At 63.1% G+C, this 230,686-nt stretch carries 196 protein-coding genes and 6 pseudogenes (1 of these 202 cut by a window edge); 63 read left to right on the forward strand and 139 right to left on the reverse strand.

Annotated features, from left to right (window positions below; all coding sequences use genetic code 11):
- From XI03_RS38035 to XI03_RS38080, 10 genes and pseudogenes are all read right to left on the reverse strand, one after another.
- A pseudogene (locus XI03_RS38035) lies at positions 1 to 934 on the reverse strand (hypothetical protein); the annotation flags it as partial.
- Between the two features lie 224 nt (positions 935 to 1,158).
- Positions 1,159 to 1,407 carry a DUF6894 family protein gene (locus tag XI03_RS38040; RefSeq protein ID WP_028145202.1) on the reverse strand — a complete coding sequence of 83 codons (249 nt, stop codon included), beginning with the start codon at positions 1,405 to 1,407 and terminating at the stop codon, positions 1,159 to 1,161.
- 122 nt (positions 1,408 to 1,529) lie between these two features.
- The gene (locus tag XI03_RS38045; RefSeq protein ID WP_271595231.1) at positions 1,530 to 2,495 is read right to left on the reverse strand and encodes a helix-turn-helix transcriptional regulator; all 966 of its coding nucleotides are present in this window, start codon (positions 2,493 to 2,495) and stop codon (positions 1,530 to 1,532) included.
- Between the two features lie 239 nt (positions 2,496 to 2,734).
- Entirely contained in the window at positions 2,735 to 3,886 is a 1,152-nt protein-coding gene (locus XI03_RS38050; protein WP_271595002.1) for a helix-turn-helix transcriptional regulator, read from the reverse strand.
- A gap of 303 nt (positions 3,887 to 4,189) precedes the next feature.
- A complete protein-coding gene (locus XI03_RS38055) occupies positions 4,190 to 4,690 on the reverse strand; it encodes a hypothetical protein (RefSeq protein ID WP_028145205.1) in 501 nt (166 codons plus the stop codon).
- A gap of 90 nt (positions 4,691 to 4,780) precedes the next feature.
- The gene (locus XI03_RS38060) at positions 4,781 to 5,227 is read right to left on the reverse strand and encodes a MaoC family dehydratase (RefSeq protein ID WP_271595003.1); all 447 of its coding nucleotides are present in this window, start codon (positions 5,225 to 5,227) and stop codon (positions 4,781 to 4,783) included.
- Between the two features lie 381 nt (positions 5,228 to 5,608).
- Entirely contained in the window at positions 5,609 to 6,031 is a 423-nt protein-coding gene (locus XI03_RS38065) for a hypothetical protein (RefSeq protein ID WP_018319784.1), read from the reverse strand.
- Positions 6,032 to 6,043: 12 nt separating this feature from the next.
- Positions 6,044 to 6,265, reverse strand: a complete 222-nt coding sequence (locus XI03_RS38070) for a hypothetical protein (protein WP_018319783.1) — start codon at positions 6,263 to 6,265, stop codon at positions 6,044 to 6,046.
- A 141-nt stretch (positions 6,266 to 6,406) separates the two neighbouring features.
- On the reverse strand, positions 6,407 to 7,225 hold the full coding sequence (locus tag XI03_RS38075) for a lytic murein transglycosylase (RefSeq protein WP_038946356.1): 819 nt from the start codon (positions 7,223 to 7,225) through the stop codon (positions 6,407 to 6,409).
- Positions 7,226 to 7,260: 35 nt separating this feature from the next.
- Positions 7,261 to 9,114, reverse strand: a complete 1,854-nt coding sequence (locus tag XI03_RS38080; protein WP_271595004.1) for a flavin-containing monooxygenase — start codon at positions 9,112 to 9,114, stop codon at positions 7,261 to 7,263.
- Positions 9,115 to 9,290: 176 nt separating this feature from the next.
- On the opposite strand from XI03_RS38080, the gene XI03_RS38085 reads away from it, so the two are divergent.
- From XI03_RS38085 to XI03_RS38095, 3 genes are all read left to right on the forward strand, one after another.
- Positions 9,291 to 10,916: a long-chain fatty acid--CoA ligase gene (locus tag XI03_RS38085; protein ID WP_271595005.1), complete on the forward strand. Its 1,626-nt coding sequence runs from the start codon at positions 9,291 to 9,293 to the stop codon at positions 10,914 to 10,916.
- Positions 10,917 to 11,077: 161 nt separating this feature from the next.
- Positions 11,078 to 12,190 (forward strand): glycoside hydrolase family 172 protein, encoded by a 1,113-nt coding sequence (locus XI03_RS38090; protein WP_271595006.1) that lies wholly within the window; start codon positions 11,078 to 11,080, stop codon positions 12,188 to 12,190.
- 30 nt (positions 12,191 to 12,220) lie between these two features.
- Positions 12,221 to 13,432, forward strand: a complete 1,212-nt coding sequence (locus tag XI03_RS38095; RefSeq protein WP_212477019.1) for an acyl-CoA dehydrogenase family protein — start codon at positions 12,221 to 12,223, stop codon at positions 13,430 to 13,432.
- Between the two features lie 57 nt (positions 13,433 to 13,489).
- On the opposite strand, the gene XI03_RS38100 is transcribed toward XI03_RS38095, so the two are convergent.
- Positions 13,490 to 14,398, reverse strand: a complete 909-nt coding sequence (locus XI03_RS38100) for an amino acid ABC transporter substrate-binding protein (protein WP_212477021.1) — start codon at positions 14,396 to 14,398, stop codon at positions 13,490 to 13,492.
- Between the two features lie 159 nt (positions 14,399 to 14,557).
- Complete coding sequence (locus XI03_RS38105; protein WP_028145214.1) at positions 14,558 to 14,977, reverse strand: nuclear transport factor 2 family protein; 420 nt, start codon at positions 14,975 to 14,977, stop codon at positions 14,558 to 14,560.
- 143 nt (positions 14,978 to 15,120) lie between these two features.
- On the opposite strand from XI03_RS38105, the gene XI03_RS38110 reads away from it, so the two are divergent.
- Both XI03_RS38110 and XI03_RS38115 read left to right on the forward strand, forming a co-directional pair.
- The gene (locus tag XI03_RS38110) at positions 15,121 to 16,362 is read left to right on the forward strand and encodes an amidohydrolase family protein (RefSeq protein ID WP_271595007.1); all 1,242 of its coding nucleotides are present in this window, start codon (positions 15,121 to 15,123) and stop codon (positions 16,360 to 16,362) included.
- 205 nt (positions 16,363 to 16,567) lie between these two features.
- Positions 16,568 to 16,915 carry a hypothetical protein gene (locus XI03_RS38115; RefSeq protein WP_271595008.1) on the forward strand — a complete coding sequence of 116 codons (348 nt, stop codon included), beginning with the start codon at positions 16,568 to 16,570 and terminating at the stop codon, positions 16,913 to 16,915.
- Here XI03_RS38115 and XI03_RS38120 read toward each other — a convergent pair.
- From XI03_RS38120 to XI03_RS38150, 7 genes and pseudogenes are all read right to left on the reverse strand, one after another.
- Positions 16,905 to 17,818, reverse strand: a pseudogene (locus tag XI03_RS38120) (DUF1932 domain-containing protein). The gene XI03_RS38115 and the pseudogene XI03_RS38120 sit on opposite strands and share 11 nt — an antisense overlap.
- Entirely contained in the window at positions 17,818 to 18,687 is an 870-nt protein-coding gene (locus tag XI03_RS38125; protein ID WP_271595009.1) for a hypothetical protein, read from the reverse strand. The pseudogene XI03_RS38120 and the gene XI03_RS38125 overlap by 1 nt, the downstream one beginning before the upstream one ends.
- Before the next feature lie 20 nt (positions 18,688 to 18,707).
- Positions 18,708 to 19,391 carry a 4-carboxy-4-hydroxy-2-oxoadipate aldolase/oxaloacetate decarboxylase gene (locus tag XI03_RS38130; protein WP_271595010.1) on the reverse strand — a complete coding sequence of 228 codons (684 nt, stop codon included), beginning with the start codon at positions 19,389 to 19,391 and terminating at the stop codon, positions 18,708 to 18,710.
- Complete coding sequence (locus XI03_RS38135; protein ID WP_271595011.1) at positions 19,388 to 20,101, reverse strand: PIG-L deacetylase family protein; 714 nt, start codon at positions 20,099 to 20,101, stop codon at positions 19,388 to 19,390. Before XI03_RS38135 ends, XI03_RS38130 begins: the two co-directional genes overlap by 4 nt.
- Positions 20,102 to 20,168: 67 nt before the next feature.
- Positions 20,169 to 21,470, reverse strand: coding sequence for a C4-dicarboxylate transporter DctA (gene dctA, locus XI03_RS38140; RefSeq protein WP_271595012.1), 1,302 nt, complete (start codon positions 21,468 to 21,470; stop codon positions 20,169 to 20,171).
- Positions 21,467 to 22,351: an amidohydrolase family protein gene (locus XI03_RS38145; RefSeq protein WP_028145221.1), complete on the reverse strand. Its 885-nt coding sequence runs from the start codon at positions 22,349 to 22,351 to the stop codon at positions 21,467 to 21,469. The genes dctA and XI03_RS38145 overlap by 4 nt, the downstream gene beginning before the upstream one ends.
- Before the next feature lie 30 nt (positions 22,352 to 22,381).
- Complete coding sequence (locus XI03_RS38150) at positions 22,382 to 23,092, reverse strand: TetR/AcrR family transcriptional regulator (protein WP_097668147.1); 711 nt, start codon at positions 23,090 to 23,092, stop codon at positions 22,382 to 22,384.
- A 112-nt stretch (positions 23,093 to 23,204) separates the two neighbouring features.
- Here XI03_RS38150 and XI03_RS38155 point away from each other — a divergent pair, with 112 nt between their 5' ends.
- Complete coding sequence (locus tag XI03_RS38155; RefSeq protein ID WP_271595013.1) at positions 23,205 to 24,185, forward strand: tripartite tricarboxylate transporter substrate binding protein; 981 nt, start codon at positions 23,205 to 23,207, stop codon at positions 24,183 to 24,185.
- Between the two features lie 78 nt (positions 24,186 to 24,263).
- On the opposite strand, the gene XI03_RS38160 is transcribed toward XI03_RS38155, so the two are convergent.
- Positions 24,264 to 25,403: a mechanosensitive ion channel family protein gene (locus tag XI03_RS38160; protein WP_271595014.1), complete on the reverse strand. Its 1,140-nt coding sequence runs from the start codon at positions 25,401 to 25,403 to the stop codon at positions 24,264 to 24,266.
- 128 nt (positions 25,404 to 25,531) lie between these two features.
- On the opposite strand from XI03_RS38160, the gene XI03_RS38165 reads away from it, so the two are divergent.
- On the forward strand, positions 25,532 to 26,782 hold the full coding sequence (locus XI03_RS38165; protein ID WP_271595015.1) for a DUF763 domain-containing protein: 1,251 nt from the start codon (positions 25,532 to 25,534) through the stop codon (positions 26,780 to 26,782).
- Positions 26,783 to 26,820: 38 nt separating this feature from the next.
- Here XI03_RS38165 and XI03_RS38170 read toward each other — a convergent pair whose 3' ends face one another.
- The 6 genes from XI03_RS38170 to XI03_RS38195 form a co-directional block, all read right to left on the reverse strand.
- Positions 26,821 to 27,063 (reverse strand): hypothetical protein, encoded by a 243-nt coding sequence (locus XI03_RS38170; protein ID WP_028145226.1) that lies wholly within the window; start codon positions 27,061 to 27,063, stop codon positions 26,821 to 26,823.
- Positions 27,064 to 27,145: 82 nt separating this feature from the next.
- Entirely contained in the window at positions 27,146 to 27,346 is a 201-nt protein-coding gene (locus tag XI03_RS38175) for a hypothetical protein (protein WP_028145227.1), read from the reverse strand.
- A 13-nt stretch (positions 27,347 to 27,359) separates the two neighbouring features.
- Positions 27,360 to 27,545 (reverse strand): hypothetical protein, encoded by a 186-nt coding sequence (locus tag XI03_RS38180; protein WP_028145228.1) that lies wholly within the window; start codon positions 27,543 to 27,545, stop codon positions 27,360 to 27,362.
- A 141-nt stretch (positions 27,546 to 27,686) separates the two neighbouring features.
- Positions 27,687 to 28,955, reverse strand: a complete 1,269-nt coding sequence (locus tag XI03_RS38185) for a cytochrome P450 (RefSeq protein ID WP_271595016.1) — start codon at positions 28,953 to 28,955, stop codon at positions 27,687 to 27,689.
- 90 nt (positions 28,956 to 29,045) lie between these two features.
- Positions 29,046 to 29,372, reverse strand: coding sequence for a hypothetical protein (locus XI03_RS38190; RefSeq protein ID WP_028145230.1), 327 nt, complete (start codon positions 29,370 to 29,372; stop codon positions 29,046 to 29,048).
- A gap of 105 nt (positions 29,373 to 29,477) precedes the next feature.
- Positions 29,478 to 30,251 carry a ferredoxin--NADP reductase gene (locus tag XI03_RS38195; protein WP_271595017.1) on the reverse strand — a complete coding sequence of 258 codons (774 nt, stop codon included), beginning with the start codon at positions 30,249 to 30,251 and terminating at the stop codon, positions 29,478 to 29,480.
- A 157-nt stretch (positions 30,252 to 30,408) separates the two neighbouring features.
- Between XI03_RS38195 and XI03_RS38200 the strand changes: the two genes are divergently transcribed.
- Both XI03_RS38200 and XI03_RS38205 read left to right on the forward strand, forming a co-directional pair.
- Positions 30,409 to 31,605, forward strand: coding sequence for an amidohydrolase family protein (locus tag XI03_RS38200; protein ID WP_038946333.1), 1,197 nt, complete (start codon positions 30,409 to 30,411; stop codon positions 31,603 to 31,605).
- A 119-nt stretch (positions 31,606 to 31,724) separates the two neighbouring features.
- The gene (locus tag XI03_RS38205) at positions 31,725 to 32,414 is read left to right on the forward strand and encodes a hypothetical protein (protein WP_271595018.1); all 690 of its coding nucleotides are present in this window, start codon (positions 31,725 to 31,727) and stop codon (positions 32,412 to 32,414) included.
- A 10-nt stretch (positions 32,415 to 32,424) separates the two neighbouring features.
- On the opposite strand, the gene XI03_RS38210 is transcribed toward XI03_RS38205, so the two are convergent.
- From XI03_RS38210 to XI03_RS38250, 9 genes are all read right to left on the reverse strand, one after another.
- A complete protein-coding gene (locus XI03_RS38210) occupies positions 32,425 to 32,811 on the reverse strand; it encodes a hypothetical protein (protein WP_333936893.1) in 387 nt (128 codons plus the stop codon).
- Positions 32,812 to 32,972: 161 nt separating this feature from the next.
- A complete protein-coding gene (locus XI03_RS38215) occupies positions 32,973 to 33,428 on the reverse strand; it encodes a MarR family winged helix-turn-helix transcriptional regulator (protein ID WP_028145235.1) in 456 nt (151 codons plus the stop codon).
- A 25-nt stretch (positions 33,429 to 33,453) separates the two neighbouring features.
- The gene (locus XI03_RS38220) at positions 33,454 to 34,158 is read right to left on the reverse strand and encodes an ABC transporter ATP-binding protein (protein WP_271595019.1); all 705 of its coding nucleotides are present in this window, start codon (positions 34,156 to 34,158) and stop codon (positions 33,454 to 33,456) included.
- Positions 34,155 to 34,946 (reverse strand): ABC transporter ATP-binding protein, encoded by a 792-nt coding sequence (locus tag XI03_RS38225; protein WP_028145237.1) that lies wholly within the window; start codon positions 34,944 to 34,946, stop codon positions 34,155 to 34,157. Before XI03_RS38225 ends, XI03_RS38220 begins: the two co-directional genes overlap by 4 nt.
- The gene (locus XI03_RS38230; RefSeq protein WP_271595020.1) at positions 34,943 to 36,832 is read right to left on the reverse strand and encodes an ABC transporter permease; all 1,890 of its coding nucleotides are present in this window, start codon (positions 36,830 to 36,832) and stop codon (positions 34,943 to 34,945) included. Before XI03_RS38230 ends, XI03_RS38225 begins: the two co-directional genes overlap by 4 nt.
- A 147-nt stretch (positions 36,833 to 36,979) precedes the next feature.
- Positions 36,980 to 38,182, reverse strand: coding sequence for an ABC transporter substrate-binding protein (locus XI03_RS38235; protein WP_028145239.1), 1,203 nt, complete (start codon positions 38,180 to 38,182; stop codon positions 36,980 to 36,982).
- Positions 38,183 to 38,261: 79 nt separating this feature from the next.
- A complete protein-coding gene (locus XI03_RS38240; RefSeq protein ID WP_018320970.1) occupies positions 38,262 to 38,846 on the reverse strand; it encodes an amino acid synthesis family protein in 585 nt (194 codons plus the stop codon).
- Positions 38,847 to 38,861: 15 nt separating this feature from the next.
- Positions 38,862 to 39,755 (reverse strand): UPF0280 family protein, encoded by an 894-nt coding sequence (locus tag XI03_RS38245; protein WP_271595021.1) that lies wholly within the window; start codon positions 39,753 to 39,755, stop codon positions 38,862 to 38,864.
- Positions 39,752 to 41,209, reverse strand: coding sequence for a 6-hydroxynicotinate reductase (locus XI03_RS38250; protein ID WP_271595022.1), 1,458 nt, complete (start codon positions 41,207 to 41,209; stop codon positions 39,752 to 39,754). The genes XI03_RS38245 and XI03_RS38250 overlap by 4 nt, the downstream gene beginning before the upstream one ends.
- A gap of 249 nt (positions 41,210 to 41,458) precedes the next feature.
- Between XI03_RS38250 and XI03_RS38255 the strand changes: the two genes are divergently transcribed.
- Together XI03_RS38255 and XI03_RS38260 are read left to right on the forward strand one after the other, a co-directional pair.
- The gene (locus tag XI03_RS38255) at positions 41,459 to 41,941 is read left to right on the forward strand and encodes a (2Fe-2S)-binding protein (protein ID WP_271595023.1); all 483 of its coding nucleotides are present in this window, start codon (positions 41,459 to 41,461) and stop codon (positions 41,939 to 41,941) included.
- A complete protein-coding gene (locus XI03_RS38260) occupies positions 41,941 to 45,462 on the forward strand; it encodes a molybdopterin cofactor-binding domain-containing protein (RefSeq protein ID WP_271595024.1) in 3,522 nt (1,173 codons plus the stop codon). Before XI03_RS38255 ends, XI03_RS38260 begins: the two co-directional genes overlap by 1 nt.
- Here XI03_RS38260 and XI03_RS38265 read toward each other — a convergent pair.
- Entirely contained in the window at positions 45,459 to 46,427 is a 969-nt protein-coding gene (locus XI03_RS38265; RefSeq protein WP_028145244.1) for a catechol 2,3-dioxygenase, read from the reverse strand. The genes XI03_RS38260 and XI03_RS38265 overlap by 4 nt on opposite strands.
- Before the next feature lie 418 nt (positions 46,428 to 46,845).
- Here XI03_RS38265 and XI03_RS38270 point away from each other — a divergent pair, with 418 nt between their 5' ends.
- The 3 genes from XI03_RS38270 to XI03_RS38280 all read left to right on the forward strand — a co-directional run bounded on the left by XI03_RS38270 (position 46,846) and on the right by XI03_RS38280 (position 49,928).
- Complete coding sequence (locus XI03_RS38270) at positions 46,846 to 48,585, forward strand: ATP-binding protein (RefSeq protein WP_026202466.1); 1,740 nt, start codon at positions 46,846 to 46,848, stop codon at positions 48,583 to 48,585.
- Between the two features lie 238 nt (positions 48,586 to 48,823).
- Positions 48,824 to 49,402: a peroxidase-related enzyme gene (locus tag XI03_RS38275; protein ID WP_271595025.1), complete on the forward strand. Its 579-nt coding sequence runs from the start codon at positions 48,824 to 48,826 to the stop codon at positions 49,400 to 49,402.
- Between the two features lie 10 nt (positions 49,403 to 49,412).
- A complete protein-coding gene (locus XI03_RS38280; protein WP_038946318.1) occupies positions 49,413 to 49,928 on the forward strand; it encodes an MgtC/SapB family protein in 516 nt (171 codons plus the stop codon).
- A gap of 216 nt (positions 49,929 to 50,144) precedes the next feature.
- Here the strand turns inward: XI03_RS38280 and XI03_RS38285 are convergent, their stop codons facing one another.
- The 5 genes from XI03_RS38285 to XI03_RS38305 form a co-directional block, all read right to left on the reverse strand.
- Positions 50,145 to 51,290, reverse strand: a complete 1,146-nt coding sequence (locus XI03_RS38285) for a PepSY-associated TM helix domain-containing protein (RefSeq protein WP_271595026.1) — start codon at positions 51,288 to 51,290, stop codon at positions 50,145 to 50,147.
- Positions 51,291 to 51,298: 8 nt separating this feature from the next.
- The gene (locus XI03_RS38290; protein ID WP_442869811.1) at positions 51,299 to 53,263 is read right to left on the reverse strand and encodes a TonB-dependent siderophore receptor; all 1,965 of its coding nucleotides are present in this window, start codon (positions 53,261 to 53,263) and stop codon (positions 51,299 to 51,301) included.
- Positions 53,264 to 53,813: 550 nt separating this feature from the next.
- On the reverse strand, positions 53,814 to 56,390 hold the full coding sequence (locus XI03_RS38295) for an HAD-IC family P-type ATPase (protein ID WP_271595028.1): 2,577 nt from the start codon (positions 56,388 to 56,390) through the stop codon (positions 53,814 to 53,816).
- Complete coding sequence (locus XI03_RS38300) at positions 56,387 to 56,554, reverse strand: hypothetical protein (RefSeq protein ID WP_162832235.1); 168 nt, start codon at positions 56,552 to 56,554, stop codon at positions 56,387 to 56,389. The genes XI03_RS38295 and XI03_RS38300 overlap by 4 nt, the downstream gene beginning before the upstream one ends.
- 230 nt (positions 56,555 to 56,784) lie before the next feature.
- Positions 56,785 to 56,928 (reverse strand): hypothetical protein, encoded by a 144-nt coding sequence (locus tag XI03_RS38305; RefSeq protein ID WP_162832236.1) that lies wholly within the window; start codon positions 56,926 to 56,928, stop codon positions 56,785 to 56,787.
- 267 nt (positions 56,929 to 57,195) lie between these two features.
- Between XI03_RS38305 and XI03_RS38310 the strand changes: the two genes are divergently transcribed.
- Positions 57,196 to 57,351, forward strand: coding sequence for a hypothetical protein (locus XI03_RS38310; protein WP_162832237.1), 156 nt, complete (start codon positions 57,196 to 57,198; stop codon positions 57,349 to 57,351).
- A 52-nt stretch (positions 57,352 to 57,403) separates the two neighbouring features.
- Here the strand turns inward: XI03_RS38310 and XI03_RS38315 are convergent, their stop codons facing one another.
- Positions 57,404 to 58,033 carry a ParB-like protein gene (locus XI03_RS38315; protein ID WP_028145250.1) on the reverse strand — a complete coding sequence of 210 codons (630 nt, stop codon included), beginning with the start codon at positions 58,031 to 58,033 and terminating at the stop codon, positions 57,404 to 57,406.
- A 339-nt stretch (positions 58,034 to 58,372) separates the two neighbouring features.
- Between XI03_RS38315 and XI03_RS38320 the strand changes: the two genes are divergently transcribed.
- From XI03_RS38320 to XI03_RS38345, 6 genes are all read left to right on the forward strand, one after another.
- Positions 58,373 to 58,714 carry a hypothetical protein gene (locus XI03_RS38320; RefSeq protein WP_028145252.1) on the forward strand — a complete coding sequence of 114 codons (342 nt, stop codon included), beginning with the start codon at positions 58,373 to 58,375 and terminating at the stop codon, positions 58,712 to 58,714.
- Positions 58,715 to 58,937: 223 nt separating this feature from the next.
- Positions 58,938 to 59,225 carry an acyl carrier protein gene (locus XI03_RS38325; RefSeq protein WP_007592476.1) on the forward strand — a complete coding sequence of 96 codons (288 nt, stop codon included), beginning with the start codon at positions 58,938 to 58,940 and terminating at the stop codon, positions 59,223 to 59,225.
- A gap of 10 nt (positions 59,226 to 59,235) precedes the next feature.
- Entirely contained in the window at positions 59,236 to 59,706 is a 471-nt protein-coding gene (locus XI03_RS38330; protein WP_028145253.1) for a 3-hydroxyacyl-ACP dehydratase FabZ family protein, read from the forward strand.
- On the forward strand, positions 59,703 to 60,908 hold the full coding sequence (locus XI03_RS38335; protein WP_271595029.1) for a beta-ketoacyl-ACP synthase: 1,206 nt from the start codon (positions 59,703 to 59,705) through the stop codon (positions 60,906 to 60,908). Before XI03_RS38330 ends, XI03_RS38335 begins: the two co-directional genes overlap by 4 nt.
- A gap of 18 nt (positions 60,909 to 60,926) precedes the next feature.
- Positions 60,927 to 62,204 (forward strand): beta-ketoacyl-ACP synthase, encoded by a 1,278-nt coding sequence (locus XI03_RS38340; protein WP_028145255.1) that lies wholly within the window; start codon positions 60,927 to 60,929, stop codon positions 62,202 to 62,204.
- An 8-nt stretch (positions 62,205 to 62,212) separates the two neighbouring features.
- Positions 62,213 to 63,145, forward strand: a complete 933-nt coding sequence (locus tag XI03_RS38345; RefSeq protein WP_038946310.1) for a lipid A biosynthesis lauroyl acyltransferase — start codon at positions 62,213 to 62,215, stop codon at positions 63,143 to 63,145.
- A gap of 103 nt (positions 63,146 to 63,248) precedes the next feature.
- On the opposite strand, the gene XI03_RS38350 is transcribed toward XI03_RS38345, so the two are convergent.
- From XI03_RS38350 to XI03_RS38385, 8 genes are all read right to left on the reverse strand, one after another.
- On the reverse strand, positions 63,249 to 64,373 hold the full coding sequence (locus XI03_RS38350; RefSeq protein ID WP_038946309.1) for a polyamine ABC transporter substrate-binding protein: 1,125 nt from the start codon (positions 64,371 to 64,373) through the stop codon (positions 63,249 to 63,251).
- Positions 64,374 to 64,375: 2 nt separating this feature from the next.
- Complete coding sequence (locus XI03_RS38355) at positions 64,376 to 65,557, reverse strand: aminotransferase (protein ID WP_049824287.1); 1,182 nt, start codon at positions 65,555 to 65,557, stop codon at positions 64,376 to 64,378.
- Between the two features lie 7 nt (positions 65,558 to 65,564).
- The gene (locus XI03_RS38360; protein ID WP_026202463.1) at positions 65,565 to 65,891 is read right to left on the reverse strand and encodes a rhodanese-like domain-containing protein; all 327 of its coding nucleotides are present in this window, start codon (positions 65,889 to 65,891) and stop codon (positions 65,565 to 65,567) included.
- A 267-nt stretch (positions 65,892 to 66,158) separates the two neighbouring features.
- Complete coding sequence (locus tag XI03_RS38365; RefSeq protein WP_271595030.1) at positions 66,159 to 68,087, reverse strand: potassium transporter Kup; 1,929 nt, start codon at positions 68,085 to 68,087, stop codon at positions 66,159 to 66,161.
- A 140-nt stretch (positions 68,088 to 68,227) separates the two neighbouring features.
- Positions 68,228 to 70,126: a potassium transporter Kup gene (locus XI03_RS38370; protein ID WP_271595031.1), complete on the reverse strand. Its 1,899-nt coding sequence runs from the start codon at positions 70,124 to 70,126 to the stop codon at positions 68,228 to 68,230.
- A gap of 230 nt (positions 70,127 to 70,356) precedes the next feature.
- The gene (locus XI03_RS38375; RefSeq protein ID WP_028145261.1) at positions 70,357 to 71,187 is read right to left on the reverse strand and encodes an OmpA/MotB family protein; all 831 of its coding nucleotides are present in this window, start codon (positions 71,185 to 71,187) and stop codon (positions 70,357 to 70,359) included.
- A gap of 24 nt (positions 71,188 to 71,211) precedes the next feature.
- Positions 71,212 to 71,985, reverse strand: a complete 774-nt coding sequence (locus XI03_RS38380; protein ID WP_018320941.1) for a motility protein A — start codon at positions 71,983 to 71,985, stop codon at positions 71,212 to 71,214.
- 213 nt (positions 71,986 to 72,198) lie between these two features.
- Positions 72,199 to 73,023, reverse strand: a complete 825-nt coding sequence (locus tag XI03_RS38385; protein WP_271595232.1) for an SDR family NAD(P)-dependent oxidoreductase — start codon at positions 73,021 to 73,023, stop codon at positions 72,199 to 72,201.
- A gap of 100 nt (positions 73,024 to 73,123) precedes the next feature.
- Between XI03_RS38385 and XI03_RS38390 the strand changes: the two genes are divergently transcribed.
- A complete protein-coding gene (locus tag XI03_RS38390; RefSeq protein WP_028145263.1) occupies positions 73,124 to 73,417 on the forward strand; it encodes a hypothetical protein in 294 nt (97 codons plus the stop codon).
- A 16-nt stretch (positions 73,418 to 73,433) separates the two neighbouring features.
- On the opposite strand, the gene XI03_RS38395 is transcribed toward XI03_RS38390, so the two are convergent.
- The 4 genes from XI03_RS38395 to XI03_RS38410 form a co-directional block, all read right to left on the reverse strand.
- Positions 73,434 to 74,153: an RraA family protein gene (locus tag XI03_RS38395; protein WP_028145264.1), complete on the reverse strand. Its 720-nt coding sequence runs from the start codon at positions 74,151 to 74,153 to the stop codon at positions 73,434 to 73,436.
- A 122-nt stretch (positions 74,154 to 74,275) separates the two neighbouring features.
- Positions 74,276 to 75,160: a CDP-alcohol phosphatidyltransferase family protein gene (locus tag XI03_RS38400; protein ID WP_028145265.1), complete on the reverse strand. Its 885-nt coding sequence runs from the start codon at positions 75,158 to 75,160 to the stop codon at positions 74,276 to 74,278.
- An 87-nt stretch (positions 75,161 to 75,247) separates the two neighbouring features.
- Positions 75,248 to 75,970: a phosphatidylserine decarboxylase gene (locus XI03_RS38405; RefSeq protein ID WP_256379501.1), complete on the reverse strand. Its 723-nt coding sequence runs from the start codon at positions 75,968 to 75,970 to the stop codon at positions 75,248 to 75,250.
- 54 nt (positions 75,971 to 76,024) lie between these two features.
- Positions 76,025 to 77,983, reverse strand: coding sequence for an ABCB family ABC transporter ATP-binding protein/permease (locus XI03_RS38410; protein WP_271595032.1), 1,959 nt, complete (start codon positions 77,981 to 77,983; stop codon positions 76,025 to 76,027).
- A gap of 201 nt (positions 77,984 to 78,184) precedes the next feature.
- Between XI03_RS38410 and XI03_RS38415 the strand changes: the two genes are divergently transcribed.
- Entirely contained in the window at positions 78,185 to 78,790 is a 606-nt protein-coding gene (locus tag XI03_RS38415) for a TIGR00730 family Rossman fold protein (protein ID WP_026202462.1), read from the forward strand.
- 4 nt (positions 78,791 to 78,794) lie between these two features.
- Here XI03_RS38415 and XI03_RS38420 read toward each other — a convergent pair whose 3' ends face one another.
- The 4 genes from XI03_RS38420 to cysS form a co-directional block, all read right to left on the reverse strand.
- On the reverse strand, positions 78,795 to 79,172 hold the full coding sequence (locus tag XI03_RS38420) for a VOC family protein (protein ID WP_028145268.1): 378 nt from the start codon (positions 79,170 to 79,172) through the stop codon (positions 78,795 to 78,797).
- A 49-nt stretch (positions 79,173 to 79,221) separates the two neighbouring features.
- Positions 79,222 to 80,820: a citramalate synthase gene (cimA, locus tag XI03_RS38425; RefSeq protein WP_271595033.1), complete on the reverse strand. Its 1,599-nt coding sequence runs from the start codon at positions 80,818 to 80,820 to the stop codon at positions 79,222 to 79,224.
- Positions 80,817 to 81,308: a GNAT family N-acetyltransferase gene (locus XI03_RS38430; protein ID WP_028145270.1), complete on the reverse strand. Its 492-nt coding sequence runs from the start codon at positions 81,306 to 81,308 to the stop codon at positions 80,817 to 80,819. The genes cimA and XI03_RS38430 overlap by 4 nt, the downstream gene beginning before the upstream one ends.
- A gap of 115 nt (positions 81,309 to 81,423) precedes the next feature.
- Positions 81,424 to 82,806 carry a cysteine--tRNA ligase gene (cysS, locus tag XI03_RS38435; RefSeq protein WP_028145271.1) on the reverse strand — a complete coding sequence of 461 codons (1,383 nt, stop codon included), beginning with the start codon at positions 82,804 to 82,806 and terminating at the stop codon, positions 81,424 to 81,426.
- 290 nt (positions 82,807 to 83,096) lie between these two features.
- Here cysS and XI03_RS38440 point away from each other — a divergent pair, with 290 nt between their 5' ends.
- Both XI03_RS38440 and XI03_RS38445 read left to right on the forward strand, forming a co-directional pair.
- Complete coding sequence (locus tag XI03_RS38440) at positions 83,097 to 83,402, forward strand: hypothetical protein (RefSeq protein WP_271595034.1); 306 nt, start codon at positions 83,097 to 83,099, stop codon at positions 83,400 to 83,402.
- Between the two features lie 182 nt (positions 83,403 to 83,584).
- Complete coding sequence (locus XI03_RS38445; protein ID WP_095425869.1) at positions 83,585 to 84,769, forward strand: DUF2865 domain-containing protein; 1,185 nt, start codon at positions 83,585 to 83,587, stop codon at positions 84,767 to 84,769.
- 214 nt (positions 84,770 to 84,983) lie between these two features.
- Here XI03_RS38445 and XI03_RS38450 read toward each other — a convergent pair.
- Positions 84,984 to 85,890, reverse strand: a pseudogene (locus tag XI03_RS38450) (DUF2189 domain-containing protein).
- Positions 85,891 to 86,422: 532 nt separating this feature from the next.
- On the opposite strand from XI03_RS38450, the gene XI03_RS38455 reads away from it, so the two are divergent.
- The 5 genes from XI03_RS38455 to XI03_RS38475 all read left to right on the forward strand — a co-directional run bounded on the left by XI03_RS38455 (position 86,423) and on the right by XI03_RS38475 (position 90,954).
- The gene (locus XI03_RS38455; RefSeq protein WP_028145275.1) at positions 86,423 to 87,256 is read left to right on the forward strand and encodes a cytochrome c oxidase subunit II; all 834 of its coding nucleotides are present in this window, start codon (positions 86,423 to 86,425) and stop codon (positions 87,254 to 87,256) included.
- 79 nt (positions 87,257 to 87,335) lie between these two features.
- Positions 87,336 to 89,114: a cbb3-type cytochrome c oxidase subunit I gene (locus tag XI03_RS38460; protein ID WP_095425867.1), complete on the forward strand. Its 1,779-nt coding sequence runs from the start codon at positions 87,336 to 87,338 to the stop codon at positions 89,112 to 89,114.
- On the forward strand, positions 89,111 to 89,815 hold the full coding sequence (locus XI03_RS38465; protein ID WP_271595035.1) for a cytochrome c oxidase subunit 3: 705 nt from the start codon (positions 89,111 to 89,113) through the stop codon (positions 89,813 to 89,815). The genes XI03_RS38460 and XI03_RS38465 overlap by 4 nt, the downstream gene beginning before the upstream one ends.
- Before the next feature lie 14 nt (positions 89,816 to 89,829).
- The gene (locus XI03_RS38470; RefSeq protein ID WP_271595036.1) at positions 89,830 to 90,552 is read left to right on the forward strand and encodes a heme-copper oxidase subunit III family protein; all 723 of its coding nucleotides are present in this window, start codon (positions 89,830 to 89,832) and stop codon (positions 90,550 to 90,552) included.
- A gap of 9 nt (positions 90,553 to 90,561) precedes the next feature.
- Positions 90,562 to 90,954 carry a cytochrome C oxidase subunit IV family protein gene (locus XI03_RS38475; protein WP_028145279.1) on the forward strand — a complete coding sequence of 131 codons (393 nt, stop codon included), beginning with the start codon at positions 90,562 to 90,564 and terminating at the stop codon, positions 90,952 to 90,954.
- A 23-nt stretch (positions 90,955 to 90,977) separates the two neighbouring features.
- Here XI03_RS38475 and XI03_RS38480 read toward each other — a convergent pair whose 3' ends face one another.
- Genes XI03_RS38480 through XI03_RS38490 form a run of 3 tightly spaced genes read right to left on the reverse strand, consistent with a single transcriptional unit; the run spans position 90,978 to position 94,498 of the window.
- The gene (locus XI03_RS38480; RefSeq protein WP_271595037.1) at positions 90,978 to 92,735 is read right to left on the reverse strand and encodes an NAD+ synthase; all 1,758 of its coding nucleotides are present in this window, start codon (positions 92,733 to 92,735) and stop codon (positions 90,978 to 90,980) included.
- Between the two features lie 16 nt (positions 92,736 to 92,751).
- Positions 92,752 to 93,105, reverse strand: a complete 354-nt coding sequence (locus tag XI03_RS38485; RefSeq protein WP_271595038.1) for a diacylglycerol kinase — start codon at positions 93,103 to 93,105, stop codon at positions 92,752 to 92,754.
- Positions 93,106 to 93,109: 4 nt separating this feature from the next.
- Complete coding sequence (locus tag XI03_RS38490) at positions 93,110 to 94,498, reverse strand: class II 3-deoxy-7-phosphoheptulonate synthase (protein ID WP_028145282.1); 1,389 nt, start codon at positions 94,496 to 94,498, stop codon at positions 93,110 to 93,112.
- A gap of 181 nt (positions 94,499 to 94,679) precedes the next feature.
- On the opposite strand from XI03_RS38490, the gene XI03_RS38495 reads away from it, so the two are divergent.
- Together XI03_RS38495 and trpS are read left to right on the forward strand one after the other, a co-directional pair.
- Positions 94,680 to 95,576, forward strand: a complete 897-nt coding sequence (locus XI03_RS38495; RefSeq protein WP_271595039.1) for an alpha/beta hydrolase family protein — start codon at positions 94,680 to 94,682, stop codon at positions 95,574 to 95,576.
- 1,260 nt (positions 95,577 to 96,836) lie between these two features.
- A complete protein-coding gene (trpS, locus tag XI03_RS38500) occupies positions 96,837 to 97,856 on the forward strand; it encodes a tryptophan--tRNA ligase (protein WP_271595040.1) in 1,020 nt (339 codons plus the stop codon).
- A gap of 177 nt (positions 97,857 to 98,033) precedes the next feature.
- Here the strand turns inward: trpS and XI03_RS38505 are convergent, their stop codons facing one another.
- From XI03_RS38505 to XI03_RS38530, 6 genes and pseudogenes are all read right to left on the reverse strand, one after another.
- On the reverse strand, positions 98,034 to 98,297 hold the full coding sequence (locus XI03_RS38505; protein ID WP_028145286.1) for a hypothetical protein: 264 nt from the start codon (positions 98,295 to 98,297) through the stop codon (positions 98,034 to 98,036).
- A 202-nt stretch (positions 98,298 to 98,499) separates the two neighbouring features.
- The gene (locus XI03_RS38510) at positions 98,500 to 99,081 is read right to left on the reverse strand and encodes a TIGR00645 family protein (protein ID WP_038946282.1); all 582 of its coding nucleotides are present in this window, start codon (positions 99,079 to 99,081) and stop codon (positions 98,500 to 98,502) included.
- Between the two features lie 33 nt (positions 99,082 to 99,114).
- A complete protein-coding gene (locus XI03_RS38515; RefSeq protein WP_028145288.1) occupies positions 99,115 to 99,750 on the reverse strand; it encodes a TerC family protein in 636 nt (211 codons plus the stop codon).
- Entirely contained in the window at positions 99,747 to 100,106 is a 360-nt protein-coding gene (locus XI03_RS38520) for a hypothetical protein (protein WP_028145289.1), read from the reverse strand. The genes XI03_RS38515 and XI03_RS38520 overlap by 4 nt, the downstream gene beginning before the upstream one ends.
- Positions 100,107 to 100,108: 2 nt before the next feature.
- A pseudogene (locus XI03_RS38525) lies at positions 100,109 to 100,581 on the reverse strand (TerB family tellurite resistance protein).
- Positions 100,582 to 100,939: 358 nt separating this feature from the next.
- Positions 100,940 to 101,321 (reverse strand): annotated as a pseudogene (locus XI03_RS38530) (nuclear transport factor 2 family protein).
- 136 nt (positions 101,322 to 101,457) lie between these two features.
- Between XI03_RS38530 and XI03_RS38535 the strand changes: the two are divergent.
- The 3 genes from XI03_RS38535 (at position 101,458) to XI03_RS38545 (ending at position 103,781) form a co-directional block, all read left to right on the forward strand.
- Entirely contained in the window at positions 101,458 to 102,285 is an 828-nt protein-coding gene (locus XI03_RS38535) for a class II glutamine amidotransferase (RefSeq protein WP_271595042.1), read from the forward strand.
- Between the two features lie 17 nt (positions 102,286 to 102,302).
- Entirely contained in the window at positions 102,303 to 103,532 is a 1,230-nt protein-coding gene (locus tag XI03_RS38540; protein WP_271595043.1) for a carboxylate-amine ligase, read from the forward strand.
- Between the two features lie 63 nt (positions 103,533 to 103,595).
- Positions 103,596 to 103,781: a hypothetical protein gene (locus XI03_RS38545; protein WP_018319991.1), complete on the forward strand. Its 186-nt coding sequence runs from the start codon at positions 103,596 to 103,598 to the stop codon at positions 103,779 to 103,781.
- 13 nt (positions 103,782 to 103,794) lie between these two features.
- On the opposite strand, the gene XI03_RS38550 is transcribed toward XI03_RS38545, so the two are convergent.
- Positions 103,795 to 104,103, reverse strand: a complete 309-nt coding sequence (locus tag XI03_RS38550; protein WP_240536297.1) for a hypothetical protein — start codon at positions 104,101 to 104,103, stop codon at positions 103,795 to 103,797.
- Between the two features lie 373 nt (positions 104,104 to 104,476).
- On the opposite strand from XI03_RS38550, the gene XI03_RS38555 reads away from it, so the two are divergent.
- The gene (locus XI03_RS38555) at positions 104,477 to 105,622 is read left to right on the forward strand and encodes a hypothetical protein (protein WP_271595044.1); all 1,146 of its coding nucleotides are present in this window, start codon (positions 104,477 to 104,479) and stop codon (positions 105,620 to 105,622) included.
- 13 nt (positions 105,623 to 105,635) lie between these two features.
- Here XI03_RS38555 and XI03_RS38560 read toward each other — a convergent pair whose 3' ends face one another.
- Positions 105,636 to 105,839: a hypothetical protein gene (locus XI03_RS38560; protein ID WP_049824288.1), complete on the reverse strand. Its 204-nt coding sequence runs from the start codon at positions 105,837 to 105,839 to the stop codon at positions 105,636 to 105,638.
- Positions 105,840 to 105,879: 40 nt separating this feature from the next.
- Complete coding sequence (locus XI03_RS38565) at positions 105,880 to 106,323, reverse strand: hypothetical protein (protein ID WP_240536298.1); 444 nt, start codon at positions 106,321 to 106,323, stop codon at positions 105,880 to 105,882.
- Positions 106,324 to 106,689: 366 nt separating this feature from the next.
- Here XI03_RS38565 and XI03_RS38570 point away from each other — a divergent pair, with 366 nt between their 5' ends.
- Together XI03_RS38570 and XI03_RS38575 are read left to right on the forward strand one after the other, a co-directional pair.
- On the forward strand, positions 106,690 to 107,019 hold the full coding sequence (locus XI03_RS38570; RefSeq protein WP_271595045.1) for a hypothetical protein: 330 nt from the start codon (positions 106,690 to 106,692) through the stop codon (positions 107,017 to 107,019).
- A gap of 36 nt (positions 107,020 to 107,055) precedes the next feature.
- On the forward strand, positions 107,056 to 107,205 hold the full coding sequence (locus XI03_RS38575; RefSeq protein WP_154694136.1) for a hypothetical protein: 150 nt from the start codon (positions 107,056 to 107,058) through the stop codon (positions 107,203 to 107,205).
- Between the two features lie 20 nt (positions 107,206 to 107,225).
- Here XI03_RS38575 and gor read toward each other — a convergent pair whose 3' ends face one another.
- Genes gor through rpiA form a run of 3 tightly spaced genes read right to left on the reverse strand, consistent with a single transcriptional unit; the run spans position 107,226 to position 109,931 of the window.
- Positions 107,226 to 108,614, reverse strand: a complete 1,389-nt coding sequence (gene gor, locus XI03_RS38580) for a glutathione-disulfide reductase (protein ID WP_271595046.1) — start codon at positions 108,612 to 108,614, stop codon at positions 107,226 to 107,228.
- Positions 108,615 to 108,660: 46 nt separating this feature from the next.
- A complete protein-coding gene (locus tag XI03_RS38585; RefSeq protein ID WP_271595047.1) occupies positions 108,661 to 109,203 on the reverse strand; it encodes a DUF2059 domain-containing protein in 543 nt (180 codons plus the stop codon).
- 2 nt (positions 109,204 to 109,205) lie between these two features.
- A complete protein-coding gene (rpiA, locus tag XI03_RS38590) occupies positions 109,206 to 109,931 on the reverse strand; it encodes a ribose-5-phosphate isomerase RpiA (protein ID WP_038946268.1) in 726 nt (241 codons plus the stop codon).
- Between the two features lie 169 nt (positions 109,932 to 110,100).
- Here rpiA and XI03_RS38595 point away from each other — a divergent pair, with 169 nt between their 5' ends.
- The 6 genes from XI03_RS38595 (at position 110,101) to XI03_RS38620 (ending at position 116,391) form a co-directional block, all read left to right on the forward strand.
- Complete coding sequence (locus tag XI03_RS38595; RefSeq protein WP_038974181.1) at positions 110,101 to 110,790, forward strand: HAD family hydrolase; 690 nt, start codon at positions 110,101 to 110,103, stop codon at positions 110,788 to 110,790.
- 140 nt (positions 110,791 to 110,930) lie between these two features.
- A complete protein-coding gene (locus XI03_RS38600) occupies positions 110,931 to 111,425 on the forward strand; it encodes a hypothetical protein (RefSeq protein WP_271595048.1) in 495 nt (164 codons plus the stop codon).
- Between the two features lie 108 nt (positions 111,426 to 111,533).
- Positions 111,534 to 112,553, forward strand: coding sequence for a GTP 3',8-cyclase MoaA (gene moaA, locus XI03_RS38605; protein WP_018319985.1), 1,020 nt, complete (start codon positions 111,534 to 111,536; stop codon positions 112,551 to 112,553).
- A 165-nt stretch (positions 112,554 to 112,718) separates the two neighbouring features.
- A complete protein-coding gene (locus XI03_RS38610; protein WP_271595049.1) occupies positions 112,719 to 113,300 on the forward strand; it encodes a TRAP transporter small permease subunit in 582 nt (193 codons plus the stop codon).
- A gap of 26 nt (positions 113,301 to 113,326) precedes the next feature.
- A complete protein-coding gene (locus tag XI03_RS38615; RefSeq protein WP_271595050.1) occupies positions 113,327 to 114,982 on the forward strand; it encodes a TRAP transporter large permease in 1,656 nt (551 codons plus the stop codon).
- Between the two features lie 119 nt (positions 114,983 to 115,101).
- On the forward strand, positions 115,102 to 116,391 hold the full coding sequence (locus tag XI03_RS38620) for a M20/M25/M40 family metallo-hydrolase (RefSeq protein ID WP_271595051.1): 1,290 nt from the start codon (positions 115,102 to 115,104) through the stop codon (positions 116,389 to 116,391).
- 357 nt (positions 116,392 to 116,748) lie between these two features.
- On the opposite strand, the gene XI03_RS38625 is transcribed toward XI03_RS38620, so the two are convergent.
- From XI03_RS38625 to XI03_RS38660, 8 genes are all read right to left on the reverse strand, one after another.
- Positions 116,749 to 118,167, reverse strand: coding sequence for a sensor histidine kinase (locus tag XI03_RS38625; RefSeq protein WP_271595052.1), 1,419 nt, complete (start codon positions 118,165 to 118,167; stop codon positions 116,749 to 116,751).
- Position 118,168: 1 nt separating this feature from the next.
- On the reverse strand, positions 118,169 to 118,843 hold the full coding sequence (locus XI03_RS38630; RefSeq protein ID WP_018319980.1) for a response regulator: 675 nt from the start codon (positions 118,841 to 118,843) through the stop codon (positions 118,169 to 118,171).
- A 276-nt stretch (positions 118,844 to 119,119) separates the two neighbouring features.
- Positions 119,120 to 119,683 (reverse strand): MarR family winged helix-turn-helix transcriptional regulator, encoded by a 564-nt coding sequence (locus XI03_RS38635; RefSeq protein WP_212477073.1) that lies wholly within the window; start codon positions 119,681 to 119,683, stop codon positions 119,120 to 119,122.
- A gap of 491 nt (positions 119,684 to 120,174) precedes the next feature.
- Positions 120,175 to 120,525: a YunG family protein gene (locus tag XI03_RS38640; protein WP_028145307.1), complete on the reverse strand. Its 351-nt coding sequence runs from the start codon at positions 120,523 to 120,525 to the stop codon at positions 120,175 to 120,177.
- A 164-nt stretch (positions 120,526 to 120,689) separates the two neighbouring features.
- Positions 120,690 to 121,778 (reverse strand): TRAP transporter substrate-binding protein, encoded by a 1,089-nt coding sequence (locus XI03_RS38645; protein WP_028145308.1) that lies wholly within the window; start codon positions 121,776 to 121,778, stop codon positions 120,690 to 120,692.
- Between the two features lie 168 nt (positions 121,779 to 121,946).
- On the reverse strand, positions 121,947 to 123,035 hold the full coding sequence (locus XI03_RS38650; RefSeq protein WP_028145309.1) for a TRAP transporter substrate-binding protein: 1,089 nt from the start codon (positions 123,033 to 123,035) through the stop codon (positions 121,947 to 121,949).
- 220 nt (positions 123,036 to 123,255) lie between these two features.
- Positions 123,256 to 124,392 (reverse strand): Mrp/NBP35 family ATP-binding protein, encoded by a 1,137-nt coding sequence (locus tag XI03_RS38655; RefSeq protein WP_271595053.1) that lies wholly within the window; start codon positions 124,390 to 124,392, stop codon positions 123,256 to 123,258.
- Positions 124,393 to 124,521: 129 nt separating this feature from the next.
- On the reverse strand, positions 124,522 to 124,959 hold the full coding sequence (locus XI03_RS38660; protein WP_271595054.1) for a VOC family protein: 438 nt from the start codon (positions 124,957 to 124,959) through the stop codon (positions 124,522 to 124,524).
- A gap of 197 nt (positions 124,960 to 125,156) precedes the next feature.
- Between XI03_RS38660 and XI03_RS38665 the strand changes: the two genes are divergently transcribed.
- The 5 genes from XI03_RS38665 to XI03_RS38685 all read left to right on the forward strand — a co-directional run bounded on the left by XI03_RS38665 (position 125,157) and on the right by XI03_RS38685 (position 129,991).
- Positions 125,157 to 126,029: an NAD(P)-dependent oxidoreductase gene (locus XI03_RS38665; RefSeq protein ID WP_028145312.1), complete on the forward strand. Its 873-nt coding sequence runs from the start codon at positions 125,157 to 125,159 to the stop codon at positions 126,027 to 126,029.
- A gap of 117 nt (positions 126,030 to 126,146) precedes the next feature.
- Positions 126,147 to 127,427 (forward strand): sodium:proton antiporter NhaD, encoded by a 1,281-nt coding sequence (gene nhaD / locus XI03_RS38670; protein WP_271595055.1) that lies wholly within the window; start codon positions 126,147 to 126,149, stop codon positions 127,425 to 127,427.
- Between the two features lie 137 nt (positions 127,428 to 127,564).
- Entirely contained in the window at positions 127,565 to 129,160 is a 1,596-nt protein-coding gene (locus XI03_RS38675) for a sensor histidine kinase (RefSeq protein ID WP_271595056.1), read from the forward strand.
- 44 nt (positions 129,161 to 129,204) lie between these two features.
- Complete coding sequence (locus XI03_RS38680) at positions 129,205 to 129,408, forward strand: DUF1289 domain-containing protein (protein WP_026202286.1); 204 nt, start codon at positions 129,205 to 129,207, stop codon at positions 129,406 to 129,408.
- A gap of 28 nt (positions 129,409 to 129,436) precedes the next feature.
- Entirely contained in the window at positions 129,437 to 129,991 is a 555-nt protein-coding gene (locus XI03_RS38685; RefSeq protein ID WP_028145315.1) for a TIGR02281 family clan AA aspartic protease, read from the forward strand.
- Between the two features lie 5 nt (positions 129,992 to 129,996).
- Here XI03_RS38685 and dusA read toward each other — a convergent pair whose 3' ends face one another.
- The 14 genes from dusA to aceE form a co-directional block, all read right to left on the reverse strand.
- A complete protein-coding gene (gene dusA, locus XI03_RS38690; protein ID WP_271595057.1) occupies positions 129,997 to 130,989 on the reverse strand; it encodes a tRNA dihydrouridine(20/20a) synthase DusA in 993 nt (330 codons plus the stop codon).
- A 359-nt stretch (positions 130,990 to 131,348) separates the two neighbouring features.
- Entirely contained in the window at positions 131,349 to 133,064 is a 1,716-nt protein-coding gene (locus XI03_RS38695; protein WP_271595058.1) for a PHA/PHB synthase family protein, read from the reverse strand.
- Between the two features lie 118 nt (positions 133,065 to 133,182).
- Positions 133,183 to 134,559: a sigma-54-dependent transcriptional regulator gene (locus XI03_RS38700; protein ID WP_038946247.1), complete on the reverse strand. Its 1,377-nt coding sequence runs from the start codon at positions 134,557 to 134,559 to the stop codon at positions 133,183 to 133,185.
- Positions 134,532 to 136,448, reverse strand: a complete 1,917-nt coding sequence (locus XI03_RS38705; protein ID WP_271595059.1) for a sensor histidine kinase — start codon at positions 136,446 to 136,448, stop codon at positions 134,532 to 134,534. The genes XI03_RS38700 and XI03_RS38705 overlap by 28 nt, the downstream gene beginning before the upstream one ends.
- Positions 136,441 to 137,445 carry a cytochrome d ubiquinol oxidase subunit II gene (locus XI03_RS38710; RefSeq protein ID WP_271595060.1) on the reverse strand — a complete coding sequence of 335 codons (1,005 nt, stop codon included), beginning with the start codon at positions 137,443 to 137,445 and terminating at the stop codon, positions 136,441 to 136,443. The genes XI03_RS38705 and XI03_RS38710 overlap by 8 nt, the downstream gene beginning before the upstream one ends.
- On the reverse strand, positions 137,442 to 138,833 hold the full coding sequence (locus tag XI03_RS38715; protein ID WP_333936898.1) for a cytochrome ubiquinol oxidase subunit I: 1,392 nt from the start codon (positions 138,831 to 138,833) through the stop codon (positions 137,442 to 137,444). Before XI03_RS38715 ends, XI03_RS38710 begins: the two co-directional genes overlap by 4 nt.
- 76 nt (positions 138,834 to 138,909) lie before the next feature.
- On the reverse strand, positions 138,910 to 140,232 hold the full coding sequence (locus tag XI03_RS38720; RefSeq protein WP_271595062.1) for an NAD(P)/FAD-dependent oxidoreductase: 1,323 nt from the start codon (positions 140,230 to 140,232) through the stop codon (positions 138,910 to 138,912).
- A 50-nt stretch (positions 140,233 to 140,282) separates the two neighbouring features.
- Positions 140,283 to 142,559, reverse strand: a complete 2,277-nt coding sequence (locus tag XI03_RS38725; protein WP_271595063.1) for an NADP-dependent malic enzyme — start codon at positions 142,557 to 142,559, stop codon at positions 140,283 to 140,285.
- A gap of 47 nt (positions 142,560 to 142,606) precedes the next feature.
- On the reverse strand, positions 142,607 to 143,332 hold the full coding sequence (phbB, locus tag XI03_RS38730; RefSeq protein WP_212246819.1) for an acetoacetyl-CoA reductase: 726 nt from the start codon (positions 143,330 to 143,332) through the stop codon (positions 142,607 to 142,609).
- A 122-nt stretch (positions 143,333 to 143,454) separates the two neighbouring features.
- Positions 143,455 to 144,627, reverse strand: coding sequence for an acetyl-CoA C-acetyltransferase (locus XI03_RS38735; RefSeq protein WP_442869797.1), 1,173 nt, complete (start codon positions 144,625 to 144,627; stop codon positions 143,455 to 143,457).
- Between the two features lie 46 nt (positions 144,628 to 144,673).
- Positions 144,674 to 146,017 carry a dicarboxylate/amino acid:cation symporter gene (locus tag XI03_RS38740; protein ID WP_028145339.1) on the reverse strand — a complete coding sequence of 448 codons (1,344 nt, stop codon included), beginning with the start codon at positions 146,015 to 146,017 and terminating at the stop codon, positions 144,674 to 144,676.
- 42 nt (positions 146,018 to 146,059) lie between these two features.
- Positions 146,060 to 147,787, reverse strand: coding sequence for a dihydrolipoyl dehydrogenase (lpdA, locus tag XI03_RS38745; RefSeq protein WP_271595065.1), 1,728 nt, complete (start codon positions 147,785 to 147,787; stop codon positions 146,060 to 146,062).
- Between the two features lie 18 nt (positions 147,788 to 147,805).
- A complete protein-coding gene (locus XI03_RS38750; RefSeq protein WP_271595066.1) occupies positions 147,806 to 149,374 on the reverse strand; it encodes a dihydrolipoyllysine-residue acetyltransferase in 1,569 nt (522 codons plus the stop codon).
- Positions 149,375 to 149,397: 23 nt separating this feature from the next.
- Positions 149,398 to 152,085: a pyruvate dehydrogenase (acetyl-transferring), homodimeric type gene (gene aceE / locus XI03_RS38755; protein ID WP_271595067.1), complete on the reverse strand. Its 2,688-nt coding sequence runs from the start codon at positions 152,083 to 152,085 to the stop codon at positions 149,398 to 149,400.
- Between the two features lie 632 nt (positions 152,086 to 152,717).
- On the opposite strand from aceE, the gene lipA reads away from it, so the two are divergent.
- The 7 genes from lipA (at position 152,718) to XI03_RS38790 (ending at position 161,381) form a co-directional block, all read left to right on the forward strand.
- Complete coding sequence (lipA, locus tag XI03_RS38760) at positions 152,718 to 153,686, forward strand: lipoyl synthase (RefSeq protein ID WP_038946239.1); 969 nt, start codon at positions 152,718 to 152,720, stop codon at positions 153,684 to 153,686.
- An 873-nt stretch (positions 153,687 to 154,559) separates the two neighbouring features.
- Positions 154,560 to 155,384, forward strand: coding sequence for a metallophosphoesterase family protein (locus tag XI03_RS38765; protein WP_271595068.1), 825 nt, complete (start codon positions 154,560 to 154,562; stop codon positions 155,382 to 155,384).
- Positions 155,385 to 155,390: 6 nt separating this feature from the next.
- Complete coding sequence (locus XI03_RS38770) at positions 155,391 to 156,557, forward strand: ABC transporter ATP-binding protein (protein ID WP_271595069.1); 1,167 nt, start codon at positions 155,391 to 155,393, stop codon at positions 156,555 to 156,557.
- The gene (locus tag XI03_RS38775) at positions 156,554 to 157,483 is read left to right on the forward strand and encodes a carbohydrate ABC transporter permease (RefSeq protein WP_271595070.1); all 930 of its coding nucleotides are present in this window, start codon (positions 156,554 to 156,556) and stop codon (positions 157,481 to 157,483) included. The genes XI03_RS38770 and XI03_RS38775 overlap by 4 nt, the downstream gene beginning before the upstream one ends.
- A 50-nt stretch (positions 157,484 to 157,533) precedes the next feature.
- Entirely contained in the window at positions 157,534 to 158,358 is an 825-nt protein-coding gene (locus tag XI03_RS38780; protein WP_271595233.1) for a carbohydrate ABC transporter permease, read from the forward strand.
- A 28-nt stretch (positions 158,359 to 158,386) separates the two neighbouring features.
- A complete protein-coding gene (locus XI03_RS38785) occupies positions 158,387 to 159,691 on the forward strand; it encodes an ABC transporter substrate-binding protein (protein WP_038946235.1) in 1,305 nt (434 codons plus the stop codon).
- A 70-nt stretch (positions 159,692 to 159,761) separates the two neighbouring features.
- Positions 159,762 to 161,381, forward strand: coding sequence for an inositol monophosphatase family protein (locus XI03_RS38790; RefSeq protein WP_271595071.1), 1,620 nt, complete (start codon positions 159,762 to 159,764; stop codon positions 161,379 to 161,381).
- Between the two features lie 7 nt (positions 161,382 to 161,388).
- On the opposite strand, the gene XI03_RS38795 is transcribed toward XI03_RS38790, so the two are convergent.
- The 15 genes from XI03_RS38795 to XI03_RS38865 all read right to left on the reverse strand — a co-directional run bounded on the left by XI03_RS38795 (position 161,389) and on the right by XI03_RS38865 (position 182,146).
- Positions 161,389 to 161,766, reverse strand: coding sequence for an NUDIX hydrolase (locus XI03_RS38795; protein ID WP_028145349.1), 378 nt, complete (start codon positions 161,764 to 161,766; stop codon positions 161,389 to 161,391).
- 41 nt (positions 161,767 to 161,807) lie between these two features.
- Positions 161,808 to 162,827 carry a zinc-dependent alcohol dehydrogenase gene (locus tag XI03_RS38800; protein ID WP_271595072.1) on the reverse strand — a complete coding sequence of 340 codons (1,020 nt, stop codon included), beginning with the start codon at positions 162,825 to 162,827 and terminating at the stop codon, positions 161,808 to 161,810.
- Positions 162,828 to 162,976: 149 nt separating this feature from the next.
- A complete protein-coding gene (locus XI03_RS38805; RefSeq protein WP_197905462.1) occupies positions 162,977 to 163,924 on the reverse strand; it encodes a sugar-binding transcriptional regulator in 948 nt (315 codons plus the stop codon).
- Between the two features lie 97 nt (positions 163,925 to 164,021).
- Positions 164,022 to 165,551, reverse strand: a complete 1,530-nt coding sequence (locus tag XI03_RS38810) for an alkaline phosphatase D family protein (RefSeq protein WP_271595073.1) — start codon at positions 165,549 to 165,551, stop codon at positions 164,022 to 164,024.
- Positions 165,548 to 166,309: a glycerophosphodiester phosphodiesterase family protein gene (locus XI03_RS38815; RefSeq protein ID WP_271595074.1), complete on the reverse strand. Its 762-nt coding sequence runs from the start codon at positions 166,307 to 166,309 to the stop codon at positions 165,548 to 165,550. The genes XI03_RS38810 and XI03_RS38815 overlap by 4 nt, the downstream gene beginning before the upstream one ends.
- A 9-nt stretch (positions 166,310 to 166,318) precedes the next feature.
- Entirely contained in the window at positions 166,319 to 167,239 is a 921-nt protein-coding gene (locus XI03_RS38820) for an ABC transporter permease subunit (protein WP_038971027.1), read from the reverse strand.
- A gap of 4 nt (positions 167,240 to 167,243) precedes the next feature.
- The gene (locus XI03_RS38825; protein WP_083859247.1) at positions 167,244 to 168,281 is read right to left on the reverse strand and encodes an ABC transporter permease subunit; all 1,038 of its coding nucleotides are present in this window, start codon (positions 168,279 to 168,281) and stop codon (positions 167,244 to 167,246) included.
- Positions 168,278 to 169,609, reverse strand: a complete 1,332-nt coding sequence (locus XI03_RS38830) for an extracellular solute-binding protein (protein WP_271595075.1) — start codon at positions 169,607 to 169,609, stop codon at positions 168,278 to 168,280. The genes XI03_RS38825 and XI03_RS38830 overlap by 4 nt, the downstream gene beginning before the upstream one ends.
- 166 nt (positions 169,610 to 169,775) lie before the next feature.
- Entirely contained in the window at positions 169,776 to 171,401 is a 1,626-nt protein-coding gene (locus tag XI03_RS38835) for an FGGY-family carbohydrate kinase (RefSeq protein WP_271595076.1), read from the reverse strand.
- A 22-nt stretch (positions 171,402 to 171,423) separates the two neighbouring features.
- Positions 171,424 to 172,152 carry an SDR family oxidoreductase gene (locus XI03_RS38840; protein ID WP_038946228.1) on the reverse strand — a complete coding sequence of 243 codons (729 nt, stop codon included), beginning with the start codon at positions 172,150 to 172,152 and terminating at the stop codon, positions 171,424 to 171,426.
- Between the two features lie 27 nt (positions 172,153 to 172,179).
- Positions 172,180 to 173,436, reverse strand: a complete 1,257-nt coding sequence (locus XI03_RS38845) for a sugar ABC transporter permease (RefSeq protein WP_271595077.1) — start codon at positions 173,434 to 173,436, stop codon at positions 172,180 to 172,182.
- Positions 173,433 to 174,257, reverse strand: a complete 825-nt coding sequence (locus XI03_RS38850; RefSeq protein WP_271595078.1) for an ATP-binding cassette domain-containing protein — start codon at positions 174,255 to 174,257, stop codon at positions 173,433 to 173,435. Before XI03_RS38850 ends, XI03_RS38845 begins: the two co-directional genes overlap by 4 nt.
- 60 nt (positions 174,258 to 174,317) lie before the next feature.
- On the reverse strand, positions 174,318 to 175,391 hold the full coding sequence (locus XI03_RS38855; protein ID WP_212246904.1) for an ABC transporter substrate-binding protein: 1,074 nt from the start codon (positions 175,389 to 175,391) through the stop codon (positions 174,318 to 174,320).
- Between the two features lie 199 nt (positions 175,392 to 175,590).
- Positions 175,591 to 176,475, reverse strand: a complete 885-nt coding sequence (locus XI03_RS38860) for an AraC family transcriptional regulator (protein ID WP_271595079.1) — start codon at positions 176,473 to 176,475, stop codon at positions 175,591 to 175,593.
- Between the two features lie 973 nt (positions 176,476 to 177,448).
- A complete protein-coding gene (locus tag XI03_RS38865) occupies positions 177,449 to 182,146 on the reverse strand; it encodes a LuxR C-terminal-related transcriptional regulator (protein WP_271595080.1) in 4,698 nt (1,565 codons plus the stop codon).
- Positions 182,147 to 182,972: 826 nt separating this feature from the next.
- Between XI03_RS38865 and XI03_RS38870 the strand changes: the two genes are divergently transcribed.
- Positions 182,973 to 183,764, forward strand: coding sequence for a Crp/Fnr family transcriptional regulator (locus XI03_RS38870; RefSeq protein ID WP_442869812.1), 792 nt, complete (start codon positions 182,973 to 182,975; stop codon positions 183,762 to 183,764).
- A gap of 584 nt (positions 183,765 to 184,348) precedes the next feature.
- Here the strand turns inward: XI03_RS38870 and XI03_RS38875 are convergent.
- Both XI03_RS38875 and XI03_RS38885 read right to left on the reverse strand, forming a co-directional pair.
- Positions 184,349 to 184,633 (reverse strand): annotated as a pseudogene (locus XI03_RS38875) (hypothetical protein); the annotation flags it as partial.
- A 638-nt stretch (positions 184,634 to 185,271) separates the two neighbouring features.
- Positions 185,272 to 185,961: a response regulator transcription factor gene (locus XI03_RS38885; protein WP_271595082.1), complete on the reverse strand. Its 690-nt coding sequence runs from the start codon at positions 185,959 to 185,961 to the stop codon at positions 185,272 to 185,274.
- A gap of 962 nt (positions 185,962 to 186,923) precedes the next feature.
- Here XI03_RS38885 and XI03_RS38890 point away from each other — a divergent pair.
- Positions 186,924 to 187,244, forward strand: a complete 321-nt coding sequence (locus tag XI03_RS38890; RefSeq protein ID WP_442869800.1) for an H-NS histone family protein — start codon at positions 186,924 to 186,926, stop codon at positions 187,242 to 187,244.
- A 38-nt stretch (positions 187,245 to 187,282) separates the two neighbouring features.
- Here XI03_RS38890 and XI03_RS38895 read toward each other — a convergent pair whose 3' ends face one another.
- On the reverse strand, positions 187,283 to 187,504 hold the full coding sequence (locus XI03_RS38895) for a hypothetical protein (RefSeq protein ID WP_028145369.1): 222 nt from the start codon (positions 187,502 to 187,504) through the stop codon (positions 187,283 to 187,285).
- A 278-nt stretch (positions 187,505 to 187,782) separates the two neighbouring features.
- On the opposite strand from XI03_RS38895, the gene XI03_RS38900 reads away from it, so the two are divergent.
- The 3 genes from XI03_RS38900 (at position 187,783) to XI03_RS38910 (ending at position 190,725) form a co-directional block, all read left to right on the forward strand.
- Positions 187,783 to 188,622, forward strand: a complete 840-nt coding sequence (locus tag XI03_RS38900; RefSeq protein WP_271595083.1) for a 2OG-Fe(II) oxygenase — start codon at positions 187,783 to 187,785, stop codon at positions 188,620 to 188,622.
- Between the two features lie 136 nt (positions 188,623 to 188,758).
- On the forward strand, positions 188,759 to 189,727 hold the full coding sequence (locus tag XI03_RS38905; protein WP_271595084.1) for a hypothetical protein: 969 nt from the start codon (positions 188,759 to 188,761) through the stop codon (positions 189,725 to 189,727).
- Positions 189,724 to 190,725 (forward strand): methionyl-tRNA formyltransferase, encoded by a 1,002-nt coding sequence (locus XI03_RS38910; RefSeq protein ID WP_271595085.1) that lies wholly within the window; start codon positions 189,724 to 189,726, stop codon positions 190,723 to 190,725. Before XI03_RS38905 ends, XI03_RS38910 begins: the two co-directional genes overlap by 4 nt.
- Before the next feature lie 48 nt (positions 190,726 to 190,773).
- Here the strand turns inward: XI03_RS38910 and XI03_RS38915 are convergent, their stop codons facing one another.
- The 10 genes from XI03_RS38915 to XI03_RS38960 all read right to left on the reverse strand — a co-directional run bounded on the left by XI03_RS38915 (position 190,774) and on the right by XI03_RS38960 (position 205,593).
- The gene (locus tag XI03_RS38915; protein ID WP_271595086.1) at positions 190,774 to 191,388 is read right to left on the reverse strand and encodes a transglutaminase-like cysteine peptidase; all 615 of its coding nucleotides are present in this window, start codon (positions 191,386 to 191,388) and stop codon (positions 190,774 to 190,776) included.
- A 648-nt stretch (positions 191,389 to 192,036) separates the two neighbouring features.
- The gene (locus tag XI03_RS38920) at positions 192,037 to 193,353 is read right to left on the reverse strand and encodes an HlyD family type I secretion periplasmic adaptor subunit (RefSeq protein WP_038971036.1); all 1,317 of its coding nucleotides are present in this window, start codon (positions 193,351 to 193,353) and stop codon (positions 192,037 to 192,039) included.
- A complete protein-coding gene (locus XI03_RS38925; protein ID WP_442869813.1) occupies positions 193,350 to 195,053 on the reverse strand; it encodes a type I secretion system permease/ATPase in 1,704 nt (567 codons plus the stop codon). The genes XI03_RS38920 and XI03_RS38925 overlap by 4 nt, the downstream gene beginning before the upstream one ends.
- A gap of 325 nt (positions 195,054 to 195,378) precedes the next feature.
- On the reverse strand, positions 195,379 to 197,883 hold the full coding sequence (locus tag XI03_RS38930; RefSeq protein WP_271595088.1) for an Ig-like domain-containing protein: 2,505 nt from the start codon (positions 197,881 to 197,883) through the stop codon (positions 195,379 to 195,381).
- 702 nt (positions 197,884 to 198,585) lie between these two features.
- Positions 198,586 to 199,353: a class I SAM-dependent methyltransferase gene (locus XI03_RS38935; protein ID WP_271595089.1), complete on the reverse strand. Its 768-nt coding sequence runs from the start codon at positions 199,351 to 199,353 to the stop codon at positions 198,586 to 198,588.
- Positions 199,340 to 200,635 carry an O-antigen ligase family protein gene (locus XI03_RS38940; protein WP_271595090.1) on the reverse strand — a complete coding sequence of 432 codons (1,296 nt, stop codon included), beginning with the start codon at positions 200,633 to 200,635 and terminating at the stop codon, positions 199,340 to 199,342. Before XI03_RS38940 ends, XI03_RS38935 begins: the two co-directional genes overlap by 14 nt.
- A 79-nt stretch (positions 200,636 to 200,714) precedes the next feature.
- A complete protein-coding gene (locus XI03_RS38945; protein WP_168772739.1) occupies positions 200,715 to 201,695 on the reverse strand; it encodes a right-handed parallel beta-helix repeat-containing protein in 981 nt (326 codons plus the stop codon).
- A gap of 10 nt (positions 201,696 to 201,705) precedes the next feature.
- On the reverse strand, positions 201,706 to 202,710 hold the full coding sequence (locus tag XI03_RS38950; protein ID WP_050995553.1) for a glycosyltransferase family 2 protein: 1,005 nt from the start codon (positions 202,708 to 202,710) through the stop codon (positions 201,706 to 201,708).
- Positions 202,711 to 202,793: 83 nt separating this feature from the next.
- A complete protein-coding gene (locus XI03_RS38955; RefSeq protein WP_271595091.1) occupies positions 202,794 to 203,963 on the reverse strand; it encodes an acyltransferase family protein in 1,170 nt (389 codons plus the stop codon).
- Positions 203,964 to 204,048: 85 nt separating this feature from the next.
- Positions 204,049 to 205,593, reverse strand: coding sequence for a class I SAM-dependent methyltransferase (locus tag XI03_RS38960; RefSeq protein WP_271595092.1), 1,545 nt, complete (start codon positions 205,591 to 205,593; stop codon positions 204,049 to 204,051).
- Between the two features lie 184 nt (positions 205,594 to 205,777).
- On the opposite strand from XI03_RS38960, the gene XI03_RS38965 reads away from it, so the two are divergent.
- Positions 205,778 to 207,097: a glycosyltransferase family 4 protein gene (locus tag XI03_RS38965; RefSeq protein ID WP_049801690.1), complete on the forward strand. Its 1,320-nt coding sequence runs from the start codon at positions 205,778 to 205,780 to the stop codon at positions 207,095 to 207,097.
- On the opposite strand, the gene XI03_RS38970 is transcribed toward XI03_RS38965, so the two are convergent.
- The 9 genes from XI03_RS38970 to XI03_RS39010 all read right to left on the reverse strand — a co-directional run bounded on the left by XI03_RS38970 (position 207,067) and on the right by XI03_RS39010 (position 216,915).
- Positions 207,067 to 208,260 (reverse strand): DegT/DnrJ/EryC1/StrS family aminotransferase, encoded by a 1,194-nt coding sequence (locus XI03_RS38970; RefSeq protein WP_271595093.1) that lies wholly within the window; start codon positions 208,258 to 208,260, stop codon positions 207,067 to 207,069. The two genes, XI03_RS38965 and XI03_RS38970, sit on opposite strands and share 31 nt — an antisense overlap.
- The gene (locus XI03_RS38975) at positions 208,257 to 209,258 is read right to left on the reverse strand and encodes an NAD-dependent epimerase/dehydratase family protein (RefSeq protein ID WP_271595094.1); all 1,002 of its coding nucleotides are present in this window, start codon (positions 209,256 to 209,258) and stop codon (positions 208,257 to 208,259) included. The genes XI03_RS38970 and XI03_RS38975 overlap by 4 nt, the downstream gene beginning before the upstream one ends.
- Entirely contained in the window at positions 209,255 to 210,433 is a 1,179-nt protein-coding gene (locus XI03_RS38980; RefSeq protein WP_028143647.1) for a DegT/DnrJ/EryC1/StrS family aminotransferase, read from the reverse strand. The genes XI03_RS38975 and XI03_RS38980 overlap by 4 nt, the downstream gene beginning before the upstream one ends.
- 97 nt (positions 210,434 to 210,530) lie before the next feature.
- Complete coding sequence (locus XI03_RS38985; RefSeq protein ID WP_038970400.1) at positions 210,531 to 211,052, reverse strand: acyltransferase; 522 nt, start codon at positions 211,050 to 211,052, stop codon at positions 210,531 to 210,533.
- A gap of 31 nt (positions 211,053 to 211,083) precedes the next feature.
- Positions 211,084 to 212,559, reverse strand: coding sequence for an oligosaccharide flippase family protein (locus tag XI03_RS38990; RefSeq protein WP_271595095.1), 1,476 nt, complete (start codon positions 212,557 to 212,559; stop codon positions 211,084 to 211,086).
- 46 nt (positions 212,560 to 212,605) lie between these two features.
- On the reverse strand, positions 212,606 to 213,667 hold the full coding sequence (locus XI03_RS38995) for a Gfo/Idh/MocA family protein (protein ID WP_038974205.1): 1,062 nt from the start codon (positions 213,665 to 213,667) through the stop codon (positions 212,606 to 212,608).
- Positions 213,668 to 213,737: 70 nt separating this feature from the next.
- Entirely contained in the window at positions 213,738 to 215,000 is a 1,263-nt protein-coding gene (gene wecC / locus XI03_RS39000; protein ID WP_038970402.1) for a UDP-N-acetyl-D-mannosamine dehydrogenase, read from the reverse strand.
- Entirely contained in the window at positions 214,993 to 216,117 is a 1,125-nt protein-coding gene (gene wecB / locus XI03_RS39005; RefSeq protein WP_028143643.1) for a non-hydrolyzing UDP-N-acetylglucosamine 2-epimerase, read from the reverse strand. The genes wecC and wecB overlap by 8 nt, the downstream gene beginning before the upstream one ends.
- 3 nt (positions 216,118 to 216,120) lie before the next feature.
- Positions 216,121 to 216,915, reverse strand: coding sequence for a WecB/TagA/CpsF family glycosyltransferase (locus XI03_RS39010; protein WP_038970403.1), 795 nt, complete (start codon positions 216,913 to 216,915; stop codon positions 216,121 to 216,123).
- Between the two features lie 178 nt (positions 216,916 to 217,093).
- Between XI03_RS39010 and XI03_RS39015 the strand changes: the two genes are divergently transcribed.
- Positions 217,094 to 217,981, forward strand: a complete 888-nt coding sequence (locus XI03_RS39015; RefSeq protein WP_095426580.1) for a glycosyltransferase — start codon at positions 217,094 to 217,096, stop codon at positions 217,979 to 217,981.
- Here the strand turns inward: XI03_RS39015 and XI03_RS39020 are convergent.
- From XI03_RS39020 to rfbA, 6 genes are all read right to left on the reverse strand, one after another.
- Positions 217,978 to 219,198: a hypothetical protein gene (locus XI03_RS39020; protein WP_244625820.1), complete on the reverse strand. Its 1,221-nt coding sequence runs from the start codon at positions 219,196 to 219,198 to the stop codon at positions 217,978 to 217,980. The genes XI03_RS39015 and XI03_RS39020 overlap by 4 nt on opposite strands.
- A 26-nt stretch (positions 219,199 to 219,224) precedes the next feature.
- A complete protein-coding gene (locus tag XI03_RS39025) occupies positions 219,225 to 220,652 on the reverse strand; it encodes an HlyD family type I secretion periplasmic adaptor subunit (RefSeq protein WP_173015862.1) in 1,428 nt (475 codons plus the stop codon).
- Positions 220,649 to 222,853 (reverse strand): peptidase domain-containing ABC transporter, encoded by a 2,205-nt coding sequence (locus XI03_RS39030; protein WP_442869814.1) that lies wholly within the window; start codon positions 222,851 to 222,853, stop codon positions 220,649 to 220,651. The genes XI03_RS39025 and XI03_RS39030 overlap by 4 nt, the downstream gene beginning before the upstream one ends.
- Entirely contained in the window at positions 222,831 to 223,166 is a 336-nt protein-coding gene (locus tag XI03_RS39035; RefSeq protein WP_028143639.1) for a hypothetical protein, read from the reverse strand. The genes XI03_RS39030 and XI03_RS39035 overlap by 23 nt, the downstream gene beginning before the upstream one ends.
- A 10-nt stretch (positions 223,167 to 223,176) precedes the next feature.
- Positions 223,177 to 229,842, reverse strand: a complete 6,666-nt coding sequence (locus tag XI03_RS39040) for a DUF4082 domain-containing protein (RefSeq protein ID WP_271595097.1) — start codon at positions 229,840 to 229,842, stop codon at positions 223,177 to 223,179.
- A gap of 87 nt (positions 229,843 to 229,929) precedes the next feature.
- A protein-coding gene (gene rfbA / locus XI03_RS39045) for a glucose-1-phosphate thymidylyltransferase RfbA (protein ID WP_080670220.1) crosses the window boundary here: on the reverse strand, positions 229,930 to 230,686 show its 3' portion. Its footprint extends 146 nt past the window's final position; the window shows 757 of its 903 coding nt (coding positions 147–903); its start codon lies off the right edge, out of view; it ends in the stop codon at positions 229,930 to 229,932.

Genomic DNA, 230,686 nt, shown 5'->3' on the forward strand with positions numbered 1-230,686 from the left:
CAGCAGTGCCCATATTGCCGAAAGGAAATCCTTGAAAAATGGCGCCGAAAACACAATCTGCCAAAGTAGTGCTAGTTATCGTGCCGCTGTTCGTCACGCTTGCCGCGAGGTCGGCGCGAATGGCGTTGCTCGCGCCGCCGTCGGCACCAATGGTGCCGGAGGCGAAATTGGACACGTTGACGTTCTTGCCGGACACGCCGAACGCGTGACCGGCGATGTTGCCTGCGTTTGCCATCGTCACCACACCGGAGGCCTCGATCGCGCCGCCGGTCGCTGCAATCTGCGAAATGATACCGGAGGCATCATTGGTGATGTTGAGGCTCGTACCCTTGATGCCGCGGGCATCTCCCGAGATCGTTCCGGTGTTCGAGACCACGTTGACCGTGGCGCCGTTGATCCCGATCGTATCGGGCCCGACGCCGGCGATCGTGCCGGAATTTCGCACAGTGGACGTCGTGGCTTCGACCCCGCTCCCCCTTCCCCCGGCTTCGCTCGCAATCATGCCCGCATTGTCGAGCGTGAGTGTCGACGCCAGAATCGCATGAAAGCCGGTGATCGTGGCGCCGCTGAGATTCGACACCGTCAAACCGAGGCCGCTGAGACCCGACGCCAACGCGCCGTCGATGATGCCGGCATTGATGATGACATTGCCATCGCCGCTCTGGATGCCGAAGGCGCTTCCGTGCACCTTGGCGCCGGCCTCGATCCGATAGATGTTGTTGTCGTCCAGGCTTGTCCCATATCCGTTGTTGGGGGCCTGCTGAGCGTCGACATCACCCGAGCAAACGATGGTCGCATTGCTGACCGGTGCTGCCGGCGTGCACGCAGCCTCGACCCGATCGACGGCCAGCAGCGGCGCAGCGAACACCAGAAAGCGCATCGATCGCCGCACCAAATGCCGCTGCACCAAGTCGCCAAGAGCCGTCACATTCATCGCCTTCGTTCCCCAGAAAACCTCGCGCTTGATGGCAGCGCAGGCATGGTGATGCCGGACTCCTCCATTGGAAGGCGCTCGGCAGCGAACCCTGGATTCGCTAAACGCTAAGGTAGAAGCACGCCAATGGCCCGACTTGGACGGAAACGACCGCGCTTCAGCCGAGAACGAACCGAAGGCGCTTCGTTCCGCACTGGTGCAGAGTTGCTACACCGAAGCGGCACTCACGCCTGGTCCCAACCCTGTTTCTCGGCGCACTCCGCCCAGACCGGCGCGCGATAGATTTCGCGGCCGCTGTTGTCCCTGACGCGAATCCAGGCGTCGCGATCGCGCAGATCGTCGCGCCAGACGAAGAGATGTTTTGCCATCTCGTTGGCCACCACGAATGTCGCTTCCGCACATTCGAACACCATGCCGCCCGGGTCGATCTTCACGATGTTGCCCACCAGGAGGTCGAAAAAGAAACGGCGCATTCAATACTCCGGCTGTGGATGCGGCACGCAACGCTTGGGTCATGGCTTCGCAATAAAGGATCACGTCGGATCCCTGTCTGCTGGCTGAAATCGGCAGTTGGCTGAAATCCAGTGGCGCGCCGTCACGGCATCTCGCCGCTCCTGATGTCACTCGGCGTCGCGTTATAGGTGCGCCGGAAGCAGCGGTTGAAATAAGAGAGATCGCCGAAGCCGACATCGTAGGCGATCGAGCTCACCGTTCGCCCGGCATATCCCGGTTCCCGCAGCATGCGGTGCGCGCGCTTGACGCGCTGCTCGATCAAGAAGGAAGAGAACGTCTTGCCGTCGGCCTCGAACAGGCGCTGGAGATAGCGCGGCGTCACGCCGAGCTCCTGGGCAACCGAGGCCACTGACAGATCCTGCCGCCAGCAATTGTTGGCGATGGAGACTTTCGCCTTCTGGAGCCGCGCCGCCTTGACGCCGCGCCGTCCGGCCAGCTCCCGCGCTTCTCCGGTGGCACCGAGGACGAGCGCCAGCAGATCGTGCAGATGCCCGACCCCGAGCTGCCGCAGCACGGGCGTCGCGAACGCCTTCTCCCGCACCAGCGTCATCGCGTAGTCGACCAGCAGCCTCAGTCCGGCGGAGCTTTCAGGCATGACGCGCATCACGGCATCGTCGACGTCCACGATCATCGGCGCCAGCACGCGCCTCGGCACGCGCAGCGAGAAGCAGCTTCCCAGCAACAGCCGCTCGAACGTCGTGACGTCCTCCGCGCTCGTCAGCACCGCCTCTCCTGCATGAAGCCTCAGATCGTGTCCCCGCTCGGATATGCCGAGAACGCCGGACCTGTTCACGATCAGGGCGAGGCTGTCGTCGCCATCGGCCACCAGTTGCTTGGTGCGAATGACCCGCGCTCCGCACAGGCCCCCGATCAACAACTGGGCTTCCGGCAGGACATGAGAGGTGAAGCTCGCCGCGGCCGGCTTTCCATCCCTTGCCTCGACCTCCGCCTTCAGCACCCCGCGGCAATAGAAATCGCGAAGCAACGGGATGCGCTCGTTTTCGGGAATTTCGTTCGTTGAAACATTGAGAACGGAAAAATCAACCATGCTGCTCACTGCAATCTCTCCAGCCGACGAGCAGACCCGGCCACGCGCTGTCGTTTCCTCCACACGCGCGTTCGATGCCGTTGTGGCAAGCTTCGCGGCGCTCGCTGCTCTTCAATTATCAGAAGCGCGATATACGAAAGTCTCGAATGACTCGCGTCCTGCATTCGGATGACCCGCGAGCGCGGATCATCACAATGGATTGAGAACGCGGCACGTAACATCGAGGCATGCGCAATGAATCACGCGACGCTGTCATCGCCGTTCGTTCGCAGCGCGAACGGCACGGCAAAGCCGGCGGCGATCTTCACCAGATCAGCCTGCCTGCCGGCGCCCGTCTTCTCGAACAGGCGACCGAGATGCGTCTTCACCGTCGTCTCGGCGATGCCGAGTTTTGCGGCGATGTCGGGAACACCGCCGGTCTCGATGATCGCCATCAGCACGCGCAATTCAGACGGCGTCAGCCTGAAGGCTGCTGCGATCGCGTCGGCTGCGAGCAGCGGCAGCATGGAAGCTCTTTGAACGAAGAGCATCGTGGCTGCAATGTCCCGCGGCAGGCTGCGATCCCGCTTCAGCGGAAAAGCATGGAGCAGATAATGCTGCCCATCGGCCGACGTCGCAAGTTCGATCTGACGACGAGCGGCAGAATGTGTGCCTTCATCGAATTCGCACAGGCTGCGGAATATTTTATCGGTCTGGGTGTTGCGGGCCACGATCCGGTCACCGACGATCGCAAGCAGATTGGCATCGGCGAACAACTGGCGGCATGCCGCGTTGGCATGAACGACGCGGCCGTCCGCATCGAGCAGGCAGATCGCCGTGTTCAATCCGTCGAGGACGTCGGCAAGGTCGTCCACCGTATGCGAGCGGGCCCTGATCTGCCGGCCCATGATCTGTGACCGATGGATGTGCGGAGCGAGCAGCCGCATGCGCTCGCGCATCGCATCGTCGACGGTTCCACGGGAGCGGTGGCGCAACACCTGCAGGATCGTGGTGCGCGCGGCCGTCTTCTCGAGGGCGACGGTCGCAAGGTCTATCGCCCCCTGCGGTTCCACCCACTCGCGATGGAAGCTCGTCTCGAGAAAATCAGCATGGGACATGATGTCGGTCACGCCGATCGTCTGTTCGGGCGCGAGGGTGAGGTGACGGTCGAGCAGAGGATCGAGCTCCACATACCGGTCGCGATAAAGCTTGCGGAAGCGGGCGTCGGTTCCAAAATGCTGCTGAATCTCGATCGTAAGCCGTCCTGAATCCCTGGACAGGATCATCGCGGCGCAACCACCGACGAACTGCGAAACCTGTTCCAGCGCGCCGCTGCGCAAGGCGGGGTCAACCGCCGCGTCGTAAATCTCGCCGATGAGAGACGAGAACCGGTTTGCCTGATGGGTCGTCATCGGACGGACGACGCGATCTGCGTGCGGCCCGTCCGAGACGGAGAGCTCGCGATCCGGGAACTGACGGAGAAGACGGGCCGGTCAATTGCCGCCTTCGACGAGGAAAAAACGTTGCAGCCAGATGCTGGAATATCGAACATCGTCCTTGCGTAACGTCAACCGCAGGGTGCGGCTTGGACTGTTTCGCCAAAGACTAGGATAAATGCGAACAGCGCGCGGACTGTGTGCGATGAGTCACGCGCCGGTTCGCTGCCGCCCGCTTCGTTGCCACGTCCTGCCCGCTTCACGGCCGGCAGCGGCAACCTATTTCCGATTCTCCTCGCAGAACTTCAACGCGGCCAGCGCTTCGCCGGCACGCGGTACCTGCATCTCGATACTGTCGTCGTCATCGTCCTCGAAATCGAGCGTCAGGCGTCTCGCCTTCGACAGGCGGTCCATCATCGACTGGTCGTACTCGAAGATGCCGCGCACGGTGGTCTTGTCCATGACCTCCCACTTCGCCTTCTTCATGATGTCCGCATCGTCAGTGCCGACATCGGCCCGAAGGATCTCGCCGACCTTCTCCCATTCCCAGCCATCATAGATCATCACGATCACGATCGCCTTTTCGGAATAGGTGATCACGATGACGTAGTCGCGGTTCTCGTCCTCCTTGTCCTTGTAGCCACGGCTCGCATTGCAATGCGTGTCCTGCGTGCGCTTTTCGATGGTCCAGTCGCCGACCTTGGATTGTTGCGCAAGCGCCGGTCCGGCGCTTAAGGCGCCCGTCGCGATCAGCAAAGCGGCAAGAAGGAATCGTTTCATGTCAGCCTCCAGCGCGTTCCCCGGGCCGAGATGACCACCTCCGCGGGAGGGCCGCAAGGGCTTACCCCGGCAGAACGGCGGCGCCCGTGCCTATCCCCGCCGCGGCACGATCGCGATGGGAGTGAAGGTGTAAACCTCCTCGCCGCTCTGGTTGAACATGGTCCATTTCACCAGCGCGATACCCTGCGGCTTCGACTTCGAGGGCGTCAGGCTCATCACCTCCCCAACCAGATGCAGGCAGTCATTGGGCCGTACCGGCATCGTCCAGCGCAGGCCGTCGACGCCGGCGCCGATCAGCGGATGCGGGCCGAACGGGCGTGTCTGGATCGCGAGGTTCATGGCAATCGCCGCGGTGTGCCATCCCGATGCCGCCAGGCCCTTGAACAGGGTCGCCTTGGCCGCCTCGTGGTCGAGATGCATCGGCTGCGGATCGAACTCGGCCGCGAAGCGCTTGATGTCGGCCTCGGTGACCTCGATCTCGGGGGACCTGAACCGCATTCCGATCGCCAGATCGTCGAACCATTCGACCTGCGCCATGATTTTGCCTCGCAATGTCGTGCGCCGCCTTCGAAGAGACGGCCAAAGGGCTCCAGCAATGGCGGGACCGCAGCGCACAAAACCAGCCCCCGAGGTTCCCCGCGAAACCCCTTTCCCAAGGCGACGAAACACCGCTGAAACAGATGGCCGCTTAAGTCGTTGTCAAAATAAATACAGGGACGGCAACCATGCAATTCCTTCTCGACCTGATCTACGACTATTCCTGCTGCCGCAACCTCGTTGCCCATTCAATACGGGAGGACGAGCTATGATCGAGCTGATCTCGGGCCTGCTCGCCCTTTGCAGCGCCGGTGTCTTTGCGGCGCACGCGCTGGACGCCTACCGCACCACACATCACTGACCGCTTCGCCGTTTCGGCCGCTAGAAAGGCCGCCGGTAGAAGTGCTCCGAATGCGTTGCCGGCGGAAACCGGTTGGCGAGAGAGAGCGCGCCTGTCTCGTCGGTCTCGAGCGCGATCTTCTGCGCCAGCATCACGTCGCCCGGCACCAGGAAGCCTGACGGGACGAAGCACCATCCCATCGTGGCGCGGCCCTCGCCGTCGATTTCGTGGACATTGGCGGCGGTGCCGTAGTGAATGCGATAGGTCTTGCCAGTGTCGCATCCAATGACGTCGAAATACCGGTGCTCTTCGAATTGGGCGCGCTGTGCGGGCGAGAGCCAATCGAAGAGCAGCCGGCGACCACGGGCATCCGGCGTGTTCTCGCCGAAGAAGCGCCGATACAGTTCACGCAGCGCATGCAGACGCGCACGCGCCGGCGCGCGGAGCCAAACCGCCGTAATCATGAGCAGCTCAGATCAACCGCCGACCAGGCGGGGATAGAACAGCGTTTCCTGCGCGGTCGGGTCGAACGATCTGATACGAGTGACTTCGCCGGGTCCGTTGCGAAGGGCCGCGGTGAAGCCGGCTCCAGTCAGCTCCCGAAAGCGCCGTTCGGCTCGCGCCAGCGCTTCGGCATTGCCAGGATCAAACTCGTGGCGCGTATCGCCAGTCTGGTCCATCACGATCTGGGTTGCCATGTTGAGTCTCCTCATGCCCAGCCCTGAATCTGATCAAAGCAAACCTCGTGCCCTCGGTTCCTGATGGCAACAACTTTCTCATGTCGGCGCATCACGCCTTGCTGAGCAGGAGCGTTTTCGAGCGAAGTGGACGGGTTTTCGTCAGCGTGAGGCCGCCGCTCCGCCGCCCTCGTCGATCTGCCGGCCCATCAGCGCGATCGCCTTCTGATAAACGCCGGCCGCATTCCAGGCCTCGATGGCGACGAAATTCGGCTCGCCCGGCTGGTAACCGGCTCCTGCTTTCCAGCCATGACCTTTAAGGAAATTCGCGGTCGAGTTCAGCGCGTTGGCGGCCACCTCGAGGTTGCCGGTGCCATAGGCCAGGATGTTCTTGGGCATGAACTGGGTCTGGCCGACCTCGCCATGCATGGAGCCGCGGGTCGCCCCCGACAGCGTGCCGCGGTCGACCAGCTTCAAGGCCGCGTAGAGCTGGTCGGTGAAGAATTCAGGACGGCGGCAGTCATAGGCCAGGGTTGCGATCGACGACAGCATGTTCTGGTTGCCGCGCTGGCTGCCGAAACCGGTCTCCATGCCCCAAATCGCGATCAGCGGGCCGGGCGGGACGCCATAGCGCTGCTGGATGGAGGCGAACAAGGCAGCCTGCGACTGCTTGAGCTGGCGCCCCTTGGCGACGATAGTGGTGGCGCCGCGCTTGGCGAGAAACTGGTCGAGCGTCAGCGAAAAGCTGCGCTGGCCGCGGTCGGCCGCGATGGTGGCACTGGCGTAGTTGGTCTGCATCAGCGCCGAGAGCGCGGTCTGGCCGATGCCCTTGCCCTGCGCCTCTGCGCTGAACTCTCGTTTCCAGGCCTCAAAACCCGCCGGCGAGCTGCCGCATTGCGCGGCCGCGGCGGCGGACGCCAGGCACCCGAGCAGCGCCATCGCACCAACAACCGCTCCCGCAACAGCCCTGCCCGTGGTCATACCCAATCTCCCGTCCTGTACCGATCGGCGCAACCTTACCCGGAGGAACGCGCCGACTCCATGGCCTGATCATAGGACAATTCGAGGCCGTCCAGATTGCCTTCCTTCCGCCATTTGTCGAGCAGCCGCAGGAAGGCCACCGGCCCGCGCCAATATTGGCTGTTTCTTGCCGCGATCGGATCGAACACGCCCTCGTTGTTGTAGTAACCGGGCGTGCATTCGGCGAGATAGGTCTGGCGGCCGAGCGCGGCCTTGACGACCTCCTCGACCCAGGCGTTTTCCGCGGCCAGCGTCGGCTCCAGCGTTCGGGCTTTGCGCTTGCGCGCTTCGGCGATCACATAGGCGATGTGCTGCGACTGCTCGTCGATGATGTGCGGGAAGTTGGCGCTCTGGCCGGCCTGCACCGTGACGATCAGGAAGCAGTTCGGAAAGCCGCGGCTGTAGAACCCATGCATCGTCTTGACGCCGCCCTGCCAGCGCTCGGTCAGGCTCATGCCGTCGCGGCCGTAGACCTCGAAGCCCATGCGGCGGGCATAGTCGGTGCCGACCTCGAAGCCGCTGGCATAGATCAGGCAGTCGAGCTCGTAAGCCTTGCCGCCGGCCACGACGGCGTTCTCGGTGATGCGATCGACACCCTGCCCTTTGGTGTCGACGAGATGCACGTTGGGACGATTGAAGACATCGAGATATTCGTCGTGGAAGCACGGCCGCTTGCAGAACGCCTTGTACCACGGCTTGAGCGCGTCCGCGGTCGCCGTGTCCTTGACCACCGCATCGACGCGGGCGCGGATCTCCTCCATCTTGCGGTAGTCGGCCTGCTCGATGACCTTCAGTGCCTCTTCCATCGAGGTCACCGGCTGCGGCTGACGACGCGGCGCCAGCAGGATCTCGCCGAGCAGGCCGGTCCAGCCGTCCTGCACCAGGTCCCGTTCGACCGGCTCGCCGGAGATCACGGCAGTGAAATTGTCCATGCGCTCGCGCTGCCAGCCGGGCTTGAGGCTCTGCGCCCAGTCTTGATCCGTCGACCGGTCGTCACGCACGCCAATCGCTGACGGCGTGCGCTGGAAGACATAGAGCTCCTTCGCAGCGCGGCCGAGATGCGGCACGCATTGCACGGCGGTGGCGCCGGTGCCGATGATTCCGACGCGCTTGTCGGCAAGTCCGGTCAGTCCACCATCCGCATTGCCGCCGGTATAGCCGTAATCCCAACGACTGGTATGGAAGCTGTGACCTTTGAAGGTCTCGATGCCTGGAATGCCCGGCAGCTTCGGTCTGCTGAGCGGACCTCCGGCGAGAATGACGAAGCGTGCACGGATGCGATCGCCCCGATCGGTCTCGACCAGCCATCGCGCCTCCTGCTCCTGCCATGCCATCCGCGAGATGACGGTCTGAAACAGCGCGCGATCGTAGAGATCGAAATGGCGGCCGATGCGGCGGGAGTGCTCGTAGATCTCCGGGGCGCGCGCATATTTGCGCACCGGCATGTAGCCGGTCTCTTCCAGCAGCGGCAGGTAGATGTAGCTCTCGGTATCGCAGGCGGCGCCAGGATAGCGATTCCAGTACCAGGTGCCGCCGAAGTCGGCCGCCTTTTCCACGATGCGGAAATCATCGATGCCGGCTTCGCGCAAACGCGCGGCACAGAGCAGCCCGCCAAAGCCGCCACCGACGACGAGCACTTCAGTCTCTTCACTGACAGGTGCGCGCGCAAATCCGGGATCGGCCCAGGGGTCGTCGAGGTAGCGGCCGAATTCCCCTGTTACCTCGACATACTGAGCCTTGCCCTCGGCACGCAAACGGCGGTCGCGCTCGTCACGGTAGCGCGCGCGGAGGGCTGCAATATCGACGGTAGGTTCGCCGGCTGCACCGGTCTTGTGTCTTTCCGCTGACATGCATTTCCTCCACGGAGAACGCTGCTTCGCCGGCAGCTCGGACCAGTTAGCCCTGAAAAAGTGACGCATGCAATCGCGTCCAATGTTTTTTGCGTGAACGCCGCGTGACGTTCCGCTAACCTCGCGCACAAATCACAAGCGCAACGCCACGCAACGACGTGGCCGTGGAGGAGACCATGCAGGGATTGATGATGGACATGCCGCTTCTGATCAGCGGCCTGATCCAGTATGCCGCGGACTATCACGGCGAAGCCGAGATCGTCGCGCGCGAGATCGAGGGCGACATTCATCGCTACACTTATGCCGATGCCCATCCGCGCATCAAGCGCATGGCGCTGGCGCTGAAGCGGCTCGGCATGAATCCGGGCGATCGCGTCGGCACGCTGGCCTGGAATACGCATCGTCATTTCGAGATGTTCTATGCCGCGCCCGGCATGGGCTATGTGCTGCACACCGTCAACCCGCGGCTCTTTCCGGAGCAGCTCGTCTACATCCTCAACCACGCCGAAGACCGCCTGCTGTTCATCGACCGCGCCACGCTGCCGATCGTCGAGGCGATCGCGCCGCAGCTCAAGACGATCGAAGCTTATGTCGTGATGTCGTCGCGCGAGCGGATGCCCGAGACCAAGCTCGCCAACGTGCATTGCTACGAGGAGCTTCTCGACAAGGAGAACGAGGCCGGCTTCACCTGGCCGGAGTTCGACGAGAAGTCCGCCTCCACCATCTGCTACACGTCCGGCACGACCGGCAACCCCAAGGGCGTGATCTATTCGCACCGTGCCGCGATCCTGCAGACCATGACCTGCTGCAATTTCGACTTCCTGCCGGGACATGTCGAAGGCGTGCGCGAGGTGATGATGCCGATGGCGCCGCTCTTCCATGGCAATGGCTGGAACATGCCGTTCACGGCTCCCTACACCGGATCGAAGCTGGTGCTGCCGGGCCGCAACTACGAGCCCGACAAGCTCTATGAATTGCTCGAAGGCGAGAAGGTGACGCTGTCGGCGGGCGTGCCGAGCTTCTGGCTGATCCTGCTCGACTGGCTGGGCCGCACCGGCAACAAATTCTCCACGCTGCGGGCAACGTTGTCGTCGGGCTCGGCGCCGCCGCGCGCCATGGTCGAGAAACTGAAGCGCGACTACCATATCGACTACATCCAGGCCTGGGGCATGACCGAGGCGCTCGGCTGCTCGATGCCGGGCTTGAGGCCCGGCTCGGAGCATCTCGGCGACAAGGAGAGGTTCGACCGGCGCCAGGTGTCTGGCCGCGCCTGCTTCGGCACGAGCTTGCGCATCGTCGACGACAGCGGCGCCGAGTTGCCACGCGACGGCAAGGCCGTCGGCCATTTGCGCGCTCGTGGCCCCTGGGTCGCCTCCGGCTACATGAAGCTAGACGAAGGCCTCGACCGCGACGGCTGGCTGATCACCGGCGACATGGCGGTGATCGACCCACAGGGCCACGTCACGCTCACCGACCGCTCCAAGGACGTGATCAAGTCCGGCGGCGAATGGATCTCCTCGATCCAGCTCGAGGACGTCGCCTTGTCTCACCCCGACGTGCTTCAGGCAGCCGTGGTCGCGATCAACCATGAGAAATGGCAGGAGCGTCCCCTCCTCCTCGTCGTCCGCAAGAAGGGCGCGACCGTCGACGGCAAGACGCTGCTCGACCATATGCGCCCGAAAATCGCGAGCTGGTGGATGCCGGACGCGGTCGAATTCCTCGACGAATTCCCGATGACGGGGACCGGCAAGGTGTTGAAATCGGCTCTGCGCGAGAAGTTCAGGGAGTATCGCGTCGCGTGAGCCGCGCGCAGAGGCGTCGACCTTGTAGCCCGGATGGAGCGCAGCGCAATCCGGGCTACGAAGGCGGACATCGGTCGTCTTCCCTGACGCCTTCATCTTCACCTTTTGGTCAATTCAGCGACGATATATCGGGAGGTCGCTAACACCGCATCGAGGACATCATGGCGTTTTCCGGATTGGGCCTGCATCTCGGCAATCTGTCGCGCCTGTCGAACGCGCAGACGCGTTCGATCAGCCCCGAGAACTTCACCGGCGAGAAGGGCAAGGGCGGCATGTCCGTCGATGGCCCCGCCGCCCGCCAGGCCCGCGATCTCGGACAGGGCTGGAAGGTCTCGCCCTACGTCGTCATCGAACCGGGCACGACCTTCACGCTCGGCGACATCGCCGGGCAAGGCGCGATCCAGCAGATCTGGATGACGCTGGCGCGCGGACGGCTGCGGCATTCGATCCTGCGCATCTACTGGGACGACCAAACGCTGCCGAGCGTCGAGTGCCCGGCCGGCGATTTCTTCGCTTGCGGATGGGAAGAGTTCGCGCAGGTGTCCTCCCTCGCGGTCTGCGTCAATCCCGGCCGCGCCTTCAACTGCTATTGGGAGATGCCGTTTCGCAAGCGCGCGCGCTTCACGCTCGAGAACCGCAGCGAGGAGCAACTCACCGTCTACTACCAGATCAACTACACCCTGACCGACGTGCCGGAGGACTGCGCCTACTTCCATGCCCAATTCCGCCGCACCAACCCGCTGCCTTACAAGGAGGTCTATACCATCCTCGACGGCATCAGCGGCGCGGGCCACTATGTCGGCACCTACATGGCCTGGGGCGTCAACAACAACGGCTGGTGGGGCGAAGGCGAAATCAAGTTCTTCACCGACGGCGACGGTGACTTCCCGACGATCTGCGGCACCGGCACCGAGGACTATTTCTGCGGTGCCTATAATTTCGATCCCTATGTCGCCCATTCCGGCCAGGGCCTGCAATCGCGCTACCAGGAATTCACCACGCCCTATGCCGGCCTGCCCCAGGTGATCCGCCCCGACGGCGTCTACAAATCGCAGCAACGGTTCGGCATGTATCGCTGGCACATCCCCGATCCCGTGCGCTTCCACTCCGATCTGCGTGTGACGATCCAGGCGCTGGGCTGGTTGCCGGGCACCAAGGAGGCCAAATACCTTCCGCTGCAGGACGACATCGCCTCCGTCGCGTTCTGGTATCAGACGCTGCCGACGGCGCCCTTCCCGAAACTGCCCGGCCCGGATTATCTCGAAATCGGCTGATCCTGCCGCCGATCAATAAGGAAACCAGAGATGCTTTACCCGATGTCGCCAAAAGTCGTCGAGCTCAAGCGCAAGCTCGAGAGCTTCATGGACCGGCACATCTACCCGAACGAGGAGCGCTTCTATCGCGAGGCGGAAGAGCTGGGACCCTGGAAGGTCTATCCTGTCATCGAGGAGTTGAAGCCGCTGGCGCGTGCGGAAGGTCTCTGGAATCTGTTCCTGCCGGAGTCCGGCCATGGCGCAGGCCTGACCAATCTCGAATACGCGCCGCTCTGCGAGGTGATGGGCCGATCGCATCTGGCGCCCGAAGTGTTCAACTGCTCGGCGCCCGATACCGGCAACATGGAGGTGCTGGAGCGCTACGGTTCGGAGAAGGACAAGGAGCGTTGGCTGAAGCCGCTGCTCGCAGGCGAAATCCGCTCCTGCTTCGCCATGACGGAGCCTGCGGTCGCCTCATCCGATGCGACCAACATCGAGAGTTCGATCCTGCGTGACGGCGACCATTACGTCATCAACGGCCGCAAATGGTACACGACCAATGCGACCGACCCTCGCTGCAAGATCTGCATCTTCATGGGCAAGACCGATCCTGACAATCCGGACCGCCACAAGCAGCAATCGATGATCCTGGTGCCGATGGAGACTGCAGGCATCGAGGTGAAACGCCCCCTGCCCGTGTTCGGCTTCTACGGCGTGCCTGACCGGGCGTCCGAAGTCGTCTTCACCAATGTGCGGGTCCCCAGGGAGAACATGCTGCTCGGCGAAGGCCGCGGCTTCGAGATCGCGCAGGGCCGCCTCGGCCCCGGCCGCATCCACCATTGCATGCGGCTGATCGGCCTTGCCGAACGCACGCTGGAGAAGATGTGCCGCCGCGTGCGCAGCCGCGTCGCCTTCGGCAAGCCGGTCTCCGAGCAAACGGTGACGCAAGAGCGCATTGCAGAATCCCGCATCATGATCGAGCAGGCCCGGCTGCTCACGCTGAACGCGGCCTACGCGATGGACACGGTCGGCAACAAGGTCGCGAAGGCCGAGATCGCGATGATCAAGGTCGCCGTGCCCAACATGGCCTGCCAGATCATCGACTGGGCGATCCAGGCCCATGGCGGCGGCGGCACCTCGAACGATTTCGGTTTGACCCAGGCCTATGCGACCGCGCGTTTGCTGCGGCTCGCCGATGGACCGGATGAGGTGCACCGGAACCAGATCGCCCGGTTTGAGCTGAAGAAATATTCGAACGCGTAGATCCGGTGTTCGCCGAGAGCGCGCGGGTCGTTTCCCGCGCGCCTCGGCGCCCTCGCCTCAGTTCGCCAGATACACGTCCGGATCTGCGCTCCAGCTCGGCTTCTTGAAGGCGTTGCGCAGGGCGGGCGACATCGGGACGTTGTAGTTGAGGCCGTTCGGCGGCGTCGGGGACTGCAGCCATTTCTTGTAGAGCACCTCGATCTCCGGGCTTGCATAGAGCTCCGCAGTCGCGCGGTCGGCGAGCGCCTTGAACGGCGCATCCTCCCGCCGCAGCATGATGCCGTAGGGCTCGGGCTTCGAGAACGCCTCCTCGCTGATCATGAAGGCTTGCGGCTCCTTCGAGCGCGCAATCGCGACCGCGAGCTGCACGTCGTCGAGTGCGTAGGCCTGGGCGCGGTCGGTTTCCAAGAGCAGGAAGGCCTCGGCCTGATCCTTCGCCGGCATCAGACTGATGCCGAGATTGCGTTCCGTATTGACCTTGGCGAGCTGCGTCAGGTTGACTGAGCCGGCCACGGCCGTGACCGCCTTGCCCTTGAGATCGTCGATGGTGTTGATCTTTGCGGCCTTCTTGGCTGCAAAGCGCGTCGCGCTGAGGAAGTGGGTGTTGGTGAAGGCGACCTGCTTCTGGCGGTCGGCGTTGTTGGTGGTCGCCGAGCAGTGCAGATCGAGCGTGCCGTTGACCATCAAGGGGATCCGGTTCGACGAGGTCACGGCGAGCGTGTCGACGACGATGTCGGGCATGCCCAGCTGTTTCTTCACGGCATCGACGATCCCAAGGCAGATGTCCATGGCGAAGCCGACCGGCTTCTGGTTGCCATCAAGATAGCTGAACGGAACCGAGGCCTCCTGATAGCCCAGGGTGATCTTTTTGGTCTCCTTGACCTTCTGGAGCGTGCCCGACAAATCTTCGGCTGAAGCTGCGCCTGCAAGACATGTCAGGGCCAGGATAACGGTGGGTAGACGCATCGGCTGCTCCTAAAGGGGCTCGCGCCTCCATGCCGGGCGCAATCGCGGGATTTGATAGCGCAGGCGCACGCCAGCCGCCAGATGGGCTCGCGCCTATCAGCTATCGCAGCTTTCGATATGACGAGCGGCCGTTCGGCTCCGCCTGTGGCGAGACGGACCTTACGCGTCGATGCCGCGCTGGACCAGGATGCGCTCGGCGCTATCGTTCCAGACATCCATCCTGGTGATCTTGCCATTGCGCACCACGAAGCGGTCGACGTAACGGTTGCCCTCGAACGGGGTCCCATCCTTCCATTCGCCGTAGAGCGTACCGACGCTGTAAACCACGGTCTCGCCGTCGCCGGGGCAGACGTCGAACCGGTCCATCTTCTTCTTGACCCAGCGATAGCGCTTGGCGTTGAAGCCGGTCGGGCCGCGCGGATGATCGAACTCGCGCCCGCCGGTGAAGGTGATCACGGTGCCCGGCGCCATATAGGTCGCCGCAGCGTCGGGATCGGGGATCATCGAAGCCGTGAGATAGGCCTCCACGATCGCGGCATCGGACAAATCAGCAGTTTCGGCTCTGGCGGCAACGGACATGGCAGGCTCTCCCGGGTTCGCGGAATATTACCGCCACTGTCGCGCAATCCATGCATATATTTTGAACATTTGCCTCGCTACACTGCCGACAATCTGGAGCCGCCGATCCCGGCTGATTGCTCTAAATTCCGTCCGCAAGAGCCATGATCACCCAGCCCGCCTTCGACCTGATCTTCCGTAACGCACTGCTCCGATCTTCCGCCGCGCCCGTCGACATCGGCGTGAAAGGCGGCCGGATCGCCGCGATCGAGCCAAAGCTCGCCTGCGAAGCGGTCGAGGTCGATATCGGGGGGCACCTCACCCTGCCCGGCTTCGTCGACACCCACATCCATCTCGACAAGGCCTGCCTGCTCGACCGCTGCGGCCACGATCACGGCAGTCTCAGTGACGCCATCCGAGCCGTATCGGCGATGAAACGCGACTTCACCGTCGAGGACGTCTACGCCCGCGGCGCCAAGGTGCTCGAACGCGCGATCGTGCACGGCACGACGCGCATGCGCACGCATGTGGAAATCGATCCGCGGATCGGCCTGCGCAGCTTCGAGGCGGTGAAGGCGCTGAAGCGCGACTATGCGTGGGCCCTCGACCTGTCGCTCTGCGTGTTCCCGCAGGAGGGGCTAACCAACGATCCCGGAGCCGAGGAGCTGCTGGTCCAGGCGCTACGCGACGGCGGCGAGACGATCGGCGGCTGTCCCTATACCGACACCGATCCGACCGCGCATCTTGCGCGCATCTTCGACCTCGCCCAGGAATTCGACGTCGACGTCGACCTCCATCTGGATTTCGATCTCGATCCCTCCTGGTGGCATCTCGACGAGGTCTGCCGCCAGACCGAGCGGCGCAACTATCATGGACGGGTCGCGATCGGCCATGCGACAAAGCTCTCGGCATTGCCACCCGAACGGATGAAGGCTGCCACCGCACAACTGGCAAGAGCCGGCGTCGCCGTCACCGTGCTGCCCGCGACCGATCTCTATCTCATGGGGCGCGAAGCCACCCACAACGCTCCGCGCGGGCTGACCCTCGCCCACAAGCTCGCGGGCGACGGCGTGGTTTGCTCGGTCGCGACCAACAACGTCCTCAATCCCTTCACCCCGTTTGGCGACGCCTCATTGCTGCGGATGGCGAACTTCTACGCCAATGTCGCACACGCTTCGGTCGGGGATTTCGACACCTGCCTCGATCTCGTGACCGAGCTGCCGGCGCGGCTGATGAACCTCGACGATTACGGCATCAAGGTCGGCAATCCCGCCGATCTCATCGTGCTTGATACGCAGGACAGCCACTTCGCCATCGCCGAGCTGCCCGACGTCATGATGGGCTTCAAGGAGGGCCGACAGACGTTTGCACGGCAGCGGCCCACTCTGTTCCGGCCTGGGGCCTGAACGCGTTTCCGGTCGAATCTCCAACGGTAAAATCGTCGGGAACACGGCTTATCGTCGGACCGTTTCGTATCGATTCACGGCCGATCCGTCCCCAGATCCGAGCCCGGTAGAATCCCGGACCGTAGCTGTGCGCATTGCACAACGGGTCGTCCGGATCATACTAAGGGGACGCACTGAACGACCTGTTCAGTGGGGAAGTATGTATATGTTCAGCGCATTCAGTAGCATCGATTATCGCTCCATTCGGGCCAACTCGCCGGCTGAAACCGCCGTCAAGCGACTGAATGGTATCGGCGAAGTCCTATCTGGCCTCGATATCTCGGCGATCCACACGCAGGACGACATGACCCGCGCGCTCTGGACGCTGGATACCGCCGACAAGTGCATCCGCATGATTCTCACCGAGTTCCGCACCGCGCCCGCCAAGGAGCAAGTCGTCCGCGAGGCCAAGCGCCTGGTCGACCTGATCGAGCTCGCCCGCGACGAAATCTCGAACTATCGCGACAGCGACAGGGTTTTGAACTCAACCCACGCGTTCGGCGTCAGCGTTTGATCTTGCTCAGGATTCGATCTGCCTCGGTACGCCAATCAGCGCTGCGCGCGAACTCCGCCGTGCCCCTGACGCCGAACAGACCTTCATCAGCAAGGTCAGCCACCAGGCCTGACGCTCTGCCGTGCCCTGCGCGGACCATGGTGTCAGTCCCGCCTCACGCACGGTCTCGGCGACCTCACGCACCTCCTCGGCGCGCCGGCGACCGTGCTCGATCACGCGCTGGAAGAAATAGGCGCCCTGCTTCTCCCAGTTGATCCCGGGGAACGTCTCCGCGAGCGAGGCCAACACCGCATCCTCGACCCCATAGGCACGCGCGGTCGTAAAGCTCTCGATGACCATCGCCTCCAGGCCCTTGATCATGATGCTGCGGCACATCTTCACCGCGGAGGACACCCCGAGCTTGTCGCTCGCGACCTTGGCGGCAAAGCCGATCGCGTTCAGAAGCGGCTCGATCTCTCTCGCGCCGGGGCCGCCGAGCAGCAGCGGCACCTTGATGCGATACGGCGGCACCGAGGTCATCACCGCACCCTCGACATAGCGGCCGCCTCCGCCGTCGATCAGCGCAGCAGCGCGCTGCTTGGCGCCGGGTGAGGCCGAATTGAAATCGAGGAACCAGGTGCCCTGGTTGATCGCAGCGGCGCAGGCCTCTGCGACAGGCACCGCCTGGCTCGCGGTGACGGCGGAGATGACGAAGTCCGACTTCGCCGTCAGCTCAGCATGAGATGCTGCCAGCGTCACACCGTGTTTCGCCGCATGCTCCTTCAGCGGCGCGCGGTGCTCGCTCCCGAGCTTGATGTCATAAGCCGAGACCTTGATGTCCTGCTGGCGCAAATCCTCGGCCAAGATTTTGCCGACTTCGCCGTAGCCGACCAGCCCGATCTGCCATCGTTTCGGATCCACCATCAGTTCAGCCCTCGTGTCGTCTCGTCGAACAGCTCCTCGACAGCATAGCGGCGCGGGATCAGCTCCTGCTGGAATGCGTAGTCGACGATCAGCTCCAGCGGCTTCCGGTTGGCCTCGATCCCGAACGGGACAAGGTCAGGCGTTGCCACTGCTCCCGCCTGCTCCTTGTTCCGCTTGAGCAGATCATAAACGCCCACAACGACGTCGGGCCGCGATTTCGCAAGTTGCTCGGTCACGACCACGAGGTGATTGACCGGGACGACGCCGCGCCTCGCGTACCATTTGGCGGCCTCCGCGGCTGGATCGGAGAAGAGCGGCTTCAGCTTGGGATTGTCAGAGGTCTCGCCGAGGACGGCGTCGAGCTCACCGTCGAGCAGCATCTGCAGGATCTTCTTGTCCTTCGGGGCGCGCTCGGTGGTGTCGACATATTCGGCCACGTGCGGATCCTCGAAGGTGATCCAGCGGATCGTGTCGAGATTGACGCCATAGTCGTTGGCGAGGATGCCCCTGATCCAGGCGCCGGTCGTGGTCGTGAACGAGCGGATGCCGACGCGCTTGCCTTCGAGATCGGACGGCCCGAGCATTCCCCGTGCGGGATTGTACAGCGCATAGGAATGCTGGAAGCGCCCGAGCATGGTCGCCGGCAGCAGCACCAGCGGCTTGCCGTGCGCCTTCGCCATCAGATAGGTGACGATCGCCATCTCGCAGACCTCGAAGGCCTGCTCCCGCACCATCGGCTTGAACGCGGTGTTGGTCGGCGTGTACGCGATGAAGTCGAGATCGAAAAGATCGGAGCGGAGTTCGCCGCTCTTCACGGCCTGAACATGGGGGTGGCCGCCGAGCACGGCCTTCAGCTTGAGACGATCCATCCACCCGCTCCGCTAAATCTTCAGACGTCCTTGGGATTATCGACATAGACAAGTCCGGCCTTCGCCAGCGCTTCGCGCATGCCGTACATGTCGAGGCCCAGTTCGCCCGAGGCAAGGCGCGCGCGCTTGCCGCCCTCGTCCGCGTTGCGCTTCCTCGCCTTCTCGGCGACCTCGGCGGCATAGCGCTTCGGGACTACCACGACGCCATCGTCATCGGCGACGACGATATCGCCGGGGTCGACATTGACGCCGGCGCAAACGACGGGGACGTTGACCGAGCCGAGCGTCGCCTTGACTGTGCCCTTGGCCGACACCGCACGCGACCACACCGGAAACTCCATCTCGTGCAGCGCTTTGACGTCGCGGCAACCGGCATCGATGATCAACCCCTGCACGCCACGTGCCTGCAGCGAGGTCGCCAGCAATTCGCCGAACATGCCGTCGGTATTGTCGGTGGTGCAGCCGACGACGAGGATGTCGCCCTTTTTGCACTGCTCGACCGCGACATGGATCATCCAATTGTCGCCGGGCTGCGCCAGCACCGTGACGGCGGGCCCCGCAATCGACGCACCAGACCAGACCGGACGCAGATAGGGCTTCATCAGGCCGATGCGGCCGTAAGCCTCGTGCACGGTCGAAACACCGTACTCGGCCATGTCGGCGGGATCGGCGCGCTCAATGTTGCGAACGACGACCGGCTTCATGCCAGCTCCTCCGCAACCGTCGGGAACAGGCGCTGATAGGCCTCGCCATAAGTCATGGGCACGCCGGTGTTGCGGCTGCCCTGAATACCACGGTTGAGCGCGACCCGCTCGTAATAGCCCCAGAGGTGTTTTTGCGCAGCGAGAATCTGGAACGCCTCGTACTTCTCCTTCCAGACCTCGTCGATCTTGAGGAGCAGATCCGGCTTGTAATTGCACTGCTCTGGCTGATGCGGCTCGAACAGGAACACCGGCGGCGCCGAATATTTGTACTGCGCGCCGGGCTTGTGACCCATCGCCTGCGCGACCACGCGGGTCTCCTGCGCGAAATGCGCCGCGCTGGGATGGTCGAAATTATAGGGGTCTTCCAGCGCGTGGGTCAGCACGAAACTGGGATTAAGCTCGCGATAGATGTCGACCATGCGGTCGAAATGCGCCTCGGTGAGCTTGAGAGGATAATCGCCGCAATCGAAGAACTCGATCTCCGCGCCGAGCAGTTTTGCCGCGCGCTCCGCTTCGTCCTTGCGGCCGGCCTTGACCGATTCCAGCGTCGCGCCCTTCTCCTTCCAGGCGAACTGGCTCTCGCCGCGCTCGCCAAAGGACATGCAGACGATCTTCATGCGATAGCCCTTCTTCGTATGCAGCGCGATCGCGCCGCCGGCGCGCCAGACGAAATCGCCGGGATGGGCGGTGATGACCAGACCTGTCTTCATGGGAGAAACTCCCCTCTCTTGTTCGTAACCATCATAGGCCGCCTGCATCACGCCGGAAGCCACTTCATCAGATTGCAGCGGCCACTTGTTCCTCGCCGTCGAGCACGCGCCTCAGGCGCTCGCCGTCGAGCGCGCCTTCCCATTTGGCAATCGCGATGGTCGCGACCGCGTTTCCGATCAGGTTGGTCGGCGTCAAGCCCTGCGACATCAGGCGATGGATGCCGAGCACCAGCGCAACGCTCGTCACCGGGATGGTGCCGGTCGCCGACAGCGTCGCCGCCAGCACGACGAAGGCGGCGCCGGCAATCCCCGCCGCCCCCTTGGAGGTCACCAGCAGGATCAGCAAGAGCTCGATCTGATCGGCCAGCCCGAACGGCGTGTTGGTTGCCTGCGCCAGGAACACCGAGGCCGCGGCAAGGTAGAGGCAGGTGCCGTCGAGATTGAAGGAATAGCCCGTCGGGATGACGAGCCCGACCACGCTCTTCTCGCAGCCCGCTTTCTCCAGCTTGGTCAGCATCCGCGGCAGCACCGTCTCCGACGATGTCGTGGCTATGCAGATCAACAGCTCTTCCCAGATGTAGCGGATCAGCTTGAGCAATGAGAAGCCGCAGAGCCGCGCCACCGGGCCGAGCGCCACGACGATGAAGACCACACAGGTGAGATAGAAGCCTCCGAGCAGCTTGCCGAGCGAGGCCAGCGATCCCACGCCGAACTTGCCGACCGTAAAGGCGATGGCACCGAAGGCACCGATCGGCGCCGCCCACATCACGAAACCGACGACGGCGAACACCATTTTCGCAGCGATGTCGATCAGATGGACCAGCGGCGCGGCCCGTTCGCCGAGCTGCACCAGCGCAAAGCCGCAAAGGACCGAGATGAACAGCACCTGGAGGATGTTGCCTTCGGCAAAGGCGCCGATGAACGTCGCGGGCACGATGTTCATCAGGAACGGCACGAAGCCAATGACGCTGGTCTGCTTGACATAAGGCTCGATCGCGCTGGCATTGATGCTGGCGGGATCGATGTTCATGCCGACGCCGGGCTTGAGCAGGTTGATCGCGATGAGACCGATGATCAGCGCGATCGTGGTCATGATCTCGAAATAGACGATCGCCTTCACGGCGACGCGCCCGACCCGCGCCATGTCGGCCATATGGGCGATGCCGTGCACGACGGTGCAGAAGATGATCGGCGCGATCAGCATCCGGATCGCCTTGATGAAGGCATCCCCCAGCGGCTGCATCTTGGCGCCCGCCTCGGGACTGGCGATCCCAAGCGCGATGCCGGCGGCCATGGCGATGAGCACCTGGATCCAGAGCTCCCTCCACCAGGGCCGCCCGCGCGGCTTGTCGATTGCAAGCACGGTCATCGGTCGAACTCGAACAGGCGCGCCGGATTGTCGACAAGGATCTTCTGCTGGAACTCGGGTTCGGGCGCGAACAGCGGAATCAGGTCGACGAGGTCGCCGTCATTCGGCATCACCTTGACGTTGGGATGCGGCCAGTCGGTGCCCCAGATGACGCGATCCGGCGCGGTCTCGACGATCTTTCGCGCGAACGGCACCGCATCGGTAAAGGGCGGACCGCTGGAGGACACCCGCTCCGAGCCGCAGATCTTGACCCAGCATTTCTCGTCGCGCTGCATCAGCTCGATCAGGATCCTGAACGGAAGCTGATCGAGCCCCTGCGCCGCCTTCACACGGCCCATATGGTCGATGGTGTAGCTGAGCGGCAGCCTGGTCAGCATGTCGGCATATTCAGGCAAATCGATCGCATCGAAATGCAGGTCGATGTGCCAGCCAAGCGGCGTGACCATCGCGATGATACGGTCGAACACGCGCTTGTCGGGCACGCCGCCGAGATGGCGGACGAAATTGAAGCGGCAGCCGCGGAAGCCACCTTCGTGCAGCACACGGAGCTCGCGCTCGGTGATGCTGTCGTCGATATTGGCGACCGCACGGTAGGCGCCGTTGCTCTCAGCGATCGCATCAAGCGCCACACTGTTGTCGGTGCCGTGCACGCTGGCATTGACGATGACCGCACGCTCCACGCCGAGCTTGGCATGCAACGCCCTGAAATCCTCCAGCGGCGCGTCCGGCGGCGTGTAGGACCGGTCAGGCGCATAAGGGTATTTCGCACCGGGACCGAAGATGTGGCAATGCGCGTCGCATGACAGCTTCGGCAGCTTGAACTTGGGCGTGCGCGTGTTCGGATCGGGCGGCGGAATGGTGGGCGTGTACATCATCGTCATCACTTCAACCGTCGGGCGAGACGGCTTCTTTCAAGTCCTGCTGCCGACGACCGGCCGCCGCCGCGACGGCGCGACATGATCGAGCGGCGGCGCCTGGAAGGAGGCAACCGTGGCCTGCACCAGCTGCTCGATAGCGCTGGCGGCATCGCCGCCATCGGCTTCGCCGCGCGACAGGCGCGAGACGCGATCGGGCGTCACCAGCGAGTAATAAAGTGCGCCTAGCAGGAAGTGACTGCGCCAGACGATGTCGGTGCGCGGAATGTGCGGCAGGCTCTCGTGGATCGCATCGATGAAGGCGTGGCTGGTGTCGTCAAATGTCTGCGCGATGATTTTTCGCGCGACCTCGTTGCCTTCGGCCGACATCACGGCGCGCAGCCGCGTGAAGCGCGCACCGCCGCCGGCAAGATCGCTGCCTGAGGTGAAAGCCGGCACGACATAGGCGCGCACCACCGCCTCCAGCCGGTCCTGGAGATCACGCACGCGCCTCGCGGCGGCGAGCAGTTCCGAACGGCGCAAATTCATCGGCCCGCAATGGCGCCGGTAGATCTCCAGCAGCAGGCCGTCCTTGGTCTTGAAATGATAGGTGACGCTGCCTGGATTGGCTCCGGCAGCCTGCGCGATGTCGCGCACCGAGACGGCATTGAAGCCGTTGGTGGCGAACAGCTCCTCGGCCGCGGCGAGGATCGCCTCGCGCATGTTCGGCTTGCGGGCCGTTTCCTTGCTGGTGGGCTTGCGTACCATGTGATTTGTACTATCGTACAAAAGATCAGGTCTCGTCAACAAAAACCATGGCGGCATCCAGACGACTCGAAGACCGATGCAAGGATGCGCGCCCGCAAGGAGTGCTGGGAAAATGCTGGGTTTGAACAAGACAATCGGCGGATTGATGCTGGGCGCCGGTTTGCTGCTGGCGGGCAGCGCCGCGCAGGCCGCCGACAATTATCCGAGCAAGCCGGTTCACATCCTCGTTCCCTACGCGGCCGGCGGCGCGGTCGATGTGCTCGCGCGCACGCTGGGCCAGGCGCTGGCCAAGTCTTGGGGGCAGCAGCCGGTGGTCGACAATCGTCCAGGCGCCGGCGGGATCGTCGCCTCGCAGGCGCTGACACAGGCCGCGCCCGACGGCTACACGCTGATCCTGGTCGCGAGCGGCCATCCGCTCAACCAGTTCATCTATCCGAGCGTGCCCTACGACACGTTTAGGGATTTTACCGCAATCACCGAAGTCGCCTCCTCACCGCTCGCGATCGTCGTGGCCAAGGACAGCCCCTACAAGACGCTCGGAGATCTCCTCGCTGGGGCGAAGAAGGAGCCGGACAAGCTCTCCTACGGCATGTCCGGCAATGGCACCTCGGCGCATCTGGCCGGCGAACTGTTGAAACACATGTCCGGCAGCAAAATCGTCGCGATCCCCTACAAGGGCGGCGCGCCGGCGCTGACCGCCGTGATCGCAGGCGAAATCCCGCTCAGCATCAATCCGCTTGCGGAAGCGATCGGTCAGCTCGAAAGCGGTCCGGTGCGCGCACTCGCGGTGACCTCGGCCGAACGCTCCAAGGCGCTACCTTACGTCCCGACCGTCGCAGAATCCGGCGTCGCCGGTTACGACGTTTCGGTGTGGTGGGGCGTGCTTGGTCCGGCAAAAATGCCGCCGGAGATCGTGGCGAAGCTCGAGACCGATCTCAAGGCGGCGCTGCAGGATCCGAACGTGCTGTCGACGCTGGGCAAGATCGGCGCCGCTCCGGTCGGCTCCTCTGCCAAGGAGTTTGACGCCTACATGCACGCCGAGGCAACCAAATGGGAGCCGGTGCTGAAGGCGGCCAACATCCGCGCACAGTGAGCAGCAGCAGGCGGCCTTGCGCGGCGCGGTCAGGACTTCGCGCGCGTAGCAAGCCTGGGCTCAGCAACCAGGGCCTGTTCAGTTGTGGGCCCTCGCCCGCATCTTCTCCGGCGTAACGGGCCGTAGGAAATCGGCATCATCGTCGGTCGACGGGATCAGGATCGCGCGCTCGCGCGGCAGCGCCTCCGGCATCTCGTCGCGGATGAAGGCCACGAGCTTTTCCCTGATCTCGCAGCGCAGGTCCCACGACTGCGGCGCGTTTCTCGCGCTGACGAGCGCGCGGAGCTCGATGGTCCGCGAGTCCGCGTCGATCACCTGGAGATTGACCACGGCACCATCCCAGAGCTTGGACTGTTTCACGGCGTCCTCCAGCCAACGCCGGATGCGCGGGACGTCGGCACGATAGTCGACGTGGAGCGCGATCACGCCGATCAGGGATGCGGTGTCGCGGGTCCAGTTCTGGAACGGCTTCTCGATGAAATAGGACAACGGCACCACCATGCGGCGCCAGTCCCACAGCCGGATCACGACATAGGTCGAGGCGATATCCTCCACCCAGCCCCATTCGTTCTCGATGATCACGGCATCCTCGATGCGGATCGGCTGCGTGATCGCGATCTGCAGGCCTGCGATCAGGTTGCTGAGCAGCGGCCGGGCGGCAAGGCCGACGATGATGCCGGCCGCGCCGGCGGAGGCGAACAGGCTGACGCCATATTGCCTCACCGAATCGAACGTCATCAGCGCGGTGGACACCGTGATGACGACGATGATGGTGTCGGTGACGCGCTTGAACACGCGAACTTGCGTCACGTGCTTGCGCGCGACGAAATTCTCGCTGACGTCGCGGAAATTCTGCAGATAGCGCGCCGCGCTCATGTCCACGATCCGGATCGAGATCCAGCCGATCAGGGCAATGACGGCCACGACGAACAGGCGCACCAGCGGCGTGCGGATCATGTCGTCGAGCGGGGCAAGCGGCAGGACCAATGCGACGGCCGCCAGGCAAAGCGCCAGCTGGGCCGGGCCTGCGGTGCGGTCGATGAATATGCTCAGGAGCGGAAGGCGGGTTCCGAAGGCGCGCGCCAGCAGCCATACGGCGACCCGGTAGACGAACAGCGCCAGCAAGATCGCGCCGACAACCAGGCCGAGGCCGACAAACCACGACGGTATCCAGCCGAACATCCTATCGATGTCAGCCATCAGGGCCTGCAAATTCATCGATTGTCCCCGTCATTGCATTCGCATAGCCCGCTCAACGCCTCCCGGCCGGCTTCGCTCCCCTCTCTCGTGCAACGCAGCATTCCGCAGATGCAACCGTCGCCGAACTGCGCTAATTTGTGAGCACCATGACCAGACGTACCGGCAGCGCCGATCTTCCCTTGCACACCGGACGGGTTCCGCCGTGGCTCGCGAGCCGCATGGCTTCGCTCGGATCGATCGTCACGCAGGCGATCGTGCATCATTACGGCCGCGATGCATTTCTCCAGCGGCTGTCCCATCCATTCTGGTTCCAGTCGTTCGGCGCCGTGATGGGAATGGACTGGCACTCCTCCGGCATCACGACATCCGTGATCGGCGCACTGAAGCGCGGACTCGGGCCGCTCCAGGACGAGCTTGGCATCTATGTCTGCGGCGGCCGCGGCCAGCATTCGCGCAAGACGCCGGACGAGTTGATGCAGCTCGGCGACCGCGTTGGATTCGACGGCGCAAAGCTCACCCGCGCCAGCCGCCTGGTGGCGAAGGTCGACAGCGCGGCCGTGCAGGACGGCTTCGACCTCTATCTCCACGGCTTCTTCGTGACCGCCGACGGCAAATGGACGGTGGTGCAGCAGGGCATGAACGGCGACAAGCGGCAGGCCCGCCGCTATCACTGGCATTCCGAGGCGCTGAAGAGCTTTGTCGATACGCCGCACAGCGCGATCGACGGCCCGCAGCAAGGCGAGATCGTCAATCTCACCGACCACCGCGCCGATATCTCGCGGAGCGCGCAGCTCGAGCTCCTCAGCGATCTCGGCCCCGATCGAATCCTCACTGAATTCGAGCGGCTCACCGGGCCTGCGCCCGAGCCTGCGCAGGCCATGCTGCCGCATCTGATCATGCCCGCGCATCACGATGTCCGGCCGAAGGATGTGTTCGCGCGGCGCCTGCACGGCACCCTCGCCGCAGCCGCCGAACGCGGCCCGGTCGATTTCCCGGAGTTGCTGCTGACGCCCGGCGTCGGCGCGCGCACCGTGCGCTCGCTGGCGATGGTCGCCGAGGTCGTGCACGGCGCGCCCTATCGCTTCAGGGATCCCGCGCGCTTCTCGCTCGCCCATGGCGGCAAGGACCGGCATCCCTACCCTGTCCCGATCAAGGTCTATGACGAGACCATCCGCGTGCTGAAGGGCGCGATTCAGAACGCCAAGCTCGGGCGTGATGAAGAGATGCAGGCGATGAAGCGGCTAGATGATCAGGCACGGCGGCTGGAACGCACCGCGCACGGCCCGTCGGTCGAGACCTACATCGCCGGCGAGCGCGCGGCGTCACCCGACCTCGACGGCCGCTCCGTCTTCGGCTGGGAGCGCGATCTCGTGCCGACAAAAAAGCGGACCGGCTGAAGACCGGTCCGCAAGTTTCAGCGGGAGGAACGGCTCTCTCAGGTCTCGTCAGTCTCCGGCGTCTCGTCGAGCCGGTTGGCTGCATGATCCTGATACTGTTCGGTCTGAATGGACTTGCCGTCCATGCCGCGAATGTCCGAATGCTGGGCCTTGTCGCGGTTGGACAGGACCATGTTATCGCCGATCTTGTCCTTGGGCACTTCGGTCAATGCACCGGTGCCGTCGCCCTTGCCATGCATGCCGGATCTGAAGTGCGTCTTGCTGCCGTGCCCACTTGGCATCAGTCTCTCCTCTTGCAGTGATCGCCCGTTGAAAGCTCGGTACTCCCGTTGCACCGGCGTCGGTCGCGGCGGCCGCTGTGGTCTATCTGCCGCCGCCCTTGCCGGCCGCATCGTGGCGGTGATGGGAATCCTGCTCGCCTCCACCACCGGAGACGCGGCTGTGGCTTCGCTGTTCATCGTCCGCAGGCGGCTTCTTCACCTCCAGCGGCGCCTTCGCGTTCTCATGCGATGCCCCGGGGCCGCCCTGACGAATGCTGCTGGGTGTCTTGGTGGATGTCGACATGAATGTCGCCTCCTCAACGGTCTTGCTGGTGTCCCTGATTGGTCGTGTTCTGCTTGATGTTGCCTTGTTGGCCCTGTTGGTCCGGATTTTCCGCGCGCTGCTGGCCGCGCGGAGTCTGATCGGCCGACGTTTGCTTAGTGTCGCCAGTTCCCTTCCGGCTCTGATTGTCCGGCGGAACATTCGGCATTTTGCTGGTCATGATCCAACCTCTCTGAGAGATGGGAATCCCTGGACACGCAACTGTTCCTTCGCATGCCCTCAGGTCCCGGTGGACAACAGCAAGCGCCGCAGGCTGTTCCGAGCAGATCATGGTCAGCGACGATTTGCCGAAGAGAGAGCCTCACTCCGCCCGAACGGGAGAACGATCAGCCATCGCCTGCGCCGCAGCGGTAAATGTTCCGTGGACCGCGGCCGTGACAGGAAGCTTCGCAATCATGCGAATCCCCGGCCGCTTGCGCCAATGGATCTGCGAGGGATCGACGGCCAGACCAAGTTTCGGCCAGCGCACGAACAGCGCTTCCAGCGCGCAGGCCGCCTCGATGCGCGCCAGCTGATGGCCGAGGCAGAAATGGATTCCTGTCCCGAACGAGAGGTGACGGTTCGGCTTGCGCTCGAGATCGAGGCTTTCGGGACGATCATGCATCGCCGGATCCATGTTTGCGGCGGCGAGCATCACCATGACACGGTCGCCCTTCTTCAAACGCACGCCTTCGACCTCGACGTCCCGCCGCACATAGCGCGGTTTTGAAAATTGCACCGGAGAGACGAAACGCAAGAACTCTTCCACCGCAAGCCCGACGCGGCTCCAATCCTGCTCCAGCCAGTCTCGGAGGCCAGGACTTCTGAGCAGCTCGTAGGCGGAACCGCTGATGAGATGCGTGGTCGTCTCGGAGCCGGCTGCAAGCAGCAGAAACACCATCGAGACCATTTCATCCGGCGTGATCTGAGCACCCTCGCGCTCGACCTGGACCAGTTCGGCGATCAGGCCTTCACCGCCCTGCACGCGCGCGGCCTGCAATTGCTGCTCGAGGTAGGCCCGCATCTTGCGAAAGGCCCACAGCAATCGAAAGAAGCTGACGACATTCGTCAGCGAGGACATCGCGTTGCCCCAGGCGATGAATTTGGGCCGGTCGGCCAGAGGCAATCCCAGAAGCTCGGAGATCACTGCGAGCGGCAGGATGCGCGCGTAGCGCTGGACCAGATCTGCTGGCCGTCCCTCCGCGAACAGCTCGTCGGCCAAGCCGTCGGCAATGGCACGGATGCGCGGCTCCATCGCGACGATGGCACGACGGCGAAAGGCCTCGTCCACGATGCTGCGGAGCCTCGTGTGATCCGGCTCGTCCATCGTCAGCATGTTGTTGGCGATGGTCCTGACGAAGCTCGGCATCCACCAGCGCAGACTCGCGACGTCGCCATCCTCCTTGCGCAGCGTGAAGGTGGCGCCGTCTTTCAGCACCTGTGCCGTCGCGTCATGGGTCGTGGTGATCCAGACATCGCCGACCAGGGGAAATCGCGTCGCGACGAGAGGACCGGACATGCGCAACGCCGCGATCGCCTTGGGCGGATCACGAAAGAAGGCCTCGCTTGTGAAATCGAGGCGCGCTGTCATGGGATCACCGGAGTGATTGTTGGCGTCTCACCCAAATGGTATGGGCGGGCCAACGCGCAAGGGTCGGAACTGGCGCGAGGAGACGAAGACCTATCCACGCCCGGGCGAGCGCTGGCCGGTCTTGCGCTGCTGCTGGTTGGTATAGGCGTCCCAATGGCTCCAGCTGCCGTTGCTGAGGCTCTGCATGTCGGTGCCGAGCGGACGGCGCGTGCGCTTGTCGTGATCGGCGATCACGCGCTCGGACTGGGCGATCTTGCGCTTGAGTTCCGCGGTCGCCTTCTGGGTCTGGCCGTTCCGCTTCGAGGAGGCGATCTCACCCATCGTGAAGCGCGCGGTCTCCAGCGCCTTCAACTCGGCGCGGTTCTTCTTCAACTGGACCCGGTGCCAGGCGATGTTGCTGTCGCTGTCCGCAACCATGTGGGAACTCCGCTGATTCGTTCCCACAGTGTATCAAGCGCCGAATCGGCGCCGCAACGGGCCCGACGCGGCGAAAATGCGGTCTTCTCAAGCAAGAATTGCGCGTTAGCGCTCGGCAAAGGCCTTTTCGACCACGAATTGGGCCGGCTCGCCGTGATTGCCCTCGACAAAGCCGCGCTCTCCCAGGAGCACGCGCGTATCAGCGACCAGTGCCGGGCTGCCGCAAATCATGACGCGGTCGTGGGCAGCCTCCAGCACCGGCAGGCCAATATCGGCGAACAGCTTGCCCGTGGTGATGAGGTCGGTGATGCGGCCGCGGTTGCGGAAGGGATCGCGCGTCACGGTCGGATAGTAGATCAGCTGATTCTGAATGTACTCGCCGATCAGTTCGTCCTTCGGCAGCGTCTCGGTGATCATCTCGCCATAGGTGAGTTCCCTGACATGCCGGCAGCCGTGCAACAGCACGACCTTCTCGAACCGCTCGTAGGTCTCGGGGTCCTTGATCACGCTCAGGAACGGCGCAAGGCCCGTGCCGGTGCCGATGAGGTAGAGGTTGCGCCCCTCCTCCAAATTGTCGATCACCAGCGTGCCCGTGGCCTTGCGGCTGACGATGATCTCGTCGCCTTCCTGCAAATGCTGGAGCCGCGAGGTCAGCGGACCGTCCGGCACCTTGATCGAGAAGAACTCGAGCGTGTCCTCGTAATTGGCGCTGGCGACGCTGTAGGCCCGCAGCAGCGGCTTCTCGCCGACCTTGAGCCCGATCATGGTGAATTCGCCGTTGCGGAAGCGGAAGGTCGGGCTGCGGGTGGTCTTGAAGGAGAACAGCGTGTCGGTCCAGTGGTGGACGCTCAAAACGCTTTCCTGATTGAAATTGCTCATCTCACCTTCCCTGTCGCGTCCAATGCGGTTCCGAGGCGGGCAGCTATGCGTCGTTTGTACACGATCATTCGTATACTAATGAATAATCCTGCTTGATCCCGCGGTCAAGGCTGCCCAAGATCGAAAGCGTTGCAGTTAGGAATAAGGAGCCCCTTCCATGGCGCATGACGCACCCCAGGCCGCCGGACCCTCGAAGCTCGTGATCCGGAACATCGGCCTGATCCTGTCCGGCGCCCTGGAAAAGCCGATCCTGGATGGCGACACGATCGTCGCCGAGAACGGCAAGATCACCGCGATCGGCCGCTTCAAGGACGTCGACATCGAAGGCGCGACCACCATTGTCGACGCCCAGGGCACCACGGTGGCGCCGGGCCTGATCGACAGCCACGTCCACCCCGTTGCGGGCGACTGGACGCCGCGACAGAACCAGATCAACTGGATCGACAGCTATCTGCATGGCGGCGTCACCACCATGATCTCGGCCGGCGAGGTTCACATGCCGGGCCGCCCCCGCGACGTCGTCGGCCTGAAGGCGATGGCCATCTTCGCCCAGCGCGCGTTCTGGACCTTGCGTCCGGGCGGCGTGAAGGTTCACGCCGGCGCGCCGGTGATCGAATGCGAGATGGTCGAGGAGGACTTCAAGGAGCTGGCCGCCGCCGGCGTCAAGCTGCTCGGCGAGGTCGGCCTCGGCGGCGTCAAGGACGGTCCCACCGCACGCAAGATGGTCGGCTGGGCACGCAAATACGGCATCCAGAGCACCATCCACACCGGCGGCCCCTCGATCCCCGGCTCCGGCCTGATCGACAAGGACGTCGTGCTGGAGGCCGACACCGACGTGGTCGGCCACATCAATGGCGGCCACACCGCCCTTCCCGACGACCAGATCCGCTGCATCTGCGAGGGCTGCAAGCGCGGTCTCGAGCTGGTGCATAACGGCAATGAGCGCTCCGCTCTGTTCACGCTGCGCACCGCGCGCGAGATGGGTGATCTGCACCGGGTCATCCTCGGCACCGACGCGCCCGCCGGCTCCGGCGTGCAGCCGCTCGGCATTTTGCGCATGGTCTCGATGCTGTCCTCGCTCGGCGAGCTGCCGGCCGAGATCGCCTTTTGTCTCGCCACCGGCAACACCGCCCGGATGCGCGAACTCGATTGCGGCCTCATTGAAGTGGGACGTTCCGCCGACTTCGTCATCATGGACAAGGCCCAGCACTCGCCCGGCAAGAACATCCTGGAGAGCGTCCAGCTCGGCGATCTCCCGGGCATCGGCATGACCATCATCGACGGCATCGTGCGGACGCAACGCAGCCGCAACACCCCGCCGGCGGGCAAGGTGCCGGAGGTGGTGGCGAAGTGACGCAGCCAGGAGCGGCACCCCGCTCCGCACCTCCCTCGATGGCGTTGAACAAGTCTGCGACCTGCTGCGTCTAACGCAGGCAGCCCTCGGTGGCGGCATTTCATTGCTGGACCATCGACATGAAGAACTCATCGCGAATTGCCCTCGGCGTTGCTGGCGCGGTGGCGGGCTATGTCGCGATCTTTGTGCTGTTTTCCTTGTTCGATTTCGGCAACCGCGCGGACCCGATCACCTCGGGTCTGTTGGGACTGTTCGTCTACTCCCCCATGGGCGCGATCGCCGGCGCGGTGTTTGCCAACTGGCTGGCGACGCGTTCAGGCGAGGACGCAGGCAATGGCAGCGTCGGGCGCAACAGCCTGAAGTCTCTCGGCGTCGTCGTCCTGCTCTGCGTCGCCGGGATCGGCATCTACATCGCCTACGCCTATGCGACGGCGACGCCCTGGCTCAACCGGAACGGCGGCAATCCCCTGCTCGTATTCGAGGTGCGTTTTCCGGCCGGGGTCACGGTGCCGACATCAGCCCAGGGCATCACCATCGAATTGCAGACCGACCTCAACACGATGCCGGGCGAAGTGACCCCGGCCGCCTTCTATCGTGACGGCGACCAGCCCGTCATCGCAGGCGACGTCGAGCTCGCGTTTCGAACCTCGCACCGGCAGCTCGCCGTCAATATCGAGGGCCAGCCGAGCCGAATCTACCCGATCGACTTGACGGCCCGGGCGCCGCATACGCCGGAGTTCGGGACCTGGCGGCGGCTCGCCGACGGCAGCGAAATCCGCTACCGCGCGAAATGGCCGGGCAAGACATAAGCGTTCGAGATCAGCGCTTGTTCGCGATCTCACAACGCACATAGGTCTGGCGCTTGGCCTGCCCGACCGGTCCGTTGTCCATCACCAGCTTGCCGTCGGTTGCGATGGAGACCCGGGGATTGGAGCGAAACTTCTCGCCTTCGCCTTCGCAGGCGAGCTTCATCTTCCAGCCGAGCTTTCCGTCGGCGGTGATCTCGCCGGCGCGGCAGCGCGTCTCGTACCAGTAGAGGCGGTTGCCGCCTTCGATGCTCATGCGGTTGGGGCTGTCGTCGTCGCGGCAGTCCTTTTTGGTAGACGCCCAGAAGCCTTCGTAGGGCTGCGCGGCAAAGGCAGGCGCACTGCCCGCCAGCGCCGCACCGAGAGTGAGGAGCATTACAAATTTCGTGGCGACTCTCATGAATAAAGACCTCGACAGACCCTTCATCGGGATTAGTCGCCAGTCCTCGCACCTTGTTCAACTGCCGTAGGGTGGGCAAAGCGAAGCGTGCCCACCATTGAGAAGTCGTGGGCACGGCGCTTCGCGCCTTTGCCCACCCTACGAGACCGTCTTCCGCACCCTCACCGCAGCTTGTTCAACAACGCCATCAGCATCTCGCGCTCCCTGGGCTCGAGCGGCGCCAGCGTCTCGCGGGTGATGGCCAGCGCGTTCGGCGCGACCTTCTCCGAAAGCTGCTGACCGGCGCGCGTCAGGCTGACAAGGAGCCGCCGACCGTCCTCGGGATCCTGGCTGGTCTCGGTCAACCCGCGCGCCGTGAGCCGATCGATCACGCCCTTGATGGTCGCGACGTCCATCGCCGTCAGCCGGCCGAGCTGGTTTTGCGAGCACGGCCCGGTCTCGGCGAGTTTCGACAATGCCGCCCACTGCGTCGGCGTCAGATTGGTGCCGATATCGCGGGAGAAGATCGAGCTGTGGCGCTGCCAGACCTGGCGCAGGATGAAACCGACCTGCTCGTCGAGCACGTAAGGCGGTTTTCCCGGTTTGACGCTCTTCTTGGCCGTGACGCTTCTCGCCATCCGCTCGCTGCCCCTCCCTTTGCGTTCACAACGACAGATGCGCGTCGCGGATATCCGGACGCGCATCGAGCTCGGCCATGGTGCCGCCGAAGCAGATGCGGCCGCGCTCGATGATGTAGGCGCGATCCGAAATCAGCCGCGCGAAATGCAGATTCTGCTCGGAGACGACGATGCTGACGCCCTCCTTCTTCATGGTCAGGATGGCGTCGACCATCTGCTCCACGATCTTCGGCGACAGACCTTCCGAGGGCTCGTCCAGCAGCACCAGCGACGGATTGCCCATCAGCGTCCGCGCAATCGTCAGCATCTGCTGCTCGCCGCCGCTCATGCGCCCGCCGGGACGGTTCTTCATCTCGCCGAGATTTGGAAACAGCGCGAACAGCTTTTCGCGTGTCCAATGCGGCGCGTTCGGACGCTTGGGCTGCCTGCCCACTTCGAGATTCTCCTCGACGGTCAGGTCGGTGAATATCCGGCGCTCCTCCGGCACATAGCCGAGCCCCTCGCGCACGATCTCGTGGGTCGGCTTGGCCGAGACGTCCTTGCCCTCGAACATGATGCGGCCGGTTCGTTGCGCGACCAGGCCGACGATCGAGCGAAACGTCGTCGACTTGCCGGCACCGTTGCGCCCGAGCACAGCAACCACCTCGCCCTCGCCGACCTCGAAGCCGATGTCGAACAGGATATGCGCCGGGCCATAATGGCTGTTGAGGCCCTCGACGGTGAGCTTCATATTGATGCTCCGTCGCGATGGCGGGCATCGTAGACCAGGCCCTCGCCGAGATAGACCGCCTGCACCTGCGGATTGCCGCGCACCTCGGCCGGCGTGCCCTCGGCGATCAGCGTCCCTCGATTCAGCACGATGATGCGGTCGGCATGCTCGAACACCACGTCCATGTCGTGCTCGGTGAAGAGCACGCCGATCGATTTCTCCCGCGCGATGCTCGCGGTCAGCCGCATCAGGTCGACGCGTTCGCGCGGCGCCATGCCGGCGGTCGGCTCGTCCATCAACAGCAGCTTGGGCTGGTTGGCGAGCGCCACCGCAAGCTCGAGCCGCTTGAGGTCGCCATAGGCAAGCTCACCACAGGGGCGATCGGCATAGCCGCCCATGCCGACCAGCTCGAGCAGACGGCCGGCCTCGCCGCGGTCGAACTTCGGCGCCGAGCCGAACAGATTGAACAGCTGCCTCCCGTGCGAGATCAGCGCGACCTGCACGTTCTCGCGCACGGTCATGGTGGCAAAGGTCGCGGTAATCTGGAAGGTACGCCCGACACCCATGCGCCAGATCTCGCGCGGCTTCTTCCCGGTGGTCTCTTCGCCGAGCAGACGGACTTGCCCGGTATCAGGCTTGTTCTGGCCGTTGAGCATGTCGAAGCAGGTGCTCTTGCCGGCGCCGTTCGGCCCGATCAGCGCCAAAATCTCGCCGGCGCGCAGCGAGAACGCGACGCCGCGCACGGCATGGATGCCGCCATAGGATTTGGTCAGACCTTCGACCGCAAGAAGTGGGGGTGCAACACTCATTCGGCAGACTCGATCGGCTTGGCGAGCAGAGGTGATCCCGGCGGCGACGCCTTCCTGCGACGCTGCGCCAGCATCTCCAGCATGCCGACAATGCCCTTGGGGAAGACGACGACGATCAGAACGATGAAACCGCCGAGCACGAGTTTCGACAAATCGGTCTGGCTGACCAGCCAGATGTTCAAGGCCTTGTAGACGATGGCGCCGATCACCGCGCCGGACACCGTCTCGACACCGCCGAGCAGCACCATCACCAGCGCATCGACCGAGAGCGAGATGCCGAGATTGTCAGGGAAGACGCTGCCCTTGAGGTAGGCGAACAGCGCGCCGCCGATGCCGGCGGTCGTGCCTGCGATCACGAAGGCGGTCCACTGGATGCGCTTGGCATTGATGCCGATCGCCTCCGTACGCAGGAGCGAGTCGCGCGTGGCGCGGAGCGCGTAGCCGAATGGCGAGAATACCATGGCCCGCAGTGCGATGGTCACCAGCGCCGCAACGCCGAGCGCCAGCCAATAGAAGTGCGACGGGCTAGCCGCCCATTTTTCCGGCCAAACGCCCAAGATGCCGTTGTCACCGCCGGTGACGCTCACCCACTGGAATGCGATCGACCACACGATCTGCGCGAAAGCGAGCGTCAGCATCGCAAAGTAGACGCCGGAGAGCTGCACGGCGAAGAAGCCGAACACGGCCGCGCCCATGCAGCCGAGCAGCGGCCCGAGCAGCAGGCACACGATCATCGGCAACCCCGCCATCTTGGCGAGGAAGGCGACGCCGTAGGCACCGAGCCCGAAATAGGCGGCATGGCCGAAGGACGCGAGCCCGCCGACCGACATCAGGAAGTGGAGGCTGACGGCAAAGATGACGAAGATCGCGATCTCCGAGCCGACGGTCAGCGCATAGTTGCCGGCGAACAGCGGCAGCGTCGCTGCGATCACGAGCGCGGCAAGCGCTGCAAGCCGCTCGTTCGACGTCAGCGGGCGCCAGGGATTGACGGTGAGACCGGGCGTCTTGCGCGCCGACGCCTCCGGTTTGCCGAACAGACCCCAGGGTCGCACGATCAGCACCACCGCCATCACCAGGAAGACCAGGATGATGGAAATCTTGGGGAAGATCAGGATGCCGAAGGCATTGAGCTCGGAGACCAGCACCGCCGCGACGAACGCGCCGACGATGCTGCCGAGGCCGCCGATCACGACCACGACGAAGACTTCGACGATGATGCGCAGATCCATCGCGTGATGCACGGCATCCCGCGGGATCTGAAGCGCGCCGCCCAGCGCGGCGAGGAAGACGCCGACCGCGAACACCGACGTAAACAGCCATTTCTGATTGACGCCGAGCGCTGCGACCATGTCGCGGTCCTGCGTCGCCGCGCGTACCAGGACGCCCCAGCGCGTGCGCTGGAACAGCAGCCAGAGAATGCCGAGCACGACGGGCCCGAGCACGATCAGGAACAGATCGTAGCTCGGGATGTTCTGGCCGAAGAAATCGATGGCCCCCTTGAATCCGGGCGCACGACGGCCGACGAGATCGTCGGGCCCCCAAATCAGGACGACGAGATCCTCGACCATCAAGGTCAGGCCGAAGGTCGCAAGCAGCTGGAACAGCTCGGGGGCGTGATAGATGCGGCGGAGCAGCACCATCTCGACCAGCACACCGATCATCGCCACGGCAATCGCGGCCAGCACGATACTGCTCCAGAAGCCAAATGCGCCCGACAGGCGCTCCGTCAGCGTGAAGGCAATGTAGGCGCCGATCATGTAGAAGGCGCCATGCGCGAAATTCACGATCCGCGTCACGCCGAAGATGATCGACAGGCCCGAGGCCACCAGGAACAGCGACGCCGCGCTGGCGAGACCGGTCAGAAACTGTACGACGTAAAAGGCCATCGGCGGTCCGGGTTCGGGGAAGTCGTAGGGTGGGTTAGCGCAGCGTAACCCACCACCTTTTCTCGTGTGGCACCGAAAGTGGTGGGTTACGCCGAGCAGATACGCTTTGCGCATCTGCAGGGCTAACCCACCCTACGGCAGCGGGGATCAATCCTTCGGACGCAGCTTCTCGACTTCGGCATCGCTGGGCAGATAGTCCGAGCCCTTCTTGTAGGACGAATCCACCATCACGCCCTTGCCGTCCTTCAGCGCGGTCTTGCCGACAAAGGCACCGAGCGTCGACTGATGGTCGATCTTGCGGAAGGTGATCTCGCCGAATGGCGAGGGCATCGACAGCCCTTCTGCCGCGGTGATCAGCTTCTCCGGATCAGTCGAGCCCGCCTTCGCCAGGATCGCGGCGGCCGCCTTGATGGTCTGGTAGCCAACGATCGAGCCGAGGCGCGGATAGTCGTTGTACTTGGCCTGGTACGCCTTCAGGAACGCGTCGTGCTCGGGCGTTTTGATCGAGTACCAGGGGTAACCGGTGACGATCCAGCCCTCGGGCGTCTCATCCTTGAGCGGGTCGAGATATTCCGGCTCGCCGGTCAGGAACGAGACAACCTCGCGCCCCTTGAACAGGCCGCGGGTGTTGCCTTCGCGCACGAGCTTGACGAGGTCGGCACCGAAGGTGACGTTGAGGATCGCTTCGGGATTGGCGGCGGCAACAGCCTGTACCACGGGGCCCGCGTCGATCTTGCCCTGCGGCGGCCACTGCTCGTCGACCCACTGGATGTCAGGCCGCTTCTCCGACATCAGCTTCTTGAACACGGCAACCGCCGACTGGCCGTACTCATAGTTCGGCGCGATCGTCGCCCAGCGCTTGGCGGGCAGCTTGGCGGCTGCTTCCACCAGCATCGCCGCCTGCATGTAGTTGGAAGGGCGCAGGCGGAAAGTGTATTTGTTGCCCTTCGACCAGGTGACGGCATCGGTCAGCGGCTCGGCCGCGAGGAAAAACACCTTCTTCTGGTTGGCGAAGTCGCTGACGGCGAGGCCGATGTTCGACAGGAACGTACCCGTCAGCATCGCGACGCCCTCGCTCGACACCAGCTCATTCGCCGCAGTCTGCGCGTCCGCCGGCTTGCCGCCGTCGTCCTTCGAGATCACGACCAGCTTCTTGCCATTGATGCCGCCGGCCGCGTTGATCTCTTCGACCGCGAGCTGCCAGCCCTTGCGATAGGGTTCGGTGAACGCCGGCAGCAGCGAATAGCTGTTGATCTCGCCGATCTTGATGTCCTGCGCCAGGGCCGAATGAGCCATGCCGCCCGCCAGAAGCGCAAAGGCCGCGCCGACGAAGTAATTTCTTGCTCGCATCCCAACCTCCAGTTTTTGAGTTCTATGTCTCGATCACGATCTTGCCGGAGAAGCTGTGCCCGCATCTCCGGATCATGCCTTATCTCAGACCGTCCTCGCCCTTTACTTCCGCGACCGTGAGCCCGCCGACGCGCGGCAGCGGACGGCCGCTGTCGGTGACGGCGACCGCGACCATGATCTCGTTGGCGCGCGGCGCGTCGTTGATCTGCACCTCCATGCCGTCGAAATGGCTGCGCACGAACGCGGCGTCCTTGTGCCCGAGCGGAATGTCGAGCGTCGTGCCCGGCCCGCTGCGCTTCTTCGACGAGGGGATCAGCGCCGCGCCCTTGCTCAGAACTTTCCGCACCGGCGCGCCCATCTTGGGGTGGAGGATCGCGGCGGCATGCTCCAGCTCGCCGTTCTCGCCGACAGCGGCAGCCTTACCGTAGCTCTGCGCCTTCGCGCCATCGATGCCGAGCGCCGCCACGGCGCGCTTCGACAAGAGTTCGCCGAGCTCCTCGCCGATCGCGATCAGCGGCGAGAGATCCTCGACATATTGTCCGGCAAAGGGATTTTCGATGACGGCGATCGCAGCCGCGCGCCGGGTCGGCGGCGAGACCTGGCGGCCCATCTCCATCTGCGTCTCTTCGACGACGGTGACGATCTTGCGGATGATCGCGCTCATGTTTCGCTTCCCTGTTCAGGCAACCGCGTTCTCCAGCACAAGCGGGCGCGATCGTCGCTCTTCTATATCCTTGGGTCCGATGACAAGCATATCACCACAAAGCTGCAAGACGGCCCCCTCGATCAATCCGCGATCGAATAATTGCCGTGCACATTCCGCGCCACATTCGAGCGCGGCCGCGATCTCGCTCTGCGACAATTCACCGACGCCGCGAGTCACGAGGCGCTCGCCGAGATCGCTGTCGGGCTGCAGCTCGTTTGCGGGCGCCCGGATGATGGCGGGATGCCCGGGCAGGTCGACGGCATTGGCTATGACCGTCGCCGCCGCATCGGCCTGCGACGCCGTTGCCGCCAGCACCGTCACGGCGTCGGCAATGCCGAACGAAAAACTGCGGCCGTGGCGTCCGCTGGTCGCGATGCCCCGCACGGGGTCATCCGCATCCACCCTCATCGTTCGCATCACGCCAGCGCGATCGGGTCGGTCCATCAGGCCGACCGAAAAATGCTCGCCCTTGCCGAGATGGAGCGCGATGTCGCCACCATTGTTGACATAGGCCTGATCCAGCGTCGCAGCGCCCAGCATGGCGCCCAGAATCTCCTCAGCCACGCTACCGGCAACAGCCGCCATCGGCGTGATGAAGCAATCGGAGGCGTAAGGCGCGACCGCTGCGTGCATCCGGCGCGCCACCACGCCCCTCAGCGAAGCGCGCTTCCCGGCGTCCGTCCGCAGTTCCGGCAGCTCCGCGCAGAGTTCGTCGAGCAGTCCGGTGAAGCGGCGCGCGGCCGCCTCATAGGCCGCACGTACATCGTCCGTGCGCCCCCTCGCCTCAACGACCAGATCGATCGGCCCATCCTGCAAATGCAGCCGCCGGCCATCAGACAGCAATGCGATTTGCGGGAGCCTTGTCATGCCCGCGGTCCCGGGATCGGGTTCTGCCAGGGCAGCTGGCGGACATCGTCGCCGCTCTGCACCTCGGAGAGCGGCTTCACATAGTCCATGTGCCCGCCGAGCGCGGCATAGTCGGACAGCTTCATCGTGAACTCGATCGGCGCAACCAGCGCCGGCGTCGGCACGTAGCCGAACGCGCCCGCCGGCATCTGCGTCACGTCGACCATGTAGGTGATGCCGCCGCCCGGCCAGACATAGACCGGCGCGCCGCCACTGGTGACGCGCGTCAGCGCGTCCTTCACCGAGCGCGTCAGCCGCACCGGATTGTCGGTGACACCGGCGCGCAGCGAGCCGCCGGCACCGGCCATGAACAGCACCGTGCACAGCGCCGGCTCGCAATTCTCCTGGATACGCTCGACCGAGAACTTCAGGTCGTCAGGCATCTCGGTCTCGACTGGCTTCAGGGCCCCGTCGAGCACGTAATAAGACGAATGCTCGCCGGTCGTGGAGACCATCAACATCGAGAGACCCGGTTTTGCTTCCTTGGCGTCGAACGGCCCGAGGATCGCGAGCGGATCGGAAATGTTGGTGCCACCCCACCCCGTGCCGGGATCGGCGACCTGGAAATAGCGGCCTGGCGTCGAGCGGTGGCCCTTCATCTTGATGCCGGTGTCGGCGATGTCGAGCAGCTTGCCGGCCTGATGCTCCGAGAGCACGCCGGTGATGTGATCGTCGACCACGACGACTTCGTCGACCTTGCCGTGCCATTGCTTGGCAAACATGCCGATCGTCGCCGAGCCGCAGCCGACGCGCATGCGCTCTTCTTTCATGCCGTTGACGATCGGCGGCTGGCCGGCCTGGACCACGACGCTCGCGCCGCCGTCGATGGTCAGCTCGACCGCCTTGCAATTGGCGAGATCCATCAGCGTGTCGCAGGTGACGCGGCCCTCCTTCTTGGAGCCGCCGGTCAGATGATGCACGCCGCCGAGCGACAGCATCTGCGAGCCGTATTCGCTGGTGGTGACGTGGCCGACCGCCTCGCCCTGCGCGCGCACGGTCGCGGTCTCCGGCCCGAGATAGCGGTCGGTGTCGATCTTCACCTTGATGCCGCAATAGGAGAAGATGCCCTCGGTGACGACAGTCACCATGTCGACGCCGTCGACCTCCGCCGAGACGATGAACGGCGCCGGCTTGTAGTCGGGATAGGTCGTGCCCGCGCCGATCGCCGTCACGAAGGTGGAAGGTTCGTGGACGATCTTGCCGTCCCAGTCTTCGGTGCGGCTGAACGGGACCAGCTTGCCGCCATGCGAGACCGTGCGCTCCAGGATCACATGCGGATCGACGCGGACGAGCTTGCCGTCGTGGTTGGCGTAGCGATCGCAGGCGCCCGCCGCGCCCGGCTTGATGTAGCACATCACCGGACAAGCATCGCAGCGGATCTTGTCGATAGCAGCGCTCGTCGTTTCCATCACCATGTCAGAGCCAGCGAGACCGCGGTTATCATTCGTATACGAACGATGGTGCGCGCGCCCCGGATGGCTGTCAAGCGGCGGTGCAGCGCAAAAGATGCTGCTGCTGCATAAAACCTCATTTGCCTATCCGCCCTGTCCACAAAGAAGGCAGTCGCGCTGCAGTGCGGCATGCATGGCTTGCACGTTTGTGTACAAACGGTATCGTCGCGACGTAGATTTTCGCCATTACTGGCCGAGCGCTTGGAAACGAGGATGACGCAGACACCGATCCGCCTCACCGTGAACGGGGGGATCCACGAGGTCGCTGCAGCGCCGGAGACGCCGCTGCTCTACGTGCTGCGCAACGATCTCGCGCTCAACGGCCCGAAATATGGATGCGGCCTCGGCGAATGCGGCACCTGTACTGTCCTGATCGACGGGGCCGCGGCCCGCTCCTGCGTGATTCCCGTCAGTGGCTGCGCCGGCCGCGACATCGTGACGCTCGAAGGGCTCGGCACGCGCGACAAGCCTGACCTCGTGCAGCAGGCTTTCGTCGACGAGCAGGCCGCGCAATGCGGCTATTGCCTCAACGGCATGATCATGACCACCAAGGCGCTGCTCGCGATCAACCCGCGGCCGACCGAGCAGGAGGCGCTGGCGGCGCTCCGCTACAATCTCTGCCGCTGCGGCACGCATGTTGAAATCCTGCGCGCCGTGATGCGCGCTTCCGGCCAGCTCACCGAGGCCGTTGATTGATGGCCTCCCCTGCCCCTGATCGAGCTGAGCGCCAATCCGGTTCGCTCGTCGTCGTCCGCACCGTGGACGAACTCACATCCGAGACTTTCATCCGCATCACCGCGGATGGATCGGTCAGCGCCTATAACGGCCATGTCGATCTCGGCACCGGCATCCGCACCGCGCTCGGCCAGATCGTCGCCGAGGAGCTGGACGTGTCCTTTGCGCGCGTCGTCGTGGTGCTCGGCGACACTGCGGTGGTGCCCAATCAGGGCGCGACGATCGCGAGCGAGACCATCCAGATCACGGCCGTGCCCCTGCGCAAGGCCGCGGCGCAAGCCCGTCACTTCCTGATCGCGCGCGCGGTCGAGCGGCTGGAGCTGCCGGCGGCCGATCTCAGGATCGAAGACGGCCTCGTGCGCGGGCACGACAATCGCAGCATCAGCTACGGCGAATTGATCGGCGACGAGACGATCCGCCTCGAGCTGGGCGACGACGTCACCGTCAAGGCGGTCGGCGATTATGCCATCGTCGGCCAGTCGATGCCGCGCGTCGACCTGCCCGCCAAGGCCACGGGCGAGCTGACTTTCGTTCACGATATCCGCGTCCCCGGCATGCTGCACGGCCGCGTGGTGCGCCCGCCCTATGCCGGCGTCGATGCCGGTCCGTTCGTCGGCACCAGCCTGATCGCGGTCGACGAATCCTCAGTGCGCAACATTCCCGGGCTTGTCGCCGTGGTGCGCATCGGCGACTTCGTCGGTGTCGTCGCCGAGCGCGAAGAGAACGCGATCCGCGCGGCGGAGCAGCTCAAGGTGAGCTGGAAGCCTACGCCTACCCTTACCGATCTCGCCGACATCGAGATCGCGCTGCGCGCCAATCCATCGACGCCGCGCACGCTGATCGACAAGGGCGACGTCGATGCGGCGATAGCAGGTGCGGCCAAGCCGATGCAGCGTACTTACGTGTGGCCGTATCAGATGCACGCCTCGATCGGCCCATCCTGCGCCGTCGCGGATTTTCAGGACGGCAATATCCGGGTCTGGTCGGGCACGCAAAATCCGCACGTGCTGCGCAGCGACCTCGCACTTCTGATCGAGCGACCGGAAAGCGAGGTCGAGGTGATCCGGCTGGAAGCCGCCGGCTGCTACGGGCGCAACTGCGCCGACGATGTCACTGCCGACGCCTTGCTGCTGTCGCGCGCGGTCGGGCGGCCCGTGCGCGTGCAGTTGACACGCGAGCAGGAGCACGCCTGGGAGCCCAAGGGCACCGCGCAGCTCATCGACGTCAATGGCGGTCTGGATGCGGACGGCGGTATCGCGGCGTATGATCTCGCCACCCGTTATCCCTCGAATGCCGCACCGACGCTGGCCCTGCTGCTCACCGGTCGCATTCCATCCGAACCTGCCGTGCTGCAGATGGGCGACCGCACCGCGATCCCGCCCTACGATTACGACCACATGCGCGTCGTCGCCCATGACATGCCGCCGATCGTCCGCGCCTCCTGGTTCCGCGGTGTCTCCGCGCTGCCGAACACGTTTGCGCACGAATCCTACGTCGACGAAGCCGCAACCGAGGCCGGCGTCGATCCGATCGAATACCGCCTGCGCTACCTCAAGGACCAGCGCGCCGTCGATCTCGTCAACGCGGTCGCCGAGCGCGCGGGCTGGGCGCCGCGACCGGCGCGCGAAGAGAAGGACGGCGAGATCGTGCACGGGCGCGGCTTTGCCTATGCGCTCTACGTCCACAGCAAGTTTCCCGGCTACGGCGCGGCGTGGTCGGCGTGGATTGCCGACGTCGCGGTGAACAAATCGACTGGCGATGTCAGCGTGACGCGCGTGGTTGCGGGACAGGATTCCGGATTGATGATCAATCCGGACGGCGTACGCCACCAGATCCACGGCAACGTCATCCAGTCCACCAGCCGCGCGCTGATGGAGGAAGTCTCGTTCGAGCGCGGCGCGGTGGCGGCGCGCGAATGGGGCGCCTATCCGATCATCCCTTTCCCCGACGTGCCCAAGATCGACGTGCTGATGCTGCCACGTCAGGACCAGCCACCGCTCGGCGTCGGCGAGTCCGCTTCGGTCCCGAGTGCGGCGGCGATAGCGAATGCGATCTTCGATGCCACCGGTGTGCGCTTTCGCGAGCCGCCCTTTACGCCCGAACGCATCCTGAGGGGATTGCACGGTGAAACATCGCCCGTGCCGCAGGCCCTGCCCGCGCCCGCTGCGCCGCCGCCGTCGCGCATCTGGGAGACTCCCTTCGCCAAACGCGCCGGCATTGTCGCGACGATTGCCGCGGTCTGCACCGCCGCGATCGGCATTGGCGCGGCGCTGCTGCCGGGGCGCGCGATTGCGCCGATCGCCCGGCCCGACGCATCGGTCTATTCCGCCGCGACGATCGCACGGGGAGAGCAGCTTGCTGCGCTCGGCAATTGCGCGGAGTGCCACACCACGATCAATGGCGTGCTCAATGCCGGCGGCCGCGCGCTGGAGACGCCATTCGGTACCATCTACTCGACCAACATCACGCCCGACGTCGAGACCGGCATCGGCGCCTGGTCATACCCGGCGTTCGAGCGCGCGATGCGCGACGGGCTACACCGCGACGGGCGGCAGCTCTATCCCGCCTTTCCCTACACGCATTTTTCGAAAACCAGCGATGCCGACATGCAGGCGCTGTACGCGTACCTGATGGCGCAGCCTGCGGTGCGCGCAACAACACCCGCGAACACGCTCGCCTTCCCGTTCAATCTGCGCCCGTTGCTCGCGGGATGGAATGCGCTGTTTCACGCGGCGAACCCGTTCAGACCCGACCCCGCCAAATCCGAGCAATGGAATCGCGGCGCTTATCTGATCGAAAGTCTCGGCCATTGCAGCGCCTGCCATTCGCCGCGCAACGCTCTCGGCGCCGAGCAGCGCGGGGCATATCTTGCCGGCGGCTTCGCCGAGGGCTGGGAGGCGCCGCCGCTGACCTCGCTCTCGCATGCGCCGATCCCATGGAACGAGGACGAGCTATTCGCTTACTTGCGCACCGGACATTCGCGCTATCACGGCGTGGCCGCCGGCCCGATGGCGCCTGTTGTCAGGGACCTCAAGGCCCTGCCCGACCAGGACATCCGCGCGATGGCGGTCTATCTCAACTCGTTCAACGACACCGCGCCCGACGCGCCTGCGCTCGCGGTAAAACTCGAGAGCGCAACGCAAGTCACCGTCGCCTCGTCTACCGGCGCGCGGCTCTATCAGGGCGCCTGCGCCGTCTGCCACGAGGTCGGCGGCCTACCGCTGTTCGGCAGCCGTCCCTCGCTCGCGCTCAACAGCAACATCCACAGCATGAAGCCGGACAATCTCGTGCAGGTGATCCTGCACGGTATCGCCGAGCCGGTGTCGAGCGACCTCGGCTACATGCCGGCGTTCAGGAACAGCATGAGCGACGCGCAGGTGGAGGAACTCGTCAGCTTCCTGCGCGGCCAGTTCGCGCCGGACAAGCCGGCGTGGACCGGCGTGCGCGAGACGATCGCGAGGGTGCGCGGCTCAATCCACTAAGCGTGCTTCTTCACTTCCACCGGCGGCGTGCCGTGGGTGTGGAAGGACTCGATCGTCTTCAGCCCCCACGCCTGGCCCTTCTTGCGCTCCTCCTCGGTCCACACGATCGGCTTCCAGTCCGGCGCGAGGATCAGGCGGGCGCCGGCATTGGCGACTTCGACACGGTTGCCTCCGGGCTCGTAGACGTAGAGGAAGAAGGTCTGCTGGATCGCGTGCTTGTGCGGGCCGGTCTCGATGTGGATGCCGTTCTCCAGGAAGATGTCGGCAGCGCGCAGAATTTCCTCGCGGCTATCGAGCGCATAGGTGACGTGGTGGAAGCGGCCCGGCACGCCTGAATGGTCGAGCGAATAGGCGAAGTCGTAGCTCTTGTTCGACATCGTCAGCCACATCGCAGCTTCACGGCCGTCATTGAGCACGATCTGCTCGGTGAGGCGGCAGCCGAGGTAATTCTCGAAGAACTCGCGGTTGGCCTTGATGTCGACGGCGAGGCAGTTGAGATGATCGAGGCGGCGGACATTGACGCCGCGAGCGGGGAAGCGCTGCGCCTGGTTCTTCAGCGCCGGCTTCAGCTCGGGCGGTGCCTGATACCATTCGGTCTCGTAATAGAGCTCGACGATGTGGCCGTCAGGGTCGCGGCAGCGGAAGGTCGGCCCCTGCCCCATGTCGCCGTCGATCCAGCCGATATCGAAGCCGGAGCCCTTCAGCGCGGCGACGCGGCGCTCCAGCGCCTGCTGGCTGCGCGCGCGCAGCGCCATGTGCTCCATGCCCGAGGTCTTCGACGCCGTCAGCTTGAGCGAATAGCGCTCGTAATCGTCCCAGCCGCGCAAGTAAACCGACTCGCCCTTCTGGCCGCTGACGGTCATGCCCATGACGTCAACGAAGAATTTCAGGCTCTCATCGGGCTTGGGCGTCAGCAGCTCCATATGGCCGAGATGAGCGAGATCGAGGATCGGTTCGGGCTGCATGGCTTTCCTCCAGGGCACAGCTGGCGATCCGCCGACCGGATCGCATCATCGGGAGCAAGGCTGAAACGCGCTCAGCCCCCGGAGACGGTCACAAGGTCCGCCGGCCTATTTGTACTAATGTACAAATGATTAGGTCCCGTCAACAAATCAACCACCCCTGGATCGAAGGAAGATGTCCCCCGAACGGTGGACTGACTGGCCTGATGGTAAAATGTTCCTTAATTGCCTTTCGGCTCCAACGGCCCGAAACTGCGCCAATTTCCCGCCGTTTCCGCCAGTAGGTATGCAATCGGAACAAACCTCGCGGCCGAATTGTCGCGGATTTAACGAAGTGCCCGCGCCCGGCGCTTAACCGTTTGTGCAGCCACGGCCGCGCATAGTCCGAGCAGATCCCTTGCTCTTGCCAGGTTCATTCATCGTGACATCCTTTGGACGCGTGATTTCGGTTCGCGGATCGCTGGCCCGGGTCGGGCTGCTGGCAGAAAGCCAGATGCCTATCTCGGAAGTTCGGGCGACCGTCGGCCGCTTCGTCAGTATTCGCAGCGCCAGCTCGGTCATCGTTGCGATGATCACCGAGGTGTCCTGCGAGAACCTGTCGAGCAGCGACAGTTATATCGCGGTTGCCTCGGTCGACCTGCTCGGCGAGATCCTCAACGCCAGCGACAAGCCGAAATTCCAGCGCGGCGTCACCAACTATCCGACCATCGGCGATTCCGTCGATCTGATTACCAGCCAGGAGCTGCGCACGATCTACGCGCCGACCGGCTCGGACCAGATCAATGTCGGCTTCCTCCAGCAGGATCGCTCGGTCGTCGCCTATGTCGATGTCGAGGAAATGCTGTCCAAGCATTTTGCAGTGCTGGGATCGACCGGCGTCGGCAAGTCCACCGGCGTGTCGCTGCTGCTCAACGAGATCCTGAAGGCGCGCCCGAACCTGCGCATCTTCCTGCTCGACGTGCACAACGAATATGGCCGCTGCTTCGGCGACCGCGCGCTGGTGCTCAACCCGCGAAACCTGAAGCTGCCGTTCTGGCTGTTCAATTTCGAGGAAATCGTCGACGTGCTGTTCGGCGGCCGCGCCGGCGTGCCCGAGGAGCTCGACATCCTGGCCGAGGTGATCCCGCTCGCCAAGGGCGTCTACACCCAATACCAGAACGCCGACCGCATCGGCCTCAAGCGCATCGATCCCAAGCAGATCGGCTACACCGTCGACACCCCGGTGCCGTACCGCCTGGTCGACCTGATGTCGCTGATCGACGAGCGCATGGGCAAGCTCGAGAACCGCTCCTCGCGCATCATCTATCACAAGCTGATTTCGCGCATCGAAGCGGTGCGCAACGACCCCCGCTACGCCTTCATGTTCGACAACGCCAATGTCGGCGGCGACACCATGGCCGAGGTCATCAGCCATCTGTTCCGCCTGCCGGCGAACGGCAAGCCGATGACGGTGATGCAACTCGCCGGCTTCCCCGCCGAGGTCATCGATTCCGTCGTCTCGGTGCTGTGCCGCATGGCCTTCGATTTCGGCCTGTGGAGCGACGGCGTCTCGCCGCTGCTGTTCGTCTGCGAGGAAGCGCATCGCTACGCCTCCGCCGACCGCAATATCGGCTTCGGCCCGACCCGCAAGGCGGTGTCGCGCATCGCCAAGGAAGGCCGCAAATACGGCGTCTATCTCGGTCTCATCACCCAGCGTCCGGCCGAGCTCGACGCCACCATCATCTCCCAGTGCAACACGCTGTTCACGATGCGTCTTGCCAACGAGCGCGACCAGGCGCTGCTGCGCGCCGCAGTGTCGGACGCCGCCGCGAACCTGCTCTCCTTCGTGCCCTCGCTTGGCACGCGTGAAGTGCTGGCCTTCGGCGAAGGCGTCGCACTGCCGACCCGGTTGCGCTTCAAGGAGGTGCCACCGCACCAATTGCCGCGCGGCGAGGCTACCATCAGCAGCGTGCCTTCGGTCACCTCCGGCCATGACATGCATTTCGTCAGCGCCGTGCTGGAACGCTGGCGCGGCGCCACCTCGCAGCGCGACGTGCCGAACGACCCTGTGTTCTCGGCTCCGCCCGCCAAGACGCTCTCCAACGTCGAGGCCCCGATGCTGCAGCCCTCGATGGGGCTCGATCCGGACCGCTTCTCGCTGTTGAAGAAGCCGCTGCGGTAAGGACTCTCGTGTCCCGGACGCGCATCAGCGTGAAACGCTGCTGCGCAGAGCCGGGAGCCATGCCACAATCACGGCACTCTCGGAGACATGGGCCCCGGCTCAGCAGCTCACCGCCCCGGACGATGCTTCGCATCGCCGGAGCGCTGCGCTGCGTCCGGGGCACCAGACGTAACGACTCCTCTGGAGCCTCTCGCCCGCATCGACTATGGTCCCCGGCCGCAAGCCGGAATCCATGACCATGACACAGCCCTCACAACGTTTCCCAGCTCCCGCCCTCGACACGCTGCCCGATGACATCCGCACGCGTCTTCTCGCGGTGCAGGAGAAGAGCGGCTTCGTGCCGAACGTGTTCCTGACGCTGGCCTATCGTCCCGACGAGTTCCGCGCGTTCTTCGCCTATCATGACGCGCTGATGGAGAAGGACGGCGGCCTCACCAAGGCCGAGCGCGAAATGATCGTGGTCACGACCTCGGCCGCCAACCAGTGTCAGTATTGCGTGATCGCCCACGGCGCGATCCTGCGCATCCGCGCCAAGAACCCGCTCATTGCCGATCAGCTCGCGGTGAACTACCGCAAGGCCGACATCACGCCGCGGCAAAAGGCGATGCTCGATTTCGCGATGAAGGTCTCGGCCGACGCGCAGCGCATTTCCGAGGACGATTTCGCCGCACTCGCGCCGCACGGCTTCAGCGACGACGACATCTGGGACATCGCCGCGATCTCCGCCTTCTTTGCGCTGTCGAACCGGCTGGCGAATTTCACGGGCATGCGCCCGAACGACGAGTTCTACCTGATGGGACGCGTGCCGAAGAAGTGACGGACAAGACATGACCGAGATGGACTGGCCCGAAATCCTGCTGCGCCTCGGCACCGCGACGCTCGCCGGCAGCGCGATTGGCCTGAACCGCGACCTGCACGGCAAGCCGATCGGGCTGAAGACACTCGGCATCGTCGGGCTCTCCACCGCAACCGTCGTGCTGCTCGCGGTCCAGTTCGCCGAGCCCGGCAAGATCACCGATGCGGCGAGCCGTGTGATCCAGGGCATCCTGACCGGCATCGGCTTCCTCGGAGCCGGCGTCATCGTCCATGAGAGCGATCGTTTTCGCGTACGCGGCCTGACCAGCGCGGCCTGCACCTTCCTCGCCGCCTGTCTCGGCATTGCGTGCGGCGCCGGGCAATGGAAGATCGTCCTGGTCACGCTGGCCTTCACCTTCGTGCTGCTCACGATCGGCCGACGTGTCGAACGCTGGCTGCATCGGATGCTTGGCGGCAAGGATGAGAAACACGACGTCAGCCACGATATTGAAGAGCGCCACCTGTCGGAGCCGGATCGCCGTCCATAAATCTCAGCGGGGTCGACCTGCACGGCGCCAGCAGACAATCGCCAGAACGACCGGCAGCGACAACCCCGGCCACGAAAGAGCGTCCCAGAAGCCGTCCCCGACGAGCGCAACGCCGAGCCCCGCGCCGCAGACGACGCCGACAAGGACAGGCCAGCGGAAGACATCCCAGGCGCTCCTGTGAATCCGGAGCTGGTTCCGGGCGGGAATGGCCATGGGCTAGACGCCGACTGCCGCGGTCCGGCCCGCGTCGAGCGGCTTGCGGCGGACCGACGACTTTCGCCTCGCCACCCACAGATAGATCCCGCTGACGAGAACGATGATCGTGATGATGTCCAGCAGCGCCCAGATGATCTTCAGTGGAAGCCCACCATAGTCGCCGAAATGCAGTGGGCGCGAGACCTGAAGCGTCTTCAGATACCACGGCACCTCGGGTGCCGCGATCGTCTTGCCGTCATTGGCATCAACGAGCATCGGCTGGAGCATGCGCGCCGTGAAAGGCGTCGCGCCCTTGGTCCAGACGACGAGGTGCTGCGGACTGCCGAAGCGGGCCGACGTCGGCATCGTCACCGAGGTGACCAGACGATCCGGAAATCTCGCGCGGACGAGTTCGACAGAAGCCTGAACCGACGGGATCGGAGCCACGGGCTTGCCGAGATGAGGCGCCAGCAAGACCGGGATCAGCTGCGCGCGCCACAGATCGAACAGCGGCGTCGCCAGCGTGTTGATCGTGCCGGTGAGACCCACAACCATCGTCCAGGTCACGGTGACGATGCCGAGGAGATTATGGGTGTCGAGCCATTTGGCGCGTGGCGACGAGCGCCGGCGGATCGTGCCGAAATCGAGCCGCCGCATGAACGGCCAATACACGACCACACCGGATATGATCGACGCTGCGAACAGAAGACCCATCCCTCCGAGAAACAATTCGCCGGGCAAGCCCGCGAACATGTCCTTGTGAATCCGCAATACAATGTCCATGACGTCCTGATGGGGAGCCTCCTCCCCGAGCACCTCGGCGGTGCGCGCATCAAGCGTTAGGCGATGAAAGCTGCCCGGCGCCGGGATCGCCGTCGGAGAAACCGCGACGGTGACCAGCGGCTCCGTCTGCTTGAGATTAAGGAGCAGCACGTACTGACCGGGAAAGCGCGCCTGTGCCGCCGCGATCATCCGGTCGAGCGAGAGCCGCGCCGTACCGGCCGGCATGGCGGGCGCCGCGATCTCATCCTCGAGCAGGTCGTCGATCTCATCGTGAAAGACCAGCGGCAGCCCCGTGACGCACAGCATCAGCAGAAACAGCATGCACACCAGGGACGTCCAGGTGTGAATGCGGGACCACAGGCGAATCGTGCGTGCTTGAACCATGACGAATACTACCAGCGATAGCTGACCGTGCCCGTGATGGTGCGCGGGCTCGTGTATTGGCAACCGCCATTCGTCGTGCAGGCAAGCGTGACGCGATCGGCGATGTTCTTCACGTTCAGCGCCAGGTTGACGCCCTTCGGCTGACGATAATGCAGGCCCGCATCCAGCACGACGTAGCCCTCGTTGACGATTGTGTTGGTCGTGTCGGCGAAGGTCGGTCCGTTGTAACGGATGCCGCCGCCAAGTCCCCAGCCGTCCCAGGTGCCGCCCTGGATCGTGTAGTCGACATAGGCCGATGCGAGCTGGCGGGCGACGAGCGTCGGCACCTTGCCGAGGTCGGTCCCGGTGCTCTGCGTCACCCTCACATCCTGGTTGGTGTAGGTCGCCACGAAGTTCAGCCCGGGCATGATCTGCGCCAGCGTCTCGAACTCGATGCCGCGCGAGTTCACCTCGCCGAGCTGGACCGAGAAGCCGAGATGTGATGGATCGGACGTGAGCGAATTCTGCCGCGTCAGGTCGTAGATCGCCACGGTCATCAGCAGGTTTCGCGACGGCTGATACTTGACGCCCACCTCATGCTGCTGCGCCATCGTCGGCTTGAACGGGTTTCCCGCAAAGTTCGTGTTGGGTGTCGGCAGGAAGGATTCCGAGTAGCTATAATAAGGCGCAACACCGGAATCGAACACGTAGGAGACGGCTCCCCGCTTGGTGAAGGCCGTGTCCTTCGTGTCGGTGGTCTTGTTGGTCGCCAAGGCGTAGGTGTTTTGTTCCGAGGCGTCGTACCGGCCACCCAGCGTGAAGATCCAGTTCTGGATCTTCATCTGATCCTGCACATAGACGCCGACCTGGTCGATCGTCTGGTTCGTCGAGGGGGTGGTGAGCGCAGTCGGAACGACGACGGCCTGGTCGTACACCGGATTGAGCTTGCTGAGCGGCGGCGCTGCTCCGGAATAAGTCCGGTCCGTCATGTTGAACGTCAGATAGTCGACGCCGGAGACCACCGTATGCTGAAGCGGCCCCGTGCTGAACTTGCTGATCAGGTGGTTGTCGGTCGACAGCGATTCGACCTGCTCCTGTATGCGCACCGCACGCCGCGGAAAGACCGTGGTCGTATCGAGCGGACTTCCGATGAACGTCAGATAGCGATAGTCGAGTTCGGTGTGGCCGTAGCGGGCCTTCGATTCGAAGACCAGATTGTTGCTGAAGCGATGCTCGAACTGGTAGCCGACACGCTCCTGCTCCTGGTCGAACTTGTTGTAGCTGGGATCGCCAAGGAAAAGCGGCAGCGCCGTGACACCGGTGATCTTCCCGCCGCTCACATGGGCCATCGACAGCGGAAAGGCGTTGCCGGTCAGATCGCGGGTATAGTCGGCGAGAATGGTCAGCGTCGTGTCATTCGTCGGCTTCCAGGTCACCGCCGGCGCGATATAGGTGCGATTGTCCTTCACGTAGTTCGAGAAGTTGGCGATCTGCGCATCGGAATCCCTGAACAAACCGGTCAGCCGGTAGAGCAGCGTGCCGTCCTTGGTGGCAGGACCACCGAAGTCGAAGGCACCCTGAAACCGGTCGTAGTTGCCGAACTGCCCGACAATCTCACCGAAGGCCTTTTCGGGCGGCCGCTTGCTGATGACATCGACAAGTCCGCCCGGCGCGCCCTGCCCATACATGACCGAGCTCGGCCCCTTGATGACGTCGATGCGCTCGAAACCATAGGGCTCGTTGCGGAACAGCGAGAGGAAGTTGGGATCGCCCATCTCGCGAAGCCCATCGCGATATGCGCCGTAGCCGTTGTTGTCGAAGCCGCGGATGAAGACATTGTCGAAGCGCGGGTCCTTACCGCCCGGCTGAATGGCGAGACCTGCGACATGCTGCAATCCTTCGACCAGTGTCGTGACGGAGCGGGCATCGAGCTGATCGCGACTGACGACGGAGACGGATTGAGGCGTCTCGAGGATCGGGACGTCGGACTTCATCGCAGCCGAGCTGACGACAGGTACAAATCCCTTCACCGGATCCGTACCGCGCTCCATGGCGACGGCGGCGGGCTGAGAGCCGGACTGGAGCACCTGTCCTGCCGCGCGCGATCGCGCAGTTCGGGCGCTCACAGACCGGGTGGTGCGCGATCTCGTGACCTGACGCTTGTTCGCGCGGCTTTGCTCGACGACGACCGGCGGAAGATCTGATGCTGCGCTCGCGCTCTGGGCTTGCGCGTTGCCGCCAAAAGCGATCGCCGGAAGCACGACAAGACCGCACAGCATCGACACGCATCCGCGCTTCGTTGCGCGTGCGTCAAACACGAATTCCAGCATTCCCAGTCCCCGAATTTACCGGGACGACCATGCAAAGACTCCGAACGCACAATCAAAGTCTTTTGGACGTTCGTGTCGTAGAATCTATGTAGACTGGATCCATTCTAATGAAATGGCCTCAGCATCTTGCGCCGGCCCTCCACGGGCTGCATGAATTCCCGACGCTGACGATCCACCGCAGCGCGCCCCGATGACCGACCTGCCGCGTCACGATCTAGAATCGCAACCGCCGGCCCCAAACCGGCTTCAGCAGTTCGAGCGCCGTGAGCACCAGCAATCCTGCGCCGAGCGTGACCATCAGATCGTCCAGGTGCAGGGGACCGAACCGGAACAGACTGGACGCCGGCGGCCAGAACAGGGCCGCGGCCAGAACGAGCGCGATCGACAGGAATATCCAGAGCAAAGCCGGATTCGGACGGAAGAACGCCGACAAGAACGACGCGCTGAAGGACCGGTTGACCAGCACCAGCGCGACGACGCAGACGACCAGCGCGATGAAAGCCAGCGTGCGCGCCTCGTCGGGTGGAATACCGGAACGAAGCGCAACGACGAAAATCACCGCAATCAAGGCAAATGCCATGACGCCTTGAAGAACGCTCCAGCCGACCAAAGCCCACGAGAAAAGTTCCGCATCGGCGCGCCGCGGCGGGCGCGTCATGACATCGCGCTCCTCCCGCTCGGCTTCGAACACGAGCGAGCAGACCGGGTCGATGATCAGCTCCAGAAATGCAATGTGAACGGGCCCGAGAACCAGAGGCAGCCCGAAAACCAGCGGCAGCAGGGCGAGCCCCGCGATCGGAACGTGGACGGCGAAAATGAAGGCCATCGCCTTGCGGAGATTGTCGTAGATTCGGCGCCCCAGCCGGATGGATGCGACGATGGAGCCGAAATCGTCGTCGAGCAGGACGATCGAGGATGCCTCGCGGGCGACATCGGTGCCGCGGCCACCCATCGCGATCCCGATATGGGCCGCCTTCAGGGACGGCGCGTCGTTGACGCCGTCGCCGGTCATCGCGACGATCTCGCCGTTGTGCTTCATGGCCTGAACGATCCGCAGCTTCTGCTCCGGCAGGACCCGCGCGAACACGTTCACGTTCCTGACGAGGGCCTCCAGCCCGCTCTCGTCCGCGAGCCTGATCTGCTCACCGGTCGCGACCTCGTTGACGTCGAGCCCGGCCTGCCCGGCGATCGCCATGGCGGTCGCCGGATAGTCGCCCGTGATCATGACGACGCGGATGCCGGCCGAACGACATTCGGCCACCGCCTCGGGGACGTGCGGACGAAGCGGATCGGCCAACCCGACCAGACCGAGGAAGCGAAACGAAAAACCTTCCTGCGAGCTCGGCAGGGCCTCGCCGTCGCAGGTCGCGGCGGCCACGCCGAGCACGCGAAGACCGTCCTTCGCCATCGCCGCGACCGCATCCCGCATCGCGTCCTGGTCCGCACCATGCAACTTGCAGAGGCGCGCAATCGCTTCGGGAGCACCTTTGGCCGAGGCGAACACCCCCTGGGACGATTGCCAAACCTGGGTCATCGCCAGCAGTTCGGGACGCAGGCCGTAGGTGCGGATCAAGGTCCGAGCATGCAGGGTTTCATCAGCCTCCGGCAGATTCGCCTGCGCGAACGCGTGCAGGGCCTTCTCCATCGGATCGAACGGTTCGGGCGAGCTCGCCAGAGCACTGCAACGCGCCAGCTCGAAAAACTCCGCTCCCACGGGCGCCGGCTGCGAAGACACGAGGCGGACGCTCGTCCCGCCGCGTAGCCTCAGCTCCGCGACCGACATCCGGTTCTGCGTCAACGTGCCGGTCTTGTCGGTGCACAGCACCGTGGCGGAGCCGAGTACCTCGATCGCAGCCGCGCGCCGCGTCAGCACCCGCGCCTTGGAGATCCGCCAGGCGCCCATGGCCATGAACACCGTGAGGACGACGGCAAACTCCTCAGGCAGCATGGACATGCCGATCGCGATGCCTCCGAGCATCGCCTGCAGCCAATCCCCGCGCAACGTTCCGTAAAGCAGGACAGCCGCCAGGCTGATCGCCGCGCCGCCGAGAAAGCAAAGCCGTACGAGCCGTGCAGTCTGCTGCTGCAGCCGCGGCGGCTCCGACTGCAAACCATGCAGCGACAGTCCGATCTTCCCGATCTCGCTGCGAGGGCCGGTGGCCTCGACCTCGGCGAGGCCCTCGCCTCGCACGACCAGCGAGCCCGAATACACGAACGGCAGGTCATCGCCGCCCGGGCGATGTTCGGCCAAGGCGACCTTTTCAGTCATGGAAGCCTCGGCGACCGGCGTCTTGAGGGCCTGCTTGCGAACCGGGACCGACTCTCCGGTCAGCAGGGACTCATCGACCGCCAGATCACGCGCACTGACGAGTACCGCATCCGCCGGAATCCGATCGCCTTCGGCCAGGACGAGGAGATCGCCGCGGACGACGTCCCGGCCCGCGATCCGCCGCCGCTCGCCATCCCTGACCACGAGCGCTCGCGGACTGGTCAGCTCCCGCAACGCCTCCAGCACGCGCTCGGTGCGGGTTTCCTGCACGATCGTGATCACGACGGAGATGGCGCCGAATGCCAGGAGAAGCAGCGCCTCGCGGAGGTCGCCGAGCAGCAGGTAAACCAGCCCGCCACACAGAAGGAGAGCGAGCATCGGCTCGCGCAGCACCTCGAGCACGATGCGCAGGGGCGTGCGCCGTTCGGGCCGAGGCAGCTCGTTGTAACCGTCCTGTTGCAGCCGAAGTTGGGCCTCGGTTTCGCTGAGCCCAACCGAACTTGCGCCTTCTTCCTTGCTCACGTCTTCCGCCGCATGCTCCAGAGACTTCCAGCCCCCACGACGGCTGTCACGAGCAGGACGGCGACGAAGGTCTGGATGATGGTGAAGTTCAGGGCATCGCGCGCGACGAACAGCGCGGTGAGCGCGCCGGCGATGATAAAGACGATACGAAAGATCAGGCTCATGGTCATGTCTCCAGTCTTGCATGACTTGGAGCCCGGGCCCACGACGTCTGGGCACAACGCTGCTTCTGCAACCATGCAGAGAGACTTTAGCCCGTCACAGCGGCGCAGATTTGCGACAAGTCAAGCCTGATCCGGCCATCGCCGCATCTGGCCGGTCGACGGGTGCGACGTGATGTCCCGCCGCGAGCGATCAGCCGCGGCATCGCTCATGGTTGCAAGGCGCCGTGCCGCTAGCGCTTCGCCATCAACTCGAGCGCCGGAGCAAAGCGCTCCGCGAACGTCAACGACTTGGCGTGGTGAACTGCGGCAAACGATGCCGAAATTCCTGCCGAAGCGACCGCGAGCAACGCAATTACGAAAGCCAGACGGCGCATGTTCGCCTCCTGTGTGAGCTCGTCTACCCCATACAGATGGGACGGCTCTGTTTCAGGACGGTTTCATGGGCGCGGAAATTGATTTCACTCAAGCGCCTGTGATGGGATCCGGCTTATCTGGACGCATTCCGCAACCAACTAACAATGGTCGACGTATTTTGCAGCGGAGCCCGGCCGTGTTGGGAATTCTACATCCGCGGACACGATCCTAAGCACTGCGGCGACCAGCAGCATTCGCTGGAATGGGAGTCATCAAGGACTATTCAAATGAAGATCGTGATCCAGAAGCTCAATGGCCTGTGGCACCTCATCGTCGGATCGTGCCTGATCCGAACGCCCTTCCTCGACACGCAGGATCGTGCGCTAGTGGTCACTTACGCTCGCCGCGCCTATCCCGGCGCCAGGATCTTCCAGCGCGACTGACGCGAGCGGCTGCGCATGATGGTCAGCTCACTAGAGCGATTCCCGACTGCCCCTAATCATCGTCCTCCGGACCGCACCAGCCGGGCAGATAGATCGCGTCCTTGCTCTTGGCTGCGGACATCGCCTTCTCGATCGCCTTGTCGAAATCGGCCTCCACCGTCTTGCGCGAGACCTTTCGGCGCAGGAAGTCGGCCCACAGGAATTCGGAGAACGGCGTGGTGTCCTTGGCGAAGCCGCCCAGGCGGCGCAATTCGCCGGCAAGGCTGCGGAACGGATCGTCCTTGAGATCGGCAACCGATTTCGGCAGGTCGCGAAACTGTCGCCGTTCGCCCTTGGCGTCGTAAGGATAGACCCAACGCTTGTTGTCCATCACGCCCCAGAAGGCCTCGCGCTCGACCATGCGGAGGTCGCCGACGATGGTCACCAGCACCTCCTTGACGCCTTCGTCGTGCAGCGCGCGGCCGAGGTGATGATGGTCGATCACATAATAGCGCGCGTCGGGACCGTAGACGACGGGGATCATGTGCTTGCCGAGCAGATCGGCCTGCTTCTTCTTGTCATGCTCGCGCCAGCGCTTGCGCTTCTCCTTGACCTCGCGCATGCCGACCGTCATCTGCGTCGGCCGGAGCGACAGGATCGGGACCGGATGCACTCTCGGCTCACGCGCGTTGGTCGTGGTCATGGTCGAAGGCCCCCTCGCATGGATGCAACTGACGGTTCAGGTTCCCCGACTATGACATGGGCCATGCGGCGGCAAAACGTGTTCGGAAGGACGCGGAGATCACAAGCCGATGTAAAGGGGAACGAAGGTGTGAAGTCCTTGGCCCTTGCTACCTCTGTTGTTGCAACGCAACCCTTGCATCCCTGCCGCCGACACGACGGCCGGTTCCGCGGTCGCTTCCCACAATCCATGCACAAATAGTGCGAGCGTACAAATGCACGCGGGCATTGCGAAGATTTTCTGCAACACGTTCATCACGTGTGCTATCTAAAATCGCTGCTTCGGAGTGATCCCCGCCCCATGACGACCCAGCGGCCCATAAGCTCTGACGACGAGCACCGGGTGCTCCAGTTCAGGCCGCGCACCTCGCCTTCCCCGACGGTCCACCGCGGCAGCGGTACCGTGCAGCCGTTGCGAGTCGCCCCCGAACCGCTCGACCTGTCGCGCTACGAGAAGCCCCGCGCCGAGCCGGACAATTTCCGCCATCGCATGCTCGCCAACATCGCGGCGCTGGCCTTCACCATCGCGCTAACCGCAATCGGAATTTGGCTCGCGGTCAGCATCGCCGACCTGCGCCGGACCCAGGATTGCGTGCTGATGGGCCGTCGCGACTGCGTCAAGATCACGACGCCGCACATCTAGGCCCACCTCGCCCCGGCCCCGGCGGGCACGCGACTTCAGCGGGGCATCCCCAGCCCCGTCTCACCGCCTGCCCGCCTCCATTGAACTCAGGGCGGCGCTCCGATATACGGGCTTTCGACCCGGCCAGAGGGGGGTTTGAGGGCGTCATCAGGGGCGCGATGCCCACCCACCGTGCCACTCTGGATAACCTGACAAATATCCGCAATATATCAAAGGCTTAGTGATGTCTTCCACATTCGATCAGGTCGCCACGATCATCGCTGAAACCTGCGACATCCCGCGCGACACGATCACGCCGGATAGTCATGCCATTGACGATCTCGGCATCGACAGCCTCGATTTCCTTGATATCGCGTTTGCGATCGACAAGCAGTTCGGCATCAAGCTTCCGCTGGAAAAGTGGACCCAGGAGGTCAATGACGGCAAGGCGACCACCGAGCAGTATTTCGTGCTGAAGAACCTGTGCGCCCGCATCGACGAACTGGTTGCGGCCAAGGGCGCGAGCGCCTAAGCGCGCGGTCATGCAACTCGAATACTTCCACATGATCGATCGCATCGTCGACCTCAAGGTCGACGAGAAGACGATCGTCGTCGAAGCGCAGGTCCCGCAGGAGAGCACCATCTTCGAGGGGCACTTCCCGGGTTACCCCTTGATGCCCGGCGTGCTCCTGATCGAATCGATGGCGCAGGCCTCGGGCTGGCTTCAGCTCGGCGTGTTCAAATTTGAACGCATGCCGATCCTTGCCGCCGTGAAGGAGGCCAAGGTCCGCGGCTCGGTCTTCCCCGGCGATCTCATGAGCATCGAGGCGAGCCTCATCCATGAAGGCTCCGGCTATGCCATGACCGAAGCCAAGATCAGGGTCGGCGGCAAGCTGCGCGCGAATTCGGCGCTGACCTTCACGCTGATCCCCTTCCCCAATGCGGATATGCGCGGCTACATGACGAAAGTCGCCGAGCGCGTCGGCTTTCCGCAACAGGCCGTATCGCCATGACTGACACTGCTTCGAAGCCCGGCCAGACCGAAGTCTGGATCACCGGCATTGGACTCGCGACCTCGCTCGGCGAGGGCTTGGACGCCAACTGGGCCGCGCTTCAGGAGAAGCGCATCAACGTCGACGAGAAGGGCTTTGCGCCCTACATCGTGCATCCCTTGACGCCTGTCAGCTTCGACAGCCAGATCCCGAAGAAGGGCGACCAGCGCCAGATGGAAGCCTGGCAGCGCATCGGCACCTATGCCGCCGGCCTTGCGCTCGATTCCGCCGGGATCAAGGGCAACAAGGACATCCTGTCGAAGATCGACATGGTGGTGGCCGCCGGCGGCGGCGAGCGCGATCTCAACGTCGACACCGGTGTCTTGACGGCCGAGGCCAAGGGCGCGAACGCGCCCGGCTTCCTCAACGAACGGCTGATGAGCGATCTGAGGCCGACGCTGTTCCTGGCGCAGCTCTCCAATCTGCTCGCCGGCAACATCGCCATCGTGCACGGACTTGGCGGCACCTCGCGCACCTTCATGGGCGAAGAGGTCGCGGGCGCCGATGCTGCCCGCATTGCGCTTGCGCGCATCGCCTCGGGCGAGAGCGACATCGCGCTGGTCGGCGGCTCGCATAATGGCGAGCGCAAGGACTTGCTCGTCCTCTACGAATTCGGCGATTTCAACCTCAAGGACAAGTTCGCTCCCGTCTGGGCGCGCAAGGACCACGCCGGCTTCGCGCTCGGATCTGCCGGCGCCTTCCTGGTGCTGGAGTCGAAGGCGCATGCGCAAGCGCGCGGCGCAAAGCCGTTCGCAAGACTGTCGAGCGTCGTCGCCGACCTCGCCCGGCGCAAGCAGCCCGGCGACATGGCCGCGACGCTGGAGCAGCTGTGGGCCAAGCTGCCCAGGCGCGAAGGTAAAGGCGCCATCATCTCAGGCGCAACCGGTGCAGAGCCCGCAACGAGCGAAGAGCGCGGCTTCCTGAAGGGCCATGCCGATTTCCCGGTGCGTTCGACCGGCACGATGTTCGGCCACACCATGGAGACGCAATTCCCGCTCGGCATCGCGCTCGCCGCGCTGTCGATCTCGCGCGGTGCGCTGTTCCCGCCGAACGATTCGACGGGCACCGAGATTGAAATGCAGGGAGCGCCCACCCAGATTGTGGTGGTGGGGGCCGGACACTGGCGCGGCGAAGGCATGGCGCTGGTCGAGGCAGTTAGCTAGCTCTATCGGGGGATCGACATGACTGCACCACGCGACAAACTCGGGCGCCCCGTCGTCGTCGTCACCGGCATGGGCATCATGACCTCGCTCGGTGCCGGCAAGGCCGACAATTGGGCCAAGCTCGTTGCCGGCGAATCCGGCATCCGTACCATCACGCGCTTTCCGGTCGACGGCCTGAAGACCACGATGGCCGGCACCGTCGATTTCGTCAGCGTCGATCCATTCTCCTCCACCGGCCTGTCCGAGCGGATGGCTGAGCTCGTGACGGAAGAAGCGCTCGAGCAGGCCGGCATCGGCGCCAAGGCCGATTTCCCGGGGCCCCTCTTCCTCGCGGTTGCGCCGGTCGAGGTCGAATGGCCACAGCGACGCGAGCTCGGCCGCGCCGTCGGCGCGCTCGACTTCAACTATGACGATCTCTTGCGCATCTCCGGCGGCGGCAAGTACAGCGCCTATCATCACCGCTTCATGTTCGGCTCGGTGGCCGCGCATCTCGCCGAGACCTTTGGCACCAAGGGCTCGCCGATCTCGCTGTCGACGGCCTGCGCGTCCGGAGCCACCTCGATCCAGCTCGGCGTCGAGGCGATCCGCCGCGGCGAGACCGATGCTGCGCTGTGCGTGGCGACCGACGGCACCGTGAACCCCGAGGCCCTCGTGCGCTTCTCGCTGCTCTCGGCGCTGTCGACCCAGAACGATCCGCCGCAGGCGGCCTCCCGCCCCTTCTCCAAGAACCGCGACGGCTTCGTCATGGCCGAAGGCGCCGGCGCGCTCGTGCTGGAAAGCTACGAGGCCGCCACCGCGCGCGGCGCAAAGATCCTCGGCGTGATCGCCGGCTGCGGCGAGCTCACCGATTCCTTCCATCGCACCCGCTCTTCGCCCGACGGCAAGCCGATCATCGGCTGCATGAACAAGACGCTGGCCGATGCCGGCATGACGCCGGACCAGATCGACCACATCAACGCGCACGGCACGGCGACGCCCGAGAACGACAAGATGGAGTTCAACACGACATCGGCCGTGTTCGGCGAGCTCGCGCAGAAGATTCCGGTGACCTCCAACAAGTCGATGGTCGGCCACACCATCTCGGCGGCAGGCGCGGTCGAGGCGATCTTCTCGCTGCTCACGCTCGAGCATCAGCGCATCCCGCCGACGATCAACTACGAGACGCCGGATCCCACGATCCTGTTCAACGTCGTCGGCAACAAGGCGCGCGACGCCCGCGTCACCGCGGTGATGTCGAACTCGTTCGGCTTCGGCGGCCAGAACGCCTCGCTGATCCTGACCCGCGAACCGGCCTGACCGGACGCATGGCGCTGCTTCCTGCGAGGACGAAGGCCCGCGCGCGGGAGGCTGCGAAATCGATCGGCGGCAGCCTGATCGGCGCCGCCACCGTCGGTATGCTGCGCACCACGCGCTATTTCGATCCGGTCAAGACCTCGGACTTTTTCGCGCGCGTGGTGAAGCTGATCGGCCCGCGCCTGCGCGAGCACCGCATCGGTCGCGCCAACCTCACCGCGGCGTTTCCGGAGAAGTCGCCCGAAGAGATCGAAGCCATCCTGATGGGCGTCTGGGAGAATCTCGGCCGCGTCGGCGCCGAATTCGCCCATATGGATCACGTCTGGGATTACGACCGCGACCATCCCGAAAACAGCCGGATCGAACTCCCGGCGCGCAGCATCGAGCTGTTCGACCAGATCCGCGACGACGGCAAGCCGGCGCTGATCTTTGCAGCTCACCTCGCCAATTGGGAGTTGCCGGCGCTCGCCGCCGTCTCGCATGGCCTCGATGCCGCGATCCTCTACCGTCGGCCGAACATCGCATCTGCCGACCGCATCATCCAGGAGATGCGCCAGGTCAACATGGGCACGCTGATCCCGGCCGGGCGCGACGCGCCGCTCCGCCTCGCGCAGGCGCTGAAGGACGGCAAGCACGTCGCCATGCTGATCGACCAATATCTGACCGGCGGCGTCGAGGTCACCTTCTTCGGCCGCAAGACCCGCGCCAACCCGATGCTGGCCCGCCTGCTCCGCCAGGTCGAATGCCCGATCCACGGCGTCCGCATCATCCGCCTGCCCGGCGGCCGCTTCACCGCCGAGATCACCGAGGAGGTCCAACCGGTGCGCGATGCCGACGGCAAGATCGACATCCAGGGCACCACGCAGGCGATCACCAGTGTGGTGGAGAGCTGGGTGCGCGAGCATCCCGAGCAGTGGCTGTGGCTGCACCGCAGGTGGCGGTAGTTGCGCCGTCACTGCGAGGAGCTAAGCGACGAGCAATCCAGAGTGCCCTCACCGAGAGATTCTGGATTGCTTCGCTCCGCTCGCAATGACGAGTGCGGCCCCTCTACCTTCCCGTCTTCACCTTGGTCCACAGCCGGTTGATGATCCGCTGCGTCGCCGGCTCGCGCGCCGTGATGACGAACAGCTTTGCGAGCGTCGCCTCGTCCGGATAGATGTTCTTGTCGTTCAAAATCTTCGGATCCACCAGCTTCTGGCTGGCGAGGTTGCCGCTTGCGTAGGACAGGAAGTCCGAGTTCTTGGCGGCGACGTCCGGACGGTAGAGATAGTTGATCAACTCGTAGGCTTCCCTCACGTTCTTGGCGTCCGCGGGGATCGCGAGATTGTCGAAGAACATCTGCGCGCCCTCCTTCGGGATCGCGTAGCCGATCTCGATGCCACTGCTGTTGTCTTTCTTGGCCTCGGCCGCGCGAGCGCGGGCCTGCATGATGTCGCCGGACCAGCCGACCACGAAGCAGATCTCGCCGGTCGCGAGCGCGCTGAGATATTCGGAGGAGTGGAATTTGCGCACGGAGGGGCGGACTTTTGCGACGACATCGGCGGCCTTTTCGAGGTCAGCCTGCTTGGTCGAGTTCGGATCGAGCCCGAGATAATTCAGCGCCGCCGGAAAGATGTCGTCGGCGGAGTCGAGCATGTGGACGCCGCAATCTCTAAATTTGGCGAGGTTCTCCGGCTTGAAGACGATGTCCCAGCTGTCGATCTTCGCGTCGGGCCCCAGGATCTGCTTCACCTTGGCGACGTTGTAGCCGATGCCCGTCGTGCCCCACATATAGTTGGCGGCGTAATTGTTGCCGGGATCGTAGGTCGCAAGGTTCTTGGTCACCATCGGCCAGGCGTTTTCCAGGTTCGGCAGCTTCGACTTGTCGAGCTTCTGGAAAATGTTGGCCTTGATCTGGCGCTGCAGGAAATAGGCCGTGGGCACCACGACGTCGTAGCCGGACTTGCCGGCCATCAGGCGCGTCTCCAGCGTCTCGTTGGCATCGAAGGTGTCGTAGACCACCTTGATGCCGGTCTCCTTGGTGAAGGCCTCGAGGACGTCTGGCGCCATATAGTTGGACCAGTTGTAGAAATTGACGACCCGCTCCTCGGCCCTGACAGGGGCGGAAAGCAAATTCAGCGCGGCGGCGATCGCGAGGCCAAGGCCAAATCCGCAGCGGCCGACATTCGTCATCTCTACCTCTTGCGACCGCGCACGGCGTCCGACAGCCGTTCCAGGGCAGTGTCGAGGGTCTCGTCCTTCTTGGCAAAGCAGAAGCGCACCACTGATGTCACGGGGTCCTGCTCGTAGAAGGCCGAGACCGGGATCGCCGCGACCTTGTAGTCCTTCACGATCCGCCAGCAGAACTCGGTGTCGCTCTCGTTGAGCCCGAGCGGCGACAGGTCGACGGTGAGGAAATAGGTTCCTTGCGACTTCAGCACGGGGAAGCCGAGGCTCTCCAGCCCCTTGGTCAGGCGGTCCCTGCTCCGCGTCAAATCCTTGCGCATCGACAGGAAGTAGTCGTCGGACTTGCCGAGGCCGTAGGCGACGGCGGCCTGCAGGTTCGGCGCCGTGGTGAAGGTCAGGAACTGGTGCACCTTGGCGGCGACGCGCAACAGCGGCGGCGCGGCGCAGACGAACCCGATCTTCCAGCCGGTCAGCGAGAAGATCTTGCCGGCCGAGCCGACCTTGATGGTGCGCTCGCGCATGCCCGGAATGGTGATCAGCGGGATGTGCTTGTGCTCGTCGAAGGTGACGTGCTCCCAGACCTCGTCGCAGATCGCGATGACGTCGAACTCCTGACAGTAGCGCGCCAAGAGCTCGAGATCCTCGCGCGGAAAAACCACCGCGCTGGGATTCAAGGGGTTGTTGAAGAGCACCGCCTTGGTCTTTGAATTGAAGACGCTTTTCAGCATGTCCTCATTCAGCCGCCAGTGCGGCGGCTCCAGCCGCACGAGGCGCGGGATGCCGCCGGCCTGGCGGATGATCGGCAAATAGGAATCATAGACCGGCTGGAAGCACACCACCTCGTCGCCGGGCTGCACTACCGCGAGGATCGCCGAGGTCAGTGCCTCGGTGCCGCCGGAGGTGACCATCACCTCGCTCATCGGATCGAGCTTGAGGCCATGCCAATGGCCGTAATGGGTCGCGATCGCCTGGCGCAGCTCCGGCAGGCCCATCATCGAGGGATACTGGTTGTAGCCGTTCAGCGAGGCCTCGGCCGCGGCGCGGCGGATGTCCTCCGGCCCCGGATCGTCGGGAAAGCCCTGGCCGAGATTGATGGCGGCATTGTCGCGCGCGGCCTGCGACATCGCCTCGAAGATGGTGACGGGAAGGTCGGCGAAGACCTTGTTCAGCGAAGAGCTCTTGGACGTCATCGCGGGGCTAGCCACCGACCTTGCTGGGAAGCCCCGCCGCCTTCCAGCCCAGCATGCCGCCGGCCAGATGCTTGTCGTAAGGCAGACCCGCCGCCTGCGCCGCGAGCGAGGCCGTCACCGAGCGTTTTCCGGAACGGCAGGCGAACACGACGTCCTTGCCCTGGGGATCGGGGATCGCCTTGGGATCGAAGGTCGAGAGCGGCACCACGACGCCGTAGGGATAGGCCTCGGCTTCGACCTCGTTCGGCTCGCGCACGTCGACGAGGAGATAGCGGCCCTCCGCGACACCCTTGGAGACCTCGTCCGGGGTCAGATCCTGCACCTGGTTTGCCACATCATCCTCCAACGTCGCGCGTGCCAGCCGGACCTATCCCGGCCGGCGGCAACCTCGCCTCTCGGCTCACGAAAATCAAGCGCTACAAAGGCTTGAGCCGCGCGGCGCAAGTTAAAGCTAAATCGCAGCGACTTGAAGTGGGGCGTTCAGGACGCCCGAATCTGCTGCTGCACCTCTCACCACTCGTTCGGCGTCATTCCCCCCGAAGGCGGGAAATCCAGCACGCCGCGGCTCCTCGGTCCTAGCCGGGCGATGACAGCGGTGGAACTAGATCGTCACCTGCGTTCCGACCTCGACCACGCGGCCAGAGGGGATCTGGAAATAGTCAGTGGCGTCGTTGGCCGAGCGGCTGAGCGAGATGAACAGCCGGTCCTGCCAGCGCGGCATGCCGGAATGGACGGCGGGCTTGAGCGCCCTGCGCGACAGGAAGAACGAGGTCGACATGATGTCGAACTGCCAGCCGAGCTTGCGGGCGATCGCCAGGGCTTTCGGCACGTTGGGCGATTCCATGAAGCCGAACTTCAGCGTCACCTTGGAGAAGGTCGGTGAGATCTGCTCCAGTTTCACGCGCTCGGCCGGATCGATCCGTGGGGTCTGCGCCGTCTCGATGGTGAGAATGACATTCTTCTCGTGGAGCACTTTGTAGTGCTTCAGACTATGCATCAGCGCGGTCGGCGCGCTGAGCGGGTCGGAGGTCAGGAACACCGCGGTGCCGGGCACCCGCTGCGGCGGCCGCTTCTCCAGCATCGCCACGAGATCGGCGAGCGGGAACTCGAGCTTGCGCGATTTCTCGAACAAGAGGCGGCTGCCGCGCCGCCACGTGTACATCAGGATGATCATGAGCGCGCCGAGCGCCAGCGGCACCCAGCCGCCCTCGAACACCTTGAGCAGGTTGGCGGCCAGGAACGTGAGGTCGAGGAACAGGAACGGCGCAATCAGCGCCCCGGCCGCGAGCGGCGACCAGCGCCAGACCTTCCAGATCACGACGAAGCCCATCATCGCCGTGACCACCATGGTCCCGGTGACGGAGATTCCGTAGGCGGACGCCAGCGCGCTGGACGAACGGAACAGGAGCACCAGCAGCACCACCGCGACCAGCAGCAGCTGGTTGATGCGCGGGATGAAGATCTGGCCGGAATGGGCTTCCGACGTATGGCGAATTTCGAAGCGCGGCAACAGGCCGAGCTGGATCGCCTGGCGCGTCAAGGAATAGGCGCCTGTGATGACCGCCTGGCTGGCGATGACGGTCGCCATGGTGGCGAGCACGACCATGCAGCCGCGGAAGAAGCCCTGCGGGAAGAGCTGGAAGAAGGGGCTGACGATGGCGCCGGGATCGCCGAGCACGAGGGCGCCCTGCCCGAGATAGTTCAGCGCGAGCGACGGCAGCACGATGAACAGCCACGCGGTCTGGATCGGTCGCTTGCCGAAATGGCCGAGATCGGCATAGAGCGCCTCAGCCCCGGTGACCGCGAGGAACACCGCGCCCAGCGTGACGAAGCCGATGATGCCGTGGTGGAACATGAAAGAGACCGCATAGAGCGGGTTCAGCGCATAAAGCACTTGCGGCTGCTGGATGATCGGATGGATCGCCGCCGCGGCAAGGACCGCAAACCAGACGCACATGATCGGGCCGAAGAAGGCGGCGACGCGGGCGGTTCCGCGCGACTGCACGGCGAACAGGCAGACCAGGATGACCACGGTTAGCGGCACGATATAGGGCTCGAACCGCAGCGTGACGTCCTTCATGCCTTCGATCGCGGACAGCACCGACAGCGCAGGCGTGATCACGGCATCGCCATAGAACAGCGCGCCGGAAATGATGCCGAGCAGGACGACGGTCGCCCCGCCGGTGCCGACCGCGCGCTGGGCCAGCGCCATCAGCGCCAGCGTGCCGCCCTCGCCGTTGTTGTCGGCCCGGAGCAGGATCACGACGTATTTGAGCGTCACCACGACAATCAGTGCCCACAGGATCAGCGAGACCACGCCGAGCACCGCCGCCGGCGTCGGCAGCCCGTCCGCGCCCGATGCCGCCATCACCGCCTCGCGGAACGCGTAGAGCGGGCTGGTGCCGATATCGCCGTAGACGACGCCGATGCTGCCGAGGGTCAGCGCGCCGAAACGGGCGGTGGTATGGGCCTCGCCATGCCCATTGGCCGCCGCCGTTTCCGGGGCGGAAATCACTATGTCGCTTGTCATGGGAGAGCCCAGTGGCCTCTAAAATGCTTCACTGCACAATGGCGGAAGAGCGCGCGGCTTATAGTCCTGCGCTACCGGCATAGCCTAGCCCGATTCCGGGGCTTAGACATGCAAATTTGCATGACTAAGGCAGTTTCGTTCTAGATGGTGACTTGGGTTCCGACTTCAACCACCCGTCCCGTGGGGATCTGGAAGTAATCCGTGGCGTCGTTGGCGGACCGGCTGAGCGCAATGAACAAATGGTCCTGCCACAGCGGCATGCCCGACTGCGCCGACGCCTTCAGCGACCTCCGCGACACGAAGAACGACGTCGACATGATGTCGAACTGCCAGCCCTGCTTGCGCGCGATCGCAAGTGCCTTGGGCACGTTCGGCTGCTCCATGTAGCCGAAGCGCAGGCGGACTTTCGAGAACTTGTCGCTGATCTTCTCCATGCGGAAACGCTCCGCCAGGTCGACCCGGGGCGTATGCGCGGTCTCGATGGTCAGGATCACGTTGTGCTCGTGCAGCACCTTGTTGTGCTTGAGATTGTGCAGCAGCGCGGTCGGCACAAAGGAGGGATCGCTGGTCAGGAACACCGCGGTGCCCTTGACGATGTGCGGGGGCCGCTTCTCCAGGCTGCGGATCAGATCGTCCAGCGGCACCTCGATCCGGCGCGTCTTCTGGATCAGGATCCCGGAGCCCTTCCGCCAGGTCCAGATCGTTCCCGCCATGGCCACGCCGAACAGCAGCGGTACCCAGGCGCCCTCAAGCAGCTTCAAGAGATTGGCGCTGAAGAAGCTCAGATCGACGATGACGAAGGGCATGATCACGGCCGCAGCCGTGGCAGCGCGCCAGTTCCACAATTTCCAGATCACGATGAAGCCCATGATGCCGTCGGCGACCATGGTGGTGGAGACCGCGATGCCGTAAGCCGACGCCAGATTGCTGGGGGTGTGGAACAAGAGCACCAGCAGCATCACGCCGATCAGCAGCAGCCGATTCACCCGCGGCAGGTAGATCTGGCCGGCGTGAGTCTCGGAGGTATAGCGGACCTCGAAGCGCGGCAAGAGGCCGAGCTGCACCGCCTGATAGACCAGCGAATAGGCGCCGGTGATCACCGCCTGGCTCGCGATCACGGTCGCGGCCGTCGCAAGCCCGACCAGCGGCAGCACCAGGCTCTCGGGCACCATGCGATAGAACGAGTGCTCGATCGCGCTGGGATCAGACAGCACCAGCGCGCCCTGCCCGAAATAGTTGATCAAGAGCGCGGGCAGCACAAAGAACATCCAGGCCGACTGGATCGGCTTGCGCCCGAAATGGCCGAGATCCGCATAGAGCGCCTCGCCCCCGGTCACCGCCAGGAACACGGCGCCGAGGGTGACGAGGCCAATCGTGCCGTGCGACAGCACGAACTGCACGGCGTAATAGGGATTGATCGCCGCCAGCACCGAGGGATCGTCGGCGATGTGGACCGCTCCCATCACGGCGATGACGGCGAACCAGATCACCATCACCGGCCCGAAGGCCGAGGCCACCAACGCCGTCCCCTTGCTCTGGACCGCGAACAGCAGCACCAGGATGAGGACGGTGAGCGGCACCACGTAATGCTCGAGCGCGGGGGTTGCGAGCTTCAGGCCTTCGACCGCCGATAGCACCGAGATCGCCGGCGTGATCATGGAATCGCCGATGAACATGGAAGCGCCGACCACGCCGAGGGCGAGCAGGAACCAGCTCCGCCGCCCGAGCGCGCGCTGGCCGAGCGCCATCAGCGAGAGCGTGCCGCCCTCCCCGTTGTTGTCGGCGCGCAGCAGCAGCAGCACGTATTTGGCGGTGACGACGATCAGCAGCGCCCACAGGATCAGCGAGAGCACGCCGAGAACCATGACGCGCGAGACCGGCTCGCCATGGGCGGCGCCCCTGACCGCCTCGTGGAATGCGTAGAGCGGCGAGGTGCCGATATCGCCGAACACGACGCCGATGCTCCCGAGCGTAAGGGACCAAAAGCCCGAGGTGACCGGCCCGTCCTGGGTCTCGGTCTGTGTGATGCTCGCCGTCATGAAGATGGAAAACGCTTCTTCCCTGGAATTGATCCGGCGCCTTTTGACGCTTCCGGTGCGCCTGTCAATCGGCGCATCACCATAGCAGGCGCAGAGCCGGATGCTGTGACGCTGCAGCCACGCTCATTGCCAGCGCGACGACATGCCTCAGGTAGAATGGTAGCGCAAGGGGGCCTATTTTCCGGGCAGGATCTCGTCGGAAAAAGGTGCTCACCGTGCCCGGGTGATGCTCACGGCTTCAGATTCGGCGGCAGCGGCGGATCTTCGCGCATCAGGGTGATGGTCACCCGCCGGTTGGCCGCGAGCGAGGGATCGTCCGGAAACAACGGCTGGGTATCTGCCTTGCCGGAGACGGCGAAGATGTGCGACGGCGGCAGGCCCTCGCGTTCGAGGATCTGGCGAACGGCATTGGCGCGGTCGGCCGACAGATCGAAGGCGCCGTAGTCGCTGCGGGTCGGCACGAAGCCGGCCGCTGTGTGGCCGGCGATGGAGACGCGGAGCGGCGTGGCCTTGAGCGGGATCGCGAGCTTCTCGACGAGGCGGCGGGTGCGGTCATAGGGCACCTTGGAGCCGTCGGCGAACATCGAGCGGCCGTCCTGGTCGACGATCTCCAGATTGAGACCCTGCTTGGTCTCCTCGAACATGATGTGCTTGGACATCTCGGTCAGCTCCGGCATGTCCTGCAACGCCTGGCGCAGCGAGGCTGCGGCGAGCGCGAAATTGCGGTCGACCTTGATCTTCGCGCCCGACGTCTTGTCGCGATCTTCCTGGTCCGGGGTCGGCGTGTTGGAGGCATCCTCGGGCTGGATATGGTCGACGTTCTTCAGCCGCGGGCGGGTCGGCAAACCGTCGGACTCGACGATGCCGGCATAGCGCGCCTCGCTCTGCACGCCGAAGGCGTCGCGCATCGATCCCGCGACGATCTTCAGCTTGTTGGCGTCCTGCGTCGAGAACGCCACGAGCATCACGAAGAAGCTCATCATCAGGCCCATGAGGTCGGCGAAGGTCACGAACCAGCCGTGACCGCCTCCATGGGCATCGCCGCGTTTCTTCTTGGCCATGTCTCAAAATCCCGGCGGGCGGGCTTACGCCGGCACCGGCTCGCCCTCGGCGTGGCGATGCTTCTCCGGCAGGTAGGCCAGCAGCATTTCGCGCACCAGGGTCGGGCTCTTGGAGTCGCGGATCATCAGGATGCCGTCGATGATCAGCGTGCGGTTGGTCTCCTCGTCCAGCAGCTTGCCGTGCAGCTTGTCGGCGATCGGCAGACAGAACAGGTTCGCGACCAGCGCGCCGTAGAGCGTGGCGAGCAGCGCGGTCGCCATGAACGGGCCGAGCTTGGAAGGGTCGGTCATGTTGGCGAACATCTGCACCATGCCGATCAGGGTGCCGATCATGCCGAAGGCCGGAGCGCAGTCGCCGATGGCGCGATAAATCTTGCTGCCCTCGTCGAGGTGCATGAGGAAGTTGTCGCGGTCGCGCTCGAGATTGTCGCGGATGAAGTCGAGGTCATAGCCGTCGGCGACGTAGCGGATGCCCTTGGCGAGGAAGGGCTCGTCGGTCTCGACCTTTTCCAGACCCACCGGGCCCTGCTTGCGGGCGATCTCGGCGATGCGGGCGAGTTCGTCGACGAGGTCGTGCGCCGACAGGCGGCTCATGGTGAAGGCGAACTTGGCGCCGAGCGGAAGGCCGTGCAGGAGTGCCGAGAGCGGAAAGCGGATCATGGTGGCGGAGATCGAGCCGCCGAAGATGATGATCATGGCATGTTCGGAGATGAACATGTGAAGGTCGCCGCCCATGAAGATCATCATCGTGATCACGATGATGCCCGCAATGAGCCCGACGCTCGTCATGATATCCATGGGATACTCCAACGCGTACGCAACAACGGCCGTCCTGGCCGCTGGCGCGGCCCAACCCCGAACCGCATCGGAAACCCTAGAGTGCCGCCCTTAAAGCCGCGTAAAGGTTAAGTTGAGCCGGCGCGCCAGACCGGGGCAACGCATCGGGATGAGGCCGGCTTTGCCGACTGCCGACACGAATTTCAACGCTTTGCTAACCATGATTGCGGCGCGCTAGCGTGCCAGGCCCGTCAGCTTCAGGCTCAGTTCGCGCAGGCGCTTGCGGGCAGCTGCATCGTAGGCCTGCGGATTGGCACGCGCCTCGTTCATGCCGTTGAAGAACAGCCCGCTCTTGCCTGCGACATCGTCGCCCTCGACGAGGCGCAGGATCGCCGCCCCACCCTGCTCCACCGTCGAGATCGGCGTGACGCCGCCGGCGCGCACCATCGTGGTGTTCATATAGGTCGCCGGATGCAGCGCGTTCACGGTGATACCCGCGCCCTTCAGTTCGTCCGCGAGATCGATGGTGAACATGATCTGGGAGAGCTTGCTCTGTGCATAGGCACGCGAACCGCTGTAGCCTTTCGTGATCATGACGTCGTCGAAGTCGATCGGGTGCTGGCCGAGGGAAGCGACGTTGACGATCCGCGACGGCGCCGCCGCCTCGAGCAGCGGCAACAACAGATGGGCCAGCAGGAAACCGGAGAGGTAGTTCACGGCAAAGCGCAGCTCGTGACCGTCGGCGCTGACTTGTCGCTGCGGCCCATCGTTTTGCGAACCGATGCCGGCATTGCTGACGAGGACGTCGAGACGTTGATGATCGCGGATGACCGCTTCGGCGAGCGCACGCGTACCCGACATCGACGACAGATCGGCCTGGTAGAAGGTCGGCGCGGCACCGCCGGCTTTCGCGATCTCGTCGCTCAACACCTTCGCACGCGCCGCATCGCGGCCATGGATCAGGACCCTTGCACCGTCCTCGGCCAGCCGGCGCGCGACGTAGCGGCCGACGCCGTCGGTCGAGCCGGTTACCAGGATCGTCTTGCCATTCATCTTCATCATGCGTCCTCCGGCTGCGGCCCTGCGCCACGGGGGCGGAACGAGGGATGACTGCTATTCTACGGCCCTGCGGCATGCTCCATCGCGGGAGCCGTTTGCAATGTTGACGCTGTTCAGCCTTCTCACCGCGCTGCCTGCGGTGTTGGCGCTCCACCTGCTCGAGCCGGAACTCGTTCTGCCGGCCTTCAGCCTCGTGCTCTTTGCCGAGGCCGCCTTCGCGGTGATCGCAGCGCGCTTGATTCACCTTCCGGACAATGCGGAGGACATCACGCTGTGGGACCTTGCAGGCGGCTTCACCCTGATCGGGTGCGCCGCCGCGATGTTCGGCGAGCCGGATCAGGCCGCCCTGTTTCTGACGGAACAGGGTGACCCGCGACCGGTGTCGCGGCCTTAGGCCGCCTCATCACCCCTCAGTGGATCTCCGCCGAGCGCTTCAGCGCGGCCTTCAGCTTCTCGAGCGAAAAGTCGGGGCTGCGGGCGATCTCCAGAATCGGCGTCTCGCGGCGGCCGCAGAGCTCGGCGGCCTCCGGCAGCTTTGCCGCGATGTCGAGCGGGATCACGATGGCGCCATGCTGGTCGGCGTGGATCAGATCGTCAGACTTCACGGTCATGCCGGCAACGCGAACCTCGCCGCCAAAGCTCTCCGCATGCACCCAGGCATGCGACGGACCGATCGAGCCGGCCAGCGCCTGGAAGCCCGGCGCCCATTGCGGGATGTCGCGGATCGAGCCGTCGGTGATGACGCCGAGGCAGCCGAGCGCCTTGTGCACGTTGCTCTGCACCTCACCCCAGAACGCGCCGTAGCCGACGTCGGGACCATCGATATCCTGAATCACCGAGATGCGCGGACCATGGCCGGTGCCGACATATTCGTAATACTCGATGCGGCGCCTGGACTGCTCTTCGGCCGGAAGCGAGGATTTCAGCACCGAGCGGATCGCGACCGTACGGGCATAGCCGACGATCGGCGGCAGGTCGGGAAACGGGCAGACCAGTTGCTTGGTGGTGTAGCCGATCAGCCGGCGCTCGGGCGCCACGATCTCCATGGCATTGCAGATCGTCGGCGTGTCGTAGCGGCCCAGCGCTTCGAGGACGGAAGCGGGCAGCGGCCCGGTCGCTTTATCAGTCACGGCGTTCTCTCCCAGATTGGCGGTCGCTGTTGGCGCGATGCCGCCGGCACAGGGCGATATAGCCGAGATCAGGTCTCAGCCCAACTCGGGGAGCCTCATGGCAGATATCCGCGTGTGGCCGCTCAGTGCAGCCGTCCGGGCCGGTCGTCGTCCTCGTTGGGCGGCTCCGACAAATTCGCCAGCGTCGGCGCCGACGGCGGTGAGGTGACCTCGCCTCCCGACGGCGCGGAGGCTTCCATCGCGCGGGCCTGGTCGCGATAGGATTTGTAGCCGAGCGGCAGGCAGAGCAGGTACAGGACGGTGCCGGACGAGAGTACGTGCCAGGGATAGGCGATCAGCAGTGCGATGAAGACGATCACCGCGACGAACGCCGGCAGCACCAGCTCCGGCGGCACGCGCATGCGCTTGGTCTTGCCGGAGAACACCGGCAGGCGCGACACCATCAGGAAGGCGATCAGCAGCGTATAGGCCGCAGTCATCGCGGCGGGCCAGCGGCCGAGATCGAGGAACGCAACATAGATCGGCAGCAGCACGGTGATCGCGCCGGCCGGCGCCGGCACGCCAGTGAAGAAATTGGCAGCGAAGGCCGGCTTGTTCGGGTCGTCCATGGTGGCATTGAAGCGCGCCAGGCGCAGGCCGCCGGAGATCGCGAACACCATGGCGGCGATCCAGCCGGCATTGCCCAGCTCGTGCAGCTGCCAGAAATACAGCATCAGGCCCGGCGCGACGCCGAAATTGACGAAATCGGCGAGGCTGTCGAGCTCGGCGCCGAACTTGGACTGGCCCTTGATCATGCGCGCGATGCGGCCATCGATACCATCGAGGGCGGCCGCGAACACGATGGCGTAGACGGCGAGCGACATCCGCCCTTCGATCGACAGGCGGATCGAGGTCAGACCGGCGCAGATCGCCAGCAGCGTGATGACGTTGGGCACCAGCATCCGCACCGGAATCGGGCGGAACCGCCGGCGGCGTACGTCAGGGTCTTTGAAGTCATAGGGCGTCATCGCTGGTCCTCACCTCAAGGCGAGATATAGCAAGCCGCGTCTCCCTCCGCCATTGCGGCGGAAGGCCCCCACAGACCGACTTATTGGTTAATTGGCGCGGAAGGCGCGACTGGGGTCGTCTCCGGAAAGATCGGCCAAAATCGTCTCGCCGGCGATCGCAGTCTGCCCTTCCGAGACCAGCGCCTTGGTCCCCACAGGCAGATAGACATCGAGCCGCGAGCCGAAGCGGATCAGGCCGAAGCGCTCGCCGGCGCCGATCGCCTGGCCCTCCCTGACGAAGCAGACGATGCGCTTGGCGACGAGCCCTGCGATCTGCACCACGCCGATCCGCGCCGTCGCCGTCGAGATGACCAGCGAATTGCGCTCATTGTCCTCGCTGGCCTTGTCGAGCTCGGCATTGATGAAAAGGCCGGGCCGGTAGGCGATGCGGTCCACCCTGCCCGCTACGGGAGCGCGGTTCACGTGGCAGTTGAACACGCTCATGAACACCGAGATGCGCGGCAGCGGCCGGTCGCCGAGCCCGAGCTCGGCCGGCGGCAGCGCCATGGTGATCATCGAGACGCGGCCGTCAGCCGGCGACACCACAAGCCCCTCGCGCACCGGCGTCACACGGACGGGATCGCGGAAGAACAGCGCGCACCACACGGTCAGGATCGTGCCGATCCACCCCAAAGGCGACCACAGCCAGAACAGGACGAGGCTTGCCAGCGCAAAGCCGCCGATGAAGGGATAGCCCTCCTTGTGAATCGGCGGGATCTGACGCTGGATCGAATCGAGAATGGACATCGGTATCTGCCGCTCGGGGTTAATGGCACGGGTCGTCGCGCGGGCCTGTTTAGGCCAGAGTTGGGACCGGAGACAAGGTCACTCCGCCGCCGCAGGCGCCGTCAGGGCGTCATCCACCGGCGGCGGCTCCCGGTTGGGGGCCTCGCTGGTATCGGCCATCTTGGCCAGTTTCTCGCGTGCCGCCTCGGCCTCACGCTGCCTGTTCCACATGCTGGCATAGAGACCCCCTTGCGCGAGCAGCTGGGCGTGGGTCCCCCGCTCGGCAATGCGGCCCTGGTCCAGCACGATGATCTCGTCGGCCCCGACGATGGTCGAAAGCCGGTGCGCGATCACCAGCGAGGTGCGGTTCTTCGCCACGCGGTCGAGCGCGCCCTGGATCTCGTGCTCGGTATGGGTATCCAGCGCCGAGGTCGCCTCGTCCAGCACCAGGATCGGCGGCGCTTTCAGGACGGTGCGCGCGATCGCGACGCGCTGCTTCTCGCCGCCGGACAGTTTGAGCCCGCGCTCGCCGACCTGGGTCTCGTAGCCCTTGGGCGCCATGCGGATGAAATGGTCGATCTGCGCCAGCTGCGCGGCCTCTTCGACTTCGGCGTCATCGGCGTCCCAGCGGCCGTAGCGGATGTTGTAGCGGATGGTGTCGTTGAACAGCACCGTGTCCTGCGGCACCATGCCAATGGACGCGCGCAGCGAATCCTGCGTCACCGCGCGGATGTCCTGGCCGTCGATCAGGATCTTGCCGCCGGAGACGTCATAGAGGCGGAACAGAAGGCGCGAGATGGTCGACTTGCCTGCGCCCGACGGGCCGACGATGGCAACGGTCTTGCCGGCCGGCACCTCGAAGCTGATGCCCTTGAGGATCGGGCGGGTCGGCTCATAGGCGAAGCGCACGTCCTCGAAGCGCACGGTGCCGGCGGAGATGACCAGCGGCATTGCATCGGGCGCGTCCTTGATCTCGGCCTCGCGGCCGATCACGCCGAACATCTTCTCGATGTCGATGATCGCCTGCTTGATCTCGCGATAGACCATGCCCATGAAGTTCAGCGGCTGGTAGAGCTGGATCATCATGGCGTTGACCAGCACGAAGTCGCCGACCGTGTTGGTGCCGTTGCGCACGCCGATCGCGCACATCAGCATGGTCGCGGTCAGCCCCAGCGTGAAGATCACGGCCTGGCCGGTGTTGAGCACCGCAAGCGAGGTGTAGGTGTGGACGCTCGCCTCCTCGTAGCGCGCGACCGACTTGTCGTAGCGCTGCGCCTCGCGGGCCTCGGCGCTGAAATACTTCACGGTCTCGTAGTTGAGCAGCGAGTCGATCGCCTTGGTGTTCGCCTCCGTGTCGGAATCGTTCATCCTGCGGCGGATGCCGATGCGCCACTCGGTCGCGATGTAGGTGTAGTACATGTAGAGCGTGACCGTGATCAGGGTGGCGACCACGTAACGCCAGTCGAACTGCCAGAGCAGCACGGCCATCAGCAGCGAGACCTCGACGATGGTCGGGATCAGCTGCAGGATCACCATGCGCACGATGACCTCAATGCCCTCGCGCCCGCGCTCGAGCACGCGCGTCAGGCCGCCGGTCTTGCGCTCGAGGTGGAAACGCAACGACAGCTCGTGCATGTGAACGAAGGTGATGGTGGCGAGCTTGCGCACCGCATGCATGGCCACGCGCGCGAAGATGCCGTCGCGCCATTGCGTCAGCAGCGCCATCAAGATGCGCATCACGCCGTAGCTCACGGTCAGCAACAGCGGCGAGGCGATCACCCAGAGGTGCCAATTGTCAGCCTGCACCGGCGCCGTGTTGGCGCCGGTCAGCGCGTCCGTCGCCCATTTGAAGCTGAACGGCACCGTCAGCGTAATCAGCTTGGCAGCGAGCAGCAGCACAAGCGACCACACCACGCGCATCTTCAGGTCGAAGCGGTCGCCCGGCCAGATATAGGGCCACAGATGCGCCAGCGTCCCCATCAGCGTCGCCCGCTCCGGTGGTCCGCCGGGAGGAGGATCGGGAACGTCGGCGCCGTCGAACGATTGAGGTTGGTCCATCAAAAAGCCTGAAAGCCCGCCGGATGCGGGCGTCGCTGCGATTTACGATTTTCGCACGTCATATAGAGCCTTCCCGATGCCAGCGCACCCCGCCAGATGGCGATTCTTTGATTGTTTGCCGTCGTTTACCAGTAGATTTCCGGGAGTATCGAATCACCGATTGGGCTTGACGCCTCTTCGCTGCAATGCATCATGGCACCAATGAGCACGATCAAAACTGTCTGTGTCTATTGCGGCTCCGGCCCCGGAACCAATCCCCGCTTCACCGAAGGCGCCAAGGCGTTCGGCAAGGCGCTCGCCGAGAACAACGTCCGGCTCGTCTATGGCGGCGGCTCGCTCGGCCTGATGGGCTCGGTCGCGACCTCCGTGCTCGATCACGGCGGCACCGTCACCGGCATCATCCCGGAATTCCTGCGGATGCGCGAGAACGCGCTGACACGCGTGCAGGAGATGATCGTCACCCCCGACATGCACGAGCGCAAGCGCTTGATGTTCGAGCGCTCCGACGCCTTCGTGGCGCTGCCCGGCGGCGTCGGCACGCTGGAAGAGCTGGTCGAGCAATTGACCTGGAAACAGCTCGGCCGTCACGCCAAGCCGGTGCTGCTCGCCAACATCGACAATTTCTGGGAGCCGCTGTTCTCGCTGCTGTCGCACATGCGACAGACCGAGTTCATCCGCGCCGGCCTTTCGGTCGACATCCTCAAGGCCGATCGAGTCGAGGACATCTTGCCGAAGCTGAAGGCGGCCGCAGCCCAGATCGACGAGGCCGAGAAGAAGCTCGCCCCGGAAGTCGCGCGCAAGCTCTGACGTCCTACTCGCTCGGAAACGTCACCGCCTCGATCCGGTTACCATCGGGGTCGGTGACGAAGGCCGCGTAGTAGCGCACGCGATCATGCGGACGGATGCCGGGCGCACCGTCCGAAGCGCCGCCGGCGGACAGCGCTGCGGCGTGAAACGCATCGACCTCGCTTGTCGTCTTCGCCCGCAGGCAGATATGAACGCCGCTTTCGGGCGGCACGCGCGGCATGGCCTCGCGTAGATTGATCCAGAATTCCGGATAGGCCTTGCCGAAACCGACCGTGCGCGGCCGCGTGACGAGGCGCGAAAGGCCGAGGGCGGCTAGCGTTGCCTCGTAGAATTTCGCGGCGCGATCGAGATCGCTGACGCCGACGGAGATGTGGTCGATCATGCCGTGCTCCCTCCCCTCGCAATGACGGCGTTTGTGGCCACGCCGTCGCTTACGCCGGCGCGCCCGACTTCACGAGCTTGTAGATCACCGAATCCATCAGCGCCTGGAACGAGGCGTCGATGATGTTGGGGGAGACGCCGACCGTGGTCCAGCTGTCGCCGTTCTCGTCCTCGCTCTCGATCAGGACGCGCGTGACCGCGCCGGTGCCGCCGTTGAGGATGCGCACGCGGTAGTCGATCAGCTTCAGCCCCTCAATGTATCTCTGGTACTTGCCGAGGTCCTTGCGCATGGCGACGTCGAGCGCGTTGACGGGACCGTTGCCTTCGGCAGCCGAGATCAGATGCTCGCCGGCGACGTCGACCTTCACCACGGCCAAAGCGACGGTGACGCGTTCGCCATGCGAATTGTAGCGCTGCTCGACATTGACGTCGAACTGCTCGACCTCGAAATAATGCGGCACCTTGCCGAGCGTGCGGCGCGCCAACAGCTCGAACGAGGCGTTGGCGGATTCATAGGCGTAGCCGGCCGCCTCGCGCTCCTTCAATTCCTCGACGAGGCGTGTCAGCTTCGGATCGCTCTTCTCGTAGGGAATGCCGGCGCGGTCGAGCTCGGCGATGACGTTGGAACGTCCGGCCTGGTCCGAGACCAGGACCTTGCGGTGGTTGCCGACCGTCTCCGGCAGCACGTGCTCGTAGGTCTGCGGGTCCTTCAGCACCGCGGACGCATGGATGCCGGTCTTGGTGACGAAGGCGCTCTCGCCGACATAGGCCGCATGCCGGTTCGGCACCCGGTTGAGCATGTCGTCGAGCGTGCGCGAGACCTTGACAAGCGTCGCCAGCTTCTCGGCCGTGACGCCGATCTCGAGGGCGTCCGAAAACTCCGGCTTCAGCTTCAGCGTGGGGATCAGTGAGCAGAGATTGGCGTTGCCGCAGCGCTCGCCAAGGCCGTTCAGCGTGCCCTGGATCTGCCGCGCGCCTGCCCGCACCGCGGCGAGAGAATTGGCCACCGCCTGCTCGGTGTCGTTATGGGCGTGGATGCCGACGTGGTCGCCAGGGATGTGTTTCGTCACTTCAGTGACGATGGCCTCGACCTCGTGCGGCATGGTGCCGCCATTGGTGTCGCACAGCACCACCCAGCGCGCGCCGGCCTCGAAGGCGGCCCTGGCGCAGGCGAGCGCGAAGCTCGCATCTTCCTTGTAGCCGTCGAAGAAATGCTCGCAGTCGAGCATGACCTCGCGACCGGCGGCCTTCGCGGCCGCGACGCTGTCGCGGATCGAGGCGAGGTTTTCTTCCTTCGTCGTCTCCAGCGCGACGCGCACCTGATAGGCGGATGCCTTCGCCACGAAGCAGATCGCGTCGGCCTTCGCTTCCAAAAGCCCGGCCACGCCGGGATCGTTCGAGACCGAGCGTCCGGCCCGTCGCGTCATGCCGAACGCGGTGAAGCGCGCATGGGCGAGCTTGGGCTTGCTGCCGAAGAACTCTGTGTCGAGCGGATTGGCGCCGGGATAGCCGCCTTCGACATAGTCGATGCCGAGGTCATCGAGCATCGCGGCGATGACCTGCTTATCGGTCAGCGTGAAATCGACGCCGTTGGTCTGCGCGCCGTCGCGCAGCGTGGTGTCGAACAGATAAAGGCGCTCCTTGCTCATTGCGGCGCTCCGAGCGTCTTCTTCATGGTGGTGTTGGCGAGCCACTCGTCGTTGATCGTGATGCTGTTACGCTGCATGGCGACGTAGCCGCGCTTGGCGAAAAAACCCTGCGCGGTGTCGCTGGCATCGACCGAGAGGTTTTGCGCGCCGCGGCCGCCTGCAAGCTTTTCCAAAGCGTCGACCAGCAGGGTTGCGATGCCCTGCCCGCTGACGGCCGGATGCACGTAGAGCATGCGGATGTGGTCGGTACCGCGCAGCGAGGCAAAGCCAACCGGCGAACCATCGAGCGTCGCGATCAGCGTCAGGTCGGACGCGAGGTGCTTGCCGAACTCTTCGCTGTCCGCCGCTTCCATCCAGGCCTGTTGCTGCGCCTCACTATAGTCGTCGCCAGTCAGCTCCTCGATGCTGGCGGCGAAGATCGCAGCAAGAATTGGCACGTCCGCCGGCAGGAACGGCCGCAAGCCGGGCTTTGGCAAAGTCTGTCCCATCGTCCTCACCACATCCCATAAAGCTTAAGCACCAGCGCCACGGCACCAGCGAGCAGCGCGATCTTCAGCGCGATGTAATAGAGCCAGTGACGCGGGAAAGGCGTGTCGGGCCGTTTCATCGCGAAAACTCCCAGGTGGTGCCGTCCTTGGAGTCCTTGATCGCGACGCCCATTGCAGCAAGCAGATCGCGAATGCGGTCGGATTCCTTGAAGTCCTTGCGGCTACGGGCCGCCGTCCGCTCTGCGAGCAGGCGCTCGACCTCCTTGGCGTCGACGCCACTCGCCTGCTGCTTGCGGCCTTCCCACTGCGCGGCGCTCTCGGACAAGAAGCCGAGCAGGCGCAACGAGCCCGCCAGGGCACCCACGTCACCTCCACGCAGGCTGTGCAGCGCCGCGATCGCCAGCGGGGTGTTGAGATCGTCGAGCAGCGGCTCGACCACGGACGCAGCCGGCTCGCCGGGTGCGACGTCGGCCGCGACACGATACCAGTCGTCGAGCGTCTTGGCGCTCTCCTCCAGCGACTTCATGGTCCAGTCGATCGGCGAGCGGTAGTGCGTCTTGAGCATGTTCAGGCGCAGCACCTCGCCAGGCCAATCCGCGAGCAGCTCATGGATGGTGATGAAGTTGCCGAGGCTCTTCGACATCTTCTCGCTTTCGACCTGCAGGAAGCCGTTGTGCATCCAATAGTTCGCCATGCGCTGCTGGTGGAAGGCGCAGCAGGTCTGCGCGACCTCGTTCTCGTGATGCGGAAACACGAGATCGATACCGCCGCCATGGATGTCGAAATGCTCGCCGAGATGCTTCCAGGCCATGGCCGAGCACTCGATGTGCCAGCCCGGACGCCCCTCGGCCTTGATACCGGCCGGTGACGGCCATGACGGCTCGCCCGGCTTGGACGGCTTCCACAGCACGAAATCGGTGGCATCGCGCTTGTAAGGCGCGACATCGACGCGGGCGCCGGCGATCATCTCGTCGAGCGATCGCTTCGACAGCGCACCGTAGCGGGGCAGCGAGGAATTGGCCGCGTTCATCGCCTGCGGCGAGAACAGCACATGGTCCTCGGCGGCATAGGCAAAGCCGCCCTTGATCAGCCGCTCGATGATCTCGCGCATCTCGGCGATATGCTCGGTCGCGCGCGGCTCGACGCTCGGCCGAAGCGCGCCGAGCGCGTCGACGTCGGCGTGAAACTGCCTGCCGGTCTGCTCGGTGACCTTGCGAATGGCCTCGTTCAGCGGCAGGCCCGGGAAATCGCGCGCGGCGCGGTCGTTGATCTTGTCGTCGACGTCGGTGATGTTGCGGACATATTTGACGTGCGCCTCGCCATAGAGGTGGCGCAGCAGCCGAAACAGCACGTCGAACACGATCACCGGCCGCGCATTGCCGATATGGGCGAAGTCATAGACGGTCGGCCCGCAGACATACATGCGGACGTTCTCCGCATCGAGCGGCGCGAAGATGCGTTTTTCCTTCGTCAGCGTATCGTAAAGGCGCAATTCCATATGGATACCCGTCGGCTGTTGGCCGGGCGTCCGAGGCTCTCAATGCTTTTTGAGAAAAGACGGCTCCAGCCAGCGAATCGCTAGCTCGTAATCTCGCGGCAAATGGCGCAAATGGCGAGGAGACCGTTCATGCGGCCACATATGGGCTATGAGGCGGCCCCGCGTCAAGGGAGCCGCGAAAATGCCGTTTTACGTCCGCAAAGCGCGCCGCCGCCGGGATCGTTCATGATCCTTAACTATTTGAGTCCATTCTGGAACCAGATTGTTCCTTTTTGCCTCCCGGTATTTTCATGCGATCCCTGCCCGCGCTCATTTTCAGCGCCTCGATCCTCGCGGCATCCGGCGCCTGCGCCGAGACCCGCGTCTTCATCATCGCCAACCAGGCTGACGGCTACGGCGTCGATCAGTGCCTGGCCAAGGGCGAGAAATGCGGCGCCTCCGTCGCCCGCACCTACTGCCAGTCACGAGATTTTGCCCAGGCATCAAGCTATCGCCGGGTCGACCCCGACGAAATTACCGGCTCTGTCCCCAAATCCGGCGCAAACTGCTCCCATGGCCATTGCGACGAATATGTCGCAATCACTTGCCAGCGCTGAATTCGCTCGGAGCTGGCGCAGCTTAGGCCCGGTCCATTGGCCCCCAAAACGACGTGACGATGCCGCAGGAAGCGGCTATTGGGAGGGCGCGCTTCGGGGCCCAAATTGCTTCGGCGTCCAAGTCGCTTCGGCGTCCAAGTCACTTCAGCGTCCAAGTCACATTGGACCATGACCTCGCTAGAATGGCGGATATGCCTGAATTCCTATCCCTCTCCCGTGCTCGCTTGCTTCTTGCCTGTACCGTGCTCTTGAGCACGGCCGTGCTCGTCACCGGCGCTCTCGCGCAGGCCGGTCCGCCCGGACCGCCGCCTCAGCCCGGTCAGAACGGACTCGGGCCCAATCCGATGTGCGTGCGTTTGGAAGGCCAGCTCGCGGCGCTGGACCGCGGCGGCGGTGGTGACCCCGCGCGCGAAGACCAGATCCGCCGTTACCAGGATTCCCAGGCCAAGCAGCAGGCCGAACTCGACCGGGTCACCATGCAGGCCAAGCGCATGGGCTGCGATTCCTCCGGCTTCTTCTCGCTGTTCAACGGCCAGTCGGCCCAATGCGGACCGGTCAACACCCAGATCCAGCAGATGCGCGCCAATCTGGACCAGATCACCGGCAATCTCGAGCGCCTGCGCGGCGGCGGCGGCTTCAGCCCGGAGCGCGACAGTCAGCGCCGCTCGGTGCTGGTTGCGCTGGCGCAGAACAATTGCGGCCCGCAATATGCCAACGCCGTGCAGTCACAAGGCGGCGGCAACTTCCTCAGCAATCTGTTCGGCGGCAACAACGCGGGCAATCCGCAAGGTGTGCCGCCGTCCGATCTCGGCCCGCCATCCGGCACCTACCGCACCGTGTGCGTGCGCACCTGCGACGGCGCCTATTTCCCGGTCTCGTTTGCAACGGTGCCGGCGCGCTTCCCCGACGACGAGAAGACCTGCAAGGCGCTCTGCCCGGCCGCGGAAGCCGTACTCTATACCCATCGCAATCCCGGCGAAGACATGAACTCTGCGGTCTCGGTCAGCGGCCAGCCCTACACGGCGCTGCCGACCGCCTTCAAATTCCGCAGCGAGTTCAACCCGTCCTGCTCCTGCAAGGCCGCAGGACAGACCTGGGCGGACGCGCTGAAATCGGCCGACGACAAGGCGGCAGCCGAGCAGCAGGGCGATATCATCGTCACCGAGGAGAGCGCCAAGAAGATGCAGCAGCAGCGGCTCAACAAGGGCACGCCTGCGAACGCCAAGAAGGGCGCAGCCCCCGCGCCGACGACGGCGAATGCACCGGCCGCGACGCCGCCGGCAGATACCGGCACGGCAGCATCGAGTTCAGAGAACAAGCCGATCCGCTCGGTCGGGCCGACCTTCCTGCCGCAGCAGCAGAAGTAAATCACCCTTTGCTCAACTGTCATGCCCCGCGACCCGGCTACGCCAAGGCTTCGCCGGGGTTTGCGGTCTTGGCGCGCCGAAGCTTCAGCGTAGGCGGAAAGCGGGGCATCCAGTACTCCGTGTCGACACTTGGCTCGCACCGGCAGCGCCGCGGCGTACTGGATCATCCGCTTTCGCGGATGATGACAACAATCAATGGGCGCAATCGCCCGTCTCACTCACCCTCGCGGCTCCACGGGAAGAGATTGGCCGGAAAGTCCGCTGCGTAGCGCCTTCCCTTCGTGGGCGGCGGCGGCGCGTCCGGTGGATTCGGATTCGGCTCGACCACCCGCCGATAGAGGTGCCAGGTGGCATGGCCAAGCACCGGCAGAACGACAGCGAGACCGACGAAGAGCGGTACCGAGCCGATCACGAGCAGCACCGCGACGATGAGGCCCCATCCGGCCATCGCAAGCGGGTTCGCCGCTACTGCTCGGAGCGAGGTACGGATCGCGTCGATCGCAGTCGCATGCCGGTCGAGCATCAACGGAAACGACACGACGCTGACACACAAAGCCACAACCGCAAACAGGAAGCCGACACCGCAACCGACGATGATGAGCGACCAGCCTTCCGGTGTCGTCAGCACGCGCGTTGCGAAGTCGGGAATGCTTGCGGCCGCCGCATGACCGAAGATTGAGACATAGATTGCGTTCGCGACACCGATCCAGGCCCCGAACAGGACCAGCAGGAGCACGCCGAGTTTCTACCATGGCCCCGAACGACGGTGCGCGCAGCACCTTGACCGCATCCCATGCAGCGACCTCCTCGCCGCGCTCACGACGCCGGCTGAGTTCGTAGAGACCGATCGCGGCAAACGGGCCAATCAAGGCAAAGCCGGCGGCCAGTGGAAATAGCAGCGGCAGCACCGAATAGCCGAGAACCATCCTGAACAGGACGAGACCGAGAACGGGATAAATCACGCACACGACGATCGCGTGACTCGGCATCGCCTGGAAATCTTCCCAACCCAGGCGCAGGGCCTCGGTCAGATCGGACAGGCTGATCTTGCGAATGGGATAGGAGGCCGCTTCGCCGAATACGTGCCGCCTGATGATGTCGTGGGAGTACAGAGTGGCCATGAACGGACCCTCCCGTGCTGAAAATCGCGGTTTCGATAACACGCGCTTTCCAGCCACGCGTGTCCGCCTGATGAGCAGGAAACGCGATGGGTCGAGTACGGCAACTCAGGTTCAGCGAACGAGCCTGGCCGGACGGAACCCGTCGCGACCTGCCTCGCAAAGTTTAGCGCTTGCGGCGCAAAGCTGCACTCACGGTTGAGTGAATTGTGCACCAGCACGGATTTGTGCGTTGCATCACCCAGACCCAACATGCGCGCCAGATGCTTCGTCGGCTTGCCAGCACGGCGATCACCCCACGTCGGGCACCTACCATTGCGCTATTGACGCCGGGTTAGGCTGGTATCATTTTAGAAGCAGACGCCCTTAGAGTTGATGGTCGCGAACATTCTCTTGATTTCGCGGCCGGTGGAATGGGCGAGGCAAGAGGCCGGCGATGGCATAAGTGCCAACCGAGAAAGGCCAGCCATCGCGACAGACATGAGCTCCGCCCTGGATTCGTATCCGTAGCCTTTGATGGCAAGGATGGATCAGGATGGCTGTCGCACTGATACTGCTTCTGGTCGCGATCGGCTCGGTGCTGTTTCACCTCTACAGCCCATGGTGGTGGACGCCGATCGCCACGAACTGGGCCTATATCGACCACACCATCAACATCACGTTCTGGATCACGGGCTTTGTTTTCGTCGCCGTAATCGCCTTCATGGCCTATTGCGTCTTCCGCTTTCACCACAAAGAGGGAAGACGGGCTGATTACAATCCCGAGAACAAAAAGCTCGAATGGTGGCTGAGCGTCGGGACCGGAATCGGTGTCGCGGCCATGCTGGCGCCTGGCCTCGTGGTCTGGCATCAGTTCGTGACCGTGCCTGCGGACGCCACCGAGGTCGAGGTCATGGGCCAGCAATGGCAATGGAGCTTCCGCCTTCCGGGCAAGGACGGGCGGCTCGGCACATCCGATGTCCGCAACATCGCTTCCGACAATCCGATGGGACTCAATCGCGACGATCCGCATGCGCGGGACGACGTCGTGATCGAGAACGGCGACCTGCACCTTCAACTGGGAAAGCCGGTCAAGGTTCTGCTCCGCTCGGTTGATGTCCTGCACGATTTCTACGTGCCCGAATTCCGGGCCAAGATGGACATGGTTCCAGGCATGGTGACTTATTTCTGGATCACGCCGATCCGAACCGGAACGTTCGACGTTCTCTGTGCGGAGCTTTGTGGCGCGGCTCACTATCAGATGCGGGCCAAGGTCATCATCGACGAAGAGCGTGAATATCACGCTTGGCTGGAGCAACAGAAGACGTTTGCAGAATTGTCGCCGGCAAACACCGTCGTGAAGGCGGCATATCAATCCGGCGGCAAGTAGCAAGGCGCCGCCGCGAAGATGAATCGGGTGCGTGAGACCAACTCGTCGCCCCCGATGGAAACGACCGAGGAGGTTTTCTATGGTCGATATTCCATATGAAGGGATCGCTGGCACGCCGCCTGCCGAAGTACCTGATGTCGAGCTCTATCATCCGAGGAGCTGGTGGACACGGTATGTCTTCTCGCAGGACGCCAAGGTGATCGCCATTCAGTACTCGCTGACGGCCTCGGCCATCGGGCTGGTGGCCCTCGTGCTGTCGTGGCTGATGCGACTGCAGCTGGGATTCCCCGGCACGTTCTCTTTCATCGATGCCAACCAGTACCTCCAGTTCATCACCATGCACGGCATGATCATGGTGATCTACCTGCTCACCGCGTTGTTCCTCGGCGGCTTCGGCAACTACCTGATCCCGCTGATGGTTGGCGCCCGGGACATGGTCTTCCCTTATGTGAACATGCTGAGCTACTGGGTCTATCTGCTCGCAGTGCTGGTGCTGGCCTCGACATTCTTCGTGCCCGGCGGCCCCACCGGCGCCGGCTGGACGCTGTACCCGCCGCAAGCAATCCTCTCCGGAACGCCCGGGCAGGATTGGGGCATCATTCTCATGATGTCGTCCCTGATCCTATTCATCATCGGCTTCACGATGGGCGGGCTGAATTATGTGGTCACGGTGCTCCAGGCACGCACCCGCGGCATGACCTTGATGCGCCTGCCCCTGACGGTGTGGGGGATTTTCACGGCGACGGTCATGGCGCTCTTGGCATTCCCTGCGCTCTTCGTTGCCTCGGTCATGCTGCTGCTCGACCGTCTGCTGGGCACCAGCTTCTTCATGCCCTCCCTGGTCGAGATGGGCCAGCTGTCGAAATATGGTGGCGGCAGCCCGTTGCTCTTCCAGCACCTATTCTGGTTCTTCGGCCACCCCGAGGTCTACATCGTCGCCCTGCCCGCCTTCGGCATCGTCTCCGATCTGATCAGCACCCATGCGCGCAAGAACATCTTCGGCTACCGCATGATGGTCTGGGCAATCGTGGCCATCGGCGCGCTCAGCTTCGTCGTATGGGCGCACCACATGTATGTGAGCGGCATGTTCCCGCAATTCGGGTACTTCTTCGCCACCACGACGCTCATCATCGCCATTCCCACCGCGATCAAGGTCTACAACTGGGTGCTGACCCTGTGGCGCGGCGACATTCATCTCCGGGTGCCGATGCTGTTCGCCCTCGGCTTCATCATCACCTTCGTGAACGGCGGGCTCACCGGCCTCTTCCTCGGCAACGTCGTCGTGGACGTGCCCCTCTCCGACACCATGTTCGTAGTCGCGCATTTCCACATGGTGATGGGCGTGGCGCCGATCATGGTCGTGCTGGGTGCGATTTATCACTGGTACCCCAAGGTCACGGGGCGAATGTACAATGACGCACTCGGCAAGTTTCACTTCTGGGTCACTTTCCTCGGCGCCTACCTGATCTTCTTCCCCATGCACTATCTTGGACTGCTCGGGGTTCCGCGCCGGTATTTCGAACTCGGAGATACGTCGTTCATCCCGTCCTCGGCCCATTCACTGAACGCCTTCATCTCCGTGGTGGCCTTGACCGTCGGCTTCAGCCAGATGGTGTTCCTGTTCAATCTTGCCTGGAGCCTGTTCAAAGGTGAGGCCTCAGGCGGCAATCCGTGGCGGGCGACGACGCTGGAATGGCAGACGCCGGAGACCCCTCCCGGGCATGGCAACTGGGGCAAGGAGCTGCCGGTCGTCTACCGCTGGGCCTATGACTACAGCGTACCCGGCGCCGAGGAGGACTTCATTCCGCAGAACCAGCCGCCGCGCGCGACGCACGTCGTTCAAGGAGCTGCTTCGTGAGTGCCGTCATCCTGTTCGTGGCTGTGATCGCGGTCGTCGCCGGATGGTGGCTGTCGCAGCAGCGGCTGACGGCCAGGCCCTGGCTGGAGGAAGGTCCGGCCGGTGACTTCCCCGGCGGCGACGCCATGACCTGGCCGGCAGCGAAGATCGGACTTGGCGTGTTTCTCGCCGTCGCGAGCGCATTGTTCGTCCTCTTCATCAGCGCCTACTCGATGCGCATGAACGTGGTGGACTGGCGGGCGCTGCCTGTGCCGCGGCTGCTGTGGTTCAACACGGGGGTCCTGGTCCTGAGCAGCATCGCGCTGCAATGGTCCTACGTGGCCGCGCGCCGAGACGACGCTGAAGGCGTCATGATCGGCCTGCTCGCGGGCGGCGCAGCTGCCGTGATCTTCCTCGGCGGACAGCTTCTGGCCTGGCAACAGCTCGGTGCGGCCGGATATTTCGTGGCGTCCAATCCGGCGAACTCCTTCTTCTACCTGTTGACCGCAGTGCACGGGCTGCATCTGTCGGGCGGTCTGGTGGCTTTGGGCCGAACCTCGACCAAGATGTGGCGTGGCGCCGGGATCGCCGACATGCGCTTGAGCGTGGAGCTGTGCGCCATCTACTGGCACTTCCTGCTGCTGGTCTGGCTTGTGCTGCTCGGTCTTCTCACGGGCTGGACCGACGATTTCGTCGACATCTGTCGCCGATTGCTGAGCTAGGGAGGCGTGACCAGATGGCCGAAACCGTGCTGACAAATCCGGGCCAATCGACTGCGGAGCTTGAAGGCTGGCGCGGCATCGCCGCCGACTGGGCGTCCGATCAGCGCGCCTTCAAGAACGTGTCCTGGGGCAAGGCCATGATGTGGATCTTCCTCCTCAGCGACACCTTCATCTTCAGCTGCTTCCTGCTCTCCTACATGACGGCGCGCATGTCGACGACCGTGCCCTGGCCGAATCCCAGCGAAGTCTTCGCCCTCAATATCGGCGGCAACCACATCCCCCTGATCCTGATCGCCATCATGACCTTCGTGCTGATCAGCAGCAGCGGAACAATGGCGATGGCGGTCAATTTCGGCTACCGCCGCGATCGCGTGAGAACCGCAATCCTGATGCTGGTCACAGCGGCATTTGGCGCAACATTCGTCGGAATGCAGGCCTTCGAATGGACCAAGCTGATCATGGAGGGCGTTCGCCCCTGGGGCAATCCGTGGGGCGCACCGCAGTTTGGTGCGAGCTTCTTCATGATCACCGGCTTCCACGGCACCCACGTGACCATCGGCGTGATCTTCCTGATCGCTATTGCGCGGAAGGTCTTGCGCGGCGACTTCGACGTCGAGAGGCGTGGCTTCTTCACGAGCCGCAAGGGGTATTACGAGATCGTCGAGATCATGGGCCTGTACTGGCACTTCGTCGATCTCGTGTGGGTGTTCATCTTTGCATTCTTCTATCTTTGGTGAGGTCGGCGCATGACAAACGCGACAATACATATGGAAGGACAGCTCCACGCTCCGGCGCATGGCGCAGTCGCAACAGGAGCCGTTCACGCCAAGGGTCAACAGCACCCGATCAAGCTCTACCTCGTGGTCTGGGGCTGGTTGTTTGTCCTCAGCACGTGCTCCTACCTCGTCGACTACTTTGGCCTGCACGGCTACCTGAGGTGGTCGCTGATCCTGCTGTTCATGATGTTGAAGGCCGGCCTGATCGTCGCCGTCTTCATGCACATGGCCTGGGAGCGACTGGCCTTGGCCTATGCAATCCTGCTGCCGCCGATCGCGGTATTGGTATTTGTGTCGATCATGGTGCTCGAATCCGAATACACCCACTTGCTTCGGGTGCTGTTCTTCGCAACCCCGTCGTAGCACCGGCAGGCCAGTCTCCAACCTCACCCCTCGAACGCGTCGATCGACGCCTTGCTGCCGCGCGAGACCAGCGTCTCGTCCCCGGCGGGCAGCCCCTCGCCCTTGTCGCGAAAGCGGTTGGTGATGGGATAGCGGCGGTCGCGGCCGAAATTCCTCGGCGTCACCTTCACGCCGGGCGCGGCCTGGCGGCGCTTGTATTCGGCGACGTTGAGCAGATGGTCGATGCGGGTGACCGTTTCGCGATCGAAACCGGCCGCGATGATCTGATCCAGCGGCTGCTCGCGCTCGACAAGACGCTCCAGGATGGCATCGAGCACCTCATAGGGCGGCAGCGAATCCTGGTCGGTCTGGTTCTCGCGCAGCTCTGCGCTCGGCGGCCGCGTGATGATGTCGGGCGGGATCACCTCGCCCGCCGGCCCGAGCGCGCCATCGGGCTTCCAGCCGTTGCGCAGGCTCGCCAGCCGAAACACCTGCGTCTTGTAAATGTCCTTGATCGGGTTGAAGCCGCCGTTCATGTCGCCATAGAGCGTGGCGTAGCCGACCGACATTTCGGACTTGTTGCCTGTCGTCACCACCATCAACCCGGTCTTGTTGGAGATCGCCATCAGGAGCGTGCCGCGGCTGCGGGCCTGGAGGTTCTCCTCGGTGATATCAGGCGGCAGATTCTTGAAAAGGCCCGAGAGGATGGTCTCAAAGCCGGTCACAGCCTCCGCGATCGGCAGCACCTCATAGCGGATGCCGAGATGGCCGGCGAGCTCGCCCGCATCGGCGATCGAGTGTGCTGCGGTGTAGCGATACGGCAGCATCACGCCGTGCACCTGATCGGCGCCGAGCGCATCGACCGCGATCGCCGCGCAGAGGGCCGAGTCGATGCCGCCGGAAATGCCGAGCAGCACGCCGGGAAAACCGTTCTTGGCGACATAGTCGCGCAGGCCCAGCACGCAGGCCGCGTAATCGGCCTTGTCGCCCTCGGGTTGCTCGGCGATCGGACCCGTGCAGCGCCAGTCGTCGCCGTTGCGGATGAAGCGCAGCGTGACGATGCTCTCCTCGAATGCCGGCAATTGCGCGCCGAGCGAAAGATCGCCGTTGAGCGCGAAGGACGCGCCGTCGAACACCAGTTCGTCCTGACCGCACACCTGGTTGAGATAGACCAGCGGCAGCGCGCTTTCGGTCACGCGCGCCACCGCGACCGACAGGCGCACGTCGTTCTTGTCGCGGGCGTAAGGCGAGCCGTTCGGCACCAGGATGATCTCGGCGCCGGTCTCGGCCAGCGTCTCGACCACGTTCTCGTAATCCTCGGACTCTTCCAGCCAGATGTCCTCGCAGATGGGGACGCCGATGCGCACGCCGCGCACGGTCACGGGCCCCGCCGCAGGGCCGCGCGCAAACAGCCGCTTCTCGTCGAACACGCCGTAGTTTGGCAGATTGCATTTGAAGCGAAGTGCGGCGATGCGGCCGCCGTCGAGCAGCGCGCAGGCATTGTAGAGCTTGCCGTCCTCGACCCAGGGCGTGCCGATCAGCATGGCCGGCCCGCCATCGGCGGTCTCTCGGGCCAGTGCCTCGATCGCGGCGCGGCAGGCCGCCTGGAAAGCAGGCTTCTGCACGAGGTCCTCCGGCGGATAGCCGGCGATGAACAATTCCGGAAACAGCACGAGATCGGCGCCGTCGGCGATGGCTCTCGCGCGCGCATTGCGCGCCTTGGCGGCGTTGCCCTCGATGTCGCCCAGGGTCGGATTGAGCTGGGCGAGCGTGACCGCGAATGCTTTGAGACGTTCGGTCATGGCCGCCGCGCTCCGATCAGATAAATCCCAGTCGCTCGATGATGGCGATGATCCAGAACGCGCCGGCCATCAGCAGCGCGACGCCGACGGCGGCCGAGCCCATGTCCTTGACCCGCCCGATCTGCTTGTCGTGATCCATCGTCAGCCGGTCGGCAAGCTTTTCGATCGCGGTGTTGAGCAGCTCGACCGTCAGCACGAACGCAACCGAACAGACCAGCTCGACCGCGCGCATCGCGGTCGCGCCGATCAACCAGGCCAGCGGCAGCGAGGCGAGGAGCGCAAAAATCTCCTCGCGGACGGCCTGGTCCGATCGGAACGCAAAGGCCAGACCGTTACGGGAATTGATCGTGGCCTTCCAGATCCGCAGCAAGATCCTAGAGCCCCGCTGCGGCCGGCATCGGCGTGGCCTTGCCCGCGCGTTCCTGCTTGAGGAGCTCGGCGATCAGGAAAGCCATGTCGATGGATTGCTCGGCATTGAGGCGGGGATCGCAGACCGTGTGATAGCGGTCGTTGAGGTCCTCGTCCGTGATCGCGCGGGCGCCGCCGATACACTCGGTGACGTCCTGCCCGGTCATCTCCAGATGCACACCGCCGGCATGGGTGCCTTCGGCGGCATGGATCGTGAAGAAAGACTTCACCTCAGACAGAACCCGGTCGAACGGGCGCGTCTTGTAGCCCGAGGTCGAGGTGATGGTGTTGCCGTGCATGGGGTCGCACGACCAGACCACCACTTTGCCCTCGCGCTTCACGGTGCGGATCATGTTCGGCAGATGCTCGCCGACCTTGTCCGAGCCGAAGCGGCCGATCAGCGTCAACCGGCCCGGCTCGTTGTCGGGATTGAGCACGTCGATCAGCTTCAACAGCTCGTCGGGCTTGAGCGACGGGCCGCATTTCAGCCCGATCGGGTTCTTGATGCCGCGGAAATATTCGATATGGCCGTGATCGAGCTGGCGGGTGCGGTCGCCGATCCAGATCATGTGGCCGGAGGTCGCGTACCAGTCCCCGGTGGTGGAATCGACGCGGGTCATCGCCTGCTCGTAGCCGAGCAGCAGCGCCTCGTGGCTGGTGTAGAAATCGGTGGCACGAAGCTCGGGATGGGCCTCGAGATCGAGGCCGCAGGCGCGCATGAAGTTGAGCGCATCCGAGATGCGGTCGGCCAGCTCCTTGTAGCGGCGGGACTGCGGCGAATCCTTGAGGAAGCCGAGCATCCACTGATGCACGCTGCCGAGATTGGCGTAGCCGCCGGTGGCGAAGGCGCGGAGCAGGTTCAGCGTCGCCGCCGACTGGCGATAGGCCATCAGCTGACGCTGCGGATCCGGCACGCGCGCTTCCTTGGTGAAAGCGATGTCGTTGACGATGTCGCCGCGGTAGCTCGGCAGCTCGACGCCATTGATCTTCTCGGTCGGCGAGGAGCGCGGCTTGGCGAACTGGCCGGCAACGCGCCCGACCTTCACCACCGGCACCGCGCCGGCGTAGGTCAACACCACGGCCATCTGCAGCAGCACGCGGAAGAAATCGCGGATGTTGTTGGCGCCGTGCTCGGCAAAGCTCTCGGCGCAGTCGCCGCCCTGCAGCAGGAAGGCCTCGCCGGCCGCAACGCGCCCCAGCGCCTTCTTCAGGTTGCGCGCCTCGCCGGCGAACACCAGCGGCGGAAAAGTCGCAAGCTGCGCCTCGACGTCGGCCAGGGCCTTGGCGTCGGGATAGTCGGGCACCTGTAGCACCGGCTTGCTGCGCCAGGACTCGGGCGTCCACCGCTCGGACATCGCAATCTCTCCGTGAAGCAAAAAAGTGCAACCTGATCTGGGGGTTGCGAGGGCCGCCTTATACACAGGCTGGCACGACATCGCCAGTTGTAAATCCATTTGGTACTGCAAACCCTTGCGGGGAAAGCCGAATTCGCATTTGCTGGGAACGGCGAGGCAACTGGCAGGATACCTTGCGCCCATGGACGCGGCACTGGACGACGTTTTCATCGACGAGATCAACTTCCCGGCGACCGACGGGTATTCCCTGGCCGGCACCCTGTTCCTGCCGCGCGGCACCAAGCGCCATGCCGTGCTGATCAACTCGGCAACCGCCGTTCCGCGCAAGATCTACCGGGGCTTTGCCTGCTATCTCGCCCATCGCGGCTGCGCGGTCCTGACCTACGACTATCGCGGCATCGGCGATTCCCGGCTGCCGGCGATGGTCGGCTACAACCAGCCGAAATCGCTAGTCGGCTTCAAGACCTCGATGTCGGATTGGGCCGCGCTCGACGTCACCGCCGCGGTCAGCTGGATGCGGGAGCGGTACAACACCCTGCCGCTGGCCTATGTCGGCCATTCCTTTGGCGGTCAGGCGCTGGGGCTGATCGCCAACAACAGCGAAATCTCACGCGCCGCCTTCGTGGCCTCGCAGGCCGCGACCTGGCGGCTGATGACCTCGCCGGAGAAATACCGCGTCTTCGCCTTCATGAACCTCATTGGCGTACCGCTCGCCCATACGCTCGGCTATGCCCCCGGCTGGGCCGGCGTCGGCGAGGATTTGCCCAAGGGCGTCTTCCTGCAATGGGCCGAGTGGGTCTCGAGCCCCCGTTATCTCTTCGATTCCAAGCTGCCGGCGCTGGAGAATTTTGCGAAGTTCAAGGGCGAGCTGCGGGCGCTGTGCTTCTCAGATGATCCCTGGGCGACGCGGCCGGCGGTCGAGCTGCTCGCGAGCGGGTTCACCGCGATCAAGCCGGAGGTGCTCAACGTCAAGCCGTCCGAGGTCGGCGCCAAAGGAATAGGCCATTTCGGCTTCTTCCGCCCCGAGCACCGCGACACGCTGTGGCGCGGCGTCGCCGAATGGATTCAGGGGGACTGAGACACGCCTTCGCATCCTCGCGGCGCATTTCGCCCGAGCTTCCGGAATGCCTTCGCGGAGACAGTCTCGATTGCTTGTGCAAGGGCTTCTTGCAATGAGGGCGCGTGTGGCGATCTGCGTCTCTCTCGTGTCCCGGACGCGCTGCAGCGTTCTTACGCTGCTGCGCAGAGCCGGGACCCAGCAGGCCACGGCACTCGTTGATGCATGGGCCCCGGCTCTGCAGCGCATCGTCGAAGGGACGCTGCCTCGCGGCGCATCTCGCCCGAGTTTTGCTTCATCGCTTCACCCTCTTCGGAAGAGAGGGCGCAGGGAAGACCGGGTGCCGGCCGGGCACCCACGGTCCACTGTGCGAAGGTTGCGCTACAAGAAGCTGCACAGCGGCATACAGGTGAAGCCGTACATCCGGCCTTCCCTGCGCAGTGGGTTTACGGCTTATGTCGTGCTCTCCCCGGGGAGCGTTGCACTATTGCCCCCGTCGCCTTGTAGATGACTGATGCGCGTGCCCGGTCGGGCCGCCACATCACCGCAAGACTTGGCGCACAGACCCCGGGCGCCAGGACGACACGATTTTGCCGTACGCCGATCACACCGGTCGTGTGCGCCAGGTGTTTCGCTCACGGTTGCCCGCCCTGCGAAATCCTTTTGCGCCGATGTGACCCACGTCCACCGCCACCCGGCCCGCGTTCGTGACGATCGCGATACGCCCCTCTTCGTTGGGCCGGGTTGAGCGACACATACGCCGTTTCCGAATTTCGGTAAAGTGGAATATTTTCGGCGATAAGGGTTGCCCCACCTCTGGCATGTTTTGCCCGTCGGGCAACACAAGGTGTTGTAGCTATCGTGCTCGGCCGCGGCTCGGGTTTCCATGCAGACGCTGAAAGGCGTGCGACTCCCGCACAGCCGCCTTCGCCGACGCGCAAGCGGCCAAGCAGGAGGTCGCGGGCCGCCGGCGTAGGCATGTATCAGGGCGTGTACTCATAAATGTCGGCTCGCCACCGTGAAACGGAAGTCACCGCCTTGAGCGTGATCTACTGCTTGTGAGCCATTTGAGACATCAAGACGACTTGCTTTCCTTGGAAGTTTCGTCAATATCGTACACATGACTGTCGTCGTGATCACTTTCGCGAACTTGTGGTGGCGTTCCACTTAGGAGCGGCACGGCTTTGTCATTACCCAACCGTCGCCGCCGTTCATCGGCTTGCGAGGTTGCTTTCATCAAAAAGTCCGATTGACCGGCGGCTCCCAATTTGGAGAACCGCGATGCAAGATTCGTCAGCTACCCTCCCTGTTATCTTGACCGGCGACAGAACAACCGGACCGTTGCACCTAGGGCACTACGTCGGTTCGTTGAAGAACCGCGTCGCCCTGCAGACAACGCACCGGCAGTACCTGCTGCTGGCGGATACCCAGGCACTCACCGACAACGCGCACAACCCCAGTCGGGTGCGTGACAATGTCCTTGAGATCGCGACAGACTACCTCGCTGTCGGCATCGACCCGAACCAGAGCACGATCTGTCTTCAATCGCACCTTCCGGCGTTGGCCGATTTGACCCTGCTGTACATGAACTTTGTCACGGTGGCGCGGCTTGAGCGCAACCCAACCATCAAGGACGAAATTCAGGCGCGAGGTTTCGACAGAGATATTCCTGCAGGCTTTCTCTGCTATCCCGTCGCCCAGGCCGCAGACATCACCGGTTTCAAAGCGACGATTGTCCCGGTTGGACAAGATCAAGCGCCATTGGTTGAGCAAACGAATGAGGTTGTTCGCCGCATCAATCGCCAAGCTGGTGTTGACGTGTTGCCAGAAGCCCACGCGCTTATTCCTCGCGTCGGACGTCTTCCTGGCATCGACGGCAAAGCCAAGATGAGCAAATCGCAGGGAAATACTGTTCAGCTATCAGCAACGGCTGATGAGATACATGAGGCCGTACGGCGTATGTTTACTGATCCAAACCATCTAAAGGCGTCTGATCCCGGTTACGTCGAAGGCAACGTGGTCTTTACGTACTTGGATGCGTTCGACGAAGATCACATCACGGTTGAGGATTTGAAGGCACGCTATATCCGCGGCGGTTTGGGTGACAGCATTGTCAAGAAACGTCTGGAGGACGTACTGCAGGCACTTCTCGCGCCAATCCGAGACCGTCGCTGCGCACTGGCTCGTGATCCTGGATATGTGCTGCAAGTCGTCAAGCACGGCACCGCGCGAGCGCGTGAGATAACAGATACCACTTTGCGCGATGTTCGCGCTGCGCTTGGTCTATTCGCCCTGAATTAATCGGATTGGAGGCCAAGCCAAGCTATGTCCGGATTTGGCCCCATAGCGGACCTCCTGCGGCGCTCGGGCCGACGTCCGCAACTGGGCCCATCAGCGACCTCGGAAGCCATCCGCTCCTCGGCCGATGCCGGCGGAAAACCGGACGTCAGGCGGATAGCCGATCAATGAGCAGCGGCCCTACCGGATGATCGTCGTCAGCGACGAGTAGCGCCTGTTCGGCTTGGCCTCGCCCGCCGAGAACTGGGCGAACGCGTCGCTGACGCGCGCCGCCGGCGTGGTGCCGTCTGCGAAGCGGAATTCCTTCGGCCGCGGCGCGTAGAAGCTGGCGCGGTAATAGGCGTCGTCGAAGCGCACCTCGCCGACCCCGAACAATGCGTCGCAGGCGAACAGGAGCGCGTAAACTCCCGCGAGCGCAGCGACGACCTCCTTGAGAACTGACATGCTGATGCCCCACCCTTTTGCGGGAAGGATGCACGCCGGTTCCAAAGCCCTGGTTTAAGACCGCGCGGTTCTTGTCGGCAGGGTTTGCCACGGCTGAGCGGATTGCAGACAATTTTATCGATCTCAAAAAAAGAGCCCGCCGATCGGACGATCAGGCGGGCTCAGGATTGGCCGCTCGGGAGGTTTCGGACGGCCAGGTTCATCAGCCGTGGCCGGCCTCCTTGCGATGGCCGCTCTCGCTGAGGCGGTCGACCCAGGCGATGCCGATCGCCGAGACGATGAAGGTCAGATGGATCAGCACCTGCCACATCACGCCGGTCTCGGTGAAATTGCTGCGCGTGGTGCCGAGATTGCCGGCCTCGATGAAGGTCCTGAGCAGCGAGATCGAGGAGATGCCGATGATCGCCATCGCGAGCTTGATCTTGAGCACGCTGGCATTGACATGGCTCAGCCATTCCGGCTCGTCGGGATGACCGGTCAGATTCAGGCGGGAAACGAAGGTCTCGTAGCCACCGACGATCACCATGATCAGAAGGTTCGAGATCATGACGACGTCGATCAGCCCGAGCACGACCAGCATGATCTGCTGCTCGCTGGCGTCGAACGAGTGCGCGACCAGATGCCAGAGCTCCTTCAGGAACAGCAGCACATAGACGGCCTGCGCAACAATCAAGCCGACATAGAGCGGCACCTGCAGCCAACGCGAGCCAAAGATGAGCTGCGCAAACAGGCCTAGGCGCGGCGGCTCGGCCTGCGCCGAAGGTGCTTGGGGTTCGGACGTCATGAATTACTCCGGATTGCGGAAAGAGTTGTCGCCTCAGAGACTCGCTATGACCGGCGCGAGCTCGAGCGAGCCCCGATAGATCATCTCGAAGGCGACGTAAATGATGATGGCGAGGCCGATATAGGCGACCCAGCGATGCTTCTGGAGCACCCGGCCAAGCAGATCGGCGGCGACGCCCATCATCGCGACCGACAGCAACAGCCCGAAGACGAGAATGTAGGGATGCTCGCGCGCGGCGCCCGCGACCGCGAGCACGTTGTCCAGCGACATCGAGACGTCGGCGGCGACGATCTGCACCGCGGCCTGACCGAAGGTCTTTCGCTGCACGGCCGCACCATCCGCGCCGCCGCCATGGCCGAACGCCAGCTGCCGCGCATGCGCCTGCTCGCGCAGCTCGCGCCACATCTTCCAGCAAACCCAGAGCAGCAGCACGCCGCCGGCAAGCAACAGACCGATGACCTGCAGCAACTGGGTCGCGACGCCGGCGAAGACGATGCGCAATGCCGTGGCGGCGGCGATACCGACGATGATGGCGCGGCGGCGCTGCTCGGCCGGCAGTCCCGCTGCGGCGAGGCCGATGACGACGGCATTGTCGCCGGCGAGAACGAGGTCGATCAGGACGACTTGAAGGAGGGCCGTGAGCGCTTCGGGTGTGATGAATTCAGTCATGTTTGATCATTTTTTGGGGCAGACGGATCGAGCCAATGCGGCTTGCGGCGCTCGATCCAGTCGAAGACCTTCGAACGCGACGAGCGCAGCGCAGGCACGTCCTCGGCGAGCAGCGCGAGGCCGAGCGGCAGCATCCAGATGCCGAGCACCGGCAGGATGGAGAGCATACCGCCGACGACCAGCAGTGTGCCCGAGGGGATTCGCACCCAGCGGCTGGACGGCTTGAGCAGATAGGCGAAGGTGTCGCCCATGCGCGGCGGCAAACGGTGGACGAGCTTGTCGAGACGCGGGTCTCCGCCGGCCATCTGACCGGCGCCCTCGGTTTTCGCCGTGCGCTCGTCCGAAACTGTGCTCATGCTTACTCCTTCAAGGCAGCCTGCCGCTCGGCGCTCGCGGCACTCGGCACGACCGGCTTCGCGCGCGGCAGCACCAGTGTCAGCAAGCGCAACAATTTGATCGCCTGCACTTCATGGGGATGGACGTCCTCATCCGCTCAGCCACGCACTCCGACAGCTCCATCAGATGGGACGAGAGCGGCAGGTTCGAAACCGGCCGCAGCGTGTCGATCACGACATTGGCAAAATCCGGCTCCTCGAGCCGTTCGGCCAGTTCGTCGAACATCGCATAGAGCCGTTCTTCCGAGATGTGCGGCGCCAGCTTGCGATCCCTGATGAAGCGGATCACCTCGTCGCGCTCGACCGCCGAAACGCGCCGGTCGGCAACCGCGACCAGCGCGCCCACGATTACCAACGCGGCCGCGGCCTGCTCGTTCAGGCGGGACGGTTCCGTGATCTCGATCTCGATGGGATTTGAGGATTTGGCGTCAGACATCGTTGCTCCCTTAACTTGCGAAATGACCGCACGGAGCTGCGATGGGGACGAATGGTCGGAGAGAACGTACAGAGGCCCGACGATCGGCCGATCCATCGCATTCGCGCGGGACAGGTCATCCGACATCACGAGGTTTGCCGACTTCGTCGGCGTCCTCGCCAGAGGGGCCCGGATTCTTGTTCGTGTCAGAGATAAAGGTGGGTCCGTCGGAATCAAGGCGAGATGACTGCGACCAGCCGCCGCATCGGTTCCATGGTCGGGCATCGTGTTCCGGACGCGCTGCGCACCGCTAAGTCGGCGCTGCGCTGCGTCCGAGGCAAGAGGCCACCATTTCGTCGCGCACCTGCATCAACGCGTCTCACCCCACCGGCTCGACCAGATGCGCACGGGATGGCGCGGGATCGAAGCGGTCGCCGAAATATTGCGTCTCGCGCGTCACCAGTCCGTCGTGGAATTCCATGATGCTCACGACATGAGACGGCACCCCGTCATAGCTCAGCACGAATTCACTGACCCAGAGATCGCCGCCGCCAACGATCCGCCGAACCGTGAAGCGCTTCTGGTTCGGCTGCACGAACCTGCTCTCCTGAATGTTCCTGCGACCGCGGATGCGCTCGCCCGACTGCGGATAGTCGAGCACTGCGTCCTCGCGATAGATATCGTGCTCGACCTCGAAATCATTGGCGTCCGACGCGTCCCAATGGCCGCTGAAGCGCGGCCAATACGGCTTGATCGTTCATCGCGGTCTCCAATTTCGACTTGCCGCATCGTAACACTGACGTCGGCTCTGGTGATCGCTGCTTCGCGCCGGGAACCACGAGGCCGGCACGTCGGTTAGTGCAGCTCACGACCCATCCGCCGCCTCAAAGGAACCCCATGTGCCGCTGGATCGCATACCGAGGCGAGACCACCTCGTTTGAGCCCTATGTCACCGAGCCCGAACATTCGCTGGTCGCGCAAAGCATCCGCTCGCTGCAATCCACGGCGGGCTCGAATGGCGACGGCTTTGGTCTCGGCTGGTACGGCGAGCATCCGGAGCCCGGCCTTTATCGCGAGACCCGCCCTGCCTGGTCGGACGAAAACCTGCGCTACCTCTGCCGGCATCTGCGCTCGCATTTGTTCTTCGCCCATGTGCGCGCCGCCACCGGCACGGCGGTGACGCGACAGAATTGCCATCCCTTTGCCTGCGGCCACTGGATGTTCATGCACAACGGATTCGTCGGGAGCTGGAATCGGCTGCGGCGCAAGGTCGAGGCGCTGATCCCCGATGCCTATTATCCGTCGCGGCTGGGCACGACCGACTCGGAAGCCGTGTTCCTGGCGATGATGGGCGCCGGCCTCGACAGCGATCCGCTTGGAGCGACGCGGCGCGTGCTGCAAGCCCTCGTCGACCTCGTCAATGAAGGCCAGCTGCGCGAACGGCTGCGCTTCACCAGTGCGATCGCCAACGGCCGGGATCTCTATGCGTTTCGAGTTGCGGTCAACGACGCCGCAAATACGCTCTATTACCGCGAGGACGGCGGCCAGGTCATCGTCGTGTCCGAACCCTTCGACAAGGAATCGGACTGGACCGAAGTGCCGCCAAATCACGCGCTGATCGCGCACGCGTCCGAAAACGTGAAGATTGTTCCGTTCGACGCGACAATTTGCAGTAGCGCTGACAGGGAACCCGCCCCTACCAGAAGGATTAGTGCCCGCAGGTGATCTTTGCCGGGTGGGATATGACATTTGCTTCAGACGTTTTGAAACTGCTTCGCCTGGATTCCTCGGGCGACAAGCAGAATCTCGTGATTCGCTCCGCTGGCGGCGGCGGCAAGGCGGCTGAATATTCCTTCGGAATCGAGGAGGAATACTTCCTGGCCGATCGGCGCACGTTCGACGTTGCGATCGAAACGCCCAACGAGCTCTTCGAGTCGGCGAACTGGTCGACCGGCGGCCAGGCCATGCGGGAGATGCTGCAATCCCAGCTCGAGGTCGCCACCAACGTCCACGTCGACGTCAACGACGCCCGCGAAGAGCTTCGCTTCCTGCGGCGCGAAGTCGCGAACGTCGCCGCGCAATATGGTTTCGTGATCATGGCCTGCGGCACGCACCCGACCGCGGTCTGGCGCATGTCGCAGCCGAGCCCGAAACCGCGCTATGAGGAGATGATCGAGGATCTGCGCAGCATCGGCCATCGCAACATGATGTGCGGCATGCATGTGCACGTCCAGTTGCCCGATCCCGAGAGGCGCATGGCGGTGATGCGGGCGATGCTGCCGCATCTGCCGCTGTTCATCGCGCTGTCCGCGTCCTCCCCGTTCTGGAATTCGCACAAGACCGGACTGAAGGGCTACCGGCTTGCCGCCTATTCCGAGCTGCCGCGCACCGGCCTGCCCGAACTGTTCGAGAGCAGGCAGGATTACGACGATTATGTCGGCGCGTTGCAGCGCTCCGGCGTGATTCCCGACGAGAGCCACATCTGGTGGGCGATGCGCCCGTCAATGCGGCATCCGACCCTCGAGCTTCGGGCGCCCGACACCTGCACCTTCGTCGACGACGCCGTCGCCATCGCCTCGCTCTATCGCTGCCTGACGCGCCACCTCTATCTGCGACCGGATCTGTCCAAAGGGGTCACCGCGGTCGAACGCGCAATTGCGGTGGAGAACAAATGGCGCGCCCAGCGCTACGGCACCGATTGCATCTTCGGCTCCAGAGACGGACCGGTCACGATCTCCGAGATGCTCTCCCGAATCATCGACGACACCGCCGGGGACGCCGACGCCCTGGGCTGCACCGCCGAGATCGAGCATTGCCGCACCATTGTCGACCGCGGCAGCTCGGCCGAATTCCAGCTTCGCGCCTATCGCGAAAGCGGCGACGACATCGCAGCCGTGTCACGATGGATCGCGACATCGACGACTTCAGGGACGAGCGCGCCCATCGGGCGCAGCGCTCCAGCCCCGTCATAGCGCCCGCGCAAGCTTCGCGGACGAGAACGTCATTTCTGAATTTGCTACGCCGTGGGGGAATGCATGACTGACATCGCCTGGTGCGCCGGTTGCGGCCACAGCCTGGTCCCGATCCTGTCCGAGAACGGCCGCGCGCGGCCAAGCTGCTTCTGGTGCGAGGGCGTCGACGCACGGACCATGGAGATGGCAAAGTGGGCTGACAGCCCGGCCGGCAAGCCGGATCGGGCCGCGCCTCACGCCTTTGATTGAGCTGGCCTCTGCGTCAAACCCGCGCCACCACGCGCGGACGGAACACGGAATCCACGGTCGGGGAAAGAGCCGCGACCGGCTTTCGCGTCGGCCGGCGCCGCGGGATGAAGAAATTGTTCACGAGGATCGGCTCGTCATCGCCGAGCGCGATCCGCTCCTTCACGAGCAGGCTCATGACCGAGCGCATCTTGATGACTTCCTGCGCCACGAAGCTGCAATCCTCGTCGCGGTTGATCTGCTCATGCATGATCGCTTCCGCTTCGCGCATGCTCACGCGGAGCGCTCTGATGGTTCTGCGGATTTCGTTGATGCGGTTGTCCATGGCGGCCTCCATCTCGGTCGCAGCATAAGAACAAAACATGAACATTCTGTCAATCACCGCCCTGCCCGGTCGCGACGTTTTCGCTGAATCCCGAAGGCGCCATCGGACCGATCCGGCACCGCCGCCGCTGCACGCGCACTCGCCTGCCGACAAATTAGACAGCCCCCTCGCTACGCCGAAAGCGCGCGTCCCTGGTACGCGTCCGACCCATCAGAACAAGCCGTCGATCTAACCCTCCGTGCAACCACCGGATTTTTCCCGAACGGGCACGCCGGCATCGCGGCGCCAGGCCGGCTTGCTCCTTCGCAAACCAACTGGCCCAAAATTCGCAATGACGGTGCAAGCGAAGCAACGGCGCAGAGCGGAGAACGTCATGAACGTGCATGCTGCAGGCGATCTCAAGACGACCGGCCTCACCCATCCGAATGGCGCGCCGCTCCGCCTCAACACCCAGGACTTCGTCGCAATCGATCGCGACCGGAATGCGAAGTTCGAGGCGACGTATCGTCCGCAAGCGCTCTACAATCGCGCCAATGAAGGCTTTCACGCCAACAACGAGACGTTCCTGCTGCACGAAGTCGCGACCAATCTGCCGATCTACCGTCCCGACACCGGTCCCACCGACTTCCATTTGCATCTGCCGCCCGGCGGCTTTCAGCTCGTGCTGGTCACCTCGGGCGCTTTCACCTTCGACTATGACGGGCGCTTCTACAATGTCGGCCCCGGCGCGGCGATGCTGCAAAGCGCGATCGTGCATCGCCAGTTGTTCTACACCTGGTCGGGCCTGACGACCGAAGAGAATTTGAAGACGCCGCAGACGGTGGTACCGGATCCGGTCTCGATGGGCTATTCGGGCAAATTCCTCGAAGCCTTCATCACCGATCCCACCACCTTTCCGAATCCCACCATCGTCGGTCCCGATCAGATCAACGAAGCCGAAACGCCGCGCGTGGCCTGGAGCCATCCGCTGCACGATCGCCCGGCCAATGCCGGCTTCTGGCTTCAGGATCCGCTGGCGCTGGATGCGCTGTTCAAGCCGCTTTGCGACGGCTCGATCAAGTCAGCGCTGCCGGTTTACGTGCGCGATATCGGCATCGAGGCGCCGAGCGGCCAGCTCGTCACCGGCCACATCATCGCAACCGACCCGCGCGGCGGGTCGCTTCTGCCGAAGAGTACATTGGCATCCGCGGATGCCGCCTCGTTCGCCAAGGGCGAGGTGGTGATCCACCGCGTCATTCGCGGCACGGCCGAATTCAGGAACAAGGCGGGCGAGACCTTCGAGCTCGCGGCCGGCGACGTCGTGACCGCAGGCAAGAGCTCGATCAGCCTCATTGCGGTCGGCGAGAACACGCAGGTGCTCCGGCTCGGCCTTCTCAGGGGTATCGACGACCTTCGCGGCTGGACGCCGACGCAGCGCGACGAGATCGACGGTCTCGCCGGCCAGATCATCACACAGAAGGACATGCGTCCCCTGCGGACCGAAGGCAAGCCGGTCGGATATTTGTACGACCGAGCGTAGAAGGTCCCGTTGGCTATTCCGGGACCCGGCGCCCCGGAAAGGTCAGACAGGCATTGATATCGACAGCCATCTTGTTGCGGTGCGCTTTGTTCAAAAGCGCGTCGCGCTCTGCACCGGGTTCAAGGCGCGCGGCCTGTTCGCGCAATCTCAGTGCATCGGCCGCCAGACGCTCGGCAAGTGAACCCGCCTGATGGATGCGGCTGCGATTCTCTGTCATGACAAATGTCCTTGCGCTGCCTTGGGAGAGTCGAGGTCGATCAAGCCTGCGCCTTTTTAGGGCGCAGGACCGGCGGGACCGCGCCGTCGAGCCAATCCTCAGTTTCCGCGAGAGCGAGCCAAGCATCACCCATTCGCCTGTACCGCTTGCGCGCCGCGTCGCTGGGAGCGGTGCCTTCCAGGGTCAGACAGCGTCCGGCATTCTCCCGAAGATGCCCGGACCGACTGACCTGGATCTCCGTGCCGCTCGCGGGATCGGCAGAAGTCTGCCAGGAGTTTCGGCACACAGTACACCGCCATTGATAGACGAACTTGCCTATGGGCAAGTAGGTCGAGTGCACCGGGGCCGCAGCGAGCCGCCCGCACACGGCGCAGCCGACCGTCGCTTGCGACGCGGTCATTTCGCCGTCGTCCTGAACCACTTTCGCGCTCCAGCGGCGTTCGAACTTGCGACAAAGATGCAGGGGATATTGCAAAACGTTCAATGCGCGCCTCCTGTTTCGGCGGGAGCGCTGTAACGTCTCTCGGCCACTAGCGCCTGTCGTGTGTCGTGCTAGCGATACATTCAATGTGGGGTCTCAATCGCCATTCACCAGAGCGCGGCGCCGAAAATACGTTCCCGGCATCCGGCCCGTGGCCATACCCCGACCACACTTCACGTGCCGATGAACGATGCTCCGGCGGGGCTTCCGTTTGAGTGACAGTCTTCCTGCCGTACCAATCCGTGGGACTTAGGAACATATCGCGGCCTCTCCTGTTGCGTCTGCCCATGGATGCATGCGTCCCCAAGATCAGGCCATGGGCGTACGCTCCCTTTCTTCCCTTCCAATATCTTCATCGAAAGTTTTCAGATGCGCATACTGAAGAAACGTTCGCCATCTTTGGCGGCCACGAGCCTTCGCGTTCTTGCAGAAAATCCGGTCGCGTCCGCGATTGCCGCGCCTGTCGCCTTGATGGCCACGGCTGCGGTCGTCAATCGAAAGCTCGCCGACAAGGCTCAACGCGAGAACCCGCCGCAGGGGCGCTTCATCGACATCGACGAACAGTCCGGTCGCCTCCATGAGGAAATCAGGCACAGCAAGATGCGACGCGTCGCGAGAGCGGGTCATATGATCCAACAGTCGGATACGGCCGATTTGATGGCCGCAATCGACGAAGGCGCGGCCGAAACGCTGCATTGATCTGAGAATGTATGAAGCTGTCGGAAAGGAACGACCATGGCCCCGAAAATCAAAGAGCGGACCTGCCCGGCGTGCAGCGGAACGGGCTTTCCTCTGTCCATCAAGGCGGCTTCGCCGGGCCGCAAAGTCTACCCGGTCAAATGCGAGGCCTGCGAAGGCAAGGGAAAGATCACCGAAACCGAGTGAAGTGACTTCGCAAGTGAGGCCTACTCCGCGGCCTGGCGCACGTGGCGCGCGGTCGGGGTGCGCATGGTGACGAGCTCTTCGGCCGCGGTCGGATGCAGCGCGATCGTCGCGTCGAAATCGGCCTTGGTCGCCTTCATCTTCACCGCGATCGCGACGGCTTGCGTGATCTCGGCGGCGGCATCGCCGACGATGTGGCAGCCGAGCACGCGATCGGTCGAGCCGTCGACCACGAGCTTCATCAGCACGCGGGTGTCGCGGCCGGACATCGTCGCCTTGATCGGGCGGAACGAGGTCTTGTAGATGTCGACGTGACTGAACTGCGCGCGCGCCTCGGTCTCGGTGAGGCCGACAGTGCCGACTTCCGGCTGTGAGAACACCGCGGTCGGGATGTTGGCGTGGTCGACCTTCACCTCGCGCTTGCCGAACACGGTGTCGGCGAAGGCGTGGCCCTCGCGGATCGCGACCGGCGTCAGGTTGAAGCGATGGGTGACGTCGCCGATCGCGTAGATGCTGTCGACCGAGCTTCTGGAGAAATGATCGACCGCGATACCGCCATTGTTCGGGTTGATGGCGACGCCGGCATTCTCGAGGCCGAGATTGGCCACCGCCGGATGGCGGCCGATCGCGAACATCACCTGCTCCGAGGCGATGCTCGATCCGTTCGACAAATGCGTGGTGAACTCCTCGCCGTGGCGATCGACCTTGCTCACCGTGCAGCCGGTGAGAATGGTGATGCCCTGCTTCTCCATCTCGGCACGAACGTGGGTGCGAACATCCTCGTCAAACCCGCGAAGGATGTTGTCGCCGCGATAGATCACGGTGACGTCGGAGCCGAATCCGGCGAAGATGCCGGCGAATTCCAGCGCGATGTAGCCGCCGCCCTGGATCACGATCCGCTTCGGCAGCTTCTTCAGGTGGAACGCCTCGTTGGAGGAGATCACGTGCTCGATGCCGGGAATCGACGCGCCGTGGTTGGGCGCGCCGCCGGTGGCGATCAGGATGTATCTTGCGGTGATCCTGCGGTCGTTTTCGAGCAGGCGGACGGTGTGCTTGTCCTCGATCACCGCCCGGCTCTTGACGATCTGCGCGCCCGACTTCTCGACATTGGCGGTGTAGGCCGCCTCCAGCCGCGCGATCTCCTTGTCCTTGTTGGCGATCAGCGTCGGCCAGTCGAAGCTGGCGGGCGGAACGGTCCAGCCGAAACCTGCGGCGTCCTCGAGCTCTTGGCGAAAATGCGAGCCGATCACGAACAGCTTCTTCGGCACGCAGCCGCGGATCACGCAGGTCCCGCCCATGCGGTACTCCTCCGCGATCGTCACGCGGGCGCCGTAACCGGCCGCGATGCGGGCGGCACGCACGCCGCCCGAGCCGCCACCGATGACGAAGAGGTCGACGTCGAATTCAGCCATTGTCCACTCCGACCCCTGTCAGGAAGTCCTGATCAGATAGTGTCTGTCAGATCTCCTTGCCACGCTTGCGCATCTCGGCGCGGAAGGCTCCCATCACGGTCTCGGAGAAGTTCTGGGCCCAGGAGTTCATGAAGGCCATGGACAGGCCGATGGCGCGCGGCTCGGCGTCGATCAGCTTCTTGCCCAGCGGCGACTTGTAGAAGGTGACGAGATCCTTCAGCTCCTGCTCGGTGAACTCGCTGGCATAGATCTGCGCCATGCCGTCGCCAATCTCGTTCTGGCGGCCGTTGAGCTGCTGGGCGACGACGCCGGCAACCTCGTTGAGATCCTTCTGGTAGTTGAGATTCTGCTGGATCAGCGCGATCTTGGTCTTCTCGACCAGGCCCGGCACCGCGCCTTGATACATCGCGGTGGCATTCTTGATCTGCAGAATTTCCCTGGCCGCCGCGACCGCCGCCGGCGTGGCCTTCGGCTGGGCGGGTGCGGCGCCAGCCTTCGGCGCCGCCTGCTGCGCGGCGGCCGGGACGACCGAGAGGGCCAGTCCCACAGCGAGGGTCGCAGCCGGCAAAAACTTCAAAACGCTCTTCATTCCTAGTCTCCTTTCGGCTTACGCCGTTCAATCACGCGAATTCCCTCGCCGCCCGCCAGAACAGCCGAGCTGGCCAAGCCGATGAACAACCCATGTTCGACCACGCCGGGGATCGCGCTCAACGCGCTGGCGAGGCCGGCAGGATCCCCGATCTGTCCGAGCTGGGCATCGACGATCCAGTGGCCGCCGTCGGTGACGAAAACGTGGCCATCCTTGTCCCCGCCCTTGGCCTTGCGGACCGCCATTTGCCCGGAAACGCCGCACTCGGCAAATGCCTTCTCGATCGCACGGCGTGTTGCGCCAAGGCCGAACGGGATGACCTCGATCGGCAGCGGAAATTTGCCGAGCGTCGGCACCCATTTGGTGTCATCTGCAATCACGATCATGCGATCCGACGCCGCTGCCACGATCTTCTCGCGCAGCAGCGCGCCGCCGCCGCCCTTGATCAGGTTGAGCGCGGGATCGATTTCGTCGGCGCCGTCGATGGTGATGTCGAGATGGTCGATCTCGTCGAGCGTGGTCAGCGGCACGCCGCACCGCGTCGCATCGAGGCGAGTCGCCTCGGAGGTCGGCACGCCGATCACCTTGAGCCCGGCGGCGACGCGCTCGCCGAGCAGCTCGACGAAATGCTTGGCGGTCGAGCCGGTGCCGAGCCCGAGCTGCATGCCGTCCCGCACCTCCTCGAGCGCGCGCGCCGCGGCCTGTCGCTTCAACTGGTCCATATTCACGTTTGCGCCCGCCTCTGAAGTCTCGAACGTGCCGCCGATCCCGGCCGCTTTCGGCGGCCTATGTAGCCTCGTTTTCCGCCGGAGAACAGTGTCTGGGGAACCAGGCTATAAGCTGATCTTATGGCGCCGCCCCTTGCACTGACCTTGCCGGGCCGGTAGCGCTTGGACCATGACCTCCCCTCACACCATCGTCTTCGATCTCGACGGCACGCTTGTGGATACGGCGCCCGACCTGATCACCGCGCTGAATCACGTGCTCGACCGCGAAGGGCTGCCGCCCGTGCCGATGGCCTCGGCCCGCAACATGATCGGCGCCGGCGCCCGCAAGCTGATCGAGCGGGGGCTGGAGGCCGAGGGCCGCACGGTCACCCCCGCCGACATGGACCGGATGACCGCGGATTTCATCGCCTATTACGCCGATCATATCGCGGTCGAATCCCGCCCCTTCGAGGGGCTCGAGGCCGCGCTTGACCATTTTTCCGCGCAGGGCCATCGCCTCGCCGTCTGCACCAACAAGCTGGAATGGCTGTCGAAGCGGTTGCTGGACCAGCTCGACCTCAGTCGCCGCTTCGCGGCGATCTGCGGCGCGGACACCTTTGGCGTCCAGAAGCCCGACCCGACCATCTTTCGTGAAACGGTGGCGCGCGCCGGTGGAGCGGTCAAAGCCAGCATCATGGTCGGCGATGCCGGAACCGATGTCGGGGTGGCCCGCCGGGCCGGAGTGCCGGTGATCGGGGTCAGTTTTGGCTACACCGACGTGCCGATCGCCGACCTGAAGCCGGACCGGCTGATCCATCACATGCGTGACCTGCCAGCCGCCGCCAGCAGCCTGATGACGGCAGCTCTATCAAGCTATTGATATGGCGTCGTTATTCCGCGAAATAGCCCCTTAACCATTCATTATTTATGCGCAGCCCGCCGGTTGCCCTGCCCCAGACGACGCTCCTAAAGTCCGCGCGGGGTTATGTGGCGGTTCGTCGCAGTTGAAGTGGATGGGTCATGCGTCGTGTCATCGCGGTTGCGTTAGCCGGAGCGAGTCTATTGGGAGCGGCAAGTCTTGGGGGCTGCTCCTCGATGTCCTGGGACATGTTCAAATCGGCCCCGCCGACCGTCCAGGTCCGAATCGAATCCATCCCGCCAGGTGCCGACGCCACCACCTCGCTCGGGCCGGGCTGCAAGACACCCTGCTCCGTCTCGGTTCCCGCACCCGAGGCCCCGTTTACGGTCGCTTTCGCGCTGCCCAAGTACCAGCCGGCGAGTGTCCCGGTGAACGTGATCAAGAATCCCGGGGATTTCACCACCCCGGCCTCGGTGGCCACCGACCCGAATCCGGTGGTTGCGGAACTCCAGCCGGCCACCCCGCCGAAACCGATCCGCAAGCCGCACCGGCCCAGGAAGCCCAAACCGGCCGCCGCGGCGCCTGCTGCGGCCCCGACTGAGGCCGCAACGGCCGCGGGCTCACCGTTCCCCGATCCGAACGCCGGCAGGCGCTGATCTACGTATACCACCCGATTGTCCTCGTCGCGTCCGATGCTTAGATTGGGTGCCGAGCACCGCTGAAGCCAAGGTGCGCCCGTCGCCGTCAGTGACAAGGCCTCTCGCATGAACGGATCCGCCGCGCTGTCCACCCCGATGACCGATCCGTTCGGGCGGACCATCAGCTATTTGCGCGTTTCGGTCACCGACCGCTGCGACCTCCGCTGCTTCTACTGCATGTCGGAAGACATGACGTTCCTGCCCAAGGCGAACCTGTTGACGCTGGAGGAGCTCGACCGGCTCTGCTCGGCTTTCATCGCCAAGGGCGTCAAGAAGCTGCGGCTCACCGGCGGCGAGCCGCTGGTCAGGCGCAACGTGATGACGCTGGTCCGTTCGCTGTCGCGGCATCTGTCGAGCGGCGCCCTGAACGAGCTGACGCTGACCACCAACGGCACCCAGCTTGCGAAACACGCAAGCGAGCTCGCCGATTGTGGCGTGCGCCGCATCAACGTCTCGCTCGATACGCTCGATCCCAAGAAATTTCGCGAGATCACCCGCTGGGGCGAGATCGACAAGGTGCTGGAAGGCATCGAGGCCGCGCGCGCCGCAGGACTTGCCGTGAAGATCAACGCGGTGGCACTGAAGAACCTCAACGAGGACGAGCTTCCCGACCTGATGCGCTGGGCCCACGGCAAGGGCATGGGCCTGACGCTGATCGAGGTCATGCCGATGGGCGAGATCGGCTCGGGCCGCATCGACCAGTATCTGCCTCTCTCGCTGGTGCGCGCGCGCCTCGCCCAGCAATTCACGCTGACGGATTTGGCGGAGAGCACCGGAGGTCCGGCCCGCTATGTCAGCGTCACCGAGACCGGCGGCAAGCTCGGCTTCATCACGCCGATGACGCATAATTTCTGTGAATCCTGCAACCGGGTTCGCATTACCTGTACGGGAACGCTGCACACCTGCCTCGGCCACGAGGATGCCTCCGATTTGCGCAAACCTCTGCGTGCATCCGATGACGACATGCTGCTTGCGGATGCGATCGACCGCGCCATCGGGCTGAAGCCCAAGGGCCACGATTTCATCATCGACCGCCGGCACGACCGTCCCAGCGTCTCCAGGCACATGAGCGTCACCGGCGGCTGACACCATCGGCCGCGGCCTTGTTCCCCTGAACTACCAACAATCTTCCAATTGACTGGCGCGACCGTCGCTGGTCTGGTGTGCTGTCCTCACGCCTGCGCGGCGAGACCAGCCACGCGCCAATTCGGCGCAGTCAAGCCGGCCGGGCACGATCGGGAGGATCCGTCGTTGCAAGCGCTCCTGAAGCTGAGCCGAAGAATCGACGCGTTCACACGCTGGACGGGCAAACGCCTGGCGTGGCTGATCGTGGCCGCCGTCATCATCTCCGCGGTCAATGCGATCGTCCGCAAGACGTTCGACACGTCATCCAATTCATGGCTCGAGCTGCAATGGGTGCTGTTCAGCATCGTGTTCCTGCTGTGCTCGCCGTGGACGCTGCTCGACAACGAGCACATCCGCATCGACATCGTGAACAACGCGCTGCCGAAGCCGGTCCGCAACCTGATCGACGTGATCGGTCACCTGTTCTTCCTCATTCCGCTCTGCATCGTCATGATCATCACGGGCGTGCCGTTCTTCCAGCGCTCGTTCGAGATCAACGAGCAGTCTGGCAATGCCGGCGGTCTGCCGCAATGGCCCGCCAAATCCCTGATCATGATCGGATTCGCTTTCCTGCTCGTTCAAGGCATCTCTGAGCTGATCAAGCGCATCGCGGTCATGCGCGGGTTGATCCCGGACCCGCATGAATCCCAGGTGTCGGCGCTCGAGGCGGAAGTCGAGCATCTCGTCGGAGCGATCGAGAAGAAATAGCCGTTGGCGACGGTGTAGGGGAAGTCATGACCGCATTCATCATCGCCAATATGGCGCCCATCATGTTCGCGTCGCTGGTCGTCATGCTGCTGCTGGGCTATCCCGCGGCATTCTCGCTCGGCGCCGTCGGCCTGTTCTACGCCATCATCGGCGTCGAGCTCGGCCAATTCCACCCGGACTTCCTCCAGGCCCTTCCGGAGCGCGTCTACGGCGTGATGAACAACGACACGCTGCTCGCCATTCCCTTCTTCACCTTCATGGGGCTTGTGCTGGAACGGTCAGGCATGGCCGAGGACCTGCTCGACACCATCGGCCAATTGTTCGGAACCATCCGCGGCGGCCTCGCCTACGCGGTGGTGTTCGTCGGCGCGCTGCTCGCCGCAACGACCGGCGTGGTCGCCGCTTCCGTGATCTCGATGGGACTGATTTCGCTGCCCATCATGCTGCGCTACGGCTACGACCGGCGCATGGCGACGGGCATCATCGCCGCCTCGGGCACGCTCGCGCAGATCATTCCGCCCTCGCTCGTCCTGATCGTGATGGCCGACCAGCTCGGCAAGTCCGTCGGCGACATGTACGAGGGCGCCTTCATCCCGGGCCTCGTGCTCGCCGGCCTCTATGCCGTCTACGCCTTTCTCGTCAGCATGATCTTCCCGAACGCCGCGCCCGGCCTGCCGAAGGAAGCCATCGGCTTCCGCGAGGAGAGTGGCAATCGCGGCCTCGCCTCGCTCGGCGTGCTGTTCCTGGCGAGCTGCGTGTTCGGCTGGTTCATGATGCGCAATTCGAACGTGCACGGCGCCGACTACGTCGTGCTCAGCATGTTCAACGGCATCATCTTTGCCTTCGTCGTCGCCGTCGTGAACTGGGTCATCGACAAGCTGACCGGCTTCCGTTTCCTCTCGAAGATGGCCCAGCAGACCACCTTCGTGATGGTGCCGCCGCTGTTCCTGATCTTCCTGGTGCTCGGCACGATCTTCATCGGTATTGCGACTCCGACCGAAGGCGGCGCGATGGGTGCCGCCGGCGCCCTCATCCTCGGCGCGGCGAAGCGGCGGCTGAGCTGGGACCTGGTCCGGCAAGCCACGGAATCGACCGCCAAGCTGTCGGCCTTCGTCGTGTTCATCCTGGTCGGCGCCCGCGTCTTCTCGCTGACCTTCTACGGCGTCAACGGGCACGTCTGGGTCGAGCACCTGCTCACCTCGCTGCCCGGCGGCCAGGTCGGTTTCCTGATCTTCGTCAACGCGTTCGTGTTCGTGCTGGCCTTCTTCCTCGACTTCTTCGAACTGGCCTTCATCGTGATCCCTCTGCTCGGACCTGCCGCCGAGCATCTCGGCATCGACCTGATCTGGTTCGGCGTCATTCTCGGCGTCAACATGCAGACCTCGTTCATGCATCCCCCGTTCGGCTTCGCGCTGTTCTATCTCCGCTCGGTCGCCCCGAAGGAGCGCTACACCGACCGCGTCACCGGCAAGCGGATGGACCCTGTCACCACCGGCCAGATCTATTGGGGCGCGGTGCCATTCGTCGTCATCCAGATCATCATGGTCGCTCTGGTGATCGCGTTCCCGTCGATGGTCATGCACTACAAGGGCGTCCAGTCGACCATCGACCCCAGCACGATCAAGATCGAGGTGCCGCAGATCGAGTTGCCGCCGCTGGATCTCGGGCCGCCGCAAAAGTAGCGGGGACAACACGCGCCGTCGTGCTCCGCTCAAGCGGCGCACGACGCGCGACGGCGCGCGTGACAAGCACCGGAAACGGAGGCATACCGGGCCATCCTCAATCCCATGGATGGCCGCTCATGCCCCGATCGCACCCTGCCGCATCGCTCGTTGGCCCGTTGATCGCCTCACTCTGGCTGACATATGCCGCAACGTCGGTGCAGGCTGAGCCGATCGCCGATGTCCACATGCTGGCGCAAAAGGAGCAGCAGCCGCTGCTCGACACGCTGCGCGATCTCGTCGCCATCGAATCCGGCAGCAAGGACATCGAAGGCCTGAACCAGATCGCCGAGCGCGTCGCAGGCCAGCTCAAACAGCTCGGCGGCACGGTGGAGATCCTGCAACCCACCGACATCTATCGCCTCGACGACACGCCCGAGAAGATCGGACCGGCCGTGCACGCCACATTCAAGGGCACAGGCAGCAAGAAGATCATGCTGATCGCCCACATGGACACGGTGTACCTGAAGGGCATGCTGAAGGATCAACCGTTCCGCATCGACGGCGACAAGGCCTACGGCCTCGGCATTGCCGATGACAAGCAGGGCGTCGCGCTCATTCTCCATACCGTGGCCTTGCTGCAGAAGCTGGCCTTCAGGGACTACGGCACGCTCACGGTGCTCGCGAACGGCGACGAGGAGATCTCCTCCCCCGGCTGGCGCAGCACCATCACCCGGTTCGCCTCGGACCAGGACGCGGTGTTCTCGTTCGAAGGCGGCGGAACCGACGGCACGCTGCGCCTGGCCACCAGCGGTATCGGCTCGGCCTATCTCACCGTGCAGGGCAAGTCATCACATGCCGGCGCAAGGCCCGAGGGCGGCGTGAATGCGCTGTACGAGCTCTCGCACCAGGTGCTGCAGATGAAGGACCTGTCCAAGCCCGAGCAGGGCCTGAAGCTGAACTGGACGGTCTCCAAATCCGGCACCAACCGCAATGTGATCCCTGCCGACGCCACCGCCCAGGCCGATGCGCGCGCGCTTAAGGTGTCCGATTTCGACGAGTTGGAGAAGGCCCTCCAGGACAAGATCAAGAATCGCCTGCTGCCGGACTCCAAGGTCGAGCTGAAGTTCGAGGTGCGTCGCCCGCCGTTAGAGGCCAACGAGGCCTCACGCCGCGTGGCGGCCTACGGCAAGACGATCTATCAGGAGCTCGGAATGTCCCTCAAGGTCGACGAGAAGGCGACCGGGGGCGGCACAGACGCAGCGTTTGCCGCGCTGAAGACCAGTGGAGCCGTGGTGGAGGGCATGGGCCTGTCGGGCTTCGGTGCGCACTCCAACGACGCCGAATATGTGCAGATCAACAGCATCGTGCCGCGGTTGTATCTGGCCACACGCATGATCATGGATCTGTCCACGGGTAAACTGAAGTAGCGACGGCCTTTCTTCCTTCTCCCCTTCTTGTGCAGGGCAATCGCATATGGCAGCGATTTCGCCTGTAGCCATCCTTCGAGACGCCCGCCGTTGGCGGGCCCTCAGGATGAGGACCGGACGTTCGGCACTCGCTTCAACGAGCACCGATGCTGCTTAGCCTCATCCCGAGGGACCGCGAAGCGGTCGTCTCGAAGGACGAGGCGCGCGCTCAGGTCTCTCAATGCGCCATATGCGATTACCCCGCCTTCTTGCGGGAGAAGGTGGCGCGAACGCAGTTCGCGCCGGATGAGGGGTCTCTCTCCGCGCATTCAATTGAGGGTGAGACTAGCGGAGAGAGACCCCTCACCCGTCTCGCTGCTATCGCGGCGAGACCCCCTCTCCCACAAGGGGAGAGGGTAACTCGGTGTTGCTGTCCGCCAGCCGAAACCGCAGCGTGAACTCGGCCCCACCCCCCGGAAGATTCTCCACCGCAATCGTCGCGGCGTGATCGTCCGCCACCGCCCGCACGATGGAAAGCCCTAGTCCCGCGCCGTCGCTGCGCCGGCGGTCGGCGCGCCAGAAGCGCTGGAAGATCAGCTCACGCTCGGCCTCCGCAATCCCCGGGCCGCTATCGCGCACGCGCACCGAACCGTCCTCGCGCACCTCGACGTCAACGGTCGTGTCTTTTGCCGTGAACTTGATGGCATTTTCCGCCAGGTTGAAGACCGCGCGCTGCAGCATCTCCGCATTGCCGTGGATCCTGACCGGCGCATCGGTCCCCCGGAGCGCAATGTCCTTGTGCTGCGCGATCGCGAACGGGGCGATCGAGGCGACCACTTCGGCGCAGACGGCGCGCAAATCCGCTGTCTCGCCGGGATCGAGCACCAGGGTGTCGAGCTCGGCGATCTCCAGAAGCTGGGCGACGAGGCGGCTCATGGTTTCGATGTCGGCATGCAGCGCATGCCGTGCCGCCCGATCGTCGAGCGTCTCGATCCGCGTGCGCAGGATCGCGAGCGGCGTGCGCAATTGATGCGCGGCATCCGCGGTGAACTGCCGCTGTACCCGAAAGCCGCCTTCGAGGCGGTCGAGCGCCTGGTTGACGGCGGTGACGAGCGGCAATATCTCGCGCGGGATCTGCTCCGTCGGCAGGCGGATGTCGGTGCGCGCCGGACCGATATTGCTGGCCTCCTCGGAGGCCTTCCACAGCGGCGCGATCGCGCGGCGGAAGATGATGATGTCGGTGGCGAGCAGGACCAGCAGGATCGGGATGGTGATCCATCCCACGCGCCGGAAGAAATTCGACACGATGTCGTCGATGATGACGTCCCGGTGCGCGAGGTCCTCGGCAACCTGGATGCGCACCGTCTTGCCGTCGATGTCGCGGGTGACGGCGGCGCCGGAAATGCTCTCCGACGAGCGCGGTGCAGCGGTGGCGGCGGAGCGCCGATGGGAGGAGAACAGCAGCCGGCCATCGGCATCGCGAATGTCGTACTGATAGCGGCCATACGCTTCCGAATAGAGACCCTTGAGACTGTCGGGCAGATTGAACGTCAGCAATCCGCCCGGCTGAACAACGATGCGCTCCGCCAGCACCTCGGCCTGGGCGCGCATGGCATCGCGATGCAGCTGGTCGATCTCGGAATTGAGCAGCCAGAACAGCACCAGCGGCAGGAAGATCGCGACCACCGCGACCGCCAGGATGTGCAGGAACACGATGCGCCAGATCAGCGATTTGAACGTCGGAGACCTGCCATAGGACCCGGCATAGGATCCGACGTTGGATCCGAGCTGGGTCACGCTATTTCTCCACGTCCATGAGATAGCCGACGCCGCGGATGGTATGGATCACGACCTTGGCGCCGTGTTCAGCGAGCTGCTTGCGCAGCCGCGAAACATAGACCTCGACCGCGTTGGAGGCGACCTCGCCGTCGAGCCCGAAGATGTGATCCTCGACGTTCTTCTTCGGCACCACCCGCCCCTGCCGGCGCAGCAAAATCTCCAGCACCGAGGTCTCGCGCGCGGAGATGATCCGCGGCTGGTCGTCGACGAAGATCTGGCGGCTCTCGGTGTCGTAGACGAGGTTGGCGAGACTGAGCGAGCGGCCGAGCAGCTGGCCCGGCCGGCGCAGGATCGCCTCCAGCCGCGCCACCAGTTCCTCCATCGCGAACGGCTTGGCGAGATAGTCGTCGGCGCCGCTGCGCAGGCCGCTGACGCGGTCCTGCAGACCGCCGCGGGCGGTCAGCACCAGCACGGGGAGCGGTTCCATCTTGATGCGCAACTCGCGCAGCACCGACAGGCCGTCGCCGTCGGGCAGCCCGAGATCGAGGATCATCGCGGCATAGCTGACGCTGCTCACCGCCTCGCGCGCCTCGGCCGCGCTGCCGACGATGTCGCTCTGATAGCCAGCCGCCGCCAGCCCGCCAGCGACGAGGCGCGACAGCTCGGCATTGTCCTCGACGATCAGAAGGCGCATCGCATATCTGCCGGATACTCAGGTCACCGCACGCCTCGCGCGGCATCTTCGCTGTCTTCCATCATTCCGGACGCCTCGGCCAGCGAAAAAGCGTCCGGCCGAACCAGTCGTCTGTCAGGTTTGTGTAAGCCGACCAGGTGTACCCCCCAAGAGGCGCAGGCCAATCGCATTTGGAAGCGACTTCCCTATGGCCATCCTTCGAGACGCCCGCCGTTGGCGGGCCCTCGGGATGAGGATGCGGTGCGCGGCAGCAATCCTCACGGGCACGAGTGCCGCCTAGCCTCGTCCCTCGAAATAGGCGCAAAGCAGGGTCGTGTCCCTTGGAGCTATGGATTTCCGGAACAGCCGGCACTTGAAGTGACGATCCTTCCCCTCTCCGCTCTCGATCAGGAACATGCACCTGCCGCAGACGTCGGCGTTGTGACGGCGCTTGGCAACATCGAGCCCATCGAGGACGCGGCGAAGCGTATCGCGCAGCTGAGATCGATCGGGGAGCTCAAGTGTCACGAGCTGATCTCGAAGGACGTTAATTGGATCGCGCTCGAGGAACTTCTCGCCTTCGCTCGTGATGCAGAGCGCAATCGAGCGCTTGTCTTCTGCAGATGGCTTACGAACCATCAACCCCTTGCTCTCGAGCACGGCGGCGATCTGCGATGCGACGCTGCGGGTCGTGCCCAGAAAGCTGGCGAGAGCCGTGGGCGTCCGCGAGAACCTGTTTGCGCGGGCGAGAAAGCGCAAGGCCATCCATTCCCGATCGCTCAGCCCCGCAAGGCTCCCTTCAAAAAGCCAGCTGTCGGCCGATTGGACCAGGAGTTGTAGAATTTCAATTGCCAGTCTCATTTGAGAAGTCCCACGGGAAACGGCGGCCCTGGCATCTCGATCAACGATCGAGAGCCGCCGTGTTCGGTGAATGCTGCATTCCCGTCGGGACTGGTTGAGTCCGGTATACCGTACCGTGAAGCGCGACCGGCGTGATGACACGCCGCGGCTTCAGCCCGATTGCCGGATTCCGATAACTCGACCGTTCCGTAAAAGGAACACCGAAAAACTACGCATCGCGTGGGCGTTGAATGACACGAAATCTCGCGCCTCCGGACGCGATGGTCTCTCCCGGCGCACCGCTGATGAGCAGGCATCAAAGAAGGCCACGCTTGTCAGGTTTGTGTAAGCAATGGCGCTTCAGCATGCAGGGATGGAGAGAGCGCAGCGAAGAACCACCTTATGGATGGATCCGCTCCGAACAAACACCTTCCGCAAATCTCAACGGCGGGCAACGCATGCACATTGTCAGATTCACACTCGCACTCGCATTCGCCTTCTGCCTGATGGCGCTAGCCTGACTTGGTATGGCTCTGCTGAAATGCTGCCCTTAGTTCGGCTAATTGATCGTTCGTTGCTCCCAGCAACGCGTCGGCCCCATCTGCAGGCAAGTCCGCATAAGCGATCGGCCGGTCGAACTGGCTCGCCGTGAAGTCGTACCTCTTGCCTTCGATCCGATTGTAAAAATGGTCGCCGGCCGGCAGTGGCGTCTTCAGCAGGTCGCCGCCGAAGAGTTCATGAACGAGCAGCGACGTGACGTTGCATTGTCCTGCGGCCGGATTGTCCGCCGTCCATTGGCTCGCGGTCGACCGCGACCACGCCTTGAGCAGCGCGCTTTGAACGGCCTCGGGATCGAAACTCATCGTCACGTCCAAACAGCTGCCGACGAACCATATTCCGGATCATTGGATCCTAACATTCTGCTTTGCCCGACAAGTCAAGTACTCCTGGTTTCAAAGAAGCAGGACGCACAAGAAACGCCCCGAAGCTTCCGCTCCGGGGCGCTGCATTCGGCGGCGTGACGCGATCAGCTCTGCGAGCGCCGCGCCATGAAGATGTCGTAGCCGACCTCGGCGACCTGGAACCAAGCGTAGCCGTCGCTCGTGAACTTGGCGAGGGAGTCGTGCACCTTCTTGAAATTGGCGTTGGTCGCGCCGACTTCGGCATGCAGCTCCTTGGCGGCCTTGTGGCAGGCATCCATGATCGACGGCGAGAAGGCGTGCAGCTTGGCGCCGCCCGCGAGCAGCTTCTTCAGCGCCAGCGGATTGGCGGTGTCGTAGCGCGCCATCATGTAGTTGTTGGCGTAGTGGCCGGCCTGCTCCAGCACGCTCTGGTAATATTTCGGCAGCGCGTTCCACTTGTCGAGGTTGACGAAGGCCAGCAGCATCGGCCCACCCTCCCACCAGCCGGGATAGTAGTAGTGCGGCGCGATCTTGTAGAAGCCGAGCTTTTCGTCGTCATAGGGGCCGACCCATTCGGCGGCATCGATGGTGCCCTTTTCCAGCGCGGGATAGATGTCGCCGCCGGCGAGTTGCTGCGGCACCACGCCGAGCTTCTGGAGCACGCGGCCGGCAAAGCCGCCGATGCGGAATTTCATGCCCTTGAGATCGTCGGGTGCGTTGACCTCTTTCCTGAACCAGCCGCCCATCTGGCAGCCGGTGTTGCCCGCGAGCAATGAGACGACGTTGTAGCTCTTGTAGAATTCGTTGAGCACGTCGCGCCCGCCGCCCTGCATGTACCAGGCCTGGTTGATGCGCATGTTGGGGCCGAACGGCACGGCCGAGCCGAAGGTGAAGGTCGGATCCTTGCCGAAATAATAGTAGGACGCGGTGTGGCCGATTTCGCAGGTGCCGTTCTGAACGGCGTCGAGCACCTGGAGGCCCGGCACGATCTCGCCGGCCGCGAAGATCTGGATCTGGAATTTGTTGTCGGTCGCCTCGGCGACCATCTTGCACATCATCTCGGCGCCACCAAACAGCGTGTCGAGCGATTTCGGCCAGCTCGTCGGCATGCGCCATTTGATTTCCGGCATCGACTGCGCGATCGCGGGAGCCGCGAGCGTGGCGGCGCCGGCCGCACCGAGTCCTGTGACCTTGATGAAGTCTCTTCTCTTCATGATTTCCTGCCCTGATGTACCAGTGATTGTGGGCCTTCTTGCCGAGGCTTTGCACCACCATGACGCAAGCCGCCGCCTAATTCCATCCCGATCGCACTGCGGCAAAGAAAAAGCCCGGCCTCCACTGGAGGCCGGGCTTTCCGGTCTTGCGACTTTAGGTCTAGGCGATCAGCCGCGCGTGCGCGAGCGGATCATGAAGCTGTCGTAGGTATATTCGGCAACCTGCCACCACAGATATTCGTCGGAGCGGTAGGCCTGCATGGCGTCGATCGACTTCTTGAAGTCGGGGTTCTTGGCCGAGATCTCCGCCCACAGCTCGTTGGTCGCCTTGAGGCAGGCTTCCAGCACCTCGTTGGTGAAGGGACGAAGCTGGGTGCCGCCGGCAACCAGACGCTTCAGCGCCGCCGGGTTCTGCATGTCGTAGCGCGCGGCCATCCAGGTGTTGGCATTGGTCATCGCGTTGGTGAGGATCGCCTGGTAGTTCTTCGGCAGCGCATTCCACTTCTCCAGGTTGGCGAAGGCGTGGACGGTCGGACCGCCTTCCCAGAAGCCCGGATAGTAGTAGTACTTGGCGACCTTGGCGAAGCCGAGCTTCTCGTCATCGTAGGGGCCGACCCACTCGGCGGCGTCGATGGTGCCCTTTTCGAGCGCCGGATAGATGTCGCCGCCGGCGAGCTGCTGCGGCACCACGCCGACCTTCTGAAGCACCTGGCCGGCGATGCCGCCGATGCGCATCTTGAGGCCGGAGAGGTCGGCAACGGTCTTGATCTCCTTGCGGAACCAGCCGCCCATCTGGGTGCCGGTGTTGCCGCAGGGGAAGCCGATCACGTTCGACTTCTTGAAGAACTCGTTGCCGAGCTCCATGCCGCCGCCCTGGTACCACCAGGAGTTCTGCTGGCGCGCATTGAGGCCGAACGGCACCGAAGCGTAGATCGCGAAGGTCGGGTCCTTGCCGACATAGTAGTACGAGACGGTGTGGCACATCTCGACGGTGCCGTTGGAGGTCGCATCGAGCGCCTGGAGGGCCGGGACGATTTCACCGCCCGCGAACACCTGGATCTGGAATTTGTTGTCGGTCATCTCGGCGACGTACTTCGCCACCTGCTCGGCACCGCCATAGATGGTATCGAGCGACTTCGGGAAGCTCGAAGTCAAGCGCCACTTCACCTCGGGCGAGGACTGCGCGATCGCCGGCGAGGCTACCGCGGTTGCCGCCGCGCCTGCTGCCGACACTTTCAGAAAATCACGACGCTTCATCTTCAGGTCTCTCCTTGCTGGGGCGTTTCCCCTTAACTTCTCTTCTTGCCGCCGCTCATTCCGGCGACGCGTTAGGGCCGCGTCGAACCGAAGGGGCTTGACTGCCGTGGGCCTTTACCACGGAAGCCCCGCTTGCGGAACGCGACAATGGCATGACGGGGCTCTACGAAAGTCGCATGCCCCCCAAAAGGACGAGGAAGGCGTGCCCCGAGCGGCCGGCTCAGGCCGCCGCGATGACGCCCTTGAGCTGGTCGCGGACCTGCCCTGCAATGGCGCGGTAGATCGCCGCATGAGGACCGTCCGGCCCGCTGTCGACGACGGGATTGCCGGCATCCGAGGTAGCACGAATCGCCATGTGCAGCGGGATCTCGCCGAGGAAGGGGACTTCGAGCTTCTCCGCCTCGTGCCGCGCCCCGCCATGGCCGAAAATGTCCGACCGCGTGCCGCAATGCGGGCATTGGAAGTAGCTCATGTTCTCGACGATGCCGAGCACGGGCACGTTGACCTTCTTGAACATGGCAAGCCCCCGTCGCGCATCGATCAGGGACAGATCCTGCGGGGTCGAGACGATCACGGCGCCCTTCAGCGGCACGTTCTGCGCCAGCGTGAGCTGGGCATCGCCGGTGCCCGGCGGCATGTCGACGACCAGCACGTCGAGCTTGCCCCATTCGACGTCGCGCAGCATCTGCGTCACCGCCGACATCACCATGGGACCGCGCCAGATCATCGCGGTCTCTTCCTCGACCAGGAAGCCGATCGACATGATGGCCAGACCGAAGCGCCGAAGCGGAATCATTTTTCGCTCGTCGTTCAGCTCCGGCTTGTCGTGCAGGCCGGTCAGCCGCGGCACCGAGGGGCCGTAGATGTCGGCATCGAGCAGCCCGACCTTGAGGCCGAGGTCGCGCAGGCCCAGCGCCAGGTTCAGCGCGGTGGTCGACTTGCCGACGCCGCCCTTGCCGGAGGCGACCGCGATCACGGCGGCAACGCCGGGAATTTCCGACTGCCGCGCCATCGGCGACCCGCCGCCCTGCGGCGGCTTGTGGGCATGGACCGGTTGCACGCCGGGCGTGCCGCGGCTGGGTTGCGGGGGCGGCGGCGGCGCGGAGCCCGGCTTGCGCTCGGCGGTCAGCGCCACCATGACGGTGGTGACGCCGGGAATGGTGCGCACAGCGGCCTCGGCTTCGGCCCGGATTGGCTCCCAGGCCCTCGCCTCGGCGGCATCGACATTGATCGAGAAGAACACCTTGCCGTCGGACGCGCTGATCGCGCTCAGCACGTTGGCATTGGTGAGCGCGACCCCGCGGGGAGATTTGATCCTGGCGAGGCTGTCGAGAACCTGTTGCTGCGTCACGCTCAAAGCGCATCTCCTGAACGGAGCATGATCCGGAGCCGGAGGACGGCGCCAGCGCAAGGCGTGGCGCGGCTTTCCGGCAAGGTCATGCTCGAGACTCTAGGATGCCCCATTAGAGCGGAAACGCCCAAAAGGCTACTGCCTGCCGATATCGTCGGCCTTCTCGGCGGGCGCCGCCCCCTGCTCCCTGGTGGCCTCGTAATTCAGCTCGATCATGACCCCGTTGGGATCGTTGACGAAGATCTGCCAGAGGTCGCCGCCGGGCACCTGGCGGGACTCGAACTTCATGTCCTTGGACGCCAGCCGCCGCTTCATGCCGTCAAAGCCGCGACTGACGAAGGCGACATGATGGACAACGCCGGAATCCGGCTTTTGTGGCTCGGCGGTCGCAGAAATATCGACGAGATGCACCACCGCCTTGCCCTCGCTGTACATCCAGGCGCCGGGGAAGGCGAAATTCGGCCGGGCGCCTTTTTCCAGGCCGAGCACATCCTCGTAGAAGCGGACGGTCTCGGCCAGATTCCGGGTCCGGATGTTGAAATGATCGAGGACGCCAACGCTCACGCCGCCCATGCTTTTGCTCCCTTTTTTGAAGTCCTTAGGTCCGCCATCCTAGCACAGGGGGCCGCCAAACGAAGCCGTTGCCCTCCCGGCTTAACGGTTTATGGTGCGCCTCCGATCCGCCCTCGCGGCGGAACTTGGAGGACGCCGCCCTGGCGCCCTCGCCCGGCTGCAACCGTAAAACTCAAGCTACGGACAAGGTACCACACATGGCTAAAGTCGCTTTCCTCGGTCTCGGCGTCATGGGCTACCCCATGGCCGGACACCTCGTGAAAAAAGGGGGCCATGAGGTCACCGTCTACAACCGCACCGCGGCCAAGGCGAAGGAATGGGCGGACAAGTTCGGCGGCAAGACCGCACCGACCCCGAAGGCCGCCGCTGAAGGCCAGGATTTCGTGATGTGCTGCGTCGGCAACGACAACGATCTGCGCGCGGTCACGATCGGCCCCGACGGCGCGTTCGCCGGCATGAAGAAGGGTGCGACCTTCGTCGACCATACCACCGCCTCCGCCGAAGTCGCGCGTGAGCTGGACGCGGCCGCGACCAAGGCCGGCTTCAGGTTCATCGACGCGCCGGTCTCCGGCGGCCAGGCCGGCGCCGAGAACGGCGTGCTGACGGTGATGTGCGGCGGCGCGCAGGACGCCTATGCCGGCGCCGAGCCGATCATCACGGGCGCCTATGCGCGGATGTGCAAACTGCTCGGGCCCGCCGGAAGCGGCCAGCTCACGAAGATGGTCAACCAGATCTGCATCGCCGGTCTGGTGCAGGGTCTCTCCGAGGGTATCCACTTCGCCAAGAAGAGCGGCCTCGACGTCGCCGCAGTGATCGAGACCATCTCCAAGGGCGCGGCGCAGTCCTGGCAGATGGAGAATCGCTACAAGACCATGAACGAGGACAAGTACGATTTCGGCTTCGCGGTCGAATGGATGCGCAAGGACCTCTCGATCTCGCTGGCTGAAGCCCGCCGCAACGGCGCCAACCTGCCGGTCACCGCGCTGGTCGATCAGTTCTATTCCGAGGTCGAGAAGATGGGCGGCAAGCGCTGGGATACGTCCAGCCTGCTCGCGCGCCTGCAGCGCTGAGGAGCGCATCGACGGTCGCTGCCGGGCAGCTGCGACCGTCCCCCCGGCCTTGACGCGGCGCCGCGTCGAGGTCTTGCAAGCGCATCGAGCCGAAGAACGAACACCGCGGGGACTGACTTGCTGAGCGTGATAGCCGTCGTCTTCATCGTTGCGTATGCGGCCATCGCGCTCGAACACCCGCTCGGCGTCAACAAGAGCGCTTCGGCTCTCCTGGGAGCGGGCCTGCTCTGGACGATCTACGCGCTGTCCGTCGGCGACGCCTCGCTCGTCAACCACCAGCTCGACGAATCCGTCGCCTCGACCGCGCAGATCGTCTTCTTCCTGATCGGTGCCATGACGATCGTCGAGGTGATCGACGCCCACAATGGCTTCGAGGTCATCACCTCGATCATCCGCACCACGAAGCAGACCACGCTGATGTGGATCATCGGCTTCGTGACGTTCTTCCTGAGCGCGATCCTCGACAATCTCACCACCACCATCGTGATGATCTCGTTGATCCAGAAGCTGATCGGCAACAGGAGCGATCGCCTGCTGTTCGCCTCGATCATCGTCATCGCGGCCAATGCCGGCGGCGCCTGGACCGTGATCGGCGACGTCACGACCACGATGCTCTGGATCGGAGGGCAGATCACTCCCCTCAGCATCATGAAATCGGTGTTCCTGCCCTCACTGCTCAACCTGCTGATACCGCTGCTCGTCATCGGCTATTCGCTCAAGGGGAAGGAGATCGTCCCTCCGCTGCAAGGCCAAGCACGGGCCCTCAGGGTCGAGGTGTTCGAGCGCAACTTGATGTTCTATCTCGGCCTTGGCACCCTGGTCGCCGTTCCGGTCTTCAAGGCCGTGACGCACCTTGCGCCTTTCATGGGTATTCTTTTCGGGCTTGGCATCCTCTGGCTGGTCGGCGAGGTCGTTCACCGCCACAAGGACGAGGATGCGCGCCGTCCCCTCACCCTCGTCCATGCGCTGACGCGCATCGACATGAGTTCCATCGTGTTCTTCGTCGGCATCCTCATGGCCGTCGCATGCCTGGAGCATGCTCGCGTGCTGGAACTGTTGGCGAAATGGCTCGACGCCACGGTCGGGCGTCTCGACGTCATCGTCATCCTGCTCGGCCTGTTGAGTGCCATCATCGACAACGTGCCGCTCGTCGCGGCCACGATGGGCATGTACAATCTGGTGCAACATCCGCCCGACAGCTTCATCTGGGAGTTCATCGCCTATTGCGCCGGCACCGGCGGCTCGATCCTGATCATCGGCTCGGCCGCGGGCGTTGCCGCCATGGGACTCGAGAAGATCGAGTTCTTCTGGTACGCCCGCCGCATCGCAGGCCCCGCCCTGGTGGGGTATCTGGCGGGCGCGATGGTCTACATCGCCCAGTACGCAGCGCTGCATTGACGGCGCAGGCGAGATTCAAAATTAACGCCGGGTTAACGCAATTCTTTAGCTCCTTAAGTCACCTCTTAAGGATTTCTTGCCAGAGATAGACAATGCAGAAGGCCCGCGTCCGGCGTGGGCAGGAATCGTGTTGCTTGATGAGTAACCCCGCTGAAAAGCCTGAGGTTGTGGAGCTTCCGGCCGAGCCGGTGAGCGCTCCATCGGCGAGCAGCCGAAGGGCTGCGGCGCAGCGGGTGCGCGAGGCGCGGGACAAGTTAACGTCGACCAGTGGAACCCGGCCGGCCTTCGACGCCGAGATGCTGCGCCAATACGCCCAGACGCGGCTGTCGGCTTCCTATGTCGTGATGCTGCTGGTGGTCGCGACCGGCGTGCTGTTCGGCCTGTGGATGCAGCCGATCCCGGCCGCGGCCTGGACCGCCGGCATGCTCTGCATCCACAGCGCCATGACCCGCAGTTGCCGGCGCTTCCTGACCGAGCCCGCCTCGCCCGCGGCGACGCGCGCCTGGCGGACGCGCTTCGTCGTGCTCGACCTGCTCTATGGCCTGTGCTGGATGGCGATCCTGATCCATCCCGTGCTCGACATGGTCACGGAATCGCTGATGATGTTCCTGATGCTGCTGGTGATCGCAGTGTCGAGCATGCTCGCCGCCAATCTGCCGATCGCAGCCCTTGCCGCCACCGCGCCGGTCGCGGTCGCCATGGCGCTGAGCTTCGTGATGACCGGCTCGCTGGACAATTACATCCTGGCCGCGCTCGCGCTCGCCGCCGAAGGCTATTTCGTGCTGCTGGCGCACCGCCTGCACTCCTCCACCTTCGCCACGCTGGAAGCGCGCGCCGAGAAGGACGCGCTGATCGGCGAGCTCGAACAGGCCAAGGCGATCTCGGACGAGGCGCGCCACCGCGCCGAATCCGCCAACGTCGCCAAGTCGCGCTTCCTCGCGCAGATGAGTCACGAGCTGCGCACGCCGCTGAATGCCATCCTCGGCTTCTCCGAGGTGATGAAGAGCGAGATCTTTGGCGCGCATGCGATACCGGTGTACAAGGAGTACTCGGCGGACATCCATAATTCCGGCGTGCACCTGCTCAACCTCATCAACGAGATCCTCGACTTGTCGCGGATCGAGGCCGGCCGCTACGAGCTCAACGAAGAAGCGGTGTCGCTGGTCGGCATCGTCGCCGACTGCCATCACCTGATGAAGCTGCGCGCCTCCAGCCGTGGCATCACCATCCACGAAGTGTTCGAGCAGGCCATGCCGCGGCTGTGGGCCGACGAGCGCGCGATCCGCCAGGTCGTGCTCAACCTGCTCTCCAACTCGATCAAGTTCACTCCGCAAGGCGGCGAGATCTGGCTCAAGGCCGGCTGGACCGCCTCGGGCGGACAATATCTCTCGGTGCGGGATTCCGGCTCCGGCATTCCCGAGGACGAGATCCCGGTCGTGCTCGCCTCGTTCGGCCAGGGCTCCAACTCGATCAAGTCCGCCGAACAGGGCGCCGGTCTCGGCCTGCCGATCGCCAAGAATCTGATCGACCTGCATGGCGGCACGTTCACGCTGAAATCGAAGCTGCGCATCGGCACCGAGGTGATCGTCACCTTCCCGCCGGAGCGCGTGATGAGCGCGCTGGCGCCGCTGTCGGATGATTCCCCGCCGCTCCAGCCGGAGAGTTCCGTACTGCCCGAGGAGAAGCGCCGGCCGCGCCACAAGCCGATCATGAGCGCAGGTACAGGCTCCTAACCAGATGCTTGCAGACATGCCCGACAATCCCCCACTATGTCCGAATGAGCAAAGAAACGCCGTGCGTCGCCGTCTGCATGATCGATCCCAGGACCAAGCTGTGCTTCGGCTGCGGCCGGACCTTGCCCGAGATCGCGCGCTGGCACGCCATGGAAAGCGCGGACCGGCTCGCGGTCATGGCGCTGTTGCCGGCACGCATGACGGAAGCTGGACTGGCGCCGATCGCGGCATCGCCGAAACGCACCTGACCGGCCTGCTCGCCTGCGGAGGCGCGCGATGATCCGCTTCCTGCTCGTTCTCGTCATGCTTGCAGGCACGGCAGGCGCGGTCGTCGCCTATGGCGACCCCGAGCAGATCGCGCGCGCCAGCCACAAGGTCTCCCACATTTTTCGCGCGCAGACGGCAACGCCCGCTCCCGCCGTGCAGATTCCACGCGGCCAGGGCGGCGAATTCGCGCTGCGCGCGAAGATCAACGGCATCGCCGCACCGATGGTGATCGATACCGGCGCGACGTCGGTGGTGCTGACCTGGGAAACCGCGAAAGCCATCGGGCTGCCGCTCGAGATGCTCGAATACGATGTCGACCTCGAAACCGCGGGCGGACATACCAAGGCAGCCCGCCTCACCCTCGACCGTCTCTCCGTCGGCCATCTCGTCGAGAAATCGGTGCCGGCCCTCGTCGTCCAGCGCGGGCAGATGAAGACCAATTTGCTCGGCATGAGCTTCCTCGACCGCCTGGAGAGCTGGGGGGTGCGCGCCGACAAGCTGATGCTGACCGGCTATCCCGAGCTTCAGAGCAGTCATCGCCGCTCGCGCACGGCGATGGATTAGCCGCCTTACGCCGCCTCGGCCGGCGCACGCGCACCGACGCACGCGATCGCATCGCGCAGCACCTCGAGGCCGGCGCCCGCCTTAACCCCCTGCTCGGCCAGATGGCGGCGGAAGGCCCGCGCGCCGGGCACGGCATGGAATGCGCCGACGAAATGCCGCGTGATCGCGTGCAGCCGCGTGCCGCGCGCAAGCTGCTGCTCGATATAGGGCATCATCGCCTCCAGCGCGTCCTGCACGGTCGCGTGCGGGCTCGCCTCGCCGAAGATCTCCTGATCGACGCCGAGCAGCCGCCACGGGTCCTGATAGGCGGCGCGGCCGAGCATCACGCCGTCGACATGCTCGAGATGCGCTCTCGCTTCGTCGAGGCCTCGAATGCCGCCGTTGATGATGACAGGCACGTCAGGCATCGCACGCTTGAGCCGATAGACGCGCTCATAGTCGAGCGGCGGGATGTCGCGGTTCTCCTTCGGAGACAACCCGTTGAGCCAGGCCTTGCGGGCATGCACGATCAGTGCGTCGCAGCCGGAGGCGACCACCGCGCGCGCAAGCGCATCAAGGGCCACTTCCGGATCCTGGTCGTCGATGCCGATACGGCACTTCACCGTGACGGGAACCGCGACAGCCCGCTTCATCGCATCGACGCACCGCGCCACGAGTTGCGGCTCCGCCATCAGGCAGGCGCCAAAGCGGCCATCCTTCACGCGGTCCGACGGGCAGCCGACATTGAGATTGATCTCGTCATAGCCGAACGCCTCGCCGATCCGCGCAGCCTGCGCCAGCTCGCGCGGATCCGAGCCGCCAAGCTGAAGCGCCACGGGATGTTCGCTCACGTCGAACCCAAGCAGCCGCTCCCGGTCGCCATGAATGACGGCGCCCGTCGTCACCATCTCCGTGTAGAGCAGCGCCCGCCGCGTCAGGTGGCGGTGGAACACCCGGCAGTGCCGGTCGCTCCAATCCATCATGGGGGCTACGGCGAATTTTCGTTCCAAGCTATTCATCTTATTGAGGTATTTTAACTTCGATCAGCCCTTTGTGCAATTGGACCGACTGAGAATTCTCATTTGACGAGGCTTCCGTAACTTGGCTCTTCTAGGACGATATTTGCATGAATTGGAAGCAGAAATCGCTTCTTCGGATTCTCAATGCACACGTCAGACGGAGGCCGAGGTGTGCATGTGCAGTCAAAGCGCTTCGCTCGCACTTTTCTGTGGCAGCCCTCAACAACGTATCGATGTCGCCAAACGGTACGAAGAGCAATCCATCATCGCTTCTAATGATGAGGTCGCCTCGCTCAGCGATTGCTCGAACTGCCAGCTCTTCCGAAATCTTCCAATCGTTCCATGACCGTTCAGCGAAGTCAGTTTGCCTTCGCTTTCACATATCGGCCTGGTGCCACTTCCCCCGGAGGATAGAGGTTGCTGCCGAGTTGCGTCCGGGCGGGCACCTGATCTTCAGCCCACGGCTTGAGCCACGCGATCCAATCATTCCACCAACTGCCTGGCTTTTCGTCAGCGCTCGCAAGCCACGCCGCCGGGTCTTCGCATCGCTTGTCCGACAGCCAATAGCTTCGCTTGTTCTTCGACGCAGGGTTGATCACGCCGGCAATGTGCCCACTCGCTCCGAGCACGAAGCGGGTGTTGCCACTGAACAGGCCCGTGGTGCGATAGGCCGATCGCCACGGCACGATGTGATCTTCAACGGTCGCCAAGACATAGGCAGGCAGGTCGACTCGCCCCAGATCGACGGACGTGCCGCACATCGTCAACCGGTTCGGCTCCCGAAGTCTGTTCTCCAGATACATGTTCCTGATGTACCAGCAATACATCGGCCCCGGCAGGTTGGTCACGTCGGCATTCCAGAACAGAAGATCGAAACGCTCAGGCGATTTTCCCTTCAGATAGTTGTTGATCACGTTCGGCCAAATCAGTTCCTTGGAACGCAGGGTTTGGAAGACGAACCCGAGCTCCGAGCCGCGGTAAATGCCGCCGTTGCCGATGGCCTGCTCGCGCTGCCGCACACCCTCCTCGTCTACGAACACGCCGAGATCCCCCGGTTCACGGAAGTCGAGCATCGTGGTCAGCAACGTCACACTGGCGACCGACTCGTCGCCGCGCGTCCGCAGGATCGCCAGCGCAGATGACAGAATGGTTCCTCCGACGCACCAGCCGACCACATTGATCTTGTCGGCACCCGAGATCGAGCGGGTCACCTCGATGGCGCGCATGGCGCCCTGCCCGACGTAATCGTCCCAGCCAAAGTGCCCGCACGAGGCATCCGGATTGCGCCAGGAGACCATAAAGACGGTCAGGCCGTGCTCGACCGCAAAGCGGACGAAGGAGTTGGCCGGTTGCAGGTCGAGGATGTAAAACTTGTTGATGCATGGCGGCACGATCAGCAGCGGCCTGGCCGTCACCTGCTCGGTCGCGGGTTCATACTGAATGAGCTGAAACAGCTCGTTCTCGAACACGACCGCGCCCCTGGATGCGGCGACGTCTTTTCCGACCTCGAACGCCTCCTCGTCCGTGATCGTCAGGCTGCCTCGGCCGAGATCGGCCATGAGATTGTCCAAGCCCGCCTTGAGGCTCTGCCCCTCGCTGTCCGTCGCAAGCTTTATGACGTCAGGATTGGTGGCGAGAAAATTAGTCGGGCTCATCGCCTCGACCAGCTGGCGCGTGAAGAAGCGCAGCCGATGCTTTTCCTTCTCGTCGAGATCGAGTGCTTCGACGAAGTCGACGCAATAGCGCGCATTGAGTAGATAGCATTGCTTGAGCAGGCTATAGGTGGCATTGTCCCGCCATTCCGTCGCGTTGAACCTGCGATCGCCGCGCGCGGGCTCGATGCCTGCTTCGCTCTGGACGCCGGCGGCCGATTTGAGGACATGCTCGGTGAGCTTGTACAGCCGCATCATGTGGTCCGCCTGCAATTGAGCGAGGCCTGACGAATTCAGAGCCGGGCCGGGATCGGCCCCGTTACGATCGCCCTTTGGCGCCCATCCGAGCGAGCGCCACAGGCTTTCACCCGCCTTCATGAAGCCCTCGACAAATTCGTCAGGCATGTTGAATGGCCGATTCATGGCGTTCCTCGCTTGGCAAGATTGATTGGTTCGTTGACGTCCGGTTTTCGGGCCGCTTCTGCCTGGCGCCCTTTGCCCCCGCTTGCACCGAGAGCTTGCCGTCTCATCCGCCGCGGTCTCAGGATCCGGAGCGGACGGTCGCGCCCTCCCTGATTCCGTCGACATTGACGCAGAGGCGCTTGATCTTGTCGTACAGCGTCTGCTTCGGAATGCTCAGAAGGGCAGCCGTTGCCTGGACATCGCCTTGCCTGCGCCGCAGCGCATCCTCGATGATCGATCGCTCGATGTTCTCCAGTTGCCGCGGCAATGACATATCGGACGCGCCGAAGCCCGACTTGTTGATCGACTTGCCGTCGAGGACACCGAGCACGAAACGGTCGGCGACGTTGCGAAGCTCGCGCACGTTGCCCGGCCACGAATAGGCCAGGAGGTGAGACATGGTCGGGTCGTCCAGGATCGGGGCATCGCGCTCGAAACGCCTGGCGGCATCCAGAGTGAAGTGCTCGAACAGCAGCGGGATGTCCTCCCGCCGTTCGCGCAGCGGCGGCAGCTCGATGAAAGCGACGCCGAGGCGATAGTAAAGATCGGCACGAAACAGCCGCTTTTCGCTGAGCTCCAGCAGATTCACCTTGCTCGCGGCCACGACACGGCAATCTACAGCGATCGGCTTGTTGGTGCCGACGCGCTCGATCGAGCGATCCTGCAGCGACCTTAGCAACTTGACCTGCACGCTGAGCGGCATGCTTTCGATCTCGTCGAGGAACAGCGTTCCGCCGCTGGCGTATTCGATCTTTCCGATCCGCTGACGCGTGGCGCCGGTGAATGCGCCGACCTCGTGGCCGAACAGCTCGCTCTCGACCAGCGATTCCGGCAGGCCGCCGCAGTTCACCGCAACGTAGTTGCCGCCGCGGCGGCCGCTATGATTGTGCAGGCAGCGCGCCACCACATCCTTGCCCGTCCCGGTCTCACCATAGATCGTGACGTCGACATTGGTCGCAGCCAAGGTGGAGACCAACCGGCGCACCTCCTGGATCTGCGGCGACCGACCGAGCAGGCTGGCCTCGATTCCCTGGCGGTCCGCCAAGGCGGATCGCAACGATCGCACCTCGAGCGTCAGCCGCCGCTTCTCCGCCGCCCGGCGCACCACCGAGATCAGCTGCTCCGAGGAGCAGGGTTTCTCGATGAAGTCATAGGCGCCGGTCCGCATTGCCTGCACGGCCATCGAAATATCGCCGTGACCGGTGATCAGGATCACCGGCAGATCCTGATCCAGCCGACGCAGATCAGACAGCCAATCGAGGCCGCTGCGCCCGCGCAGGCGCACGTCGCAGACCACGACAAAGGGCATGTCGGCGCGCACGGAGCTGTGGGCGGTCTCGACCGAGGCAAAGCCCGAAACGGAAAATCCCGCAAGCTCGAGCGCCTGGACCCCGCCGATCCGGACGTCGTCATCATCCTCGACATAGATCACGCCGATCGATTGGTCATCGCCCATGCGGGAGCCGCCTCTGTAATCTCAGCCAATGGAAGGGTCACAACAAATTCGGCGCCGCTCGGCGCCAGGTTTCGCGCATGCAGCTCGCCACCGAACGAGCGTGCAATGTGGTTGGACAGCATCAGGCCCAGCCCAAGCCCCTTGCCCGCGGGCTTGGTCGTCACGAACGGCTCGAACATGCGCTGCAGGACCTCGGGGGCGATCGCGGGCCCGCTGTTGCTGATCGCAATGCGGCAGCGCGCGCTCTGCGCCTCCTCCCTGCCCGCCCGGATCAGGATCGACTTCGGCTCGACATTCTCCACCGCATCCAGCGCATTCGCCACGATGTTGCACAACAGCTGCTCGAGCCGCGTCTGATCGGCGATGACGCAGAGTTTTGCGTCAATGTCCGTCGCGACGGCAACCCCGCCCTCCTTGACTCGCCCGGACAGTATTTTGAGCGATTCAGCCACGGCCTGCTCAACGGAAACCGCGCCAAGCGGGCTGCTCGACTTGTATGCGAACACCCGCAACTGGCCGGTCAGGCGTCCGAGCCGCCGCACCAGCTCGCCAATGCGGGTGAGATTTCCACGGGCATCTCCGATTGATCCGCGGTCGACCAGCAAAACGGCATTGTCGGCGGCGGTCTGCAAGGCTGCCAACGGCTGGTTCAGTTCATGAACGATGCCCGCCGACATCTGGCCGAGCGCGGCCAGCTTGCCGGCATGGACGAGTTCATCCTGCGTAGCGCGCAATTCGGCTGTGCGCTCCTGCACCCTGGTTTCGAGCATGTCGTTCGCCGCCTGCAACGCGGCCTGGCTCGCCAACCGCTGCTTGATCTCTCTGCGGCGTTGCTCCACAAGTCCAAGCGCGAGCAGCGCGACGAGGGCGGCTAATCCCGATATGACCCCGATGACAAGCGCAGTCTGCCGTATGGGCGCCTCGTCGTCGAGAAGCACGAGTTTCCACAGCCCGCGGTTGATCGGAAGCTCGCTGACGGTATAGGCGGTGCCGTTCTCCGCGGTGATCCGTGCCGTGCCGTTCTCGGACTGGGCGACGAAGGTCCATCCGAGCGGCGCAAGATCGTGGTTTCCGTAGGGCTTGGATCGCGCGATGTCATCGCGCGTTTGAACCGACAGCGGCTCCATCGGGCGATAGCGCCACTCGTCGCGAGAGGCGAGTATCGTGACCTTGCGCTCGTCGACCAGTAGAATGTCGTTGTCGATGTTGCGCCACGCCCGCTCGAACGAATCCAGATTGACCTTGACGGTCGCGATCCCCTTGGTCGTCCCGCTGTCCTTCAGGGCATAGGACAGATAATAACCGGCGCGCGCGGTGGTGATACCGACACCGAAGAATGCACCGCGACCGCTCGCAAGCGCTTCGCTCACATAGGGACGATACGACAGGTTTTCGCCGAAGGGTGTTCCGGGCTGGTCGAAATCGGCCGCGGCCAGCGTCGCGCCGGTGACACCGAGGACGTAGAGGTTGTCGGCCCCCGCCAGCAGGTTGATCGATTTCAGATAGAGGCTGACGGCTTGCTGCAACGCGGGATCGCCGGGCGCCTCCAGCAGCCGGAACACGCCGGGGGACGTCTCCAGGAGAGACGGGAGATACTCAAATCTCGAAAGATGGCCGTCGAGTCTGGCAGCCTCGACGGCCAGCCGCTGCTGGGCCGCGGCGTGCAGATGGTCCAGTCCCCGGCGGAACATGACCGCATATCCGAGCCACGCCGCGGCGGCGACCAACGCAAGGGCAAATGCACCGCGAATGAACCAACGCGCGGAAGCAGGCGCCACCGAACCAACCTTGGCAGGCTCCTTGACGTTCACCAGGGATGAGAGCTCCGCCATCTTGTTAACCAGCACAAACCCGGGAGCGCCGGCAATTGCGGCAGGCCACTCACGCATAGTCTAACTCTATGGTCTTGCCCCGGAATACGCGATAGGAAAATCCGGTGTAGGCGATGATGACCGGCAGCGTCACGCAGACCCCGATCAGTATGACTCGGAGCGACTCCGGACTGCTGGCGGCCTGCCAGACCGTGAGCCGGTCGATCACGACATAGGGGTAGATGCTATAGCTGAGACCAAGGAAGCTCAGGAGGAACACGAGCACCAATAGCGCGAAAGGCAGCCAGCAAAGCGCGCCGCGCACGGCCGGTGCACCCAGCAGAAGGCGGACCGTCAGCAGCGCAACGCTGGACGTGATCGGGATCGAGGCCACCGCGATCATCGCCGGCAGGGTGAACCACCTGATGCGGACCGTCTCGCTGATCCACGGCGTTGCCATCGAGATCAGGATCAGACCGAGAACCATGGGTGCGAAGGCGATCTTGCTCCACTCGATCGCCTTCTCCTGCAGCTCGCCATGCGTCTTCATCACAAGCCACGTCGCGCCGAGCAGTGCATAGGCCATCGGCAACGCAATCGCGATTGCGCCGGCGAAGATCGGATAATTCCAGCCTTCGCCGAACCCGCTGATGTAGCGGCCGAGCATCCAGCCCTGGCATACCGACGCCAGCATCGACCCGGCGATGAACATGCGATCCCACATCGCCTTCCGGTCGGCCTTGGCCTTGACCCGGAAATCGAAAGCTGCACCGCGCAGGATCAGGCCGACCAGCATGAACGCGGTCGGCAGGTACAATTCCGACAGGACCAGTCCATGCGCCTTTGGGAAGGCGACGAGGAGAAGGCCGACGCCGAGGACGAGCCAGGTCTCATTCGCATCCCAAAACGGGCCGATCGAGGCGACCATGGTATCCCGCTCGTCCGGCGTCGCCCGATGCATCAGCATGCCGACCCCGAGATCGTAGCCGTCGCTCACGACATAGACGAGCAGCGATACGCCCATCAGTCCGATGAAGATCAGTGGCAGAAGCTCGTCGAAGGACATCGACATCATGCGAACTCTCCGCGGCTCTGATAGCGAAGCGGATCCTGTGCAAGGTCCTCCGACGTGACCGCCGCCGGACGCTTTTCCGGCTTCTCCGACATATATTTCAGCACGCCGACATAGGCCACCAGCAAGCCCACATAGAGGGTCACGTAGATGACCAGGGTCAGCGCGATGCTCGCCGATGGAACGCGCGAGGCGACCTCGCTCGTTCGGATCAGGCCTGACACGATGAACGGTTGCCGTCCAATCTCCGTGACGTACCATCCGGCGATGGTTGCCACCCATCCGGCAAAGGTCATTCCCGCGAATAACTTGAGAAATGGCCGCGGCATCAGGGAAAACTCCCAACCGTCGCGCCAATGCCTCCAGAGGCCGACCCAGCTGACGAGCAACATCAGGATGCCCGTTCCCACCATGATCCGGAACGACCAGAACAGCGGCAGCACCGGCGGATGCGCCGATGGAAACTCGTTCAACCCCTTGAGCTCCCCGTCAGGATCGTGACGGAGGATAAGGCTCGCGAGTTTCGGCACGGCCAGTTCGAAATGGTTCGACCGGGTCGCATCGTCGGGAATCGCGAACAGAAGCAGCGGCGCGCCGCGCGTGGTTTCCCAGATGCCTTCAACCGCCGCGATTTTCTGCGGCTGATACTTGAGCGTATTGAGCCCGTGAAAATCGCCCGCCACCATCTGCGCCGGCGCGGCCAGGGCCGCGAACACGAGCCCGGTTCGCAGCACCCGCGAGGCGCTCGCCGTCGCGACGCCCTTGAGGAGCTGCCAGGCGCTGATCCCGATCAGCAGGAACGCGCACGTCAGCGACGACGCAAGCACCATGTGGACGAAACGATAGGGAAAGGACGGATTGAAAACGATCTCCAGCCAATTCCGTGCATGGAACTGGCCGTCGACAATTTCGTATCCCGCCGGTGTCTGCATCCAGGAATTGAGGGCGAGGATCCAGAACGCACTCATCAGAGTGCCCAGCGCCACCAGAAAGGTCGCCCCAAGGTGAATTGCTTCGCCGACGCGGCGGTGGCCGAACAGCATCACGCCAAGAAAGCCCGCCTCGAGAAAAAAAGCGGTCAGCACCTCATAGCTCAGCAACGGGCCTGCGATATTGCCGACCCGCTCCATATAGCCCGGCCAGTTGGTGCCGAACTGGAAGCTCATGGTGACGCCACTGACGACCCCGAGCGCAAATGTCAGGGCGAATACCTTGGTCCACAGCCGATAGGCGCGAAGCCAGTCCAGCTTCTGCTGTGGGTCGGTTGCGCGCAGATGCTTCAGGCGGAAGAACAGCAGCACCCAGCCCAGGGCGATCGAGATCGATGGAAATAGAATATGAAACGTGATGTTCGCCGCGAACTGGATACGCGCAAGGAGCACAGCGTCCATCAGCATCCCCTCCGGGCTCGAGCCGGCGCCGGGTGCGCAACGGCCGACACGACATCCATCTCCTTCGCGACCGCAATCAATGAAGCTTGACGTGCGGCTCGGTCCGCCGGGTGATCAGGCGAGCCAGTGTGTCGAGCGCCACCTTGGCCGGACCATGCAGGGCGTATTCGTGCATCTTGTAGAGCGACAGGTACATCATCCGCGCGAACAGCCCCTCGAAGACCAGGCTGCCGCCCACCAGTGCCCCCATCATCGAGCCGACCGTGCTGAACTCGCCGAGCGAGACCAGGGATCCGAAGTCCCTGTAGCGGTAGTCCTTCAGCGCTTCGCCCCGCAGATGCCGTGGGATCTGGGAATAGAGATGCGAGGCCTGCTGATGGGCTGCCTGTGCACGCGGCGGCACATTGCCCCGCTCGCCCCATGAGCAGGCCGAGCAGTCGCCGATGGCAAAAATGTTGTCGTCGCGCGTGGTCTGCAACGTGGGCCGCACCACCAGCTGGTTGATGCGGTTGGTTTCGAGCCCGGCAATGTCCTTCAGGAAATCGGGCGCCTTGACGCCCGCGGCCCAGACGATCAGTTCGGCGGGAATGGTCCGCCCGTCCGTCAGGCTGACGCGGTCGGACCCGACTACGGACACCTTGGCGCCGACCAGCAGATTGACACCCAGCCTGAGCAGCAGTTTCTCCGTCTCCTTCGAGACGCGTTCCGGCAATGCGGGAAGCACCCGATCCGCCGCTTCAATCAGCGTGATCCTGATGTCCTTCTGCGGATCGACCTGATCGAGGCCGTATGCCACCACTTCGCGCGTCGTCCGGTGCAATTCCGCCGCAAGCTCGACACCGGTCGCACCGGCGCCGATGATCGCGACCTTCAACTGATGTTCGCCGAGCGGTGACGATTGGGCATGGGCGCGGATGCAGGCATTGACCATGCGTTCGTGGAACCGCTTGGCATCGACCTGCGTTTCGAGCTTGATCGCGTGGTCCACGACGCCCGGCGTGCCAAAATCGTTGTTCTGGCTGCCAATAGCCATGACGAGGATATCGTAGTCGAAGCTCCGCTTCGGCGTCACCTCGCGCCCTTCGCCATCGAGATAGGGCGCCACCAGCACCTGACGCCGCTCCCGGTCGATCCCGATCATCTCGCCGATCCGGTAACGAAACCCGTGCCAGTAGGATTGCGCGAGATAGTCGACCTCGTGGGCAGCGATATCCATGCTGCCGGCCGCGATCTCGTGCAGCTTCGGCTTCCAGACATGCGTGCGGTTGCGCTCGATCAGCGTGACGTCGAGCTTGCCCTTGCGGCCATATTTGTCGCCGAGGCGGGTCGCGAGTTCCAATCCTCCCGCCCCGCCTCCGACGATCACGATCCGGAGCTTTCCCGATTGCGCCTCACTCATGATGGCCTCGCCCGATCGCGTTCACAGTCCGCCCAATCGTGTCCTTCCGATCAGGCTCTCTCGGACACCGCATCCGCGGCTGCGACGGCAGCCATGTTCACGATGCGGCGGACGGTCGAGGATGGCGTGAGAATGTGGGCGGGCTTGGCCGCGCCGAGCAAAATGCCGCCGACCGTCAGCCCCTGCCCCGCAGCCATCCGCAAAAGATTGTACGAGATGTTGGCCGCGTCCAGATTGGGCATCACCAGCACGTTCGCCGGACCTACGAAACCGGAATCGGGAAACTCGTGGTCACGCACCGACTGCGACAGCGCCGCGTCGCCGCGCATCTCGCCTTCCACGGCCAGATCGGGCGAGCGCGCGCGGATGATCGTGCGCGCCTCCCGCATCTTGTGCGCCTCCGGCACCGCCGAGCTGCCGAAGCTCGAATGCGACAACAACGCCACTCGAGGCGTGATGCCGAATCGCCTGACTTCGGCGGCCGCCAGCAGCGCGATGTCGGCAACCTGCTCGGCAGTCGGATTGAGATTGCAATGCGTGTCGCAGATGAACAGCTGATGCTGCGGGAGAATGAGCATTTGCATTACGGCGAGCGTCCGCACGTCGTCCCGCGTTCCGATCACGTTCTTGATCGCCGCCAGGTGATCGGCGGTTCGCCCGATCACTCCGCAAAGCATCGCATCGCCGATCCCTCGCTCGAGCAGGATCGACGCCAGCACCGTCGCATTGCTCCGCGTCTCCGACAGCGCGAGGGCCGCCGATACGCCATCGCGCCTCCTGCGCGCATGATACACGTCAGCGCATTTGGAATAGACCTGCGCATCGTGCGGATCGATGATCTCGCAGTCCTGGCCGGGCCTGAGCCGGAGACCGAAAGCCTTGATCTGCTGTTCGATGGTGGCAGGCCGGCCGAGCAACAACGGCTTCGCGATCCGCTCGTCAGCGATGACCTGTGCTGCCCGCAGCACGCGCTCATCCTCGCCTTCGGCCAGAACGAGGGATTTTCCGCTCCCCTTCGCCACCGAAAACACCGGCTGCATCGCATTGCCGGACTGGTAGACAAAACGGCTCAGCTTCTGCCGATAAGCGTCCATATCGGCGATCGGGCGCCTTGCAACACCGGTATCGGCGGCCGCCTTTGCCACCGCCGGCGCAATCATCTCGATGAGACGTGGATCGAACGGCTTTGGAATGAGATAGTTGCGCCCGAAGCGAAGGTCCTCGCCCTTGTAGGCGGTTGCGACCACCTCAGGAACCTCGGCCATGGCGAGGTCTGCGAGTGCGCGGACCGTCGCCAGCTTCATCTCCTCGTTGATGGTGGTCGCACCGCAATCGAGCGCGCCACGGAAGATGAACGGGAAACACAGGACGTTGTTGATCTGGTTGGGATAGTCCGAACGCCCCGTGCCGATGATCGCATCGGGACGAACCGCCAGCGCGTCTTCCGGCATGATCTCCGGAACCGGATTGGCCATCGCGAAGATCAGGGGATCGCGAGCCATCTTCCTGACCAGGTCTGATGTCAGCACCTTGCCGGCCGACAGTCCGAGGAAGATGTCCGCATCCTGGATGATGTCGTCCAGCTTCCGCGCATCCGTCTTCACGGCATAGCGCGCCTTGTTGTCGTCCATGCTTTCGGTACGGCCGGCATACACGACACCCTTGGCGTCGGTCACGATGATGCGCTCGCGGCGCAATCCAAGGCTCACGATGAGATCGAGGCAGGCGAGCGCCGCAGCACCCGCGCCGGAGCAGACCAGCTTGACCTCGGCGATGTCCTTCTTGACCAGCTTCAGCCCGTTGAGGATCGCGGCTGCAGCGATGATCGCGGTGCCATGCTGATCATCGTGGAAGACGGGTATCTTCATCCGTTCGCGGAGCTTCTTCTCGATGTAGAAGCACTCCGGCGCCTTGATGTCCTCGAGGTTGATGCCGCCGAAGGTCGGCTCCATCCGCGCGATCGTCTCGATCAGCGCGTCGGGATTCTCCTCGGCGAGTTCGATGTCGAACACGTCGATGCCTGCGAACTTCTTGAACAGGCACGCCTTGCCCTCCATGACCGGTTTTCCGGCCAGCGCGCCGATATTGCCGAGGCCGAGCACGGCGGTGCCGTTGGTGACGACGGCGACGAGGTTGCTGCGGGCCGTCAACACGTCCGCTTGCAACGGATCCTCGGCGATGACCAGGCAGGGCTCGGCCACACCAGGTGAATACGCCAGCGCCAGATCGCGCTGGGTGGCCATCGCCTTGGTCGGAACCACGGAGATCTTCCCCGGCGTCGGCAGGCGATGATATTCGAGAGCGGCTTCCCTGAGATCCTGGTCCATCGTGTTCCTCGACTTGATTCTTCGGTTCGGGAGGCCGGCATGCGGCCTCAGATCATGTGCTGGCCGCCATTCGCCGATATCGTCGATCCCGTGATGAAGCCGGCATCGTCGGAGGCGAGAAACACCACCGCGCGCGCGATCTCCTGCGGTTCACCCAGACGGCCGACCGGAATCTGGGGCAGAATGTTCTTGGCCACGATCTCCGGACTGATCGCCTTGACCATCTCGGTGGCGATATAGCCGGGGCAGATCGTGTTGACGGTGATGCCGGCGCGGGCGCCCTCCTGGGCCAACGCCTTCACGAAGCCGATGTCTCCGGCCTTGGCAGCGGAGTAGTTGACCTGGCCCATCTGGCCCTTCTGGCCGTTAATCGAGGAGATGCAGATCACGCGACCGAACTTGCGCTCGCGCATGCCTTCCCACACCGGCCGCGTCATGTTGAACAGGGAGTTCAGATTGGTGTTGATGACCGCGTACCATTGCTCCGGCGTCATCTTGTGGAACATGCCGTCCTTGGTGATGCCGGCGTTGTTGACCAGCACATCGACCGGCCCCAGGTCGGCCTCGACCTGTTTCAAGCCGGCGACGCAGGCCTCGTAGTTCGAGACGTCCCATTTGTAGACGTTGATGCCGGTCTGACTCTTGAACTTCGCAGCTGCCTCGTCGTTACCGGCATAACTCGCCGCCACCTTGTAGCCGGCCGCCTTGAGTGCGACCGAGATCGCCTCGCCGATGCCGCGCGTTCCGCCGGTCACCACCGCAACTCTGGACATGATTTCCTCCTGATCCTGATCGGTTGTTCTTTTGCCGGCGCACGGCCAGCCGCTGTCGTTCGCGGATGGTGTGGTGCCGTCCGCGTTCATTCTGCTCCGGCGCTTATGGCCGATGTTCTCTGCTACCGTTCGACCGTCAGGGCGACGCCCATGCCACCCCCGATGCACAACGTTGCAAGCCCCTTCTTCGCACCCCGCTTCTGCATCTCGAACAGCAGCGTCGTCAGCACGCGGGCGCCAGACGCACCGATCGGATGACCGATGGCGATGGCACCGCCGTTCACGTTCACGATCGAGGGATCCCAACCCATGTCCTTGTTGACGGCGATGACCTGGGCCGCGAAGGCCTCGTTGGCTTCGACGAGATCGAGATCCCCGACCTTCCAGCCGGCCTTTTCCAGTGCCTTGCGCGAGGCCGGGATTGGCCCCGAACCCATTACCGCCGGGTCGACGCCGGCGGTCGCCCAAGAGACGATTTTTGCAAGCGGCGTCAGGCCGCGCTTGCTGGCTTCCTCCGCGCTCATCAACACCAGCGCGGCCGCGCCGTCGTTGAGGCCCGAGGCGTTGCCCGCAGTCACCGAGCCTTCCTTGTTGAAGGCGGGCTTAAGTTTGGCGAGAGCATCCTGCGTCGTGCCGGCACGGATATACTCGTCCTGGTCGACGACAACGTCGCCCTTCCTGGTCTTGACGGTGACGGGAACGATCTCGTCCTTGAACCGGCCGCCCTTTTGCGCGTCCTCGGCCTTGTTCTGCGAGCGGGTGGCGAAAGCGTCCTGCTCCTCGCGGGTGATCTGCCATTTGGCGGCGATGTTCTCCGCCGTGACGCCCATGTGGTAGCCGTGGAAGGCGTCCATCAGGCCGTCCTTCAGCATGGAATCGACGAATTTGACGTCACCCATCTTGGTGCCGACACGCATATGCGACAGATGCGGCGCCATCGACATCGACTCCATGCCGCCGGCAACGATGACCTTTGCGTCGCCATTGGCGATCTGCTGCAGCCCGAGCGCCACCGACCGCAGACCCGAGCCGCAGAGCTGGTTCATGCCCCACGCCGTCTTCTCCTGCGGAATGCCGGCCGCCATGGCGGCCTGCCGCGCCGGATTCTGCCCCTCACCGCCGGACAGCACCTGGCCCAGGATGACCTCATCGACATCTTCAGGCGAGACCTTGGCGCGTTCGAGGGCACCCTTGATCGCGACGGCTCCGAGCTCGTGCGCGGTCAGCGATCCAAGTGCACCGTTGAAGGAGCCGACCGGCGTTCGCGCGGCGGACACAATCACCACATCAGTCATGACCATTTCCTCTTGTCTGTCTGTTAAATCTCTCGCGATCCAATCGCTAGATGCCCCTGCCCTCTGCCACGGCGGTCTCGAAGTCTGTCGGATCGATGTCGCGCTCGAGACCGACACGCAGCTTCTCGCGATCGAGTTCGCCCTCCCACCAGGCCACCACCACGCAGGCAACACCGTTGCCGCAGAGATTGGTCAGCGCGCGGCATTCGCTCATGAACTTGTCGATACCGAGCACGATCGCCATGCCGGGAAGCAGCTCCGGCCTGACGGCGGCGAGCGTGCCGGCCAGCGTAATGAAGCCGGCACCCGTGATCCCCGATGCGCCCTTCGAGGTGAGCATGGCAACGACGAGAATCGTCAACTGCTCGCCGAAACTGAGCTGCACGTTCATCGCCTGGGCGATGAACAGCGTCGCCAACGTCATGTAGATGTTGGTGCCGTCCAGATTGAAGGAGTAGCCGGTCGGCACGACGAGGCCAACGACCGGCTTGGAGCAGCCGAGGCGCTCGAGCTTCTCCATCATCTGCGGAAGCGCGCTCTCCGAGGACGACGTGCCAAGCACGATCAGCAATTCATCCTTCAGATATCGGAGGAACTTGAAGATCGAGAATCCGGCGAAGCGGGCGATCAGACCAAGGACCACAAAGACGAACAGGAGCGCAGTGACATAGAAGGTTGCGATAAGCCCAGCGAGATTGCCCAATGCCTGCGGACCATACCGCCCGATCGTATAGGCCATCGCACCGAACGCACCGATCGGGGCCGCCTTAACAATGATCGAGATGACGCCGAACATCGCGTGAGCCACGTCATCGATGAACGCCCGCACGGTATGGGCGCGCTCGCCGAGCCCCATCAGCGCAAAGCCGAACAGGATTGCAAACAGCAGGACCTGCAGGATTTCTCCCTGCGCAAACGCTCCCACGACGGTGTCCGGGATGACGTGCAGGACGAAATCGATCGACCTCATTTCGCTCGCCTGCTTGGCGTAGCCCGCGACGGCAGCGGCGTTGGATTGGCCCTGAAAGCCCGCTCCAGGCTGCACCACGTTGCCGACGATCAAGCCGAGTGCCAGTGCAAGCGTCGACACGATCTCGAAATAGATCAGCGCCTTGATCGCCACCCGGCCGACCTTCTTGACTTCGGAGATGTGGGCGATGCCGGAGACGACGGTACAGAAGATGATGGGCGCAATCACCATCTTGATGAGCTTGACGAAGCCGTCGCCCATCGCCTTGATCCACTCGTTCTTGCCGAGTTCGGGCGAGACCCAACCGACGATAATGCCGAGCACGATAGCTGCGAGCACCTGAACGTAGAGCACCCGGTAAAATGGCTTCTTCTGCGTCACGGCCTTCTTATCGACCGTCGCACTGGTCGCTCCAGACATTATGCCTCCTCCCTCATTTCGCTGCGTTCCGCGCGGGCAGTCCTACTTTTTCTTCTGCGGCGGCAGATCGGTGCAGTGGCCCTCAAAGACCTCCGCCGCCATGCCAATGGACTCGCCGAGCGTCGGATGCGGATGAATGGTCTTGCCGATATCCGCGGGCTCGCAGCCCATCTCGATCGCGAGACAGACCTCGCTGATCAGATCGCCCGCATGTGTGCCGACGATGCCGCCGCCGATGACGCGTTGCGTCGCCGTGTCGAACAGAAGCTTTGTGAAACCCTCGTCACGACCGTTGGCGATGGCGCGGCCGGAGGCTGCCCAGGGGAAAACCGCCTTGCCGAACTTGATGCCTTCGGCCTTGCACTGATCCTCCGTCTTGCCGGCCCAGGCGACTTCGGGATCAGTGTAGGCCACGGACGGAATCTGCCGCGCGTCGAAATAGGATTTTTCGCCATGGGCGACTTCCGCGGCCACATGACCTTCATGCACGGCTTTATGGGCCAGCATCGGCTGCCCGACGATGTCGCCGATCGCGAGGATATGCGCCACGTTGGTCCGCATCTGCCTGTCGACGTCGATGAATCCGCGATCGGTCACCGCGACACCCGCCTTCTCGGCGCCGATCTTCTTGCCGTTCGGGCTGCGGCCGACCGCGACCAGAACCAGGTCATAGAGTTGCGGCGCCGACGGCGCCTGCTCGCCCTCGAAGGAGACCTCAATCCCGGCCTCGGTGGCCTTCCCACCGACCGTCCTGGTCTTCAGCATCACCTTGTCGAAGCGACGCGCGTTCATCTTGTCCCAGACCTTGACCAGGTCGCGGTCAGCGCCCTGCATCAGGCCGTCGAGCATCTCGACCACGTCGATGCGTGCGCCGAGTGTCGAATAGACCGTCGCCATCTCCAGCCCGATGATGCCGCCGCCGATCACCAGCATGCGCTTCGGGATCGATGTCAGCAGCAGGGCGCCGGTCGAGTCGACGATGCGCGGATCCTCGGGCAGGAACGGCAGCTTCACGGCCTGGCTGCCGGCGGCGATGATGGCCTTGGCGAACTTGATCGTCTTCTTGCCGCCTGCCGAGGTAACCTCGAGATGGTGCGGGTCGAGGAAGGCGCCGACGCCGGTCACGACCTCGACCTTGCGGGCCTTTGCCATTCCGGCAAGGCCGCCGGTCAGCTTCTTGATCACGCCGTCCTTAAACGCACGCAGCTTGCCGAGATCGATCTGCGGCGCGCCAAAGGAGATTCCGTGGTCCGGGAGGTGCTTGACCTCGTCGACGACGGACGCCGTATGCAGCAGCGCCTTGCTCGGAATGCACCCGACATTGAGGCAGACGCCGCCGAGTGTGTCGTAACGCTCGACCAACACGGTCTTCATGCCGAGATCGGCGGCTCGGAAGGCGGCGGAGTAGCCGCCGGGACCGGCGCCGAGCACCAGCATGTCGCATTCCATATCCGCCTTGCCGGAATGGAATGCTGCGACAGGAGTCGGTGCCGCGGCGGCGGGGGCAGGCGGCGGCGTGGCCGCGGCGCCCGCGGCTTCCAGCATGAGGATGACGGCCCCTTCGCTGACCTTGTCGCCGACCTTGACCCTGACCTCCCTGACAACGCCGGCATGCGAGGACGGAATCTCCATCGACGCCTTTTCGGACTCGACCATGATCAGGCTGGTGTCGACCGCAACGGTCTCGCCGGGCTTGACCATGACTTCTATCACCGCGACGTCCTTGAAGTCGCCGATATCAGGCACCTTCACTTCGACCTGCTGAGCCATGCTGCCCTACTCCCGATCTCAGAACAGCACGCGCCGCAAATCGGCGAGCACGCTGGCGAAATAGACGTTGAAACGTGCGGCCGCCGCACCGTCGATGACGCGGTGGTCCCACGACAGCGACAGCGGCAAGGTCAGGCGTGACGTCCAGGTCTTGCCGTCAGGCGAATGCTGCTTCCAGTATCCCTTGCACACGCCCATGATCGCGACTTCCGGCGCGTTGATGATCGGCGTGAAATAGATGCCGCCGATGCCGCCGAGCGAGGAGATCGAGAAGGTGCCGCCCTGCATCTGGTCTGGCTTGATCTTGCCTTCGCGCGCAAGCTTGGCGAGCGCGTTCATCTCATTGGCGATGTCAGGCACCGATTTCTTGTCGGCATCGCGGATGACGGGCACCATCAGTCCGTTCGGCGTGTCGGCGGCAAAGCCGACGTGCCAGTAGTTCTTGTAGACCAACGTGTCGCCGTCGAGGCTGGCATTGAACTCCGGAAACTTCTTCAGCGCCGCGACGGCTGCCTTCACCATGAACGGCAGCAGCGAGAGCTTCACGCCGCTCTTCTCCAGCTCCTTGTTCATCTTGACCCGGAACTGCTCGAGCTCGGTGATGTCGGCCTCGTCATGGGTCGTGACATGCGGGATGACGACCCAGTTGCGATGCAGATTGGCTGCCGAAATCTTCTTGATGCGACCGAGCTCCTTGCGCTCGACCGGGCCAAATTTTGCGAAATCGATCTTGGGCCAGGGCAGCAGATCGATGCCGCCGACACCGCCCCCGCTTGCGGGCGCCGCCTGCGGCTTGGCGGCGGACGCCCCGCCCTTGGCAACGGCCTCGACGTCTTCGCGAACGATACGGCCGTGACTACCGGAGCCTTTGACCTTGCCGAGATCGACACCCATCTCGCGTGCCAGCTTGCGCACCGCCGGTCCGGCATAGGCGAGCGCGAAGGCCTTTTCGTCGACCCCGCCGACTTGCGCCACGGGAGCCGCTGCGGGCGCCGACGACACTGCTGCAGGCGCAGGCGCCGCAGAGGCGGCCGTCGTGGACGCATCGCTGGTCGCGAGCACGAGAATGATCGCGCCCTCGCTGACCTTGTCGCCGGTCTTGACCTTGATCTCGCGCACGGTCCCCGAGAGGGGCGCCGGCACTTCCATCGTCGCCTTGTCGGATTCCAGCGCGATCAGCGGATCCTCAGCCTTGACGCTGTCGCCGGGCTTGACGAAGATTTCAATGACCGGAACGTCCTTGAAGTCGCCGATATCCGGAACGCGCACCTCGGCGACACCGGCCGGCGCGCTAACCGGCGACGGCGGTGCGCTGACGACGGGGCGAGTCTCGACCTGCTCGGCGCCCGCGCCCTCGAACTGCACGATCACCACGCCTTCGCTGACCTCGTCGCCAACCTTGACGACCACGGCCTTCACCACGCCATCGCGCGGCGACGGCACTTCCATGGTTGCCTTGTCGGATTCCAGCGCAACCAGCGGGTCCTCCGCCTTCACCTTGTCGCCCGGCTTGACGAATACTTCGATCACCGGGACTTCCTTGAAGTCGCCGATATCGGGAACTTTGATGTCGATCAGACCACTCATCGCTCTGCCCTCGGCTCCCTGGCTCAAACAGTCCAAGGCGCAGCGCGCCCGGCATCGATTTGATATTTGGCGATGGCCTCGGCCACGATTGCGGGCTTGATCGTCCCCTCATCGGCGAGCGCCTTGAGCGCCGCGACCGCGACGTAGTGCCGGTCGACCTCGAAGAAATTTCTAAGCTTCACGCGGTAGTCGCTGCGGCCGAACCCGTCGGTGCCGAGCACGACGTAGCGACGCCCGGCCGCCTGGACATATTCCCGGATCTGGTCGGGGTAGTTGCGCATGTAGTCGGTGGAGGCCACGACCGGCCCTGGATGTCCCTTGAGCTGCGATTCCACCCAGCTCTCGCAACGCGGCTCGGTCGGATGCAGCAGGTTCCAGCGCTCCGCCGCCATGCCATCGCGGCGTAGCTCGTTGAAGCTGGTTGCGCTCCAGACGTCAGCGGTCACGCCGAAGTCTGCCTTGAGCAAATCGGCGGCCGCGATCACCTCGCGCAGGATCGTGCCCGACCCGACAAGCTGGACGCGGAGGCCCTTCTTCGCGGTCTCGCCTCCGTTCTTCAGGAGATAGAGTCCCTTGAGGATCCCCTCCTCCGCCCCTTCGCCTGCATCGGCAAGCGCGGGATGCGGATAGTTCTCGTTCATCAGGGTGAGGTAGTAGTAGACGTCCTCCTGCGCCTCGTACATCCGGCGCATGCCTTCGCGGACGATCGTCACGACCTCATAGGCGAAGGTCGGATCGTAGGAGATGCAGTTCGGGATGGTCGCGGCGAGCACGTGGCTGTGGCCGTCCTCGTGCTGCAATCCCTCGCCGTTCAGCGTAGTCCGGCCGGCGGTGCCGCCGAGCAGGAAGCCGCGGGCCCGCATGTCGCCTGCAAGCCAGGCGAGATCGCCGACGCGCTGCAAGCCGAACATCGAGTAGTAGATGTAGAACGGGATCATCGGCACGTTGTTCGTCGAGTAGGACGTCGCCGCAACGATCCAGCTCGACATCGCGCCGCCCTCGTTGATTCCCTCCTGGAAGACCTGTCCGCTCTTGTCTTCGCGGTAGTACATCAGCTGATCGGCGTCCTGCGGCCTGTAAAGCTGGCCGACCGACGAGTAGATGCCGAGTTGCCGGAACATGCCCTCCATGCCGAAGGTGCGGGATTCGTCCGGTACGATCGGCACGATGTGCCTGCCGATCACCTTGTCGCGCACGAGCGCACCGAGCAACTGCACGAAGGCCATCGTCGTCGAGATCTCGCGCTCGCCGGTGTTTTCGAGCAGCCGCTGGAACGTCGAGAGCGGCGGAATTTGCAAGGACGCGGATTTCCGCCGGCGTTGCGGTAGGTAGCCGCCGAGCTTTTCGCGCTGCGCCCGGAAATACTTCATCTCCGGACCATCTTCCGGCAACCGGAGGAAAGGCACCTTGGCCAGGTCCGCGTCGGCGACCGGCACCTGGAAACGGTCACGAAAGCCGCGCAGCGCGTCCTGCGTCATCTTCTTCGCCTGATGGGCGATCATCTGGCCCTCGCCGGACTCGCCCATGCCGTAGCCCTTGACGGTCTTCGGCAGAATGACCGTGGGCTGGCCCTTGTGGTTCACGGCCGCGGTGTAGGCGGCAAAAACCTTCTCGGGATCGTGGCCGCCGCGCGCAAGCTGCCAGATCTCGTCGTCGCTCATGTCAGAGACGAGCTGCTTGGTTTCCTCGTACTTGCCAAAGAAGTGTTCGCGAATGTAGGCGCCGCTCTTGCTCTTGAAGTCCTGGTATTCGCCGTCGACGCATTCTTCCATGAGCCTTAGCAGCAGCCCGCTCTTGTCCTTCTCCAGCAGGCGGTCCCAGCCCGAGCCCCATAGCACCTTGATGACGTTCCAGCCCGCACCGCGGAAGACACTTTCGAGCTCTTGCACGATCTTGCCGTTGCCGCGGACGGGCCCGTCGAGCCGCTGGAGATTGCAGTTGATGACGAAGATCAAATTGTCGAGGTTCTCGCGGCCGGCGAGCGAGATCGCGCCGAGCGATTCCGGCTCGTCGGTTTCGCCGTCGCCCATGAACGCCCAGACCTTCCGGTTGGACGTCTCGGCCAGCTTGCGGTTCTCGAGATATTTCAAGAACCGCGCCTGATAAATCGCCATCAACGGCCCCAGCCCCATCGACACCGTCGGGAACTGCCAGAAGTCCGGCATCAGCCAGGGATGCGGATAGCTCGACAAACCCTTGCCGCCGGTCTCCTGCCTGAAGCTGAGGAGCTGCTCCTCGCTCAGTCGCCCCTCAAGGAAGGCCCGCGCATAGATGCCGGGGGAACAGTGCCCCTGCACGAAGATCAAGTCGCCGCCATGGGTCTCGGTCGGTGCGTGCCAGAAATGGCCGAAACCGATGTCGTAGAGCGTGGCGGCAGACTGGAAGCTGGCGATGTGGCCACCGAGCTCCGAGCTCTCCTTGTTGGCGCGCAGAATTATCGCCAGCGCATTCCAGCGGATGATGGAGCGAAGCTTGTGCTCGATCGCGCGGTCGCCCGGCAGCGCCGGCTGCTGCTCCAGCGGGATCGTGTTGCAATAGGGTGTCGTCAGCGACTGCTCGATCTGAAGGCCACCGCGTCGCGCGGCGTCGAGCATCGCATTGACGACGAACTCCGCGCGTTCGTTGCCGCGGTGCCCCCGGACCGCCGACAGGGCATCGAGCCATTCCCGGGTTTCCTGCGGGTCCTGATCGTGAGCGTCCGCGATCGTCATTACCTTCTCCATTGCATGCCAAGCCGCAGTCGCGTGCCAACGTTCATTGCGGTCCGCATTCATGCGGACACGCGCAATGCCGATCGGGTGATGTCCCGGTCGTTTCAGGTGATGGGTTGTGTGTTGGCTGGCATCTGAACGTCCCCTCGCGCTGCATGTTCTGAAGCTGTCGCTTCTTTTGGCAGATGCTTAAGCAGCATTCATGCCAGACCGCGAAAAGAACGGCATTCGCGTCGATGTCGTTCAACTTGCTCGGTTTTACCGGGCGGGTCGGAGCCCCCGCCCATGCATCCGGGCTCGATCCGTCTGAAGCTCCGGAAAACCGGCTAGAGCATCGCCCGAAATCTCGGATCAGCAGATGGAGGGTTCCGAATGCCGCGCGCGATGCCGGTAACCGGCCTTGCACGTCGGGAACGAAAGCGCCCGCGCAAGGCAGCGCGCCCGGTCACCGCGTGAATCAACGCGGGACCACAAATCATGTTGACGTGCTTCACCGCGATAGCTGAATGTCGGCGACCGCGCGCGGGACGGCGTTGTTGTCGCGCCACGGCTCGCGCAAGACGGAACGTGTCGCACAATCTGAGCGGAGCCGCCGCCATGTTCGGCTCTCGCACATCGCAAGGGGTGGGCGCATGACGGTGCTACTTGATTTCCTCAACGACGATCCGCGAACGAAGCTGCGGACCGATCGGCCGCGCCATCCCGAAAAGGTCAACCGCCCGGACACGCCGCTACAAAAGAAGCCCGCATGGATCCGCGTGAAAGCCCCCGGCTCCGCCCAATGGACCGAGACGCGACGTATCGTGCGCGAAAACAAGCTCGTGACCGTCTGCGAGGAAGCCGGCTGTCCCAACATCGGCGAGTGCTGGGCGAAGAAGCACGCGACCTTCATGATTATGGGTGACACCTGCACGCGCGCCTGCGCGTTCTGCAACGTGCGCACCGGCCTGCCCGACCCACTCGATGCCGACGAGCCCGGCAAGGTCGCCGACGCCGTCGCCAAGCTTGGGCTCGAGCATGTGGTCGTGACCTCGGTCGATCGCGACGACCTCGCCGACGGCGGGGCCGCCCATTTCGCAGCCACAATTGCGGCGATCCGCGCAATGAGCCCGGCGACCTCAATTGAAATCCTCACGCCTGATTTCCTGCGCAAGCACGGCGCACTCGAGACGGTCGTTGCCGCAAGGCCAGATGTGCTCAATCACAATCTGGAAACGGTGCCGTCAAAATATCTCGCGGTGCGTCCAGGTGCGCGCTATTTCCATTCGGTCCGACTCCTGCAACGCGTGAAGGAGCTCGACCCGCGCATCTTCACCAAATCGGGAATCATGGTCGGCCTCGGCGAGGACCGCAGCGAGGTGCTGCAGTTGATGGACGATCTGCGTTCCGCCGACGTCGATTTCCTGACCATCGGCCAGTATCTCCAGCCGACGCGCAAGCACCATGCCGTGATGCGCTTCGTGCCCCCTGATGAATTCGAGGCCTATCGGAAGACCGCCTATGCCAAGGGATTTCTCATGGTCTCGGCCACGCCACTGACGCGATCCTCACACCACGCCGGTGACGACTTCCGCAAGCTGCGCGAGCGCCGAAGCATTTAGCTATCTATGCGGCTCGATCGCGCTTCTCCACAAACCAACACCTAGCGCAAACCGACGCTCAGATTCACAGCCGTAGCTCAGGCTGAGCGGATTGGCAGGCAATATACGCTCGTCGTGCTCTCAAACGGATGGAGGCCGTTGGCGCTCTCGAGATTTTCTTTGATCTCCCGGTGCACACGTCGTGCGCACGCCGCTTCCTAACCGATTGAAAAAGTAGAACTCTCGCTCCAATCCAACATCGGGGCCATGGAAAACTTCCGATCTAACCCGTTAATTTTACTGAGATATTCCGCCTCTGCCCGACCCTTGATGTGATTGGAACGATTAAGAAATCTGGTGTGACGAGGCTTCCGCAACCTGGCTCTTCTAGAACCACATATGCACGAATTGGAAGTGGAAATCGCGTCTTCGGAGTCCCGGTGAACGCGTCACGCAAACGCTCAGCGAGAGGGCACACGCCACTCATAGGACACGCATCAAAGGCCCTCGAGCACTCAGCTTGGAGATATCGGCTTCGATCATGTCGGTCGGTCATGTGAATCCAGGTTGCGCAGACGCTGCGCCATTCAATCGCGACCGCGCAGACCGAAGTTTCCGTCCCTGGTCAGACGACACACCCGGTTGCTCACATCCGCGCATGATCCGCTTGTCTTGTGTGAATTACATTTGTCACAAGGACAGATCATATGTATAGTTGATTGAGATGACACAAGCGGCTTAAGCGGCATCGTCAGCCAGGGAGGGCGCCGGAAGCTTCAGATCTCACGACTACAATGACCACTCCGCGCGGCGCGGGGCAGCGCATTCGATTCGAACGACAGACCGCTGCGCGCCCAACGCACGGCATGACACGCGACCCAAAGCAGAGGCGTCATGGTCCGAGTTATTCAGATTTCCGATACGCATCTCAGCCCGAGCAAGCAGCACTTCGACGCGAACTGGGCGCCACTTGCCCGTTGGATCGCGCAGCATAAGCCAGATCTCGTCATACATACCGGCGACGTGACGGTCGATGCGGCCGATCAGGAAACCGACGCAGCATATTGCGCGACCCAACTGGCCTCGCTCGGCGTCCCTGTCGTGGCGGTTCCGGGAAATCATGACGTCGGCGAGGTCGGCAATCCGCATCAGCCGGTAAATGGCGAGCGGCTCGATCGCTTTCGCCGCCACTTCGGCGACGACCGCTGGCTACGCGATGTGGACGGTTGGCGCCTGATCGGCCTCAATTCGATGATCTTCGGCGGCGGCCCCGAAGAGGCGCGGCAGACCGAATGGCTCGAGGCCGCGATGGCCGATGCTGCGGGGCGTCGCCTTGCCTGGTTCACCCACCGGCCGCTGTTCATAGAATTACCGACCGAGGCCGACACCGGTTACTGGTCGGTCAAGCCGGAGCCGCGCCGCGCCCTTCTCGATCTGCTGCAACGCTACCAGGTGGAGATCGTGGCCAGTGGACATCTGCATCGCTGGCACGAAATCCGGCTGAACGGCACGCACTACATTTGGGGGCCGGCGGCCGGCTTTCTGGTCGGTGAGAAACTGGCGCCGCCGATGAGCGGCGCTGCACGGCTTGGGGCGGTGGTCTACGACATCGACGGCGAAAATATCGACGTGAGCATTCGTCCGGTGCCCGGCCTCACCGATTACTGGATCGACGACGTCGTGCACGAAGTCTATCCACCGCGCGATGCTGAGGCGTGATCTGCGATGGCCGGCCTCACATTGCGCGGCATCCATAAGGCTTTCGGCGACACATCCGTCCTCAACGACATCGACCTCGATATTGCGGACGGCGAATTTCTGACGCTGGTTGGCCCCTCCGGCTGTGGCAAGTCGACGCTCCTGCGCATCATTGCCGGCCTCGAATCGCAGGACCGCGGTTCGGTGTCGATCGGCGGGACTTCGGTCGACCATATGCGGCCTCACGAGCGCAGAATCGCCATGGTGTTCCAGAATTACGCGCTCTATCCCCACATGTCGGTGTTCGACAACATAGCGCTGCCGCTCACCATGACGCGCCTCAACCTGTTCGAGCGCCTGCCCTTGATGCGTCATTTGTCGCTCCGCCGCAGTCGCGTCATGGACGAGATCGCGCGCGAGGTGCGGGCCGTCGCGGAGCAGCTTCGAATCGACACCTTCTTTCACCGCCGCCCCGGACAGCTTTCGGGCGGTCAACGGCAGCGCGTCGCGCTCGGCCGCGCAATGGTGCGTCATCCGCAGGCTTTCCTGATGGACGAGCCATTGTCGAACCTCGACGCCAAGCTGCGTGTGCACATGCGTGGCGAGCTGACCGAGCTGCACGCGCGTCTCGGCGCCACGATGATCTACGTGACACACGACCAGATCGAAGCGATGACGATGTCCGATCGCCTTGCCGTGATGGATCACGGCAACATACTCCAGCTCGGCACCCCCGCCGAGGTCTACGAACGGCCCGCCACGACTGCGGTCGCGCAGTTCATTGGCAGTCCGGCGATCAATCTATTTCCGGCCCATGTGGGCCCCGGCGGCCAGGTCGAGCTGCTCGGCCGGACGCTGCCGATCGATGTCCGCAACGCGCCGACGCCGGAACTGACGGTCGGCATGCGTCCGGAAGCAATGCGGATCGGAGGCGGACCGTGCGCCGTCACGTGCAGGTTCCGGCGCCGCGAGAATCTGGGCTCGGAAAGCATCCTTCACTTCGATCTCGTGGCCTCCCCGGAAGTGGCGGTGCTCTGCCGGGTCGACAACAGCATCCCGATCCCCGAGGGCGAAGTCCCGCTAGCCTTCGAGCCAAGGGATTGTCACGTGTTCGACCACAACGGTCAACGCATCGAGGTGGAAAGCCGCAATGCAGCCGGTCGAGACCTGCGCCGCGCGAGCGAGGTCCGATGACCACGGTCGCGGTTCAAATCACTCCGCTCGACGCGGCGCCGCCAGCCGGCCGCCAGCGATGGGTCGAGCGGTTCGCGGGCTTGGGCTTTGCCGCGCCGGCCTTCATCCTGCTGGTCCTGACGAATCTGGCGCCGCTGGCTGCTCTCGCCTTCCTGAGTTTCACCAACTACGAGCTGGGTGCGCTCGACTTCTCGTTCGTCGGCTTCAAAAACTTCGGCGCGGCGCTGCAGGATCCCGTGATTCGTCGCTCGGTGACCAATACCCTGCTCTACGTGGCGATTGTCGTGCCCGGCGGCGTCCTGATCTCGCTGCTGGTCGCACTCCTGATCCACCAGCGCAAGCGCACGCGCAGCCTCTATGAGGTTATCTATTTTCTCCCCGTCACCTCGACGCTCATCGCAATGGCCACGATGTGGCAGTTCCTGCTGCACCCGACCCTGGGGCTCATCAATCAGGCGCTCAAGGGACTGGGGTTCGCGGAGACAGCTTTCCTGAGCGAGCCGCGCCTCGTCATCCCGACGCTCGCCGCGATCGGCATCTGGCAGCTCGTCGGCTTCAACATGGTGCTGTTTCTCGCCGGCCTCTCGGCTATTCCCCGCGATCTCTACGAAGCCGTCGATATCGATGGCGCGAGCCACCCCATTGACCGCTTCCTGAAAGTGACGTGGCCGATGCTCGGTCCGACGACGATGTTCGTGACCGTGACGACCTTCATCACCGCCTTCAAGATCTTCGACACGGTTGCGGTGATGACGCGTGGAGGCCCCGGAGGCGCATCCGAGGTGCTGCTGTATGCCATCTATCTGGAGGGGTTTCAGTACTTCCACATGAGCTATGCGGCGACGCTCACGCTGATCTTCCTGGCGTTCACCCTCGTGTTCTCGGCGCTGCAGACCTTCATCCTCGACCGACGGGTGCACTATTGAAGCGCACATCGGCCACGATCACTCGCCCGCCGACGCCGGTGGCGATCCGGATGCGGCGCCTCGTGTCGCTTGCGCTCGTCCATGCGGTGCTGATCGGCGGCGCCGTCTTCATGCTGCTGCCGTTCGTTTTCATGCTGACGAGCGCGATCAAGCCGCCGGGCGAGATCTTCGAGGCGACGTTCCGGCTCTGGCCGCGCCAGTTCTACGGATGGCAGAATTTCGAATCTGCCCTGAGCACCGCGCCACTGCTGCGTTTTCTGCTCAACGGACTCATCGTCTGCGGCGGAATCCTCGTCGTCCAGCTGCTGGTCGCAATTCCCTGCGCCTATGCGCTCGCCAAGCTGAAGTTTCCGGGACGGCCGATCCTGTTTTCGCTGGTCCTGCTCGGACTCTGCATTCCGGTCCAGGCGCCCTCGCTCCCGCTCTACATCGCGTTCGCCGAACTCGGCATCCTCAACACCTACCTCTCGATGATGATGCCCTTCTTCCTGTCGGTGTTCGCGATTTTCCTGTTCCGCCAGTTCTTCAAGTCCTATCCGGATGAGATCATCCAGGCCGCGCGGCTCGACGGCGTCGGTGAGTTAGAAATCGTGTGGCGCATCGTCGTGCCGAGCGCATGGCCGGCGATCGCGGCGTTTTCGATCTTCTCTGTCGTGGCGCACTGGAACGACCTGTATTGGCCGCTCATCGTCGTCTCCGACACCAAGCTCGCGACGCCGCCGCTCGGCATGATGTATTTCGCCGATTCCGAGTTGGGCTCGAATTACGGGGCGCTCGCCGCCGGCGCCACCATCATCACGGCGCCGCTGGTCATCGCGTTCCTGATCGCGCGGCGGCATTTCCTTGCCGGCATCACGATGACCGGAATCAAATGACTTCAACAACCGCTAGGGAGACACCGTCATGCTGCATCGCCGAGACCTCCTGAAAAGCGCCGCGGCCGTTGGGACGACCGCGCTTTCAAGCCCACTCCTGACGCGATCGGCCCACGCGCAGGACGTTACGCTGGATGTCCTTTATGCCTTTCCTGCCTTCGCGAAATTCCATGAGCCGATCGCCCAGGAGTTCATGAAGCGGCAGTCGGGCATCAAGATCCAGTTCCGGGCGCCGGCGGCGAGCTATGACGAAGGTCATCAGACCATGCTGCGGCAGGCCGTCACCAACCAGCTGCCCGACGTCTACTATTCGGGTTATCACCTCCTCGCCGAGCTCGTGCGCACGCTGGTGAAACGCAACCAGATCACCGAGGTCGCCTCGCTGCTGCAGAAGGAGGACGCCGCCTGGCGCAAGGCCAACTATTCCGACGGAATCCTGGCCCTCGGGGCGGTCGACGGCAAGATCTACGGCCTCGCATTCAATGCGTCGTTGCCGGTCATCTATTTCAACACGCAGCTCGTGAAGGAGGCGGGCGGCGATCCGGACAGGATGCCCGACAACTGGACGGACATGATCGCGCTCGCCGTCAACATCAAGAGCAAGGGATCCGATGTCGCCGGCATAGCCTATAACATCCATGACTGGCCCGACGACTGGCTATTCCGTTCCCTGATCCTGCAAGGTGGCGGACAGATGCTCGACGCGTCGGAAACCACTGCCGGTTTCGGCAAGGATGCCGGGCTGAAGGCTCTGGTCCACTGCCGGCGGTTCGTGGCCGATGCCAAGATGCCGCTGATCGATTGGGACTCCTCGCGCCAGCAGTTCATCGCCGGGAAAATCGGCATCTTCGCCGACACGCCGGCCCGGTTGCGCCAGGTCACGGATCTGATCGGCGACAAGTTCACCTTGCGCACCTGCACCTTCCCGATCGACGACAAGCAGAAAGGTGGGCTGCCCACCGGCGGCAACGCGGCAATCATCACGGCGAAAGATCCGGCGAAGCAGCGGGCCGCCTGGGAGTTCCTGAAATTCGTGAGCGGACCTGAAGCGCAGAAAATCGTGGTGGAGACAACGGGCTACATGCCGACCAATTTGCGCGCCTCGGGGCCCGACTTCCTGGCTCCGTTTTACGACAAGAACCCGAACTTCCGCACCGTGTCGCAGCAGATCGAGCGCGCGAAGCCATGGCAGGGCTATCCGGGCGGACAGTCCGTGAAGATCTGGCGCACGCAGCGCGAGATCATCCATGCCGTCATGCGCGGCGAGACGACCGCCGAGGCCGGGCTCGATCGCATGGTCAAGGAAAGCAACGCCTTAATGAAGAGTTCGTAAGCAACGGACAGCCGGCCACAGCAGGTGGCCAAGCGCTGCTAAAGGCCCTTCTCCCCGGAACAGGACTGCCGTGTTCATCATTGCCCAGCTGAGCGATTTCCATGTGCGTCCGCATGGCAAGAAAGCTTACGGCGACATCGATACCAACGCGATGTTTCACGACGCGATCGACGCCGTGCTGAACCTCGGTCCGCAACCCGACTGCGTCGTGGTCAGCGGCGATCTGACCGACTGCGGGCTCGAGGAGGAATACGAGATTGTCGCCGCCGGCCTGGCAAGGCTGCCGATGCCGGTATTCGTCATTCCCGGCAACCACGACCGGCGCGAGCAGTTCATACGGTCGCTGCGACCACGCCACCGCTATCTTCCGTCCGACGGCTTCATCAACTTTGTCGTGGATGAGTTCCCGGTCCGGCTGATTTTCCTCGACAGCGTCGAGGTCGGACAGACCCACGGGACCTTCTGCGCGGCGCGGCAACAATGGCTGCGCGAAGTGCTCGCGGAAGGCCCCAGCAAGCCGACGGTCATTATCATTCATCATCCGCCGTTCCTCGTCGGAGCCGACGGAATGGACGAGCTGGGTATCAGCGACGCTACAGCGCTCAACGCAATCATCAAGGACCATCCGGACACCGAACGTGTGCTGTGCGGTCACTATCACCGCTCGATCACGGTGCGCTACGCGGGGACCGTGGGCTATGTGGCGCCGAGCACGGCGCACCAGGTCGCGCTCGACCTGCGGCCAGGTCGCGGTAACCGCTTCATCAAGGAGCCGCCGGGATTTGCCTTGCACTGTTGGCGGCCGGACATGGGCATTAGCAGCCATCTCGTCCCGATCGGAGACTTTGGTCGTCCGTTCGACATCGCGCCCGATCGGGACGATCCGGGAACCGAGGAGCGCAAGAGCCTTCCGACGCTGCTATGGCGCGCAGAGGCCGTCGTTGCTGAGGCTGCAGCCAGGCTGGTCGCGATGCAATCCACGCCGCTACGCACAGAGCGCAAGGACGGGCTCGATATCGTCACCGAGGCGGATCTTGCCTCCGAGGCGATCGTCGTCGCGGGCTTGAAGGCGCTGACGCCGGATGCCGGCATCCTGGCCGAGGAGAGCGGCGCGAGCCAAGGGGACAATGCGGCGCGCTGGATCATCGATCCGCTCGACGGCACGATCAACTACGCGCAGGGACTGCCGTGGTTTTCCGTGACGGTCGCCTACGAGGTCGACGGTGAGACGAAACTCGGCCTGATCAACGCTCCCAAGATCGGACTGACTGCGCGCTATCTCGCGGGGGAAGGCGCAACGATCGATGGCGTGCCCGCCCGCGTCTCCACGACGCGTTCGCTGTCAGATGCGGTCGTCTCGGTGATTCTGACCTCGCATTTCTCGCCCGACGAAGTCCAGCGGACGACGCGTGTAATCGAACTGCTCGGCAAAGTGGCGCGCGGCGTGCGTATCGTCGTCTCGGGCGCCTTCGAGACGACGATGGTGGCCTCGGGTCGCCTGGACGGCTTTGTCTCATTGAAAGCCGACATCGTTTCGCACGCTGCCGCGTTGCCGATGGTGTGGGCCGGCGGCGGGAAGGTCACGACACTGACGGGGCGTCCGTGCAGCAACGACGATCTCGACAAGATCGCCTCCAACGGATTGATCCATGAGGAATTGCTGACTCTCCTGCGCCAGGCGCTGCGATGACGGAGTTTTATCTCGGAAACAGCTTATCGCGGATGTAGCGCGACGTCGGGGTCAGTCTGGCGCCGCGCGGCTTGCGCCAAACCGCTCGATCGATCTCCTTCTTGTCGCCGACCTTCAGGCGCCCCGACACCTTCTTGGCCAGGAAGATCGCATCACTCATCCGCCGGCCGGTTCGGCTCTTTCTCGCTTTCACTTCCTTCCATAGTTTCAACGGCCCGAGCTTCAGCTTGGGAAGCTCCTCCTTGATCTCGCGACGAAGGCAACTCCTGTCGCTCTCGCCTGCTCGCCTTCGGCCGCCGGGAAACATCCAGAGCCCGTCGCGCCTGCGTCTGACCATCAGGACGCGTCCCTTTCTTGCGACGACCAGCTTCGACGATTTCGCCATTGGCACCCGTCCTGCCGAGCACTTGCGAGAGAGCGCTCAATCTACGGGCAGATGATCGCCTTGATGATGCCGTCGCGCCGCGCGACCTGCTGCTCGAACGCGGCAGGCGTCTGGTCGAGCGAGAAACGATGCGTGGCCAGCGGCGCCAGCTTGACCTGCCCGCCTTGCGCAAGCGCGATGGCGCGCGGATAAACTTCCGGCATGCGCCGTGAAAACTTGATCGACAGGCCCTTTCGACGCGACTCCGCGCCGCTGAGGACGTACTGATTATTCTCCGGGATGCCGACGAGGACGACCCGGCCACCGATGCGGGCGCAGCGCGCCGCATGCTCGAAGCCGTGCGATGAGTCGGTTGCCTCGATCACCAGATCGACGCCGCGGCCTTCGGTGGCGTCCCCGACCTCGGCGTAGCTGCGGCACGCCACGTCCGCCCCGAGGTCGCAGGCCAGTGCAGTACGCTGCTCGACAGGGTCGATCGCGATGATCTTTCCGCTACCTGCAAGCCGCGCCAGTTGCACGAGCAGCAATCCCACCGGCCCGCAGCCGAGCACGGCCACGCTTTCCAGAAGCCGCGGGCGCGCCAGATCCATCGCATGGATCGCGACGCCAAGCGTCTCCAGGATCGCCGCGCCGGCCGGGTCGATGCTGTCAGGCACCAGATGCACGGCGGATCGGGGCACACAGACGAATTCGGCCATGGCGCCGTTGTGAGGCGCGTAGCCCAGGAATTTCACGTTGGGGCAGAGATTGGTGTGACCGCGGTGACACCATTCGCAACGGCCGCAGGGAATGGAAGGATCGACCGCCACCAAAGCGTCGGCCGAGAACCCCGCTTTTCGCGCCGAGTCCGGCGTGAGGACACCCGAGAACTCATGGCCCAGGACGAACGGCCTGACTTGGGTCGGGCCAGTTGTTCCGCCCTCGAGATAGGAATGCAAATCGCTGCCGCAAACGCCGACAGCCTTGACGCGGATGATGAGTTCGTCCTCCGCGAGCGACTTCGGCTCGGGGATATCGAGGACGCGGATGTCACGAATGTCCTGGAGCACCGCAGCGCGCATGTCGACGCCATCCTTCTGAGCAGTTGTCTCCCTCATATTACATATGTAATCCTTAAGTGACAAATGCTTTTGCACGCCGTTCGGCGCGCACGGGGCCTCGCGCCCTCGGTGCCGAAGGCGTGGATCCCCTCTTCGTTGTGAGAAAGCGGCTATTTCTGCTTGTCGATCAGTTTCAGCGCGGCGACGGCGGTGTTCTCGTCCGTCACCAGCACCTTGCCGATCCGCCCGCGCAGCACCGCGGCGATGATCGGCGCCTTGTTGAGCCCCCCGGCGATCAGCATCGACGTCGGCACGCGCGCCAGCTTCTCGAGCGGCAGCGCAATGGCGCGGCTGTTGATGCCGTGATCTATGGGCCGGCCGGTCTTGTCGAGAAATTGCGCCAGGACGTCGCCGACGGCGCCTGCCGCCCGCAGGTGCTCGGCACGAACGTCCGGCGGCAGCCCATGCCGCATCAGCAGCGAGCGCGGCGTCAGATCTCCCATGCTCAACAGCGCTAGATCGATCTTCTCAACGCTGTTCAGCACCTCCTGATAGACCTCCTGGGCCAGGAAGGTGTCGCGCGAGCGCCGGCTGCTGACAAAGATCGGGGCGGCCAGATAGCTGCACTGGGCGTGCAGCCGGTGCGCGAGCTCGCCCGCAATCTCGAAGGTGTTGAGCTCGAGTCCCCGCGACAGGCCCCCCATCATGGAGACGATGGAGAGCTCGGGATAGTCCGCCGGCGTGACGTAACGGATGGTCTCACGCAAGGTCGCGCCCCATCCGATACCGATGATGCGCGGCCGCTTCTGTTCGAGGAATTTCGATAAATACGCGCCCGCCGCCATCCCGATCAGGCTGCCGACCTGCTCGGGATTCCCCGGGCTCGGGATGACGACCGCGTCCTCCAGACCGCATTCCCGGCGCAGGCGGTGCTCCAGCTCCGTGCAGCTCGCAAAGGCGGAGTTGAGGCGGATGTTGACGATACCGGTCTGCCGGGCATCGGACAGCATGCGATTGACGCGGGCGCGGGTCAGCCCCAGCCGCTCGCCGATCTCGGCCTGGGTCAGGTTCTCCATGTAGTAGAGCCAAGCGACCCGCAGGATGGTTTGATCAGTCACGGCGCAGCCCCCCGCAGCGGCCCCAAGGCACAGTCAGACGTCGGAGCATTTGAGGCGATCTTTCGTTGGTCGTCAAATCTCTGCGATGCGGATTTCGTCATGCGGCCTTCGCGCCCGGCACGCCATCCTCGACCACAAAGCTCGTCAGCCGGCGCACCGCGCTCGCGGCATCCTTGACGTCGTCGAGCGCCTCGAATCCCACGGTGCAATGCCGGGCGTCGAGCTCCACGGTCGCATAGCCGCGCTTGTCGCCACGCGCGTAGACCAGATGCGGATTCTCCGCCAGCGCCTTGCGCACGCTGGCTTCGCTCGGACCGTCTGAGGTGATCGACGTGCCGACGAACTCGGTCGCAATGGTCGGTCGATCCGGCCGGGCGAAATCATGCTTCAGATCGGCGGCAAAGAAGGCGTGACGGTCGCCGCCGATCACGATCGGATTGCGTCGGCGTTGCGCCACGAGCGAATCGAGGAGACGGCGGCGGGCGTTGGGATAGCCGTCCCAGCCGTCCATCCAGAAGTGAGCACCATCGTCCCCTTCCCGCTTGTCCTGCGCCATCAATGTCTGCTGCGCGACGATCGTCCAACGGCCGCGACAGTCGCGCAGGCGGGCATCGAGCCACTGTTCCTGTTGTTCGCCGAGCATCGTCCGCGCTTCATCCGTCCGGCTCACACAGTCAGCCACCCAGGTCGGACGCCCGCTTCCGACGCAGGCCGATGCCGAGCGATATTGCCGGTCGTCGAGCAGCAGCACGTCGAGCATCTCGCCGAAGCGATAGTGTTCATAGATCGTGGCGTCGGCGCCGCGCGGGCGCGCCGAGGGAGGCAGCGGCATGTGCTCGTAATAGGCCTGATAGGCTGCCGCACGGATCTTGAGGAACTGAGCAGCATCGCGCGCCGTATAGGAGCGATCATTGGCATAATCGTCCATCACCTCGTGGTCGTCCCAGACCGAAAGCCAGGGAAAGGCAGCGTGCGCGGCTTGCAGGTCGGGATCGCTCTTGTAGAGCGCGTAGCGGTTGCGGAATTCCTCGAGCGTCGTCGGAATTCCGACGCCATGCTGGCGGACGTGGCGCGATCCCCAGGATTTCTCGTAGATATAGTCGCCCAGATGTACGACGAGGTCGAGATCACGCGCGGCCATGTCGCGGTAGGCGGTAAAATAGCCTTGCTCGTATTGCTGGCAGGATGCGAAAGCAAAACGTAAAGGCCGCGCCGCCCTGGCGGGCGCGGTTCGGGTGCGTCCGACCGGGCTGAGCGCCGGGCCGGCGCGGAAGCGATACAGGTAGACGCGGTCCGGCAGCAGCCCCGTCGCCTCGGCATGCACGGAATGCGCAAGCTCCGCGGTCGTCCGCACGACGCCGCGGGAGGCGATGCGCGAGAAGGCCTCGTCGTCAGCAACCTGCCATTCGACGTCCACAGTGGCGTCCCGCATGCCGCCGCCGTCGAGCGGCTGCGGCGCAAGGCGGGTCCACAGGATGACGCGATCCTCCCGCGGGCATCCGGACGCAACACCGAGCGTGAACGGATCCGCGCTGAACGAAACCGGCGCTCCCCGCACGAACCCGGCGGGTGCAGCCAAGGCGGCGCTCGCCAGCGATCCCACGAGAAAGCGGCGGCGGGGAATCATGGGCGCGCCGGCATCGTTTCGAGCCTGCGGCGAATGCTCACGGCGATATCCGGCCGATCGGTCGTGATCTGCCGCACCGGTTGCGAGAGCCAATAGGCGATATCCTCCGGCTCGTTAGTCACCCATGCGCCAAGGCGCTCGGATCCGAGCACCTTGAGGGCGAGCGGCAACGCGAGCCCCAGGAGTGATTTTTCGACCGCGACAATGCAGCCGGGAATGGCGGCCAATCGCGTCAGCGCAGGCTCAATTCCGCCCATCATCTCCGCCGAACGACGGTCGAGCGAAACGAGCACCCGCGCCTCCGGCCACAGCCGGAGCACGGTCTTGATCACGCCGGGCACGAAGCAGGTGATGATTGCACGCCGTTCCAGGCCCCGGCTCTTGATCTGGTCGATCAGCCTCGCTTCGAGGCCCGAATAGGAATTGCCAAGCGCATCCGTCTTGATCTCGATGTGGAGCTCAAGCGTGGTGTCGCTGAACACGTCGAGCACCTCGTCCAAGGTCGGAATGCACTCATCGCCCGCATCACGAAGACGCATCGCCGTCAAGCGCTGCAGGCTGCGCTCGCCCACCGGTCCGCTCTCGAATGTGGTGCGGTCGAGCAGCGGATCATGGATCACGACGACACCGCCATCCGTGCTCTGATGGACGTCGAACTCGACTGCGTCGACCCCTTCCCTGCACAGGTTGCGGAAGCCCGTCAGGCTGTTCTCTGGCCAAAGATTGCGTCCGCCGCGATGCCCGGCGATGAAAACCATGATCAGTCCCTATTTGCTGCTGTCGACAAGACCCTTGATGAACCAGCGTTGCAACAGCAGGACGACCAACACCGGCGGCAACATCGTGAGGAGCGCACCACTCATGGCGATGTTCCAGGCTGGCTCGCTGTCGGAGCGGGGAATCAGGCCCTTCAACGCAATGACCGCCGTTGCCATGTCCTTATCGGTCGTGAACAGCAAAGGCCAGAGATATTGATTCCAGCCGAACAGGAACAGGATGATGGCGAGCGCCACCATGTTCGGCACGGATAGCGGCAGCAGGATGCTCCAGAAGAAGTGCAGCGGCGAGGCGCCATCCAGCCTCGCCGCCTCGCACAGCTCCTCCGGGATCGTCAGGAAGAATTGGCGAAACAGGAACGTGGCGGTGGCCGAGGCGATCAGCGGAAGGATCAGCCCCGGATAGGTGTTGACCATGTTCCATTCGAGCGCGATCGCGACCTCGTGCCCGCTGATCCAGCGCCAGAGATCGGCGACACGCAGCGTATCCAAGAGCCATTGCAGCGGCAGCGCGGCATTTGCCACGGCTTCGAAGGTCGGCACGATCCGGACCTCGATCGGCAGCATCAACGACATGAAGATCAGCCAGAATGCGAGCATTCGATAGCGGAATCGGAAGTAGGTGATGGCGAAGGCCGAGAGCAGCGATACCGCGATCTTGCCGGCCGTGATGCCGAGCGCCACGATAATCGAATTAGTGAAGGTGCGGCTGAAATTGCCCTTGCTCCAGGCCAGTTGCAGATTGTCGAAGAACTGGCCTCCCGGCAGCCATGGCAACGGCACCTTCTGCACCTCGGCCACCGTGAGCGAGCCGGCCACGAACGCGAAATACAGGGGTATGCAGACCGTCAGTGCGCCCGCGATCAGGATCGCGTGGCAGAGCATGTTAAGGACCGGTGAGCGTTCCACCATGCGGCTAGACCCCGTAATTGACCTTGCGGTCGAAGTAGCGGAATTGCAGCAGCGTGCAGATCAGCGCAAAGCTCATCAAGAGAACCGACTGTGCAGCCGAAGAGCCGAGATCGAGATTGACGAAGCCGTCGACGAAGACCTTGTAGACCAGAATGTTGGTTGCACCGGCCGGGCCGCCTTTGGTTACGGCATCGATGATGGCGAAGGTTTCGAAGAAGCCATAGATGAAATTCATCACCGTGAGGAAGAAGATGGTAGGCCCGAGCATCGGCAGCGCGATCGAGACGAAGCGGCGGATCGGTCCCGCGCCATCCACGGCGGCAGCCTCCATCAGCGACACCGGCACCGCGAGCAGCCCCACGACCAGAAAGATATAATCGTAGCAGATGTGCTTCCATGACGCGGCCAGCGTCACCAGGATCAGCGCATCGGTCGGATTGAGGTTGGGGTCCCATGCAATACCGAGCCCGTGCAGCACCTGCGCGAGCGGGCCGACCGCCGGATTGAACAGGAAGGCCCACAGGATGCCGGCGATCGCGGGCGCAATGGCATATGGCAGCAGGATGATCGTGCGATAGGCCGAACGGCCACGCACGATCCTGTCGGTGGCAAAGGCCAGCACGAGCGCGCTGCCCAATGTGAGCACGTTCTGCGCCACCGTGAACCAGAACGTCACCGCGATCGACTGGCGGTAGTCGCTGCTCGCAAGCAGCGTCTTGAAATTGTCGAACCACACGAACTGAACGTTGGTCCCGAACGGATCGCTGAGCAGAACGGACTGCATCAGCGCCCGCAGCGACGGAATGAAGAAGAAGAACAGCAGGATCAGCAATTGCGGCAGCAAGAGCAAAGTCGGCAGGCCCGGACTGTCGCCGAAATTGGCGCGCTTCAGTCCGGCCTCCTCACGCGGCCGCCTTCTGCTCGACCGACGCGAGCCGCCGGCGACTGCCGCCGGCACGGCCTTGAACCCACCGCCCCCGTGCCTTCCCTGAAGCACGGGTGCGCGTGCCTCGCGCCATGGGATGGACAGGCGCAACGTCATGGACGCTCGGTTTCCGGAGTCTTTCCGGCATTCAGCTTTTCGAACTGCCGCAGGATCTCGTTACCCCGCTTGACCGCGTCATCCATGGCCTGCTGCGGCTGCTTCTGACCGGCGAACACCGCCTCGACCTCCTGGCGCTGGGCCAGCATCGTCTGCACGAAGTTGCCGAAGCGAAAGCCGCGGGAGTTCTCGTTCGGCGTGCCGCGCGAGAGCTGCAGCACCGCGATCTCCCTGGTCGGATGATCCTTGTAGTAGCCCCGCTCCCGCGCGACGGCATAGGCGCGATTGGTGGCGGGAACATAGCCGGTTGCGCCATGCCACCAGACCTGGGTTTCCGGCTGCGCGACGAAATCCAGAAAGGCTGCGACGGCCTCGTATCGCTCCGGCGTGTGGCCCTTCATGACCCAGATGGCCCCACCCCCGATCGTGCTGTTGAGAGGCGGATTGATGTCGCTCTCGTGCGGCAGGAAGGTGGCGCTCCAATTGATGGTCGCATTGCGCTCGATGTTGCCGTGCGAGGCGGTCGAATTGACGAAGGTCGAGCACCGCCCCGACGTGAACAATTGTTCCGGACTGAAGCCCTGACCCGCGATCTGCATCACGCCGTCATCGAGCCATTTCTTGAGCCGCGCGACTTGCGACACCACCTTCGTCTTGTTGTAGACGAACTCGGTGCCGAGCCCGTCGAAGCCGTTCGCTAGCGTACCGTAGGGCTGATTGTTGATGGCGCTGTAGTTCTCGAGCAGGCTCCAGTAGAAATCGCCTGGCAGGACCGTGCCGCACTCGCTGATCCCCTTGGACTTGATGGTGTAGAGCTGCTTCTCCAGCTCCTGCCAGGTGTCGGCCGGCTTGTCGAAGCCGGCCTTCTGGAAGTGATCCTTGTTGTACCAGAAGATCGGCGTCGACGAGTTGAAGGGCATCGCCGACATCCGGCCCTTGTAGCTCCAGAAGCTTGCGACGGGCTTGATGAAGTCCGAGAAGTCGATCTTGTAACCCTTCTGCTCCACCAAATCCTGCACGGGGACAATGGCCCCTGAAAGCAGCATCGTCATGTAACCGCGCTCGGCGATCTGCACCATCTCCGGCGGCCGCTTGGCGCGATAGGCGGCGATCACCCCGTTGGTCACCTCGTCATAGTTCCCCTTGGCGACCGCGACGACCGTATACTTGTCCTGCGACTTGTTGAACTTCTCGACCAGATCATTGAGCCGATCGCCGAGGACGCCACTCATGGCGTGCCACCACTGGACCTCGACCCGCGCCTGCGCCGGACCAACCAATGCCAACGCGCCGAACAAGGCCGCAATGAATGCGACTTTCCTACCCATGGGCAGCCCTCCCTCGCCGGGCAAAAATGCCCGCCTTTTACATTTGTATTTCTATCATGACATATGTGTCGAGATGATGAAAGAGGGTCGAGCCCCCTCTCCTTCGGGCAGTTCCGGCGTAGAAGGCGACCCGTGCCTGGGGACGCGGGATCCGGTGGCAAAGGGGCTATGAAGCGCTTCGAATTGCCCGGCCGACCTTCTGCAGCGCTTCGAAGGCTCGAAAGCGCCGATCGGCCCAGTCTGCGAGAGCGGCCTGGGGTCGAGAGATGTCTCCCAGGACCGACATCGCCTCCATCGCCTCGCCGAGATTGGCATGGTCGCCCGATGCAACTGATCCAAGCATCGCGGAGCCGAGCAGGACGGCCTCCGGGGATGCCGACGCAGCCACCGTCAAACCCGTCATTTCGGCGAGGACCTGTCGTACAAGGCGGCTCTTTGCGGCGCCACCGCTGACCACGATCGTATCGACTGCGATGCCCTTGTCCTGCTGGGCACGAACGATCTGCCGGGCCCCGCAACCGAGGCCGCACAGCCCGGCAAGATAAAGCGCCAGCAGGCTCTCCAGATCCGAGCGCATATCGAGCCCGGCAATCAGCGCACGCGCGTCAGGGTCCGCGAACGGCGCGCGATTGCCGAGGAATTCGGGAACGACATGAACCTCGCCGACCAATTGCGGAATCATTCCGTCGCCGCCGCGGGATTCGGTTTCCGAAGCGAGCCAATCGGCAAGCGTCTGCTGCTTCTGGCGTGCAACCTGCGTCGCTTGCGCGGAATGCGGATGCATCTGCAACAGATGCTCGATGGCAGCGCCGGCGGCCGACTGCCCGCCTTCATTGAGCCAAAGCCCGGGCACCATGGCGGAGAAATAGGGTCCCCACACGCCGGGGACGAAGGACGGATCCGGCGTGGTCGTCATGGTACAGGCGGACGTTCCGAACACATAGGCCATGCGCGTCAGCACCGTGCCCGCCGTGCCGCGCGCGCCCACCGTACCAACACCGCCGGCATGTGCATCGATGAGGCCGGCAGCGACCGGCGTACCCGTCGCAAGTCCGAGATCGGCCGCAGCCTCCGCCGTCAGGCCCGCCGCAAGCCTCGTTCCGCCGGGCACGATCTCGGTGCCGATCCTCCGGAACTGCTCGTCCGCTAGCACGCCGAGGCCGACCCTGCGGAAGAATTGATCGTCCCAACGGTTTTCGTGGCCCAGATAGGTCCACTTGCACGTCACGGTACAGATGGAGCGAGACAGGCTCCCCGTCGCACGCCAGGTGAGAAAATCGGTCAAGTCCATGAATTGCCACGCACGGGAAAACGTATCGGGCATGTTTTCGGCGAGCCACAACAGTTTCGGCGTCTCCATCTCGGGGGAGATCGTTCCGCCGACATAGTCGAGAACCGTCTCGCCCGTCTGGTTGATCCGGCGAGCCTGATCGGCGGCGCGGTGATCCATCCATACGATGACATTGCGAGCAGGATCGCCGGACGGCCCGACGGGCAGCGGCGCGCCCCCTTCGCCCAGCGCCACCAGCGAGCAGGTCGCGTCGAAGCCGATGCCGGCGATGCAGTCCGGCGCGATGCCGGCCTGCGCCACCGCGCCGCGCACGCTGCGGCATACGGCACGCCAGATGTCCTCGCTCGAGTGCTCGACGATGTCGCCTGCCTCCCGCCAAAGTGCGATGGGAGCGTTGTCACTCGCAAGGAGCTTGCCCGAGCGATCGAACACGCCGGCCCGCGCGCTGCCGGTGCCGACATCGATGCCAAGAAAATGGCGGTCATCGGATTGTTTGGTCATCTGGATCGCCAATCGGAGAACGCTACAGATCGTTGCTCTGCGGCAGAATGACGAGGTCGCGGATGGTGACGTTCCTCGGACGCGTCAACATGAAAAGCACCGCCTCTGCGACCTCCACCGGCTGCATCAAGCCACCTGCCGCCATTTCTTCCTCGATCTTCTCTTTGGGCCAGTCTTTGATGAGCGCGGTCACGACCGGACCGGGTGCAACGGCGCCGACGCGCAAACCGTGTTTGGCGACCTGGCGGCGCAGCGTATGCACGAAAGCCTGCACTGCGTGCTTGGAGGCGGTATAGATCGGCTCCCAGACGACGGGGACGAGACCTGCGATCGAACTGGTGACGATGATGTCGCCGCTTTTGCGTTCGACCATATGCGGCAGCACCGCATGGATCGACCGGAACAGCGCATTGATGTTCAAATTGAGCATGCGGTCCCAGGCGTCGGGATCGCCGCCAAGCACCTCACCGCCGACATAGGCGCCTGCATTCGCATGGAAGATGTCCAGCTGGCCCGCCTTCTCCAGCACCTGCGGCATCACGGCTCGCATGCTCTCGGGATCGGTGAGGTCGATGCGTAACGGAATCGCCTGATCGCCCAGCTCCACGCAGGCTTTGCTCAGCGCCTCCTCCGCCCGATCGATCAGCACCACCCGCGCGCCCGCGCCGATCAAAGCTCTGGCGCATTCGAGACCGATGCCCGATGCGGCTCCGGTGATCGCGGCAACTTTTCCTGCAAGTTCCTGGGCCAAGGCTTGTCCTTTTCTTGTTCGAGTTATTCAAGCTCGGCCATGGGAGAGACGCGAGCGCCGTGCCAGCGAATCGACAATGACCGCAATGGCAAGGACCGCACCCGTAATCATGTACCGTAGCGACGAGGAGAGATCGAGCAGCGTCAGGCCGCTCGCGATGGACTGGATGACGATCACGCCGAGCAGAGCGGAATAGGCGGTCCCTCGACCGCCGAACAGGCTCGTGCCACCGATGACCGCGGCGGCGATCGCGTTGAGGTTCACATCCCCGGTCCCGGCCTGCTGGCTGGAAGATGCCAGCCGCGCCGCGGCAAGAATGCCGCCGGCCGCCGCCAGCGTGGAGCAAAGCACGAACGCGGTCAGATAGACCCGGCGAACGTTGATGCCGGCCCGGCGGGCCGCCTCGCGATTGCCGCCGACGGCAGACATCGAGCGGCCCCACTTGGTCCGCGTCAACGCGTAGTTCATGACCACGCACAGGCCGACAAACAGACCGAACATCCACGGAATGCCGCGGCCGAGATTGAGATAATAGACGACGAATTCGAGCATGACGGTGACCAGCAGCGCCTTCAGCACCATGCGGCCGAGCGAACTGGCCGATAGCCCCGCCTGCCGCCGGCGCATCGCTGTGCGATAGCTGGTCACGAACATCACAAGGCTCGCAACCGCCGCCAGCACATAGGACACGATTGGCGGCATGACGAGCATCTGCCCGAAATTGACCAGTGGCGATCCGTACGGAAGGTTGATCGAGCCCGAGGAGCCGAGCAGATACAGCTGCAGGCCGAGCCAACCCAGCAGGCCGGCCAGGGTCGAGACGAAGCTCGGCATCCCCAGGCGATTGAACAGAAATGCGTAGAGCGCGCCGATGGCAGCGCCCAGCATCAACGCCGTGACGATCGCCACAGCGACGGGCCAATCCTGACCGACCCAAAGCACGCCGACGAGCGCTGAAGCGAACCCGCTCACCGAACCGACCGAGAGGTCGATCTCGCCGACCATCAGGATACAGACGATGCCCAGCGAGATCACCCCCACCGTCGAACAATCGAACAGCAAATTGACCAGATTGTTAGGCGCCAGAAAAACAGGATTGAGACTCTCGAACGCCGTGCAGATGACAATGAGCCCGACGACCACCGGCAGCGAACCGAGGTCGCCCGACCGCACGCGGTCCACAAAGGCGCTGATCGTATTGCCGAGCGTGTCCGCGTGCCTGACCCGCTCGTCGCTGCGATCGTGCAGGCACGCGGTCGAAACCTGTTGCGTGTCGTCGGTCATCGCCCAAGCTCCGGCGACTGATGGGCCCGGCGCCGGCTGGCGCGGCGCGAGACCGAGTTTTCGTCCGCACCGGTGATCGCGGTGACGAGATCCTGGTTGGAAGCGTCGGGCTCGAACTCGCCGTTGTTGCGGCCGAGGCGCAGCACCACGATCCGGTCCGCGACCGCGCGGACGTCCTCCATGTTGTGGCTGATCATGATGACGCCGAGGCCGCGGGCGCGGACGCGCTCGACGAGGTCGAGAACCTCGGCGGTTTGGGCGACGCCGAGCGCGGCGGTGGGCTCGTCGAGCAGGATGAGCTTCGGCTCGGTCAGCAGTGAACGCGCGATCGCCACGGTCTGGCGCTGTCCGCCGGAGAGCGAAGCAACCGGCTCACGCACGCTCGGGATCCGCGCCGACAATTCGTTGAGCAGCGTCCAGGCGCGGAGCTCCATGGAGACCTCGTCGAGCCGCATCGGATTGAGCTCGCGGCCGAGGAAGATATTTGCGACCGCATCAAGATTCTCGCAGAGCGCAAGGTCCTGGAACACGGTGGCGATACCAAGACCGAGCGCCGCGGCGGGATCGGATAGGATGACATGCTCGCCGCCGAAGGCGATCGTTCCAGAGCTGGGCTGGTGCACGCCGGCAAGGATCTTCACCAGCGTGGATTTTCCAGCACCGTTGTCGCCCACGAGCGCCACGACCTCGCCGGCATGCACGTCGAGATCGACGTTGGTCAGGGCGGACACGGCGCCGAAATGCTTGGAAATTCCGCGAAGACTCAAGACCGGCTTGCGCGGTCCACCCTGCGCGTGATCGACATCCGAGATCGTGGTCATGTGCCAGTCCGTCCTCTCGTCGTTCGTCCCGGCCGCCGCGAGCGGCCGGGACGGACGCAGTTACTGCGTGATGCCGAGCTTCTTGCAGCCGGCGGCATAGCGGCCCGTACAGAGTTGATCGGCCGTCTGGATCTTCTTGTCGATGATCTCCGCCTTCAGGTTCTCCTGAGTGACGACCGCCGGCACGAACAGCTTCGATGGCGCATTAAAGAGCGTGGTTTCCGCCTTGGGTGTCTCGCCGGAGAGGAACTTCACCGCGGCCTGGGCCGCCGCGGCGGCCACGATCTCACTGGGCTTGGAGATCGTGTTGTACTGATCGCCGGCGATGACGAGCTGAAGCGCGGCGATCGTCGCATCGTTGCCCGTCACCGGCGGCACTGGATCGACGCCAGCGGCCTTGAAGGCGGCAATTGCGCCGCCGCCGGTGCCGTCATTGGCCGCCACGACGCCGAGAATCTTCTTGCCAAAGCGGGTGACCTGGCCGCTCGCCCATTGCTGCGCCTTCGGCGGCGCCCAGTCCGGCGTGTCGTATTCGGCGAGAATTGGATAGCCGCTTTTGTCGAGACCGGCGTGAATGCCCTTCTTGATGAGCCCCGCGGCGGCATCGGTCGGCGATCCATTGATCTCAAGCACGCCCTCACCTTCCTTCGCCGCGACGTTGGCGGCCTTCAGATGCTTGATGAGCGATTCGGAGATGGCCTTGCCGATGGCTTCGTTATCGAAGGAGACGTAGAAATCGACCTTGGCGTCCGGGACCGGCCGGTCATAGGCAATGACCTTGATGCCCTGCGACTGTGCCATCTTGACCAGGGAGGCGGCGGCGGTCGAGTCGACGGGGTCGAGCACAATTACCTTGGCGCCCTGCGAGATGACCGAGTTGAACTGCTGTTGCTGCCGTGTGGCATCAGCACTGGCGTTCTGATAGATCACCTTGCAACTTGCGCAGAGCTTCTTCATCTCCGCAGCGAAGCCCGGATAGTCATGTTGTTCGTAGCGGGTGGACGCCTGATCCGGCATCAGGAAGGCAACGGTCGCGTCCTTCACCTCTGCGGCCTGCGAGAACATGGCTGTTGTGCCAAGCAGCGACAGGGCCAGGGCCAGTGTGCCCGTATGTTTCGGGGAGAACCTTTTCATTCGGACTTTCCTTTCCAGAACTAGAGTGCTGTGGTTGATCCTTGAAGACGGGCCTTCGCGGCTCCCGTCGCCGGCGGCGATGAGTGCCGGTGCTCCGAAGCCGCGCGGAATTCCTGGACAAGCGATTCCTGTCGCGGGCTGGATCGGCATGCCCGCGTCATTCTTCCCGTGGTGGTCTCCTCCTTTGCTTTTTCGCCGGCTAGGCCGCGCGTGCCGTATTGATGTTCTGCGCGAGCAATCGCCTGAAGCGCGAAGGCGGCATGCCTTTCTCGGCCAAAAACTGCCGGTTGAAATTGGAGAGATTGTTGAAGCCGACCTCGAAGCAGATGTCGGTGATCGACGCCTGCTCGTCGCTCATCAAGATCTGGCAGGCGAGATTGATGCGCAGCCGCTTGACGTATTGCACCAGCGACATGCCAGTGTGCCGGCGGAAGGAGCGCGAAAACGCGCTCTGCGATTGGCCGGCGATGGCCGCAAGCTCGGCTTCACCGAAAGGCTGCGTCAGGTTCTGCCGGATGAAGGCGAGCGCCTTGTTCATCCCCGCGGACATGTATCCCGAGGGGTCAGGCAAATAGTTCGGGCTCGAGAGCGGACGCGCGCTTCGGGCGCGGGAGAGCGTTCCCAGGATCATCAGGAACAGCTCGATCCGGCGCACACCGTTCGCCGTCGCGATCTCCTCCATGAGTGGCGCGACCGCTTCGCTTGTGCTGCGGGTGAAAAGCGCGCCGCGGCGGGAGAATTCCAGCAGCGAGGCAAGGCCCGAAAGCTCAGGCATGACCTTCGTGAGGTCGCCGATGAATTCTTCGCTGAACTGGAGGACGCGTCCCCGCAGCGGAATGGTGGTCTCCGCCGGCAGATCGCTCACCCAATTGTGCGGCAGGTTGGGGCCGGTAAGAACGAGATTGCCCGGTTCGAATTCGCCGATGAAGTCGCCGACGAAATACCGACCGCTGGTCGCCACGACCTGGTGCAGCTCGTATTCTGGATGGAAATGCCAGCGGACCGTGTGGAATGGGTAGCCGTGCGACCACGCCTTGAACGACTCGCCGCGCCGTATCTGGACAACTTCCAGGTCCGGTTCCATATCCGCTCCCTTCGGGCCGGTGCGGTTTTTGATGATCCGCCCCTGTTCCCTTGTCGGCTGAATTTGCTCAGCGCTTCCTCTCGTTAGGGATCGTAGCGACCGGTATCCGGGCCCGCCACCACGATTTCAATGTGCAACTGATACTTTTTTGATGTGCAGCACACAGCGGCCCCGTAACCGGGTCCGGCGCCTCACAACACCGGCTCGACCGAAAGTGCGGTCTCGCACACGCGCGACGGTTGCGCACAGCAGGTCACGATTGCGCGGAAGGCTTACGGTGATTGAGCTAACTGTTGCCACTCGCATTCACCCCACGGAATGAGCTGCGACAACCGCGGCCGTGCTCTTCAAAACGTACGCTCACACAAATGATCATGAGTGGATTTTTATGGATCCTCTCGGTGCACACGCCGCGCACAGGCAGCCGTCTAACCAATTGAAAAACTTGAATTCTCGGTCCGATCCATCATGGGGGCCACGGAAAACAAAGACCCCTAAGATTCAACGGCTTCGCCCCCAAGTATCCGATGGAGTGAGCATAAAAAGCGGCCTCTCTCAGCTATCCGGCTAAAGATAAACATCCATCGCCCAAGCAGAACGGTCCGTTCAACCATTGATCCGAGAACTCAATGACTGTGAACCGACGGGCTCAAATTTGGACACGCTACATCGATCAATAGATCTGTCTGAGTCGCTCCATAGGGGGTAACGGCGCGTAAGAATTGACGTCAGAAGGTCGCGCCGCCTTCCGGCTCGTGCGTTGCAAGGGAGCTCACCGCCATCTTCGCGGACGATGCGATAGCCGATCCAGGCCAAACCCCGTGCTGCCCTCGCCGATCTGCTTGGTCGTAAAGAACGGCTCGAAGAAGCCGCTGATGTGATACCTATCGATTCCCGGGCCGTTACTCGAAATTCGCGGAGCCGCAAGGACGGTGGATGCGGAGGGCTCCCACATCTGTAACGATGGGACGCTTCAAATCAGCAAGTCATGAGGCGCGGGTACAACGGCGTGATGCGGAACGTTATGAACGGGGGCGACCGCGTGTTCGTCCAGTGCATCAGGGATCGATTTGCCGATGGTGTGGAGGTCCACTTCCTGACCGGGCGGAACGTGCCGACCTGGCGGGCCATCAAGCTCAACTACCGCGCCGAATGTGGGAGGAGTCGCATAGCTATCGAAGCGAAACGCCAATTCCGCACCGCCAATCTCGAAGGCAACTTTAGCCGGCTGTACGGGGTCCAACGCGGTTGCAGCAGGTTGCGCAGCCTGCGGCCAGTTTCCGGAGTCACCGCCATTTGCGACGCTCGGTTTGACCATCTCAGCTGCTTCGGGTGCGTCTTTAGAGCCATGTAAATCGTGCTCGGAGTTGCCATGTTCCACGACGGTCGGTTCTTCCCCGGCTGACGCTCCCGCAACATCCAAGACCGGAGCTTGATGCTCGGCGCCATTTCCCGGCGCGAAGCCAGCCTCAGTCAACTCTGTGGCTGCCGCCTTTGCAGGCCCGTGCTGTGAGTCACCGCGGCCCTCGCTACCGGCCGTTGCGACGCTTGGCTCATCGAGCTCAGCTGCTTCAGGTGCGTCTGAAAAACTTGAGTGCCCCGAATTTCCGCGTTCCACACCATCGGCTTCTGCCGTCTTCGCTGAACCCGGCGAAGCATCCGAAGCCGGGAAATGATGCTCGTTGTCGTTACCGAAGCTGTGTCCTTGCACAGAACCAGATTCAGTCAGCTCTGTGGCTGCCGCCTTTGCAGGCCCGTGCTGTGAGTCACCGCGGCCCTCGCTACCGGCCGTTGCGACGCTTGGCTCATCGAGCTCAGCTGCTTCAGGTGCGTCTGCAAGAGTTGAGTGCCCCGACTGGCCGCGTTCCACGCCATCGGCTTCTGCCGTCTTCGCTGAACCCGGCGAAGCATCCGAAGCCGGGAAATGATGCTCGTTGTCGTTACCGAGACTGTGCCCTTGCGTAGAACCAGCTTCAGTCAACTCTGTGACTGCCGCCTTTGCAGACCCTGGCTCTGAATTGTGCTGTGAATTATCGCGGCCCGCGCTACCGAGGCCAGGCTCAGGGTCGGCTGCTTCCGGTGGTTTTGCAGAGGTTGAGTGCCCCGAATTGCCGCGTTCCACGCCATCTGCGTCTGCCGTCTTCGCTGAACCCGGCGAAGCCTCCGAAGCGGGGGAATGATGCTCGTTGTCATTGCCGGCGCCATTTCCCCGTATGAAGCCAGCTTCAGTCAATTCCGGTGGCTTCGAAGCGTGCTGGGAGTTACCGCCCCCGCTACCGGCCTTTGCGACGCCTGGCTCACCGGGGTCGGCTGCTTCCGGTGGCTTTGCAGAGGTTGAGTGCCCCGAATTACCGTGTTCCACGCCATCGGCTTCTGCCGTCTTCGCTGCCCCTCGCGAAACCTCCGAAGCGGGGGGATGATGCTCGTTGTCATTGCCGACGCCATTTCCCCGTATGAAGCCAGCTTCAGTCAATTCCGGTGGCTTCGAAGCGTGCTGGGAGTTACCGCCCCCGCTACCGGCCTTTGCGACGCCTGGATCACCGGGGTCGGCTGCTTCCGGTGGCTTTGCAGAGGTTGAGTGCCCCGAATTACCGTGTTCCACGCCATCGGCTTCTGCCGTCTTCGCTGCCCCTCGCGAAACCTCCGAAGCGGGGGGATGATGCTCGTTGTCATTGCCGACGCCATTTCCCCGTATGAAGCCAGCTTCAGTCAATTCCGGTGGCTTCGAAGCGTGCTGGGAGTTACCGCCCGCGCTACCGGCCTTTGCGACGCCTGGCTCGCCGGGGTCGGCTGCTTCCGGTGGCTTTGCAGAGGTTGAGTGCCCCGAATTACCGTGTTCCACGCCATCGGCTTCTGCCGTCTTCGCTGCCCCTCGCGAAACCTCCGAAGCGGGGGAATGATGCTCGTTGTCATTGCCGACGCCATTTCCCCGTATGAAGCCAGCTTCAGTCAATTCCGGGGGCTTCGAAGCGTGCTGGGAGTTACCGCCCGCGCTACCGGCCTTTGCGACGCCTGGCTCGCCGGGGTCGGCTGCTTCCGGTGGCTTTGCAGAGGTTGAGTGCCCCGAATTGCCGTGTTCCACACCATCGGCTTCTGCCGTCTTCGCTGCCCCTCGCGAAACCTCCGAAGCGGGGGGATGATGCTCGTTGTCATTGCCGACGCCATTTCCCCGTATGAAGCCAGCTTCAGTCAATTCCGGTGGCTTCGAAGCGTGCTGGGAGTTACCGCCCGCGCTACCGGCCTTTGCGACGCCTGGCTCACCGGGGTCGGCTGCTTCCGGTGGCTTTCCAGAGGTTGAGTGCCCCGAATTGCCGTGTTCCACCCCATCGGCTTCTGCTGACTTCGCTGCCCCTCGCGAAGCCCCCGAAGCGGCGGGATGATTCTCGTTGTCATTGCCGACGCCATTCCCCTGCATGAAGCCGGCTTCAGTCGATTCCGCTGCCGCCTTTGCAGACCCTGGCTCCGAAGCGTGCTGTGAGTTATCGCCCGCTGCGCTGCTAGAGCCAGCCCCCCCATTGATCGGCTCATTCTTCGATGTGAGATTTTCAACTGCCGTGACCGTCGCGCTATGAGCAAGCGCGATCGGTGATACATGAGCCGACCCGCCGGACCCACCATCGCTCTCATCCGTTGTAGCCACCGAATCGCTAGTGAAGGTTCTGGACCTTGTCGCTCCCCCCGAGCCGGTCCGAGCCTGCCCGAATCCGAACGTCAAGCCGTTGTCGGTCAGAGTGCTCCAAACTGCCGCGCTCCCGAGCGCGCTCTCGCTCGTCCCGATAACTGTATGGGCACTATCCGCACTCAGAACAGCTTCGGTTGCGGTCGCCGATGTCAGCGCTTCGAGCTGATCCAGGGTGATCGCGACAGCCGCGCCTTCCGGCTGGCCGACGAAATCCGACTCCGCAATGGAGACAATCCCCTGCAGATGGATTTCCAGCAGGCCCCGGTCTCCGACATCGAGACTCCGATCAGTCGGATTCACGTACACGATCGTTTCGTTGGTTGCGGGATTGTAGATCCAGGCGAGGGTATGCGGCGGTATGGACTTGCTTGCTGCTGTCATATGGAGCCAGGCAAGCGCTCCGAAAGCCGCAAGATTGATCCGGCTCGATCCAGATGCGAAATCGAAGCCAGAGTGGGAAGAGGTCGAATTGGAGTCGATCGGGGAGCGATAAACAACGTTTTCGCCAACGTCGCCGCCCATCCGTTGATCGCGGCCATCTCCGCCAATACCGGCATCGCGACCCGAGCCCGGTGAGCCATGGGGTTCTTGCAGGTTGTGGTCCGCAGCACCATGACTCATTTGGTTCGAAGCGCCTTCGCCCGCGACGCGTTCGTTGCCGGTGGTCACAAGCGCGGCAGGCAGGCGCAAATCGTGCAAAGGGAAAGCCGGGGGAAAGCCGTCTACATCATTGGTATCGGCATCGGTTATCGAGGCCAGTTTTGTAGTCGCATTCTCGCCGGTGACCACCACGAAGCTGTCGATCGGCGCTTTGCCCGGGTCATGCGATTGCACGGCAAGATGGGGGTCATTCAGTGCGTAGATCAACGCACCGGTTAGAGTGGCGAAGGTGCCATACCCGCCGTGAATCGACGTCGGAGTGGAAGCAAGCCGCGGGAATTGATGTTCAGAGGTCGGGTCTCCAACGATCTGTGTGTCGCTGGTGCCCCGCAGTAATGGCGTAGGAAGATTGGGCGTGCTCGATCCAACCGGGCCGTGGTCCTTCCACGTTTTCGAGCCTGCGGATTGCTCTGCCGGGCTCAGCGCTCCTAGTGCCTCCGCCGGGTTCGTGACCAGGCTCGCCTTGGCAAGGAAGTCCCTCTGGGTTGACGTCTCGCCGGATTCCCAGGCCACGAGGTGTCGGAGAATAGCTCTCTTCCAGGGCTCATATTCGGCATGCTCTCCCGCGCGACCGACGCTGTCGTCGTCCGGATCCACGTCGTTCGCTTCCGACGCCTTGAGTTCGTCCGCAATTGCGAACGCCAGAAACGCCAGCGCAAGCAGGCCGAAGCCAGACGGTCGCTGCAACAACGCGAGGGTAGCGAGCACAGTTCTGTTGGTAATTTCAAGCTTCTGAAATATGTTGTATAGGTGTACTTTGACTGTCCCTGGGGAAACGTTTAGCTGGCGCGCAATCTCTTTGTTTGACATTCCTTCTGAGACTAGTCGTACAATTTGAAGTTCCCGGTGCGTCAACAGCTCCAGCATCGTTTCCACTTTGCCGCCGCCGTCAGCTGCCTGGCCGGCTGGCAAGAGATCGGATTGCTCGCGCGACACGCTGCGCTCTGTCATCAGGCGCAGTAGTCGCAGCATAGTGTCCGAGGAAGCATGCTTCGAGATTACGCTGGAGGCGCCAGCAGCAATAGCGGCGGCTAGATCGTGATCTGCTTCGGATTCGGTAAACAACACCAAGCGCGTGGAGAGATTCTCAGCTTTCGCAATCGCGAGGATCTCGGGGACCGTCAGATCTGGCAGGTTGTCAGCAACAAGCGTGACGTCGGGTGTCAGATTCCGAATTGCTTCGAGACACCTTGTCCCATCGCTGCACGATGCGACAACGTCGAAGTCCTGCTGTGCCCCGAGTACCGACTTCAGCCCCTGTAGAACGATCGGTTGTCGATCTACGATCAGAAGCCGGATCCGTCTCTGCTTCACAGATACGTCTAACATGGACTGTGCCTCGGCCCGGCCATCTATGTACTTCGGCATATGGCCGAGGCCAAGCGGGATTATTAAAATACAATTAATAGAATAGGGAAAGAGGCTTAGCTGGCTAAAAATGACTTAAAATCGCAAGCTTTTAAGGCATTTAGGTGATAAATATATCATTTGACCCGATGGCCAGTGCGATTTACCGCGCGGGCGACATCGAGGCGATCGTGGAAATGTATGCCGAAGGTGCCGTGGTTCGCTGCGGCTGCGGGGGCGTCAAGACCATTACCGGCAACGAGGCACTTCGTGCCTATCGGATTGATCGCCTCCGAGAATATCCGGCGGGCACGTTGGACGATCTCAATCCCTGGCACGAGGGGGTCATTATCTCGTACGACCCTGGCGCGATCCAAGCCCGCGTTGGGTCACGTGTTGGCCTTGCGGGGCAAGGCCGGCGTTCCCGCGGACGCGTCGTTGCGTGCCACTCGTTAGCGAAAGCATGTCGAAGGACGATACGCCTCCAGCAGAGTGAGACTGCCAACTCGTCGATGTTAAGGAGGCTTCCCAGCTTACTGCACCGCCAATGCGGCGCGAGCGCGTGAAGGCGCTGGAGACTCGGCTTCAGCTTGAAGCGATGCCGCCCCAACTCGTCTTCAACACGGATACTAGCGGGCCATATACCTACGACGCGGCATGCGATTGTCGGGCCACCCCGTACTCGCCATTGATCATGGGAACCATGTCTGTGGTGGTCGGTTGGCTTGCTGTTGAGCTGGAACGCCGCAGAGCAGCTCGACACATCGGCATGAGTTCTAGTGCCGAGTATCCGTCGGGAGCCAATCCCATGATGGACCATGCGACTAGAATTGATAATCGTTTGTTAGCAGCGTTGCCGCCAGCGGATTTTGCTTTGCTCGCGCCTCATCTCCGGAAAGTCGCGATCGAACGCAATTCCGTGCTCATCCGATCGGGCGATCGGATCGAACATCTTCTCTTCCCCCTCAGCGGCGCCATCGCCGCGATCACGGAGCTGCCGAACGGGCAAACAGTTGCCACGGCGATCATCGGGCGCGAGGGCGCCGTGGGTTTGACGTCAGCGTTTGGCGCATCCGCCGCGCCTGCGACCGCGGTCGCCCGCCTATCCGGGGCCGCGCTGCAGATCTCACCTGCGCAATTCCTGGCAGCCCAACATCGCAGCCCCGCAATCGCATCCATGGTGCAGGTCTTCACGATGTCGTTGTTGACGCAACTCCAGCACGTGGCGGCCTGCAATGCACTGCATTCCGTCGAAGCGCGCTTAGCGCGCTGGCTCCTTCACATCCATGATCGTGCGAATGAAGGTGACCTGCTCCCGCTGACGCAAGAAACATTGTCGGAGTTGCTCGGCGTTCGCCGCACCACGGTCACGCATGTCGTGTGCACAATGCGCGCGTCAAGAGCGCTGAAATCCAGTCGGCGCGGCCAGCTCGAGATTGATCGGCCGCGGCTCGAAGCCGTGGCATGCGAGTGCTACAAGGTCATGAGCCGCAGAATCGATCGGATAGTCTCGCACGGAGCGGTCGGGCTCATCCCTGGGGCTCCAGCGCGCGCCCCCTCCCGCTCGCCCGGTAGCCGAATAGCCAAGACAGGCTCGTAGGCCGGTTCGCTTTCGCGAACCATCCGCACGCACCCTTCCGGTCGTCCATTCGCTTTGGGACGCTCGTTACACCGCGATTTATTGCAACCGACCAGCACGGGCATGAGCTTCGCCTGTGCGAAGCTGGAACGACCGCCCGCGGTCTGAGCTCGGGCATGGGGGACTGTCCGCCTTGCGCAGCTTGCGCTGACGATTCTCTTCTCGACCTACCCGGTCTCTGAGCTTCTCGAGTTCTGCGAGCCGGGCGACAAGCGCTTCGAGACGCTCTCGAAGAAGGGCCGCAGGACTCTCCGCTCGAATGCGGGTATTCATGACACGCCTCCTGATCGAGCCTCCGGGGAGGCCGCTCGGCTGGCCAGATATGCCTTCGGCCTCGCGTTTGGCCTGTCGGAGCACAAGGCCCAGCCTGGCTTGGCCGCACGGCAGCCCATAGGTCTCCTTCATGGGCTGAGAAGATCTTACGGGCTGGATTGGGTTGCGCTGGAAATCCGAGTACTAGCTCCAGGGCAATCGGCCTTGCGCTTTTCCTCGTTCTCTTCGTCTGCGCAATCGACCCCACCATTTGCACTTGGAATTCCAGAGCCGCCGCCGGTTGCGAAGGGCCCTTTTGCATTGCCTCCGCCAGCACCGGCCCCGCCGCTACCGCCAGCCCCGCCGGATGCCCCTCCGGCATGAGAAGATCCGGCAGAGCGACCACCAGGTGTTCCCCCACCCCCTGATGATCCGCCGCTGGAACTCCCCGGCCCTGCCGCGGACGAGCGATCATTGTCAAAGAACGACTGGCCGCTGTCGCTTTGCTTCGCCCCGTGCAGGCCGCCCGAACGTGCAATGGCTTTTGAGGTCAGGGAGGTGGACAGAAGCAGCGTCATGACGGGGGGCGTCACGGCTGCAAATCTTCCGCAGGTCTTCAAAAACGCCCGCCGGTCGTCATCTTCGTTGCCGTCCCGGGTCACGATGCGTCCTCCTCGATTTAAAACGACATTTACAGTATTATATATTAAATATAGATTTTCAACCAAGAATTTTCTTTGTCCGGTGAGAGGTTACTGAACGTGCGCGACCCGGACGGAAAGCCGGCGATTTCCCGTGTTTCTCCCGATTTTTTGCGGCGCACCGTCTCGGGGCATCAATTTGAGTTGCGCCCGAGCATTTAATTTAGTTAACTTGAATTTAACTAACGGGCGCGGGTTCGGCTACAATGGATCATTGCGATGCCACTGCAATTCTATCGGTCCGTCCGGGACATGGAGATCTGGAGTGCGAGCAGCCACGGCTTCTCGTTTGTGATCAGTTTCGGAAGCCCGGGAGGTCCGGGCTTTCACGGCCGCTCCGGCTACCTGGCGAGTTGGCGTCCGCTCCACAATAACCAAGCCGCAATCAAGATCGGCGGCTCGCCCTTTCGAACGTTGGCCGAGGCCGAGGGGGCCTGCCTCAACATGATTGAGCATCTGGCACCGCGATAGGCCGCCCCTCGCGCATACTGCCGAAGACGCGCCAGACGTACCCCTCAGTTCGCGTTGGCTGGATCCTGACGCAACAGACCAAGGGAATCCGGCTCATCTGGCGCTGTATGCAGCTCGCTTCGCGAGATCGCCAATGCCGCGAGAACCGTACGATTGCTGATTTCCAGCTTCTGGAAGATATGATGAAGGTGGACCTTGATCGTACCGTCGGCGAGATTCAACCGACGCCCAATCTCCTTGTTCGATAGCCCCTCCGATACGAGCCGCATGATCTGCCGCTCCCGGTCAGTTAGCTGTGTCAAAGGCTTCACACTGGCCAGGGGGGCCTCGCTGACGTGCCCGTTGTTCGGCGGAGCCGCAGCTTGGCCCTGGGCAGCTTTCCGCAGGGTTGCGACCAGCATCTCCGCATCCGAATCCTTCGAGAGGACGATGCAGGCGCCGTTCAAGGCCGACCTTTGTAACTCACTGTCGGCCGTAATACCGGTGAAGAAGATAATCGGAGCACGTGGGCCGACGGCGTTCGCACGAGCGAGCATCCGCTGTCGACTGAAGTCGGGCAGTGCAGCATCGACAAGCGCTACGTCCGGCGCAAGAAATCGAATCGCCTCGATACAGCTCGCGCCATCGCTGCAGGAAGCAACGACGACAAAATCACGCTGCGTCGCAAGAACGCTCCTAATCCCTTGCAAGACGATCGGGTGTCGATCAGCGATGACAATTCTGATGCGGCGCATGCTTCCCTTGCCTGTTGCTAACAACCCCTCTTGCAGCCGTTTAATCCACCCTCCTTCTGAGACGCGGGAGTTATATCCAGTCAGCTCCGTCAATAACGTCGCAGGGTCCTAGTCTGAGACGGCACCTTGCGGCAACGCTCGATGGCTTACACTATCGTAACTCGCCCAGAGAATGCGTGCAGCACCGTAAGAATGCGGTGCTCAACGCAAAATTCGAAACCGCGGTTTTTTGCGATTCCATCCACAATTTTTGATGGCATCGGACTGAAAATTCACGCCAAGAATGTCATCGGCCCACTGATCGGGCGGGCGTGCCATGATGGTCAACATCCAATTAACTTAGTTAGAGCCGGATATTACCAACGATATATAGGGACATTCACGATTCAAATCTAACATTCGACGAAGTTTCACTGAAGCGAGGCCGTTCATGAAGCCTAGCTCCGGGAAGGAAGGAGGGAAAGTATTACTATTCATCGCTGGTAATCAAGGACAGAACAAGGCTGCGGTTGATCGTAGCCCGTGTAGCACCGACGGAAGTCCCAGTACCGCGCTTGAGGCCGGATTTCGTTAATTCAGCAATTTTTCAATTATTGGCACGGATTCGTCGTCGGCAATGAGTAGGTGGTCACATGTATTCTTCGGCAGTTTTGCGTCAAACACATAAAGCCCTCATCGTTCAATTCACAGAATTGCAGAACTTACGTAATCGCGTGTTGAAAGCAGAGGAGCGATTGCTCGCGCCCAAGCGACGGGCCCACGGACGGAGGGCGCTCAGGAGGCGACCGCCCGGTCGGAGATACAGTCTTAACCGCTAGCACCAAGTACTGCGCTGCACACAAGCGCCGCCGCGCGCCCGGATCGCGCTTGCCCAACCCTGCCATGACCTGATAATGCCCCCTCCTGTTTCGGTTCGGAAGTAGCTGGGGACGGCTTCCATGGGGAAAAGTGACTGGGTCGACTTGACCACAGCCGAGCTGTGGGGGCTTTACGATGAGGTGACGACCGTTCTCAGTCGCAGGATGACCGCGGAAAAGGTCAAGCTCGAAGAGCGGCTGCGCAAGATTGAGGGGACCGCCGTTTCGTCCCCGAACGGGGAACGTCCGCGCCGCCCCTACCCGCCGGTGCTGCCGAAATACCGGAACCCGAAAGACCCGTCCGAAACCTGGTCCGGCCGCGGCAAACAGCCCCGCTGGCTGAAAGCGCAGCTGCGCGCCGGCAAGAAGCTGACCGATCTCCTGATCGACCGCTCGTCCGCACAAAGACGCCGCCGGACCGGCTGAGCCCAGCCGCACCGCGACGGCCCATTGGACCGCAGAATTTACCGATTGTCGTCCTGTTTCCCGTTGGGGGTGCCATCACCGCCGCCATTGCCGAAGCCATTGTTGCCACGCACAATACGGCCGCCTGAACTGGCTATTGCGGCCGAGGTCAGAGAGGTGGAGAGCAACAGGGTCACTGTCGGAGGGGTAACAGCGGCGAATTTTCCGCAGGTCTTCAAGAACTCACGACGATCATCGCCTTCCGCGTCGAATTGGGTCATCGGCTCGTCCTGCTGTATTCCAGCCCAATCCTCAAGGTAGACCCAAAATCGTCGACCCTCAAATTAAATAAGTTAATCGCCGATTTGAATTCCGCGACTGGAGATCACGATTGCGTTGCCGGCGGTGCCCGGAGATTGAACTCTCCGGTGCAACAGAGCCCAACATTCAGCTCACGGTTTATTTTGACATTTAATCCAAAGCCAATTAATAATAACATTTAATTTGCAGGCGGACTTGGGGGCCCCGACTCCAAGCGCTGCAGCCGGAGTCTGCGGAATTGCATGTTGATTTCCAGCTTCACTCGTTGAGCGGCCTCCTTGCGCGAGCCAGCTCCCTGCGCGCCGAATACGCAGCTGCAAGACCTTGGCCGCACGTTGTCCTCAACGATGCCTTTCCCGAGAAGCTGTTGGACATGGTCGCGGCCGAATGCGCCGCCCTCCCGGAAGCCCGCCTGATTACCACGACTACCGATCGCCTGGTCAAGCAGGAGGTATCGGACGGACTGGGGCCGGCCACTCAGCATCTGCTGAGCCTAGTGGACAGTGCCGGCTTTCGAGCATTCATTTCGGCAGTCACCGGCGTTCGAGATCTTCATTCCGATCCGACGCACAAATTTGCGGGAGTTCATCGAACGCCCCCAGGAGGCTTCACGAAGATTCACCGCGATTTCGAGGTTCACCCGACGACCGGGCTGTTCCACCGGGTCAATCTGCTCATCTATCTCAATCGGGATTGGCCCGAAGCTTACGGCGGCAGCCTCGAATTGTGGCCTGCGGACATGTCGGCGCTCGGATGCCGCATCTTGCCCCGGTTCAACACCGTGATCCTCTGGGAGACGCACGGTGCCACTCTCCACGGCCTTCCGGATCCGGTCTCCTGTCCCCCCGGTCGAATGCGCCTTTCCGTCGCATCCTATTACTACACGACGACGCGCCGTGTCGTCGCATCGGGCGAACGCCGCGTGCGGTATTGGGCAGCGCGACCCGGCGAAGATCCGGGGATCGAGCAAATGAGCTGGCAGGATCACTTGCGCGCGCTCCTACCCGATCCGCTCCACAACGTGCTCCGGGCGGCACGCGATTGGATATCCAGAGCGCACCGGTCGAGAACACCATGAAGCCGGCGTCTTCCAGCGGCAACAGCGGGACCCATCAATGACCGCGACCGGAACCTCAGTCGCGCAATTGCGATCTGATGCGGATAAGAGAGCACTTCGCAGGCCAGGCTTCTCACCTGTTCGACTGCGAATGCTGATGAAGCGCGCCCTCGCTGAAACGGGACTGGACATGTCGGGAATGACTGTGCTGACCGAAGCCGCGACTGGCGCTTATGCCGTCACCCCAGTCTTGGCTGCAATGGCCGGAGCAAAGCAGGTCTACGCGTTCACGAAACCTGGCCGCCATGGGACTGTGACAGATGCCAAACGGGAGACGTTCGAGATTGCGGCCACCCTAGACGTCGCTGAGCGCATCGAGATTCTGGAAAAGATCAGCCCCGAGGTGCTTCACAGCGTCGACATCGTGACCAACAGTGGCCACCTCCGTCCGCTTACAGCTGCGCTGATCGACCAGCTGCGCGGCGACGCCGTGATTGCCTTGATGTTCGAGGCCTGGGAGTTTCGTCGCGAGGACTTGGATATCGAAGCGTGCGCGCGACGCAAAATCCGGGTAGTCGGCGTCAACGAGCGACACCCCGCCATCGACGTCTTCTCATTCCTTGGCCCGCTCGCCGTGAAGCAGTTGCACGATTGCGGGCTGGCGGTTCTCGGTAACAAAATCGCCCTGCTCTGCGACAACGACTTCCTTGCCCCCCTGCACACCGGGCTGACGAACCTGGGGGCGAACGTCGAGACGTTCGACAGTGTTGCGGCAGTCCATCCTGGCGCATGGGAGGCCTTCGTGGTCGCGTTGCAGCCAACGGACTCGCCGCGCATCGGCCGGGCGGAGGCTGCGCATCTGGCCGCATGCGCGCCCGACGGCGCCGTTGTGGTGCAGTTCTGGGGCGACGTCGATCGAGCCGTGCTAGCCGCCAATGGTCTTGCGGTCTGGCCCCCACAATCGGTCGGACAGGGCCATATGGGCATTCTGCTGTCGGAGATCGGCCCCGAGCCGATCATACGATTGCAGACCGGCGGCTTGCGCGCGGCCGAGTGGGTCCGCCGGGGCGGTGCCGTCACAGAGGACGGTTTCGCCCAGCTCGTACCATGGCCGGAGGTGACATGACGGAGCAGCTGCAGCCCGATGTCGTGCTCCTCGCGGACGGACCGACGGGCTTCGCAGCGCTTCGCTCGTTGGCTGCGCACTGCCGCGTGGTCCAGATATTCCGGAGACCGGACCAGCCCGACGCGAGCGCGTTGAAGGCATTTGCCAACAACCGCGGCATCCCGGTCGCGGCAATGCAGGACCTGAACCAGCTTCAGAAAATGATCGCAGAGCTGCGCCCGGCGGCCGTTGTGATCTCTTCGTTCGATCGGATCATCCCGCCGCAGATTCTCGCATTGTGTCGCTTCGTCAACGTGCACTATTCACTTCTGCCGCATTATCGCGGCCGTGCCAACGTCAATTGGGCAATCATCAACGGCGAGACGACCGCCGGGATCAGCATTCACCTCGTCATCCCGGAACTTGATGGCGGCAATCTGCTGTTTCAGCAGGCCATTCCGATCGGCGCGAATGACACGGTCACCTCGCTCTACGAGCGCCTCAACGCGATTCAGGAACGTGAGCTCGGCGGGGTCGTCGTACGAGCGATCACCGGCTACCAAGGCACTTCTCAAGATACCGACAATGCCTCCTATGGCTGCGCCCGTGTTCCGGAAGATGGAGAGATCGACTGGTGCCAGCCTACCGACACCATCGATCGGCTGATCCGCGGCCTGACACCGCCATTTCCAGGTGCCTTCAGCCACCTTGACGGGCAGCGGCTCATCATCACCAACGCGTCGCCGCGGCTTGATGCTCCCTGCTATATTGGCCGCGTACCAGGCCGGATCGTGGGACGGTCACCTTCCGAGGGCTGGGTGGATGTGCTGACAGGCGACGGCGTCCTGCGCATGTTCAGCGTCCTTCCTCCCAACTCCGAGCGACCATGTGCTGCCGCTTCTGCCATCGGATCGACGCGCGCCACCCTGGGGCTGTCGCGCCTCGATCTTCTTCGCCGGATCGTCGCGCTTGAAGACAGGCTCGCTACGCTCGAGCGGCTCAAATGCGCTCACGAGTAAACGCAAACGCTCTGGCCAAGGAAGGCTCAGGGCTTTCGCGCCAGTGCCTCATACCCCCTCTCGTCCAATCGTGACCCACAGCCCGTCACGGCCCGGGCTTTGCACGCGAACCCAGCGATAGGGCGTCCGCGACCAGGGCTTAACCTGCAGCGTGAGATTGTCGAGGACGAGATCGCCGCTCCTGGTACGCATGAGGAGCACCAGATGATGTTCACCGGAACTGACGACGACTTCGCTCAATAGCAGGACACGCGCCGGCCAGCCGCGCCGAAGCAACTCGTGGCGCTTGCTCACCGCGTAATCGTTGCAATCGCCACGTGCGGGATTAATGGTCCACGCCTCGCCCGCAAGGCCGAGCTCGTTGCGGGCGGGCTCAATCGCCAGATTGACCGCGCGATTGACCTCCCGCAACTCCGCCCATCGCTTCTCGGTCAACCGGATCGGCCCGCCGCGGAAGAAGCGCCGCGGGCGGCATTCGGCCTGATAGCGCAGGCAAAACGCGGTGTAAGTGAGGGGGGGAAGGGCCGGACGCCCCAGCTCGATGCGCGCAGGGTCCGCTTGGGGGGCCCTCGGCACGGCCGGCAATGCCGCACCCGCCCATTGAACGCCCCCGATGATGATAACGATGGCTGTCGCGATGATCGAGCCTGAGGTTCGTTGCACCTGCCGCTCTCCTGCAAATGCCAAATCGACGCGGGCCGCGGCACGACCCAGCCGAACGCTGCAGGCCGCAATCCGTTGTTATTTAAATTATATATTATAATTTAATTTGCAAGATTAAACAGAATTAATATCAGCATTTAAATCGCGGCGGACACGGTCAGGGTCCGTCGACGCTTGCAAGCGAGGAACTCGGATGGATCGAGAAGCCCCGATCAGACAGGCCCTTTTCATCCGGGCCACGCGAAGTGCAATCACAGGCGACAGGCGCCCCAGAGCGAGACGGACGGATTCGGACCGAACATTATTTTATTGATTTAATTGGTCGCCATGCTCAAATCGCAAGAACAGCCCTCGCAGGCCGGACCGATTTCATATGCCAATTGAGCTGCTCGTCATTGTGGGAGCCGAAGCTTCAATACTCGGCTTCGTCGTCGCGATGGCCCTGCGCGCCAAGCGGATGGACGTGCTGAGCGGGCGATCGCTTGAACAACCCGTGATCTCAGCGCGGCACGACAGGCACGCGCCCCCGCCGATCGGTCGGCGAGCGCGCGATCTGCTGCGGGGGTGGGCGCAGAGACGCTGACGCCCATGTGTAGGGCGCCAGCCCGCGTGCGTTTCGTCAAGCGCTGCCTACGGCTTGCACCGAGCTCAGCGCTCCTTGAATGCACGCTCCGCCTGATCGTGCAGGGGCTTGAGCAGATAGGATAGCGCGGTCCGACCAGCCGTCTTGATGAAGACCTCGACCGGCATTCCTGGCAGCAGCTTGGCGGAGCCGAGCTTCGCCAGCTCCTCGGGCTTCAGCAGGATACGGCCCGTGTAATAACTCGTGCCGGCGCGCTGATCCTGCGTGATATCTGCCGAGACCATGCTGACCTCGCCGTCGATTTCGGGCGTGGTCTTCTGGTTGAACGCTGCAAAGCGCATCGTCGCGGTCTGCCCCACATAAACCTGGTCGATATCCTTGGGTGGGATCTTGACCTCGACCGCAAGCGAGTCCGCATCAGGAACGATCAGCATGATTTGCTCGCCGGGAGAGATCACGCCTCCGACCGTGTGGACGCTGAGTTCATGGACGCGGCCGGACTGTGGCGCCCTGATATCGATCCGATGCAATTGATCGACCGCCGCAGTCTTGCGCTCGCCCAGTTCGGAGAGTTTTGAGCGCGTTTCGATCAGGTCCTTGCCGACTTCCGTCCGCAGGTCCTGGTCGATCTGAATGCTCTGGAGGCCGATTTCGGAGATCTTGCCTTTCGATTGCGCAATCATGCCGGCCAACTGGCTGCGCTCGCCTTCGATACGTGCGGAGTCGCGCTCGAGGGAATTGAGCCGCGTGATCGGCACCAGATTCTTTTGCCAGAGGCTACGCACGCCCTCCAGTTCCTGGCGGATAAATTCGACTTCCTTCTGCTTGGCCTCGGTCTGCCCCGTATAGCCCTTGATCTCGTTCTCCAGCTGCGCGCTTTTTTCCTGCAACTGCGCTTTTTGGCCGCTCCTTGCCTGACGGCGGAGGTCGAACAGCTTCCGCTCCGCAGCGATTGCACGGCTCGCCTCAGAATTGTTCTCCTTGGCTCGGTCGAGCAGCACCTTGGGAAACACGACCTGCTCGGCACCATCGCGCTCGGCCTCGAGCCGGGACTGGCGCGCGAGCAGCTCATCGATGCTGTTCGTGACGATCGTCGCATTGGCGAGCGTCTGAGTCTCGTCGAGGCGGATCAAAACGTCGCCTGCATTGACCCGATCGCCCTGGCGCACGCGCAACTCACCCACGATCCCACCCGTGGAGTGCTGAACCTTCTTGACGCTCGAATCCACGACGACGACACCCTGGGCGATCACCGCGCCCGACAATTGGCTCGTTGTCGCCCAACCGCCGATTCCAAAAGTCACCAGACCCAACATGATCATACCGACGATCATGTAACGCTGGATGGATTGCATCGCCGGCGCTACCAGCTGGCCGTTCATCGGTTGCCTCCTTGAGCTTCCGCGACTACCTTGAGCGGCACGGGATTTCGCAAGACCTTCTTGAGGACCTCCTCCCTCTTCCCGAAGGACTGAACCCTGCCTTCCCCGAGGCACAAGACATGATCGACGGCTTCAAGCGCCTTCGGACGATGGGCGATCACGACGGCGATCCCGCCGCGACGGCGCACGTTCAGGATCGCCTCGGTCAGCGCCTCCTCGCCCTCGGCGTCGAGATTGGAGGAGGGTTCATCCAGCACCACGAGGAATGGTTTGCCGTAGAAGGCGCGGGCGAGCCCGATGCGCTGCCGCTGCCCCGCCGACAGTGCCAATCCCCCCTCGCCGATCTTCGTGCCGTAGCCGTCCGGAAACGAGAGGATGAGATCGTGCGCGCCCGCGGCATGCGCGGCCTCCAGAACAGCGGCGGCGGTCGCCTGCGGATCGAACCGCGCGATGTTCATCGCAACGCTGCCGTCGAACAATTCCACGTCCTGAGGCATGTACCCGATGTGCTTGCCGAGGGCGTCAGAAGACCAGTGGTCGAGTGCGGCGTTGTCCAGCCGTATCCGGCCTCGAATGCCCGGCCATACCCCAACCAGCGCACGTGCCAGCGTCGATTTGCCGGATCCGCTCGGCCCAATGATTCCAACCGCCTGCCCGCGCCGCAATTGGAACGACACGTCATTGACGGTAGGCCGCTCCGAGTTCGGAGCGCCGATAAAGAGATTCTCGACCGTGAGAGCGTCAACAGGAGGAGGCAATTCCAGCCGTTCTTCCTCGCTGGGGAGAAGCTTCAGCAAAGCATTAAGCCGTTGTCCCGACTGCCGCGCAGCGACGAACCCTTTCCAGTTCGCAATGGCCAGTTCGACGGGCGCCAACGCCCGCGCGCTGAGGATCGATCCGGCGATGATGATGCCGGCCGTCGATTCCTGGTTGATGACAAGGACTGCGCCAACGGCAAGAACCAGCGACTGCAGGATTGCCCTGAAGATCTTGGAGGCGCCTCCGAGGCTGTTGGCTACATCGCTGGCCCGCTCATGAGCCGCGAGGTACTTCGCGTTGACATCGCGCCACCGCAACGCCGCCTGCTGCCGCATGCCCATGGCCTGCAGAACCTCTGCATTTCGTCGACCCTCGAGCGCGAGTGCCGTTCGCGAGACCGCGAGGCGCGAGGACGCCTTTGCCGGCCCGCGCGTCCTGGTTTCCGTGAGCATGGTAATGCCGATCAACACCAACGCGCCGGCCAGCGCAGTGACGCCAATCCAGAAGTGAAAGAGGAAGCAAACGCCGAGATAGATCGGCATCCAGGGTAGATCGAAGAGCGCCGTCGGCCCGCCGCTCGAAAGAAAGCTGCGGACCTGATCAAGATCCCGCACCGGCTGCAAGCCGTCGCCATCGGCCCTGGTCTTCAAGGGCAAGCGGACAAGCGCGTCGAAAATGCGAATGCCGAGCCGTTCATCAAAGTACCGGCCGACCCGCGCGCTGATCCTGCTTCTGACGAAGTCGAGCCCACCCTGAAACAGGTAGAGGACCGCGGCCAGGACCAGCAAGGCAATCAGCGTCGGTATGCTGCGCCCGGGCAGCACCCGATCATAGACTTGCAGCATGAAGAATGAGCCGGTGAGCATGAGGAGATTGCTCATCCCGCTGAAGGCCGCGAGCGCCCAGAATATCCGGCCGCACGACCGCAGAAATGCCGACATCTCTGAGTGCGGCTCCTCGTAGTCCTCCGCCGACCGGAAACGGCCGACGAATATCCGTTGCCGAAGGGCTTCAACCACGCGCCTTGCCCAGCCGACGAGCCGCGATGTCGGCGCTTCGGCCTCGTCCGCCAGCCGGCGCCCGGCCGACCATAGGCCTGACAAATGCATAATGGGGATTCGATAAAGATTCGCAGGCGGGGGAAACACCCCCCGCCGTCCAACGTCAGTCATGACACCTGCCCTTTAATGATGCCTTTGTCGGGGGATCCCCAAGCGATCCCCCGAGGCAGTTGTTGAGTATCAGCTTGTGCGGCTGACCCGTCTCCTACGCGAAGTGGAAGTCGTGGCTGTTCAGCTTGTCGAGCTGCGTGTTCTTCAGCGTGAGGGTGTCGCTCCCCGTCGCGATCACGACGTCGTGGCCTGACTGGGCCGCGTGGGAGAGAACGCTCGCAAAGCTGTCGAACACGCTCTTGCTGAACTCGATCGTGTCGTGAGCAGGTCCGCGGGCCGCGAAGTCCTTGATGACGTCCTGGCCGAAGTTGGACGCAAACTGGAACGTATCCGCACCCGCCTTGCCCACCATGACGTCGTTGCCGGTGGTGCCGGTCAGCGTGTCGCTGCGGCCCGAGCCGATCATCGCCGCGCCCGAGCTGGTGCCGACCACGTGGCCCGTGGTGTCGACCTGCTCGGCGGTAAAGGCGTGGCTCTTGCCCGACAGGTCGGAGGTCTGGAAGCTCCACTTGCCGTCGGCTCCCGTGGTCACCGAACCGACCGAGGTCGTGCCGTCCGACAGCTTGATCTCGCTGTTGGGATCGGCCGTGCCCTTGATCGTTGCCGTGTGATCCCAGTGCTGGCGCACATTGGTGACTTCGACGGTCGCAGCGTCCTTGGTGCCGCCATGACCAATCGGCGGATCGATCGGCTGCGACAAGGCGCTGGTGTTGCCGGCGGCATCGGTCGCGGTCGCGGTGAAGGTGTGGGACCCGTGCTTGAGATTCGGGGTCGTCACGCTCCAGTCGCCATCACTCGCGACGGTCGCGGTGCCAAGCAGGGTCGTGCCCTCATAGAGCTTGATCGAGCTCCCCGCTTCCGCCGTACCGGATACCGTTGCGCGGTTGTGCGTGGTGGGATCGCTCAACAGGATCGGAGCATCGGGGGCAGCGCTATCCACCGTGACATCCAGCGCAGTCGATGCCTTGCTGGTAACGCCGGAGACCGTGTCGGTCGCGGTGAAGCTATGCTTGCCGTCAGGCAGTGCGACAGTGGTGTAGTGCCATGCTCCGTTCGCATCCGCCGTGACGGTGCCGAGCTGGGTCGTGCCGTCGAGCACCTTGACCGTGCTGTTGGCAACCGCAGTCCCCGCCAGGGTCACCGTTTTGTCGCTCGTGATGTGATCACCGGCGGTGCCGGAATCGTTGGAGAACGAGGCGATCTTCGGCGCGGCCGGCGCAGTGGTGCCTGTGCCTGATGTGCCCGTGCCGGTGGTACCCGTGCCCGAGGTACCCGAACCGGACGTGCCCGAACCGGTGGAGCCCGTCGTCGTTCCAGAACCGACGACCGCATCCACAGCAGCCGACGCAGCACTGACGTTGCCGGCAACGTCGGTCGCCTTTGCCGTCAGGGCGTGCGAACCGGCCGACAGTGCGGACGTCGTGACGCTCCACGCACCGCTCGCGTTGGTCGTCGCGGTGCCGACCTGGGTCGTTCCGTCGAACACCTTGATCGCGCTGTTCGCTTCAGCGGTCCCCGACATCACGACCTGATTGGCAGTGTTGACGGTGTCACTCGCGATCGCCGGTGCAGCTGGCGCCTTGGTATCGACGGTGACCGCCACCGCAGTCGATGCCACGCTGGTTTGCCCCGACGAGTTGGTCGCGGTCGCCGTCAGCGTATGCTTCGCATCGGTCAAGACCTTGGTGATGTAGTCCCAGCTTCCGGTCGAAGTCGCGGTCGCCGTGCCGATCTGCGTCGAACCGTCATAGACTTTCACGGTGCTGCCAGCCGCGGCGGTACCGTGCAGCGTGATCTGACCGGCGTCAGTGATGCCATCGCCAGTCTTGCCCGTATCGGGTGACCAGGATGCGATGCTCGGCGCTGCCGGGACTTCGGGCGTTGCGGGGGGCATCGTCGGTGAGGTCGTCGTCGTACCGCTGTTTGCCGACGTATTGAGCGCCGACGCCAGCGCCGCGCCGTCAGTGTAGTTGCCCGAGAACACCGAGTTATTCCCGCGGATCAACGCGTCACCATACTGCGCGCCGCCAATGTGATTGTTGGTGAACGACACGCCGGTAATCGAAGCGGTGCCCAGGTTGGAATCCGCGTATACGGTGTAGGCGCCACCAGTCAGCAGGTTATTGGTGACGGTGACATTCGAGACCGGCCCGAAGTCGTTGTCGATCATGACCGCGGAGGTCCATCCCCACTGATTGATGATCGAATTGCCGGTGATCTGAATGTTGGAGAGGCCACCGTCGATCTGGATGCCGTCATAGTGAGGCGATCCGCCCGCTTGGAGATCGTGGATGTAGTTGCCCTGGATGACGGAGTTGCTGCCGGGAACGATGCCGTTCTCCACGTTGTAGATGTTGTTCCCGATGAACGTGCCGCTTCCCATGATGCCCTGATTGCCAGTGCCATCCGGCGCACGGCCGGTACCATCGATGGTGCAATTCTGGACCACCGCGCCCGTAGCTCCGGAATCAATGGTCACCCCAGCCCAGCCGCCGGACGTGATCTTGCAGTTCTCAAGCGTCACATTGTCCGCCTTGATGTAGACGCTGCCGGTGATGTTGAGTCCGGAGACCACCGCTCCCGCCTGCGTGATGACCACATCTCCAGAAGGAGTCAGCGTTACCCCCGCCGGCACCCCGGTGTTCGTCGCGTCAGGCCATGCATTCGTTGTCGTTGCCAAAACAGTTTCTCCGTCTTCTCTGTATTATCCCCGTTAACTGACACCAGTGCTTATTGCGAGTTTGCGCCCTCGATTTAATTGGTGATCGAGATACGCCAGGTGCCGTGCTTGTGCGGCGTTAATGGTCGTCTGCAGACGGCCTTTTTTTGACAAGACCACGGCTCCGCCAAGGTCATTTCGCCACAAGCACCGCCAGATTCCTGTTTCCGGAAATACAGCGCGGAAATCTACGTTACGGAAATTAAAAGCGATTTCGTTTTAGCCACGATCAAACGACCGCAAAACATGCGCGCGCCACACTTCACAGAAAAATTCTTTCGTGCTGGCTCGTTGCAACGGGTCGAGCGACTCCGAGATCGGCCCCGCTCAACGTCGACGCACATTAAATAAACCATCGAATGTATAAATAGCCAGCGACGCGCATTATTAAATACGACGCGCGAATGTCCTCTTCAGCAGACAGCGGCAAGACATCAGCTCGAATTTGCCGTGCTGCTCCGTTGGCTGAGATGCGCGCCTACCGGCGAAGCCAGAGGCGATGCAAGATGACTTCGTAAATGGGCTTAGGTGACAAAGCGGTGCGGCCCGATTTCGCCGGGCAACGTCAAAGCACTGCCTGGCCTAAGTCTTTCGGCACAAAAATACTTTTTCGCCGCGGATCAGACCATATTGCGCAACTTGAGGCTCGACCGCCGTATACTCGTCGACGACGAAGCCCGCTCGTTCGAGCCGGCGTCGGAAATCACGACCGAAGAAGCGGACGTGATCATGCTGGTTGAAATACAGTATCCGATCTTCTTCTGTTTTCTGCCTCGATTGATCCTCGAACGTTTCTTGCCATCCCTCAATGAGAGGGATCATCGCGATCAGCGTCCCGCCCTTACGCAAGATCCGAAAGAGTTCGGGGATGGCCAAGCGATCGTTGACGTGCTCGAGGATATGGCAGCAGATGATCCGATCGAACCTGTCACTTTCGAGGTCTATCTTTTCGATATTGATGTCGAAATCAGCGCCCTTCCCTCCGAACTCGCAGGTGACGTAACTTCGCGGCTTTCTCGCCTTGATATACTCCGTGAGCCCCTTTTCGGGCGCGAAGTGGAGGATATCCTTGCCCATAAACAGGCCCTGCTCGGCGTCGCAAAGCACCAACAGACGGTGTCGCTCGTGCGACAGACAATTCGGACAGAGCGAGTCGAAGTTGATTCCCAATGCCAGCGGATTTGCGTACGCGAAAAATCTGCCTCGATACTCACATACCGGACAGGTCCTCTCAAATCGTCCGAACAGGAAACGGATCGTCCGAAGCCCGCTGCGTAATGACCAGACATAAGGTCGCAAACGTCCCTTGATGCCGCCAATCGGCGATGATGCCACGTCAAAATCGCTCATCTTGCGCTCCCAACATCTGCCATTCCCTAAGCGAAGCACGCACACCGATGCAAATGCCCCAAAACGTCCACATGTAGTTCCAGAAATGCACCGTCAAACCCGTGAACAGGAACACCATGCAAGCGATCGTAAACCCCGTCTGAATCCCGCTTGGGCGGCGCCCGGGCACAGGCAATACCGCCGAGAGATTCAAAACGATCAGCAGGATGGTGACCGGTACGCCGTAATGAAGGCTCGTGACCAGCCACACGCTGTCGACTGTGCGATCGAGTAGATAATAGCCGAACGTCACGAATCCGGCTCCCGTCAGAGGCGACTGCCACACCTGCGCCGAGACGGCGTCCCAGATCATGAGGCGATAGAATCCCGTTTGAGGCTCCAGTGTCGCGTGGGACAGCAGCCAGCTGAGAGGGTTATTCGTCACAGCGGTGACGGCCAGCAGGAACATGCCCGCTCCCGTCCAAAGCAGAGGCCATCGCCACGGGCAGCGGCGCAACAACCGCTCGTAGGCGTAGCTTGACATGACGACGACCATCCCCAAGACAGCGGCCGAAGATAACGACAGCAATCCGCCGAATAGGCACAGACACGCCCACGACAGACGCTTGATGGCACTTGTCGCCGAGAACAGCACGATGGCCGCAGTCAGCGAACAGAACACGCCATAGAGAATAGGATGATCGAACGTCGATATTGCGCGTCGCAGACCTGCTCGTACTCCATCTGCGCTCGACGTGCCGTCGTCCACGAACGCCTCAGGCTGCGGCATGAGTGTCGCCATGATCTCGCGGACGATCCAATGCCCCGTCAACACGTCCACTAGCGCAACGCATATCGCAATCGCCGTGAATGCCTTGATGAGACGAATGAACTGCTGGACCGCCGACGGCTCCAGAACGAAGGCTCGCGCAACAAAGTATGCTCCGACAAAGTCGAGAGCCTCTGCAACAGCAGAAAACGCCGATTGAGGTCCGGCGGCGTAACCAGCCGCCGCCACCATGGCAAGCGCAAGCGTCCCCGCGAGCCCGTCCGACAGCAGGAGCCGACGGCTCGGCTGCAATAGCCGCGCAACCGCCGGCAGCAGCAGGACCAGAAGGCATATCCTGGTCGGCGTTAGCTTTGCCCCGGCGATCAGCACCTGGAGCCCCGACGGCAATACGATGCCCATCAGAAGGAGCGGGACGGCCAGACTGCCCCGTTGGAGAATGGTCGAATGGAATCCGGCCGCCGTCGCGCGGATACGCGGCTGCCCCGCGAGGAGAGCATAGCCAGGATAGCTCATGAGGCTGTCTCCCTGGACAGGCCGGACCAAGCCATTAGATCCGACAAGCGCTTGAGTTGGTGCGGAGCACGCCGGCGCCTCATCTGATGGCCTCCTGCGCCGCGACGCTGCCAAAGTCCAGATTGCGCACCAGGCGCCAGCCGTCGGTCGCATTTCTGAGATAGGTGGGCCGGTTTCGCCGAAACAGGGTCGGCCCATACTGCCCCGAGCCGATGTGATTGTCGGTGATCGAAACACCCGAGATCGGATTGTCGTTGAACTTCGCGTCCGAGTAGACCGTATAGCTGCCGCCAGCGAGAAGATTGCCTTCGATGACGATGTTGGAGACCGGGCCAAACTCGTTGTCGATCATGATAGCGCCGGCAGCGCCGTGAGAATTGATGATCGTGTTTTGCCGGATGACCGTGTCCGAGATGCCGCCATCGATCTGGATACCATCGTAATGTGGCGCCCCGCCGGCATTGAGATCGTGAATAAAATTGTGTTCGATCAGATTGTCCCTGCCGGTCAGGACGATGCCGTTTTCGACGTTCGAGATGTTGTTGCGCTGGAACGTACCCTGTCCCATGATTCCCTGGTTGCCATTGCCATCGGGACCAGCACCCTGGCCGTCGATCGTGCAATCCCTGACGACAACTCCTGTCCGATGCGGATCGATCTTGATAACGGCCCAAGCGCTAGCCGAGATGCGGGACATCTCGATGGTCACGTTATCGGCGTTGACGACGACGCCGCCCTGAATGTCCAGTCCTGAAATCGTCGTGCCGGAAACGGCAATCGTGAGGGGACCGGACGGCTTCAGCACGAGATCACGAGGCGGCCCCGTGTTGCTTGCGTCCGGCCATTGGGAGGCGAATGCCAGCTTGGATGCGCCGTTCGGCTCGGCTGCCACAGCAGCCGCCGGAATCTGGAGCGCTGCGACCGCAACCGCTACACGGGCAGCTTCGAGCACAATCCCGCCCCAGCGCATATGGCCAAGCGCGAGCCCCCTGGCTCCTCGCCAACTCCGTCGCTGTCCTTCTAGGCTATCTGATCTCATCGCTCTTCTCGCCGGAAACAACCCGACGCTCTCATGCCGGCTCGACCCTCGGTGCCTCGTAACCGCCAACCCACTCTCGCCGACGCCTCCAGACGGCTTCCCAATAAACAGCGTTCTTTTGCCATTCCGCATTCCGCGCCAGGGCGGCTGCCATGCCGTAACCGTACCGGCGTGTAAGCGGCACGATCAGGTGCAAAGCCTGCCCGATCGTCCGTGCCGGCCAGCCGAAATGCCGATTGATCAGGGTGATTCTCCCCTTGAAAACCTTCACCCTCTTGTCGACAGGCACGACGTCGGATGCCCCGCCATAGTGGACGATGGTCGCTTCAGGCGTGACCGCGGGCCGCGCACCGAGCGACCGCGCGCGATGACAGAGGTCTGCTTCTTCTCCGTACATGAAGAATGTGGGGTCGAACCCGCCGAGCCTCTCCCACACCAGCCGGTCGATCAGCAGAAAGCAACCTGTAACGATGTCGACGTGCCGCGCGGTATCTCGGTCCCATCCGCCATAGGCCTCGGAATTGAAAATCGGACTGCGACGACCGAAATAGGTGAACCCCAGCGCGAAGCAGAACAAATTCCACAAACTGATTCTTCGAAAGCACGAGGTGCGATTGAGACTGCCGTCCGGAAACAGGGTGCGTCCGCCCCAGACGTGAAATGACGGATTGGCCTCGGCGAACTCAAAAAGAACATCGATCGCGCAGTCGAGAATAATGGTGTCTGGATTGAGCAGAAGCAATCGTCGGCCGCGCGCCTGTTTTGCAGCCAGATTGTTGGCGCGTGCAAAGCCGATGTTGTCGTTTAGGGCAATCAGCCTGATGTCAGGGAATTGACGGGCAATTGCGGCAGCTGACTGGTCGGACGAGTTATTGTCGACGACGATGACCTCATACCTCGTACCCATTGTCTCAGCGGCGATCGACGCCAGACAGTCGAGCGTCATGTCGCGGGTATTGTAGCTTACGACAATGATGGAGAGGTCCAGCTGCCGATCCGAGTCCGGACCTTCGTCATCATGGTACGCGCTGCTCATAGCGACTCTGCTCCTTTCAAAGAAACTGCGGCCCGCTCGTCGCGCTATCACCCTCGAACCTGAGCTCAGGTGCGGGTTTGGTCTCACTCCGCCGCACCGGCCTCGATTGTTCCTGTCAGATTGTTGCCGGGCTCATCACGGCGCACCGCGGCCTCAGTCCCAACGCCTCGTCGGCTGCCTAGACCTGCAATGTGCGACGACAGCCAACGCGAAACCCACACCTTTTGCTTCAGCGCCGGCGCTTCGACAAATCGCCAGGAGGCATACGCCAGAACGAGAGTCACGGATGCCGACAGCAAGGCCAACGGCCAGCCGGCTGCGAGATCGAACAGCGTCAGGAGCGCCAATATGACCGGTGAATGGATCAGGTATACGCCGTAGGACAGATCGTGCTTGAGTGGCACGCGACTGGCGACCTCGGAGAGCCCGAGACAGATCACGACGTAGGGTATACACAGCGGCATCGCCACCGCGCCCAACCCGCTCGCAAGACCGATCAGCGCGCCTCCCACGGCGACCGCGGCCCCGATTCCGGAGAACGGGATACTTTCACGGTAGAGGTAGAGGGTCGTGCCGGCGATGAAGTAGACGAAGAGACCGATGAAATCCAAGAGCCGCTGCGGACAGGCCGCGTGCAGCGATGGCGAAAGCGCCAGCCCAACATAGGTGAAGTATACCAGGGCGAAAGTGATCATCGTCAGCGCCCGTCGGCGGAGAAAGCCCGCCACGCTCATCGCCGCCAGCACCGCATAGGACCAAACCTCGATATTGAGCGTCCATAGCGGTCCGTTGACCTGCACTTCGTGTCCATGCCGCACCACGCCGGGCAGGTAGTGGGACATCAGGGTAACGGCGTTCTTCAGATACAGGTAAAGCTCGGCGCTGCCGAAATAGTCGGCTAGCGAATAGGTCGTCAGGGCTGGACCCAGCACGAACATCGACGCGATGACCACGACGAAGAGTGCGGGCAGGATACGCAACGACCTGTTTACGGCGAACCGGACGAGATCGCCAGATCGGGCCAGGCCAGGCGCCAGCAGGAAGCCGCTGACGCAGAAGAAAATAACGACTGCAAACAGGCCGAACTGGATGAACCCGCCGCTGAACCGGTAGAGGATGTCGTTTGTTCCCCACCAAGCATGGTGAGCAACCACCGTGAGTGCGGCCACAAGTCGTATCTGATCAAAACCGGGGCCTCTGGCCGAAAGGACGGCAAGCCGATCGCCGATCGTCGTTGCCCCGAGTGAAATCATCGATTTCTCACGCGAAATGATCTTTCTGCCGCTTCATGATTATATAACATTTAATATAGAACCGCAATTAAATGAGGCGCCCATTTTAACCGGACCGGACCTCGCCGGCCGGGCGATTTGACTGAGACGAGGCCGTGAATTCGGTTACCCCGTCAGTGCCTGGCCTTCCTCCGGAGACGGTCACGATGATCGAAGCCGCAAGCCCGAGCGAAACAAACCTCGGCGCGAACTCGCCCAGCCGGGAGGTCATGCCAAACAATCCATCACCACGATCCGCCGGAACTCCGAACATCGCTTCGATTCGCAGGCCTGAATCGACGCACCAACTCGCCAGCTTGCGCCCCGAAGCGAAATGAGCACCCACTGCCTCGTAGCCGCTGGAGCGCCCGGACCGGAGACTCGCCCCGAGATAAGACCGAATGCCCCTTGGGGACATCGTGTTGGGCATCTGGATCACTGCGAGCGATTGCTCGTGCATGAACGATCGCAGCCTCAGAAGCAGCTTTTGCGGATCCGGAGCGAGGTGCAACAGATTGAGACATAAAACGCAGTCGTAGGTGTCGCGATTGGAGTCGATACTGTCCAGATCGGCGTAGATCATCTCGATCCCGTCCCCGGCGGGGCCGGCTGCGATCACTGGATCGAGCGGAATCGCGGTGACGTGCAGGCCGCGCGCCTGCAGCCGCTTTTCCGTCTTGCCAGACCCACAACCGATCGAAAGTACGCTGCGCGCCGATGTCGGCACGAGCGCGATCGTCGCCTCGGATTCAGGTTCATAATAGTCCTTGGAAAAGCTAGCGCGGCGAAGGCGCGTTTCCGTCGGGAGCAACGAGTAAGGCGAGCGGCGGCCGTCCGCGATTTGCAGCAAAATTGCCTTCTGCCTGCCAATTTCTTCTTCCCCGATCCCCATCCGGCCGACGTACCGGTTGGTGAGGTGATGAACGGTGAAATCCTCCAGGTGTGAGATTGGCACCAGTTTCCGCAAACCACATTGGGTGTATGGATCCGTCGCGGCCGTACAGGCCAGATCGTACTTTCCCTGATGCGGAGCTACATCGAAGCCGCCCGAATGTAGGACGTAGCCTAGCTGCTCCCGGGTAAGGACAAAGCAGGCGGCGTGCTCGTTGGTAAAATGCGCGAGAATATAGTCGCCGCGCCGCCTGACCGATAAGGAATCCCAGTGAAAGTGCGCGTGAATATCAGGATAGTTACGCTGGCCGTCTTCGCCGAATTCAATCCGCAGAAACCCGGCAACTTCTTCTGGAGATAGAAACGACGTTGCATCCAGCCAGGCGCGGATGTTCCTCTCGGTGATCAGAATGTCGTCTTCCGAGTAGATGAACAGATCGTACTGGTCACGACGTTCCGCAAACAGCTTCTTGTGCGCGAACGGCAGGGACCACGGGTTTCTGTCGGGTAGGCCAACAATGCATTCCACCCCCGTTCTCGCGCGCTTGTCGATGTTCGACAGCACGACGATATCAACGACGAGGGACATCGACCGGTATTCCCGGATGACCCGCTCGAGATAGCGGTCATTCGAGGTTCCATGGCTTGCAATCGCGACCAGTACGCGAGGCAGGTGACGGCCGTCTTGGCGCGCCACGTGTCGGGCTGCATGCTCGTTCATCGGATTGGGGTCCCGGTGAGGGTCAAAAGCGGGTCTCGCGTTTAAATCCCGCAGATTATATAACTAAATCCGGACCGGTCGACATTTATTATGATTTAAATTTAGATTATATCGCGATATGGTTCTCAGCAATGTCAGGTTGGTCTCTCAGCGCTTTGGCGCGACACCCGGAGAATCCCATCGCATGAAGGTGCTGGTCTATCCCCATTCCATGGAACTGGGAGGGTCACAGCTCAACGCAGTCCAGCTCGCCGAGGCGGTTCGAGACCTCGGTCATGAGGTCACCGTGGCGGCAGAGACTGGCCCTCTTCTGGACAGAATAAGGGAGACCGGCCTCAGACATATTGAAATTCCTCGCCATCGGGCCCGCCCCTCGCCTCGTGTTGGCCAGATGCTCCGCAGCATCGTCAACGAACGCACCGTAGACGTGGTGCACGGTCATGAATGGCCCCCTATTGTTGAGGCTTTTCTGAGCGTTGGACTATCGACGAGGGCTGCCGTGGTGGGAACGGTCATGTCGATGTCCGTCCCCTCCTTCCTGCCGCGCAGCGTTCCCCTGACCGTGGGCACGGAGATGATCCGTCGCGCTGCGATCACTGCAGGACATCAGGATGTTACCTTGCTCGAGCCGCCAGTCGATACGAAGTCCGACCACCCCCTCGTCGATGGCACGGGCTTTCGCGCGGCTCACAATATTGGTCCGGACGAGGTCGTCATAGCGATGGTCTGTCGACTTGTGCCGAACCTTAAACTGGAGGGGCTGCTATCTGCGTGCGATGCTGTCGGCGAAATCGCGCTCGACGGCCTGCCAGTGCGGTTGCTGATCATTGGTAATGGACCGGCGCGACCGAACGTCGAAGCGCGTGCGGCCAGAATTAACTCGCTAGTCGGCCGGAACGCCGTCGTACTGGTGGGCGAGATGTCCGATCCGCGCCCTGGCTATGCTGCCGCGGACGTCATCATTGGCCAGGGTGGCTCGGCGCTGCGCGGAATGGCCTTTGGAAAGCCGCTGGTGGTCGTTGGTGAAGACGGGTTCAGCGAGTTGTTGACACCCGAGAGTGCGCCGACCTTCCTGCAACAAGGCTGGTACGGATTGGGCAAGGGCTCGCGTGGCGCCGGCGCCAGCGCACTTCGATCGGCTCTCGAGACCATTCTCGCCTCCGCGTCGCTCCGTCAGGAGCTTGGCGGATTCGGCCGGCGGCTGGTGGAGCACCGCTTCAGCCTCGCGCAGGCGGCGAGAACGATAGAGCAAACCTATCTACATGCCCTACGCAGCAAGCCCTCAACCAGCCAGCGATTGGCAGACGCCGGCCGATGCTCGGCCAGCCTTGCCAACTATAAAGTGCAGCGAAAATACCGGCGCTGGATGGGCCTGGCTTCCGCCGAAGACGACAACGATCGGGCACGAATCTCTGCGGTGCTATCCGCAAAGTCGGCGGCCCCTCGATCAGAAAGGGCCGCGCCAGATCCGACTCATAAGATATCCCGGCAGACCGATACATGACCCGCCACGGTGGCAGCGCGGTTTGAGCGGGCAAGTTCAGCCTTCACCGCATCTACGATACGATCCTGGTCCGCGCAGTCCATCTGCGCATAAAGTGGAAGCAGGATCGCGTGATCCTGAGCTAGCTCGGATTGCCGCAGATCATCGCGCGACCCAGCGCCGGCATAGGGCGCCTCGCGATGGCAGCACATGATGCCCCTGCGCGTAGCGATGCCCTGATCGAGCAGCGATTGCATCGTCACCCGCTGATCCAATCGATCGGGCAAGCGTACGCAGTAGCTCTGCCAGTTCGATCGTGCCCACGCCGGCTCGAACGGCAACCGCAGCCCCTCAATATTTCCAAGCAGTTCGGCGTAGCGGGATGCCAGCGCGCGCCGCCGCGCAATCAGCTGCGGAAGTCGCTCGAGCTGTTTGCGCCCGATCGCAGCCTGCATATCCGTCATTCTGTAATTGTAGCCGACGAGGACGTACTCCTCGAAAATGACACGCTGCGAACCATGACGCACGATATCCGGAACGCTCATCCCGTGTTGACGCAGAAGCCTGAACTTGCGATCGAGTTCGGCATCGGCGGTGGTGAGCATTCCCCCCTCACCAGTCGTGATCACCTTTCGCGGATGAAATGAAAAGCAGGCAATGTCTCCATGCGGCTTGCCGATCGCCTCCCATTGCCCGTTCATGCAGATCTGCGATCCGGCGGCACAAGCCGCATCTTCGATCACAGCGATCCCGTGACGACGCGCCACGGCCATGAGCGTTGCCATGTCGCATGGCATGCCCATCTGGTGCACTGCGATGATCGCGCGTGTGCGCTCGGTGATGGCTTCAGCCAGCCGAGCGCAATCCAAATTGTACGTCTCGGGCTCGATGTCGACGAAAACTGGAGTGGCGCCCTGATATCGGATCACGTTCGCCGTTGCGATGAAAGAATGGCTGACCGTGATCACCTCGTCGCCGCTGCCGATACCCAGCGCGGCCAAGGCAAGTTGCAGGGCTGTCGTGCAATTCGCGACGGCACAGGCGTGCGGAGCGCCGACAAGTGCGGCGAACTCGTCTTCGAACGCAGCCACCTGCAGACCTTGCGATACCCAGCCCGACAGCACCACGGCGCGGGCAGCGTCAGCTTCTTCGTCCGCAAGCAACGGAGCTGCGATCGGGATCACGATGCCGCCACCTGCCGCTGACGATCCGAAGGGAGTTCACGTTCTGATCGCCACCATTTCACGAGGTCGGCGAGCCCCTGCTCGAGCGAAACCGTGGTGCGGAACCCCAGCAGACGATCGGCCTTTCCTGTCGATGCCAGCCGTCTCGGCACCGGATTGACCGAGCGCTCAGGCGCAAATTCGGGAGTCAGACCGCGGCGTCCCATCACCGAGGCAAGCACCGTAGCCAGTTGCGTCAGGCTGGTCTCAGTACCGCTCCCGACGTTGAAGACCTCGTCGGTAATCTTCGCCCTGGCCGCGAGGATGTTGGCGCGCGCGACGTCACGGACGTGAACGAAATCCATCGTCTGACGGCCATCACCAAAGATAACGGGAGGTAACCCGGCCTCAAGCCGCTCCATCCAGCGGATCAGGACCTCGGTGTACCGTCCGTGGATGTCCATGCGGCTGCCATAGACGTTGAAATATCGGAATGCCACGTAGTCGAGGCCGCATGCGTCGTTGAGGGCCCGCAGCAGCCCTTCGTTGAACGCCTTGGCCGCCCCGTATAGCGTCCGGTTGTTGTACGGATTTTGCCGTTCGGTCGTCGGAAACTCCTCGGCCAGGCCGTATACGGACGCCGAGGAGGCTGCGATGACCTTCTCGATGTCGTGCTTGATGCACAGCTCCAGGAGGTCGTAGGTGGCGTCCACCATGACCTCCTTGGCCAGGCGCGGCTCCGCCGCGCAATGAGTGATGCGGAGTGCGGCTTGGTGAAACACGATGTCGGCAGCCTTCACCAAGGCTTCCATCAGCTTGCGATCGCGTATGTCGCCGTGAACCAGTCTCACCGGTCCACGACCGAGCGCACGCCGGAGATTTTCGGGGCGGCCTCTGACCATGTTGTCGAGCGCAACGATCTCGATGCAACCCTCATCGCAGAGCTGATCGACGATGTGGGAGCCGATGAACCCTGCCCCGCCAGTGATCAGAACGCGCTTTCCCTTGAGCTCAATCAAGACGCCCTCCTGTTGCAGGACCTTGTTGTGAAGCTTTGTGATTGCTGCGCCCGGTTGCCGGCGGCTTCGCTGGGGCGCAATGCTCCGGCGTTCCTCAACGTGGAGACAATTTCGGTCGCCCGGTCCGGCAGCAGCTCCGGATAAATGGGAAGGGAGAGAAAGTCGTTCGCAAGCATCTCGGTTACCGGCAGATCACCGGCCCGATAGCCGAGTTCGGCATAGGCCTTCTGCAGGTGCACCGGAATGGGATAGTGAATCCCTGCACCTATGCCTGCCTCCCGCAACAATGTGAGCGCGTCGTCGCGACGCTGCAATCTGATCGAATAGACATGATAGACGTGGCGGGAGTACGAGGGCGGTCGCGGACGCGCGAATGGGAGCTCGGAAAGTAGCTCGTTGTATCGTTCTGCGATCGATCGGCGGGCCTCGGTCCAGCCTTCGATGTAGTCCAGCTTGACATTCAGTACCGCACTCTGGATCTCGTCCATGCGATAATTGTATCCGGGAATGACGTGGTCGTATTTTGTCTCCTGCCCCCAGTCCCGCAGCAGCGACACGCGGTGCGCAAATTCAGGCCGATCGGTTACGACGGCCCCACCCTCGCCGAACGCCCCCAGATTTTTGCCTGGGTAAAAGCTGAAGCACCCCAGATCTCCGATCGAACCTGCGCGGCGTCCTCGGTATTCCGCGCCGTGCGCCTGCGCGGCGTCCTCAATGACGACCAGACCGTAACGTTGCGCAATCGACATGATGGGATCCATGTCGGCCATCAATCCATGGAGATGAACCGGCACAATGGCTCTGGTTCGAGGTGTGATTGCAGCCTCGATCAGACCGGGATCCATCGTCCACGTGACCGGGTCAACGTCGACAAAAACCGGCTTGGCGCCGCTGTAGAGTATCGCCGCGGTTGTCGCCACGAACGTCATGGACACGGTGATGACTTCATCGCCCGGCCCGACGCCCGCCGCCAACAGCGCAAGGTGGAGCGCAGAGGTTCCACTATTCACGGTGAGGCAACGCGCAGTCCGGCAATATTCCGCAAAACGTCCCTCGAACGCCGCCACCTCCGGCCCGAGCACAAAATGCCCGCTGCTGACGACCCGTGCCACGGCGGCGTCGACTTCCGGCTTGATTTGACAGTATTGGGCTTTCAGATCCAGGAAGGGTATCAAGATTCAAACCTTGGATTGGAGCAACCGTTATTAAATAATTAACTCGAATTATAATATTTAATCAAGCGCCATTTTCAAGAAAATAAATTCGGTTAATTCAATCTAGCCCGAAAGACCGGCGGACGGAGGCACGATCGGCGGTGGCCCTGCTTCCGACTGCGGACATGGTCCGAGCGGGTACTCCGGCGACGGTGGCACCCGGGGCAACATCCCTCGTCACGACGGAGCCCGCGCCGACGGTCGCTCCCGCGCCGATCGTGACACCACATAGGATTGTGGCGTTGGAACCGATGGCAGCCCCCCTGCCGACACGAGTGCGCTCCAATGTCCAGTCAGAAGCTTGCTGAGGGCGACCATCCGCGGTCGTTGCCTTCGGATATTTGTCGTTCGTGAACACCACGCCATGACCGATGAACACTTCGTCCTCGATTGTGACGCCTTCGCAGATGAAACTGTGCGATGATACTTTGCACCGCGCGCCAATCTTTGCTCCCGCCTGGATTTCGACGAAAGCTCCGATCCTGCTCTCATCACCCACCGTGCAACCGTACAGATTGACCAGTTCCGGGTGAACGATGCGGACATCGCGACCAAGTTCTACGTCTTGTGTGATAGGCATATCGCGCACTCCGAATGATGTCGTAGAACCGCTATGGCGCCGTCCGCGAGGGCCACAGCCCCGGCGCCATTCTCGCCAAGCCGGCTGCGGCGTAGTGAAACTGCTGCAGGAGCGGGTGCCCCGTGACCATCAGTCCAAGCCACCAACAGAGCACAGCGACGGAAAAGGCTGACGCTAGCCCAGCACCCGAGCTAAGGCCTCCAGCTTCCGTCAGCGCCGCGCAAATAGACACACCGGCAATCACCAGAACCGTTACAGCTCCGCTTCTCCATAGGGTGCGTACAAATTCGGCGGGCCGAAGGCCGAGTTGTCGTCCCAGAAAATAGAACGCAACCAACGCCTGAAATGGCAATGTCACAAGAGCGGATGCAGCAACGGCGTGCACGCCAAGGAACGAGGCGCCCAATATGACCAGAAGTGATGGTGGCAGCGAAATCAACGACGAGATCAGCGCATCCTGAACCCTTCCGACCGCAACAAACATCGGGTAGGTCAGGCACGCCGCGAAAAGCGCAAGGTTTCCGATACAGAGCAGCTGCACCAGCGGGACGATCTCCAGCCACGTCGGGCCGAGCCAGATCAGAATGATCGGCCGCGCCATGATGGCCATAAACACCAAGAAAGGCCACTGCACGGCGGAGAGCAACTGAATGGCCTCGAGATAGACGGTCTTGAGATCGCCACCTGCTTTGCTTCGCGCAACAATTGCCGGCATGACGACCGGACTTATCACTTGCGTGACCAGCTTGTCGAATATCTGTGTCGAGGCGGTCGCTCGGCTGTAAAGGCCGACAGCGGTGAAGTCGAGCACTCTGGCCAGAAACAGCTGCGGCGCCAGGCCAAAAAACACATTTACGACGCTCACCGCGCCCGAGTAGAGGCCGAAACCGACGATCTCTCGGCAATCGATCAAGGATGGCCGCATCGCACCGAAATCTCTCCGCCATATCAGCAGCATCACGGCCAGCACCCCGTTGCCGGCCACCCCTCCCCAGAGCGGGGCCATGTAGCTGAAGTGGGCCATTGCGAGGCCGACCGAAACGACGGCGATCGTCGTACCTGCCGCGAGGTTACAGATTGCGAGTACGCCAAACTGCATCTCACGACGGAACAATGCGGCTATGGTTCCGGAGAACGGCAGCAAGAGAAGGTTTAGTGAGGAAACCTCGATCCCTCGGCCCAAGCGGTCCAGCTCGAAGAAGCGCGCGATCGGCTGGGCAGACACGAACAGCACGAAAGCCGTGGCAGCCGAAATCATGAGGGTAATCGTGAACGTGGTCTGCACGCTCGCGCGCGACAACTCTCGCTTCTGAATCAGATAGCTTGCGCCCGCAAATTCCTGGAAGCAGGCCGCAATGATGGACGTGAAGGCGTTCGCGACGGCATAGATGCCAAACTCTTCCGGGGACAGCAAACGGGCAAGCACGGCGGTCACAACAAAGACCAGCAGCAGGCCGACGTAACGGTCGAGCGCCGAGAACAGAATGGAGCGCTGCACGGACTTCATTGCGTCGTCTGTCATGTCGGTCAGGTGAGCTGGATCGCCGCGCGCGTCATGCTATCGCTCTGGCGCGCTGCCGGGTTCCGTAAGGCTCGCGCAGCAAGACGGGCGCACCCTGCTTTGCGATCGAGCACGATGCCGCCTCCAGAACCTCGATCACGTGGAGTCCCGAGATGCCGCTGGAAATCGGCTGGCCACCGGTGCGGATGCAATCGACAAAATGATCGACCTCGGTCTGTAGCGCCTCCATAGTCGAGATATGCGGAGCCCACATGTCGCCGGCGCGATATCCGATCCGGAATTGATGTGCATCTTCGGGAGGCGCGTCGAGCGTAATTCCCTTGTCATAGACCTTGATCTTTTCGGTCGGCTCGAGATCGTCGTAGACGATCATCTTCTTGCTGCCACCGATGAAAGTCTGGCGCACCTTGACGGGCGACAGCCAATTGACGCTGACGTGGGCCACGCATGCGTTGGCAAAGAACAGCGTGATATGCGCCATATTTTCCGGCGAGCCGACAACGTGGCACGAGCCGGTTGCCGAGACCGCGATCGGCGCTTCATCGAGGATATGGTGGATGATCGAGATATCGTGCACCGCCAAGTCCCAGATCACATTTACGTCCTTTTGAAACAACCCGAGACTCGCGCGCGTGCTGTCGTAGTAGTAAATGTCGCCAAGTTCTCGGCTCAGCAGGAGCTCCCGGATCTTCTGGACCGCCGGCGTGTAGAGGAAGGTATGATCGACCATGAGCGTCAACCCACGCCGATCTGCCTCTTCGATCAAGCGGGTCACGAGCTCAGCGCTCGGCGCGAGGGGCTTTTCGACCAGAACGTGCTTCCCGGCTCTCAACGCCGCAATTGCCAGCTCGTAGTGCGTATGCACCGGCGTGGCGATAGCGATTGCATCGATACGGACGTCCTTCAGCAAATCTTCGTAGCGAGAGGTCGTCTCTATCGCCGGGTAAAGCTGCTTCATCGCGCCGAGCCTGCCTGGGTGCAGGTCGCTCACGCCGACGACGCGGGTGGCAGGATTGATGGAGAAATTGCGAACGAGATTGGGTCCCCAATAACCGCAGCCCACGACGCCGATTCCCAGTTGACTGTCTCGCATGCTAACCTCGATGCATCCAGGTGATACGCCTCAAATCATCCCATTGCCGACGATCACTTCACGCCGGGCACTAGGTCCGCGCTGGCATGTCCTGCCATATGCCCCGGGTATCTATGACGTCGAGATGTCGGCGCTCCGATAGGGGCACCATCTTGAATTCGTCATGATCGACGAGGAGAACCGCGATTTCGCAACTGCGCAGAGCCTCCTCGATGTTCACGAAAGCGACACGGTGATCGGCCAACTGAGGCGGCAGGCGGCGAAGGTTCGGCTCAACGACCTTGACTCGTTCTCCGTACTTTGCCGCGAGATGCGTGGCGATCTCCATGGCGGGACTCTCACGCAAATCGTCGACATTGGCCTTGAAGGTCAATCCACAACAAGCGACGTTTGCATAGGGATGATCGTCGATCAGCGCCTCTGTACGTTCGATGATCTTCTGAGTTTTGGCGTTGTTGACTTCCCGGCTCGTTCGCATCACCCGAGCGAGGTCTGGTGCGGAGTCGATGATGAACCAGGGATCGACCGCAATGCAGTGCCCGCCTACTCCCGGTCCTGGCCGCAATACGTTTACGCGAGGATGGCGGTTGGCGATGTCGATCACCTCCCAGACATTGATGTCGAACCTGTCGCAAATCAACGAGAGCTCGTTCGCGAATGCTATGTTGGTATCGCGGAACGCGTTTTCCGTCAGCTTGACCAACTCGGCTGCCCGCGCTGTGGTCCCGACGCAGGCGCCGCGAACGAACATCTTGTAGAAGCGTTGAGCACGCCGCGTGCATGTTGGCGTAATGCCCCCTATGCACCTGTCATTGTTGATAAGCTCGGTCAGGATCCGTCCCGGCAACACGCGTTCTGGACAGTAGGCGACGTAGATCGCTCCGTCTTCCTTGCCGTTGACGCCTATGTGCAGATCCGGCCTGCGTTCGACGATACGTTTTGCTATGGCTTCGGTCGTCCCTATCGGCGATGTCGATTCGAGGATGACGAGATTACCCGGCGCAAGGATGTCGACGATTTGGTCGACTGCGGCATTAACGCTTGAAAGGTCTGGACGGTTTTCGCGGTCGATCGGCGTCGGCACTGCGATGATGAAGACGTCCGCAGGCTGCGGCTTGGTGGCGGTCGTCAGGGCACCGCTCGACACGACCTTGGAAACGAGACCATCGAGATCGGGCTCCGCAATGTGAATCTTTCCGGATGCGACCGTATCGACGATACGCTCGTTTGTGTCGATGCCGACTACCTGCATTCCCCGGCTCGCAATCAGCGCTGCGGTCGGGAGCCCGATATAGCCAAGTCCAACGACATTGATCTTCTGAAATTCAGGCATCGAGAAGCACCTTCACGATACGCTCGCTCGCGTGCCCGTCACCAAACGGATTATGCGAACGGGCCATGGCGGCATAAGTCTCGTCATCGTCGAGCAAGCGAAATGTCTCGGCAACGATCTTGTCGTAGTTCGCGCCGACCAGGCGCGCCGTCCCGGCCTCCACCCCCTCAGGACGCTCGGTCGTATCGCGCATCACCAGGACTGGTTTGCCGAAGGTGGGGGCCTCTTCCTGCACGCCACCTGAATCCGTCAGGACCAAATGGGACAACGAGAGCAGACTCACGAAGTCCGTGTATTCCTGAGGAGAAATGAGGACGACCCTCGGGTGATCCGACAATCGGGACGCGAACAAGTCGCGGACGTTCGGATTCGGATGCACTGGGAGCACCACTGCAACGTCTTCCCTTTGCAGGATCGTCTCCAACGCGTTCACGATGTTGACGACACCGCCGCCGAAATTCTCCCGGCGGTGGCAGGTCACCAAAATGATGCGCCGATTGCCGTGTCGCTTCTTGATGCCGTCCCAGCGGCACGAAAGCCCCGGATCGGATTCGACCATGGCTTTCGCGAGGATGAGCGCGTCCACCACCGTGTTTCCGGTGACGTGGATGCGGTCGTCCGAGACGTTCTCAGAGCGCAGCGCGCGGGCAGCGCGCTCTGTCGGCGCGAAATGCTGATCGGCGATCGACCCGACGATCTTGCGGTTCACCTCCTCGGGCCACGGAGCGAAGATGTCGCCGCTGCGCAGTCCCGCCTCGATGTGCGAGACCGGTATCCGGTGGTAATAGGACGCCAGCGCGCCGACCATGGCAGTCGCCGTGTCGCCTTGGACGATAACCCTGGTAGGCTTCACCTTGTCGAGGAGCTCACCGACTTCTCCGAGCAACCGGGCCGTTAGATGATCCAGCGTCTGATTGGCCGTCATGACGTTCAGATCAAAATCCGGAACTACCTTGGCAAGCTTGAGGACCTGATCAAGCAGCTGTCGATGCTGTGCCGTCGCACAGATCGTTAGCGAAATGTCCTTGCGATTCTCGGCCTTGAGTCGGTTGATGACCGGAAAGAGCTTGATGGCTTCTGGTCGGGTTCCCAAAAGGATGAAAAAATGCTTGCGCACGTCTCACCCTCCGATCCGGCTCGGGCCGGGCGGCACGGCGCCCGGCGTGCCAAATGTATGCCCTATCGCTTGCTTGGCGAGCGCTTGCACCAGGATGCCCGCAAACAGCGTGTTCGTTGTGGCGTATCGCCACCACATCCGCCCGGGCTCTTGATAGATGCGGTAAAGCCATTCGAGGCCCAGCCCCTGAATCCGCGCCGGCGCGCGCCGAACGGTGCCTGCAAGGATATCGAACGCACCGCCCACGCCCATGATAAAGGGTACGCCGAGCTCGTCACGATGGGCGGCGAGAAAGCGCTCTTTCCGTGGTGTCGGCATGCCGATGAAGAGACAATCGGCCGCGCTGGACTGGATGTCCCGCACGACCTCCCTCTCCTGCTCCGGCTTGAAGTAACCATCGTGCCAGCCGGCGAAGACGAGTGAGGGATATCTCTCTCGCGCGCGCTGCATTGCCTGCTGCAGGACGGCGGGGGTGGCACCCAGGAAGTAGGGCTTGTAACCTTCCCGCGCACATACCGCGAGCAACTCGGCCAGGAGATCGACGCCGGCGACTCGGGACGTTGCCGGCAGCCCTAGGGCTCGGGCACCCCAGAGAATCCCCATGCCGTCGATGCTGACGATGTCGCTATTGGCGACATCGGCCGCGAGCATGGGATCCGATCGCATATTGACAAATTTGGCAACGTTCAACGCGACATGCTGCAGCCGTCGGCGGCAACGCATGGCGCCGCGCGCGAGCTCGACGGTTTCCGCCATTGTCAGCAGGTCGATGGGGCAGGCCAGGAACGATGCACGCATTTGAACCGACCCTCCGAAACGCAATTTGTTTAAGTTGCATTTAAGATTATAATAACGATAATAATTGGCTACCATTTAATTGCAAGGATTAAATGCATCAACCTCCTTCAGAGACGCCAAAATAGCGCGCCGGCAGATATGCCGCAGGCCAACGTGAATTAAATAGGGAATCACCAAAATGATCTCGGTCATTATTCCCCACCTCAATCAGGCTGACGCCCTGGAAGCCTGTCTGCGAAGCCTGGATGCGCAGACCCTGTCACGGGATTTGTTCGAGATCATCGTGGTGGACAACGGCTCGACCGTACCGCCGATAGACGTCATTGCCGACCATTCCGGCGTCAGGCTGGAGCACGAAGCGCTTCCCGGTCCGGGCCCGGCGCGAAACACAGGCGCAGCTTGCGCGAGAGGCGATATCCTCGCTTTTGTGGATGCCGACTGCCGGGCTCATCCGGACTGGCTGACCGCGATCCGTGAGGCGTTCCAGCAAGCCAGGGCGGCGACGATCCTTGGCGGAGAGGTTCGCATCAGGCCTGCCGCCGAAGGGCGTTTCACCGCGATCGAAGCCTATGAAAGCGTTTTTGGCTTTCGCAATCGCTTGTACGTCACCAAGCACGGCTACTCCGTCACGGCAAATCTGGCGGTTCGCCGCGCCGACTTTGCGAGGATCGGACCTTTCCCGGGCATTCAGTTCGCGGAAGATATGCAATGGGGACAAATGGCCATCCGCGCCGGCTGCGAATTTCGCTACATTCCCGGGATGATCGTGTTCCACCCTGCGCGCCGCTCGCTTCGAGAGCTGTATGCGAAATGGGACCGCCAAATTGCGCACTACCGCAACACCGCACAGGCCGCGCGCGGCTGGCAGCTGCGCTGGTTTGCCACGGCCCTGCTCGTCCTGGTATCACCGGCGGTCGGCGCCATCACTGTACTGACGAGCGGACGCCTCCATGGGATAAGCGCGCGCCTCAAAGCGATTGCCGTTCTCTGCGCGGTTCGCAGCCATCGAACGACCAGGATGCTGGCCCTGCTCCGGAGAGAGGGCACGGTTGTCTGGAATCGCTAGCCGAGCGCGCTGCCGTTGCGCTGCGGCACGCCGCCGACCGGACTGGCTGGCTGTTCGAACGCGACGTTGTGACTGAGATCCTGCAGGTCGGTACGCCGACCGAATGACCACAAAATCCAACCGAGCTCGTAGCTGCGGCACTCGAGCCGAACGTCCACATTTTGGCGGTCGATCAGCTCTCCCCCGCTCTCGCGCCAAACGTTCCTGATCGCGCGCAACACCCGCGGCGCCTTGGTCGTCAGTTCACCCTTGCGGACCTGCGAGCGGATCGTCAGGTTCAGTTCAGGCACGAGCATGGTCCGGCCCAGCTGGTTCTGGCCGAGTACCCAGTTGAATCCCTTGACCAGCGCTTCCCGCGCTCCCCGTCGTCCAAAGCGCTCGGCCCATTCCAGCAGCGCAGGGGCCATTCCATACTGATGGACCGAATAGATCTCGTAGAAATCGAGGATGCGGCCGCTCGTCGCATCGAAGAACCACGGCCATTCACCTTGGGGACCTTGCAGCGCAATCAGATCGCGCACGCAAGTATCAGCCATGACGAGCGCGGACGCATCGCCGGTGAATTCGCCGTACTGATAGCAGGCGATGGAGAGATAGGTTTGCGTCGCAAATGATGCGAAACGGCGACGAAAACCGGACGGCGCGTCGAAGAACAATCCGGAATCGCCATGGAAACGTTCCTTCAGGAAACGGTAGAGCGGGCCGGCGAAGCATAGCCACTCCTTCTCGCCCTCCCTCGCCTGGGCAATGACACCCGTCAGCAGCATGCCCAGATCCTGCGCCCGGAAAGCGTGCCACCGCGACTGATCCGAGAGAACCGCTTTCAACTCTCGCCTGACTGGCTCCGGAATCGGGAGGCGGAGCTCGGCGGCGGCCCACAGCGCCATGCCGAATGCATATTTGCGCACGGGGAGCGCGGTAAGCTTCATGGCATTTCGATAGAAGATCTCCGGGAGATCAATATCAGCCGGAAGTTTCGCGACCCGCGACATCCCAAGCAAGACGTTGAGAGTGTAGAACACGTCGCTATGCGGCAGCGACTCGTTCGGCGAAGCGGGCCGGTCGAGGTGATAAACATGCGACCAACGACGCTCCGCAGGCAACCAGCAGCGTTCAAGCCCCTGCAACGCGTAGTTCACCAGGGGCGAGTTTGATAACGGCGCCTTCGCTCCAGCGGGCACTATGAATTTCACACCAGAATTCGGACTGATCATCATTTCCAGTACACCATTGTAAATTCGGCTCAGTACTCCCGGATGCTTTCATCCAAGCCGCGAAGCAGGGGATAGAGAAAATATGAAATCACCGTTCGCTGTCCGACCTTCATCTCGGCGGTGACCGCCATACCAGGCATCAACTGAACGCGCTCGGACGGCAGCCGAAGGTGCGTGTCCCGCAGATCGATCAGTACGCGGTAATAGGGAGCTGACGACCGGCGCACACCTTCGGCCTTCGCCTCTGGCGAGAATGAGTCCTGACTAATGACTCCGACCTCGCCAGTAGCGGTGCCGTACTTCTGAAATGGAAATGCCTCGAACTTCACTCGTACGGCCTGCCCGACCGCCACCTGCCCGATATCCCTACCCTCCACGTTGACCTCCGCCCGGAGCGTCTCGTCCCGTGGAACCAGCACAAACAAAGTCTCGGCCTCGCGGACCACCGAACCCACCGTCCGATTGGCAATGTCGAGTACCACCGCATCCGCCGGTGCATTCAGCACGATCAGCTGCCGACGGAGCTCCGCCTTTTTGAGCTCTTCGGCAGTGCCATCCCGCTTTGGCAACGTCTCGACAAGTTCCTGATAGGCGCCGCGGCGAAACTCGGCAGCGAACACCTTCTGGTCTGCACGGGCCTTGTCCAGACGATGCGTGTTGTCGACGATGCTGCCACGGACTCGCGCCAGGTTGCTTTCGACCTCCAACCGCGCATCCCGTGATAGCAGGAAGTTCAGTCTTGAACCGACCTCCTTGGCCATCAACGCGCTTCGCATGGCTTCAATGGACTGCATCGTGTCCAGCCGCTGGGCCAGGACCAACTCCTCGCTCTGAGCCGTTTTTAGATTGGCCTGTGCGGACGCAATCTGTGCGTCATAGTTCTGGATCTGAAGGTCGTAAGCCGCCTTCCTCTGGAGGAATACCCTTCTCTGCAGAGCTTGGTCGGCGTTCGCCGCCTCATCGAGGCCGTAGTCCGTGCCGTCCAACTCGGCTCGAAGCCGGCCGATGGAGGCGTCGAGACCCGCCAGGCGGCCGCGCAGTTGAGCAAGATCGGCTTGAGAGAATGTCGGATCGAGGACCGCAAGAACGTCGCCGCGATTGACGGCGTCGCCGGCCTTGACGCGAATCTCCCGAATAACCGACGTTTCCAGCGGCTGTACGACCAGGTTCGGACGCGTCGTGATCAACTTTCCCTGCGCAGTCACAATCATATCAACGCGAGACACGCACGCGAATGTGATCGCCGCAGCGATCAGGGCGACGACGCAATAGAGCGTGATCCGTCCCACACGCGGTGGCGTCTGCTGCTCGATCTCGGCTGCGTCTGATTGAAATTGCGCGACAAAGCGAGAATCTGTGGGCGCGGACCTCATGAGCCGGCGTCTCGTCCGTGAACCGGACGGAGACCCGGATCTGCCTGAGGCTGCTTCAGCTCTGATCTTTTCAGCCGCAGTCATGCGACCTGCCTCGTCTGCTGGTTCCAGAGATGCCTGTAGAAGCTGCATTTCGACAGCAGCGCGTCATGACGATCTACATCGACGACCCGTCCACGGTCGATCACCAAGATCTGGCTTGCGTCGGACAACATCGAAAGCCGATGCGATACGATGACGACGGTCCGTCCCTCCGCGATACGTCGCAGATTGCGCCGAATGATCGCCTCGCTCTCGGAATCCAGTGCGCTGGTGGCCTCATCGAGGATCAGGATACGCGGGTTGACGATCAAGGCCCGCGCGATAGCAAGCCGCTGCTTCTGCCCGCCTGACAGGTTCGATGCCTGCTCCTCGAGCATGGTGTCGAACCCCCTCGGCAACCGCTCTATGAACTCGTCCGCACCGGCGAGCTGAGCCGCCCGGACGACCTCCTCGAACGTGGCGTCGCGCCTCACGCATGCGATATTTTCGCGCACTGTGCCCCGGAACAGGAAACTGTCCTGGAGCACGATCCCTAGATTCCGCCGCAGATGGGCGAGATCGATCTCGCGCGAATCGTGACCGTCGATGCGCACCAACCCCTGCTGCACCGGATACATTCCCGCGATCAGGCGTGTCAGCGTCGTCTTGCCCGAACCGCTCCGGCCGACAATTCCGAAGATCGCGCCGGGAGCGATCGAGAACGACACGTCGTCCAGCGCCGGCGTTCCCTCCCCATAGCGAAACGTGACGTTTTCAAACTCGATCTGCCCGGCGAAGTCGGGCCGCACGCCTTCGCGACGACCGTCGCGTTCCAGCTCCGTGTTCATGACCTCGCCGAGCATCTTAACGGCGAGCGCAACCTCTTGATATTCGTGCACCATGGTCACCATCTGCACCAGCGGCCCCGAAACGCGTCCCGCCAGCATGTTGAAGGCGACAAGTGCGCCGATCGTCATCTCGCCGCCGAAGACATCGAGCGCACCAAGTGCGACGATGCCGAGCGTCATCATCTTCTCGAGGAAACCGGTCAAGGCCTGAGCGCCCGCCGAGATTTTTTCGACGCCAAACCGCATCGATACCGACTGCGCGCAACGATCGTCCCATGTCCTGTTCTGGCCGGGCTCCATGGCCAACGACTTCACGGTACGCATGCCGTGCACGGTCTCAACGAGGAGCGCCTGGCGCCCGGCTTCGGCCTGATAAAGCTGGTAGAGCCGCCGTCGGAACGGTCCCATCAGAATAGCAATCACGCTCGCGCTGATGGCGGTGAAGGCCAGCACGACGCACGTCAGCTTGATGCTGTATAGCGCCAGAACAGGCAGAAAGACGAAAAGCGAAAGCGCGTCCAAGGCGGTCAGGAACAGTCGGCCGGTCAAGAACTCACGGATTCGTCCGGCCTGCTGCATGTGCTTCACCAACACGCCGGCCGAGATGCGCTCGAAGAAGGTTACCGGAAGTCCCAAAAGATGCCGAAACGTCCTGGTCGCGACCCGGATGTCGATCTTGTTCGTGGCATAGAGCAGCAGGTAGCGCCGCAAGAAGCTGAAGACGGCGTCGAAACAGAGCGCAAGGATCGCGCCAGCCGAGAGCACGTAGAGTGTCGTGAGGCTCTCATGGACAAGAACCTTGTCGATCACAAGCTGAAAGAAGATCGGAAGCGCCAGCCCGAGCGCATAGAGGAACACCGCAGCAATTGCGACGTCGGAAAGGAGCCGCCACTCCCGCAGCATTTCGGGTATGAACCAGCGCAGCCCGAAGGGCCTGTGGCCCTGCGATGGGGAACTCTCGCGCTTGAACAGAACGACCTTTCCGGTCCACCTGGCACAGAAGCGGTCCGCATCGACCAGCAGGTGCTCTCCCGTCCGCTCGGCCAGAGGATCAAAGACCGTTACAGCGTCGCATTCCGGGCCGGCGCCGACCACGAGGACCCAGTTGAGGTTCGAGAGCTGGACAAGAGCCGGATAGGCCTCGCCGAGCTGGCATATCGCCTTCCAATCGAGCTGCGCCGTGCGGGCGCGAAGGCCCGCATCATGAGCCATGCGGAGCAAGAGATCGGTCGAGATGCCGGTCTCGTCGACGGCATAGGCGTGCCGCAACCGATCAGAAGGCAGATCGATACCGTGATGGGCAGCGATCCTTGACAGGCATTCAAGGGCCGTTTGAGCAGCCCGACGCGGCTCGTCCTCGGACGACGGCGGTTCTGGTTCGAACCTCTCGATTTCAACGGAAGTTGGTTGAGGCATTGGAAGATCGCGGATTGTCCGAAACTGACGAGGCAGGCTCGACGCGCGCACTCGCCTGTGGCGCGGCCATCGGCGTCCTCGGCCGAGAGCGCTGGACGACGCCGGCATCGACCAGACCCTGAAGCGCGTTCTGCATCACCTCCACGGAGTTCGCGAACGACTCCGCCGAAAAGATCAGCCTTTGCCGAAAGACTTTCTTGGGCGCGTTGTTGGCATCACGTTCCGTGGGTGAGAGACTGACCAGGTCGACCCGCACGATCGACCCGCCAATTGTGACCTCGTCGATCCCGTCAGTATAGAGCTCTGTATGCATTGCGGTTCTCCTATGCTGCTAGCTGCGGCCTGAAGAGGACGTCAACCGCGTAGCTCGTCGCGTTGAAGGTGTTGGTGGGGAAGAGGCTTCCGGATCCGTATGCATAGACGCCGTTTCCGCCGCTGGACGCGGATGACGGAGCGGTCAATGGTCCGTTGGTTACCGAACTGGCAAATAGATTCGGATCGTCCGAGTAGTTTCCCGCAGTGTGGTAGGAGGCGATATAGGTCGTGCCCGCCGTGATGGTGACCGGCGTTGCAAAGTTGACCTGCTGCCAGCCACTCGCCGTCTCATTGGTAAATGTGGCCGTCGCTAGCAGGGTCCCGGTGCTGCTCCAAAGATCGGCGACGTGAGTGCCGGTATTGGATGGTCCCTTGTAGAAGCGCAGCCCCATGACGTCGCCAGTGGTGGACGCCTGGAACTTCATACCGAGCTCAACCGAATTCGGATCATTCACCGTCACCACGCTGGGCGTTGGATTCGAGCTGAACAGGCTTACGGTGCTTGCTGACGGCGCGTGAACGGTCACGGTCGCACTTGCGCTCGCCGTCCCGCCTCGACCGTCCGAGATCGTGTAATTGAACGAGGCCGGTCCGGTGTAATTGCTCGCCGATGTGAACGTCACCGTATTGTTCTGGGTGCTGAAGCTAGCGGTCCCGTTGACGGCCCCGCTGACCCCGGTGATTGTTAGCGCATCCCCGTTAGGATCGGTATCGTTTGCGAGGAGTGCCGAACCAGAAATGCTGAGTGGCACGTTTTGGGTGGCGTTGAAGCCGCTGTCGTTGTTGGCGATCGGCGGCTGGTTCGTGCCGCCACTCCCGTTGCTGAACAACACATCGACCCAATAGTTTGTCGCGCTGAATGTACTGGTTGGAAACAGATTGCCTGTTCCATAAGTGTACACACCATTGTTGCTCGCGGGAGCCGTGAGCGGCCCGTTCGTGCGTGCTGCGGTAAAGTAGTTTGACGTCGTCGCATAGCGTCCGTTGCTGTGGAAGCTCGCCACGTAGGTGGATCCGGCCGCAATCGAGACGGGGCTGCTAAATGTGAGGGTTTGCCAACCGCTGCTGGTCTCGTTGGAGAAGGTTGCGCTCGCGAGAAGCGTTCCCGTGCTGCTCCACAGTGAGCCGGTGTGAGAGCCGGTGTCGTTTGCACTCTTGTAGTACTTGATCCCGGTAATCGTGCCGGCAGCGGAGGATGTGAACCGTACGCCGAGATTGACCTGAGATGTGTCGGACGTCGAGAGCACCGAAGGCGTATCGGACGCCGAGAACAAGCTGACCGTCGAGGAGGCCGTGCCCACTGCTATGTTGAACGTCTCGCTGGCCGTGAGTCCGCCGAGATCAGTCGCGGCGGCCTTCACACCGAGCGTGCCGACGTCGGCCGACGCCGGCGTGCCACTGAAAGTCCGGGTCGACGCATTGAAAGCCAACCAGGCGGGAAGCGCCGAGCCGTCGGCCGCAGTGGCCGTATAGGCGAGTGAATCCCCGGAATCCACATCGGTGAAGGTGCCGGCCGGCAGCGTCAGCGAGAAGGCCGAACCAACCGTTGCAGTCTGGTTGCCGGTTTGGGCCGCCAGGACCGGCGCATCATTGGCGCCATGAATGGTGACTGTGAGCGTAGTCGACGATGTTGCGCCGGCGGCGTCACGCATGGTGTAATTGAACACGTCCGTCAGCGTGGTAGTCGATAGCCGCAAGGCTTGGACGGCAGAGTCAGTTTCATTGACGGTATAGGTGAAAGCACCCGAAGCATTGAGCACGAGACTTCCGTGCGCTCCATTCAGCGCCGAGCCCAGCGTGCCGGAAGTCGAACCGAAGCTGACCGCCGTCACGGCCTTCGTATCGCCTGCGTCCGGATCGGTGTCGTTGGTCAGAACGTTTCCCGTGGCGGGTGAGCCGCCGCTGCCGTTACTGACACCGCCCTTCTCGGTCGCGTCACCCGTGTCGGCGACGGCGGTTGGCGGGGCGTTCGCGGTCGTTGTCACGACAATATTGAACGTTTCGCTCGCGGTGAGGCTGCCGAGATCCGTCACAGCTGCCTTCACACCCAGCGTGCCGACATCCGCTGACGATGGCGTACCGCTAAAGGTTCGAGTTGATGCGTTAAAGGTCAGCCAGGCGGGAAGTGCGGAGCCGTTCGCCGCTGTCGCACCATAGGTGAGTGAATCGCCGGAATCGACGTCGGTGAAGGTGCCGGCCGGCAGCGTCAGCGAGAACGCCGAACCCACTGTCGCGGTTTGGTTACCGGTCTGGATCGCCAGCACCGGTGCATCATTGGCACCGTGAATGGTGACTGTGAGCGTGGTCGAGGATGTTGCGCCGGCGGCATCACGCATCGTGTAATTGAAGACATCCGTCAGCGTGTTGTTCGCAAGCCGCAGCGCCTGCACGGCGGGATCCGTCTCGCTGACCGTATAGGTGAAGGTCCCTGAGGCGTTGAGCACGAGGCTTCCATGCGCGCCATTCAGCGCTGAGCCGATCGTGCCGGAGGTCGAACCGAAGCTGACCGCAGTTACGGTCTTCGTATCGCCGGCGTCCGGATCGGTGTCGTTGGTCAGCACGTTTCCAGTGGCGAGCGAACCGCCGGTGCTGTTATTGACGCCGCCCTTCTCGGTGGCGTCGCCGGTGTCGGCCACGGCGGTCGGCGACCTGTTCGTAGCGGCGGATCCATTGAAGACCACGTCGACAAAGTAGTTGGTCGACTTGTAGACGTTGGCCGGGAAGACGGTCCCGGTTCCGTAGGCGTACACTCCATTCCCCGCCGCTGGCGCGGTCAACTGGCCGTTCGTAACTGAGCTCGTGAAGTAGTTCTGAGTGTCGGAATAATTTCCGTTGGTGTGGTAGGACGCGACATATGTCGTTCCCGCGGAAATGGCGATCGGGCTCGCGAAACTGACCTGCTGCCAGCCGCTGGCCGTCTCGTTCGCGAAGGTCGCCGTACCAAGGAGCGCTCCCGTCGAGCTCCACAGATGCGCGACATGGGTACCGGTATTCGACGATCCCTTGTAGAAACGAAGGCCGGTTATCGTCCCGCTCACAGAAGCGGAAAACTTGACTCCGACCTCGACGGAGCTCGTATCACCCGAATTGGCCACGCTCGGCGCGGCGTTTGTGGCGAACAGGCTTTGCGCGGAGACGGGATAGTTGACGTTGAGGAGAACCTGGCCGGTTCCGGTGGCCTCGCTCGTGTCAGTGATCGTATAGGAAAATTGCGCCGATCCCGCGAAATTCGCGGTCGGAGTGAACGTCACTGTCTGAGCCTGAGCGTTGTAGCTTACGCTACCGTTGATTGGGCTGCTCACGCCGGTGATCGAAAACGACAGGCCGGCCGGATCCGTATCATTGGCGAGCAGCGCCGATGCCGGAATGGTCAGAACACCGTTTTCGGTTACGTTAAAACCGCTGTCATTGTTGGCCTGCGGCTGCTGGCTGGTATTTCTGAAGACGACATCGACCCAATAATTCTGAGCCTTCACAATCGAAACAGTGTTCGGGAAGAGCGGTCCGGGACCGTAGGCATAGACACCGTTGAGGCCGCTGCCTGTCGCCGTCAGCGCACCGTGCGTATGGCCGGCATTGTCGAAATAGAAGTCGGTCGTAGAGTACTGACCGGTATTCGTGTGATAGGAGGCGATGTAGGTGACCCCGGCCTGCACATGGACCGGTGTCGCGAAATTCACCTGTTGCCAACCACTCGCGCTTTCGTTGGTGAACGTGGCGCTCGCAAGCAGTACGCCATTCGTCGTCCAGAGATCGCCCAGATGCGTCCCCGTGTTCTGCGGCCCCTTGTAGAACCGAATGCCGGTGATATCGCCGGACTCGGCAGCGACGAACTTCACACCCAATTCTACAGCGCCGGCGTCGTTGGTTGTGACTACGGCCGGCGTATCGGTCGGATTGAAGATCGTCAGGTTCGACGAAGGCGTGACGGTGTAAGCAACGCCCTGGCCGGCCGTCTCGAGGTTCAGGCTGTCGTCCACCGCCCGGCTCTTGATGTTGTACTGGCCGGAAGCGCCAGCGGAGAATGTATACGACCAGGTCACATTCGCGATGCCGACTCTGCTGCTGGCGGGATGCCACGTCTGTCCACTGTCTGCCGAGACTTCAACACCGCCGATGACGCCGCCCGCATCGCTCGCCGATCCGGTGACGGTAACCGACTGGCCCTCCGGGATGCTGCTGGCCGAGACGTTCGTGACGGTGGATGTTGGAGCAGTGTGATCAGTCGATTGGGAAGCAATTACCAGACTCGCTTGCAGCGTCGCGGGTTGCACGCCCATGTCGGCGAGCACATTGACCGTTGCTTGCTGGACGTTCGGATCAATCGGCGTAGCGGACCCAACCACCTGGTCGTGATCGGAGGCGAGGCCCCACGACCAGAACACCGTGCCGGCCCCGAAAACAAGGGCACCGCTGACCGGGTCGCGAAACTCGACCAGATTATGAGTTGCTGTTCCGTTGCCCGTGGTGTTGCCGTAGTCCAGGAGATATTGGCCGGTGATCTGCAGCGTCGAAGACGACACATTTACCAGTCCAGCCGGGCGGAAGCCGTTATCAGGCGACGAATCCCACTCATAACCGAGCAGATTCTGTACAAGCGAGGCGGTTTGGCCCACCGGCGTATTGGCAACCGACGTATTGCGCCAGAAGCGCAACTTCGTCATGTCGTACGGAATCCGGATAATATCCGTGCGATCGGAGTCCACCTGAAATACCTGGCCGGTGAGGGCGTTGGAAGGGATTCCCGACAGGCCTCCAGTCGACGCAAAGCGCGCGTCCATGAAGGTGCCAGTCGCCGTTCCAGTTGGGTCGATCAACTGATTGGCGTGGGTGTCCTTGTACGAGATCAGGGTGCGGTTGGCCGTCTGGCTGGCATCGATACTGGGCGCGAGTCTCGTTTGCCAATACACTTCGTTGCCACTGAGAAACATCAGATTGACGCCGGCACGGCCGGCCGCCTGGACGTTGGAGAACTGGCTGTCGGTCCAATATTCATCGTGACCGACATCCATGTAGACTTGATGGTTGAGCAGGAGTGATCCGCTGGTCGCAGCGTCGATGCCGGAGATATAGGAGACGTCGTATCCGTTCTGCTCAAGCCAGTAGATCGCCGGATATTCCGCCGAGAACACCATATCGTTGGCGGTGCCGTACAGACCACCGTCACGCGTCGTAATGGGGCGGTTGTAGCTTACGGCATAGGCCGAACCGTTGATGCCAGGTCCGTTGCCGGTGTAAAGATTGGCTCCGCCCCAGGGGTTGTAGGCTTGCCACGTCTGATCGGCCGTCTGAAATACCACAGCGCTGTGCGACGCATCGTTGCGGATGACGAATGGAATCTGGAAGATCTGCGTTCCGTCGATGACGTTGGCGATGTACACGCCAGAAACGGCGTCAGTCGGTATGCTCCATGAGTCGGTCACGCTCCAGTTGCCGGCGTCGACGAGGCCCGTCGATGCGTTCTTCAATGGCGCCGGCTGCACAACCGAAGTTGCGGCCTGATGCTGTACGGTCGTAATCAGTCTGGCGCCGTTGCCGCCGTAATAACCCAGCCGGTAGATATCGATACGATAATTCGGATTGCCCGTCTGGTTGTTGATCTTGAATTGAACGGTGCCGCCGATGTTGGTACTTATCGCTGTCGTGAACCCCTGGATTTTCGTTGAGTCCGCGCCAGGGTCGATCTGCCAGATATTTGGCGATGTGCCTTGTTTCTGATTTTCCAGTACGATCGGGTTCGTGACTGGATCTGCAACGAGCGTGCCGCCCTGCCCATCACTTGCAAAGGTCCAGTTCGTATCCTGGCCGGAGAACAGCAGAGTGACATTGCCGACTCCATTGCTGAAATCGACTGTGCTGATGTTTGAGCCCAGGTCGTAATGAACTGAGGCCGACATCGTCGACGTGAAAGCGAAATCCCTGAGGTCGATCAGATTGCCGGTTGAAAGCGGTCGATCCGGCGACGAGCTCCCGATCAGGCCATGAAATTGGGCGGAGCGATCGAGAACCAGGGTGCCGACGTCCGTCTCGAACGAGACGGTTATTCCGTAAAACGAACCGTTCACGAGCTGTCCGGAGACCGAGCCTCCGATCTCGAGTGCCGATTTGTCGGAAATCGCGAAGGCGCCCGACCCGCGGACATCACCTTTGAAGTCCGCTGCGGCAACCCCCTCGCCGCCGGGTGATCCGACCTTGATGCTCCCGTTATTTATCGCGTCACCTTCCACCACGAACGACGAGTCTTCCCCGAGCGCGATCGTCACACCTGCTTTCACGATCAAACTGCCCACATCGACATTGGCTCTGGTCGTGACAACATAGGATCCAGGCGCGTCAATGAAGGCGCCGTACGCCGCTATCGGAATACCCGCACTCCAGTTCGCGGCGACATTCCAATAACCGCCGCTCGAACTTATCCAATGTGTCGTCCCGGCCCGCGAACGCGAAGACGCGACCGCCGCTCGCAGATCGGAGCCCGAGGAGAGTAGCGAGCCGAGGCCGTCCGGGCGCGTCAGGGTGCTGGTCGTCCTCCACAGCCAAGCAGCGTCTCTGCTCCGGATCGCATTCCAGAGGGGCGCACCGAGCAAGTCAGCATCTATCTGGCCGAAATCACCCTCTTCCGGGAGGAGCGGCCTTGCCGGCCGATGGAAGACGCTCGCCTTTTGATTCAACATGGCCAGCCCTCGAGCTTCGCAAGCGAAGTATTTAATTTAAAAGAACCGCGTCGGTCAATTAATTAAATCGGAAATAATAATTTTAAATCAGCCATCGATTGCGACGCCGGAGCGCGCGCCGGGCAACCGCAGGATTTCATTGAGGTATCTGCCGTATCCGCTCTTCTCCAGCGGCTGAATCAGTCCAAGAAGCTGATCTTCATCGATGAATCCCTGCCGAAAGGCGACCTCCTCGAGACAAGCCACCTTCATGCCCTGTCGTTTTTCAAGCGTCTGCACAAAGGTCCCTGCGTCGAGAAGCGACTCGACCGTGCCCGTGTCCAACCATGCAAAGCCCCGTCCCATGCGCTCGACGTGGAGAGCGCCGGCCGCGAGATAGCGCATTTGCAGATCCGTGATCTCGAGCTCTCCCCGCGGCGACGGCTTGACACGGCGGGCATATCGCACGACCCGGTTGTCGAAGAAATAAAGACCGGTGATCGCCCAGTTCGATGTCGGCTTTCTCGGCTTTTCCTCGATTCGTAGTGGGCGGCCCGCCTCGTCGAACGTAACGACGCCATATCGTTCGGGATCGCGCACGTGATACGCGAACACGGTTGCGCCTTCCTCGCGGGCTGCCGCCCTTGTGAGAAGTTCGCGCAAGCCGCCGCCGAAGAAGATATTGTCTCCGAGCACCATTGCGACGCGATCGGTTCCGATGAAATCGGCACCTACGATGAAGGCTTCCGCCAGGCCGCCGGGACGAGGTTGTTCCGCATAGCTGAGGCTAATCCCCCACTGGCTTCCATTTCCGAGCAATCGCTCAAACTGAGACCGGTCTGCCGGGGTCGTGATCACCAGGATT

Origin of the sequence: Bradyrhizobium sp. CCBAU 65884 (assembly GCF_028128835.1) — a bacterium.
GTDB classification, from domain to species: Bacteria; Pseudomonadota; Alphaproteobacteria; order Rhizobiales; family Xanthobacteraceae; genus Bradyrhizobium; species Bradyrhizobium ottawaense.

Coding starts and splice junctions, on each gene's coding strand:
- XI03_RS38455 (WP_028145275.1), top strand. CDS start 86,423: ATGGCTGTCGCACTGATACTGCTTCTGGTCGCGATCGGCTCGGTGCTG.
- XI03_RS38215 (WP_028145235.1), bottom strand. CDS start 33,428: ATGGCGAGAAGCGTCACGGCCAAGAAGAGCGTCAAACCGGGAAAACCG.
- XI03_RS38675 (WP_271595056.1), top strand. CDS start 127,565: ATGAGTAACCCCGCTGAAAAGCCTGAGGTTGTGGAGCTTCCGGCCGAG.
- cimA (WP_271595033.1), bottom strand. CDS start 80,820: ATGAGCAAGGAGCGCCTTTATCTGTTCGACACCACGCTGCGCGACGGC.
- XI03_RS38575 (WP_154694136.1), top strand. CDS start 107,056: ATGGCCCCGAAAATCAAAGAGCGGACCTGCCCGGCGTGCAGCGGAACG.
- XI03_RS38285 (WP_271595026.1), bottom strand. CDS start 51,290: ATGGTTCAAGCACGCACGATTCGCCTGTGGTCCCGCATTCACACCTGG.
- XI03_RS38125 (WP_271595009.1), bottom strand. CDS start 18,687: ATGGATCGTCTCAAGCTGAAGGCCGTGCTCGGCGGCCACCCCCATGTT.
- XI03_RS38135 (WP_271595011.1), bottom strand. CDS start 20,101: ATGAAGACAGGTCTGGTCATCACCGCCCATCCCGGCGATTTCGTCTGG.
- XI03_RS38720 (WP_271595062.1), bottom strand. CDS start 140,232: ATGAGTGAGGCGCAATCGGGAAAGCTCCGGATCGTGATCGTCGGAGGC.
- XI03_RS38240 (WP_018320970.1), bottom strand. CDS start 38,846: ATGAGCGCGATCATCCGCAAGATCGTCACCGTCGTCGAAGAGACGCAG.
- XI03_RS38205 (WP_271595018.1), top strand. CDS start 31,725: ATGAAGAACTCATCGCGAATTGCCCTCGGCGTTGCTGGCGCGGTGGCG.
- XI03_RS38275 (WP_271595025.1), top strand. CDS start 48,824: ATGACACAGCCCTCACAACGTTTCCCAGCTCCCGCCCTCGACACGCTG.
- XI03_RS38115 (WP_271595008.1), top strand. CDS start 16,568: ATGTTCAGCGCATTCAGTAGCATCGATTATCGCTCCATTCGGGCCAAC.
- XI03_RS38330 (WP_028145253.1), top strand. CDS start 59,236: ATGCAACTCGAATACTTCCACATGATCGATCGCATCGTCGACCTCAAG.
- XI03_RS38250 (WP_271595022.1), bottom strand. CDS start 41,209: ATGGTGATGGAAACGACGAGCGCTGCTATCGACAAGATCCGCTGCGAT.
- XI03_RS38170 (WP_028145226.1), bottom strand. CDS start 27,063: ATGCCAAGTGGGCACGGCAGCAAGACGCACTTCAGATCCGGCATGCAT.
- XI03_RS38445 (WP_095425869.1), top strand. CDS start 83,585: ATGGCGGATATGCCTGAATTCCTATCCCTCTCCCGTGCTCGCTTGCTT.
- XI03_RS38830 (WP_271595075.1), bottom strand. CDS start 169,609: ATGGGTAGGAAAGTCGCATTCATTGCGGCCTTGTTCGGCGCGTTGGCA.
- XI03_RS38620 (WP_271595051.1), top strand. CDS start 115,102: ATGCCCCGATCGCACCCTGCCGCATCGCTCGTTGGCCCGTTGATCGCC.
- XI03_RS38540 (WP_271595043.1), top strand. CDS start 102,303: ATGACATTTGCTTCAGACGTTTTGAAACTGCTTCGCCTGGATTCCTCG.
- XI03_RS38290 (WP_442869811.1), bottom strand. CDS start 53,263: ATGAAGTCCGACGTCCCGATCCTCGAGACGCCTCAATCCGTCTCCGTC.
- XI03_RS38235 (WP_028145239.1), bottom strand. CDS start 38,182: ATGCGAGCAAGAAATTACTTCGTCGGCGCGGCCTTTGCGCTTCTGGCG.
- XI03_RS39025 (WP_173015862.1), bottom strand. CDS start 220,652: ATGACTGCGGCTGAAAAGATCAGAGCTGAAGCAGCCTCAGGCAGATCC.
- XI03_RS38775 (WP_271595070.1), top strand. CDS start 156,554: ATGACCACGGTCGCGGTTCAAATCACTCCGCTCGACGCGGCGCCGCCA.
- XI03_RS38045 (WP_271595231.1), bottom strand. CDS start 2,495: ATGGTTGATTTTTCCGTTCTCAATGTTTCAACGAACGAAATTCCCGAA.
- XI03_RS38470 (WP_271595036.1), top strand. CDS start 89,830: ATGGCCGAAACCGTGCTGACAAATCCGGGCCAATCGACTGCGGAGCTT.
- XI03_RS38480 (WP_271595037.1), bottom strand. CDS start 92,735: ATGACCGAACGTCTCAAAGCATTCGCGGTCACGCTCGCCCAGCTCAAT.
- XI03_RS38195 (WP_271595017.1), bottom strand. CDS start 30,251: ATGAGCAATTTCAATCAGGAAAGCGTTTTGAGCGTCCACCACTGGACC.
- XI03_RS38935 (WP_271595089.1), bottom strand. CDS start 199,353: ATGAGCGATTTTGACGTGGCATCATCGCCGATTGGCGGCATCAAGGGA.
- trpS (WP_271595040.1), top strand. CDS start 96,837: ATGCAAGATTCGTCAGCTACCCTCCCTGTTATCTTGACCGGCGACAGA.
- XI03_RS38560 (WP_049824288.1), bottom strand. CDS start 105,839: ATGACAGAGAATCGCAGCCGCATCCATCAGGCGGGTTCACTTGCCGAG.
- XI03_RS38820 (WP_038971027.1), bottom strand. CDS start 167,239: ATGGTGGAACGCTCACCGGTCCTTAACATGCTCTGCCACGCGATCCTG.
- XI03_RS38665 (WP_028145312.1), top strand. CDS start 125,157: ATGGCTAAAGTCGCTTTCCTCGGTCTCGGCGTCATGGGCTACCCCATG.
- XI03_RS38380 (WP_018320941.1), bottom strand. CDS start 71,985: ATGGATATCATGACGAGCGTCGGGCTCATTGCGGGCATCATCGTGATC.
- XI03_RS38065 (WP_018319784.1), bottom strand. CDS start 6,031: ATGATTACGGCGGTTTGGCTCCGCGCGCCGGCGCGTGCGCGTCTGCAT.
- XI03_RS38810 (WP_271595073.1), bottom strand. CDS start 165,551: ATGATTCCCCGCCGCCGCTTTCTCGTGGGATCGCTGGCGAGCGCCGCC.
- XI03_RS38400 (WP_028145265.1), bottom strand. CDS start 75,160: ATGACGCCCTATGACTTCAAAGACCCTGACGTACGCCGCCGGCGGTTC.
- XI03_RS38345 (WP_038946310.1), top strand. CDS start 62,213: ATGGCGCTGCTTCCTGCGAGGACGAAGGCCCGCGCGCGGGAGGCTGCG.
- XI03_RS38725 (WP_271595063.1), bottom strand. CDS start 142,559: ATGGACCAGGATCTCAGGGAAGCCGCTCTCGAATATCATCGCCTGCCG.
- XI03_RS38245 (WP_271595021.1), bottom strand. CDS start 39,755: ATGACAAGGCTCCCGCAAATCGCATTGCTGTCTGATGGCCGGCGGCTG.
- XI03_RS38715 (WP_333936898.1), bottom strand. CDS start 138,833: ATGGACGCTGTGCTCCTTGCGCGTATCCAGTTCGCGGCGAACATCACG.
- XI03_RS38300 (WP_162832235.1), bottom strand. CDS start 56,554: ATGAGCCTGATCTTTCGTATCGTCTTTATCATCGCCGGCGCGCTCACC.
- XI03_RS38060 (WP_271595003.1), bottom strand. CDS start 5,227: ATGGCGCAGGTCGAATGGTTCGACGATCTGGCGATCGGAATGCGGTTC.
- XI03_RS38220 (WP_271595019.1), bottom strand. CDS start 34,158: ATGAAGCTCACCGTCGAGGGCCTCAACAGCCATTATGGCCCGGCGCAT.
- XI03_RS38510 (WP_038946282.1), bottom strand. CDS start 99,081: ATGACGTCCGAACCCCAAGCACCTTCGGCGCAGGCCGAGCCGCCGCGC.
- XI03_RS38105 (WP_028145214.1), bottom strand. CDS start 14,977: ATGTCCGTTGCCGCCAGAGCCGAAACTGCTGATTTGTCCGATGCCGCG.
- XI03_RS38230 (WP_271595020.1), bottom strand. CDS start 36,832: ATGGCCTTTTACGTCGTACAGTTTCTGACCGGTCTCGCCAGCGCGGCG.
- XI03_RS38910 (WP_271595085.1), top strand. CDS start 189,724: ATGACGGAGCAGCTGCAGCCCGATGTCGTGCTCCTCGCGGACGGACCG.
- aceE (WP_271595067.1), bottom strand. CDS start 152,085: ATGACGATCGCGGACGCTCACGATCAGGACCCGCAGGAAACCCGGGAA.
- XI03_RS38905 (WP_271595084.1), top strand. CDS start 188,759: ATGAAGCGCGCCCTCGCTGAAACGGGACTGGACATGTCGGGAATGACT.
- XI03_RS38925 (WP_442869813.1), bottom strand. CDS start 195,053: ATGTCGGCATTTCTGCGGTCGTGCGGCCGGATATTCTGGGCGCTCGCG.
- XI03_RS38635 (WP_212477073.1), bottom strand. CDS start 119,683: ATGAGACTGGCAATTGAAATTCTACAACTCCTGGTCCAATCGGCCGAC.
- XI03_RS38860 (WP_271595079.1), bottom strand. CDS start 176,475: ATGGAACCGGACCTGGAAGTTGTCCAGATACGGCGCGGCGAGTCGTTC.
- XI03_RS38815 (WP_271595074.1), bottom strand. CDS start 166,309: ATGGTTTTCATCGCCGGGCATCGCGGCGGACGCAATCTTTGGCCAGAG.
- XI03_RS38855 (WP_212246904.1), bottom strand. CDS start 175,391: ATGAAAAGGTTCTCCCCGAAACATACGGGCACACTGGCCCTGGCCCTG.
- XI03_RS39020 (WP_244625820.1), bottom strand. CDS start 219,198: ATGATGATCAGTCCGAATTCTGGTGTGAAATTCATAGTGCCCGCTGGA.
- XI03_RS38595 (WP_038974181.1), top strand. CDS start 110,101: ATGACCTCCCCTCACACCATCGTCTTCGATCTCGACGGCACGCTTGTG.
- XI03_RS38710 (WP_271595060.1), bottom strand. CDS start 137,445: ATGATGTCGATGTCCTTCGACGAGCTTCTGCCACTGATCTTCATCGGA.
- XI03_RS38145 (WP_028145221.1), bottom strand. CDS start 22,351: ATGACGATGATGTACACGCCCACCATTCCGCCGCCCGATCCGAACACG.
- XI03_RS38850 (WP_271595078.1), bottom strand. CDS start 174,257: ATGACCACGATCTCGGATGTCGATCACGCGCAGGGTGGACCGCGCAAG.
- XI03_RS38155 (WP_271595013.1), top strand. CDS start 23,205: ATGCTGGGTTTGAACAAGACAATCGGCGGATTGATGCTGGGCGCCGGT.
- XI03_RS38660 (WP_271595054.1), bottom strand. CDS start 124,959: ATGGGCGGCGTGAGCGTTGGCGTCCTCGATCATTTCAACATCCGGACC.
- XI03_RS38365 (WP_271595030.1), bottom strand. CDS start 68,087: ATGACAAGCGACATAGTGATTTCCGCCCCGGAAACGGCGGCGGCCAAT.
- lpdA (WP_271595065.1), bottom strand. CDS start 147,787: ATGGCTCAGCAGGTCGAAGTGAAGGTGCCTGATATCGGCGACTTCAAG.
- XI03_RS38955 (WP_271595091.1), bottom strand. CDS start 203,963: ATGATTTCACTCGGGGCAACGACGATCGGCGATCGGCTTGCCGTCCTT.
- XI03_RS38680 (WP_026202286.1), top strand. CDS start 129,205: ATGAGCAAAGAAACGCCGTGCGTCGCCGTCTGCATGATCGATCCCAGG.
- XI03_RS38095 (WP_212477019.1), top strand. CDS start 12,221: ATGCTTTACCCGATGTCGCCAAAAGTCGTCGAGCTCAAGCGCAAGCTC.
- XI03_RS38055 (WP_028145205.1), bottom strand. CDS start 4,690: ATGAAACGATTCCTTCTTGCCGCTTTGCTGATCGCGACGGGCGCCTTA.
- XI03_RS38965 (WP_049801690.1), top strand. CDS start 205,778: ATGAAGGTGCTGGTCTATCCCCATTCCATGGAACTGGGAGGGTCACAG.
- XI03_RS39040 (WP_271595097.1), bottom strand. CDS start 229,842: ATGTTGAATCAAAAGGCGAGCGTCTTCCATCGGCCGGCAAGGCCGCTC.
- XI03_RS38585 (WP_271595047.1), bottom strand. CDS start 109,203: ATGAAGAGCGTTTTGAAGTTTTTGCCGGCTGCGACCCTCGCTGTGGGA.
- XI03_RS38785 (WP_038946235.1), top strand. CDS start 158,387: ATGCTGCATCGCCGAGACCTCCTGAAAAGCGCCGCGGCCGTTGGGACG.
- XI03_RS38185 (WP_271595016.1), bottom strand. CDS start 28,955: ATGACAGCGCGCCTCGATTTCACAAGCGAGGCCTTCTTTCGTGATCCG.
- XI03_RS38475 (WP_028145279.1), top strand. CDS start 90,562: ATGACAAACGCGACAATACATATGGAAGGACAGCTCCACGCTCCGGCG.
- XI03_RS38885 (WP_271595082.1), bottom strand. CDS start 185,961: ATGCGCCGCATCAGAATTGTCATCGCTGATCGACACCCGATCGTCTTG.
- XI03_RS38310 (WP_162832237.1), top strand. CDS start 57,196: ATGAAGATCGTGATCCAGAAGCTCAATGGCCTGTGGCACCTCATCGTC.
- XI03_RS38080 (WP_271595004.1), bottom strand. CDS start 9,114: ATGTCAGCGGAAAGACACAAGACCGGTGCAGCCGGCGAACCTACCGTC.
- XI03_RS38225 (WP_028145237.1), bottom strand. CDS start 34,946: ATGAGTGTTGCACCCCCACTTCTTGCGGTCGAAGGTCTGACCAAATCC.
- XI03_RS38845 (WP_271595077.1), bottom strand. CDS start 173,436: ATGACCGACGACACGCAACAGGTTTCGACCGCGTGCCTGCACGATCGC.
- XI03_RS38415 (WP_026202462.1), top strand. CDS start 78,185: ATGAGCACGATCAAAACTGTCTGTGTCTATTGCGGCTCCGGCCCCGGA.
- XI03_RS38355 (WP_049824287.1), bottom strand. CDS start 65,557: ATGACGTCCAAGAGCTCTTCGCTGAACAAGGTCTTCGCCGACCTTCCC.
- XI03_RS38695 (WP_271595058.1), bottom strand. CDS start 133,064: ATGAATCGGCCATTCAACATGCCTGACGAATTTGTCGAGGGCTTCATG.
- cysS (WP_028145271.1), bottom strand. CDS start 82,806: ATGGAATTGCGCCTTTACGATACGCTGACGAAGGAAAAACGCATCTTC.
- XI03_RS38865 (WP_271595080.1), bottom strand. CDS start 182,146: ATGTTAGACGTATCTGTGAAGCAGAGACGGATCCGGCTTCTGATCGTA.
- XI03_RS38780 (WP_271595233.1), top strand. CDS start 157,534: ATGCGGCGCCTCGTGTCGCTTGCGCTCGTCCATGCGGTGCTGATCGGC.
- XI03_RS38645 (WP_028145308.1), bottom strand. CDS start 121,778: ATGAAGAGAAGAGACTTCATCAAGGTCACAGGACTCGGTGCGGCCGGC.
- XI03_RS38410 (WP_271595032.1), bottom strand. CDS start 77,983: ATGGACCAACCTCAATCGTTCGACGGCGCCGACGTTCCCGATCCTCCT.
- XI03_RS38070 (WP_018319783.1), bottom strand. CDS start 6,265: ATGGCAACCCAGATCGTGATGGACCAGACTGGCGATACGCGCCACGAG.
- XI03_RS38180 (WP_028145228.1), bottom strand. CDS start 27,545: ATGACCAGCAAAATGCCGAATGTTCCGCCGGACAATCAGAGCCGGAAG.
- lipA (WP_038946239.1), top strand. CDS start 152,718: ATGACGGTGCTACTTGATTTCCTCAACGACGATCCGCGAACGAAGCTG.
- XI03_RS38740 (WP_028145339.1), bottom strand. CDS start 146,017: ATGTCTGGAGCGACCAGTGCGACGGTCGATAAGAAGGCCGTGACGCAG.
- XI03_RS38110 (WP_271595007.1), top strand. CDS start 15,121: ATGATCACCCAGCCCGCCTTCGACCTGATCTTCCGTAACGCACTGCTC.
- XI03_RS38555 (WP_271595044.1), top strand. CDS start 104,477: ATGAACGTGCATGCTGCAGGCGATCTCAAGACGACCGGCCTCACCCAT.
- XI03_RS38320 (WP_028145252.1), top strand. CDS start 58,373: ATGACGACCCAGCGGCCCATAAGCTCTGACGACGAGCACCGGGTGCTC.
- moaA (WP_018319985.1), top strand. CDS start 111,534: ATGAACGGATCCGCCGCGCTGTCCACCCCGATGACCGATCCGTTCGGG.
- XI03_RS38430 (WP_028145270.1), bottom strand. CDS start 81,308: ATGGGACAGACTTTGCCAAAGCCCGGCTTGCGGCCGTTCCTGCCGGCG.
- XI03_RS38545 (WP_018319991.1), top strand. CDS start 103,596: ATGACTGACATCGCCTGGTGCGCCGGTTGCGGCCACAGCCTGGTCCCG.
- XI03_RS38165 (WP_271595015.1), top strand. CDS start 25,532: ATGACCAGACGTACCGGCAGCGCCGATCTTCCCTTGCACACCGGACGG.
- XI03_RS38705 (WP_271595059.1), bottom strand. CDS start 136,448: ATGCGTGAGTGGCCTGCCGCAATTGCCGGCGCTCCCGGGTTTGTGCTG.
- XI03_RS38600 (WP_271595048.1), top strand. CDS start 110,931: ATGCGTCGTGTCATCGCGGTTGCGTTAGCCGGAGCGAGTCTATTGGGA.
- XI03_RS38795 (WP_028145349.1), bottom strand. CDS start 161,766: ATGGCGAAATCGTCGAAGCTGGTCGTCGCAAGAAAGGGACGCGTCCTG.
- XI03_RS38260 (WP_271595024.1), top strand. CDS start 41,941: ATGGCCTCCCCTGCCCCTGATCGAGCTGAGCGCCAATCCGGTTCGCTC.
- XI03_RS38550 (WP_240536297.1), bottom strand. CDS start 104,103: ATGGACAACCGCATCAACGAAATCCGCAGAACCATCAGAGCGCTCCGC.
- XI03_RS38160 (WP_271595014.1), bottom strand. CDS start 25,403: ATGAATTTGCAGGCCCTGATGGCTGACATCGATAGGATGTTCGGCTGG.
- XI03_RS38870 (WP_442869812.1), top strand. CDS start 182,973: ATGATGGACCATGCGACTAGAATTGATAATCGTTTGTTAGCAGCGTTG.
- XI03_RS38085 (WP_271595005.1), top strand. CDS start 9,291: ATGCAGGGATTGATGATGGACATGCCGCTTCTGATCAGCGGCCTGATC.
- XI03_RS38495 (WP_271595039.1), top strand. CDS start 94,680: ATGGACGCGGCACTGGACGACGTTTTCATCGACGAGATCAACTTCCCG.
- XI03_RS38350 (WP_038946309.1), bottom strand. CDS start 64,373: ATGACGAATGTCGGCCGCTGCGGATTTGGCCTTGGCCTCGCGATCGCC.
- XI03_RS38765 (WP_271595068.1), top strand. CDS start 154,560: ATGGTCCGAGTTATTCAGATTTCCGATACGCATCTCAGCCCGAGCAAG.
- XI03_RS38800 (WP_271595072.1), bottom strand. CDS start 162,827: ATGCGCGCTGCGGTGCTCCAGGACATTCGTGACATCCGCGTCCTCGAT.
- phbB (WP_212246819.1), bottom strand. CDS start 143,332: ATGTCCAGAGTTGCGGTGGTGACCGGCGGAACGCGCGGCATCGGCGAG.
- XI03_RS38200 (WP_038946333.1), top strand. CDS start 30,409: ATGGCGCATGACGCACCCCAGGCCGCCGGACCCTCGAAGCTCGTGATC.
- XI03_RS38385 (WP_271595232.1), bottom strand. CDS start 73,023: ATGAAGATGAATGGCAAGACGATCCTGGTAACCGGCTCGACCGACGGC.
- XI03_RS38175 (WP_028145227.1), bottom strand. CDS start 27,346: ATGTCGACATCCACCAAGACACCCAGCAGCATTCGTCAGGGCGGCCCC.
- XI03_RS38325 (WP_007592476.1), top strand. CDS start 58,938: ATGTCTTCCACATTCGATCAGGTCGCCACGATCATCGCTGAAACCTGC.
- XI03_RS38520 (WP_028145289.1), bottom strand. CDS start 100,106: ATGAGCACAGTTTCGGACGAGCGCACGGCGAAAACCGAGGGCGCCGGT.
- XI03_RS38825 (WP_083859247.1), bottom strand. CDS start 168,281: ATGACGTTGCGCCTGTCCATCCCATGGCGCGAGGCACGCGCACCCGTG.
- XI03_RS38750 (WP_271595066.1), bottom strand. CDS start 149,374: ATGAGTGGTCTGATCGACATCAAAGTTCCCGATATCGGCGACTTCAAG.
- XI03_RS38835 (WP_271595076.1), bottom strand. CDS start 171,401: ATGACCAAACAATCCGATGACCGCCATTTTCTTGGCATCGATGTCGGC.
- XI03_RS38210 (WP_333936893.1), bottom strand. CDS start 32,811: ATGAGAGTCGCCACGAAATTTGTAATGCTCCTCACTCTCGGTGCGGCG.
- XI03_RS38770 (WP_271595069.1), top strand. CDS start 155,391: ATGGCCGGCCTCACATTGCGCGGCATCCATAAGGCTTTCGGCGACACA.
- XI03_RS38280 (WP_038946318.1), top strand. CDS start 49,413: ATGACCGAGATGGACTGGCCCGAAATCCTGCTGCGCCTCGGCACCGCG.
- XI03_RS38700 (WP_038946247.1), bottom strand. CDS start 134,559: ATGGGCGATGACCAATCGATCGGCGTGATCTATGTCGAGGATGATGAC.
- XI03_RS38640 (WP_028145307.1), bottom strand. CDS start 120,525: ATGAGTTTCGATCCCGAGGCCGTTCAAAGCGCGCTGCTCAAGGCGTGG.
- XI03_RS38895 (WP_028145369.1), bottom strand. CDS start 187,504: ATGACCCAATTCGACGCGGAAGGCGATGATCGTCGTGAGTTCTTGAAG.
- dctA (WP_271595012.1), bottom strand. CDS start 21,470: ATGACCGTGCTTGCAATCGACAAGCCGCGCGGGCGGCCCTGGTGGAGG.
- XI03_RS38090 (WP_271595006.1), top strand. CDS start 11,078: ATGGCGTTTTCCGGATTGGGCCTGCATCTCGGCAATCTGTCGCGCCTG.
- XI03_RS38335 (WP_271595029.1), top strand. CDS start 59,703: ATGACTGACACTGCTTCGAAGCCCGGCCAGACCGAAGTCTGGATCACC.
- XI03_RS38950 (WP_050995553.1), bottom strand. CDS start 202,710: ATGAGCAGCGCGTACCATGATGACGAAGGTCCGGACTCGGATCGGCAG.
- gor (WP_271595046.1), bottom strand. CDS start 108,614: ATGGCTGAATTCGACGTCGACCTCTTCGTCATCGGTGGCGGCTCGGGC.
- XI03_RS38130 (WP_271595010.1), bottom strand. CDS start 19,391: ATGAAGCCGGTCGTCGTTCGCAACATTGAGCGCGCCGATCCCGCCGAC.
- XI03_RS38100 (WP_212477021.1), bottom strand. CDS start 14,398: ATGCGTCTACCCACCGTTATCCTGGCCCTGACATGTCTTGCAGGCGCA.
- XI03_RS38995 (WP_038974205.1), bottom strand. CDS start 213,667: ATGCGAGACAGTCAACTGGGAATCGGCGTCGTGGGCTGCGGTTATTGG.
- XI03_RS38040 (WP_028145202.1), bottom strand. CDS start 1,407: ATGCGCCGTTTCTTTTTCGACCTCCTGGTGGGCAACATCGTGAAGATC.
- XI03_RS39035 (WP_028143639.1), bottom strand. CDS start 223,166: ATGCATACAGAGCTCTATACTGACGGGATCGACGAGGTCACAATTGGC.
- XI03_RS38615 (WP_271595050.1), top strand. CDS start 113,327: ATGACCGCATTCATCATCGCCAATATGGCGCCCATCATGTTCGCGTCG.
- XI03_RS38340 (WP_028145255.1), top strand. CDS start 60,927: ATGACTGCACCACGCGACAAACTCGGGCGCCCCGTCGTCGTCGTCACC.
- wecC (WP_038970402.1), bottom strand. CDS start 215,000: ATGCCTGAATTTCAGAAGATCAATGTCGTTGGACTTGGCTATATCGGG.
- XI03_RS38535 (WP_271595042.1), top strand. CDS start 101,458: ATGTGCCGCTGGATCGCATACCGAGGCGAGACCACCTCGTTTGAGCCC.
- XI03_RS38960 (WP_271595092.1), bottom strand. CDS start 205,593: ATGAACGAGCATGCAGCCCGACACGTGGCGCGCCAAGACGGCCGTCAC.
- dusA (WP_271595057.1), bottom strand. CDS start 130,989: ATGAATAGCTTGGAACGAAAATTCGCCGTAGCCCCCATGATGGATTGG.
- XI03_RS38990 (WP_271595095.1), bottom strand. CDS start 212,559: ATGAAGTCCGTGCAGCGCTCCATTCTGTTCTCGGCGCTCGACCGTTAC.
- XI03_RS38940 (WP_271595090.1), bottom strand. CDS start 200,635: ATGAGCTATCCTGGCTATGCTCTCCTCGCGGGGCAGCCGCGTATCCGC.
- XI03_RS38150 (WP_097668147.1), bottom strand. CDS start 23,092: ATGGTACGCAAGCCCACCAGCAAGGAAACGGCCCGCAAGCCGAACATG.
- XI03_RS38375 (WP_028145261.1), bottom strand. CDS start 71,187: ATGGCCAAGAAGAAACGCGGCGATGCCCATGGAGGCGGTCACGGCTGG.
- XI03_RS38305 (WP_162832236.1), bottom strand. CDS start 56,928: ATGCGCCGTCTGGCTTTCGTAATTGCGTTGCTCGCGGTCGCTTCGGCA.
- XI03_RS38420 (WP_028145268.1), bottom strand. CDS start 79,172: ATGATCGACCACATCTCCGTCGGCGTCAGCGATCTCGATCGCGCCGCG.
- XI03_RS38460 (WP_095425867.1), top strand. CDS start 87,336: ATGGTCGATATTCCATATGAAGGGATCGCTGGCACGCCGCCTGCCGAA.
- XI03_RS38265 (WP_028145244.1), bottom strand. CDS start 46,427: ATGCAGCCCGAACCGATCCTCGATCTCGCTCATCTCGGCCATATGGAG.
- XI03_RS38255 (WP_271595023.1), top strand. CDS start 41,459: ATGACGCAGACACCGATCCGCCTCACCGTGAACGGGGGGATCCACGAG.
- XI03_RS38190 (WP_028145230.1), bottom strand. CDS start 29,372: ATGGTTGCGGACAGCGACAGCAACATCGCCTGGCACCGGGTCCAGTTG.
- XI03_RS38985 (WP_038970400.1), bottom strand. CDS start 211,052: ATGCCTATCACACAAGACGTAGAACTTGGTCGCGATGTCCGCATCGTT.
- XI03_RS38390 (WP_028145263.1), top strand. CDS start 73,124: ATGTTGACGCTGTTCAGCCTTCTCACCGCGCTGCCTGCGGTGTTGGCG.
- XI03_RS38505 (WP_028145286.1), bottom strand. CDS start 98,297: ATGTCAGTTCTCAAGGAGGTCGTCGCTGCGCTCGCGGGAGTTTACGCG.
- XI03_RS38570 (WP_271595045.1), top strand. CDS start 106,690: ATGCGCATACTGAAGAAACGTTCGCCATCTTTGGCGGCCACGAGCCTT.
- XI03_RS38075 (WP_038946356.1), bottom strand. CDS start 7,225: ATGACCACGGGCAGGGCTGTTGCGGGAGCGGTTGTTGGTGCGATGGCG.
- XI03_RS38685 (WP_028145315.1), top strand. CDS start 129,437: ATGATCCGCTTCCTGCTCGTTCTCGTCATGCTTGCAGGCACGGCAGGC.
- XI03_RS38735 (WP_442869797.1), bottom strand. CDS start 144,627: ATGACTGATGTGGTGATTGTGTCCGCCGCGCGAACGCCGGTCGGCTCC.
- XI03_RS39015 (WP_095426580.1), top strand. CDS start 217,094: ATGATCTCGGTCATTATTCCCCACCTCAATCAGGCTGACGCCCTGGAA.
- XI03_RS38920 (WP_038971036.1), bottom strand. CDS start 193,353: ATGAACGGCCAGCTGGTAGCGCCGGCGATGCAATCCATCCAGCGTTAC.
- XI03_RS38440 (WP_271595034.1), top strand. CDS start 83,097: ATGCGATCCCTGCCCGCGCTCATTTTCAGCGCCTCGATCCTCGCGGCA.
- XI03_RS38370 (WP_271595031.1), bottom strand. CDS start 70,126: ATGACGGCGAGCATCACACAGACCGAGACCCAGGACGGGCCGGTCACC.
- XI03_RS38490 (WP_028145282.1), bottom strand. CDS start 94,498: ATGTCCGAGCGGTGGACGCCCGAGTCCTGGCGCAGCAAGCCGGTGCTA.
- XI03_RS38650 (WP_028145309.1), bottom strand. CDS start 123,035: ATGAAGCGTCGTGATTTTCTGAAAGTGTCGGCAGCAGGCGCGGCGGCA.
- XI03_RS38315 (WP_028145250.1), bottom strand. CDS start 58,033: ATGACCACGACCAACGCGCGTGAGCCGAGAGTGCATCCGGTCCCGATC.
- XI03_RS38630 (WP_018319980.1), bottom strand. CDS start 118,843: ATGCGCCTTCTGATCGTCGAGGACAATGCCGAGCTGTCGCGCCTCGTC.
- XI03_RS39010 (WP_038970403.1), bottom strand. CDS start 216,915: ATGCGTGCATCGTTCCTGGCCTGCCCCATCGACCTGCTGACAATGGCG.
- XI03_RS38050 (WP_271595002.1), bottom strand. CDS start 3,886: ATGACGACCCATCAGGCAAACCGGTTCTCGTCTCTCATCGGCGAGATT.
- XI03_RS39030 (WP_442869814.1), bottom strand. CDS start 222,853: ATGCCTCAACCAACTTCCGTTGAAATCGAGAGGTTCGAACCAGAACCG.
- XI03_RS38515 (WP_028145288.1), bottom strand. CDS start 99,750: ATGACTGAATTCATCACACCCGAAGCGCTCACGGCCCTCCTTCAAGTC.